This window comes from Comamonas sp. A7-5 (genome assembly GCF_039581385.1).
Classification (GTDB): domain Bacteria; phylum Pseudomonadota; class Gammaproteobacteria; order Burkholderiales; family Burkholderiaceae_C; genus Comamonas; species Comamonas thiooxydans.
Window position 1 is genome coordinate 57,490 of the sequence record NZ_JBCPWO010000003.1, and the last position, 226,266, is coordinate 283,755.

General features: G+C 62.3%; 204 protein-coding genes and 1 pseudogene (2 of these 205 cut by a window edge). 84 read left to right on the forward strand and 121 right to left on the reverse strand.

Annotated elements, in window-relative coordinates; genetic code table 11:
- From AAIL67_RS05820 to AAIL67_RS05880, 13 genes are all read right to left on the reverse strand, one after another.
- On the reverse strand, positions 1-756 hold the 5' portion of the coding sequence (locus tag AAIL67_RS05820) for an SDR family oxidoreductase (RefSeq protein WP_034382295.1). 45 nt of this gene lie to the left of the window's left edge; the window shows 756 of its 801 coding nt (coding positions 1-756); it begins with the start codon at positions 754-756; its stop codon lies off the left edge, out of view.
- Positions 749-1,621, reverse strand: a complete 873-nt coding sequence (locus AAIL67_RS05825) for an IclR family transcriptional regulator (RefSeq protein ID WP_343483564.1) — start codon at positions 1,619-1,621, stop codon at positions 749-751. The genes AAIL67_RS05820 and AAIL67_RS05825 overlap by 8 nt, the downstream gene beginning before the upstream one ends.
- Before the next feature lie 161 nt (positions 1,622-1,782).
- Positions 1,783-2,559 carry an SDR family oxidoreductase gene (locus AAIL67_RS05830; protein WP_343483565.1) on the reverse strand — a complete coding sequence of 259 codons (777 nt, stop codon included), beginning with the start codon at positions 2,557-2,559 and terminating at the stop codon, positions 1,783-1,785.
- Positions 2,560-2,873: 314 nt separating this feature from the next.
- Positions 2,874-3,632, reverse strand: a complete 759-nt coding sequence (locus tag AAIL67_RS05835) for a 5'-methylthioadenosine/adenosylhomocysteine nucleosidase (protein ID WP_343483566.1) — start codon at positions 3,630-3,632, stop codon at positions 2,874-2,876.
- A 119-nt stretch (positions 3,633-3,751) separates the two neighbouring features.
- On the reverse strand, positions 3,752-4,750 hold the full coding sequence (locus tag AAIL67_RS05840; protein WP_034350829.1) for a tripartite tricarboxylate transporter substrate binding protein: 999 nt from the start codon (positions 4,748-4,750) through the stop codon (positions 3,752-3,754).
- 206 nt (positions 4,751-4,956) lie between these two features.
- On the reverse strand, positions 4,957-5,757 hold the full coding sequence (locus AAIL67_RS05845) for an aspartate dehydrogenase (RefSeq protein WP_343483567.1): 801 nt from the start codon (positions 5,755-5,757) through the stop codon (positions 4,957-4,959).
- 42 nt (positions 5,758-5,799) lie between these two features.
- Complete coding sequence (locus AAIL67_RS05850; RefSeq protein WP_034351506.1) at positions 5,800-6,606, reverse strand: IclR family transcriptional regulator; 807 nt, start codon at positions 6,604-6,606, stop codon at positions 5,800-5,802.
- Positions 6,607-6,611: 5 nt separating this feature from the next.
- Positions 6,612-7,490, reverse strand: coding sequence for an alpha/beta hydrolase (locus AAIL67_RS05855; RefSeq protein ID WP_343483568.1), 879 nt, complete (start codon positions 7,488-7,490; stop codon positions 6,612-6,614).
- A gap of 8 nt (positions 7,491-7,498) precedes the next feature.
- Positions 7,499-8,032 carry a cupin domain-containing protein gene (locus AAIL67_RS05860; RefSeq protein ID WP_003072476.1) on the reverse strand — a complete coding sequence of 178 codons (534 nt, stop codon included), beginning with the start codon at positions 8,030-8,032 and terminating at the stop codon, positions 7,499-7,501.
- A 261-nt stretch (positions 8,033-8,293) separates the two neighbouring features.
- Entirely contained in the window at positions 8,294-9,970 is a 1,677-nt protein-coding gene (locus tag AAIL67_RS05865) for a long-chain-fatty-acid--CoA ligase (RefSeq protein WP_034350834.1), read from the reverse strand.
- Positions 9,971-10,183: 213 nt separating this feature from the next.
- A complete protein-coding gene (gene fba / locus AAIL67_RS05870; RefSeq protein ID WP_004340312.1) occupies positions 10,184-11,248 on the reverse strand; it encodes a class II fructose-bisphosphate aldolase in 1,065 nt (354 codons plus the stop codon).
- 130 nt (positions 11,249-11,378) lie between these two features.
- Positions 11,379-12,737: a histidine kinase dimerization/phospho-acceptor domain-containing protein gene (locus AAIL67_RS05875; protein ID WP_343483569.1), complete on the reverse strand. Its 1,359-nt coding sequence runs from the start codon at positions 12,735-12,737 to the stop codon at positions 11,379-11,381.
- Positions 12,734-13,429, reverse strand: a complete 696-nt coding sequence (locus AAIL67_RS05880) for a response regulator transcription factor (protein WP_004340295.1) — start codon at positions 13,427-13,429, stop codon at positions 12,734-12,736. Before AAIL67_RS05880 ends, AAIL67_RS05875 begins: the two co-directional genes overlap by 4 nt.
- Before the next feature lie 155 nt (positions 13,430-13,584).
- Here AAIL67_RS05880 and AAIL67_RS05885 point away from each other — a divergent pair, with 155 nt between their 5' ends.
- The 3 genes from AAIL67_RS05885 to AAIL67_RS05895 are packed head-to-tail and all read left to right on the forward strand — an operon-like array spanning position 13,585 to position 15,580.
- Positions 13,585-14,175 carry a phosphatase PAP2 family protein gene (locus tag AAIL67_RS05885; RefSeq protein ID WP_003072465.1) on the forward strand — a complete coding sequence of 197 codons (591 nt, stop codon included), beginning with the start codon at positions 13,585-13,587 and terminating at the stop codon, positions 14,173-14,175.
- 47 nt (positions 14,176-14,222) lie between these two features.
- Positions 14,223-14,978, forward strand: a complete 756-nt coding sequence (locus AAIL67_RS05890; protein WP_343483570.1) for a phosphatase PAP2 family protein — start codon at positions 14,223-14,225, stop codon at positions 14,976-14,978.
- Positions 14,979-15,004: 26 nt separating this feature from the next.
- Positions 15,005-15,580 (forward strand): phosphatase PAP2 family protein, encoded by a 576-nt coding sequence (locus AAIL67_RS05895; RefSeq protein ID WP_343483571.1) that lies wholly within the window; start codon positions 15,005-15,007, stop codon positions 15,578-15,580.
- Positions 15,581-15,737: 157 nt separating this feature from the next.
- Here AAIL67_RS05895 and pyk read toward each other — a convergent pair whose 3' ends face one another.
- The 6 genes from pyk to AAIL67_RS05925 form a co-directional block, all read right to left on the reverse strand.
- Positions 15,738-17,174 carry a pyruvate kinase gene (pyk, locus tag AAIL67_RS05900; protein WP_004340286.1) on the reverse strand — a complete coding sequence of 479 codons (1,437 nt, stop codon included), beginning with the start codon at positions 17,172-17,174 and terminating at the stop codon, positions 15,738-15,740.
- Between the two features lie 310 nt (positions 17,175-17,484).
- Positions 17,485-18,264, reverse strand: a complete 780-nt coding sequence (locus tag AAIL67_RS05905; RefSeq protein WP_224649255.1) for an abortive infection protein — start codon at positions 18,262-18,264, stop codon at positions 17,485-17,487.
- A 22-nt stretch (positions 18,265-18,286) separates the two neighbouring features.
- Positions 18,287-19,696, reverse strand: coding sequence for an aminopeptidase P N-terminal domain-containing protein (locus AAIL67_RS05910; protein WP_343483573.1), 1,410 nt, complete (start codon positions 19,694-19,696; stop codon positions 18,287-18,289).
- 31 nt (positions 19,697-19,727) lie between these two features.
- Positions 19,728-20,555: a TSUP family transporter gene (locus AAIL67_RS05915; RefSeq protein ID WP_034350862.1), complete on the reverse strand. Its 828-nt coding sequence runs from the start codon at positions 20,553-20,555 to the stop codon at positions 19,728-19,730.
- 172 nt (positions 20,556-20,727) lie between these two features.
- Positions 20,728-21,756, reverse strand: coding sequence for a hypothetical protein (locus AAIL67_RS05920; protein ID WP_343483574.1), 1,029 nt, complete (start codon positions 21,754-21,756; stop codon positions 20,728-20,730).
- Positions 21,757-21,759: 3 nt separating this feature from the next.
- Complete coding sequence (locus AAIL67_RS05925) at positions 21,760-22,527, reverse strand: nucleotidyltransferase family protein (protein ID WP_343483575.1); 768 nt, start codon at positions 22,525-22,527, stop codon at positions 21,760-21,762.
- Positions 22,528-22,680: 153 nt separating this feature from the next.
- On the opposite strand from AAIL67_RS05925, the gene tkt reads away from it, so the two are divergent.
- From tkt to AAIL67_RS05940, 3 genes are all read left to right on the forward strand, one after another.
- Complete coding sequence (tkt, locus tag AAIL67_RS05930) at positions 22,681-24,729, forward strand: transketolase (RefSeq protein ID WP_034350865.1); 2,049 nt, start codon at positions 22,681-22,683, stop codon at positions 24,727-24,729.
- A gap of 142 nt (positions 24,730-24,871) precedes the next feature.
- Positions 24,872-25,870, forward strand: coding sequence for a type I glyceraldehyde-3-phosphate dehydrogenase (gap, locus tag AAIL67_RS05935; RefSeq protein ID WP_003060372.1), 999 nt, complete (start codon positions 24,872-24,874; stop codon positions 25,868-25,870).
- 209 nt (positions 25,871-26,079) lie between these two features.
- Positions 26,080-27,582, forward strand: coding sequence for a rhomboid family intramembrane serine protease (locus AAIL67_RS05940; protein WP_343483576.1), 1,503 nt, complete (start codon positions 26,080-26,082; stop codon positions 27,580-27,582).
- 17 nt (positions 27,583-27,599) lie between these two features.
- Here the strand turns inward: AAIL67_RS05940 and AAIL67_RS05945 are convergent, their stop codons facing one another.
- Positions 27,600-28,766: a hypothetical protein gene (locus AAIL67_RS05945; protein WP_241781205.1), complete on the reverse strand. Its 1,167-nt coding sequence runs from the start codon at positions 28,764-28,766 to the stop codon at positions 27,600-27,602.
- A gap of 458 nt (positions 28,767-29,224) precedes the next feature.
- On the opposite strand from AAIL67_RS05945, the gene AAIL67_RS05950 reads away from it, so the two are divergent.
- Positions 29,225-29,641, forward strand: a complete 417-nt coding sequence (locus AAIL67_RS05950; protein ID WP_012840258.1) for an OsmC family protein — start codon at positions 29,225-29,227, stop codon at positions 29,639-29,641.
- 136 nt (positions 29,642-29,777) lie between these two features.
- On the opposite strand, the gene AAIL67_RS05955 is transcribed toward AAIL67_RS05950, so the two are convergent.
- Entirely contained in the window at positions 29,778-30,059 is a 282-nt protein-coding gene (locus AAIL67_RS05955) for a hypothetical protein (protein WP_003072434.1), read from the reverse strand.
- A gap of 233 nt (positions 30,060-30,292) precedes the next feature.
- Here AAIL67_RS05955 and AAIL67_RS05960 point away from each other — a divergent pair, with 233 nt between their 5' ends.
- A complete protein-coding gene (locus AAIL67_RS05960) occupies positions 30,293-31,225 on the forward strand; it encodes a pirin family protein (protein ID WP_034350874.1) in 933 nt (310 codons plus the stop codon).
- 286 nt (positions 31,226-31,511) lie between these two features.
- A complete protein-coding gene (locus tag AAIL67_RS05965; protein ID WP_034350879.1) occupies positions 31,512-32,912 on the forward strand; it encodes an aspartate ammonia-lyase in 1,401 nt (466 codons plus the stop codon).
- 124 nt (positions 32,913-33,036) lie between these two features.
- On the opposite strand, the gene AAIL67_RS05970 is transcribed toward AAIL67_RS05965, so the two are convergent.
- The 5 genes from AAIL67_RS05970 to AAIL67_RS05990 all read right to left on the reverse strand — a co-directional run bounded on the left by AAIL67_RS05970 (position 33,037) and on the right by AAIL67_RS05990 (position 36,354).
- Positions 33,037-33,414 carry an HPF/RaiA family ribosome-associated protein gene (locus tag AAIL67_RS05970; protein ID WP_003060358.1) on the reverse strand — a complete coding sequence of 126 codons (378 nt, stop codon included), beginning with the start codon at positions 33,412-33,414 and terminating at the stop codon, positions 33,037-33,039.
- A gap of 279 nt (positions 33,415-33,693) precedes the next feature.
- On the reverse strand, positions 33,694-34,137 hold the full coding sequence (locus AAIL67_RS05975; RefSeq protein ID WP_034350882.1) for a biopolymer transporter ExbD: 444 nt from the start codon (positions 34,135-34,137) through the stop codon (positions 33,694-33,696).
- Between the two features lie 11 nt (positions 34,138-34,148).
- Positions 34,149-34,808, reverse strand: coding sequence for a MotA/TolQ/ExbB proton channel family protein (locus AAIL67_RS05980; RefSeq protein WP_034350885.1), 660 nt, complete (start codon positions 34,806-34,808; stop codon positions 34,149-34,151).
- Between the two features lie 60 nt (positions 34,809-34,868).
- Positions 34,869-35,702: a 4-hydroxy-tetrahydrodipicolinate reductase gene (gene dapB / locus AAIL67_RS05985; protein WP_034394379.1), complete on the reverse strand. Its 834-nt coding sequence runs from the start codon at positions 35,700-35,702 to the stop codon at positions 34,869-34,871.
- Between the two features lie 106 nt (positions 35,703-35,808).
- Positions 35,809-36,354, reverse strand: coding sequence for an outer membrane protein assembly factor BamE (locus AAIL67_RS05990; RefSeq protein ID WP_034350888.1), 546 nt, complete (start codon positions 36,352-36,354; stop codon positions 35,809-35,811).
- A 146-nt stretch (positions 36,355-36,500) separates the two neighbouring features.
- Between AAIL67_RS05990 and fur the strand changes: the two genes are divergently transcribed.
- The 3 genes from fur to AAIL67_RS06005 all read left to right on the forward strand — a co-directional run bounded on the left by fur (position 36,501) and on the right by AAIL67_RS06005 (position 39,916).
- On the forward strand, positions 36,501-36,926 hold the full coding sequence (fur, locus tag AAIL67_RS05995; protein ID WP_003060349.1) for a ferric iron uptake transcriptional regulator: 426 nt from the start codon (positions 36,501-36,503) through the stop codon (positions 36,924-36,926).
- Between the two features lie 162 nt (positions 36,927-37,088).
- On the forward strand, positions 37,089-38,684 hold the full coding sequence (locus AAIL67_RS06000) for a DUF1800 domain-containing protein (protein ID WP_063662240.1): 1,596 nt from the start codon (positions 37,089-37,091) through the stop codon (positions 38,682-38,684).
- An 11-nt stretch (positions 38,685-38,695) separates the two neighbouring features.
- Entirely contained in the window at positions 38,696-39,916 is a 1,221-nt protein-coding gene (locus tag AAIL67_RS06005) for a DUF1501 domain-containing protein (RefSeq protein WP_063662244.1), read from the forward strand.
- Here AAIL67_RS06005 and hprK read toward each other — a convergent pair.
- The 3 genes from hprK to raiA form a co-directional block, all read right to left on the reverse strand.
- The gene (hprK, locus tag AAIL67_RS06010; RefSeq protein WP_034382321.1) at positions 39,913-40,872 is read right to left on the reverse strand and encodes an HPr(Ser) kinase/phosphatase; all 960 of its coding nucleotides are present in this window, start codon (positions 40,870-40,872) and stop codon (positions 39,913-39,915) included. The genes AAIL67_RS06005 and hprK overlap by 4 nt on opposite strands.
- 36 nt (positions 40,873-40,908) lie before the next feature.
- Positions 40,909-41,382, reverse strand: coding sequence for a PTS sugar transporter subunit IIA (locus tag AAIL67_RS06015; protein ID WP_034347954.1), 474 nt, complete (start codon positions 41,380-41,382; stop codon positions 40,909-40,911).
- A 156-nt stretch (positions 41,383-41,538) separates the two neighbouring features.
- Entirely contained in the window at positions 41,539-41,898 is a 360-nt protein-coding gene (gene raiA / locus AAIL67_RS06020; protein ID WP_003067012.1) for a ribosome-associated translation inhibitor RaiA, read from the reverse strand.
- Positions 41,899-42,339: 441 nt separating this feature from the next.
- Here raiA and AAIL67_RS06025 point away from each other — a divergent pair, with 441 nt between their 5' ends.
- On the forward strand, positions 42,340-43,257 hold the full coding sequence (locus tag AAIL67_RS06025; protein WP_003067010.1) for a phosphoribosylaminoimidazolesuccinocarboxamide synthase: 918 nt from the start codon (positions 42,340-42,342) through the stop codon (positions 43,255-43,257).
- Positions 43,258-43,403: 146 nt separating this feature from the next.
- Here AAIL67_RS06025 and AAIL67_RS06030 read toward each other — a convergent pair whose 3' ends face one another.
- The 4 genes from AAIL67_RS06030 to AAIL67_RS06045 form a co-directional block, all read right to left on the reverse strand.
- Positions 43,404-43,889 (reverse strand): peptidyl-prolyl cis-trans isomerase, encoded by a 486-nt coding sequence (locus AAIL67_RS06030; RefSeq protein ID WP_003072413.1) that lies wholly within the window; start codon positions 43,887-43,889, stop codon positions 43,404-43,406.
- 77 nt (positions 43,890-43,966) lie between these two features.
- Positions 43,967-44,944 carry a tripartite tricarboxylate transporter substrate binding protein gene (locus AAIL67_RS06035; RefSeq protein WP_343483577.1) on the reverse strand — a complete coding sequence of 326 codons (978 nt, stop codon included), beginning with the start codon at positions 44,942-44,944 and terminating at the stop codon, positions 43,967-43,969.
- Between the two features lie 66 nt (positions 44,945-45,010).
- The gene (locus AAIL67_RS06040) at positions 45,011-45,385 is read right to left on the reverse strand and encodes a hypothetical protein (RefSeq protein WP_054074314.1); all 375 of its coding nucleotides are present in this window, start codon (positions 45,383-45,385) and stop codon (positions 45,011-45,013) included.
- Positions 45,386-45,400: 15 nt separating this feature from the next.
- Positions 45,401-46,762 (reverse strand): acyclic terpene utilization AtuA family protein, encoded by a 1,362-nt coding sequence (locus AAIL67_RS06045; RefSeq protein WP_343483578.1) that lies wholly within the window; start codon positions 46,760-46,762, stop codon positions 45,401-45,403.
- 127 nt (positions 46,763-46,889) lie between these two features.
- Between AAIL67_RS06045 and AAIL67_RS06050 the strand changes: the two genes are divergently transcribed.
- On the forward strand, positions 46,890-47,777 hold the full coding sequence (locus tag AAIL67_RS06050) for a LysR family transcriptional regulator (protein ID WP_343483579.1): 888 nt from the start codon (positions 46,890-46,892) through the stop codon (positions 47,775-47,777).
- 185 nt (positions 47,778-47,962) lie between these two features.
- Here AAIL67_RS06050 and AAIL67_RS06055 read toward each other — a convergent pair whose 3' ends face one another.
- From AAIL67_RS06055 to AAIL67_RS06065, 3 genes are all read right to left on the reverse strand, one after another.
- Positions 47,963-49,009 carry a pirin family protein gene (locus AAIL67_RS06055; protein WP_343483580.1) on the reverse strand — a complete coding sequence of 349 codons (1,047 nt, stop codon included), beginning with the start codon at positions 49,007-49,009 and terminating at the stop codon, positions 47,963-47,965.
- Positions 49,010-49,156: 147 nt separating this feature from the next.
- The gene (locus AAIL67_RS06060; RefSeq protein WP_224649270.1) at positions 49,157-49,873 is read right to left on the reverse strand and encodes a glutathione binding-like protein; all 717 of its coding nucleotides are present in this window, start codon (positions 49,871-49,873) and stop codon (positions 49,157-49,159) included.
- A gap of 50 nt (positions 49,874-49,923) precedes the next feature.
- A complete protein-coding gene (locus AAIL67_RS06065) occupies positions 49,924-50,808 on the reverse strand; it encodes a LysR family transcriptional regulator (RefSeq protein WP_343483581.1) in 885 nt (294 codons plus the stop codon).
- A gap of 163 nt (positions 50,809-50,971) precedes the next feature.
- Here AAIL67_RS06065 and AAIL67_RS06070 point away from each other — a divergent pair, with 163 nt between their 5' ends.
- Positions 50,972-51,781, forward strand: coding sequence for a substrate-binding domain-containing protein (locus AAIL67_RS06070; RefSeq protein ID WP_343483582.1), 810 nt, complete (start codon positions 50,972-50,974; stop codon positions 51,779-51,781).
- A 66-nt stretch (positions 51,782-51,847) separates the two neighbouring features.
- Here the strand turns inward: AAIL67_RS06070 and AAIL67_RS06075 are convergent, their stop codons facing one another.
- Complete coding sequence (locus AAIL67_RS06075) at positions 51,848-52,378, reverse strand: hypothetical protein (RefSeq protein ID WP_003066992.1); 531 nt, start codon at positions 52,376-52,378, stop codon at positions 51,848-51,850.
- A gap of 277 nt (positions 52,379-52,655) precedes the next feature.
- Here AAIL67_RS06075 and AAIL67_RS06080 point away from each other — a divergent pair, with 277 nt between their 5' ends.
- Entirely contained in the window at positions 52,656-53,327 is a 672-nt protein-coding gene (locus AAIL67_RS06080; protein ID WP_224649272.1) for a DUF924 family protein, read from the forward strand.
- Positions 53,328-53,332: 5 nt separating this feature from the next.
- Here AAIL67_RS06080 and AAIL67_RS06085 read toward each other — a convergent pair whose 3' ends face one another.
- The 8 genes from AAIL67_RS06085 to AAIL67_RS06120 form a co-directional block, all read right to left on the reverse strand.
- On the reverse strand, positions 53,333-54,436 hold the full coding sequence (locus tag AAIL67_RS06085; protein ID WP_034350912.1) for an acyltransferase: 1,104 nt from the start codon (positions 54,434-54,436) through the stop codon (positions 53,333-53,335).
- A 435-nt stretch (positions 54,437-54,871) separates the two neighbouring features.
- Positions 54,872-55,642, reverse strand: a complete 771-nt coding sequence (locus AAIL67_RS06090; RefSeq protein ID WP_343483583.1) for a sterol desaturase family protein — start codon at positions 55,640-55,642, stop codon at positions 54,872-54,874.
- Positions 55,643-55,692: 50 nt separating this feature from the next.
- Entirely contained in the window at positions 55,693-56,655 is a 963-nt protein-coding gene (locus AAIL67_RS06095) for a transporter substrate-binding domain-containing protein (RefSeq protein ID WP_343483584.1), read from the reverse strand.
- A gap of 155 nt (positions 56,656-56,810) precedes the next feature.
- The gene (locus AAIL67_RS06100; protein ID WP_034382435.1) at positions 56,811-57,647 is read right to left on the reverse strand and encodes a tRNA-uridine aminocarboxypropyltransferase; all 837 of its coding nucleotides are present in this window, start codon (positions 57,645-57,647) and stop codon (positions 56,811-56,813) included.
- Between the two features lie 81 nt (positions 57,648-57,728).
- A complete protein-coding gene (locus AAIL67_RS06105) occupies positions 57,729-58,511 on the reverse strand; it encodes a hypothetical protein (RefSeq protein ID WP_343483585.1) in 783 nt (260 codons plus the stop codon).
- Between the two features lie 72 nt (positions 58,512-58,583).
- Positions 58,584-59,195, reverse strand: a complete 612-nt coding sequence (locus AAIL67_RS06110) for a class I SAM-dependent methyltransferase (protein ID WP_034350923.1) — start codon at positions 59,193-59,195, stop codon at positions 58,584-58,586.
- 162 nt (positions 59,196-59,357) lie between these two features.
- Positions 59,358-59,600 carry a hypothetical protein gene (locus AAIL67_RS06115; protein WP_019042688.1) on the reverse strand — a complete coding sequence of 81 codons (243 nt, stop codon included), beginning with the start codon at positions 59,598-59,600 and terminating at the stop codon, positions 59,358-59,360.
- Positions 59,601-59,852: 252 nt separating this feature from the next.
- Positions 59,853-60,227 (reverse strand): VOC family protein, encoded by a 375-nt coding sequence (locus AAIL67_RS06120; protein ID WP_343483586.1) that lies wholly within the window; start codon positions 60,225-60,227, stop codon positions 59,853-59,855.
- A 103-nt stretch (positions 60,228-60,330) separates the two neighbouring features.
- On the opposite strand from AAIL67_RS06120, the gene AAIL67_RS06125 reads away from it, so the two are divergent.
- The 3 genes from AAIL67_RS06125 to AAIL67_RS06135 all read left to right on the forward strand — a co-directional run bounded on the left by AAIL67_RS06125 (position 60,331) and on the right by AAIL67_RS06135 (position 63,027).
- Positions 60,331-60,906 carry a flavin reductase family protein gene (locus AAIL67_RS06125; RefSeq protein ID WP_343483587.1) on the forward strand — a complete coding sequence of 192 codons (576 nt, stop codon included), beginning with the start codon at positions 60,331-60,333 and terminating at the stop codon, positions 60,904-60,906.
- Between the two features lie 245 nt (positions 60,907-61,151).
- Positions 61,152-61,970, forward strand: coding sequence for a hypothetical protein (locus AAIL67_RS06130; protein WP_343483588.1), 819 nt, complete (start codon positions 61,152-61,154; stop codon positions 61,968-61,970).
- Positions 61,963-63,027: a PAS domain-containing protein gene (locus tag AAIL67_RS06135; protein WP_063662279.1), complete on the forward strand. Its 1,065-nt coding sequence runs from the start codon at positions 61,963-61,965 to the stop codon at positions 63,025-63,027. The genes AAIL67_RS06130 and AAIL67_RS06135 overlap by 8 nt, the downstream gene beginning before the upstream one ends.
- A 900-nt stretch (positions 63,028-63,927) precedes the next feature.
- Here AAIL67_RS06135 and AAIL67_RS06140 read toward each other — a convergent pair.
- Positions 63,928-64,935: an NAD(P)-dependent alcohol dehydrogenase gene (locus AAIL67_RS06140; protein ID WP_343483589.1), complete on the reverse strand. Its 1,008-nt coding sequence runs from the start codon at positions 64,933-64,935 to the stop codon at positions 63,928-63,930.
- A gap of 163 nt (positions 64,936-65,098) precedes the next feature.
- Here AAIL67_RS06140 and AAIL67_RS06145 point away from each other — a divergent pair, with 163 nt between their 5' ends.
- Positions 65,099-65,497, forward strand: a complete 399-nt coding sequence (locus AAIL67_RS06145) for a helix-turn-helix domain-containing protein (protein ID WP_197483923.1) — start codon at positions 65,099-65,101, stop codon at positions 65,495-65,497.
- A gap of 103 nt (positions 65,498-65,600) precedes the next feature.
- On the opposite strand, the gene ycaC is transcribed toward AAIL67_RS06145, so the two are convergent.
- Together ycaC and AAIL67_RS06155 are read right to left on the reverse strand one after the other, a co-directional pair.
- On the reverse strand, positions 65,601-66,230 hold the full coding sequence (gene ycaC / locus AAIL67_RS06150; protein WP_034350937.1) for an isochorismate family cysteine hydrolase YcaC: 630 nt from the start codon (positions 66,228-66,230) through the stop codon (positions 65,601-65,603).
- 82 nt (positions 66,231-66,312) lie between these two features.
- Positions 66,313-67,221, reverse strand: coding sequence for a pirin family protein (locus AAIL67_RS06155; protein ID WP_063662288.1), 909 nt, complete (start codon positions 67,219-67,221; stop codon positions 66,313-66,315).
- 131 nt (positions 67,222-67,352) lie between these two features.
- On the opposite strand from AAIL67_RS06155, the gene AAIL67_RS06160 reads away from it, so the two are divergent.
- Positions 67,353-68,264: a LysR family transcriptional regulator gene (locus AAIL67_RS06160; protein WP_343483590.1), complete on the forward strand. Its 912-nt coding sequence runs from the start codon at positions 67,353-67,355 to the stop codon at positions 68,262-68,264.
- Positions 68,265-68,330: 66 nt separating this feature from the next.
- Here the strand turns inward: AAIL67_RS06160 and AAIL67_RS06165 are convergent, their stop codons facing one another.
- Complete coding sequence (locus AAIL67_RS06165) at positions 68,331-68,816, reverse strand: glutathione peroxidase (RefSeq protein ID WP_343483591.1); 486 nt, start codon at positions 68,814-68,816, stop codon at positions 68,331-68,333.
- Positions 68,817-69,082: 266 nt separating this feature from the next.
- Here AAIL67_RS06165 and AAIL67_RS06170 point away from each other — a divergent pair, with 266 nt between their 5' ends.
- From AAIL67_RS06170 to AAIL67_RS06185, 4 genes are all read left to right on the forward strand, one after another.
- Entirely contained in the window at positions 69,083-71,557 is a 2,475-nt protein-coding gene (locus AAIL67_RS06170) for a transglycosylase domain-containing protein (protein ID WP_343483736.1), read from the forward strand.
- A 127-nt stretch (positions 71,558-71,684) separates the two neighbouring features.
- Entirely contained in the window at positions 71,685-73,208 is a 1,524-nt protein-coding gene (putP, locus tag AAIL67_RS06175) for a sodium/proline symporter PutP (protein WP_343483592.1), read from the forward strand.
- Between the two features lie 177 nt (positions 73,209-73,385).
- The gene (locus tag AAIL67_RS06180) at positions 73,386-73,805 is read left to right on the forward strand and encodes a ribonuclease domain-containing protein (RefSeq protein ID WP_063662303.1); all 420 of its coding nucleotides are present in this window, start codon (positions 73,386-73,388) and stop codon (positions 73,803-73,805) included.
- A gap of 142 nt (positions 73,806-73,947) precedes the next feature.
- Complete coding sequence (locus tag AAIL67_RS06185) at positions 73,948-74,373, forward strand: barstar family protein (RefSeq protein ID WP_003072350.1); 426 nt, start codon at positions 73,948-73,950, stop codon at positions 74,371-74,373.
- Positions 74,374-74,447: 74 nt separating this feature from the next.
- Here the strand turns inward: AAIL67_RS06185 and AAIL67_RS06190 are convergent, their stop codons facing one another.
- Positions 74,448-75,140 carry a TerC family protein gene (locus tag AAIL67_RS06190; protein WP_034394409.1) on the reverse strand — a complete coding sequence of 231 codons (693 nt, stop codon included), beginning with the start codon at positions 75,138-75,140 and terminating at the stop codon, positions 74,448-74,450.
- Here AAIL67_RS06190 and AAIL67_RS06195 point away from each other — a divergent pair.
- The 4 genes from AAIL67_RS06195 (at position 75,139) to AAIL67_RS06210 (ending at position 79,267) form a co-directional block, all read left to right on the forward strand.
- The gene (locus AAIL67_RS06195; protein ID WP_156507050.1) at positions 75,139-75,357 is read left to right on the forward strand and encodes a hypothetical protein; all 219 of its coding nucleotides are present in this window, start codon (positions 75,139-75,141) and stop codon (positions 75,355-75,357) included. The two genes, AAIL67_RS06190 and AAIL67_RS06195, sit on opposite strands and share 2 nt — an antisense overlap.
- A 61-nt stretch (positions 75,358-75,418) precedes the next feature.
- Positions 75,419-76,111: a response regulator transcription factor gene (locus tag AAIL67_RS06200; protein WP_034347946.1), complete on the forward strand. Its 693-nt coding sequence runs from the start codon at positions 75,419-75,421 to the stop codon at positions 76,109-76,111.
- Positions 76,112-76,159: 48 nt separating this feature from the next.
- The gene (locus tag AAIL67_RS06205; RefSeq protein WP_343483593.1) at positions 76,160-78,052 is read left to right on the forward strand and encodes an ATP-binding protein; all 1,893 of its coding nucleotides are present in this window, start codon (positions 76,160-76,162) and stop codon (positions 78,050-78,052) included.
- 18 nt (positions 78,053-78,070) lie between these two features.
- On the forward strand, positions 78,071-79,267 hold the full coding sequence (locus AAIL67_RS06210) for a transcriptional regulator (protein ID WP_343483594.1): 1,197 nt from the start codon (positions 78,071-78,073) through the stop codon (positions 79,265-79,267).
- A 14-nt stretch (positions 79,268-79,281) separates the two neighbouring features.
- Here AAIL67_RS06210 and mnmA read toward each other — a convergent pair whose 3' ends face one another.
- A complete protein-coding gene (gene mnmA, locus AAIL67_RS06215) occupies positions 79,282-80,412 on the reverse strand; it encodes a tRNA 2-thiouridine(34) synthase MnmA (RefSeq protein WP_253232969.1) in 1,131 nt (376 codons plus the stop codon).
- A gap of 53 nt (positions 80,413-80,465) precedes the next feature.
- Between mnmA and AAIL67_RS06220 the strand changes: the two genes are divergently transcribed.
- Positions 80,466-81,404 carry a LysR substrate-binding domain-containing protein gene (locus tag AAIL67_RS06220; RefSeq protein WP_034394421.1) on the forward strand — a complete coding sequence of 313 codons (939 nt, stop codon included), beginning with the start codon at positions 80,466-80,468 and terminating at the stop codon, positions 81,402-81,404.
- Here AAIL67_RS06220 and AAIL67_RS06225 read toward each other — a convergent pair.
- Positions 81,388-83,403, reverse strand: coding sequence for a DUF2075 domain-containing protein (locus AAIL67_RS06225; RefSeq protein ID WP_034394425.1), 2,016 nt, complete (start codon positions 83,401-83,403; stop codon positions 81,388-81,390). The two genes, AAIL67_RS06220 and AAIL67_RS06225, sit on opposite strands and share 17 nt — an antisense overlap.
- Positions 83,404-83,651: 248 nt before the next feature.
- Between AAIL67_RS06225 and tcuA the strand changes: the two genes are divergently transcribed.
- The 3 genes from tcuA (at position 83,652) to AAIL67_RS06240 (ending at position 87,539) form a co-directional block, all read left to right on the forward strand.
- Positions 83,652-85,097, forward strand: coding sequence for an FAD-dependent tricarballylate dehydrogenase TcuA (gene tcuA / locus AAIL67_RS06230; RefSeq protein WP_343483595.1), 1,446 nt, complete (start codon positions 83,652-83,654; stop codon positions 85,095-85,097).
- 155 nt (positions 85,098-85,252) lie between these two features.
- Complete coding sequence (tcuB, locus tag AAIL67_RS06235; RefSeq protein WP_343483596.1) at positions 85,253-86,464, forward strand: tricarballylate utilization 4Fe-4S protein TcuB; 1,212 nt, start codon at positions 85,253-85,255, stop codon at positions 86,462-86,464.
- A gap of 91 nt (positions 86,465-86,555) precedes the next feature.
- Positions 86,556-87,539, forward strand: coding sequence for a tripartite tricarboxylate transporter substrate binding protein (locus tag AAIL67_RS06240; RefSeq protein ID WP_343483597.1), 984 nt, complete (start codon positions 86,556-86,558; stop codon positions 87,537-87,539).
- A 241-nt stretch (positions 87,540-87,780) separates the two neighbouring features.
- On the opposite strand, the gene AAIL67_RS06245 is transcribed toward AAIL67_RS06240, so the two are convergent.
- The 4 genes from AAIL67_RS06245 to AAIL67_RS06260 form a co-directional block, all read right to left on the reverse strand.
- Positions 87,781-88,278, reverse strand: coding sequence for a carboxymuconolactone decarboxylase family protein (locus AAIL67_RS06245; RefSeq protein WP_343483598.1), 498 nt, complete (start codon positions 88,276-88,278; stop codon positions 87,781-87,783).
- Between the two features lie 238 nt (positions 88,279-88,516).
- On the reverse strand, positions 88,517-89,440 hold the full coding sequence (locus tag AAIL67_RS06250; RefSeq protein WP_343483599.1) for an RNA polymerase sigma-70 factor: 924 nt from the start codon (positions 89,438-89,440) through the stop codon (positions 88,517-88,519).
- A 201-nt stretch (positions 89,441-89,641) separates the two neighbouring features.
- Entirely contained in the window at positions 89,642-91,243 is a 1,602-nt protein-coding gene (locus AAIL67_RS06255; protein WP_343483600.1) for a gamma-glutamyltransferase family protein, read from the reverse strand.
- A gap of 147 nt (positions 91,244-91,390) precedes the next feature.
- A complete protein-coding gene (locus tag AAIL67_RS06260; RefSeq protein ID WP_063662793.1) occupies positions 91,391-92,401 on the reverse strand; it encodes a tripartite tricarboxylate transporter substrate binding protein in 1,011 nt (336 codons plus the stop codon).
- 172 nt (positions 92,402-92,573) lie between these two features.
- On the opposite strand from AAIL67_RS06260, the gene AAIL67_RS06265 reads away from it, so the two are divergent.
- Positions 92,574-93,494, forward strand: coding sequence for a LysR family transcriptional regulator (locus AAIL67_RS06265; RefSeq protein ID WP_063662327.1), 921 nt, complete (start codon positions 92,574-92,576; stop codon positions 93,492-93,494).
- A 22-nt stretch (positions 93,495-93,516) separates the two neighbouring features.
- On the opposite strand, the gene AAIL67_RS06270 is transcribed toward AAIL67_RS06265, so the two are convergent.
- Genes AAIL67_RS06270 through AAIL67_RS06280 form a run of 3 tightly spaced genes read right to left on the reverse strand, consistent with a single transcriptional unit; the run spans position 93,517 to position 95,568 of the window.
- Positions 93,517-94,413 (reverse strand): EamA family transporter, encoded by an 897-nt coding sequence (locus tag AAIL67_RS06270; protein WP_063662330.1) that lies wholly within the window; start codon positions 94,411-94,413, stop codon positions 93,517-93,519.
- A gap of 58 nt (positions 94,414-94,471) precedes the next feature.
- Positions 94,472-95,029 carry an NUDIX hydrolase gene (locus AAIL67_RS06275; protein ID WP_003066904.1) on the reverse strand — a complete coding sequence of 186 codons (558 nt, stop codon included), beginning with the start codon at positions 95,027-95,029 and terminating at the stop codon, positions 94,472-94,474.
- Positions 95,030-95,055: 26 nt separating this feature from the next.
- Positions 95,056-95,568, reverse strand: coding sequence for a GNAT family N-acetyltransferase (locus tag AAIL67_RS06280; protein ID WP_063662333.1), 513 nt, complete (start codon positions 95,566-95,568; stop codon positions 95,056-95,058).
- A gap of 197 nt (positions 95,569-95,765) precedes the next feature.
- On the opposite strand from AAIL67_RS06280, the gene AAIL67_RS06285 reads away from it, so the two are divergent.
- Both AAIL67_RS06285 and AAIL67_RS06290 read left to right on the forward strand, forming a co-directional pair.
- A complete protein-coding gene (locus tag AAIL67_RS06285; RefSeq protein WP_003066898.1) occupies positions 95,766-96,020 on the forward strand; it encodes a DUF2061 domain-containing protein in 255 nt (84 codons plus the stop codon).
- A gap of 337 nt (positions 96,021-96,357) precedes the next feature.
- Positions 96,358-97,713 (forward strand): aspartate aminotransferase family protein, encoded by a 1,356-nt coding sequence (locus AAIL67_RS06290; protein WP_343483601.1) that lies wholly within the window; start codon positions 96,358-96,360, stop codon positions 97,711-97,713.
- 62 nt (positions 97,714-97,775) lie between these two features.
- Here the strand turns inward: AAIL67_RS06290 and rsmA are convergent, their stop codons facing one another.
- The 3 genes from rsmA to AAIL67_RS06305 form a co-directional block, all read right to left on the reverse strand.
- The gene (gene rsmA, locus AAIL67_RS06295; protein WP_003072305.1) at positions 97,776-98,537 is read right to left on the reverse strand and encodes a 16S rRNA (adenine(1518)-N(6)/adenine(1519)-N(6))-dimethyltransferase RsmA; all 762 of its coding nucleotides are present in this window, start codon (positions 98,535-98,537) and stop codon (positions 97,776-97,778) included.
- Between the two features lie 103 nt (positions 98,538-98,640).
- Complete coding sequence (locus AAIL67_RS06300) at positions 98,641-100,068, reverse strand: peptidylprolyl isomerase (protein ID WP_034406509.1); 1,428 nt, start codon at positions 100,066-100,068, stop codon at positions 98,641-98,643.
- Positions 100,069-100,082: 14 nt separating this feature from the next.
- Positions 100,083-102,428 (reverse strand): LPS-assembly protein LptD, encoded by a 2,346-nt coding sequence (locus AAIL67_RS06305; protein ID WP_343483737.1) that lies wholly within the window; start codon positions 102,426-102,428, stop codon positions 100,083-100,085.
- 243 nt (positions 102,429-102,671) lie between these two features.
- Here AAIL67_RS06305 and AAIL67_RS06310 point away from each other — a divergent pair, with 243 nt between their 5' ends.
- The 3 genes from AAIL67_RS06310 (at position 102,672) to AAIL67_RS06320 (ending at position 105,423) form a co-directional block, all read left to right on the forward strand.
- Positions 102,672-103,778, forward strand: a complete 1,107-nt coding sequence (locus tag AAIL67_RS06310; protein ID WP_063662350.1) for a phosphotransferase — start codon at positions 102,672-102,674, stop codon at positions 103,776-103,778.
- A gap of 165 nt (positions 103,779-103,943) precedes the next feature.
- Positions 103,944-104,684, forward strand: a complete 741-nt coding sequence (locus AAIL67_RS06315; protein WP_343483602.1) for a 16S rRNA (uracil(1498)-N(3))-methyltransferase — start codon at positions 103,944-103,946, stop codon at positions 104,682-104,684.
- Positions 104,685-104,688: 4 nt separating this feature from the next.
- Complete coding sequence (locus AAIL67_RS06320; protein WP_343483603.1) at positions 104,689-105,423, forward strand: SOS response-associated peptidase family protein; 735 nt, start codon at positions 104,689-104,691, stop codon at positions 105,421-105,423.
- Here AAIL67_RS06320 and AAIL67_RS06325 read toward each other — a convergent pair whose 3' ends face one another.
- The 6 genes from AAIL67_RS06325 to AAIL67_RS06350 all read right to left on the reverse strand — a co-directional run bounded on the left by AAIL67_RS06325 (position 105,424) and on the right by AAIL67_RS06350 (position 112,434).
- Positions 105,424-106,302, reverse strand: coding sequence for a lysophospholipase (locus AAIL67_RS06325; protein WP_343483604.1), 879 nt, complete (start codon positions 106,300-106,302; stop codon positions 105,424-105,426).
- A 166-nt stretch (positions 106,303-106,468) separates the two neighbouring features.
- Positions 106,469-107,962: a M20 family metallopeptidase gene (locus AAIL67_RS06330; protein WP_063662359.1), complete on the reverse strand. Its 1,494-nt coding sequence runs from the start codon at positions 107,960-107,962 to the stop codon at positions 106,469-106,471.
- Between the two features lie 111 nt (positions 107,963-108,073).
- Positions 108,074-109,615: a methyl-accepting chemotaxis protein gene (locus AAIL67_RS06335; protein WP_343483605.1), complete on the reverse strand. Its 1,542-nt coding sequence runs from the start codon at positions 109,613-109,615 to the stop codon at positions 108,074-108,076.
- A gap of 242 nt (positions 109,616-109,857) precedes the next feature.
- On the reverse strand, positions 109,858-110,442 hold the full coding sequence (gene metW / locus AAIL67_RS06340) for a methionine biosynthesis protein MetW (RefSeq protein WP_059440020.1): 585 nt from the start codon (positions 110,440-110,442) through the stop codon (positions 109,858-109,860).
- Positions 110,439-111,647 (reverse strand): homoserine O-acetyltransferase, encoded by a 1,209-nt coding sequence (locus AAIL67_RS06345; RefSeq protein ID WP_045839342.1) that lies wholly within the window; start codon positions 111,645-111,647, stop codon positions 110,439-110,441. The genes metW and AAIL67_RS06345 overlap by 4 nt, the downstream gene beginning before the upstream one ends.
- A 217-nt stretch (positions 111,648-111,864) precedes the next feature.
- A complete protein-coding gene (locus AAIL67_RS06350) occupies positions 111,865-112,434 on the reverse strand; it encodes a TMEM165/GDT1 family protein (protein ID WP_343483738.1) in 570 nt (189 codons plus the stop codon).
- A gap of 494 nt (positions 112,435-112,928) precedes the next feature.
- Here AAIL67_RS06350 and AAIL67_RS06355 point away from each other — a divergent pair, with 494 nt between their 5' ends.
- Together AAIL67_RS06355 and AAIL67_RS06360 are read left to right on the forward strand one after the other, a co-directional pair.
- Positions 112,929-113,315 (forward strand): RNA-binding protein, encoded by a 387-nt coding sequence (locus AAIL67_RS06355; RefSeq protein ID WP_003066853.1) that lies wholly within the window; start codon positions 112,929-112,931, stop codon positions 113,313-113,315.
- Between the two features lie 240 nt (positions 113,316-113,555).
- A complete protein-coding gene (locus tag AAIL67_RS06360) occupies positions 113,556-114,044 on the forward strand; it encodes an RNA-binding protein (protein ID WP_003066850.1) in 489 nt (162 codons plus the stop codon).
- Positions 114,045-114,141: 97 nt separating this feature from the next.
- Here AAIL67_RS06360 and AAIL67_RS06365 read toward each other — a convergent pair whose 3' ends face one another.
- The 4 genes from AAIL67_RS06365 to AAIL67_RS06380 are packed head-to-tail and all read right to left on the reverse strand — an operon-like array spanning position 114,142 to position 117,115.
- Entirely contained in the window at positions 114,142-114,933 is a 792-nt protein-coding gene (locus AAIL67_RS06365) for an SDR family oxidoreductase (protein WP_343483606.1), read from the reverse strand.
- Positions 114,934-114,936: 3 nt separating this feature from the next.
- The gene (gene lptC, locus AAIL67_RS06370; protein ID WP_343483607.1) at positions 114,937-115,557 is read right to left on the reverse strand and encodes an LPS export ABC transporter periplasmic protein LptC; all 621 of its coding nucleotides are present in this window, start codon (positions 115,555-115,557) and stop codon (positions 114,937-114,939) included.
- On the reverse strand, positions 115,554-116,114 hold the full coding sequence (locus AAIL67_RS06375; RefSeq protein WP_343483608.1) for an HAD hydrolase family protein: 561 nt from the start codon (positions 116,112-116,114) through the stop codon (positions 115,554-115,556). The genes lptC and AAIL67_RS06375 overlap by 4 nt, the downstream gene beginning before the upstream one ends.
- Positions 116,114-117,115 carry a KpsF/GutQ family sugar-phosphate isomerase gene (locus AAIL67_RS06380; RefSeq protein ID WP_003066843.1) on the reverse strand — a complete coding sequence of 334 codons (1,002 nt, stop codon included), beginning with the start codon at positions 117,113-117,115 and terminating at the stop codon, positions 116,114-116,116. Before AAIL67_RS06380 ends, AAIL67_RS06375 begins: the two co-directional genes overlap by 1 nt.
- 111 nt (positions 117,116-117,226) lie before the next feature.
- On the opposite strand from AAIL67_RS06380, the gene AAIL67_RS06385 reads away from it, so the two are divergent.
- Entirely contained in the window at positions 117,227-117,784 is a 558-nt protein-coding gene (locus tag AAIL67_RS06385) for an adenine phosphoribosyltransferase (protein WP_003066840.1), read from the forward strand.
- 22 nt (positions 117,785-117,806) lie between these two features.
- Here the strand turns inward: AAIL67_RS06385 and AAIL67_RS06390 are convergent, their stop codons facing one another.
- The 8 genes from AAIL67_RS06390 to def form a co-directional block, all read right to left on the reverse strand.
- On the reverse strand, positions 117,807-118,472 hold the full coding sequence (locus AAIL67_RS06390; RefSeq protein WP_034351531.1) for a hypothetical protein: 666 nt from the start codon (positions 118,470-118,472) through the stop codon (positions 117,807-117,809).
- 142 nt (positions 118,473-118,614) lie between these two features.
- A complete protein-coding gene (locus tag AAIL67_RS06395; protein WP_034347941.1) occupies positions 118,615-119,094 on the reverse strand; it encodes a cyclic nucleotide-binding domain-containing protein in 480 nt (159 codons plus the stop codon).
- Positions 119,095-119,389: 295 nt separating this feature from the next.
- A complete protein-coding gene (locus AAIL67_RS06400; protein WP_034351002.1) occupies positions 119,390-120,583 on the reverse strand; it encodes a phosphoglycerate kinase in 1,194 nt (397 codons plus the stop codon).
- Positions 120,584-120,805: 222 nt separating this feature from the next.
- Entirely contained in the window at positions 120,806-121,138 is a 333-nt protein-coding gene (locus AAIL67_RS06405; protein ID WP_003066830.1) for an AzlD domain-containing protein, read from the reverse strand.
- Positions 121,135-121,905: an AzlC family ABC transporter permease gene (locus tag AAIL67_RS06410; protein ID WP_156507051.1), complete on the reverse strand. Its 771-nt coding sequence runs from the start codon at positions 121,903-121,905 to the stop codon at positions 121,135-121,137. Before AAIL67_RS06410 ends, AAIL67_RS06405 begins: the two co-directional genes overlap by 4 nt.
- The gene (gene fmt, locus AAIL67_RS06415; RefSeq protein ID WP_034382379.1) at positions 121,902-122,867 is read right to left on the reverse strand and encodes a methionyl-tRNA formyltransferase; all 966 of its coding nucleotides are present in this window, start codon (positions 122,865-122,867) and stop codon (positions 121,902-121,904) included. Before fmt ends, AAIL67_RS06410 begins: the two co-directional genes overlap by 4 nt.
- Before the next feature lie 42 nt (positions 122,868-122,909).
- Positions 122,910-123,407, reverse strand: a complete 498-nt coding sequence (locus tag AAIL67_RS06420; RefSeq protein ID WP_343483609.1) for a hypothetical protein — start codon at positions 123,405-123,407, stop codon at positions 122,910-122,912.
- Positions 123,408-123,418: 11 nt separating this feature from the next.
- The gene (gene def, locus AAIL67_RS06425) at positions 123,419-123,931 is read right to left on the reverse strand and encodes a peptide deformylase (protein ID WP_003072256.1); all 513 of its coding nucleotides are present in this window, start codon (positions 123,929-123,931) and stop codon (positions 123,419-123,421) included.
- A 203-nt stretch (positions 123,932-124,134) separates the two neighbouring features.
- Here def and AAIL67_RS06430 point away from each other — a divergent pair, with 203 nt between their 5' ends.
- Entirely contained in the window at positions 124,135-125,322 is a 1,188-nt protein-coding gene (locus tag AAIL67_RS06430) for a LysM domain-containing protein (protein ID WP_034351536.1), read from the forward strand.
- 7 nt (positions 125,323-125,329) lie between these two features.
- Positions 125,330-126,529: a DNA-processing protein DprA gene (dprA, locus tag AAIL67_RS06435; RefSeq protein WP_045839339.1), complete on the forward strand. Its 1,200-nt coding sequence runs from the start codon at positions 125,330-125,332 to the stop codon at positions 126,527-126,529.
- A gap of 105 nt (positions 126,530-126,634) precedes the next feature.
- Here dprA and AAIL67_RS06440 read toward each other — a convergent pair whose 3' ends face one another.
- The 5 genes from AAIL67_RS06440 to AAIL67_RS06460 all read right to left on the reverse strand — a co-directional run bounded on the left by AAIL67_RS06440 (position 126,635) and on the right by AAIL67_RS06460 (position 136,322).
- The gene (locus AAIL67_RS06440; RefSeq protein WP_343483610.1) at positions 126,635-129,034 is read right to left on the reverse strand and encodes a DUF1631 domain-containing protein; all 2,400 of its coding nucleotides are present in this window, start codon (positions 129,032-129,034) and stop codon (positions 126,635-126,637) included.
- A 56-nt stretch (positions 129,035-129,090) separates the two neighbouring features.
- Positions 129,091-130,047 (reverse strand): protein translocase subunit SecF, encoded by a 957-nt coding sequence (gene secF / locus AAIL67_RS06445; RefSeq protein ID WP_003066813.1) that lies wholly within the window; start codon positions 130,045-130,047, stop codon positions 129,091-129,093.
- Positions 130,048-130,058: 11 nt separating this feature from the next.
- Positions 130,059-131,957: a protein translocase subunit SecD gene (gene secD / locus AAIL67_RS06450; RefSeq protein ID WP_034351013.1), complete on the reverse strand. Its 1,899-nt coding sequence runs from the start codon at positions 131,955-131,957 to the stop codon at positions 130,059-130,061.
- Positions 131,958-132,045: 88 nt separating this feature from the next.
- Positions 132,046-132,378, reverse strand: a complete 333-nt coding sequence (gene yajC, locus AAIL67_RS06455; RefSeq protein WP_003066810.1) for a preprotein translocase subunit YajC — start codon at positions 132,376-132,378, stop codon at positions 132,046-132,048.
- Between the two features lie 365 nt (positions 132,379-132,743).
- Complete coding sequence (locus AAIL67_RS06460; protein ID WP_343483611.1) at positions 132,744-136,322, reverse strand: indolepyruvate ferredoxin oxidoreductase family protein; 3,579 nt, start codon at positions 136,320-136,322, stop codon at positions 132,744-132,746.
- A gap of 198 nt (positions 136,323-136,520) precedes the next feature.
- Here AAIL67_RS06460 and AAIL67_RS06465 point away from each other — a divergent pair, with 198 nt between their 5' ends.
- Positions 136,521-137,003, forward strand: coding sequence for an Lrp/AsnC family transcriptional regulator (locus AAIL67_RS06465; RefSeq protein WP_343483612.1), 483 nt, complete (start codon positions 136,521-136,523; stop codon positions 137,001-137,003).
- Positions 137,004-137,224: 221 nt separating this feature from the next.
- Positions 137,225-138,934, forward strand: a complete 1,710-nt coding sequence (locus AAIL67_RS06470) for an MFS transporter (protein WP_059440027.1) — start codon at positions 137,225-137,227, stop codon at positions 138,932-138,934.
- Between the two features lie 94 nt (positions 138,935-139,028).
- Here the strand turns inward: AAIL67_RS06470 and AAIL67_RS06475 are convergent, their stop codons facing one another.
- Positions 139,029-140,204, reverse strand: a complete 1,176-nt coding sequence (locus AAIL67_RS06475; protein ID WP_034351018.1) for an MltA domain-containing protein — start codon at positions 140,202-140,204, stop codon at positions 139,029-139,031.
- Here AAIL67_RS06475 and AAIL67_RS06480 point away from each other — a divergent pair.
- Together AAIL67_RS06480 and AAIL67_RS06485 are read left to right on the forward strand one after the other, a co-directional pair.
- Positions 140,203-140,373: a hypothetical protein gene (locus tag AAIL67_RS06480; protein ID WP_343483613.1), complete on the forward strand. Its 171-nt coding sequence runs from the start codon at positions 140,203-140,205 to the stop codon at positions 140,371-140,373. The two genes, AAIL67_RS06475 and AAIL67_RS06480, sit on opposite strands and share 2 nt — an antisense overlap.
- A gap of 184 nt (positions 140,374-140,557) precedes the next feature.
- Positions 140,558-141,217 (forward strand): OmpA family protein, encoded by a 660-nt coding sequence (locus AAIL67_RS06485; RefSeq protein ID WP_003066797.1) that lies wholly within the window; start codon positions 140,558-140,560, stop codon positions 141,215-141,217.
- Between the two features lie 69 nt (positions 141,218-141,286).
- Here AAIL67_RS06485 and AAIL67_RS06490 read toward each other — a convergent pair whose 3' ends face one another.
- The 4 genes from AAIL67_RS06490 to AAIL67_RS06505 are packed head-to-tail and all read right to left on the reverse strand — an operon-like array spanning position 141,287 to position 148,867.
- Positions 141,287-141,916 carry a response regulator gene (locus AAIL67_RS06490; protein WP_003066795.1) on the reverse strand — a complete coding sequence of 210 codons (630 nt, stop codon included), beginning with the start codon at positions 141,914-141,916 and terminating at the stop codon, positions 141,287-141,289.
- A 5-nt stretch (positions 141,917-141,921) separates the two neighbouring features.
- Positions 141,922-143,997, reverse strand: coding sequence for a PAS domain S-box protein (locus AAIL67_RS06495; RefSeq protein ID WP_003066794.1), 2,076 nt, complete (start codon positions 143,995-143,997; stop codon positions 141,922-141,924).
- Positions 143,994-144,809 (reverse strand): carbon-nitrogen hydrolase family protein, encoded by an 816-nt coding sequence (locus AAIL67_RS06500; RefSeq protein ID WP_343483614.1) that lies wholly within the window; start codon positions 144,807-144,809, stop codon positions 143,994-143,996. Before AAIL67_RS06500 ends, AAIL67_RS06495 begins: the two co-directional genes overlap by 4 nt.
- Positions 144,806-148,867, reverse strand: coding sequence for a YhdP family protein (locus tag AAIL67_RS06505; protein WP_343483615.1), 4,062 nt, complete (start codon positions 148,865-148,867; stop codon positions 144,806-144,808). Before AAIL67_RS06505 ends, AAIL67_RS06500 begins: the two co-directional genes overlap by 4 nt.
- A gap of 182 nt (positions 148,868-149,049) precedes the next feature.
- On the opposite strand from AAIL67_RS06505, the gene glnE reads away from it, so the two are divergent.
- Positions 149,050-151,842 carry a bifunctional [glutamate--ammonia ligase]-adenylyl-L-tyrosine phosphorylase/[glutamate--ammonia-ligase] adenylyltransferase gene (gene glnE / locus AAIL67_RS06510; protein ID WP_343483616.1) on the forward strand — a complete coding sequence of 931 codons (2,793 nt, stop codon included), beginning with the start codon at positions 149,050-149,052 and terminating at the stop codon, positions 151,840-151,842.
- A 340-nt stretch (positions 151,843-152,182) separates the two neighbouring features.
- On the opposite strand, the gene AAIL67_RS06515 is transcribed toward glnE, so the two are convergent.
- A complete protein-coding gene (locus tag AAIL67_RS06515) occupies positions 152,183-152,800 on the reverse strand; it encodes a glutathione S-transferase C-terminal domain-containing protein (protein ID WP_343483617.1) in 618 nt (205 codons plus the stop codon).
- Between the two features lie 170 nt (positions 152,801-152,970).
- Between AAIL67_RS06515 and purB the strand changes: the two genes are divergently transcribed.
- Complete coding sequence (gene purB / locus AAIL67_RS06520; RefSeq protein WP_343483618.1) at positions 152,971-154,350, forward strand: adenylosuccinate lyase; 1,380 nt, start codon at positions 152,971-152,973, stop codon at positions 154,348-154,350.
- Positions 154,351-154,500: 150 nt separating this feature from the next.
- A complete protein-coding gene (locus tag AAIL67_RS06525; RefSeq protein WP_003072218.1) occupies positions 154,501-155,061 on the forward strand; it encodes a YaeQ family protein in 561 nt (186 codons plus the stop codon).
- 3 nt (positions 155,062-155,064) lie between these two features.
- Here AAIL67_RS06525 and AAIL67_RS06530 read toward each other — a convergent pair whose 3' ends face one another.
- Positions 155,065-155,514: a DUF3717 domain-containing protein gene (locus AAIL67_RS06530; protein ID WP_034351032.1), complete on the reverse strand. Its 450-nt coding sequence runs from the start codon at positions 155,512-155,514 to the stop codon at positions 155,065-155,067.
- Positions 155,515-155,939: 425 nt separating this feature from the next.
- Here AAIL67_RS06530 and AAIL67_RS06535 point away from each other — a divergent pair, with 425 nt between their 5' ends.
- The 3 genes from AAIL67_RS06535 (at position 155,940) to AAIL67_RS06545 (ending at position 157,761) form a co-directional block, all read left to right on the forward strand.
- Entirely contained in the window at positions 155,940-156,695 is a 756-nt protein-coding gene (locus tag AAIL67_RS06535) for a TerC family protein (RefSeq protein ID WP_034351034.1), read from the forward strand.
- A gap of 133 nt (positions 156,696-156,828) precedes the next feature.
- The gene (locus AAIL67_RS06540) at positions 156,829-157,302 is read left to right on the forward strand and encodes a hypothetical protein (RefSeq protein ID WP_034351037.1); all 474 of its coding nucleotides are present in this window, start codon (positions 156,829-156,831) and stop codon (positions 157,300-157,302) included.
- A 108-nt stretch (positions 157,303-157,410) separates the two neighbouring features.
- Entirely contained in the window at positions 157,411-157,761 is a 351-nt protein-coding gene (locus AAIL67_RS06545) for a phage holin family protein (RefSeq protein ID WP_034348032.1), read from the forward strand.
- On the opposite strand, the gene AAIL67_RS06550 is transcribed toward AAIL67_RS06545, so the two are convergent.
- Complete coding sequence (locus AAIL67_RS06550) at positions 157,720-159,351, reverse strand: M48 family metalloprotease (protein ID WP_343483619.1); 1,632 nt, start codon at positions 159,349-159,351, stop codon at positions 157,720-157,722. The genes AAIL67_RS06545 and AAIL67_RS06550 overlap by 42 nt on opposite strands.
- A gap of 200 nt (positions 159,352-159,551) precedes the next feature.
- Here AAIL67_RS06550 and moaC point away from each other — a divergent pair, with 200 nt between their 5' ends.
- Positions 159,552-160,022: a cyclic pyranopterin monophosphate synthase MoaC gene (gene moaC, locus AAIL67_RS06555; protein WP_343483620.1), complete on the forward strand. Its 471-nt coding sequence runs from the start codon at positions 159,552-159,554 to the stop codon at positions 160,020-160,022.
- On the opposite strand, the gene AAIL67_RS06560 is transcribed toward moaC, so the two are convergent.
- From AAIL67_RS06560 to AAIL67_RS06580, 5 genes are all read right to left on the reverse strand, one after another.
- The gene (locus AAIL67_RS06560; protein WP_343483621.1) at positions 160,016-161,758 is read right to left on the reverse strand and encodes a Wzy polymerase domain-containing protein; all 1,743 of its coding nucleotides are present in this window, start codon (positions 161,756-161,758) and stop codon (positions 160,016-160,018) included. The two genes, moaC and AAIL67_RS06560, sit on opposite strands and share 7 nt — an antisense overlap.
- 7 nt (positions 161,759-161,765) lie before the next feature.
- Complete coding sequence (locus tag AAIL67_RS06565) at positions 161,766-162,200, reverse strand: pilin (RefSeq protein WP_343483622.1); 435 nt, start codon at positions 162,198-162,200, stop codon at positions 161,766-161,768.
- Positions 162,201-162,388: 188 nt separating this feature from the next.
- Entirely contained in the window at positions 162,389-163,105 is a 717-nt protein-coding gene (locus AAIL67_RS06570; RefSeq protein ID WP_343483623.1) for an FHA domain-containing protein, read from the reverse strand.
- A gap of 317 nt (positions 163,106-163,422) precedes the next feature.
- Positions 163,423-163,971: a single-stranded DNA-binding protein gene (gene ssb / locus AAIL67_RS06575; RefSeq protein ID WP_003064700.1), complete on the reverse strand. Its 549-nt coding sequence runs from the start codon at positions 163,969-163,971 to the stop codon at positions 163,423-163,425.
- A gap of 261 nt (positions 163,972-164,232) precedes the next feature.
- Positions 164,233-165,405 (reverse strand): MFS transporter, encoded by a 1,173-nt coding sequence (locus AAIL67_RS06580; protein WP_034407033.1) that lies wholly within the window; start codon positions 165,403-165,405, stop codon positions 164,233-164,235.
- 226 nt (positions 165,406-165,631) lie between these two features.
- Between AAIL67_RS06580 and uvrA the strand changes: the two genes are divergently transcribed.
- From uvrA to AAIL67_RS06610, 6 genes are all read left to right on the forward strand, one after another.
- On the forward strand, positions 165,632-168,700 hold the full coding sequence (uvrA, locus tag AAIL67_RS06585) for an excinuclease ABC subunit UvrA (protein WP_343483624.1): 3,069 nt from the start codon (positions 165,632-165,634) through the stop codon (positions 168,698-168,700).
- A 53-nt stretch (positions 168,701-168,753) separates the two neighbouring features.
- A complete protein-coding gene (locus AAIL67_RS06590) occupies positions 168,754-169,926 on the forward strand; it encodes an FAD-dependent oxidoreductase (RefSeq protein WP_343483625.1) in 1,173 nt (390 codons plus the stop codon).
- A gap of 241 nt (positions 169,927-170,167) precedes the next feature.
- The gene (locus tag AAIL67_RS06595; protein ID WP_343483626.1) at positions 170,168-170,488 is read left to right on the forward strand and encodes a hypothetical protein; all 321 of its coding nucleotides are present in this window, start codon (positions 170,168-170,170) and stop codon (positions 170,486-170,488) included.
- Between the two features lie 25 nt (positions 170,489-170,513).
- A complete protein-coding gene (locus tag AAIL67_RS06600; protein WP_016450333.1) occupies positions 170,514-170,828 on the forward strand; it encodes a metalloregulator ArsR/SmtB family transcription factor in 315 nt (104 codons plus the stop codon).
- On the forward strand, positions 170,825-171,181 hold the full coding sequence (locus tag AAIL67_RS06605) for an SRPBCC domain-containing protein (RefSeq protein WP_343483627.1): 357 nt from the start codon (positions 170,825-170,827) through the stop codon (positions 171,179-171,181). Before AAIL67_RS06600 ends, AAIL67_RS06605 begins: the two co-directional genes overlap by 4 nt.
- Positions 171,182-171,269: 88 nt before the next feature.
- Entirely contained in the window at positions 171,270-171,875 is a 606-nt protein-coding gene (locus tag AAIL67_RS06610) for an ATP-dependent Clp protease proteolytic subunit (RefSeq protein WP_063662429.1), read from the forward strand.
- 228 nt (positions 171,876-172,103) lie between these two features.
- Here the strand turns inward: AAIL67_RS06610 and AAIL67_RS06615 are convergent.
- The 4 genes and pseudogenes from AAIL67_RS06615 to pyrF all read right to left on the reverse strand — a co-directional run.
- Positions 172,104-172,271, reverse strand: a pseudogene (locus AAIL67_RS06615) (DNA/RNA non-specific endonuclease); the annotation flags it as partial.
- 397 nt (positions 172,272-172,668) lie between these two features.
- Complete coding sequence (locus AAIL67_RS06620; RefSeq protein ID WP_063662435.1) at positions 172,669-173,652, reverse strand: tripartite tricarboxylate transporter substrate binding protein; 984 nt, start codon at positions 173,650-173,652, stop codon at positions 172,669-172,671.
- A 205-nt stretch (positions 173,653-173,857) separates the two neighbouring features.
- The gene (locus tag AAIL67_RS06625; protein WP_063662438.1) at positions 173,858-174,766 is read right to left on the reverse strand and encodes a LysR substrate-binding domain-containing protein; all 909 of its coding nucleotides are present in this window, start codon (positions 174,764-174,766) and stop codon (positions 173,858-173,860) included.
- Between the two features lie 19 nt (positions 174,767-174,785).
- A complete protein-coding gene (pyrF, locus tag AAIL67_RS06630; protein ID WP_003072183.1) occupies positions 174,786-175,613 on the reverse strand; it encodes an orotidine-5'-phosphate decarboxylase in 828 nt (275 codons plus the stop codon).
- Between the two features lie 245 nt (positions 175,614-175,858).
- Between pyrF and AAIL67_RS06635 the strand changes: the two genes are divergently transcribed.
- Positions 175,859-176,743 carry an EamA family transporter gene (locus AAIL67_RS06635; protein ID WP_253233000.1) on the forward strand — a complete coding sequence of 295 codons (885 nt, stop codon included), beginning with the start codon at positions 175,859-175,861 and terminating at the stop codon, positions 176,741-176,743.
- On the opposite strand, the gene AAIL67_RS06640 is transcribed toward AAIL67_RS06635, so the two are convergent.
- From AAIL67_RS06640 to sucC, 6 genes are all read right to left on the reverse strand, one after another.
- The gene (locus tag AAIL67_RS06640) at positions 176,740-177,309 is read right to left on the reverse strand and encodes a dihydrofolate reductase family protein (RefSeq protein WP_253233001.1); all 570 of its coding nucleotides are present in this window, start codon (positions 177,307-177,309) and stop codon (positions 176,740-176,742) included. The genes AAIL67_RS06635 and AAIL67_RS06640 overlap by 4 nt on opposite strands.
- A gap of 109 nt (positions 177,310-177,418) precedes the next feature.
- Positions 177,419-177,853 (reverse strand): PaaI family thioesterase, encoded by a 435-nt coding sequence (locus tag AAIL67_RS06645; protein ID WP_034351060.1) that lies wholly within the window; start codon positions 177,851-177,853, stop codon positions 177,419-177,421.
- Positions 177,850-178,287, reverse strand: a complete 438-nt coding sequence (locus AAIL67_RS06650) for a MerR family transcriptional regulator (protein WP_224649340.1) — start codon at positions 178,285-178,287, stop codon at positions 177,850-177,852. Before AAIL67_RS06650 ends, AAIL67_RS06645 begins: the two co-directional genes overlap by 4 nt.
- A gap of 141 nt (positions 178,288-178,428) precedes the next feature.
- Complete coding sequence (locus tag AAIL67_RS06655) at positions 178,429-179,121, reverse strand: TerC family protein (protein WP_343483628.1); 693 nt, start codon at positions 179,119-179,121, stop codon at positions 178,429-178,431.
- Between the two features lie 146 nt (positions 179,122-179,267).
- A complete protein-coding gene (gene sucD, locus AAIL67_RS06660; protein ID WP_003060065.1) occupies positions 179,268-180,167 on the reverse strand; it encodes a succinate--CoA ligase subunit alpha in 900 nt (299 codons plus the stop codon).
- A 20-nt stretch (positions 180,168-180,187) separates the two neighbouring features.
- Positions 180,188-181,348, reverse strand: a complete 1,161-nt coding sequence (gene sucC, locus AAIL67_RS06665) for an ADP-forming succinate--CoA ligase subunit beta (RefSeq protein WP_003064741.1) — start codon at positions 181,346-181,348, stop codon at positions 180,188-180,190.
- A 472-nt stretch (positions 181,349-181,820) separates the two neighbouring features.
- On the opposite strand from sucC, the gene argC reads away from it, so the two are divergent.
- The 3 genes from argC to yddG all read left to right on the forward strand — a co-directional run bounded on the left by argC (position 181,821) and on the right by yddG (position 185,633).
- Complete coding sequence (gene argC / locus AAIL67_RS06670; RefSeq protein ID WP_343483629.1) at positions 181,821-182,753, forward strand: N-acetyl-gamma-glutamyl-phosphate reductase; 933 nt, start codon at positions 181,821-181,823, stop codon at positions 182,751-182,753.
- 341 nt (positions 182,754-183,094) lie between these two features.
- Positions 183,095-184,438, forward strand: coding sequence for an MFS transporter (locus tag AAIL67_RS06675; protein ID WP_003064745.1), 1,344 nt, complete (start codon positions 183,095-183,097; stop codon positions 184,436-184,438).
- A 280-nt stretch (positions 184,439-184,718) separates the two neighbouring features.
- Positions 184,719-185,633: an aromatic amino acid DMT transporter YddG gene (gene yddG / locus AAIL67_RS06680; protein ID WP_034351073.1), complete on the forward strand. Its 915-nt coding sequence runs from the start codon at positions 184,719-184,721 to the stop codon at positions 185,631-185,633.
- Between the two features lie 24 nt (positions 185,634-185,657).
- Here yddG and AAIL67_RS06685 read toward each other — a convergent pair whose 3' ends face one another.
- From AAIL67_RS06685 to recA, 3 genes are all read right to left on the reverse strand, one after another.
- The gene (locus AAIL67_RS06685; RefSeq protein WP_063662457.1) at positions 185,658-186,392 is read right to left on the reverse strand and encodes a hypothetical protein; all 735 of its coding nucleotides are present in this window, start codon (positions 186,390-186,392) and stop codon (positions 185,658-185,660) included.
- A 62-nt stretch (positions 186,393-186,454) separates the two neighbouring features.
- Positions 186,455-186,931, reverse strand: coding sequence for a recombination regulator RecX (gene recX / locus AAIL67_RS06690; protein WP_034351075.1), 477 nt, complete (start codon positions 186,929-186,931; stop codon positions 186,455-186,457).
- Between the two features lie 185 nt (positions 186,932-187,116).
- Complete coding sequence (gene recA, locus AAIL67_RS06695; protein WP_343483630.1) at positions 187,117-188,226, reverse strand: recombinase RecA; 1,110 nt, start codon at positions 188,224-188,226, stop codon at positions 187,117-187,119.
- Between the two features lie 138 nt (positions 188,227-188,364).
- Here recA and AAIL67_RS06700 point away from each other — a divergent pair, with 138 nt between their 5' ends.
- From AAIL67_RS06700 to AAIL67_RS06715, 4 genes are all read left to right on the forward strand, one after another.
- Entirely contained in the window at positions 188,365-188,856 is a 492-nt protein-coding gene (locus AAIL67_RS06700) for a MarR family transcriptional regulator (RefSeq protein WP_012840368.1), read from the forward strand.
- 126 nt (positions 188,857-188,982) lie between these two features.
- Positions 188,983-189,660, forward strand: a complete 678-nt coding sequence (locus AAIL67_RS06705; RefSeq protein WP_003064757.1) for a response regulator transcription factor — start codon at positions 188,983-188,985, stop codon at positions 189,658-189,660.
- 112 nt (positions 189,661-189,772) lie between these two features.
- The gene (locus tag AAIL67_RS06710) at positions 189,773-191,215 is read left to right on the forward strand and encodes a sensor histidine kinase N-terminal domain-containing protein (protein ID WP_343483631.1); all 1,443 of its coding nucleotides are present in this window, start codon (positions 189,773-189,775) and stop codon (positions 191,213-191,215) included.
- Between the two features lie 220 nt (positions 191,216-191,435).
- Complete coding sequence (locus AAIL67_RS06715) at positions 191,436-192,413, forward strand: tripartite tricarboxylate transporter substrate binding protein BugE (protein ID WP_253233003.1); 978 nt, start codon at positions 191,436-191,438, stop codon at positions 192,411-192,413.
- Between the two features lie 90 nt (positions 192,414-192,503).
- On the opposite strand, the gene AAIL67_RS06720 is transcribed toward AAIL67_RS06715, so the two are convergent.
- The 3 genes from AAIL67_RS06720 to AAIL67_RS06730 all read right to left on the reverse strand — a co-directional run bounded on the left by AAIL67_RS06720 (position 192,504) and on the right by AAIL67_RS06730 (position 194,954).
- Positions 192,504-193,307 (reverse strand): SPOR domain-containing protein, encoded by an 804-nt coding sequence (locus tag AAIL67_RS06720; protein ID WP_343483632.1) that lies wholly within the window; start codon positions 193,305-193,307, stop codon positions 192,504-192,506.
- 156 nt (positions 193,308-193,463) lie between these two features.
- Positions 193,464-194,294 (reverse strand): biotin--[acetyl-CoA-carboxylase] ligase, encoded by an 831-nt coding sequence (locus AAIL67_RS06725; RefSeq protein WP_003064764.1) that lies wholly within the window; start codon positions 194,292-194,294, stop codon positions 193,464-193,466.
- Positions 194,295-194,447: 153 nt separating this feature from the next.
- Positions 194,448-194,954, reverse strand: coding sequence for an SET domain-containing protein-lysine N-methyltransferase (locus AAIL67_RS06730; protein WP_034351085.1), 507 nt, complete (start codon positions 194,952-194,954; stop codon positions 194,448-194,450).
- A 117-nt stretch (positions 194,955-195,071) separates the two neighbouring features.
- Here AAIL67_RS06730 and AAIL67_RS06735 point away from each other — a divergent pair, with 117 nt between their 5' ends.
- Entirely contained in the window at positions 195,072-197,996 is a 2,925-nt protein-coding gene (locus AAIL67_RS06735; protein WP_253233004.1) for a DNA topoisomerase III, read from the forward strand.
- A gap of 65 nt (positions 197,997-198,061) precedes the next feature.
- Here the strand turns inward: AAIL67_RS06735 and AAIL67_RS06740 are convergent, their stop codons facing one another.
- Positions 198,062-198,655 carry a TetR/AcrR family transcriptional regulator gene (locus AAIL67_RS06740; RefSeq protein ID WP_341679478.1) on the reverse strand — a complete coding sequence of 198 codons (594 nt, stop codon included), beginning with the start codon at positions 198,653-198,655 and terminating at the stop codon, positions 198,062-198,064.
- Between the two features lie 168 nt (positions 198,656-198,823).
- Here AAIL67_RS06740 and AAIL67_RS06745 point away from each other — a divergent pair, with 168 nt between their 5' ends.
- From AAIL67_RS06745 to AAIL67_RS06765, 5 genes are all read left to right on the forward strand, one after another.
- Positions 198,824-200,068 carry a branched-chain amino acid ABC transporter substrate-binding protein gene (locus AAIL67_RS06745; RefSeq protein WP_343483633.1) on the forward strand — a complete coding sequence of 415 codons (1,245 nt, stop codon included), beginning with the start codon at positions 198,824-198,826 and terminating at the stop codon, positions 200,066-200,068.
- Between the two features lie 103 nt (positions 200,069-200,171).
- On the forward strand, positions 200,172-201,821 hold the full coding sequence (locus AAIL67_RS06750) for an acyl-CoA dehydrogenase family protein (RefSeq protein WP_343483634.1): 1,650 nt from the start codon (positions 200,172-200,174) through the stop codon (positions 201,819-201,821).
- Positions 201,822-201,835: 14 nt separating this feature from the next.
- On the forward strand, positions 201,836-203,377 hold the full coding sequence (locus AAIL67_RS06755; protein WP_343483635.1) for an AMP-binding protein: 1,542 nt from the start codon (positions 201,836-201,838) through the stop codon (positions 203,375-203,377).
- A gap of 105 nt (positions 203,378-203,482) precedes the next feature.
- Positions 203,483-204,250: a tyrosine-protein phosphatase gene (locus AAIL67_RS06760; protein WP_034351093.1), complete on the forward strand. Its 768-nt coding sequence runs from the start codon at positions 203,483-203,485 to the stop codon at positions 204,248-204,250.
- Between the two features lie 137 nt (positions 204,251-204,387).
- Positions 204,388-204,537, forward strand: a complete 150-nt coding sequence (locus tag AAIL67_RS06765) for a hypothetical protein (RefSeq protein WP_165571812.1) — start codon at positions 204,388-204,390, stop codon at positions 204,535-204,537.
- A 65-nt stretch (positions 204,538-204,602) separates the two neighbouring features.
- Here the strand turns inward: AAIL67_RS06765 and AAIL67_RS06770 are convergent, their stop codons facing one another.
- The gene (locus tag AAIL67_RS06770; protein ID WP_343483636.1) at positions 204,603-206,912 is read right to left on the reverse strand and encodes an NADP-dependent malic enzyme; all 2,310 of its coding nucleotides are present in this window, start codon (positions 206,910-206,912) and stop codon (positions 204,603-204,605) included.
- 240 nt (positions 206,913-207,152) lie between these two features.
- Complete coding sequence (locus AAIL67_RS06775; protein WP_343483637.1) at positions 207,153-208,667, reverse strand: sulfatase-like hydrolase/transferase; 1,515 nt, start codon at positions 208,665-208,667, stop codon at positions 207,153-207,155.
- Positions 208,668-208,808: 141 nt separating this feature from the next.
- On the opposite strand from AAIL67_RS06775, the gene mnmE reads away from it, so the two are divergent.
- The 6 genes from mnmE (at position 208,809) to AAIL67_RS06805 (ending at position 218,975) form a co-directional block, all read left to right on the forward strand.
- On the forward strand, positions 208,809-210,236 hold the full coding sequence (gene mnmE, locus AAIL67_RS06780) for a tRNA uridine-5-carboxymethylaminomethyl(34) synthesis GTPase MnmE (RefSeq protein ID WP_343483638.1): 1,428 nt from the start codon (positions 208,809-208,811) through the stop codon (positions 210,234-210,236).
- A 1,917-nt stretch (positions 210,237-212,153) separates the two neighbouring features.
- Positions 212,154-213,305 (forward strand): cupin domain-containing protein, encoded by a 1,152-nt coding sequence (locus tag AAIL67_RS06785; RefSeq protein WP_343483639.1) that lies wholly within the window; start codon positions 212,154-212,156, stop codon positions 213,303-213,305.
- A gap of 24 nt (positions 213,306-213,329) precedes the next feature.
- Positions 213,330-213,791, forward strand: a complete 462-nt coding sequence (locus AAIL67_RS06790; RefSeq protein WP_063662481.1) for a hypothetical protein — start codon at positions 213,330-213,332, stop codon at positions 213,789-213,791.
- 356 nt (positions 213,792-214,147) lie between these two features.
- The gene (locus AAIL67_RS06795) at positions 214,148-215,416 is read left to right on the forward strand and encodes an HlyD family efflux transporter periplasmic adaptor subunit (RefSeq protein WP_343483640.1); all 1,269 of its coding nucleotides are present in this window, start codon (positions 214,148-214,150) and stop codon (positions 215,414-215,416) included.
- A gap of 11 nt (positions 215,417-215,427) precedes the next feature.
- Positions 215,428-217,563 (forward strand): peptidase domain-containing ABC transporter, encoded by a 2,136-nt coding sequence (locus AAIL67_RS06800; RefSeq protein ID WP_343483641.1) that lies wholly within the window; start codon positions 215,428-215,430, stop codon positions 217,561-217,563.
- 65 nt (positions 217,564-217,628) lie between these two features.
- Complete coding sequence (locus AAIL67_RS06805) at positions 217,629-218,975, forward strand: TolC family protein (RefSeq protein WP_343483642.1); 1,347 nt, start codon at positions 217,629-217,631, stop codon at positions 218,973-218,975.
- A gap of 364 nt (positions 218,976-219,339) precedes the next feature.
- On the opposite strand, the gene yidC is transcribed toward AAIL67_RS06805, so the two are convergent.
- The 4 genes from yidC to rpmH all read right to left on the reverse strand — a co-directional run bounded on the left by yidC (position 219,340) and on the right by rpmH (position 222,101).
- Positions 219,340-221,052 (reverse strand): membrane protein insertase YidC, encoded by a 1,713-nt coding sequence (yidC, locus tag AAIL67_RS06810; protein ID WP_012840382.1) that lies wholly within the window; start codon positions 221,050-221,052, stop codon positions 219,340-219,342.
- A complete protein-coding gene (gene yidD / locus AAIL67_RS06815; protein WP_003064792.1) occupies positions 221,049-221,348 on the reverse strand; it encodes a membrane protein insertion efficiency factor YidD in 300 nt (99 codons plus the stop codon). The genes yidC and yidD overlap by 4 nt, the downstream gene beginning before the upstream one ends.
- On the reverse strand, positions 221,345-221,902 hold the full coding sequence (locus AAIL67_RS06820) for a ribonuclease P protein component (RefSeq protein ID WP_343483643.1): 558 nt from the start codon (positions 221,900-221,902) through the stop codon (positions 221,345-221,347). Before AAIL67_RS06820 ends, yidD begins: the two co-directional genes overlap by 4 nt.
- Before the next feature lie 64 nt (positions 221,903-221,966).
- Positions 221,967-222,101, reverse strand: coding sequence for a 50S ribosomal protein L34 (gene rpmH / locus AAIL67_RS06825; protein WP_003060014.1), 135 nt, complete (start codon positions 222,099-222,101; stop codon positions 221,967-221,969).
- A gap of 494 nt (positions 222,102-222,595) precedes the next feature.
- Here rpmH and dnaA point away from each other — a divergent pair, with 494 nt between their 5' ends.
- The 3 genes from dnaA to gyrB all read left to right on the forward strand — a co-directional run.
- Positions 222,596-224,002, forward strand: a complete 1,407-nt coding sequence (dnaA, locus tag AAIL67_RS06830) for a chromosomal replication initiator protein DnaA (protein WP_003064795.1) — start codon at positions 222,596-222,598, stop codon at positions 224,000-224,002.
- 182 nt (positions 224,003-224,184) lie between these two features.
- Positions 224,185-225,306, forward strand: a complete 1,122-nt coding sequence (gene dnaN, locus AAIL67_RS06835; protein WP_003064798.1) for a DNA polymerase III subunit beta — start codon at positions 224,185-224,187, stop codon at positions 225,304-225,306.
- 148 nt (positions 225,307-225,454) lie between these two features.
- Positions 225,455-226,266 carry the 5' portion of a DNA topoisomerase (ATP-hydrolyzing) subunit B gene (gyrB, locus tag AAIL67_RS06840; protein WP_275053780.1) on the forward strand. It continues 1,756 nt past the right edge of the window, so 812 of the gene's 2,568 nt are visible here — the first part of the coding sequence; the start codon lies at positions 225,455-225,457; its stop codon lies beyond the right edge, outside the window.

Here is a 226,266-nt window from a genome sequence, read left to right on the forward strand (position 1 = left end):
GGTCGTGTATGACGACAACGGCGTGGCGAGATAGAAAATGGCGCGCGCGGCTTCGGCGGGTGATCCCAGGCGGCCCAGCGGAATGGACTTCTTGGAGGCCAGCTCGGCGCTCCACTGCTCCCAGGTCTGGCTGCGGTCCTCGCGGGCATCGAAGCGGCGGCGCCACTGGCCTGACTCGATGAGGCCGACCAGGATGCCGTTGACGCGCACGCCCTTGGGCGCGAACTCGGTGGCCATGGAGCGCACCAGGTTCTTGAGACCGGCGCGCGCCGCCGAGGTCGCGACCATGTGCGGCTCCGGCTGGGAAGCCAGCAGCGAGTTCACACAGACGATGGCCGAGCCTTCGCCGCGCTCAAGCTGCGGCAGAAAGGCGCGCGTGGGATGCAGCACCGAGAAGAACTTCAGGTGCAGCTCTTCGGTCCAGGCTTCGTCGCTGGTGTTCTCGAAGGTGGAGACACGTCCCTGACCGGCGTTGTTGATGAGGATGGAAGCCGGGCCCAGAGCCGCTTCGCTGGCGCGGGCGAACTGCTGCACCTGCTCGGCATCGAGCACGTCGCAAGCCTGGGCGAACAGGCGCGCGCTGGCCTCGGGATGACGCTCCAGCAGTTGCTTGACGGCCTGCTCCAGGCGCTCTGGATTGCGGCCGCACAGGGCCACGCGTGCGCCCTGGGCCAGCAGCAGCTCCACCGTGGCCAGGCCTATGCCCGAAGAGCCGCCGGTGACGACGGCCGTCGCGTCGAGTGTGAAATCATGCATGGCCGCCTCCTGCGCGCCTTGAAGTGATGGACAGAACCTGCGCGCTGGACTGCGGCCGGTAGTTGAGCAGCTCCGACAGTTCGGTGGCCGCCGCACAGACACGCGGCACCAGCTCCGTCTGGCGCTCGAGGTCGATCTGGGCCGAGGCCAGGGTCACCCCAAGGGCTGCGATGACTCGGCCGCTGTGATCGCGCACGGGCGCCGCGATGGTGGAGATCGAGCTTTCGTAGAAGCCCGCACCGGCCACATGGCCACGCTCGCGATCGGACTGAACCAGGTCGAAGAGCTCGATCACGGTCCTGGGCGTATTGGGCGAATGGCCTTCCAGTTGCTCTTCGGGATAGAGGGCACGCAGCTCCGGCAGCGACAGGTCGGCCAGCAGGATGCGACCCAGCAGCGTGGCATGGGCGGGCAGCCGCGTGCCCACGCGCACCGAGCTGGTCAGCGGTGTCGGCGGCGTGACCTTGGCCACATAGACGATGTAGCGGCCGTCGCGCACCACGATGTTGCAGGGGAAGCGGATTGCCTCGCACAGCCGCGCGATCACGGGCTGGCCCAGCTCGGTCAGGTCCATGGAGGACAGGAACTCGAAGCCCAGGCGCAGCACGGACAGGCCCAGCCGGTAATCGTTGCCGCCCTCGGCGCGCTGCAGAAAGCCCATGCTCTCCAGCGTGTTGAGCATGCGGAACACTGTGGCGCGCGGCAGCTGCAGGCGGCGCGCCAGCTCGGGAGCGCCCAGCGTGGCGTTGCCGCGACCGAACTCCTGCAGCAGGCGCAGGCCGCGCTCCAGCGCGGGCACCATGTACTTGTCGGAGCCGCCGTCCGGCGCGCCACCAGCATCTTCAGGAATAGTGGAAGCAGACATATCCAACTTTCGGTTCATTCCAGCTTGTTGCACCCAAGCTTGAAGCGCCCCCGCTGCATGCACCGTTTCCGTCGCCAGAGACAGCAAGCAAGGGCCGCCCCGCAGCGAGGCTGTCGTCCCCCTGGGGGGAAGGCGCGCAGCGACTCAGGGGGCAATTCATATCAGTTCATGACGAAGCCGCCGTTGACGGGCAGCACCTGCCCCGTCACGAAGCGCGCACCGTCCGACAGCAGATAGGACACGGCACCCGAGACATCCTCGGGCCCTTGCTCGCGCTGCAGCGCGCGCTGGTCGATGTAGAGGCGATGACGGTGCTCAGGCACGTACTCGGTGGCCTCGACCAGCACCAGGCCCGGAGCCACGGCATTGATGGTGATGGCATCCGCGCCCAGCTCGCGCGCCATGGAGCGCGTCATGGCCATCACGGCGCCCTTGCTCGCCACATAGGCCATCAGGTTGGGAGCGCCCCACATGGCAGTGTCGGAAGCCAGATTGACGATGGCGCCGCGCCCGCTGTCCTTGAGCGCCGCACGGCAGGCACGGGTCATCAGCCAGACACCACGCACATTGACGTTCATCACCTGGTCCCATTTGTCCAGGGCAATGTCGTCCATGCCCTTGCCGCCGGAGTCCGTCACGGCCGCGTTGTTGACCAGGCCATCCAGACCGCCGAGGGTCTGCACGGCCTGCTGTGCGCACTGTTCTATGGAAGCCGGGTTGCTCGCATCAAAGGCGACGCCGTGAGCCTCGAAGCCCATGGCGCGCAGCTTGGCAACGGCTTCGCTCAGCAATTCGGCGCGCAGATCGGCCAAGACAAGCTGTGCCCCCTGTTGGCACAGCGTCTGAGCAAAAGCAAAACCCAGGCCGCGGGCAGCGCCGGTCACAAGGATCCGGCGCCCAGCGAGCTGACCGGTGGAAGGCATGGTGTTGAGGGTCATCTTAAACCTTGTTTGTTTCAAATATGAAATGACACTTTTTTCTTGAAACAAGACTGCAGTTTAGTGAGCTTCTTTTGAGTCAATACCCGGAGAAACCCGTAGTCAGCACACCACAGCGACATACGGGCGTAAAAAAACCGCGACAAGCGCGGTTGAAAGGAAAACAGGGCAACAAAAGGTATCCGGCCTGCAGTTGTCGGCAGGCTGGATCGAAGTCATCAATATCAATAGCTTATAGCGCCTATCAGTGAATGAGTTCAGGCTTAAAACACCTTAAAACTCATATTTATCAATCGCTTACAGATACTAAAAGATTAGCAAACAGCCTGCTTCTTCGCGGGCGTCTGGCGCAGAAAATCCAGCACCACGCGTTGCGCGTAGCGGCTTGCCACCGTGCGCACGAAATCCGAAAAATCCACATGGGCGCTGTCGTCCGCCCGGTCCGAGATGGTGCGCATTGCAGTAAACGGCGTGCCGTAATCCAGGCAGGTCTGGGCCACGGCAGCGCCCTCCATCTCCACGGCCAGCACGGCATGGCCGGCGGCCTCCAGATCGGCTCTCAGCCGCGCACTGGCCTGGCGCGAGCTGACAAACTGATCGCCGCTGGCAATCAGGCCCTCATGGACGCGGGCCGAAGCATACGAAGCCACGATGCCCGAGCGCAGCGCCGAGTCGGCGGCCTGCACCAGTCTGTCCGTCGCCGCCTCGTCGCAGGCCAGGGTGCTGCAGCCGTAGCCGGGCAACTGCCAGCGCGGAAAGATCGGCGAGGCATCCATGTCATGCTGCAGAAAGGTCCGCGCGATCACCACATCGCCCACGTTCACATCCGCGCCGATGCCGCCCGCCACGCCGGTGAACAGAATGCCGCGCACGCCAAAGCGCTCGATCAGCGCGGCAGTGGTGGTGGCGGCGGCCACCTTGCCTATGCCCGACAGCGCGCAGACCACCTCATGCCCGTGCAGCCGGCCCAGCCAGAAGTCGCGTCCGGCATGGCGCAGGCATTGCATGTCCTGCATGGCGTCGACCAGGCCGTGTTGTTCTTCGGCAAGAGCGCTGAGAATGGCAAGCGTCATGGATGGGGATACTCCGAACATGGGCCTCTAGGCCCTGGTGAAAGCACAAAAGAAAGCACAAAAGCGGCACTGGGCCGCTTTTGTGGGAAGCGCAAGAGGCGCGATTAGAGCATGACGGTTTACTGCGCCACGATATTGTGGCTCTTGACCACGGGCGCCCACAGCGCGGTCTCCTTGCGAATCAGCTCGCCAAAGGCATCGCCCTTGACCACCCAGGGGGTCATGCCCTGGGCCTTGAGCTGGTTCTGCGCGGCCTGGGTCTTCATGACCTTGTCGATGTCCTCGGCCAGCTGCTTGACCACTTCGGGCGGTGTGTTCTTCGGAGCCAGCACGCCATACCAGGACGAAACGGCAATACCCGGAACACCAGCCTCGGCCAGTGTCGGCACATTGGGCAGGAAGCTCGAGCGCGTGGCATCGGTCACGGCCAGGGCGCGTAGCTTGCCCGACTGCACATGGGGCAGCACGGTGGGCATGTTGGCGATCAGCATGGGGATGGTACCGCCCAGGGCATCGTTCAGGCCCTGCCCCGAGCCCTTGTAGGCCACGTGCATGATGTCGGCACCCGACTTGTCCTTGAACAACTCGCCGGCCAGGTGCAGGCTGGAGCCCACGCCGGGCGAGGCATAGCTGATCGAATCGGGCTTGGACTTGGACAGTGCCACCAGCTCCTGGATGGTCTTGGCCGGTACCTGGGGATTGACGACGATGACATTGGCCGCACGCCCCATTGAGGCCACGGGCACGAAGTCGCCGAACACGTTGTAGGGCAGCTTGGGCATCAGCGTGGGATTGATGGTCAGGTTGCCCTGAGGCACGACCAGCAAGGTATGGCCATCGGGCTTGGCGCGCTTGACCATGTCGATGCCGATGTTGCCGTTGGCACCGGGGCGGTTGTCGACGATGGAGGCCTGCTTGTACTCCTCAGTCAGGCCCGTGGCCAGGATGCGGGACAGGATGTCCACTGCTCCGCCGGCGGGGAACGGCGCAATGATGGTGAACTGACCGCTGGACAGCTGTTCGGCGGCACTGGCAGCGAAAGCAGGGGATATGGCGGCGGGGAGCGCAGCGGTGCAGGCCAGCGCCAGACAGGACTTGAGGAAGGCGGAACGTTGCATGGTCTTGTCTCCTGGGAGAACGGAAATTTCAAAAAGGCTAAAGGCCGATGCGCCTCAGGCTTGATGCAGCGCAAAGGCCGGCGGGCAAAGACATGACACCATGGATGCCATGCTCAAATGGGCGGTGCTGGCGCGCACTTTTGCAAACACGCAAGCAAGACCGATGCCACCGGCACGGCACATGGCTGGAACGGGTCAGTACCGGGTTAGATGGCCAGGGAAGCCACGTTGTTGAGCACAGCGCGCACCACGCTGTACACGGTCAGCGCCGAGGTCTTGGGGTTGGCCGCCAGAGGCTTGCCGCGCATGGTCAGCTCCATGGCTCCGAAGGCACCCCGCGCCTCGACCTGGTGCACGTTCTCCTGAACGGCAGGATCGGCAAACAGACGCACCATGGTCTTGTCCAGCCCCAGTCCCGCCAGCGACAAGGTGGCCGCCACATTCGCATTCTTGGGATAGAGCTGTGCGGCCTCGCGCGCCGAACCCTCGAAAATGCAGAAGGCCTCGGTCAGTCCGTCCAGATCGCAGACCTGCTCGGCCTGGGTGCCGCTCCATGCCTTGGGCGGCTTGCGGCCCGTGTAGAGCACCGTGTCCAGGCCGCCGACACGCGCCGCAGCCAGGGCATCAATGCCGCCGATGGCGCCCGACAACAGCTGGGCCTGCGTCTTGCCGGTCTCGGCCGCAGCCTGTACGCGCTCGGCCATGCCCGGTGCGCTCAAGGCGCCTATGGATGCGATGACCGCAGGAATGCCGCGCGCCAGCGCCGGCAGCACATGCTCCTCTATGGCTGCATGACCCGCGCATTCCACGAGAAGATCCGGCACCGCATCGCCGGGCAGGGCCTGCAGCAGCTGCGCCTGTGGCGCCAGGCGGGCAGCCGTCTCGCGCACGGCTGGCGTGATCTCGGGAACCAGTACCCAGCCCACTTGCAACCGGGTATCTCCGCTCAACAGCTCCAGCACACTGGAGCCAATCGCGCCGCAGCCAATCAAAGCAATATTTTTCATCTCTAGCCTCCTGAAAAATGCGCTGGCCCGGCGTGATCGGGGTCAGCGCAAATGGTCCGGGTGCTGCTGGCGCAAATGGGCGGACAGAGTCTCTGCCGCCTGCTGCACCTTCTGCACCCAGAGCTGGGTTTTTTCGGGCCCCAGCTCGGTAAACGGAATGGCCATGGCCAGCCCCGCAACCACCTGCCCGTCTGCGGCGCGCACCGGCGCTGCAATACTGGAAACGCCAGGCTCGTAAAAGCCCTCGCCCATGGCATAACCACGCTCGCGATCCTCGGCCAGCAGGCGCAGCAGCTCGTCGACATTGCGCGGCGTGCTCTCGGAGAACTGGGGCAGCTCCTCGCCACCAAACACCGAGCGCAGCTGCGCGCCGTCCATGTCATGCAACAGGGCTCGTCCAAGCACCGTCGCATGCGCCGGCAGACGCGATCCCACACGCACAGCGCCCTGGAATGCTCCGGACGGAGTGACGCGAGCCACATAGACCACGGAAGTGCCGTCGCGCAATGCAAGATTGCTGGTCATGCCCAGCTCATCGCACAAGGCCTGCAGCACAGGCTCGGCCAGTTGCGCCAGCGGCTGGGTGGACAGGTAGTCATAGCCCAGGCGCAACACGGCCAGACCGAGCCGGTATTCGGTGCCGCTGCGCTGCAGATACCCCGAGTTTTCAAGCGTGGTCAACATGCGAAACACCGTGGAGCGCGGCAGCTCGAGGCTGCGCGCCAGCTCGGGCGCACTCCAGACCGGTTGCGCCGGGCCAAAGCAGGCCAGCAGGCGCAGTCCTCGGTCCAGAGCGGGCACGGTGTAACGGTCTTGTTCGTTGGTTGAAATCTCGGAGGTTTCGCTCATGGCAATCAGCTGGTATTGGGGCAATAGCTTTGGTTCAACAAAGATGCCAGCCTATGCGCGACCTCCATTGGTTGTTCCACGGGTGAGGCATGACCGGCAGCCGCAAGCGTACCGTAGTGCGCGCCCAGCATTTCGGACCAGGACTTGCAAGCTGCAGGTGTAGTCACCACATCGTGCTCGCCGACCCAAACCTCGACCGGCATGCCAAGCCTGCCCCGTGCCTGTGCCAGATCGCTGCCGCAAAGCAGCTCGACCGCCTGCGCATAGCCCTGCGGCTGCATACGCGCCGTATTCCAGCGCACCCATGCACGCACGGCTTCAGGAGCCTCGGAGGACACCAGGCGCTGGTCGATGACGGCCGCCAGACCGGCGACGCCCTTCTCGGCCAGAGCCGCCAGCCGGCCCTCGCGCACCTTGGCCTGCTGCTCGGCCTTGGCCGCAGCGCCGTAGCCGCCCGCCGGGCTGATGAGCACCAGTTGCTCGACCAGTCCTGGTGCGGCCATGGCAGCCAGCCTGGCTGCCATCAGGGCGCCCAGCGAGTGCCCGACCAGAATGCAGCGCCGCACGCCCAGCACCAGCAGCGACTGGGCCAGCGCCTGCGCATAGTCGGCATCGGCAGGCGCCGACTGTGCCAGCGGTGTCGACACGCCATAACCGGGTGCATCCCAGGCCAGGACACGCACTTTGTCAGCCAGCTGCAGCGCCACATCCAGCCAGGATGCAGCCCCGGAGCTGATGCCATGCAGCAGCACCACCGCAAAGTCGGAGCTGGCGCCGCCTGCCTCACGCCAGGCGACCTGGACGCCCTGGGGAAGCTTCACCAGCCGCTCGGGAAAACCGGTCTGCAGCAGCTGCAGTTTCAGCGACAGCAAATCCTCGTGCATGACGAAGCTCAGCGCTTGATCTTGGCCAGAGGATGCTCGGGCGGATAAGTCGGAGTGACGGGCTTTTTAGCGCCCAGCATCACGCACATCAGCGCATCCTCATCACCGACATTGATCTCTTCGCGGTAGACGCCGGGCGGCACCGAAACCACATCGCGATCGGTCAGGATGGTCTCGAAACGCTCGCCGTCCTTTTCCAGCACCAGCTTGAGCTTGCCGCGCATCACGAAGAACACTTCTTCCACATCGGTGTGCAGATGCGAAGGGCCTTCATGGCCGGCGGGAATCACCATGGTGGAGAAGGTGAAGTTTTCCGACGGAATGGTGTTGCTGTCGGAGGCCACGCCCGTGCCGCCCGTGCCGATGTAACGCATCTGGCCGCGGCGATATTTGGGATCAAAGTCGGCCTGGAACTTCAGGGCATCGAAGTCGTACTTGCGCGTGGCAAAGCGCGCAATGCGTGTGCTCATCCAGTCTTCAAAGCTGGAGCCCTCGGGGCGATCCCAAGTACGGGCGCTGTTGTCTTGTGCGATCTCGCTCATATGTCTCTCCTGAAACCGTTGTAGAACACAAAAAGCGATTTGCTTTTTGTTTTACTAATAAAACCAGGTTCATTTGGCGAAACAATTATAAGAAGACTTGCCCAATATCAACAAGCACATTTCCTTGTTGCTGCGGTGGAGACAGGTATCGGCGTGACGTTTTGCTCCCGGCTCACACAGGCACGGGCCTGAAAACAGGCATAAAAAAAGGAGCGCCAAGCGCTCCTGTGAACTCGCCTTGAAGGACAAGATGAAAAACTCTCAGGCGTCGCGCAGTTCCCTGCGCAGGATCTTGCCCACGGGAGTCTTGGGCAGATCCGTGCGAAAGACGATGTGGCGCGGACGCTTGTAGCCGGTCAGATTGGCTTGGCAGTAGTCGCGGATGGCCTGCTCGGTCAGTGCCGGGTCTTTCTTGACGACGACGAGCTTGATGGCCTCACCGGACTTTTCGTCGGGCACGCCGACCACCGCGCACTCCAGCACGCCGGGGCAGTTGGAGACCACGTCCTCGACCTCGTTGGGGTAGACATTGAAGCCGCTGACGATGACCATGTCCTTTTTGCGATCCACGATCTTCACAAAGCCGCGCTCGTCCATGGTGCCGATGTCACCCGTGAGGAAGTAGCCATCGGCCGTCATGACCTTGGCGGTTTCGTCGGGGCGCTGCCAATAGCCGGCCATGACCTGCGGGCCCAGCACGGCGACTTCACCGGGCAGACCCGGCTCGCTCACGTCCTGGCCGTCGCTGCCGACCAGCTTCACATAGGTGCTGGGCAGGGGCACTCCTATGGTGCCCGAGTAAGCCGTGGCCGTGACCGGATTGCAGGTCACCGAGGGACTGGTCTCCGAGAGGCCGTAACCCTCGCAGATGGGGCAGCCGGTCTTCTTGAGCCACAGCTCGGCCACGGCACTCTGCACGGCCATGCCGCCGCCCACCGAGACCTTGAGGTGGCTCCAATCCACGGTGCCGAAGTCGGGGTGGTTGGCCAGTCCGTTGAACAAGGTGTTGACGGCCGGAAAGCTGTGGAAACGATGTCTGGACAGCTCCTTGAGCGTGGCCTTGAGATCACGCGGATTGGGAATCAGCACGGTCTTGCCGCCAGTACGCATGGCCAGCATCATGTTCACCGTGAACGCGAAGATGTGATAGAGCGGCAGCGCGCAGATGCTGGTGGGCTGTTCGCCGGCCGGCACCTTCTTCATGGCAGGCTCGTTCCAGGCTTCGGACTGCAGCACGTTGGCGATGATGTTCCGGTGCAGCAGCACAGCACCCTTGCTCACGCCGGTGGTGCCACCCGTGTATTGCAGCAGCGCCATGTCGTCGGCCTTGAGCACCGGCGCGTTCAAGGTCGCACCGCGCCCCTTGGCCAGTGCATCCTTGAAGCGCACGGCACCGGGCAGGCTGAAGGGCGGCACCAGCTTCTTGACGGAGCGCACCACGTAATTGACCAGCATGCCCTTCAAAAGCCCCAGCTCGTCGCCCATGGCACAGAGCACGATGTGCTGCACGGCGCTGCCATGCATGCCGTCCTGCAGCGTCTTGGCGAAGTTCTCGATGATGACGATGGCCTTGGCGCCCGAGTCCTTGAGCTGATGCTCGAGCTCGCGTGCCGTGTAGAGCGGGTTGACGTTGACCAGTACATAGCCAGCACGCAGCACCCCGGCCACGGCCACCGGGTACTGGGGAATATTGGGCATCATCAGCGCCACACGGTCGCCACGCTGCAGCCCCAGGCTTTGCAGATAGGCGGCAAAGAGCTTGCTCTGCGCATCGACCTGGGCGAAGGTCAGCTCCTTGCCCATGAAGGAATAGGCCACCTTGTCGGCATGCTTGGCAAATGCCTCTTCCATCAAGGCCACCAGCGATGGATACTGGGACGCATCGATGTCCGCAGGAACTCCCTCTGGATATGCATTCAGCCAAGGACGGTCACTCATTCTTCTGTCTCCGTGTCTTATCGTCTGATCCGGCCATTGTGATAAAAAGCACGGTCGTTCGATACTGTAGTAACCCTAGGAAACAAGCCGGGTCACCTTAGTAACAGAAGTCAAAGCCCATGAAAAAAGCCCGCAGGCACCAGGCTGCGGGCTTTGAGTGTTTTCAGCCTCCAGCGCTTACTGGGAAAGCGCTGACAGCTATCAAACTTGAGTTCACTTGACCAGCTGGGCCAGATCGCCGGCGGCGTACTTCTTGGCCATTTGCTCCAGGCTGTAACCCTTGATCTTGGCACCCTGGCCTTCGCAGCCGAACTCGATGTAGCGGGCCTTGCAGACTTGCTTGGCCGCTTCGCGGGCAGGCTTGAGCCATTCGCGGGCGTCGAACTTGTCAGGATTCTCGGCCAGGAACTTGCGCACGGCGCCGGTCATCGCCAGACGAATGTCGGTGTCGATATTGATCTTGCGCACGCCGTACTTGATGGCTTCCTGGATCTCTTCCACGGGCACGCCGTAGGTTTCCTTCATCTTACCGCCGTACTGGTTGATGATGGCCAGCAGTTCCTGGGGCACGGAAGAGGAGCCATGCATCACCAGATGGGTGTTGGGGATGCGGGCGTGGATTTCCTTGACGCGCGAGATCGCCAGGATGTCGCCTGTGGGCTTGCGGCTGAACTTGTAGGCGCCGTGGCTGGTGCCGATGGCGATCGCCAGCGCATCCAGCTGGGTGGCCTTGACGAACACGGCAGCTTCTTCGGGGTCGGTCAGCATCTGGCTGTGGTCCAGCTTGCCCTCGGCACCGATGCCGTCTTCTTCGCCGGCTTCGCCGGTTTCGAGGTTGCCCAGGCAGCCCAGCTCGCCTTCCACGGTGGCGCCGATCTGGTGGGCCATGGCCACCACCTTCTGGGTCACGTCCACGTTGTAGTCGAAGGACGAAGGCGTCTTGCCGTCGCTCATCAGCGAGCCGTCCATCATCACCGAGCCGAAGCCCAGGTTCAGCGCGCCCTGGCAGACTTCAGGCGTGGTGCCGTGGTCCTGGTGCATCACCAGGGGGATGTGGGGATACATCTCGGCAGCCGCCTGGATCAGGTGCTTGATGAAGGGCTCACCGGCGTACTTGCGGGCACCGGCGCTGGCCTGCAGGATCACGGGCGCGCCGACTTCGTCAGCCGCCGACATCACGGCCTGGACCTGTTCCAGGTTGTTCACGTTGAAGGCGGGGATGCCATAGCCGTTTTCAGCAGCATGGTCCAGCATTTCGCGCATCGAGATCAAAGGCATGGTGGGTTCCGTTCAAAGTTTTGAGAGGCAACGCCCCCGGCGATGAATCACTGCAGTGCGCCGCACGACAGCTGTGGCCCGGGGAAAGACCAGCGGCCACGCTTCGGTAACCGCTTAGTAACCGGGTATTTTAACCGGCTAGCGGTATTTCCATGCGATAGCAGGTGGTGAAGCCTTGCGGCGCCTCGGCCACCATGAAGCGCCCGCCATGGGCCTGCATGACGCGGCTGACGATTTCATGGCCCAGATGCAGGCTGTCCACGGGCGGCACATGTACCGGTGCGGCATCACGTCGGCCGTCATCGCAGACCTGCACCCAGGCCCGTTCCTGGACGCTGTCAAGGCCGGCCTGCACCTCGATCTGCGTGCCCGTCGGTGTGTGGCGCACGGCGTTTTCCACCAGATTGCGCAGTGCCGAATCGAGCAGCAGCGCATTGCCGCGCACCGGCAGCTCCTGCGGGGCGTCCACTGAGATCATGTCTTCACGCTGCCAGGCATGCTGGGCCTGCGCCGCCGCCACATTGCGCACCACATCGGCCCAGTTCACGGTCTGCAAAGGCGCATCCAGCATGCCGCGTCCAGCCCGGGCCAGGGTCAGCAACTGATCGAGCACATGGCCGGCATGCAGGGCGTCCTGACCGATGCGCTGCAGCGCGGCCTGCATGACAGCGGTATCGGCCTGCCCCTCCGACTTCAGCGCCTGGGCCTGCAAAGCGATGGAAGCCAGCGGCGTGCGCAGTTCATGGGCCACCTCATTAGCCAGATTGCGCTCGCGCTCCAATGCCTCCTGCTGGCGGTCGAGCAAGGTGTTGATCGAGCTGACCATGGGCGAGAGCTCGCGCGGCACATGGGCATCGGAGAGGCGCTGGTCACGACCCAGATCCAGTGCCTCCACGCGTTGCGTGAGCTGATTGAGAGGACGCATGCCGCGGCGCATGGCCACACCCAGCGCAACCACGATCACGGGCAGCAGCCAGAATCCCGGCTCTATCATCTGCATGGCGATGTCGTCGGCCAGACTGTCGCGCTCGGCCAGGTCGATCATCACCGTGACCTTGGCAGTTTTGTCGTGGCTCCACTGGGTATAACTGCGCCAGGCCTTGCGTTCATCCGCACCAATCGTCGCAAAGCCCTGCTCGATGTCGAAGTCCGGCAAGGGCGCCTGTCCGGTGCGCGATATCAGCAGGCCTTGCGCATTCCAGAGCACCACGCTCAGCGACTCCTGATAGTCGTGGGCGTGCAGGCCTGCAGGCGGCTGGACAGCCGTGGTCTCTCCGGCCGGCACATCGTCCTGCACATGCCAGTTCAAGGTCAGCGCGGCCACTCCGGCCAGGTGTCCGTCGGTCAGCTCATCGGCCTCGTGCACTCCGGTCTGGTAGCCCCAGATGACGAAGCTGCCCCAGACCAGCGCCAGCGCGCCCAACATCCAGGCCAGCAGATTCAGCTGCAGCGAGCTGCGGCGCATGCCGGTCTGCGGCATGGCCTTCATTCCTGCTCCTGCGGCATGAAGTAGCCCACGCCGCGCATGGTCACAATGATCTTCTGGCCCAGCTTCTTGCGAAGATGGTGGACATAGACCTCCACGGCATTGCTCTCCACCGTATCGCCCCAGCTGTAGAGATGCTCCTCGATTTGCGGGCGCGACAGCACCCGCCCGCGCGCAAGCAACAAGGCCCAGAGCACGGCAAATTCGCGCGGTGATACCTCCACCTTCTGCCCCGCCTGCCTGATGGTGCGGGCAGCCGGGTCCACCTCCAGATCCGCATGGCGGATCACCGGCGATGCCTGACCGGCCGCGCGGCGCATCATGGCGCGCAGGCGGGCCTCGAGCTCGTCCATGTCAAAGGGTTTGACCAGATAGTCATCGGCCCCCAGATTGAGCCCCGCGACCCGGTCCTGCACCTGATCGCGTGCCGTGAGGATCAACACCGGCGTGGCCGGATCGGGCAGTTGCGGCACACCGGGCCGTCCTGTCTGCAGGCGCAGGCGGCGCACGACCTCGCTGCCATCACCGTCGGGCAGACCCAGGTCCAGCAACACGGCATCGAAGCGCTCGGCACTCAGGGCATGCCAGGCCTCGGCCACGCTGGCGCACACGTCCACCGCATAGCCGCGCTGCATGAGATTGGTTCGCAGCCCTGCTGCAATGCCTTCGTTGTCTTCGACCACCAGAATTCGCATGCACGCATTGTGCGCGGCAATTCGCCATCCGCTCAACTGGCTGGTCAACGCCGACACCCACCTCCCCTGATCGTGCATGGGCTTGACATCCGCAAGCCAGCATTTCGCTTTAACATCGGCCACCTTCCATTGCCGCAATCTGCCGCAGCGCCTTCATGTTCTTCTTCGATCCATTTCTGTTTGCGCTGTTCAATGCCGATGCCCAGACGCACTGGTTCAGCATCCAGCTGGCACGTGCACTCTCGGCCTGGTTGCCCAATCTCAGCGGCATTCTTGTCCTCATCGCCCTGGTGTTCGGCTCACCGGCAACACGCCGCACCATGTTGATGCTGCTGCTGTCCATGGCCACGGCCTGGCTGATCGCCAGACTCATACGCTGGGGCTTCCCGGCCCCGCGCCCGTTCCAGCTCAATCTGGGCACGCTATGGATTCAGCATGGAGGACGTGCCGGCTTTCCCAGCCTGCATGCCAGCGGAGCCTTTGCCCTGGCCATGGCCCTCAGCCTGGGCGCAACCCGCCACCGCAAGCCGCTTGTCTGGCTGGCCTGGATAGCCGCCATCGGCATCGCCTGGAGCCGCGTCCATCTGGGGGTGCACTTTGCGTCCGATCTGATGGCCGGCGCGCTGGTAGGCATCAGCGGCGCGCTCATCGTCTGGCACATCGCCTTTCAGCTGCGCCGCCGCCGTCATCTGCGCGTCGTGCCGCATCTCAAGCGCCTGCGCGGCGCATGGGCGGCCCAGGGCTGAGCCTGCTCTTAAGCGCTTGTTAAGCAGCGCTTTCTATCGTGGCGGACATGAAGTCGTCCGCCCCCTCGCGTCCCCTCCCTCCTCTTCGCCAAGCCTCCGCTCCAGCCCTGCTGAGCTGGACTGTCATTGCCCTGGCCTTCGTACTGGCCTGGGACATGAGCAGCCTTGACATGCCCATGGCGCACTGGTTTGGCAGCAGCCAGGGCTTTGCCCTGCAGAACGACTGGTTCATGGTCAACATTGCCCATGAAGGTGCGCGCAAACTGGCCTGGGCCATCGTCATGGGGCTGAGCCTGATGATCTGGTGGCCTATCGGCTGGATGCGAAAAGTGTCTTACCCACGCCGGATACAGCTGGTGGTGGGCGCACTGGTCTCGCTCATCATCATGGCGCTGATGAAACGCATCAGCGTGACCAGTTGCCCCTGGGACCTCGCCGACTTCGGCGGTGTAGGCCACTATGTCTCGCACTGGGCCTGGGGTGTCATAGATGGCGGCGGCGGCCACTGCTTTCCTGCCGGTCACGCCTCGGCGGGCTTTGCCTTCATCAGCGGCTACTTCGCGCTGCGCCACGACCTGCCGCGCGCAGCGCGCCTGTGGCTTGCCGCGGCTCTGTTTGCGGGTTTTGCCCTGGGCCTGGCGCAGCAGATGCGCGGTGCCCACTTCATGAGCCACACGCTGTGGACCGCCTGGCTGTGCTGGACGGCAAGCTGCTTTTGCGATCTGCTGACCACCCGCCGCCTGGCGCATCAGGTCCCGGCGGATGCAGCCCTGCCCCTCGACGAGCTGCTTGCCCAGGACTGAGCTCAGCACACACGCAAAGGTCATTCATGCTGCTTTTCGATGCCCCCGTATTTCACTTTCTGAATGCCAACGCCCAGAGCCCGCTGTGGTGGATTCAGGCCTCGCGCTTCGCCTCCAACTGGTTGCCCGGCCTGTGCGCCCTGCCCGTGATTGCCGCCATGCTGGCGCTTGGCAAGGGCTGGCGGCGCAGCCTGCAACTGGCCTTGCTGTCCATGGCATGTGCCTGGGTGACCTGCCGTCTGATTCGCTGGGGCCTGCCCATGCCCAGGCCGGCGCAGCTGAGCATGGGCATGCAGTGGATAGCACATGGTGCCAGCGCCAGCTTTCCCAGCATGCACGCCGCCGGCGCCTTTGCCCTGGCTCAGGGCATCAACCTGGGCGTGGGAAGACACCAGCGCTGGCTGGTTGTTGTCGCATGGCTTCTCGCCACCAGCGTGGCACTGAGCCGCGTGGTGCTCGGCGTGCATTTCCCTTCGGATATTCTGGCCGGCATGCTGGTCGGTACCGTCAGCGCGGTACTCGTCTGGCGCAGCGCATTGCAGCTCAAACAAGCGCAGCGCCGCAAACAGCTCAAGCGCCGCCTGCAACCCCTGCTCGGCTGATTCACGCTCTCAAAACAAAAGCTGCCAGCGCTTATGCATAAAGCGCTGGCAGCTTTTTTGATGAGGCATGCTTCAAGTCAGAGGCATCGAGCAAGAGCCGCCTCGCAGCGAAGATGCCGTCCCCCTCGGGGGGAAGCGGCATAGCCGCTCAGGGGGCTCACTCCACCCTGCAGATCTTGAGCATATTGGTACCACCGGGCTGGCCCATGGGCTCTCCGCAGGTGATGGCGTAGACATCACCGGACTGCACGATGCCGCGGGCCAGCAAATGGCCCTTGGCCTGGTCCAGCGCCATGTCGCGCTCGGCGCTGGTGTCCATCAGCAGAGGGCGCACGTTGCGGTACAGCGCCATCTTGCGCTGCGTGGCCAGCTTGGGGGTCAGAGCGTAGATGGGAATATGGATGCGATGACGGCTCATCCACAGCGCGGTCGAGCCGGAGTCGGTCAGCGCCACGATGGCCTTGGCACCCAGGTGATGAGCGGTGAACAGCGCGCCGATGGCGATGGCCTGATCGGTACGCTTGAACTGGCTGTTGCTGAAGTCGGCATCCTTGACGCGGTCTTCGGCCGCTTCCGCAGCGGCGCAGATGGCGGCCATTTCGCGCACGGTTTCCAGCGGGTACTTGCCGGCAGCGGTTTCGGCGCTCAGCATCACGGCATCGGTGCCGTCCAGCACGGCATTGGCCACGTCGCTCACTTCGGCACGGGTGGGCACGGGGTTGGTGATCATGGACTCCATCATCTGGGTCGCGGTGATCACCACCTTGTCCATGTCGCGCGCCATGCGGATCATCTTCTTTTGCAGCGCGGGCACGGCAGCGTTGCCCACTTCCACGGCCAGATCTCCACGGGCAACCATGATGCCGTCGGAGACCTTGAGAATCTCTTCCAGGCGCGGAATGGCCTCGGCACGCTCGATCTTGGCGATCAGGCCGGGCTTGTGGCCGTACTGGGCAGCGGCCACATTGCAAAGCTGGCGCGCCATTTCCATGTCGGTGGCGTTCTTGGGGAAGCTCACGGCCACGTAGTCGGCCTGGAAGGACATCGCGGTCTTGATGTCTTCCATGTCCTTGGCGGTCAGTGCGGGAGCCGTCAGGCCGCCACCTTGCTTGTTGATGCCCTTGTTGTTGGACAGCTCGCCACCCAGCTTGACGACGGTGTGTACCTCTTCACCGCGTACTGCGTCCACGGTCAGCACGATCAGGCCGTCGTTGAGCAGCAGCACATCGCCGGCCTTCACGTCACGGGGCAGCTCCTTGTAATCAAGGCCCACGCCGTTGATGTCGCCCAGTTCGGTGCGCGATGCATCGAGCACGAAGCGCTCGCCGGGCTCGAGCATGACCTTGCCCTCGGCAAACTTGCCGACGCGGATCTTGGGACCCTGCAGGTCGGCCATGATGGCCACTTCGCGGCCTGCACGCTGGGCAGCCTCGCGCACCATGGTGGCACGGTCGATATGGTCCTGCGCCTTGCCATGGCTGAAGTTCAGGCGCACGACGTTCACGCCTTCGCGCACCATTTGTTCAAGCAGTTGCGGATCGCTGGAAGCGGGGCCCAGTGTGGCGACGATCTTGGTAGCACGACTCACTTGCATGAAATGTCTCTCTCGCGATGGAATGTAATCGGGTTTCAATTCTGGCACGAATGCGGTTACATGACTGCATCTTGCACGCTGCTGCCGCACCCGACAAGCCAGCCACAGGACCACAAAAACAGTAGCTGCCTACGCATGTCCATTATTGAACTCAGGTCATATCAAGCATGAAATGTTTATATTTCAAGCGCTTGCAGCTACTGATTCAGAAGCATAAGAGCGAAACTCGCGCCCGAATCGGCGCGCCTGCTGCAGCGCATCAAAGACCGCGTCGAAACAGTTTTGCCCGGCAGGTTCAAATGTGCAGGCCTCAGATCAGCCCGTGCGAGAGCAGATAGGTCACCACATGCGTGAGCATGGCGGCCTCGAGCCCGTAGCGCCAGAACATGATGCCCGCCAGCAACCCGTAGACACTTTCACACACCAACAGCTGCAGTACGACCGGCGCCGACAGCTCGCCGACCACGGTCCAGCCCAGAAACACCGGAATGCAGCCGGACATCAAGGCAGCCAATGCAATCGCCGCCCAGCCCAGCCGCCAGTCCGGGCGCTGCCTGGGGCTGCCAAAGGCCTTCCACAGCAGCCACATCACGGCGCTCAGCATGCCAAGACGCAACAGCAACTCTTCGGTAATCGCGCCATAGAGCAGCTTGGGCCATAGCGGCAAGCCGTAGACCGGGTCCACAAAAGACATGCTCTCGGGCCAGACCACGGCCAACGTCACCAGCCAGGCCGCGCCGATCACGCCGCCCGCCACGCCGGGCAGGCTCAGCACGCGCATGCCGCGCCAGGGCATGCGCCCCTCGGCCACGGCATGAATCAATGGTGCGCTCAAGCCCAGCCTCGGGCCCAGCCGGACCCCGAGGCCCACGCTCAGCGCCAGCAGGACGCTCAACCCCGCCGTCGCGGCCCAGCCGACCACAATGTCTGAGCCGCCACTGGCCAGAGCGGCCAGCCAGGCAGGCGGCGTCGTCCAGGCCAGCGCCACCACGCCTGGCAGACCCAGCAACCAAAGCAGCAAGCCCATGCGCGCGGCAGACTGTGGCCTGGCCGCAGCGCGATGAGACAGGTGGGTAAAGGTCTGCGGCATGATGAACCCTGGCTCAGGCCTCTCAGTCACGCATCAACGCTTCGATCTCGTCGGCCTTGACCGGCACGCCGCGGGTGATGAGCTCGCAGCCGGTCTCGGTGACGATGGCATCGTCCTCGATGCGGATACCGATGTTGTGGAACTGCTCGGGCACGCCTGGCGCAGGACGCACATAGATGCCCGGCTCTACCGTCGTGACCATGCCGGGGCGCAGGATGCGGCTGGGGCGATTGGCAATGGTTTCGCCCGAGATCGGGTCCTTGCGCTCGCTGACCACGCCCAGCTCGCTGGGTTCCACATAGCTGCCGCAGTCATGCACATCCATGCCCAGCCAGTGGCCGGTGCGGTGCATGTAGAACTGGAAGTAGGCACGCGACTCGATCACATCCTCGGCCGTGCCGTACTTGGTACGGTCCAGCAGCCCCAGGTCCAGCATGCCCTGGGCCAGCACGGCCACGGTGGCGTCATGCGGGTCGTTGAAGCGCTTGCCGGCCCTGGTGACGGCAATCGCCGCTTCCTGGCTGGCCAGCACCAGGTCGTACAGCGCACGCTGCGCCCCGCTGAACTTGCCGTCGGCCGGGAAGGTGCGCGTGATGTCGCTGGCATAACCATCCAGCTCGCAGCCCGCGTCGATCAGCACCAGCTCGCCCGCGCGCACCGGCGCCTTGTCGGCCTGATAGTGCAGCACACAGGCATTGGCACCGGCGGCCACGATGGAGCCGTAGGCCACGTACTGCGAGCCATGCTGGCGGAACTCGTGCAGCAGCTCGGCGTCCAGATGGTATTCGCGCACCTCCTCGCCATTGCGGATCATGCGGGCCGAGCGCTGCATGGCACGCACATGGGCCTGGGCACTGATCTGCGCGGCGCGGCGCATGATGTCCTGCTCGTGCATGTCCTTGACCAGACGCATTTCATCGAGCAGCGCACAGGCATCGCCCTGCTGTGTGGGACAGAGCACGCCAAAGCGCGAGCGGGCGCGCACCTGGCTGAGCCAGCCTTCGACCTGCTCGGCCAGGCCCTTGTGGGTGGCAAAGGGGAACCAGACGCGCTCACGGTTTTCCAGCAGGCGCGGCAGGCGGGAATTGATTTCATCGCTGGAGAACGCCTGAGCCATGCCCAGCTTGGTCTTGGCAGCCTCGGGACCCAGGCGATAGCCGGTCCAGACCTCGCGCTCCAGATCCTTGGGCTGGCAGAACAGCACGCTCTTGCCGTCGCTGGTCAGCACCAGGCAGGCATTGGGCTCGGAAAAGCCCGTGAGGTAGTAGAAGTAGCTGTCGTGGCGATACAGATACTCGGTATCGCGGTTGCGATGCAGCTCGGGAGCCGTGGGGATGATGGCGACACCGCCGTCGCCCAACTGGGCGGCCAAGCGTGCGCGGCGTTGGGCATATACAGAAGTCATGGGCATATCGTAATGCTGGCCGGGCATCTGTACATCAGCTTACATCTGCGGATGTCAGCTATTGCGCTCCTACCCTTGTGCCGGTCTGAATCCCGGCGGCCAGCAGCGCCATCGCATCACCGGGCACCAGGGCCTCGGGCTGACTCGCGCGCCAGCCCGACCAGAGCAGGCTTGCCCCGGACAGAATCAGCAGGCCGCAGACCAGCCATTCCACCAGCCTTTTGGGCCAGGCGGGCGGATGTCTGGCACTCCACCAGGTCACGCCTGTGACGACAGGAAAGGCCAGTGCCGTCCAGCCCATGACCGCCCAGTTCAGTTGCCCCTCCACAGCCACCATGGCAGCGCGCAGCAAGGAGCAGGAGACAAACATGGCAAACAGGCAGTGGCGCACCAGCATGCGATCCAGCGGCTGACGGTAGAGGTGATAGACCATGGGCGGGCCGGGTGTGGCAAACAAGCCACCGAGCAGCCCCGACGACACGCCGGCCACCCACATCGATACAGGGCCCGAGGGCTGGTCCAGCGCCTTCTTCTGCATCAGCAGCAACATGGCGCACAGCACGATCACCAGGCCCAGCAGCATGCGCAGGCCGTTGAGCGTATTGCCGCTGAGCCAGTGCAGCAGCAGCACCCCGCCGACCACGCCCAGCACGCTGCTGATGAGCATGGGCTTGAGCATGACCCAGTCCGGCTCGAAGCGGTAGGCGCGCATATAGCTGATGCCGTTGATGATGGACAGCAGACAGGCCACATTGGCCGCATCGGCAATATTCATCAGGCCCGTGGCCCCTGCCACGCCGACAAAGATCAGTCCGAACGCGAAGCCCGTGAGGTTCTGGCAGAACGCGGCCAGCCCCACCAGAGCCATGAAGAAAACGATTTGCATGCACTCACCCGATGACGGCCACAAGAGGAACTGTGGATTTGCATCCGGTTGCGCCAGTCAGAATATTAAAAAGCATAGCAGACGCTTGCCATGACAAGCATTCGTGCAATCCACAGAGAAGCTCCTCAACTCATAGCTTCGTGCGCATTGCTGGCATGAGTTCCAAAGCAGTTTAGGGAGTAAGTATTTTTATCTGCTGCGCCGACCACTCGACCAGCTCGCCACGCTGCGCATGCCAGCCCTGGGGCGCGAAATCGGGCCAGTGGCAAAGCAGCTCGCGGGTTGGCATATCCCAGAGCCAGCTCTGCCCTTCGCCCACCACCAGCAAGCGACCGTTCACGCAGTGCAGATATCGGGCGCGCGGCAGGCCAGGCATGGGCCAGAGCTGGCCGGCATGGCCTTCCTCGGGCACAGGCGCATGGATATCGATGATCACCACGCCCGGCGCATGCAGACAGTCGCCAAAGCCGTCGTCATCCCAGTTGCCAACGTTCCAGATCGCGACGCGCGAGTCATCCAGCCACACGCAGGGCTGGTCCCAGCCCTCGCCCTGCGCCAGCCGCTTGCGCGAGGGGCCGTCCTCGGACTCCCAGCGATTGCCATCCAGCCAGGCCGGCAGCGACCACACGGCGGGAATGCCCACGGGCGCCCAAACCCAGCCGTCGTCCAGCAGCCATTGCTGCGAAGGGCTGGGCAGAAGACGGCCATGAAAATAATCCAGATAGTGCGGCTGCTCGAACGCCAGCCCATCGCGCTCGGTCAGGTTCTCGCCCGTCGCGCAATCCATGGCATCGAGCCGGTTCCACTGCGTGCGATGAATCAGCACATCGCGGCCCTGGTGCTGGACAAATGCGATGGAAAAAGGCACGGTCCTGGGGTGGTAGTCGCCCCCAAAAAGCTGCACGACGCGCTCGCCCGTACACAAATTCACCAGCACGCCAAATGTGCCTCCATCATCTGCAATCACCGCATAGTCGCCACTGATTGCGCAATGCACCTTGAAGCCATGCTGCCAGTGCGGCGTAGGCGATGTCGGCTCTGGCAAATCCAGCTGCGCCAGTTGCTGGCTCCGGCCGCTTGGCAGCTTCAACGCATGCAAGCCGCCGTCCCCGGTCAGCAGCAGCAACTGGCCCCAGCCAGCCTGCGCAGTGCAGGCGTGGACGATGTGCGGGCCTTGCCAGTCGATGCTGCGTGCGCTCATGTCTCAGCCCTGATTCAGCTCGGCCAGTCGCTCGGGCGTGCCCACATCGACCCAGCGACCGGTGTAGAGCGAGGCCCCCACGCGGCCGTCCTGCATGGCGCGGCGCAGCAGCGGGGCCAGCGGGGCGCGCAGGCCTTCGGGGTTTCCCGGCTGCACATCGAACCACGGTGCTGCAAACAGCTCGGCTTTCAAGAGCGCAATCGTGCTGTAGGTATAGCGCGGGCGTTCGTCGTCGGCAGACAGATCCAGCGCCTTGCCGTCCTCGCTCAGACCAAAGTCGCCACGCGGATTGTGTGCAGGATTGGGCACCAGCCACAGATGGGCCAGTTCATCGCTGTGCGCAAACGCCTGGGCATCCTGCACCGCAAAGCAGAAATCCGGCGCATAGACATCGCCTGCAGCCAGCCAGAAAACCCGGCCCAGCTGAGGCAGGGCGCGACTGATGCCGCCAGCGGTTTCAAAGGCTTTCTCGGGCTCCGCCGAATAGGCAAGCAATAGCTTCGCGCTCGCGCCCGCATCGGGTTGCGGCACGAATTCATCGCCGAAATACGCGGGAATCTGCGCCCCCAGCCAGCCGGTGTTGATGACGGCTCGCGACACGCCAGCGGCAAGCAGCGCCTGCATGTGCAACTGCAGCAGCGGCACGCCCTGCACCTTGAGCAGCGGCTTGGGCGTGACATCGGTCAGCGGCCTCATTCGCTCGCCCCGGCCTGCGGCCAGCAGCATTGCAGGAGGTTGCACCAGGAGGGAAGCAGCGTTTTCTACAGTCATTGCAATCAGCTTTTCAACACGGTTTGAGGTGCGCAAGACACCTGTTTCTGGGGTTGCACTGTAGAGCATTGACCCGCATCCCGCCTGCGAAAATTGGGCCTCCATTAAAATGATGGGCTTAGCAGAATTACCCCTCCTTTTCGGAGCGCCCTGATGGCCAACACTCAAAATATGGCGAATGCAATCCGTGCACTCGCAATGGATGCCGTTCAACAAGCCAATTCCGGCCACCCCGGTGCCCCCATGGGCATGGCCGACATGGCCGTAGCGCTGTGGAGCCGCCACCTCCAGCACAACCCCGTGAACCCTCACTGGGCCAATCGCGACCGCTTCATTCTGTCGAACGGTCACGGCTCCATGCTGATCTATGCGCTGCTGCACCTGAGCGGCTACGACCTGCCCATTGAAGAGCTGAAGAACTTCCGTCAGCTGCACAGCAAGACTGCCGGCCACCCCGAAGTGGGCATCACTGTCGGCGTGGAAACCACCACCGGCCCTCTGGGCCAGGGCATCACCAATGCCGTGGGCTTCGCACTGGCTGAAAAGCTACTGGCTGCCGAGTTCAACAAGGACAAGCACGAGATCGTCGACCACCACACTTACGTGTTCCTGGGCGATGGCTGCCTGATGGAAGGCATCTCGCATGAAGCCGCTGCCCTGGCCGGCGCCTGGAAGCTGAACAAGCTGATCGCCCTGTACGACGACAACGGCATCTCCATCGACGGCAAGGTTGCCCCCTGGTTCATCGACAACACGCCCGAGCGTTTCGAAGCCTACGGTTGGAACGTGATCCGCGCCGTGGACGGCCACAACGTGGACGCCCTGGACAAGGCCATCGCCGCCGCCAAGAAGAGCGCCGACAAGCCCACGCTGATCTGCTGCAAGACCCATATCGGCAAGGGCTCGCCCAACCGTCAGGACACGGCCAAGGCCCACGGCGAACCTCTGGGTGCCGAAGAAATCGCACTGACCCGCGCGGCTCTGGGCTGGACTCATGGCCCCTTCGAGATCCCTGCCGAGGTCTACACCGACTGGAACGCCAAGGATCTGGGCACCAAGGCCGAAGCGGCCTGGAACGAAAAGTTCGCAGCCTACACCGCAGCCTTCCCCGAGCAAGCCGCCGAGTTCACACGCCGCATGGCTGGCGATCTGCCCGCCAACTTCGGTGAAATCGCCGCCAAGATCGCCTCCGACGCCCATGACGCCGGTGCCACCGTGGCCAGCCGCAAGGCCAGCCAGCTGGCCCTGGAAGGCCTGACAGCCGCTCTGCCCGAGCTGCTGGGCGGCTCTGCCGACCTGACCGGCTCCAACCTGACCAACACCAAGTCCACACCCTCTTTCCGCGTGGACGACAAGGGTGCCGTGGTCAAGACCGAAGAAGGCCAGATCGGCCGCCACATCAACTACGGTGTGCGCGAGTTCGGCATGGCCGCCATCATGAACGGTGTGGCGCTGCACGGCGGCTTCATCCCCTACGGCGGCACCTTCCTGACCTTCTCCGACTACAGCCGTAACGCCATCCGCATGGCGGCTCTGATGAAGCAGCGCGTGATCCACGTCTTCACGCACGACTCCATCGGCCTGGGCGAAGACGGCCCCACCCACCAGTCCATCGAGCACGCAGCCTCCCTGCGCCTGATCCCCGGTCTGGACGTGTGGCGCCCCGCCGACACCACGGAAACCGCCGTGGCCTGGACCGTGGCCCTGAGCCAGAAGAACAAGCCCACAGCCATGCTGCTGAGCCGCCAGAACCTGGCTTACTCGCCCAAGAGCGAAGACGCGCTGGACGACATCGCCTGCGGCGCCTACGTGCTCTCCGAGCCCAAGGATGTGGGTCTGAAGGGCAAGAAGGCCCAGGCCGTGATCATCGCCACCGGCTCCGAAGTGCAGCTGGCTCTGGCTGCCCAAAAGCAGCTGGCCGAACGCAAGATCGCCGTACGCGTGGTCTCCATGCCCAGCACCACGACCTTCGACAAGCAGGATGTGAAGTACAAGAAGGCCGTGCTGCCCGCCGGCCTGCCCCGCATCGCCGTGGAAATGGGCGTGACCGACTTCTGGTGGAAGTACGGCTGCGCCGCCGTGGTCGGTATCGACACCTACGGTGAGTCCGCCCCCGCAGGCGTGCTGTTCAAGCACTTCGGCTTCACCGCCGAGAATGTGGCCGACACCGTGCAGGTCGCCCTGCAGAACGCTGGCAAGTAAGCGCAAAAGGGGCCTCGTGCCCCTTTTTTCCGGTTGAAGTTTGCTTACCCGCAGTCCTCAGCCATCCGGACCAGGCCCCAGGGTGCCGAGTCCGGGCACAATCCGCTCCGGTTTTTCATTACTCACTATCTACGAGGCAACTATGACGATCAAGGTTGGTATCAACGGCTTCGGCCGCATTGGCCGCAACGTGCTGCGCTCCGCAGTGCAAAACTTCTCCGACATCGAAATCGTCGGCATCAACGACCTGCTGGAGCCCGACTACCTGGCTTACATGCTGAAGTACGACAGCGTGCACGGTCGTTTCGACGGTGAAGTTTCTGTCGAAGGCAACACCCTGGTCGTCAATGGCAAGAAGATCCGCCTGACCCAAGAGCGCGATCCCGCGAACCTGAAGTGGAACGAAGTCGGCGCCGACATCGTGATCGAGTCCACCGGCCTGTTCCTGACCAAGGAAACCGCCCAGAAGCACATCGACGCAGGCGCCAAGAAGGTCATCCTGTCCGCTCCTTCCAAGGACGACACCCCCATGTTCGTGTTCGGCGTGAACCACGGCACCTACAAGGGCGAAGCCATCATCTCCAATGCTTCGTGCACCACCAACTGCCTGGCTCCCGTGGCCAAGGTGCTGAACGACAAGTGGGGCATCAAGCGCGGCCTGATGACCACCGTGCACGCAGCGACCGCCACGCAAAAGACCGTGGACGGCCCTTCCAACAAGGACTGGCGCGGCGGTCGCGGCATTCTGGAAAACATCATCCCCTCCAGCACTGGCGCTGCCAAGGCCGTGGGCGTGGTGATCCCCGAGCTGAACAAGAAGCTGACCGGCATGTCCTTCCGCGTGCCCACTTCCGACGTGTCCGTGGTTGACCTGACCGTGGAGCTGAACAGCGAAGCCACCTACGAAGAAATTTGCGCCGAAATGAAGGCCCAGTCCCAAGGCGCTCTGAAGGGCGTGCTGGGTTACACCGAAGACAAGGTCGTCGCCACCGACTTCCGCGGCGAGACCTGCACCTCCGTGTTCGATGCCGAAGCCGGTATCGCCCTGGACAAGACCTTTGTGAAGGTCGTGTCCTGGTATGACAACGAGTGGGGCTATTCCAACAAGTGCCTGGAAATGGTGCGCGTGGTGGCCAAGTAATCTTCACGATTACATGCCAAAACAGGCTCAATCGCTTATCAGATAAGCGCTGAAAGCTATCAAAAAGCCAGCATGGGACGCCATGCTGGCTTTTTTTCGTCCAGCAAGACCGGAGCCGGCCGGAGCATGTCTCGGATACATTTGTAACACGCAGCCACCACCAACGCCCAAGAGCATGAAGCGCTGCCACTTCCTCGGACAAGGCCGCCATGTTTATTGCGATTCCTCTTGAGAACAAGCCTTCCTGGCGCTCGCCGCCCTGGATGACGGTGCTGCTCATCATCATCAACTGCGTGATCTTCTGGGGCTGGCAGGCACCCGAGGAACATGCCGTGGAAAAAGCGGCCCAGCAATATGCCCAGACCGCCTTGCCGATGCTGGAGCTGCCACCGTTCCTGACCTATCTGGAGGAACAAGCCGCCCAGGGCAGCAAGCGCTTCGACCAGCACACGCTGCAGACCGTGCGAAAGCTCTATCAGCACAAGGCCTATGCCCAGCTCTATGCGCTGCTGTGGCAGGAGAAGAAATTCCGCCAGCGCCTGCTGGACGGCCAGGTCATCACCGTCAGCCACCCACGCCATGCGCAGTGGCAAGCTGCACGTGCCGCCTTCGCGCCCCATGAGCCGCGCGGCAGCTTTACCGAGCAATGGTCCATGAGCTATGAGAATGGCGCCGGCTGGCAGCCCCTGCAGGCCTTCACTTCCATCTTTCTGCATGGCAGCACCAGCCATCTGCTGGGCAATATGGTGTTTCTGTTCCTGTTCGGCTTCACCCTGGAGCTGGCTCTAGGAGCCTTCACCTATCTGGCCTTTTACGTGATCGGCGGCATCGGCGCCTCGCTGTTCGCGCTGATGTTCTATGCCGGCATGGGCGGTTACGGCCTGGGGGCATCGGGCGCGATTTCGGCCCTCATGGCCATGTATGCGGTGATGTACCGCATGCGCCGCATCCGCTTCTTCTACATGCTGCTGTTCTACTTCAACTACGCGCGCTGGCCGGCCCTGATCATGCTGCCGGTCTGGATGGGCGTGGAGCTGCTGCAGCATCTGCTGGGCGGCAAGCAGGTGGCCTATATGGCGCACTTTGGCGGTCTGCTGACGGGTGCCCTGCTGATGTGGAGCTATATGCGTCTGCAGACCGTCGCGGCGCCAGTCAACGAAGAAGAGCAGGCCCTGGCCGCCGCCCGGCCGCTGGCCGAAGCCGTGGCCCGGGCCCAGCGCCATACCGATGCGCTGGAATTTGGCCGCGCCGCTCCGGCCTGGCGCGAAGCGGCACGCCTGGCCCCCTCGGACCCGGCCATTCTGCGGGCCTGGTTTGAAAGCTCGCGCCATCAACCCGCCAGCGAGGACTTTCATGCTGCGGCGCGACGTATCTTCAAGCTGCCGGCCACCACGGACGCCGAACGCCAGCTGCAGCTGGCCAGCTATCGCAGCTATCAGCAGCGCGCACAGCCCGGCATGCGCATGAGCGCCGACACCATGCATGGACTGGTGCGCAGCTTCGTGCGCCTGGGCGCCCTGCCCGAGGCCGAAAAGCTCTGCCGCTCCCTGCACAAGCTGGCGGACCATCCCCAATGGCCGGCAAGCTTGCTGCTGCTGGTCAACGGTATGGCCCAGGCCGGACGTGTGCAGGAGGCCAAAGCCTGGCTGCCTGTGCTGCAGCAATCGGCCCCTGAGGAAGCTCTCACGCGCTGGCTGGCACAACAGCGCTAGCCAACGCCTTGCCGCGCTCAGGTCTTGGCTTCCAGCTCCTGCAGCTCATCACGCAGCACCCACTGCGCCTCCTTGGTGCTCTCGTGCTCGGGAAAGAGCTGCTTCATGCGCATGTAAACGGCCACCCCCTGCATGGGCTGCTCCACGCCCTGCTTGTAGGCGCGCACCACCAGCTCCAGCATGAATGGAATCAGACTGCTGCCGGCAAAGCGCTTCTCAAAATCCTTGGCCAGGATCAACACATACCTGGGCTTGCCGGCCTTCCAGGCCTGCTGTGCCAACTCGTAACTGAGCTGGGCCGAGTCGGGCTTGAAGTCCGGCTTGCGCTTGACGCAGCTCACCCAGGCTTCCAGGGCCTCGCTGGCGCGCTGCTGGGCGAGCAACATGGGAATGAAACGCTGGCCCAGCTCTGCCAGGGCATCCGCGCGTTCGGTCAGCTTGAGCACCCGGAAGTAACGGCGGCAATCGGGCAGGCTCTCATAGTCCTCCCGCTGCCATTCGCGCGCCTGGCTAACAGCCTCGTCCATCTTGTTGTCCTGCACCAGTCTGGCCACCAGCGCATCGCGACGCTTGGCTTCCAGGGCCGCAGGGTCGATCTGCACGGTCGCAGGCCCCTCGGGTGCCTGCACGGGATCGATATCCAGAGCCGCATGATGCTGATACATGACATAGCCGATCATGGCCGCCATCACCCAGCTGAAATAAATCATCACAAAGCTCACCAGGGGCAGCACCAATCCGGGTGCCGCAACCTTGAGCAGCATCGCCAGAACCATGGGCGAGCCCTGCTGCAGCAGAAACAGAAAAAAGCACAGCAGCAGATAGGACTTGCCGATACCGAAAATCGTCGCCAGCAGCTCGAAGGGATTAACGGCCGAGCTCAGGCTATTGGTATTGATCAGCACCATCCAGGTAGCAGGAATCAGGAAGGCCACCAACAGATTGGCAACCACGCCCAAGGTCAGGCTGCGGGTCGCCATAAAGCCCACAAATATCCCGAAAACGACGAGTACCCCGAAGAATTTCCAGGGCAGCCATTTCCAGTCTTCATCGACCTGACTGGACCGGAAATCGGAGCTATGAGTAATTCCACGAGATGCGAGTGCCGAAACCTTGAATGCATAACGGCTGACTGCCAGCATCAAGCCCAGACCCACAAACAAGACTCCAATCCACCCGAACATCAAGCCATAACTGCATGCCGACAACAGCAAGGCATAGAGCAAAGGCTCGGTCTGCAGAGGAAACAGAAAAAAGCTATTGAGCTTTTGCCAGAACGGAGGGATTTTCCACTCGGAAGAATCACCTTTTTGGTGAACACCACGTATCGAATTCAATGTCTGCTCTCCCACTCTCGGTTTGATGAATCATCTGCAAGCCCGCTTGCAGTGACCTAATCCGCTCTGGTATTGCCCGATTTTTCTTTGAAATCGGGTCATTGCGGAATTCTGCGGTAGAAATTCGCCCTGAATCCAAATACCGATAAACAGCCGGCATATTGCTTTTTTTCGCTTGCCAGAAACCCCGCAAACGCTTTTGCAGCCGTGCTGGCTGGCCAAACCTCATCGAACCGATAACGGATATGACTGCAAGGATTGCAGGCAGCGCTTAAAGTGGCCCAGGTTTTATGGAGAAGCAGCGAATGATTCACAGCGCACACGCACAAAGCAGCCCCACCCCGTACCGCATCACTCTGACCGATGCCCAAGGCCATGTCTGGCATGCCGATGAACCCGTGAATGATGGCGGCGCCGACACCGCGCCCAACCCCATGCAGCTCATGCTCTCGGCCCTGGGAGCCTGCACGGCCATCACCCTGCATATGTACGCGGGTCGCAAGCAGTGGCCGCTAAGCCATGTCGATGTGGATCTGCAGCTCAACCCCGAAGGCAAGCCTGCGGACGCCAACCAGATCACGCGCAGCATCACCTTGCATGGCGAGCTCGATGACGAGCAGCGCCAGCGCCTGCTGCAGATTGCCAATGCCTGCCCCGTGCACAAGCTGCTCGAAGGCAAGGTTTCCATCCCCACCGCCTTGACCGAAGCCGCACAGGCATGAAAAAAGGCACCTCACGCCCCCACCGCGTGGTGCTCGCCTCCTTAGGGAGGGCCGCCTTCATCTTGGGAACTGCCTGGCGATAAAAAAAGCCCTGCAGTCACCGACAGGGCTTTGGTCGCTGTTGTGTGTAACTTGATTACACCGTCACTTCCAGCGCACCCACTTCCACATAGTGTTCGAACTCACGTTTGGCCAGAGATGCGGTTTCGGGTTGCTGGTCCTCTGGGTCAACCCAGGACAGCACATAGCTTGCGATGGCGGTATCGACCTTCATCTCTATGCCCATGGGAATCTGCTCGGACGGACCATCTCCGACACGATGCTCCACCTTGCCTGTGACGCGAGCGGCAAAGTGCTCGGGATACAGCTGGATCTCGACTGCCGAGATCTGGTTGCCTTGAGTGCTGTGTTCGTTCATGTTTATTCCTCCTGCAGTTGTTAGGTCGCTGCGCACGAATTGCGCAACGTGAAAGCCACTGCTAGCGGCCTACGCCTTTAACTTAGCCGACTCCTGGCGGAGCCCGTGTCAGCCTATTGGCTGAATCCTCACAGTGATGTAACTGCGTGCAAGGCGTTGCTGCATTCTGCCGTCTGATTGCGCGAATACCGCATATCCCTGACACTCGAATCCCCTCGCCGTCAGGATTTGTCATGAGTGAATCAAAGAACTTACAACGTCTGCCCACCCGTATAGCCGATGTCGGCGGCATCCCCATCCACCGAGCCATTCCTCAGGCCGCGCTGCGCAAAGTAGGGGCCTGGTGCTTCCTCGACCACGCCGGCCCGGCCGTCCCCCCTCCACCCGGCATGCAGGTCGGGCCCCATCCTCACATCGGCCTGCAGACTTTCACCTGGATGATCGAGGGAGAGGTACTGCACCGCGACAGCCTGGGCAGCGAGCAGATCATCCGCCCCGGCCAGGTCAATCTGATGACGGCCGGCCACGGCATTGCCCACTCCGAAGAAGCCCAGACACTGGGCGTGCATGCAGCCCAGTTGTGGATTGCCCTGCCCGACAGCCATCGCCATATCGCGCCCCGCTTCCAGCATTACCCCGACCTGCCCAGGACCGAGATCAGCGACTTTGCCGTGACCGTGCTGGCCGGTGAAGCCCTCGGTCTGGCGGCCCCCGCAGAAGTCCACTCCCCGCTGATGGGCGTGGACCTTCTGGCCTGCGGCACGGCTGGCCAAGCGTGCGCCACCATGCCGCTGCGTGCCGACTTCGAGCATGCGGTGATGAGCCTGTCAGGCGAGGTGAAGGTTGAAGGCCAGGTGTTGCCCTCGCAGGAGCTGATCTACCTGCCCGTGGGCACGCAGGAAGTGCAGCTGGAATGTACGCCCGGCAGCCGCCTCATCATCATCGGGGGCGAACCCATGGATGAAGCCATCTTGCTGTGGTGGAACTTTGTGGCCCGCACCACCGAAGAGATGCAACAAGCCCGGCAGCAATGGGAGGCAGAGGCGGCCACCGATGCGGAACTCGTCAACGGCCAGCCACGCCGTTTTGGCAAGCCAGTGGCTTCGCCTCTGAAGTCGCTGCACTCTCCCTCGCTGGCTGGTGTCAGCCTGCGCGCCTCCAGATAATCCTGCCGGCGCTTATTCAATTCGCACCAAATTGGTGCGAATTGAATTTTTCAAAAAGAAAAATAAAAGCATCTTTGCAAGTTTTGATGGATTTTGAAAGCTTTTAGAAGCAACGCACTCTATTCAAGAGAAGGCAATCCGGACGTTATGCATGAAACGTTTGGACTCATGCACGCCAAGCTTTCATAATCGAGCCAACGCCCTGGCCACGAGAATGCGACCGCCGCTTTTCGTCCGGGGCGTTGCCACGTCCTGCCCAACTCAACTTTGCAAAGAAAGCCGATCAATGCGTCAAGAACATGACTTCATTGGCATCAAAACCATCCCTCCCGACGCGTACTGGGGCGTTCATTCCGCACGCGCAGTGGAAAACTTCCCCATCACCGGTCACTCGGTCGCGCACATGCCCGAGCTGATCCGCGCGTTTGCCTTTGTCAAAAAGGCCGCGGCCCAGGCCAATCTGCAGTTTGGCGCCATCAATCTCAAACAAGCCACCGCCATCTCCCAAGCCTGCGATGATCTGATTTCCGGCCAGCTGCACGAGCAGTTTGTGGTCGATGTGATCCAGGGCGGCGCCGGCACCTCCACGAATATGAACGCCAATGAGGTGATCGCCAACCGTGCACTCGAGCACCTGGGATTGCCCAAAGGCACTTACGACGTGATCCACCCCAATGATCATGTCAATGCTTCGCAGTCCACCAATGACTCCTACCCCACCGCCGTCAAGCTTGCCACCTACGCTGGCATCCAGAAGCTGCTGATCGCCCTGGCCGAGTTGCGCTCTGCTTTCGAAGCAAAGGCCGGCGAATTCGCCCATATCCTGAAAATCGGCCGCACACAATTACAAGATGCCGTGCCCATGACTTTGGGCCAGGAGTTTTCCGCTTTTGCAGCCATGATCGCCGACGATGAAAAGCGTCTGCGCGAATCCGCCTATCTGATGACCGAGGTGAATATGGGTGGCACGGCCATCGGTACCGGCATCAACGCTCCCGTAGGCTACGCCGGCGCCGTGACCAAGGCCTTGGCAGAAATCTCTGGCGTCCCCGTCGTCAAAGCCGGAGATCTGATCGCCGCCACGGGAGATACCGGCGCCTTTGCCGACATTTCCGGCATCTTGAAGCGTGTTGCAGTCAAGCTATCCAAGATCAGCAATGACCTGCGCCTGCTCTCCTCGGGCCCTCAAGCAGGAGTGGCAGACATCAAGCTGCCGGCGCGCCAGGCCGGCTCATCCATCATGCCCGGCAAGGTGAATCCCGTGATTCCCGAGGTAATGAACCAGGTCTGCTTTGAAGTGATAGGCAACGATGCCGCCATCACCATGGCCGTGGAAGCCGGCCAGTTGCAGCTCAACGCCTTCGAGCCGCTGATGGCCTGGGCTCTGCATAAAAGCCTGAGCCACCTGAGCAGCGCCTGCAAGACGCTGCAAGTCAACTGCGTGGAAGGCATTGTGGCCAATGAAGCGCTGCTGGATTCCCGGATTGCCGAGTCGGTGACGCTGGTGACGGCGCTGAACCCTCTGATCGGCTACGAAAAGGCCGCCAAAATTGCCAAGACCGCCATTGCCAACGGCAAGCAGATTGCCGTGGTGGCGGAAGAACTGGGCATCATGAGCCGGACCGAGATGAACAAGCTGCTGGTCGCCGACAAGCTGACCCAGGCCGGCGCATTGACCGCTGCATAAGCGCACTCTTTATCGACAATGCAAAAGGGCATGTTCGCCATGAACATGCCCTTTTTGGTTGATATGCTTTTAATAGCTTGCTATGCCTGTATTCAAAGGGCAGGAAGCCAAAAACGCTTCATATTCAAGCCACAGCGGCATTCTCGTCACTGGGGTCATCCACGCCGCGCACGCTTTCACGCAGATTTTTGTCCTTGAGCTTGCCAAGATCGGTCTCCACCGCGCGTTTGAGCTTTTCAATCGCCGCGCTGAAGGCCTCCTTGACCTTTTCGGCTTCCGCATTCACTGCGATGGGGGGGCGACCTGTGGCCCGGGTTTCGAGCACACAGCGTTTGCCTGGGCCGCCCGTGGTCTTGAGGGCATCAACGCCCGTGAGGAAGACCTCCACACGCACCACATACTCCTTCAGGCGGGCTAGCTTGGCATTGATCTCCTCCTGCGCCCATTGAGCCAGAGACTCTCCACCCTGGATGGAATCGTCGGCATGAACCTGTACTTGCATGCAAATCCTCCTAGTCACCAAATGCCGCAACCGCTGCGGCGAAATCTGTAGGGGTGCCATAAAGGCAGGCGAAAACATCGTAACGCCAGAACCTTGTTCTGCCCATCGGGGCTTGTTACGCCAGCAAAGGACAGGGGCTTTGACCATTGTGGAGGCAGCTTCTCCCGGATTTGAAAGAGATAGCAACAAGGGTAGGTTCTATGAGCTTTGCCCTTGAGCCAAAGCAAAAAGTGCCGACCGGTAATTTGCAAAAAATAAGCGTTTTTACGCCTCGGGCCGTCAGTTAATGCCAGCCTTCGATTCAGGCTCCGCGACAAAGCCGATGCGCGTCAGGCCTGCTGCGTGGGCCCAGCCCATGACCTGCACCACGCGACCATAGGGAACGCTGGTGTCGGCACGCAACTGCACCTCGGCCTGAGGATTGCGCCGCCCCAGCTCTTCCAGTTGCTGCTGCACTGCCGCATCGTCCGCCACGACTCCCTGAATCCAGATTTCGCCGGCGGGGCTAACCTCCACCATCAAGGCATCGCTCTTGCTCACGGCAGTCTGCTGCACTGCTGTTTGCGCCTTGGGCAGTTGCACGCGCAAAGTGGCAGCCAGCATGGGAGCAGCCAGAATGAAGATCACCACCAGCACCAGCATCACATCCACCAGCGGCGTGACATTGATGGTGTTGATCGGAGTTTCCGCCCCCTGACGGCGGCTCATACGACCGAATGCCATGACGCCATCCTTTATGAAGCATCCACTCCGAACTGGGCATGCAGATCATGGGCAAACCCCTCCAGCACAGCCTCCAGCTGACTGGCCGAACGCCCGAGCAGGTTATAGGCCAGCACGGCTGGCAAAGCGACAGCCAGACCGGCGGCCGTCATGACCAGAGCTTCACCCACAGGCCCGGCAAGCTGAGCGATATCGACCTGACCGCTGCCCGCCAGCGTTCCCAGTGCATGGTGAATGCCCCAGACCGTGCCCAACAGGCCCACAAACGGTGCCGTTGCACCAATGGTGGCAAGCAAGGTTTGACCCCATTGCAATTGGGTCGATGCCTGGCCCAGAGCCTCTCGCAGGCTGCGCAACAGCCGCTGCCCCTGCGCCGCGCTTTGTGCCAGAGAGCCTTGCGCAGCCATTCCGCCCTGCGCCACGGCATCGGCCATGGCCTGCACCAGCCCCTGCCTATCCAGCGCCTTGACCTGCGCCCTAGCCTGGACCAGATCGGGCATCTGCCAGAACGCGGCCACGGCCTGCGGCACGCTGCGGCGCGCAACAGCCATAAACCAGAGCTTGTAGAGGATGACCACCCAGCTGAGCACGGACATCAGCAGCATCAAGGCCGCCGTCGCCCATGTGACCGCATCGCCCTCTGCCAGCCATTGCCACATTCCTGCAGACATCGCTCACCTCGCTCCCAGAAATAGCAAGGGGCCGTCACGGCCCCTTTGCAAATTGCGCGGTCAGCGCAGATTCAGCACATCGTACATATCGTACTGGCCAGTCTTTTTGTCGGCCAGATAGGCCACGGCGCGCAGGCTGCCGTTGGCATAGCCGGCACGGCTGCTGGATTTGTGCGCGATCTCGATGCGCTCGCCGGTACCGGCAAACAGCACGGTGTGATCGCCCACGATATCGCCGCCGCGCACGGTGGCAAAGCCAATGGTGTCGGCCTTGCGCTCGCCGGTGTGGCCGAAGCGCTCATACACGGCGCGGTCGGCCAGCTTGGTACCCTGGGCTTCGGCAATTACCTCGCCCATCTTCAGGGCCGTGCCCGAGGGTGCGTCGACCTTGTGCTTGTGGTGGGCTTCGACGATCTCGATGTCGTAGCCGCCTTGCTGCAGGGCCTTGGCCGCCATCTCCAGCAGCTTGAAGGTCACGTTCACGCCCACGCTCATATTGGGGGCGAAAACGATGGAAGTTTTTTGGGCAAACTCGGCGATCTGCGTCTTTTGCTCATCCGAGAAGCCTGTGGTGCCGATGACCACGCCCACGCCTAAATCGGCCGCCACGGCCAGGTGCTCCATCGTGCCTTCGGGGCGCGTGAAGTCGATCAGGCAGTCGGCCTTCGACAGGGCTGCGCGCACATCGCTTTCGATCTTCAGCCCGCTGGGCTTACCCAGAAATGCAGAAGGATCGGTGCCGATGGCAGGGCTGTCGGCGCGGTCCAGTGCCGCAGCCAGCACGCAGTCGCTGCTGTTCAGAATCGCTTCGATCAGCATATGGCCCATGCGGCCGGAGGCACCCGCCACAGCAACGCGCTGAGGGGAGGAGGAATGGGTGGTGGATGCGGTCATGGCGCTATCACTCGATCAAATGAAAGACGGCAGGATCACATCCACGCCGTCATAAAAAGAGAGCATCCACCGCTTTCTGCAAGCGGGGAACAACCTGTTCTGGTGCTTAACGCGATTCCAGCGATGGATAGCTGGTGGCGGCGGGCGGCAGATTGGCCGCAGCCTGCTCGGCTTCGGCGTTATTGCGTGCAGGGTATTTGGCCAGCTGGGCTTCGCTGGCTTCCAGCTGCGGAACCTTGGGCGTGCCCTTCATGCCTTTGAGGCTGGCCACGAACTCGGACTCGGAAGGCATCTCGTCACCCTCGGCGCGCGCAAAGGCGTCGCCATTGAAGAAGACGGTGAGCTTGCGGATCTGCGACTCCACGCCGGGGCGATTGATGGTGAACACGTATTCCCAGCGATCGCCGTGGAACACGCTGGTCACGAGGGGTGTGCCCAGAATGTCGCGAATCTGCTGACGGCTCATGCCGGGCTGCAAGGCCTCGACCTGTTCCTTGGACACGAAGTTGCCCTGCACGACATCAATCTTGTAAGGAGTGACGGCATTGGCGACACGGTGCGCGGCGCCATCGATACTGTTGCAGCCGGCCAGTGCCGCTGCGATTGCCAACGTCAGGGCCAGACCTGCGCGGCTACGGGCTTGAACATGCATGGGTAATGGCATAGGGATATGATCGGGTTCATTGTAGCGGCAGGCCCCGGAGACACTTGGAGATTCCCTTTATCTGCGTGTAAAGCTTCTCCTTAAACAAGTGAGTCCAGCCTTCCATGTGCCCGTAGTCCACCAAGAGAGCCGACATGAAAAATATTGATGAACTCAAAAGCACGGGCCTCAAAGCCACTTTGCCGCGTCTGAAAATCCTGGAAATCTTCCAGAAGGGCGCCCAGCGCCACATGACGGCCGAAGACGTGTTCCGCGTGCTCCTGGACGAGCGCTCGGATATTGGCCTGGCCACGGTTTACCGCGTGCTGACCCAGTTCGAGCAGGCCGGCATCCTGATCCGCAGCAACTTCGAAAGCGGCAAGGCCGTCTACGAGCTCAACGAAGGTCAGCACCACGACCACTTCGTCTGCACCAGCTGCGGCAAGGTCGAGGAGTTCTATGACGCCGAGATCGAGAAGCGCCAGAACCTGATCGCCAAGGAAAAGGGCTGGGTGATCCAGGATCACTCCATGGCGCTCTACGGCCAGTGCGCCGAATGCGCCACACGCGCCGCCAAGTAAGAACGCAAAACGCGACGGCGAACCCAGGGGCAGGACATGCAGATGTCTTGCCCTTTTTACATTTGGTGAGGACTTCTTTACATAGCTCCATCAAGCCTCAAGCCAATATCGAGCCGGACTGCGTATGCTGCAGTCATTCCCGCGCTTGAGGAGACCCGGTTCATGCGGCTGCTACCGTTTTCACCTGTCCAGGGCCTGCTCTGTCTGGCAGCCCTCGCCTTGACCGCCTGCGCACCGCTGGCCCCCTCATCGGGCCGCCCCAGCCCCGAGGTGCTGCAGACGCTGAACAGCAGCGCCCTGCCCGACAAGCCCAGCGCGCTGCAAAGCCAGCAATGGCTGGACCGGGTCACCTGGGGCGCCACCGACCATGATGCGGCCCGGCTGCAGCAGCAAGGCCTCAAGCGCTGGCTGGCCGCCCAGCTCAGTCCCTCCTCCGCGCCCATGCCGACCGAGGTGCAGCAGCACATCGATGCCCTGGGCATCAGCCAGAAGCCCATGACGCAGATCCAGCGCGAAATTGCCGACCAGCGCCTGGCCATTCGCAACAGCCAGGATCCCGAGGAAGCCGCCAAACTGCGCAGCGAGCTGCAACGCCAGCTCAATCAGCTGGGCGGCGAAGCCCAGAAACGCCATATCTGGCGCGCGCTTTATTCGCCCCACCAGTTGCAGGAGCAAATGACCTGGTTCTGGATGAACCACTTCAACGTCAGCACCCGCAAGGGCGATGTGCGCATGTGGGTGGGCGACTACGAGGAGCAGGCCATTCGCCCCCATGCGCTGGGAAAATTCCGCGAGCTGCTGACTGCCAGCATGCGCCATCCGGCCATGCTGCTGTATCTGGACAATGCCAGCAATGCCGCCGGGCGCATCAATGAAAACTACGCGCGCGAACTGCTGGAGCTACACACCATGGGCGTGGGCAGCGGCTACACCCAGGCCGATGTGCAGGCCATGGCCCATGTGCTGACCGGTGTGGGCTTCTCCACCCGGGAAGCCGATGCCCCACCACCCAGGCTGCGCCCCGAACGCCAGGGCGACTATCTGCGCCATGGCTTTTTCGAATTCAACCCCAATCGCCACGACTACACGCCCCAGGTCTTGCTCGGCAGGCCGCTGGAAAAAAGCGGACTGGCCCAGGTCAACGAGGCGGTAGACCGCATCGTGGCCTCGCCCGTCACTGCGCGCTTCATAGCACGCAAGCTCTGCGTCTATTTTCTCGGCGACAAGCCTCCCCAGGCCGTGGTCGAGCGCACGGCCCAGGCCTTCGAGCGCAGCCATGGCGATATTGCCGCCACGCTGGCGGCCCTGCTGAGCGACCCGCAGGCTCAGCAGTTCGGCCAGGGCTTCAAGGACCCGGTCCACTATGTGCTGGGCGCCACACGCCTGGCCTACGACCAGCGCGTGGCCAGCGACGTGTCACCGGTACAGAACTGGCTCAATCAGTTGGGCCAGCCGCTGTACGGCCACGAAACTCCCGACGGCTACCCCGTGACGCAGTCGGACTGGTCCAGCTCCGGCCAGATGAATGCCCGCTTCGAGGTGGCAAGGCAGATTGGCAGCCGCGGCGCGCTGCTGTTCCGCAGCAGCCCGCAGCAGCCGCTGGAAAAGCCTCCCTATCCCGACCTGGACAAGCGCAGCAGCGTCCAGGCTCGCGTGCCGGCATGGGGTGCCGCCACACGCGCCGCACTGGCCCAGGCCAGGAACCCGGCGGACTGGAACAGCTTTTTCCTCTCTGCCCCCGAAATGATGTACCGCTAAGGAGGGCAGCCATGCAAAGACGTCAATTTCTCAGCCTCGGCGCTGCCCTGCCGCTGTTCTGCCAGCTGGGCCAAGGCCTGACCGCCCCCTTGCAAAGCGGCTCGCCCCGTTTTCTGCTGGTCTTCCTGCGCGGCGCCTACGACAGCAACAGCCTGCTGGTGCCGACCCATAGCGACTTCTACTATCAGGCCAGGCCCAACATCGCCATTGCCCGCCCGGGATCGGCCAACGGGGCTCTGGCCCTGAGCTCTCAATGGGGACTGCATCCCGCGCTGCAAAGCAGTCTGCTGCCGCTGTACGAGCAGGGCCAGGCCTGTTTTGTGCCGTTTGCAGGCAGCCACGACCTCTCGCGCAGCCATTTCGAAACCCAGGACTCGATCGAGCTGGGCCAGCCCCAGGAAGGCGGGAGAAGCTATCAGAGCGGCTTTCTGAACCGGCTGACCCGGGTGCTGCAGGCCGACAGCCAGAGCCGGCTCAGCCTCAGCCCCATGGCCTTCACCGCCCAGCTGCCTCTATGCCTGCGCGGCAGCGCCCAGGTGGCGAACATGGCGCTGGCCTCCGTGCGCAAGACGGCTGTGGATGAGCAGCGCAGCCAGATCATTGCCTCCATGTACCAGGGCTCGGCACTGGAGACGCCGGTTCGCGAAGGCTTTGCGGTACAGCGTGCCGTGCAGCGCAGCATGCAGGAGGAAATGGACCAGGCCGGGCGCAATGCCATCAGTGCCAAGGGCTTCAGCCTGGTAGCCCAGCGCATGGCGCATCTGATGCGCGAGCAGTTCGACCTGGGCTTTGTCGATATCGGAGGCTGGGACACCCATGTCAACCAGGGTGCAGCCAGCGGCAATCTGGCCAACCGGCTCGGCGACCTGAGCCAGGGCCTGGCGACTTTCGCCGAGGCCATGGGAGCCGAGGCCTGGCGCCATACCGTGGTGGCGGTGATCAGCGAGTTCGGCCGCACCTTCCGCGAAAACGGCAACAAGGGCACGGACCACGGCCATGGCACGGCTTACTGGTTTCTCGGCGGCGGCCTCTCGGCCCAGGCCGGCGGCAAGGTGCTGGGCGAGCAGATCGAAGTCACCGAAAAAGCGCTGTTCCAGAACCGCGACTACCCCGTGCTCAACGAATACCGCTCCCTGCTCGGCGGCCTGTTTGCGCGCATGTACGGCTTGAACGCAGCGCAGCTGCAGCAGATCTTTCCGACGTCCCAGCCAGGCAGGCTGCAGCTGGTCTAGAACGACTCGCCGCTTTCCATGGCGCGGCGGTGGCGCATCACGAATTCCTGGTAGGTATCGATGCCGCGCAGCTGCAAAATGGCATTGCGCACTGCGGCTTCCACCAGCACGGCGATGTTTCGGCCCGCCACCACCTGGATCACCACCTTGCGCACGGGCACGCCCAGCACATCCTGGGTCAGCGGCTCGGCGGGCAGGCGCTCGTATTCGCGCTCCATGGTTTCCTTGCGCACCAGGTGCACGATGAGCTTGAGCCGCATCTTGCGGCGCACTGCCGTCTCGCCAAAGATGGCGCGAATATCGAGCAGGCCGATGCCACGCACCTCAAGCAGGTTCTGCAGCAGCTCGGGGCATTTGCCTTCGACCGTGGTCTGGTTGATGCGATACAGGTCCACCGCATCGTCGGCCACCAGACCGTTGCCGCGCGTGACCAGCTCCAGCCCCAGCTCGCTCTTGCCCAGGCCCGATTCACCCGTGATCAGCACCCCCATGCCCAAAATATCCATGAACACGCCGTGCATGGTGATGCGATCGGCGAAATGCTTGGACAGATAGGCACGCAGCACGTCGATAACAAAGGCCGACTGCTCCTTGGTGGAGAACAGCGGGATATGCGCGCGCTCGCACATGGAGATCAGCTCGTCGGGAGCATCCTGGCCGTCGGCCAGCACCAGCACCGGCGGCTCCAGCGTGACGATGCGGGCAATGCGGCGCAGGCAGTCCTGCGAGGTGGCATTGGTCAGATAGGCGATCTCACGCTCGCCCAGCACCTGCAGACGGTAGGGGTGGATGTAGTTGAGGTAGCCGACCAGATCGGCACCCGAGCGGGCCGAGCGCACGGCCATCTCGTCAAAGCGGCGCTCGGAGGCACCCAGCCCCGCTACCCACTGCCAGCGCAGGCTGGAGTTGCGAAATGCCTCGAACAGTACGTCGGCACTGATGGCGCTGGGTCTCATGGCAAGGCCCTGTCAGTCAAAAAGAAGGGCCAGGACTCAGGCCTGGGAGGTGATTGAGGACTGCCAGCTGTCGATCATGCCGTGCAGCTGCTGAGCATCGGTGGACGACTTCAGACGCTCGCGCAACTGGCTGTCGCTGAGCAGCTCGGCGATCTCGGAGAGGATTTCCAGGTGCTTTTGCGTCGCCGCCTCGGGCACCAGCAAAAAGATCAGCAGGCCGACCGGCTGTTCATCGGGCGCATCGAAGCCGATGGGGTTGGCCAGCTGGAACACTGCCGCCATGGGAGCCGTCAGGCCCTTGATGCGGCCATGGGGAATGGCAACTCCATGCCCCAGACCGGTAGAGCCCAGGCGTTCGCGTGCGAACAGGCTATCGGTGATCAGGGCACGAGACAGACCATGCAAGCTCTCAAAGAGCAAACCCGCTTCCTCGAAAGCGCGTTTCTTGCTGGTGACATCAACGCTCACAAGCACTTGAGCGGCGGGAAGGATAGAGGCTAGGCGATTCATGGTGTGATCAACAATTATGCACCGCAGCGCTGAAAACCGTGGGGAAACCCTGATCACCATCAAAAACCGCCCCGTAGGGCGGCGCTTTTAGCGTTGTAACAAGGCTACAGCCCTGCAACAAACCGGCGCAAAAGCTAGGTTTGCGCCTCGCTTTCATCAAGCTGACACCTGCGCCAGCTGCAAGCCCCCGGAGTCCAGTCGCTTGGCTGTGGCACGCGGGCCTTGCTGACGAGTCTTGTAGCGCATCACCACACGGTCGAGTTTGTCGGCCAGGGCGTCCACGGCAGCATAGAGGTCGAAATGCTGCGTCTCTACGAACAAGTCTTGCCCTTTCACGCGCACCGTGCAACCGGCGCGCTGTCGTTTGTCTTTTTCCTTTTGCTTGTGGACTGTGAGCAGTACCTTCACGTCCACAACCTGATCGAAGTGCCTGAGAATGCGTTCCAGCTTGGCCATGACATAGCTGCGCAGCGAGGGAGTGACCTCCAGGTGATGCCCGCTAATCGTCAAATTCATAACAAAACACTCCTTAGCTCTCGGTGAAATCACTGCGGTTTCACAGCGCCTGATGGCTGTGCCGCAGCCTGGCAGTTCGGAATGCGCATTCGTCTTTGCTGTGAACCCACTATGCGCCCGCCCCACGCCAAAGGCAACGAAATGACCGTGATAGCGCAGGCTCGCCAGGGGCCTTGTTTGTCGGTTTGATGACAGGCGGTTTTGACGCCACAATGAGTGGCTTTGGCCCGCATGCAAGGGATACGCCGGCATGCCCCAGGGCCTCGATCGCAGCAGGCGTGCACTGGCAAAGACCGTGACCGTCCAAACCCCTGCCTGCGCCATTAAAATCGCGTTTTTACGCAGCCGCCTCTCGGGCCTGCGACGCTGGCAGCCCCTTGGGCTTTCAGGCGCCTGCTGACCGACTGCACGCCTGAATTGCCTGACAGCCCTATCTCGACCATGACCACCCAGCCCTCCGCCCTGCATACCTCCAACATTGCCTCGCTGCCCCTGCTCGCACGTGGCAAGGTCCGCGACAACTACGCCGTGGGCGACGACCGCATCCTGATGGTGGCCTCCGACCGCCTGTCCGCCTTTGACGTGATCATGGGCGAGCCCATTCCCGGCAAGGGCGTGCTGCTGACGCAGATGGCGCTGTTCTGGTTCGACAAGCTGGGCCATATCTGCCCCAACCACCTGACCGGCGAAGCGCCCGAGTCCGTGGTCAAGCCCGAGGAAGTCAAGCAGGTCGAAGGCCGCTCCATGCTGGTCAAGCGCCTCAAGCCCGTGCTGATCGAAGCCGTGGTGCGCGGCTATCTGGCCGGCAGCGGCTGGAAGGAATATCAGGAATCGCAATCGGTCTGCGGCGTGAAGCTGCCTGCCGGCCTGACCAACGCGGCCAAGCTGCCCGAGCCCATCTACACCCCCGCGGCCAAGGCCGAAATGGGTGACCACGACGAGAACATCACCTACGAGCGCACCGTGGAAATGGTGGGCGAGCAGCTCGCGGCCCAGATCCGTGACACCGCCATCCGCATCTACAAGGAAGCGGCCGAGATCGCGCTGACCAAGGGCATGATCATTGCCGACACCAAGTTCGAGTTCGGCCTGACCGAAGACGGCACCCTGGTTCTGATGGACGAGGTGCTGACCCCCGACAGCTCGCGCTACTGGCCTGTGGAAGGCTACGAGGACGCACTGGCCAAGGGCGAGAACCCTCCCAGCTACGACAAGCAGTTCGTGCGTGACTGGCTGGAGCAGGCCCAGGTCAACGGCAAGGCCTGGGACAAGAAGGCTCCTGCGCCCCGCCTGCCCAAGGAAGTGATCGACAGGACGGCGGCCAAGTACCGCGAAGCGCTGGATCGCCTGACCGCCTGAGCGATCAGCCCCGAGCAAACAAAAGGCCCCCGGAACTGAAATCCGGGGGCCTTTTTGTTTTGATAGCTGCTTGCGCTTTCAGATAAAGGATTTCAGCTAGAAATAATGCTGAAATCCTTTACTTTCATACGCTTGCAGCTATGTTTTTAGTGATGGTGACCGTGGCCGCCGTGCACGTGCTTGTGGGCAATTTCTTCTTCGGAGGCCTCACGAACCTCGTTGACCACCGCGCTGAAGCGCAGCGCGAAGCCGGCCAGAGGGTGGTTGCCGTCCAGCAGCACCACGGGGCCCTTGATCTTCACCACGTTGTAGATCTGGGGCAGGCCCTGGTCATTGGTGCCGCGCAGCTGGCCGCCCACCTTCACGCCCGCAGGGAATTCACCCTTGGGAATGGTGCGCTGGAGGCTTTCATCGCGCTCGCCGAAGGCATCTGCCACGGCCAGGTCCACGGTCACGGTATCGCCTTTTTGCTTGCCGTCCAGAGCGGCTTCGACCTTGGCAAAGATGTTGTCATAGCCGCCGTGCAGATAGGCCACATCGCCCTTGTCCAGCAGTTTGACGGCCACGCCGCCCGCGAGCAGCTCGTGAATCTTGTAGTTGATGGTGACGGCAGTGTCTTTGGTGATGTTCATGACAATGGATTTCGAGTGGTGCAGTGTCTGACCCCGAGTCAGGCACCGCGCAAAGCTGCCATTGTCGGTGACTCGGGCTATTCCAGTGTCACGCCCGTGGCCTTAACCACGCCGCGCCATTTGTCCACGTCGGCGCGGATCTGCTGCGCAAAGACCTCGGGCCTGCTGGCCACGGGCTCGGCGCCCAGGCTGCGTAGCTGCCGGGTCACCTCGGGGTCGCGCACGGCCTGGGCGACTGCAGTCTGCAGCGTGTCGAGCACCGCCTTGGGCGTTCCCGCCGGAGCCAGCAGGCCGAACCAGCCCGAGACCTCGTAGCCGGGCACGCTTTCGGCGACGGAGGGAATGTCTGCCGCCCCGGGCCAGCGCTGTGCCGTGGTCACTGCCAGCGCCCGCAGCTTGCCGCTGCGCACGAAGGCGATGGTGGACGGCAGGTTGTCGAAGCCGGCCTGTATCTGCCCGCCCATGAGATCGGTGAGCATGGGCGATGCGCCCTTGTAAGGCACATGGGTCATGTCCACGCCCGCCATCATCTTGAGCAGCTCGGCGCTCATGTGCGGAGAGCCGCCGGGGCTGGTCGAGCCGAAGTTGATCTGCCCGGGACTGGCCTTGACCAGCGCCAGCAACTCGCCCAGGGTGCGCGCGGGGACGCTGGGATGGACCACGATGATATTGGGCGTGCTCGCCACCACAGTGACGGGCGCGAAGTCCTTGACGGCGTCATAGGGCAGGTTCTTCTGCAGCGCCGAGTTGATGCCGTGCGAGCTGGCCGTTCCCATGACCAGGGTATAGCCGTCGGCCGCGGCCTGGGCCACGGCCACCGAGCCTATGGCACCGCTGGCGCCGGCCCGGTTCTCGACGACGAAGGGCTGGCGCAGCCGCTCGGACAGCTGGGCCGCCGCCAGCCGCGCGATGATGTCCGTGGTGCCTCCTGCCGGATAGGGCACGACGATGCGCACAGGCTTGGCGGGATAGGCCGGGGCCTGCGCGAAGGCCACAGCCGTGCAGGCCGCCATGGCCAGCGCGGCTGTCAGGGCGCGAAACAGATGCGAGGTCATTGCGGGGTCTCCTGGTGGTGTTTATGGAATATGCGGCGGATGCCCGTACTGGATGTCGGCGCCAGTTCAGCCCGGTGCACGGCGGCGCAGCAGCGGCGCCAGCGCAGCGGGGACGAGCAGCTCGAAGCCCAGGATCGCCGCCGACAACGCCTTGCCGTAGTTGTCCACCGACAGGCTGCGCGAGACGCCGCCGCCCAGTGCACCGTGCGCCACGAAGTTCAGCGCGTGCAGGTTATCGGCCTCATAGCGCAGCACCTCGCCGGTGATGGCCGGGCCATGAAAGGCCTTGAAGCGTTCGGCGCTCAGTTGCTGCTTGAGCAGCGCATAGAGCTCGGGCTCGTAGGCAAACACCGCGATGTTGGAAGTATTGCCCTTGTCGCCCGAGCGCGTATGCGCCACCTGCTCCAGCGGCACCCGGATGTCCTGGTTCATGTCCTGCATGCTTTGCTCCCCTGCTCAGCTCGTGAAGTAGTCGATATGCGCCGTCACCTGCTCGCGCGGCACCAGTGAGGACCACACGCCTATCACCTCGCGCGTGCGCTCCTGGTGCGGCACGCGCTTGCCGGTGTGGGCAATCCCCGAGACCGCCATGCCGTCCACTTCCCGCCCCACCTTGACTGCCTCCTCGCGCGAACGGGTGCGTGCCGCCACGCGCACGGCCACTTCATAGGGCTCGGGCGCATCCACCGGCGTGGCAGCGCCATGCACGGCATTCAGGCCCAGGAAGTCGATGCGTACCTCCTCGGCATCGAGCTTCACGATGCGCAAGCGCTCCTCCAGGATGCGCCTGGCCAGTTGGGCGCGGCGCAGCGCGCCGGGGCCGGCGTAGAAGAACATGTCCTCGCCGATGAAGCCCTCCGTGCATCCCATGGAGACCTTGAGCGTGGGTGTGCGTGGCTTGCCCGTGAGCCCCGTCACGCGCACGCGGTCCGGCGCCAGTTGCTCAATGCGGGCCTGCGTGAAGTCGACCACCACATCAGGCGTGATGTAGTTCGCCGGGTCGTGCACCTCGTAGAGCATCTGTTCCTGGACTGTCTGCGGGCTGATCATGCCGCCCGTGCCTTCCACCTTGGACAGGGTCACGCCGCCTTCGGCATCGACCTCGGCGATGGGAAAGGCCAGGTTCCAGGGCTCGGGCACGTCCTTGAGGCCGGGGTCCGCAAAATACCCCCCGGTGACCTGAGCCCCGCACTCCATCAGATGGCCTATCGCACTGCCGGCACCAACGCGCTCATGGTCCAGCAGGTCCCAGCCGAACTCATGCACCATGGGAGCCAGGAACAGCGAAGGGTCGGCCACGCGGCCCGTGACCACGATCTGCGCACCTTCCGCCAGAGCATCGACGATGGGAGCGGCCCCGAGATAGGCTTCGGCCGAGATCAACGAGTGGGCAATGCTCTGCGTGGGGGCACCGGTCTCCAGGATGGTCGGGGCCAGCGACAGCACGCGGTCGGTGATCAGGCTGCCGCCCACGGCCGCCACCTTGACGCCGGTGATGCCCAGCTCGCGCAGCAGCTCGACGATGCGCCGTGCCGCGCCCTGCGGGTTGATCCACCCCTGATTGGAAATGATCCGCGTGCCCTGGCGCATGCAGGCAGGCAGCACGGCGCGCATGCGGTCGTCGAGATAGGTGTCGTAGCCCGGGAAGGACGGGTCCCGTCGGGACCGGACCTGCGCGGCCGAGACCGTGGCCTCGGCCATGGTCTCGAAGCACAGGTAATCGAGCCGGCCACGCTCGGCATTGAGGGCGGCGGGCTCGATCCGGTCGCCCCACCAGGCGGCTCCCGCGCCTATGCGCAGGATCTTGCTGTCATTCATTGCGCTTGTCTCCGTTGTTCCCCCAGACCCGGGGGCTGAGACCATTCTGTACAGTCGTTTTCAAGAGACAACGCATGCGCGCGCACAGCGCATGTGAATCAAATTCACAGGGGAGCGAAGACCTTAGATGGACCAGTTCGGCGAGATGACGGTGTTCCTGCGCGTGATCGAGGAAGGCAGTTTTTCCGGTGCCGGCAGAAGGCTAGAGCTGTCGCCTTCGGCGGTGAGCAAGCTCATCGCTCGCATGGAGGCACGCCTTGGCGTGCGGCTGTTCGAGCGGATTGCCGGAGCCATACGCCTGACCCAGGAAGGCGAGCACTTTCGCATCGCCAGCCAGCGCGTGGTGCAGGCCATGGAGCAGGCTGAGGCCTGTGTGCGCGTGGCCGATGCCGAAATCTCGGGCACGGTGCGCATCCATACGGCGCTGACCACGGCCAAGTACCTGGTGGCGCCGCGTCTGCATCTGCTGATGGACCGGCACCCGCGCCTGCACCTGGATTTCGTCCTTGGCACGGAGCGCGGCGACTTCGTGCGTCAAGGCATAGACGTCGCCATCCACAGCGGCAGGCCTACGGAGCAGACGCTGATCGGCCGCCCGCTGATGCTCAGGCCCTGGGTGATAGCCGCAGCGCCGCAGTACCTCCAGCGCTTCGGCCATCCCGAGCAGCCCGAGGACCTGCTGCAGCACCGCTGCCTGAACTTCACCATACGCACGCAGTGGAACCGCTGGACCTTCCACGAGGAAGGCGGGCTCAAGACCATAGACATTCCCAGCCACATCGGAGCCAACCAGGGCGAGCTGTTGCGCAGCCTGGCGCTGCTGGGCCACGGCGTGGTGCGGCTGGCTCACTTCCATATCGCCGCCGACCTGGAGCGCGGAACCCTGGTGCCGCTGCTGCAGCAGTTCCAGGAGCGCAGCGAGGACGACCGCTTCTATCTGCTGTATCCGCGCGGCAGATCCCTGGCACCGCGCGTGCGCGCCGTGGTGGATTTCCTCGCAGGGGAGTTCGGCTGAGCGGATGCCCCCAGGCATTGCCGCGCACATTCAAGCAGGCTGCGCCCCCTTGGATCTGGGCACCGCCCGCAGGGACGCAGTCCATGCCCGCGCGCGCGAACACGAACAATACCGGCATGGCCGGTGCTTAGGGAACTGGGCCGCACGCCGGAGGCTGCCAGCGTCAGGCCCTGAGCCTAGCCATATCAGGCCTGGGGAGGCTGCTCGTCGACCTCGGCTCCCGGGTAGCGCGCAAAGCGGCGGTTCTCGGTGCCATGCACCGGATCACTGTCCTTCCAGGGCCAGCCGCCGAACTGGGTGCGGCGATAGTCCTGCATGGCCTGCATGATCTCCTCCTGCGTGTTCATCACAAAGGGACCGTATTGCGCCACCTTCTCGCCAATCGGCTTGCCCTGCAGCAGCACCAGCTCTGCACTGACATCGCCGGTGTTGACCAGCTCCAGCTCACGCTGAGCATCGACATGCATGGCCAGATGCCCGTTCACGGCTTCGCCACCCACGGTCATGCTCTTGCCTACGAAGAAGTAAAGCATGCGGTGAGTTTGGTCACCTGCTGCCCTGGGCATGCTCCAGCGGGCACCGGGCTCCAGCTCCAGCGTCCAGATGGCCACATCGCTGCCGGCCTGGGAGGCCCAGGATTCGGGCGGAGGCGGCAAGGCCTTGTCCGCACCGTCCAGGGCACCAGCCACTACGGTCACGGTCGTTTTGCGGCCCGCCGCATCGCTGAAGCTCAGGCGCGGGATCTGCTCGTTCCAGAACATGGTGAAATGGGGCTCCACCATCTTGTTCCTGGCGGGCAGGTTCAGCCAGATCTGGAACAGCTCCAGCGGATTGGGCTTGTCGCTGTTGAGCAGCGGAAACATCTCCGAGTGCTGGATGCCCTTGCCGGCCGTAAGCCACTGCACATCGCCGCCGCCGAAGCGCGCGGCTGCGCCCAGCGAGTCCGCATGGTCGATGCGGCCCTTGCGCACCAGGGTCACGGTCTCGAAGCCGCGATGCGGGTGGCCCGGGAAGCCCGGAATCGGCTCGCCGTGGTACATCGAGAAGCCGTTGCGGGCGCTGAAGTCGCTGCCCATCTCGCGCCCCTCGAACTCCACGGCCTGCACGCCCATCTTGCCGTTGCTGGCCGGATAGCTGTCATCGTGGTGAGCGCAGAACAGAAACGGATCCAGGCAGGGCCAGCGCGGCCCCAGGGGGGCGCTTTCCAGAATGGGTTGGCGATTCGTGGTCATGGAGTTCTCCTCTTGAGAGGCCGCTGCCAGTTGCAGGGCCCTAAGTCTCGAAGATAAGGCCAGCCCATGGGTTTGAAAGACATCACCACTGGGACAGTACTTGCCGCTTTTGCAACAGCGGCAGGCCCATACTGCCCTGGTCGGCGCTCAGCCGCGCGGCGGAATGTTCAGACCTTTTTGCGTCGCCGGGCGGGCCATGAAGGCCTTGAGCACGCGCTGCAGCTCGGGGAGTCCGCTCCAGCCCACCAGCTCGGCGGCGTTGTAGCCGTTCTCGTCGACCATATTGCGCACCCAGGGCCAGATGGCGATATCGGCAATCGTGATCTGCTCGCCCATGATCCAGTCGCGGCCCTGCATGCGTTGCTCCAGCACGCCCAGCAGGCGTTTGGATTCGTTGATATAGCGGTCGCGCGGGCGCTTGTCCTCGAAGTCCTTGCCCGCAAACTTGTGGAAGAAGCCGACCTGGCCGAACATGGGCCCCACGCCGCCCATCTGGAACATCAGCCACTGCAGCGTCTCGTAACGCGCCGCGGGGTCTGCGGGCAGCAGCGGGCTGCCGCTCTTCTCGGCCAGATAGATCAGGATGGCGGCCGACTCGAACAGCGCCAGCGGCTTTCCGCCCGGGCCTTGGGGGTCGATGATGGCGGGAATCTTGTTGTTGGGGAAAGTGCCGACAAACTCTGGCGTGAGCTGATCATTGGTCTGGAAGCTGACCAGGTGCGCCTCGTAGGGCAACTGCATTTCCTCCAGCGCAATCGACACCTTCACACCGTTGGGCGTGGGCAGCGAATACAGCTGGATGCGCTCGGGGTGCTGCGCGGGCCATTTGCGGGTCACGGAAAAATCGGCAAGGGTGCGGGTCATGCGGCTGGCTCCTGAAAAAGGGTTTGCCGCATCGTAACGGCAGTGGCCGCTCAGCGCAGCAACTGCCAGAACATCTGCACGCAGGGTGATGGCGCCTGCTGCATGCTGACCAGCGCAATGCGCGAGTGGCGCGCGGCGTCGGCCAGCGGCTGTAACACCACACCGGGCGGACATATCCGCTCATAGACGCTGGGCACGATGGACAGACCCAGGCCGGCGGCCACCAGCGCCATCATGGTCGAGGTCTCGCGTGCCGGCTGGGCGATGCGCGGCACAAAGCCGGCCTCGCTGCACAGCGCCAGAATATGTTCGTGCAGACCGCCACCCAGCACGGCCGGGTGCAGCACAAAAGGCTGGTCGGCCAGGCTGCTCAGTGCCAATGGCTCGTTCGCCGCCGAGGCGGCATGCGCCACGGGCAGGGCCAGCTTCAACTCGTCGCGCCACAGCGTCTGCTCCCGGATCGGCACAGGGATGCGAAACGTCGGCGAGGGGCGCATGAAGCCGATGTCGATCTGCCCGGCAGTCAATGCCGTGATCTGCTCGCCCGTGGTCATATGCTGCAGATCCAGCTCCACCTGCGGGTGGCGGCTGCGAAAATCGCGCAGCATGGTGGAGAACTCGTCAAACAGCGGCACCGATGCCGTGAAGGCGATGCGCAGCCGCCCGGCCAGTCCATGGGCTGCCATGCGCACCAGCTCGCCGGCCTGCTGATGCAGTTCCACGATCTGCCGCGCCTTGTCCTGCAGCAGCAGGCCCGCTGGCGTCAGCGCCACGGCGCGGCGCGAGCGTTCGAACAACTGCGCCCCCATCTCCTGCTCCAGCAGACGGATCTGCTGGCTCAGCGGGGGCTGGCTCATATGCAAGCGCTGGGCCGCACGGCTGAAATTCAGCTCCTCGGCCACAGCCAGAAAACAGGTCAGACGGCGCAAATCCATAGGACGATTTTCGTATCAAGTCCAGACGCAAACGGTATTGGACGCAATAGCCGCAGCTTTTCACAATCCGGTCAGCCGCAGCAGCCATGACGAAAGTAGCTGCCTGCGTTGATTCCAAAAGGGTTCAAGGCCTATCCCGCCCGCCCAATACAGAGAGACATTGATGAAGCCGTTTCCCCTTTTCACCGCTCGCCGAGCCCTTCTGATCAGCGCTGTGGCTCTGGCCGCAGGCTGCGCCCAGCAGCCAAGCAGCACGCCTAAGGAGCCTGTGCGTCTCATGACCTCGGGCGGCTTCACCGCAGCACACAAGCTGCTGGCGCCGCAGTTCACGGCCCAGACCGGCCTGGCGGTGGAGTCGGCTTATGGCTCGTCCATGGGGGCCTCGCCCACCTCCATTCCCAATCGCCTGAGCAAGGGCGAGAAGGCCGATGTGGTGATTCTGGCGCGCGGTGCGCTCGACGATCTAGCCGCCAAGGGCCTGGTGCGCAACGGCACCCAGATCGACCTGGTGCGCTCTGCCGTGGGCGTGGCTGTGAAGAAGGGTGCCCCCATCCCCGACATCAGCAGCGAGGACAAGCTGCGTCAGGTGCTGCTCAACGCCAAGAGCATTGCCTATTCGGCCAGCGCCAGCGGCACTTACTACGAAACCCAGATGCTCAAGAAACTCGGCATTCACGATCAGGTCATGCCCAAGAGCAAGAAGATCGTGACCGAGCGCGTGGGCACCATCGTGGCGCGAGGCGAAGCCGAAATCGGCCTGCAGCAGGTCAGCGAACTGCTGCCCATCGAGGGCATCAGCTATGTCGGCACCCTGCCCGATTCGGTACAGCACTACACCATCTTCTCGGCCGGCACGGCCAGTACCTCCACCAACCCGCAGGGGCTGGAGCAACTGCTCAAGTACTACACCTCGCCCGCCGCCGCCAAGACGATTCGTGACACCGGCCTGGAGCCCGTCGCCAAGCCCCGCTGAGCGCCGCAGTTCCCGCAAAAAAGCCCGCCAGGCAGACGCCTGCGGGCTTTTTTGTCACCTGGCAGCTCAGCGCTTGCTGCCCGCACTGGCCTTCTGCACCAGGGCCACTGTCAGTCCCTGGGCGGTGACGGTGATGGCGCCAGGCTCCATGGCCAGCGCATCCACCAGGGCCAGATCCTGGTCCTGCAACTGATAGAGCACTACCTGACCCATGGCCTGCTCAGCCAATGCCGTGGCATAGGTGCCCAGCATATCGCTGAGCGCGGGCGACAGCCCGTCCATGCTGAGCTGGTTGACCTTGATCTGGTAGGCGCGCAAGGTGCGGTCAGTGGGCTCATAGCGCAGTGCGAAATCGACATTGAGCAGGCCGCTGTACTGCTCCTTGAGCACCTTACCGCTGAGCTCGGCCGGGATCACGGCGTTGAGCATATTGCGCTCGGGCAACATGCTCAGCTGCGGCGCCTTCAGGTCCAGTTGCAGCAAACCCGCCACGGGGAACTGCCTGGGGAAACGCCTGGCCAGCATCTCCTGCAGCTTCTGCTGGCTCACGCTCACGCTGCTGGGCACGGACTTGCCCGAGCAGCCCGTGGCAGCCATTCCCAATTCCAACACTGTCACCGCCAACCATGCGCGCCGATTCATCACGACCACCGAACTCCGTAAAACCTGATTCAAAACCCATGCAAACACTTGATAAACCAACGCTGTCAGCTATGGTTTTTGATCAATCCATTGTCTCTGAGCCTGCTATTCCACAGAGTCTCGATGGGTGTTCGCAGTTCCCTATCTGATGCAATCTGCAGGTAAAAGACTGTTATCTAACGTCCGACGCCATCCAGGGTTGACTGTCAACGCTAGCGGCAGTGCATGCACAATGATTTGCATGACTGCAAATTCCCTTCCCGTCAGCCATGAGGCGCTGACCGCCGCCGCCCAGGACACCAGCCTGCCCGACCAAGTTCTGACCCAGTGGTTCGGCAGCCCCAGGCCTGGCAATGCCGATGCCCTGAAGCACAAGGCGCAGTGGTTCACCAAATCGGCGGCCTTCGACGAGGAGCTGCGCCAGCGCTTTGGCACTGCCGTGGAAGCCGCCCTGGGCGGTGCACTGCAGCACTGGGCAACCCAGGGTCCATGGCAGCAGCTGGCATTGGTGATCCTGCTGGACCAGTTCACGCGCAATATCCACCGCAACACTCCCAAGAGCTTTGCCGGTGACGCGCAGGCCCTGGCACTGGCGCTGCAGGCAATCGACGCCGGCAGCGACCGGCTGCTGCCCGAGGTGGTCCGCGTCTTTATGTATTTGCCGCTGGAGCATGCCGAAGACCCGGCCATGCAGCAACGCAGCGTGGCCGCCTTCGAGGCTTTGCTGCAGAGCGCCACGGACACCGAATTGCGCGAATATCTGGCCGGCACGCTGGACTACGCCCATCGCCATCAGGTGGTGATAGAGCGCTTTTGCCGCTTCCCGCACCGCAACAGCATTCTGGGCCGCGCCAGCACCGCCCAAGAGGCCGAGTACCTGGCCCAGCCCGGCTCAGGCTTCTAGAGCAATCACGAGCCGCGCGTAGCCTCGCGCAGCGCGGGCTCCTGGCGCGCCTGAGGCTGGCGCTCAGGCTTCTTGCTCGCTCCCAGGTCGCGGTGGCGCATGGCCCAGCGCTCCACCGTGTAGAACGACAGTGCCGACAGCGCGGTAGAGATCAGCAGGCCTGCGACCACGGTCACGGGCCAGGAGTAATCGGCGCGCAGATAGCGCACCACCGGGTAATGCCAGAGGTAGATGCCATAGGACAGCTGGCCCAGCTTGATGAGCACCGGTGCCGTCAACATCTCATAGACCAGTCCCGCGGGCTTTTGCACGGCCAGCAGCACGACCAGGGCCGCGCATTCCACCACCGTGATGCCCCAGACCATGGCGTGCTGGTTGTCCCACTCCAGCTCCATGATCAGCGGTACGGCCAGCACAAACCACATGGTGTAGGCGCGCAGCGACTGCAGACGCTCTACCCATTGCGGGCGCTCCATCATCAGCGCCGCCAGCAAGGCGCCGGCCAGCAGACCCGAGGCCCGCGTGTCGAAGCGGAAAAAGATTTCGTAGAACTGCTGGCCCTGCACCACCCAGAAGATGCGCCACAGCGTACTCAGCAGCCACAGCGCCGCAAGCGGCGCCCAGACTCGGCCAGGCGTGGCCTTGCGCAGCAGCAGAACCAGCAGCGGCGGCCAGATCAGATAGAAATGCTCCTCCACCGACAGCGACCACATGTGCAGCAGCGTGTCCGGACTGTCGAAGAAGGCAATGCCGTAATCAGCCAGATAGAGAATGGAGACCAGGGCGTCCGAATAGATGTCCGTCAGATCGGGCCAGATAAAAGGCGCGAACACACAGTAGGCTCCAAGGAACAGCGCCAGCGCAGGCATGAGACGGAAGAAGCGGCGACGGTAAAAGCGCCAGTAATCGAGCTTGCCATGCTGCCGATACTCCATCAGCAGCAAGGAGGTGATCAAAAAACCGCTGAGCACGAAGAACAGATCGACGCCGAAGAAGGCGCCATCGAACATCGGGGCATGTGCATGCGAGAGCAGCACCAGCACAATGGCTATGCCTCTCAATCCATCGAGCGCTGGGTTGTAGCGCAGCTTGAACGCCGACTCCACCAAAACCGGACACCTTTCCTTTCGCCCAGGCACGGGCCGGGCTTGCAGACAAACAATCACAGCCATGCACAAGACATGGCTGAAGCAGTATTCAGAGTTTGAGCAAAGAGGCAGTAACAGCTCTTTGCAGCGACCCGGGGGTCACTGAGCGCATGAAAACGCGCTCGGGGGTGCCGGAACCTGGCAGGCGATTTGTCTGCTTCAGCTCACTGACGGTGAGACGGCAGATTGTTATGGATGCCCACAGCCAGACGGCTTGGCGTCTGTTGACAGGTGAACAGACCGGGCCAATTTGAACAGATTTTTGCCGCCGGCCCAAACCAGGGGCAGAGCTTGCCGGGCTCTGGCAGGGTCTTGGCAAGCCGTGTTAACAATTAAGAACAAAAACAGCATGCCGAGCTCCACCCATCAGCATCATCAGCTATCAAATTCGAAGCTTCAAGATGACTTGCGGCGCCCGCAGGCGGGCGCACTCTGGTGAACATCGCGCCACAGCAGCATCTCGGCCACGCGCTCGGACTTGTCGTCATCAAAGCCCAGCTTCTGCGCGCGCTCGGCGGGGTTGGTCCAGGTGCCGAACAACATGTCCCACAGCGGCAGACCGTAGTTCTGCGCATGGTGGCCATGCTGATGGTGCACGGTATGCATTTCCGGGCGCTGCAGCACATAGCCAAGCCAGCGCGGCGTGCGCATGTCGGCATGGGTGAACAAGTCGAAGGCCGCCGTCAGTCCCAGGGCCACGGCCGCCGCCGCCGGGCTGGCACCCAGCACCCAGTAGCTGGAGATCACGCTCAGCAGCATGGCAGCGCAGGAGTCCAGCGGGTGGGCGTAGAACGAAGTCAGCACCTCGATGCGCCGCGCACTGTGATGCAGCTGGTGGAACACGCGCCACAGCAGATCCGAGGCATGGGTGGCGCGGTGCCACCAGTAAAAGACAAAGCTGGTGATGAAAAAGCTCAGCAGCCCCACCAGCAGCGGGTTCCAGTGTGCCCCCACATCGAAAAGCGCATGCTGGCGAATGCGCTCCTCCAGCAACCAGCCCAGAACCAGCGTGCAGACCAGCGTCAGCGCGCCCAGGGCGCTGCTGTAGATCAGCCAGCGCCGGTCGCAGAGATTGCGCGAGGCGGGCGCAATCACCTCGCGCGTGAAGACTGCCACGAACAGCAGCGCAATCAGCGGATAGACCAGGTACTCCAGCACGGCAATCATTCCCCTTGAGGTTTGCCATGCAGTCTATCGACTGGCGCCGCTCCAGTGCTTTATTGGGGCAATACGAACTGCTCCAGCGGCGTGTCGTTGGGCGCGGCCAGCTGTTTCTTGAGCACCTCGCCCATGGGCAGGTTCAGATTCACGTTCTTGGGCGCAATGGGCTGCATGAACCACTTGGCGTAGAGCTTGTGCATCTCGCCCGAGCGGAGCATCTGCAAGATGGCGCCGTCCACGGCCTTCTTGATCTGCGGGTCGTTCTTGCTGAACTGGATGGCAATCGGCTCGGCACCAATCACCTCGCCCACGATCTTGTAGCCCTTGGGATTCTTGCTCTGACCGATCACGCCGGCCAGCATGTTGTCGTCCAGCACAAAGGCATCGACGCGGCCCGACTCCAGCATCAGAAAGCTCTCGAACTGGTCCTTGCTCATCAGCGTCTTGAAGTTCAGCTCGTTGTCGCTGGCGTATTTGCGCAGAATCTGCACCGCCGTCGTGCCCGTGATGGCGCCCACATTACGCCCCTGCAGCTGCTTGAAGGAGGTGATGCCCGAGTCGGCACGCACGGCCATGCGCACCTCGCTGACATAGGTGGTCAAACCAAACGCCACCTGCTTCTGGCGCGTGAGGTTGTTGGTCATGCTGGCGCAATTGAAATCGGCCGTGCCGTTGTTGATCAGCGGCATGGTGTTCTGCGGCGTCAGCACCATGTACTTGATCTGGGCCTTGGGCGCAATCGCCTGCACCACGCGCTCGCAGAGGTCCATGTGATAGCCGACGAACTTCTCGTTGGCACCGATCGCGTAGGACATGGGAACCGCAGCCTCCCGCACCCCCAGCACCACGGTGCCGCCGGCCTGCCAGCGCTGCAGTGTGGGCGATGCGGACAGATCCACGGCCGTGTCGATATTGGCACCGATAGTGGAACTCGCCGCTTCAGTCTTGCCCGCAGCCATGGCCGAACCCGCGCATACCAGCGCTGCTGCCAGACCAACCCATTTCAACGACTTGCCCATCACCCACTCCCAAAAACAAAAGCGCCGAGACCCCTGGTCATCGGCGCTCATCACCCACCCGATCCGGCACACACCTCATGCAGTCATGAGGCCCTGGCCCGATTGTCCTTGTTCGCTTATTGCTTTGAGTGGAATGCTTATGCCTGCACTGCGCTTCATGCGTCGCGTTTGGCGGGGGCGGCCCCCATCAGTTCACGCAGGCGCTGGTGGGCGCTGCTGGCCTCATCGACCGGCTGCTGGTGCTTGGCCTGCAGATAGCGCTCGGTAAACACCCCCAGATAGCTCTCCAGTACCTGGCCGGCCTGCACATCGCCGGCATCGCCCACCAGCTCCAGACACAGCGCCGCCACCTCGCTGGTGCAGAAATGGTCGTCGCGCTTGGATCTGCGCAATTGGTAGCGAGAGATCAGATCCGGGTGCAGGCTGAGCACGGGAAAGCCATCGAGATACGGGCTTTTGCGAAACATCTTGCGCGCCTCCGACCAGGTCGCGTCCAGCAGTATGAACAGCGGGCGTCTGCCGGGCTGCAGCGCACGGCTGTCGCCGCCGTCCAGCGTCTCCAGCACACGCTCTGCAGGCTCTGCATATTCACCGGGGAAGACCACATAGGGCTGCCATTGCGGATCGGCCAGCAAGGCCTCCAGCTGGGGGTCCAGTTCGGTGCGCGACCAGCCAAAGGCATGGGTGTCCTGCACCACGTCGGCAATCAGCCAGCCCGTGTTGCTGGGCTTGAGCGGCTCGGCATCATGCATCAGCAGGCAGAAGGCCGCGCGCGTGGCCAGCTCGGGGCGCAGCGCGCACATGCAGTGGGAGGGGCGCAAACGGCAGCCCTCGCAGCGCTCGCCCTTGGGGCCGCCACGCGCCAGAAACGGACGCGTGCTGCGCGCCAGCCGTGCCTGGCGCAAGCGCGAGACGGCATGCGGAGACAGCGTGGAGGCAACGCTTTTCTGCGGGGTCAGAGTGGCGGAGGACAAAGGCGTGGAAGCGGGCAAGACAGACACCAGCAGGTTCGGACAGATGCCCGGATTGTCCCGCCTTTGCCAAATCCAGTGCTGATGCTGCAGGAGTGCCGCTTAGTCGCAGTCGCCCTGCTCGAAGGTCGGACCACGGCCGAAGCTGAACACCGTGGGCCTGGCATTCCTGAGTCCGGCGGAAATCACGTTCCTGAAGCGATCCGGCTCGCAGTTGAAGCGCGTGTCCAGCACATAGTCGTCGGACTCTGCCTTGACCATGGCATCGCGCCAGGCGGCAGTCGCATCCAGCACCTTGCCGTCCACCATGGGTGCCTGCACCGAATAATTGATGAAGTTGGTCAGGCGCGAACCCTTGGCCTCCAGATACACCACAGGGTCGGCGGCATTGCCGCACAGCGTCAGGCAGTCGGCGTAGTAACGGCTGTCCAGCAAGGGCTCGAAGCTGCCAAAGGTCAGATCGCCGAGCTTGATATCGGGCTGGCCCTCGGACACGTTCAGCACGCTCTTGAGCGAGAGATTGCAGCTGGGTGCGATATCGATCTCGACAGACTCGATCACCTTGTCGGCCTCGTCGCTGACCAGGGTGATATCGCAGCCGTCGGTGCGGAACTGGTGGCGGTGGAATTCCGAGCGCATGGCCGGGCCGGCGATCTTCTGCGCATAGGCCAGATTCATGCCTATGGTCTCGGTGCTGAACAACTGGTCGATCACGCGCCTGGCTTCTGCGGCAGGCGGTGCCGGCGCAGGGGCTGGCGCAGTTGCGGGGGCCTGTGCCGAGGGCGCGGCGCCCTCGGTCTTGGAGTCCGAGCAGGCCAGAAGCAGGGCAGCGCCAGCCATGGCAGCGGTCCAGACTCCGCAGCGTTTGATCCAGCGATGAGGCATCGGCATATCCTTGTGAGTTCGCAAGCCCCGCAATATAGGTGCAGGCCCCGAAATCACCAAGAACCAGAGGCTTCAGCCCCCAACGCACTCCAGTTCGAACAGCGGCATATCGGCCTGACGACTCAGCCATACGCCGCCGCCCAGCTCCTTGAAGTGAGGCTGCAGGCCGCGGCGGTACAGCTCGGCGCGGTGGCGATACAGGCGCGGGTCGGTCAGTTCCTCGTCGATGATGTCGCGCTCGTAGTCCTCGCGTGCCACAGCCTCGATGTAGAGCCCGCCGCGCGACAGCCGGCCCAGATTGGCCAGCGCCTTTTTCAGGTCAGTCGGACTCAGATAGGGCAGCACGCCCTGGCAGATCACCAGATCGAAAGGCTGGCAATCTTTGGGCTGCCAATCCACCACCGAGCCCTGCTCCCAGCCATAGCGCTCGCACAGATAGGGACTGAACTCCACGCCCTGATACTGCACGCCCGGAAAGTGCTTTTGCACCGCCTCGCGCCACAGGCCTATGCCGCAGCCCACATCAAGCACCCGCTGCACGGGCACGCGCAGATACGCAAGATACGAGCAGACAAACGCACCCAGCCGCCGCGCGTGCTCGGGGTCGATCACGCTGGTCTTCTTGTCAAAGTAAAAGCGCTGGTAATACGCCTCGTCAAACCACTCGTTGCTTGCTGATTGCACGCAGCCTCCTTCAAAAACAAACGGCGCCCGAAGACGCCGAAACTTCAAAAACCGACGCTGACTCAGGAAAGAGACAGCCAGCAAGGGCCTGGGCGGCCCCGCCGCCCCGCAGCGATGGCTTTCGTCCCCCGCCGGGGCAAGGCGCGCAGCGCCTCAGGGGAGTTAAATTCTGCCGACCACGGACCAGCCCTTGCGCTGGTCCTGCTTGTTGTTCTCATAGTCCCACACCGTGCCGCAGCGCTCGCAGACATAGCGGGTCACCGTCGCCGTAGTCGAGCCGCGCTCCTCCTTGCGGTTGCCGCGCTGCATCAGTTCGGCATGGCCGGGGGCTTTGCGCCAGTTGCGCTGAATGCCGGCACAGGCGTCGCACAGATGGTCTTCGGCAGGAGTGGTGGTGTTGGTCATGAAAAAACTACTGAATGTGGTGCAGGCCCCGGACATACGCCCGCGCTGCAAAGCAGCCATTGTGCCGCCTGCCCCGGTTTTGCACCGGCAGCGGGCACAGCATCACCGCTTGCAGGTCGGGCATGACCGCACTCCATGTTGCCGTTCGTGGCTCAAGGCCTTGCCCTGCAAGCGCAGACAGCTCCTGTTTTTGATCCCCTCCACTGAAGATAAAAAAGGCCGCTTGCGCGGCCCTGGTTCAGGCAGCCTGGATCAGACCTTCGCGGGGCGATAGGCCAGGCAGATCTTGTTGCCGTCTGGGTCGCGCAGATAGGCCAGATACATGGAGTCGCCGCGCCAGCCCGGCGCGTCCTCGATCGACACACCGCCTGCGGCCAGGCCTGCCGCATGGGCTGCATTCACCTGATCGGTGGACTGGGCCAGAAAGCCCGTGGTCGCGCCATTGCCCGAGCTGGCCGTTTCGCCGTTGATGGGCGTGGAGATGGCAAACACGCCCGTGGGGCTGCGGTAGAAGAAACGGTTCTTGTTGGCAACGCCGGGCGCAATGCCCAGCTGACCCAGCAGCGCGTCGTAAAAGCGCTTGCTGGACTCCAGATCATTTACACCCAGCATGATGTGGCTAAACATGGTTGTCTCCTGGAAAAGCCCTGTTTCGGGCGAAGATGGGAAATCGGCAAGCCATCGTAACGGGAGCTTGCCGCCCTCTTCTGTCACCCATTTTCAGCCCACCATGCTGCCAGACCATTTCACCCCGGTTCCCCTGGACAAGTCCTACCGCCTGCTCAATCACGGCCCCACGGTCATCGTCTCGGCCCGGCATGCAGGCGAGCGCAATGCCATGAGCGCGGCCTGGGCCTGCGCGCTCGACTTCGCGCCGCCCAAGATCAGCGTGGTGCTCGACAAGGCCACGCGCACGCGTGCGCTGGTCGAGGGCAGCGGCTTCTTTGCCCTGCAACTGCCCACCGTGCCCCAGGCAGCGCTGACGGTGGGCATAGGCACGGACAGCGCCGTCACTGAACCCCACAAGCTCGCCAAACATGGCGTGCAGCTGTTCGACGCACCGGGCTTAGCTGTACCGCTTGTGGCTGGCTGCGCCGCCTGGCTGGTCTGCAGGCTGATCCCCGAGCCGCACAACCAGCAGAGCTATGACCTGTTCATCGCCGAAGTCGTGGCCGCCTGGGCCGACGAGCGCGTGTTCCGCAACGGACACTGGGAGTTCGGCTCCGCCCCCGCCGAGCTGCGCACCCTGCACTATGTGGCGGGCGGGCAGTTCTTCGCGATTGGCGAATCGGTGCTCGTGAAATAGAAGCTCTCATGGCTGTATCGCTTATGCATCAATCGCTGGCAGCTATCAAAATAATGCGCACCTTGCCGTAACGGCCACTGATACCCTCAGGCGCCCTGGCCCGCAGCGCCTGCGCACCCAGGTCTTTGTAACCGCCTTGATTTAGACTGCATCACTGGCTGACATATCAACAACCCACGACTGCAGGTGCCGTACCGCCGCACAGGGCAGCGGTCTCTGCATCAATCACCGTGAAGTGACAGGCAATGGCGCAAGAGTTTTTTGATCCCGTGCTGTTCATCAAAGAAGATGCGCCGACGTCGGTCGATCTGTCGCAGACACCGTTTTTCTGCAATATCCACGGGTTCCCGCACTATTGCGCGGAGCCGCCCACAGGCTTGCAGCTGCTTGAGCCTGCCGCCAGTGACCCCACGGCCGTCATCGGCAACGCATACCGCGTCCTTTCTGCGACCACCACCCACCCCGACCCCAAGTACGGCAATCAGACCAAACTGGAGTTCCAGGCCGATCAGGTCGAGTACGAAGCCATTGCAGTCACGCATCAAACTGCAGCGGCGTTCGGCATGACGCTGATCGAGCCAGGCCAGGGAGTTCGCATCACCAGCCCCCAGCCACATCTTTCGCTGGTCGACTATGAGTACGGCATGTTTGCCGGGCACCGCTCGCCCTATGAGGGAACCGGCTACCGCTTGCTGGGCAAGATCTGTACCGACCTTGAGCATCACGATTTCCCGCATGTCTTCACCTCCATCGACCCTCACCTGCCGCTGGTGATTTCGGTGGGAAAGTACTGGCCACAGCAGCAGAAAATCTGCCTGGCAGACCTCTGGCTGCCGCGCGGCATGGCCTTGTATGTGCCGCCCCGGCCCAGCCTGCCCGGACAGACCTGCCTGGATCTGCACGGCAACCGCAACTCGGCCCTGGCCTGCTGGCGCGGGATAGAGCGTTCCAGCGTCAAAACCCAGACCCTGCTGCAGACCGAAGGCGGCTATTTCTACTGGTTCTGGAACGAGCTGCCCACCACCCACCCTCTTCTCGATCTGACAGGAGCGTCCCATGCTTGAAGCCCGCCCCCGCCTGCGCACCCTTGAACCCGACACGGACAACGGCCTCTACCAGACGCTGCTGGAATCCACCCTGGCGATTCCGTTCAAGATTGACTGGACCACGAAGAAATACAGCTATATCGGCCCGCAGATCGCTGATCTGCTGGGCTGGAGCCCCGAGAGCTGGGAGACCGTGAACGACTGGGCCGAACGCATCCACCCCGACGAGCGCGAGCAAACCGTCTCGCGCTGCGTGGAGCTGTGCCTGGCGGGTGTGGATCACGAGGCCGAGTACCGGGCGCTGACCAGCGACAACCGCTTTGTCTGGGTCAAGGAAGTGGTGCATGTGCTCTGCGACGAACAGGGCCAGCCCACAGCGCTGATCGGCTTCACCTTCGACATCACCGAGCAGAAAAAATCCGAACATTTGCGCGCCGAGCTGGAGGCCCAGAAGCTCTCCAACGCGCGCCTGCAGGAGCGCCTGCGCCTGACCCACGACCTGCACGACGGCCTGGGCGGCGAGCTGGTCCATATGATTGCCTCGGTCGAGCAGGGCAGCGATGCCATGACCCGGCCCCAGGTGCTGTCCATGCTCAAGCTCATCCGCAACGATCTGCGCCAGAGCATAGACAGCAACGCCTCGGCCCAGGTGCGCGTGCCAGCCACTCCACAGGAATGGCTGGCACCCTTGCGCCGCCGCTTCAACGATCTGTTCGAGGCCCTGGGTGTGCGCTGCGACTGGCAGTTTCCGCAAAGCTGGAGTCAGCCGCCCAACGCGCTGCAATACCTGGCTCTGACCCGGCTGATCGAAGAAGCTCTGACCAATGTCATCAAACACAGCCAGGCCCGTCATGTGCGCCTGTCCCTGGTGCAACCGCAGGCGCAGGAGTTGCTGCTGGAGATCGAGGATGACGGCGTAGGCTTTGATGTGCAGGCCGTGGATGCATCTGGTCTGGGCGTGGGAATGCGCTCCATGGCCGTGCGCATTGCGCGGGTCGGCGGACTGCTGGGGATTGAGTCGTCGCCGGGGCGGACTGCTTTGGCGGCGAGGGTGGTGTTGGGGGCTGAGGACTGAGCTTTTTGGGCTGTGGCGCCTATTTAGCAAGTACTGGCAGCTATCGATCTAGATTCATTTTTGTCGCCTGCGACAGAGGCCGGGCCTCGCCCCGGCAGGCGAGTTACCTTTCTTGCTCGCACAAGAAACGTAACCCAAAGAATGCGCCCCGACTGTCTGCGTCCCTGCGCTTCGCTGCGGGCAAACCTGCGTCACGCATTTCAGGCTGCGGTGCGGCAAAACTCGCTTTGCGCTACGCGCTCCGCTCAGACAGGTTGCCGCAAATTTGAAGACAAAGCATTGGCACTCTGCGGTGCCAATGCCCGCAGCCCGAACCGCGTGCTGCAGGCGCAGACACACGGGTGAATGCGGGCGGCCTGCGAGAGCTATGAGCAAATCGGGCTGTACCGCTTATTCAGCAAACGCAAGCAGCTATCAAAAGCACAAAGAAGCTATCCCGCATCCGGTATTGCCCCTTGTACCCACGCCTGCGACCGCAAGCGCTTGGTGCGGGCAGTTGCACCGCAGAGTGCAGCTGCATCGTCATCACTTCTGCGGCAACCTGCCTGAACGGAGCGCTGAAAGCGCGCAGTGAGTTTTGCCGCAAGCAGCAAGAGATTGACGGCGCAGGTTGCCCCGTAGCGCAGCAAAGGGGACGTGGGCAGCAGGGGCTGTGTTCTTTGCTTACTTTCTTGGGGGCGGCCTTCCGTCACAAGCAAGAAAGTGAGTCGGCTGGCGGACCGAGACCCGCCCTCTGTCCATCAATCGGGCATGTCGTTAAAAGAAAAACTCAGGCCAAATCAGCCTTTCCCCAAGGCAGACCAAGCGCCGACAGCTATCAAAACAAGAAGGGCATGCGGCCCAACAAGAGCCACATGCCCAGTCAGTCTCAAACTCAGGCGCACAAAGCGCCATCAGCCATCAATATTCGAGGCAGATCTTGCCGAAATGCCTGCCCGCTGCCTGATGCTCGAAGGCCGCCACCATCTGCTCCAGCGGATAGCGGCTGTCGATCACGGGCTTCCAGCCGAAGTTCTCCAGCGCGCGCACCATGTCCTGCTGCTGCTCGCGGCTGCCGACGATCAGGCCCTTGAGGGTTTGCTGCTTGCGCATCATCTCCACCGTGGGCACGGCGCCCGCAAAGCCGGTCAGCACGCCGATCAACGCGATATGGCCGCCCACGGCGCAGGCGCGAATCGACTGGGGCAAGGTGCCGGGGCCGCCGACCTCGACCACGATGTCGGCTCCGCGTCCGCCGGTGGCGGCCAGCACGGCGTCGCCCCATTCGGGCTGCTCCTTGTAGTTGATCACCAGATCGGCTCCCAATGCCTTGAGCTGCTCGGCCTTGGCCGCGCTGGAGGTGGTGGCGATGACGGTGGCGCCCATGCTCTTGGCCATTTGCAGCGCAAAGATGGAGACGCCGCCCGTGCCCAGCACCAGCACGGTGTCGCCGGCCTTGAGATGGCCGTCCACCACCAGCGCGCGCCAGGCCGTGAGGCCGGCCGTGGTCAGCGTGGCGGCCTCGGCATGGCTCCAGCCCTGGGGGGCATGGGTAAAGCTGGTGGCGGGCAGGTTCACGAATTCGCGTGCAAAGCCGTCCACGCCGTCGCCGGGCACGAGCTGGAAGTCGGAGGGCACGTGACGGCCCGACAGCCATTGCGGGAAGAAGGTTGAGACCACGGCATCGCCCACGGCAAATTCCTTCACGCCTGTGCCCACTGCCGTGACCAGGCCTGCGCCGTCAGCCATGGGAATGCGGCCGTCGGCCGCCGCGCCGGGACGGCGCACCACGCCCAGGTCGTGGTAGTTGAGCGAGCTGGCGTGAATGCGCACCTGGATCTCGCCCGCAGCAGGCGCCGCAGGTGCGGGCAGCTCGACAAGCTTCAGGTTTTCGAAACCGCCGGGCGCGGCCAGTTGCATGACTTTCATGGAGTGCTCCTCAAGAGGTGAAACAGATGCTTTGCATGGTGCCGTCAATGCGCATCCACCGCCAGTACCAACATATTTGTTGGGTAGTATTAAAAATGTAAGCAATGCATGAATGCGGGCTGACGCTAGGATGCTTGCACTTTGGAACTGCAGCGAGGTGCCCATGAAACGATTGAACAGCAAAAGCGGCTGCGCCGTGGAGGTGACGCTGTCCGTCATGGGTGGCACCTGGAAGCCCATCATCCTGTTTCAGCTGCTGCACGGCAAAAAGCGCTTTGGCGAGCTGAGCCGTGCCATCCCCGGCATTACCCAGCGCATGCTGACACTGCAGCTGCGCGAGCTGGAAGAGGCCGGCATCGTCGAGCGCACGGTGTATGCCGAAGTGCCGCCGCGCGTGGACTATGCGCTGACCGAGCTGGGCCGCAGCCTGCAGCCGGTGCTGATCGCCATGCGCAACTGGGGCATCGCATACAGCAAGAACTTTGCTCAGGCCGAGCCCATGCACGACACAGATCAGAACGGCGCAAGCTGCCTGCCAGACTTGAAGCAAAAACAGGCTTGAGCGCTTACCCATCAAATGTCAGCAGCTATCAATTCCAATAAATCGACAGCAAAAAGCCCGCAGGCTGCAAAAGCTTGCGGGCTTTGGTCTGAAGCCGCAGGGCTTATTTGCCGGCGGTCAGCGTGGTGTAGCTGTTGATCAGATTGCGGTAGTCGGGGATGTGGTTGGAGAACAGAGTCCCCAGCCCCTCGATGTCGTTGCGCCAGTCGCGGTGCAGTTCGCAGGCCGCGCCGAACCAGGTCATGAGCTGGGCGCCGGCCTGCTCCATGCGGCTCCAGGCCGCCTGCTGGGTCATGCTGTTGAAGGTGCCCGAGGCATCGGCAATGACGAACACCTCGAAGCCTTCAGCCAGGGCCGACAACACCGGGAAGGCCACGCAGACCTCGGTCACCACGCCGGCGACGATAAGCTGCTTCTTGCCCGTGGCCTTGACGGCCTTGACGAAATCCTCGTTGTCCCAGGCATTGATCTGGCCGGGACGCGCGATATAGGGGGCAGTGGGGAATTTTTCCTTGAGTTCGGGCACCAGCGGGCCATTGGGGCCGTTCTCGAAGCTGGTGGTCAGGATGGTCGGCAGCTTGAAGTACTCGGCCATGTCGGCCAGGGCCAGCACATTGTTCTTGAACTTGTCGGGGTCGATATCGCGCACCAGGGACAGCAGACCAGTCTGGTGGTCGACCAGCAGCACGGCGGCATTGTCTTTGTCGAGGCGAACGTAAGGCTTTTGGCTCATGGGAATCTCCTTCAAGAGTGGAGGTGGGTGAAAGCCGGCGGGCGCGCCCGCCGGTGGGAAAACTCGATACCGTGCGACCTGCTCAGGCCGCAGCGCCATGGCGCTCGACCGCCGGGATGCGGCCGAACTGGCCGCTGCGGAAGTCCTCCAGCGCCTGCTGGATTTCCTCGTCGCTGTTCATGACGAAGGGGCCGTAGCCGACCACGGGCTCGTCAATCGGTTCACCCGACAGCCACAGCAGCGTGACGTCGCTGTTGGCTTCCAGATGCACGCTGTCCGCAGCGCGGTCCATATGCACCAGCTGTCCGGCGCGTGCAATCTCCTGGCCGTTGACCATCAGCGTGCCGTGCAGCACCACCAGCGCCAGCGTGTGGCCGGCCCGGGCCTGCAACTCGGTGGAGGCACCGGCGTTCAGCCTCACATCCCAGACATCAATGGGCGTGAAGGTTCTTGCCGGGCCGCGATAGACGGCCCCCTTGCTGTCAAGGTAGTCACCGGCGATGACACGCAGATGACCCGCACCGTCCGGCAGAGCGACCTGCGGGATGTCGGCATTCAGCAGGTTCTGGTAGCCGGGGGCGGACATCTTGTCCCTGGCTGGCAGGTTGACCCACAGCTGCACCATCTCCAGCGGTCCACCGCTGCGTGCAAAGGCTTCGGAGTGGTACTCCTCGTGCAGGATGCCCGAGGCCGCCGTCATCCACTGCACATCGCCGGGGCCGATGGTGCCGCCGGCGCCCGTGGAGTCGCGGTGGGCCACTTCGCCCTCATAGACGATGGTCACGGTCTCGAAGCCGCGGTGCGGATGCGTGCCCACGCCGCGCCGCGCCGTGGTGGGCGTGAAGCTCTGGGGACCGGCGTGATCGAGCAACAAGAATGGGCTCAGTGCCTTGCCGTGGTCGCCATAGCTGAACAGCGAACGCACGGGAAAGCCATTGCCCACCCAGTGGGGACGGGGGGCTTCGTAGACACCCAGAATTTTCTTGAGCATGACATTTCTCCTTGCGGCATGCCTGCAGTCCCTGTGGTCACTGCAGGTGTTGAACATGGGAGAAGTATGAATTTGGAACGATAACTTGAGTAGTCCACAATATTCAGTCTCAGAGTTCTATTTTTAAAACGATGAAGCTGCCAGATCTCAACGAGCTCTACTACTTCGCCCAGGTGGTCGAGCATGGTGGATTCGCACCTGCAGGCCGCGCCCTGGGGCTGCCCAAGTCCAAGCTCAGCCGCCGCGTGGCGCTGCTCGAAGAGCGCCTGGGCGCGCAGTTGCTTCTGCGCTCCACGCGCAGCTTTGCTGTTACCGAGGTTGGCAAGCGCTACTACCAGCACTGCCGCGCCATGCTGACCGAGGCCGAAGCCGCCGAAGAGTCGGTGGCGCTGGTGCATTCCGAGCCCTGCGGCAAGGTGCGCATGAGCTGCCCCGTGGCCCTGCTGGCCTCGCGCGTGGGCCGCATGCTGGGCGAATTCATGCGCCAGTACCCACGCGTGGAGCTGCAGGTGGATGAGACCAACCGGCGCGTTGACGTGATCGGCGAGGGGCTGGATCTGGCCCTGCGCGTGCGCCCCCCGCCGCTGCAGGACAGCGATCTGGTGCTGCGCACGCTGGCCGAGCGCCGGCAATGCCTGGTGGCCGCACCCGAGCTGCTGCAGCGCCTGGGCCAGCCCGGCGGGCCCATGGATCTGTCGGCCTGGCCCAGCCTGGATATGGGCGGCGTGCAGGAAACTCACCGCTGGGTGCTGCACGGCCCCGACGCCGTGCGTGCCGAGGTCAGACACCAGCCAAGGCTGGTGACGCAGTCCATGCTGGCCCTGCGCGACGCTGCCGTGCTGGGTGCTGGTGTGGTGCAACTACCCAATATGTTTGTGCGCGAGGAACTGCGCAGCGGCACGCTGGTGCAGGTGTTGCCGGGCTGGCAGCCACGGCCCGAGATCATCCACGCCGTCTATGCCTCGCGCCGCGGGCAGCTGCCTGCCGTGCGCGCGCTGCTTGACCATCTAGCCCAATCCTTCAGGATCTTGTCGGAAGACTGAGCATCAAAACCGCCTCCATCACTTGCTGGACAAGCGCTGTCAGCTATCGAAACGATAACAACAGCCTCAACCCAGAGCCGCCTGGACATCGTCTGCCAGCTTCTCGGGCTTGTCCTGGGGTGCATAGCGGCGTATCACCTGTCCGTCGCGGCCCACAAGGAATTTGGTGAAATTCCATTTGATGGACTTGGTGCCCAGAACACCCGGCGCTTCGGACGTCAGCCAGCGGTACAAGGGATGCGCACCATCGCCGTTGACCTCGATCTTGTGCATGAGCGGGAAGCTGACGCCGAAGTTCAGCTCGCAAAAGCTCGCGATCTCGTCATCCGAGCCTTTCTCCTGGGCACCGAACTGGTTGCAGGGAAAGCCCAGCACCACCAGGCCCCGGTCCGCATACTGTTCGTGCAGTGCCTGCAGCCCCTTGTACTGGGGCGTGAAGCCGCAGGCACTGGCGGTATTCACGATCAGCAATACCTTGCCCTGGTACTGCGACAGAGGGACGCTGCGCCCCTGGATGTCGGTGGCCTCAAAGTCATAAACGCTGTTTGCCATGCTGCTCTCCCGCCAATGCGAAGCCGCAAGCTTAAGGCAGTCGGCAACTTGTCTCACAGCTAGAAACAACCCTGCATAACCGCGCCACGGAGACAATACCGGGGCTGCGACCATAGAAAAACCGATCCCCGCAAGCAGAGCGCCTGTTTTTTGGGCATTCTTCGCAGTCTTGCCTTCTTGCGGCCCTTGGCGGGCTGCCTTGCAACGTGCGTTTGTCCTTGAACGAATTGAAAGAAAAATGGGTAGCTCAGGCCACAGCTCTGTGGATGCGCGCTCGCGCCAGCACTGCCGGCCAGCGCATTGCAGCCCTGCCCTGGTGGCGTCGCTGGCCGACGCGGCGTGAATGGCTGTGGTTTGCCGCGGCCTTGCCGGTGCTGTTTGTCGTCTATGTGCTGCTGCTGATTCCGTTCACGCCCAGCATCAGCGACATCCGCAAGGCCAAGCTCGAGCAACCCGCGCAGATCCTGAGCGCCGACGGCAAGCTGATCGGCGAGTTCAAGCGCAGCAACCGCCAGTGGGTGCCGCTGGAGCAGATTTCGCCCGCCGTGGTCAAGGCCCTCGTGGCCACCGAAGACCACCGCTTCTACGAGCACCATGGCATGGACTTCACGCGCACCGTGGGTTCGGTCATCCACACGCTGGGCGGCAATCCCCAGGGCGGCTCCACCATCACCCAGCAACTGGCGCGCAATCTCTATCCCACGGAAATCGGCCGTGCCCGCAATGTGAACCGCAAGCTCAAGGAGGCGATCACGGCCTTCAAGATCGAAGCGCTCTACACCAAGGACGAGATTCTCGAAACCTATCTGAACACCGTGCCCTTTCTCTACAACGCCTATGGCATAGAGATGGCGGCGCGCACCTATTTCGACAAACCGGCGGCCAGGCTCACGGTGCTGGAAAGCGCCACGCTGGTGGGCATGCTCAAGGGCAATGCCTATTACAACCCGGTGATCAACCCCGACCGCGCGATTGCGCGGCGCAACACCGTGCTGAGCCAGATGGTCAAGCGCGGCGAACTCAAGGACGATGAGTTCGAGCGCCTCAGGAAACGCCCCATGCGTCTGGACTTCGAGCGCCAGGAAGAACCTACAGGCATGGCGCCGCATTTTTCCCAGCAGCTGCGCAAATGGCTGATCGCCTGGGCCGACAAGCACGACTACAACATCTATACCGACGGCCTGGTCGTGCGCACCACCCTGGATTCGCGCCTGCAGAACTGGGCGCAGCAGGCCGTGAACCGCCAGATGCATACGCTGCAAGGCATTGCCAACAACAACTGGAGTCACCGCGACGGCTGGAGCGCAGAGAACGCGCTGGTGCTGCAGCTGGTACGCGAGACGGAGGCCTTCCGCAAGCTCGCCAGAAGCGGCAAACCTTCCGACATCAGCGAGGAAGAGGCACTCAAGAAGCTGCTGGCCGACAAGACCTTCATGAGGCAGCTGCGCGAGGACAAGACCCGCGTGCAGGCCGGCTTTCTGGCCATAGACCCGCGCACCTCGGCCGTACTGGCCTGGGTGGGCAGCCGCGACTATGCCCAGGATGCATTCGACCATGTGGCCCAGGCACGCCGCCAGCCCGGCTCCACCTTCAAGCCCTTTGTCTATGGCGCAGCCCTGCAGCGTGGCGCCAGGCCCGAGGACACACGCAAGGACGAAGCCGTGGAAATCCAGCTGCCTGGCGGCGAGGTATGGCGTCCCAGCGATGCCGTCGAGCCCACGGGCGTGCCCATGAAACTCGGCGACGCGCTGGCCTATTCCAAGAACACCATCACGGCCGAGCTGGGTCAGGAAGTGGGCATGGACCGCGTCATCAAGCTGGCCCGCGGCCTGGGCGTGCGCCAGAGCCCGCTGGAGTCCGTGCCTTCGCTGGCACTGGGCTCCAGCCCCGTCACGCTGCTGGAAATGGTCAACGCCTACGGCAGCATTGCCAACTCCGGTCGCTACATACCGCCCCAGCTGGTCACCCGTATCGAGAATGCCGACGGCGAGCTGCTGGCCGAATTCACCCCGCCCAAGCCCGATCAGGTCTGGGACGAGGAAGAGAACTACGGTCTGCTGGAGATGATGCGCGCCGTGATCGACAAGGGCACAGGCCGCGCGATTCGCAAGCAATATGGCATTCGAGCCGACGTGGCCGGCAAGACCGGCACCACCCAGGGCAATGCCGACGGCTGGTTCATCCTCATGCACCCGCAGATCGTGGCCGGTGCCTGGGCAGGCTTCAACGATGCGCGCATCACGCTCAAAAGCGACCAGTGGGGTCAGGGTTCGCGCAGCGCCCTGCCCATGGTGGGTGACTTCATGTCGCGCGCCATGCGCAGCCCGCTGCTCAATGCCAAGGCCCGGTTCACCGAGCCCAACACCAGCCACTGGTGGAGCGATCTGGTGGGCCGTCTGCGCGACAAGGTTCAGGAATGGAGCGGGCCCGCAGATGAGGGCAACGACCCTGATCGCACAGCGCCGACAGCTCCCGCCCATCCAGCGCCCAACAGAAGCAACGGCAGCGAGGTGGACATCATCGAGAGCACGCCCGCTGCACCGCCCTCGACAGGCGGCCAGCCCGCGCCAGCCGACAGCAGCGCCCAGCCGCCTGACCTCGACAGCAGCCCCGGGCTGGCTCCCGGCGAGATGATGTCTGCGCCTGCACCGAGCAAAGCCCCCGCGCCTTCAAGCTGGAGCGACGTAGGCACACCACTGCCGCCTGCGGCGCCGCTGAATGCGCCGCAGGACAGCCAGTAGCGCGGTTTTCAGCCACATGCCCCACTGGGCTGTCGAATAACTGGTCCAATTGCAGACTGATACCCGCCAGCAGGTCTCCCACCAGGAGGCCGCTGGCGGATTTGTTTTCGCCGGGCATGTAACCCACATGCCGATGGCGCTGCGCCGATCCGGAGCCGACATGACCGCCAATACGCCAACCATCGTCACCTTTGCCATCTACCTGCTGGGCATGCTGCTCATCGGTTGGGCGGGATACAAAGCCACGTCCAACCTGTCCGACTACATCCTGGGCGGGCGCAGTCTGGGCTCGGTGGTCACGGCCCTGTCGGCCGGGGCATCGGACATGAGCGGCTGGCTGCTCATGGGCCTGCCCGGTGCGGTGTTTGCCACCGGCCTGTCGGCCTCGTGGATTGCCATCGGCCTGTGCGTCGGTGCCTGGCTCAACTGGCGCTTTGTGGCGGCACGCCTGCGCGTCTATACCGAAAAGGTGGGCAATGCGCTGACATTGCCCGATTACTTCACCAACCGATTCGAGGATGGCAGCAGTCTGCTTCGCATCGTCACCGCGCTGGTGATTCTGGTGTTCTTCACCGTCTACTGCGCCTCCGGCGTGGTCGCGGGCGCCCGACTGTTCGAGTCCATGTTCGGCATGGACTACCAGACAGCCCTGTGGGTGGGTGCCGTGGCCACCATGGCCTATGTGTTCATCGGCGGCTTTCTGGCCGTGAGCTGGACCGACACCATCCAGGCCTCGCTGATGATCACCGCACTGATCCTCGCGCCGCTGATGGTCATCTATGCCGATGGTGGCGTGGGTGCCAGCGCGGCCATCATCGAAACTGCGCGCAGCGGTGCCTTCGACATGTTCCAGGGCCAGGGAGCGATCGCCATCGTCTCCTTACTGGCCTGGGGTCTGGGCTACTTCGGCCAGCCCCATATTCTGGTGCGCTTCATGGCGGCCGAGTCGATCAAGACCATTCCCAACGCGCGCCGCATCGGCATGAGCTGGATGATGCTGTGCCTGGGAGGCGCCGTGGCCGTGGGCTTCTTCGGCATTGCCTTCTTTGCCAGCCGCCCCGATATTGCGACAAACGTCAACGGCAACCATGAACTCGTGTTCCTGGAAGTCGCCAAGTTGCTGTTCAACCCCTGGATCAGCGGTGTGCTGCTGGCCGCCGTGCTGGCGGCCGTGATGAGTACCCTGTCCTGCCAGTTGCTGGTCTGCTCCAGCGCCCTCACGCAAGATATCTACAAGACCTTTCTGCACAAAAGCGCCAGCCAGAAGCAGCTGGTCTGGTTCGGCCGTTCCATGGTGTTTGCCATTGCCTTGATCGCCATCCTCATTGCGCAGGACCCCAAGGCCAAGGTGCTGGGCATGGTCAGCAATGCCTGGGCCGGCTTCGGTGCCGCCTTCGGCCCGCTGGTGCTGATATCGCTGCTCTGGGCCCGCATGACACGCAACGGCGCACTAGCCGGCATGGTCGTGGGTGCGGTCACGGTTCTGGTCTGGCAGCATTACCAGTGGTTCAAGCTCTATGAGATCGTTCCCGGATTTGCGTTTTCCGCTATCGCAATCATAGTAGTCAGCCTGCTGGACAAAGCGCCTTCGGCCACGATCATGGCCAAGCACCGCGAGGTGGATGATGTCATCGCTGCCCACGGCGAATAAAAGCTGCCACGCCCCTGCCAAAGCCCTGTCCGGCCATGCCGACAGGGCTTTTTTGTCGTCGAAAACCGCTCGACAGACTGCACAAAAAATAGGCGCAACTTGCATTTTCGAGGCCTATCCGTCACACTTACGGGTCGAAATTTCAGGCATTACCTGAGATTCTGAAAGGTTTAGTGAATGCTCAAGGCCGCTGCAGCCAAGGTATATCAGACGGGTTTAGCGTTGATGCTGGGTGCCGCTTTTGCGCTGGCATCTCCTGCGGCTTTGGCGCGCAAAGCGCCCGAAGTCGGTGCCGCCGTTCCCGGCTTTGAGACCGTGAGCCTGGCCGAACTACCGCGCGAAGGCCGCACCACCTATGGTCGCATCCTCCAGGGCGGTCCGTTCTCCAGCGACAAGGACGGCACAGTTTTCGGCAACCGTGAGCGCATACTTCCGCGCCAGGCCAGAGGCTATTACCGCGAATACACCGTGCGCACGCCAGGCGCGAAAAACCGGGGTGCGCGACGCATAGTCTGTGGCGGCTTGCAGCCCCAGGTGCCCGATGCCTGCTTCTACACGGGCGACCACTACAACAGCTTTCAGCAAATCGTCCAATGAAGTTAAAAGACGCCCTCCAGGCCCGCCATACAGCGGCTTTTGACCTCTTGAATTCCGCAGCGGCGGTTTGCGCAGACAGCCTACAGCGCTGTCAGTACCGACTCTGCCACCAGTTTTGATGTTTTTAGAAAGAATCACGGAGATGGACACGCCACTTCGTAAGCCCTCGGAAACACCGTTGCGCAATGTTCGCCCGAACATCGTGCAATCCATTCGCGCCTATCGCATTCCTGATCTTCAGGCAGCAGCAGAGGCGCTGGGCTCCCATTTCCTCTATGCCAACCTGGCCCATGCCCAGACCAAGGCCGACGTTTTCGAGCTGCTGTCCACACAGTTCTACCTGCCGGCACACTTTGGCAAGAACTGGGATGCGCTGTATGACTGCATGACCGACCCGATCAACAAATCCGGCCCGCAACCCGGTTTTGTGGTGGTGCTCGACCAGATTCCGACCACTCCCAAATTCGACAAGGAAGTGCGCGAGCAGTTGCTGGACGTGTTCCGCGATACCGCGGACTTCTGGGCAGAGCGCAAGATTCCCTTCCGCTGCTTTTACTCATTCCTATAGGCCGGCTGCTGCGGCGCACACAACACAAAATGCCCGCCTTGAATGCGGGCGTTTTTGCTTTCAGAACCAAGGGCTCAGGCAGTGCTGTCCTGAGCGGCAACCTTGAGCTGCATCCACTTGCCCATTGCAATCACCAGCACGGCGCCGCAAGCGGCCGCTGCGTAATGCGCCCAGGGATTGATCCGTACAAAACCTTCGAGCATATGGTCGCTGGTGATGGTTTCGCCGGCCACCCAGCCAATCAGTGCCGCGCCCAAAGTGACGATGACCGGAAAACGCTCCATCAGCTTGATCATCAGCGTGGAGCCAAAGATGACCAGCGGAATGCTGATGGCAAGGCCCAGAATCAGCAGCAGCATATCGCCGCCCGCTGCCGCAGCCACGGCGATCACATTGTCCAGGCTCATGACCAGATCGGCGAGCAAAATGGTGCGAACGGCAGCCATCATGCCCTGCCTGGCCACGCTGCCGGAATCCTCTTCTTCATCTTCGCCCTTGAGCAGGCCCACGCCAATCCACAGCAGCAGCAGGCCACCGATCACCTCGACGAATGGCAGCTGCATCAGCTTGGCAGCCACCACGGTCAAGGCAATACGCAACACCACGGCGGCACCGGAGCCGAACAGCACCGCTTTTTTCTGCTGCTCCGGCGGCAGGCCACGTGCGGCCAGAGCAATGACCACCGCGTTGTCACCCGAGAGAATGATGTTGATCCAGACGATCTTGAACAAGCCGATCCAGAAATCGGCACCGAGCATGGCATCCATGGAAAATATTCCTGAGTTCTCTGTCCATTGCACCTTGAACGGACAAACGCCCGGCATTGCAAAGCCAGGCGTGATCAATGCAGGGAAGTTTAGCCAACTGCCTCTTGGAGCCGCTATCGGCGTATTGCTTCTGACGTCATGGGAATTGCAGGCCACGGAGTTCGCTTCCGTTTTGGGGCAGACTCCGCACTCTCCTCAAATTACCAGTTTTCAGTGATAGCCAAGCGACCTGATCTCGGTAACAGTGGGACACGAAAACCAGCGGCACCTCACACAATATGGCAGAGACTTTTTCCCTCCCTACAGAGTCCATTCTCCCCAGCCCCTTGATCGTGGTGGAGGATGAGCCGTTGATCCGCAATCGGCTGGAAAGCATTTTGCATGGCCTCGGATATGCGGATGATGCTCTCATCTTTGCAGCAACCCTGGGGCAGGCTCGCGCCCGGCTGGCGGAGCATCCGGTCGCCATGGCGCTGGTGGACCTGGGCTTGCCCGACGGCAGCGGCATAGAGCTGATCAGCCAGCTGCGCGCCGCCGATCCCGGCATGGGAATTCTGGTCATCTCCGCCTGGAGCACCGAGGACGCCATTCTGTCGGCGCTGCGTGCCGGGGCCAACGGCTATGTGCTCAAGGAGCGCGACGACCTGGAGGTCACCCTGTCCATACGCAGTGTGCTGCGCGGTGGCGCCCCCATCGACCCTTTCATTGCACGGCGCATCATTGCCGAGTTGCAGCCCTCCCAGCCCACGGAAGCGCACAAGGAGATGCCGCCCGAAGCCATACTCAGCGCCCGCGAAATCCAGATCCTCAAGCTGGTCGCAGACGGCATGACCAACCGGGAGATCGCAGAGTCGCTCTTTCTCTCGCGCTACACCGTGGAGTGCCATGTGAAGAACATTTACCGCAAGCTGGCCGTGCCTTCGCGCACCAAGGCGGTCAGCGAGGCCCGGGCACGCGGTTTGCTGAGCTGAATGTTCAAGCGGTCGGCTCTCTTGCTCCGCCTGATATTTGCGCTCGTCATGGGCTGGAATTGCGGCGTGGCCTGGGCACAGGAGCCCAGGCCTCAGGATCTGCTCTGTGAACCGCGCATTGTGGCCCGCCAATCGGCCAAGGCACTGCCCGAGGGGCCTCCACCCGATGCGGCCTTGCTGCAATGGGTGGATGTGCCGGGGCTGGATGACTGGAGTCAACGCTGGCCCGGCTATGACGGTGCAGCCTGGTACCGCATCGATTGGGAGAGTCCCTGCGGGCGCGATCAGCCTGTGGCGCTGGCCGTCATCAATATCGTGCTGGCGGGCGAGGTGTTCGTGAATTCAGAACTGATCTGGCGCGATCAATCGCTGGTGGAGCCACTGAGTCGCAGCTGGAATATGCCACGCTACTGGCTGTTGCCCAAGGCGCTGCTCAAGGAACAGGGCAACAGCATCTGGGTACGCGTCCACGGGCTCAGCAACCAGACGCCAGGCCTTGGGCGGCTGCGCATAGGTCATCCGGCCGAGCTCAAGCAATGGACAGTACAGGCCACCTGGAACCTGCGCACCATTTATATGGTCTGCATCACGGTCAGCCTGGTGCTATGTCTGCTGTTTTCGTTTGCCTGGCTCCACAACCGCAATCAAAAACTCTATGGATGGTACGCACTCAATCTGATGTGCTGGGCACTGATGCTCTGCTTTATGGTCATGACTGATCCCTGGCCCTTCAGCAGCACCCCGGCCTTTGCCAAGGGAAATCTGCTGGTTTTCATTGCCTTTACCTACACTTTCTGCATTTTTACGCTGCACTTTGCGGAGTTGCGCCTCATACGCCTGGAGCGTACGCTGGCTGGCATATGCAGCCTCTGTGCCATATTCGCACTGTCTGTCCCCGATGCACAGATGGCGCTGAGCCAGGCCGTCTGGCTGCTGATGTTCTGTCTTTGCGCTCTGGTCTGCCTGCTGTTTCCACTGCGCGCGCTGCAGACACGCACGCCGGCCCACATCGCTTTCAGCCTCTGCTTCGTGCTCTACCTGGCCATCGGCGTGCACGACCTGCTGCTGCTGACCAAGACCCTGGAGCACAATCTGACGCTGACCCCCTACACCACCTTGCTGAGCATGCTGGTGATCGCGTGGTTTCTGGGGCGACAGGTCGTGTGGAATATGCGCCGCATCGAGCACTTCAACCACGAACTCAGTCTCACCGTCACACAGGCCTGCGACGACCTGAGCCAGACCCTGGAGAGGGAACACCATCTGGCTCTGAGCCACTCCCGCCTGCAGGAACGTCTGCGCATTTCCCAGGATCTGCACGACGGTCTGGGCGGCTCTCTGGTGCGCTCCATTGCCCTGGTCGAGCAAAGCAGCGCCCCTTTGCCCAATGCCCAGGTGCTGTCCATGCTCAAGCTCATGCGTGACGACCTGCGTCAGATGATTGATACCGGCACCAGCACGGCCATCCAGGTTCCCGAGACACCCATGCAGTGGCTTGCTCCACTGCGCCACCGCTTTGCACGACTGTTCGAGGAGCTGGACATTCAGGTGAAGTGGCGTCTGCCCGAATACTGGACTCACGCGCCCAGCCCCATTCAGTGCCTGACGCTGACCCGCGTGCTGGAAGAGGCATTGACCAATGTCATCAAGCACAGCCGCGCCAGCCAAGTCCAGGTTCGGCTGGAGATTCCCGACTCCAGGGAGTTGCAGCTGCAGATCGAGGACAACGGCACAGGCTTTGATCTCGACAGCACCCAGATCAACAGCATGGGCGTGGGCATGCGCAGCATGCTGGCACGACTGGAGCGCCTGCAAGGCACTCTGGTCATACAGTCCAGCCCCGGCCGCACCGAGCTGCGAGCCAGCCTGCCGCTGTTCGGCAAGGTGCAACGTCACACCGAAGTACAGAGCGCCGTGCCGTCTCCCCAGAGCATCTGGTAACTGCGCTAAGCTTTCTGCATGCCCCTGCTTATCGACGGAACACCGCATGAAGACGGCGTCTTCAACCTTCAGCTGACGCCTGACGCGCCGCACAGACTCAAAACCAGCCCCGGTCAGGGCAGCCTGACCCTTGGCCCCAGGACGCTGTTGAAAACAGCGGACCTGTGGCTGCCTGTCGACGCCTGCGTGCTCTGGTCCTGCTTTGCCCCCTTTGCCACGCCCGCCGGCTCGCCCTGGCCACGCAGCTTCTACTACACGGGCAATGACAGCGGCTTCTTCACATGGGCGCAGCTGCGTGCTATCGAAAACTTCAGCTGGTACCCACAGCTGCAGCAAGATGTACATATCGACGCCAGCCGGTCACAGATTCGCGAGCTGAGCATTCATCTGCAAGCGGGCAATCAGGGCCACATCCACCTGAAGCTGCCGCAGCAGGGCATGCGCCTTCATCTGCATGGCAATCTGGAGAAAATCACCGTCACCGCAGGCCTGCCTGAAAGCCTGAGTTTGAGCCCGGCCACCAGCAAGAACCCGGCCGACGAGGCCTTCCAGCTGCCCGACATGGGCAGCCTGAAGCAGGTCACCACGCTGGAGCTGAGCAATGGAGCGGGAAAGCAACCCATTTCGCTGCAAAACCTGCTGCAGTTTTCGAAGCTGGAATCGCTCTCCCTGTGGGGAAATCACAGCGATTTGGCTCAGCTTTCATCATGTACGCAGCTCAAGGCGCTATCACTGCGTTTTATGCGCCATCTGTCGGGACTGCCTGCGCTGCCAACCTGGCCGGAGCTGGACTTCTTCATCGCCTACAACGTGGAAGAAGCCGCTGGGAAAAGCCTGCGCCAGCAACTCAAGGACCGTGCCAAGGCACGACCCTGGGCTGACTACACATCCGTCAGCCAGTTGCGCAAGCCCGAATGGTGGGCCAAGGAATATGGGCGGCCATTTGCGGGCTGGCCCGCAGCCCGCGCCAGGATTGCGCATGCGGCTTATGAGCTGGCAGAGCAGGAAATCGGCACTGCCAGCAGCCTTGGCCATGTGCAAGCTGCACTGACGGCCTTTGCCGCCCGCTTCAACACGGTCAAGGGCATTGAAACCAGCGAACGTGAAGACCTGGGGCTGGCCGTGCAGCAACTGGCACAACTGCCTGCGGCGCTGGCTCTGAAGCTTACGGATAAGCAGGCCCAGCAGTGGTTTGATGAAAACCGCGATTACTAGCGCCTACCTAGCGCTTACCTAGTGGCCGCAGGATCGACCTGCGCAATGATGCCGCCGCCCAGGCAGACATCGCCGTCATAGAGCACGGCGGACTGACCAGGGGTGACAGCCCACTGCGCTTCTGGAAAGTCCAGACGGAAGCCGGCATCCGTGGCCTGGGAAATCAGCGCCGGCGAATCCGGCTGGCGGTAACGGGTCTTGGAGCCGTAGGCCTTGCCCTCAGCCGGAGCATGGCCGGCCACCCAGCTGACCTGATCGGCCAGCAGGGCATGCGACTGAAGCAGCGGATGGTCATGGCCCTGCACCACGCGCAGAATGTTCTTGTCCATTTCCTTGCGCGCCACAAACCAGGGCGCATGGTCCCCCGCACCACGGGCGGCGCCCTTTTCCTTGACGCCGCCAATGCCCAGACCCGAACGCTGGCCCAGCGTGTAGAAGGACAGGCCCACATGCTTGCCCAGCTTGCGGTTGCGGTCGTCGAGGATAGGCCCCGGCTCCTTGCTGATGTAGCGGTTCAGGAAGTCGCGGAATGGGCGCTCGCCGATGAAGCAGATACCCGTCGAGTCCTTCTTCCTGGCATTGGGCAGGCCAATCTCTTCGGCAATGCGGCGCACCTCGGTCTTGTGCAGCTCGCCCACGGGAAACATGGCCTTGGACAGCTGGGCCTGGTTCAGCCGGTGCAGGAAATAGCTCTGATCCTTGCTGTTGTCCAGGCCCTTGAGCAGCTCGAACAGCTGGGTGGAGGGGTTCTGGCGCACGCGTGCATAGTGGCCGGTGGCAATCTTCTCGGCACCCAGGCGCATGGCGTGGTCGAGGAAGGCCTTGAACTTGATCTCCGCATTGCACAGCACGTCCGGATTGGGCGTGCGACCGGCCTGGTACTCGCGCAGGAACTCGGCAAACACGCGATCCTTGTAGTCGGCGGCGAAGTTCACATGCTCGATCTCGATGCCGATCACGTCGGCCACGGCCGCCGCATCGACAAAGTCGATATTCGACGAGCAGTACTCGCTGTCGTCGTCATCTTCCCAGTTCTTCATGAAGATGCCGACGACCTCATGGCCCTGCTGTTTGAGAAGATAGGCGGTGACGGCGGAATCCACACCGCCCGACAAACCCACCACGACACGCTGCTTGTTGCTCATAGGTATGCGATTATCCCAGCGCCCGTCAACTGCTGCGGGCGTGAGGATTTGCCATGGAACTGCGCCAGCTGCGCTACTTTGTACGAATTGTTGAACTGGGCTCCATGAGCCGGGCGGCGCTGGATCTGGACATGGTGCAATCGGCGCTGAGCCAGCAGATCAGCCGCCTGGAGTCGGAACTCTCGACCCGGCTGCTGCAGCGCACACCACGCGGAGTCATCCCCACCGAGGCCGGCCAGGCCTTTTTCCACCAGGCCCAGCTGACCCTGCGCCATGCCCAGCAGGCCATTCACGCTGCCCAGCAGGCGCGGCTGTCGGGCGCCGTCAGCATGGGACTGTCGCCCACGATTGCCAATGTGCTGGGCCTGCCGCTGATGCGAGCCATGCGCGAACGCTACCCCGATGTGAGGCTGCACATGGTGTCAGCCCTCTCGGGGCATCTGACCAGTCTTCTCAACGCCAGACAGCTGGATCTGGCTATCCTTTTCGATACTCAGAGCGCCCGGCGCTGGAGCGTGATGCCGCTGCTCGAAGAGCAGCTGTTTCTGATTCAGTCGCGCCAGCAACCGGTGGCGCCGCAGATTCAGCATGAAGTGCCCATCAGCCTGGAGCAGTTGCAGCAAGTGCCTCTGATCCTGCCCTCGGGCAGCCACGGCCTGCGCAGCTCCATCATGGCCTCGTTCACCAGCGCCGGTTTCCAATCGCAGATGGCCATGGAAATCGACTCGCTGTCCCTGCTGATGGAAGCGGTCGCTGCCGGCATGGGCGCCACAGTCCAGCCCTGGTCGGCCGTGGGCATGTACCGTGATGCTGCCGAGCGTTTTCAGTGGTCGCAAATCGCCGATGACTCGGTGCGGCGCAAAGCCGCGCTGTGCAGCCTGTCGGACGATGAGCTCTCGCCAGCAGCTCTTGCCTCCCGCGTAGTGCTGATGGATTGCGCACGCCAGCTGGTGCAGTCAGGGGGATGGGTGGGGGCTAAGCTGGTGTCCTAATAAGCACCTCGGGAATACCCAAAAGCGCCAAATATTCCCAGCTCGGGTCATAAAACTGCGAATCGCGCGTTGAGTCTTGTTCGTCGCCCTCGGGCACCACAATAACCATGCCTTGGCGCGCTCTGGTGAGCAACACCCGGTAGGCATTCAAGCGATAGCGTTGATCGACCTCTTGCCGAATCTCTTGCCACCGCGTGCCGCTGAAGCTGCGAAAGCGCCAGGGGGCGGATGGGTTCTGGGGCTGGTACATCAAATCGCCATCCCAAACCACCATGGTCCAATCCAACTCCAAGCCCTGCACATCGAACTCACTGCCGGCATCTTCCAGGTAATAAGACGATCTCACGTCATTGGCATCGTTCAAGAACCATGCACAAGGGTCGATCTTCACGCCCATATTCAAGCCCAAGGGCTTGATGCGCTTGGCGCCCGAGGATGCCAACGCCCCATAGCGCTCGCTGCCCCGTGCCTTGCTTTTAAGCCACTGCTTGGCCTGTGCCAACGAGCGCGTGCGCACGATGGGGTAATGTTTGAGCACTTGCTGCAGCTGCGCTTTTGCCTCAGCAATCTCGCCAGCCATCACGGCGGCGATGGCTTGTGACAGCCGCTCTGAACGAAAAGATCGTAGCGACACCCCTAGGTGCAATGCGGGCGAGCGCACGATTTGGCTATGTTTTATCTCTGACAACTGAAAGCTGTGCAGATAGCTGCTGTTCTCCAATTGCGCGGGAAGATAGATATCCCAATGCGTAAAGCGGTCCCGCAGCGCGCGCAGCCATTCTTCCAATCCGGCTTCGCCGGTGTTGATTTCTTGGCCTCCGCCAATTAAGCAAACAATGGCAGCCCAGCCCTCGTGCCTGTCCATCACACCAATCAAAAAAGCTGGCTCTGATTGGTCAAAGTCGGGCTGGTTGCGCTTGGTACGCATGAACTTGCTGGCTTGCTCGCGGTCCCATGCGCGCTGGGCTTCATCAAAAACTACCACCCTCTCAACAGGCGCCGCCTCGCTTTTAAGGTTGTCATCTCGAAAATGGTGAATGTTTTGGATAAACGCCTTGGCTTTGCGCTTTGCATCGTTTTTTCTGACGGGCTGGGCGCTTTGCTTGCTTTGCAGCACTTCATCGCGGGCCAACGCCTCCCGCAAAACATCCACCAAAGGGCCATTGCCCGACAAGAACACCGCATGCTCTTGCTCATCAGCATCATGTTTGCGGCGCTCGCACACCAAGTTCAGCCCCGCCAAAGTCTTGCCTGCACCTGGCACGCCAGACACAAAGCAAATCACCTTTCGCTTGAACTGCCGCGCACGATCAATCGCCGCCGTCAACGCCTCGGTGGTAGCTCCTAAGTTCTCTGCCCCGGCTTCGGAGTGCGTAATCTCCTCCACCCCATGACCTTTGTAGAGGGCTTGCGAGGCCTCCACAATGGTAGGCGTTGGCCGGTATCCGGCAGCCAGCCAGGCTGCATAGTCCAGTTCAAGCCCTGCGGCAGACTGCGCGAACTTCGCCAGCACCGCGCGCAAGCTGTCGGTATTGGCTTGGATGACAGGATAGATGCCATCCACTGGGTAGGTATAGACCTGCTCCACATCCGGCGCAGCAGTCGCTACCAAGATGGGTGCAATCACTGCCGTATGGCTGCCCCCATGAAAGTTGCGCAGGTCCAAGGCATAGTCCAAAACCTGTGTTTGCGCCGCCGCGTCGTATTGCTTGGCGCCCACCTTGAACTCCAGTACCGCCACTTTGTTCCCCAAAAGCAGCAAGTTATCCACGCGCCGGCCAATGCGGGGGATGACGAACTCAAAGCCGATCATGCCTTCCATACTGGAGTCGAGCGCCTCGCGGAGAATTTCGATCTGCTGCTTCCAAGCCCCCATTTGCTCCGTCGCTACATCACCTTCGGATGCGATGGAAAGTTGCCCCAAGATGGTATGGTCTGAGGCAGCAAAAAATTCCTGAATCGTGGCGATGTATGCAGCGCGCTGGGAAGGTTTTTTCATTTCTAAGGGCGATGTCCAAAACCGTTTGAGCATAGCCCGCGCACGGCAATGCGAGCTGCTTCGGCGTCAATTCATCACAAATCGTGATACCCCTATCCCCTCCCCCTGCTACACGGGTGAGGCGGCACTCACTACATTCCGGTTCAATACTTGTTTGACGGTGTCCCCCCTCTCACGCGGGGTCGCCGCCTGCGCTCGATTCCCCCCACGTTGAACCGCCACCGGCCCCCCGTCCGTGGCAGCCCATCATGAAAACTGAAGCCTTTGACACCGATGTACTCGTCATCGGTGGTGGCAATGCCGCCCTGTGCGCCGCGCTAATGGCGCGCGAAGCCGGCAGCCGCGTGCTGCTGCTTGAATCCGCTCCGCGCGCCTGGCGCGGCGGCAACTCCGGCCACACCCGCAATCTGCGCTGCATGCACGACGCTCCCCAGGACGTGCTGGTCGAGGCCTATCCCGAGGAAGAGTACTGGCAGGACTTGCTCAAGGTCACGGGCGGCATCACCAACGAGCATCTGGCGCGCATGGTGATCCGCGCCTCCTCGACCTGCCGCAACTGGATGCGCAGGCATGGCGTGCACTTCCAGCCGCCGCTGTCGGGCGCGCTGCATGTGGCGCGCACCAATGCCTTCTTCATGGGCGGCGGCAAGGCGCTGGTGAACGCCTATTTCCGCAGCGCCGAAAAGCTGGGCGTGGAAATCCGCTACGAGTCGCCCGTGGACAAGCTCGAAATCGAGAACGGCCGGTTCCAGGCTGCATGGGTCAAGACCAAGGATGGGAGCCAGCGCATCACGGCCAAGAGCTGCGTGCTGGCGGCGGGCGGCTTCGAGTCCAACCGCGAATGGCTGCGCGAGGCCTGGGGCCAGAACGAGCGCGGCGAATGGCCAGCCGACAACTTCATCATCCGCGGCACGGCCTTCAACCAGGGCGTGCTGCTCAAACACATGCTGGAGGAGCAACAGGCCGACGGCCTGGGCGACCCCACGCAGGCGCACATGGTGGCCATCGATGCCCGCGCTCCGCTGTATGACGGCGGCATCTGCACGCGTATCGACTGCGTCTCGCTGGGCGTGGTGGTGAACCGCGATGCCCAGCGCTTTTATGACGAGGGCGAGGACTTCTGGCCCAAGCGCTATGCGATCTGGGGCCGTCTGGTGGCCCAGCAACCCGGCCAGATCGCCTACTCCATCATCGACAGCAAGGCCATAGGCCGCTTCATGCCGCCGGTGTTCCCCGGCGTGAAGGCCGACTCCCTGCCCGAGCTGGCGCAGAAGCTGGGCCTGGACGTGGACACCTTCATGGCCACCCTCGATGCCTACAACGGCAGCTGCAAGGTCGGCCATTTCGACCATACCGCACTGGACGACTGCCACACCGAAGGCCTGGCTCCGGCCAAGACGCACTGGGCGCGCCCGCTCGATACCGGACCTTACTACGGCTATGCGCTGCGCCCCGGCGTGACCTTCACCTATCTGGGCCTGAAGGTGGACGACACCTCCGCCGTGCGCTTCAAGGATCAACCCAGCCAGAACCTGTTCGTGGCCGGCGAAATGATGGCCGGCAATGTGCTGGGCAAGGGCTACACGGCTGGCGTGGGCATGTCGATAGGCACCGCCTTTGGCCGTATTGCCGGACGCAATGCTGCTCTCGCGGCTGCTGGCAAACCCGCTATTCATGGCGCCGTAAAGGACTGAAATGAAACACCCCCTGAGCGGCTTCGCCGCTTCCCCCTCCCTCTTTGGGAGGGGGACAACGCCCTCGCTGCGGGGCGGCCCTTGCTCGGCGTCTCTGACTTGGAGCACGCCAGTTTCAAGTGCTGCGAATCACGCCCAACGTCATTGATACTGACATGCAAACCCTGAAATCCCTGCAAGAACTGGGCAAGCAAGCCCAGACCCTGGCCACCGGCAAGGTGATTCCCATCCTCCCCGCCCCAACGGAAACCGCTGCCGAAAGCGAAGTGGCGCGCGTGATGCAGATCTGCAATGCCTGCCGCTATTGCGAAGGTTTCTGCGCTGTGTTCCCGGCCATGACGCGCCGTCTGGAGTTCGGCAAGGCCGATGTGCATTACCTGGCCAATCTCTGCCACAACTGCGGCGCCTGCCTGCACGCCTGCCAGTACGCCCCGCCGCACGAGTTCGGCATCAACATTCCCAAGGTCATGGCCGAAGTGCGCGGCCAGACCTATGCCGACTATGCCTGGCCGCCAGCCATGGGCAAGCTGTACCAGAAGAACGGCCTGACCCTGTCCCTGGCTCTGGTTGCCGGGCTCTTCCTGTTCCTGGCGCTGGCCGTCGCGGCGCAGGGCGGCATTGGCCAGCTGTGGAACGGCAATCTGGGCAACAACTTCTACAACCTGTTCCCGCACAACCTGCTGGTCGGCATCTTTGCGCCGGTCTTCCTGTTCGTGGTGTTCGCGCTCTTCATGGGCGTGCGCCGCTTCTGGAAGGACGTGAAGCCCGCCACCAGCAATGTGGAGGTCAGCGGCCCCGCCGCTGCCGAAGCCACGCATGACGTGCTGCGCCTCAAGTACCTGGATGGCGGCCATGGTGACGGCTGCCACAACGAGGACGACGAGTACACGCTCAAGCGCCGCCGCTTTCACCACCTGACCTTCTACGGCTTCATGCTGTGCTTTGCAGCCACCGGTCTGGCCACGGTCTATCACTATGTCTTCGATCTACCCGCTCCTTACGAGCTACCCAGCCTGCCCAAGATTCTGGGCGCCCTGGGCGGCGTGAGCCTGATGGTGGGCACGGCCGGCCTCTGGTCGCTGAACCGCGCCCGCCACCCTCTGCATGGCGATGCCAAGCAAAAGCCCATGGACCTCGGCTTCATCGCCCTGCTGTTCCTGGTGGCATCCAGCGGTCTCGCGCTATGGCTGGGCCGCGCCACGCCGGCGCTGGCACTGCTGCTGTGCCTGCACCTGGGCGCCGTGATTGCGCTGTTTGCCACCCTGCCCTACGGCAAGTTTGCCCACGGCGTGTTCCGCACGGCTGCGCTGCTGCGCCACAACACCGAAAAGCGCCAGCCCAGCCCCATCGGCCTGGGCGCTGATTGAACGAAGCCCCATGACAGGCACGCCCGCCGTGCCTGCTCTCAGAAAAATCAGCCGGAATACCGGCATTCCTTTCCGACCAAGGAGACATCCCATGATGAACAAACGCCATTTCCTGCGCGCCACGGCCGTGGCCGCCTCCCTGCTGAGCCTGGGCTCGGCGGCGCAGGCCGCACCTGACTGGCTGCCCAACAAGCCCGTGACCCTGGTCGTGGGCTTTGCCGCTGGTGGCGCCGCCGACGCGGCAGCACGCATGATTGCCAAGAAGCTGGGCGAGAACATCGGCCAGACCGTGGTGGTAGACAACAAGGGCGGCGCGGGCGGCAATATCGCCCACCAGTTCGTGGCCAAGGCACCGACCGACGGCTCGGTGCTGCTGTTCGGCTCCATCGGCCCGCTGACGATTGCGCCCCACATCATGAAGGTGGGCTACAACCCCTTCACCGACCTGGCACCCATCTCGGGCGGCGTGAACTTCCCCAATGTGCTGGTGGTCCACAAGGGCGCCGGCGTGAAGAACCTTGCCGAGTTCGTGGCCAAGGCCAAGAAGAGCCCCGGCAGCGTGGACTATGCATCGACCGGCGCAGGCTCGGCCTCGCACCTGGCGGGCGAGCTGTTCAACCAACGCGCCGGCGTGGAGATGGTTCACGTGCCCTACAAGGGCGGTGCACCGGCCCTGCAGGACCTGCTGGGCGAGCGCGTCACCTCCTACTTTGCCGCGCCCCCGACAGCCCTGCCGCATGTCGAGACCGGCAAGCTGATTCCGCTGGCCACCACCGGCCTGACTCGCCCCGCCTACATGCCCAATATCCCCACCGTGGCCGAAGCCGGCTATCCGGGCTTCGAGGCGCTGAACTGGTATGCCTTCGTCGCCCCCGGCAAGACCCCCACGCCCGTGCTGGATCGCTGGAACCTGGAGATCGTCAAGGTGCTCAAGGACCCCGGCGTGGCCGAGGCGCTCAAGGTCCACGGCCTGACGCCCCAGCCCACGAGCCGCACCGAGTTCGCGGCCTTCATGAAGAAGGAATACGAGCAATGGGGCAAGGTGGTCAAGGAACGCAAGATCACCCAGAACTGAGAGCGTGTTCACAGTCCCGCTGGAGCCGATGCATCAGGCATGAGCGGGGCGCAATCCAGGTCAGGGCGGCGAGCAAGGGTCTCGCCGGCCACACCTCGCCGGCCACACCTCGCCGGCCGCACCTTGCCGGCCGCACCGCCCCACAGCGAGGCCGTCGCCCCCCTCCCGCGCAGCGAGAGAGGGCGCCGTGCCACGGGCGCCGTGCAACGGGCGCCGTGACACGGGGAAGCCGTGCAGCAGCTCAGACGGTGATGGGCTTTTTCTCCACGGGAGCCGCAAAGCCCACGCACAGACGGTTCCAGACATTGATGCAGCCGATGGCGTAGCTGAGCTCCACGATTTCGCGCTCGCTGAAGTAGGGGCGCAAGGCCTCGAAGTCCTGCTGCCCGGGATGGGCCTGGCTCAGCTGGGTGCAGCGCTCGGCCCAGTTCAGCGCGGCGCGCTCACGCATCTCGAACAAGTCCACCTCGCGCCAGGTCACCACGCTGTTGATGCGCTGCAGATCCTCGCCGCGCGACAGCAGCTCGCGCACATGCATGTCCACGCAGAAGGCGCAGCCGTTGATCTGCGAGACGCGCAGATAGACCAGCTCCAGCAGCTGCACACCGAGGCTGGAGCGCGCGATCTGGGCGTTGAGGCCGGCCTGTGCCTTGTAGAGCTCGGGAGCCAGCGCACGGAAGTCCAGGCGCGGCGTGGGGATGGCAATAGGGTTGGCGGTGGGATTGGCGATGTCGGCCATGTGAATACTCCTTGAGGCATTGCAGGCCCGCCCCTGCGGCCGGCCCATACCTCTTAGACGCGGCAGCGCTGCGGTTTGTGACAGGCCTCCTCATCCATCGCCGGGCCATCAATAAACATAGCTGCTATCGCTCCGCATGAAACAAGTTCAGCAATAAAACAATCTGAATTTGTTGATTGAATGGCGGTAGCAGCTATTGTTTTTTCACCTTCTGCGACGGGCCTCGCCCATCAGGCAATCAGGCAGCCGGCACCAGCACGCGAGTCAGCTTGTCCGGATTGCGCAGCGTGTAGATGCGCCGGATCAGTCCGTCCTCGACCAGCAGCGTCTGCACCGACTCCACCTGACCGTCCACACAGCGCACCAGACCCGGCAGGCCGTTGACCCGCGCCAGATGCAGGGTCTGCTCCTGCCCGTCGCGGCGCAGACGCCGGGCCGTGGCGAAGTACAGCAGCGCCAGGCGGCGCCCGGTCTCCAGCACGCGGCCAAAGGATGCCACCTTGCCGCCGCCGTCGCTGATCAGCGCGGCATCGGGCGCGAAGAGCGCCTGGATCTGCGCCAGATCGCCGCCCCGCGCAGCCTGGGCAAAGCGGCGCAACAGCTCGGCATGGGCTTGTGCGGGCGCCTCGAAGCGCGGCCGTCCGGCCTTCACATGGGCACGCGCGCGGTGTACCAGCTGGCGGCAGGCGGCCTCGCTGCGGCCCAGTGCCTGGGCCACTTCGGCGTAGTCGGCATCGAAGACCTCACGCAGCAAAAAGGCCGCGCGCTCCTCGGGCGTCAGCTGCTCCAGCACGAACAGCAGCGCCGTGGAGACATCGTGGGCCTGCTCCAGCAGCTCCTCGGCCGAGGGAGCGGCCTCGGTCCAGGGCTGGACCAGCGGCTCGGGCAGCCAGAAACCCGCATAGTGCTCGCGCTCCACGCGCAGGCGCCGCAGCCGGTCTATGGCCAGCCGCGTGGCCGTGGTCACCAGCCAGGCCTCGGGCTGGGCAATGGCGGCGCGCTCGCTGTCCTGCCAGCGCAGCCAGACATCCTGCACCAGATCCTCGGCCTCGGCGCGCTGGCCCAGCATGCGATAGGCCAGCCCGAACAGGCGCGGGCGATGGCGCTCGAAATCCTGCAGTCCCGCATCGGCGGGCGGCGCAGTGTGGGAAGTGGGGCTCACGTGATGTCTCCTGCAAATAGGCCGGGCCAGCCACCCAGTGTGACAGGCACCAAGCCTTAGACGCAGAACCAGCGCACTTTGTGACAGGGTGCCGGCTTAAAACCGGCGCGCCCTCAGCCAGAGACACCGAGGAAGGGCCGCCCCGCACCGAAGGTGTCGTCCCCCTCGGGGGGGAAGCCGCGCAGCGGCTCAGGGGGGACCTCAATACCCCACCGCGCACCCATCCTTGCGCGGATCGGATCCCGCGATGTAGTGCTCGCCGTCGCGCAGCACCAGCTGGGCGCCGCCAAAGGCGAACACGCCATGGCCGGCCTCGACGCTGACCTCATGGCCGCGTGCGCGCAGTTGCTCAACCACGGCGGCATCGAAGGACGGCTCCACGGCCACGCCCGTACCGCCGGTCACGCGCCAGCGCGGTGCATCGGCCGCAGCCTGCGGGTTCTGGCCGTAGCGCAGCACGCGCAGGGCCATCTGCAGATGGCCCTGGCTCTGCATCGGGCCGCCCATGACGCCGAACGCCATTTGCGGCGTGCCGTCGGCATGCATGGCAAAGGCCGGAATGATGGTGTGCGAGGGACGCTTGCGCGGGCCGACCTGGTTGGCATGACCGGCCTCGGTGGTAAAGCCATGGCCGCGGTTCTGCAGGCTGATGCCCGTGCCCGGCACGACCACGCCCGAGCCGAAGCCCATGTAGTTGGACTGGATGAAGGAGACCATCATGCCGCTGGCATCGGCCGCTGCCAGATAGACCGTGCCGCCGGGCCGAGGGGCGCCGTAGGTGGGTGCGCTGGCCTGCTCGCGGTCTATGAGACGGGCGCGCTCGCGCAGGTAGTCGCGGTCCAGCAGCTGCGCGGGGGTGACGCGCATATGGTCGAGGTCGGCGTTGTACTGGTGCAGGTCGGCAAAAGCCAGCTTCATGGCCTCGATCTGCAGGTGCACGCTGTCCACGCCGTCGAGGTCTTGCTTGCCCACGCCCAGCTCGTCGAGCATGCCCAGCGCCATCAGCGCCGCAATACCCTGGCCGTTGGGCGGGATCTCGTGGATCACCGAGTCGCCGAACTTCTGCGACACCGTTCCCACCCAGTCGGCCTGGTGCGCGGCCAGGTCTTCCTCGCTCATCACGCCGCCGCAGGCCCGCGAATGCTCGACCATCTTCCTGGCCAGTGCGCCTCGGTAGAAGGACTCGCCCATGGTCTCGGCAATCTCTTCCAGCGTGCGCGCATGGGCTTCGCTCCTGAACACTTCACCGGCCCGGGGAGCGTGGCCACCGGGCAGAAAGCACTCGGCAAAGCCGGGCTGGTCGCCCAGTTTCTTGCCGCCCAGCTCCCACAGTGTGGCAATGGTGGGCGAGACCGCGAAACCGTTGCGTGCATAGTCGATGGCGGGCCGGGCCACCTGCGCGAAGGGCAGCTTGCCGAAGCGCTTGGACAGCGCCACCCAGGCCGACACGGCGCCGGGCACGGTCACGGCATTCCAGCCCTTCTCCGGTATGCCGCCCAGCTGGGCAAAGTAGTCGGGCGTCCAGCCCGCAGGCGAGCGGCCCGAGGCGTTGAGGCCGTGCAGCTCCTTGCCGTCCCAGACGATGGCAAAGCCGTCGCTGCCGATGCCGCAGCCCGTGGGCTCGACCACCGTGAGCGTCATCGCCGCAGCCAGTGCCGCATCCACGGCGTTGCCGCCGGCCAGCAGCATGGAAAGGCCGGCCTGCGCGGCCAGCGGCTGCGAAGTGCTGACCACATTGCGCCCCAGCACCGGCGAGCGGTTCGAAGCATAGGGAAGCGTCCAGTCCTTGACGAGGTTGGTCATATTTAAGTCCGATCAGTGATTCATGGGCGCCGCGCTTAACACTGACACGCCCCAGGCCAAAGGCATCGAGCAAGAGCCGCCTCACGGCGGGAGGCGCCTAGCCGAGGATGCCGTCCCCCGGCGCAGCCGCACAGGGGGTTGCATATGTCATTCCAAAGTAATGTGGTTGTCCCTGATGACCTTGGCCCAGCGCGCGCTGTCTGCCTGCACCATGGCCGCGAACTGCGCGGGCGTCTGCGGCTTGGCGGGCTCCACGCCCTGCTTGGCCAGGCTGGCGATCACCTCGGGATTCTGGAGGGCGCGGTTGAAGGCCTGGTTGATTCTTGCAACCAGCTCGGGCTTCATGCCGGCCGGGCCGTAGATGCCGAACCAGGTGACCGAGGAATAGCCTGGCAGGCCGGATTCGGCCACCGTGGGCAGATTCGGAGCCAGCGTGCTGCGCCTGTCGCCGGTCACGGCCAGGGCGCGCAGGCGGCCGCTGGCCACATGGGGCATGCCCGTGGGGATGGAATCGAACAGCAGATGCACCTGGCCTGCCGCCAGATCGGTGATCGACTGCGCCGTGCCCTTGTAGGGCACATGGGCAAGCTGGATACCGGCCTGCGCGGCAAAGGCGGCGGTGTTCAGGTGGACGATAGTGCCATTGCCGCTGGTGGCGTAGTTGAGCTTGCCGGGGTTGGCCCTGGCATAGGCAATCAGCTCCTGCACGCTCTTGACCGGCAGCGAGGGCGTGACCAGCAGCACACTGGCCGCGTCCGCCGTATGCGCGATGGGACTGAAGTCCTTGTCCGCCTTGTAGGCCAGCCTAGGCATCAGATGCGGCGAAATCGCATGCGTGCTGCTGGTGGTGAACAGCAGGGTGTAGCCGTCGGCCGCCGCCTTGGCGGCCTCGGCCGTGCCTATGGTGCCGCCGGCGCCGGGCCGGTTGTCGATGACCAGTTGCTGGCCCAGCTCCTGCGATACACGCTGCGCGATCACGCGTGCCACCAGATCGGTCGCGCCGCTGGCCGGAAACGGCACGATCACCCGCACCGGTCGGCTGGGCCAGGCGGCCTCGCCCTGGGCCAGCGCCGGCAAGGCCAGCAGGCCACCAGTCACCGCCGCGGCGGCATGGAGCCACTGGCGGCGCGTCGTTGAAACAGTAAACCGTGCCCGCATGGCAACTCCCGGTGAAATGGCAGCTTGTTCGAAAGGGGGGCGCCGCTGCCCGGCAACCATCGAACGGGACATCTTAGAAAGCCGAGGCATTTGCCGCTATCGGCAAATTTGCAAGCCATCGTTGCCAAAACAGCAAACCGAGCACAATGGCGGTTTGCTTTCACCGACTGCCATGCCCGAGTTCCGCCATCTGCTGCTGCAAGACACTGCGCTGCGCTACTTCCACGAAGTCGCGCAATGCGGATCGCTGAGCGAGGCTTCGGCAAGACTGCATGTGGCGGCCTCGGCCATCAGCCGCCAGATTGCGGCATTGGAGGCGCGCCTGGGCACGCCGCTGTTCGAGCGCCACCCGCGCGGCATGGTGCTCAACGCTGCCGGCGAGATCCTCGCCGATCATGCACGCCGTGCGGGGCTGGACGCGGAACGCGCACTGGACGAGATCAAGGCCTTGCAGGGCCTGCGCAGCGGCAAGGTACGCATTGCCAGCTCTGATGCCTTCGCCAGCGAATTCCTGCCGCGCCTGTGCGCGGCCTTCCAGCGCGAGCACAGCGGCATCGTCTTCGAAGTGACGGTGCTTCCCACACACGAGGTCGCCGGTGCCGTGCGTACCGGCACGGCCGATATAGGCCTGTGTTTCAGTCGGGCCCCCGAGCCCGGCATCGCCGTCGCCTGCCGCGTGGCCGCGCCCGTGCTGGCGCTGGTGGCATCCGGCCATGAACTGGCGCAGGAGCGCAGCGTGTCACTGTCCAGGCTGGTGCGCTACCCACTGGCACTGACGCCGCCCAGCACTGCCGTGCGCCAGCTGCTGGATGCTGCCTGCAGCCGCCAGGGACTGATGCTGGCGCCGGCCCTGGAGAGCAATCACGGCAAGACGCTGCTGAACTTTGCGGCCCAGGGCGCAGCGGTCGCCGTGGCCAGCGAAATCGCCGCCCGCGACATGGTGGCCACAGGCGCGCTCGTGGCCGTGGCGCTCAGCGACCGCGGCATGGATCTGCGCGATATCGAGGTTCAGACCCTGGCCGGCCGCACGCTGCCACATGCGGCACAGTCCTTTCTGGAGCTGTTGCAGCTGCGCCTGCCCGCTGCCTGGTGAAAAGACGGCCGAAGACCTCGGCTCAATCCGCCTTGGGGCGCAGCACCAGCCAGAGCGACAGCGCAATCAGCCCGCCACCCATGGCATGAGCGATGGTCAAGGACTCATCGAGCAGGGCCCAGCCCCAGAGCACGGCAAACACGGGCACGATAAAGGTCACGGTCAGCGCCTTTTGCGGGCCTTCATCGGCAATCAGCCGGAAATAAAGCACATAGGCCAGCGCCGTGCTCAGCAAGCCCAGCAGCGCCACATTGCCCCATGCCAGCAGCGGAGCGGCCTGCAGCCTGGCCAGCATGCCGGGCTCCAGCGCCATGTCGATGAGCAGCGCCGGCGTCAGCACCATCAGCGCACCGAGCTGGCTGATGAAAACGGCAGCGCGCGTGTCCACAGAGGCATTGGCACCCGCAAGCCTGAGCGTCAGATAGCTGGAAAACGCGTAGCAGACCGTGGCCACAAAACAGGCCGCCATACCGCCCAGCACGGCTGCGCCGAGATCCAGCGGCCCGGCCTGGGCCAGCACCGCCACGCCGCCAATTCCGAGCAGCACGGCAGCCACTCGCGCGGGCGTAATCGCCTCGGCAAACACCAGCGCTCCCACCACGGTGGCAACCAGTGGCGTGGTGGCATTGAAGATGGCGCTATAGCCCGATGGCAGCACCTGGGCCGCCAGCGCGTACATGAGAAAGGGGATGCCGGAATTGATGACACCCAGCCCCAGCAAGGGCCAAAGATAGCGTCCTAGCCTGGGCCGGTAGCCCATGGCAAACAACGCCGCGCCAAGGCCCAGCGCCGAAAACAGGCCGCGTCCCACGGCCGTGGGCACGGCCCCCAGATGGGGTACGGCCGCGCGCATGAATAAAAAACTGCCGCCCCAGAGGGCGGCCAGTGTCATGAGTCGGATCAGGCTGGCTACAGACATACAGGGCATTGTGCACAGCCCCGGCCTGCACGCCTGTCACAACTGCCGAATGCCAATATCAGTGAATCTGCACCAGCACATCGTCCAGCGTGGCACCGGCCTCTTCGGGCACCGGGCGCGTGAGCTGCGGCACCTTGTAGATGCTGGCATCGGCATGAATGAGGCCTATGTCATAGCGCTGGCCGGCCAGATAATCGCCCACCGACTCCAGCACGATGGGGCTGCGGTGCAGATGCTCGGTGGCCTTGAGTTCGTCGAGCGAGAGCCAGACGCTGCGCACGATGCCGTCGTCCAGATGGCGCTGGGCATGGTGCATGCCCAGATCGCCAGTGAAGGCGAAGCGCAGATAGGTGATGTCCGAGCCCGTGCGCGTGCGCACAAAGCGGTTCATGTAGATGCCGACCAGAGCCGTGGGCGTGAAGCTGTAGGCCGTCTCTTCCATGACCTCGCGCACACAGGCATCGACAGGGCTTTCGGAAGGGTCGAGATGACCGGCCGGCGTGTTCAGACGCAGTCCATCCGCCGTTTGTTCTTCCACCAGCAAAAAACGGCCATCGCGTTCGATGATGGCCGAGACAGTCACATTGGGTTTCCAGCGATTGGGCATGGCGGGCATTATCCTTGTCCCAACCCGACGATGTGTCAGATAAATCCCACCATATAGAGCGCTCCTTCGCCGTAACTGGCCAAATGTTGCTGCTGCGCAGCATTTGTCACGGATTCGACCGCATAGCCTTGACGCTCCCAGTAAAGCCGTGATCCCTGCACCGAAACCAGTGCCGTGCGCTGCACGCCGCGCGCTCTGGCCTGTGTCTTCAGGGCCTGCACCATGCGCCGAGCCAGGCCCTGGCCGGTGGCGGCCTCGGACACGGCCATATCGTGCAGATAGAGCACGCTGGCGTCGTCATATTCGGCAAAGTCGCCGTTGAGCGGCGTGATGGCTCCGGGGCGCGACCAATAGGCTGCCAGATAGGCCACCAGCTCGCCGCCCTGCTCGGCCGCCCAGGAACAATGCCCGGCCGTCCGCAAACGGCGCACAAACACCTCGCGCGGCTCCGAAAAGTCCGCACCATAGCAATGCTGCTGTATGCGCATCACGGCATCCACATCGTCCGCGCCCAGCGCACGCAGCTGAATTGGCATCGACCCCGTCATCAAAAACTCTCAAATCAATAGCTGTCAACGCTTATCAGTCAATGGCTGACGGCCAATTTCAATCAAAATCCGGCACATAGCTTAGCAAGCCGCTCGTCTCGCAGCAGCCAGTAGGCACTATCGCAATAGTAATGATTCTCAATTGGAAATTCATCGCCATCCTCCCTACCATTCATTCATCGCTCAGGGAGAAACAGATGACACGCTTGATCAAGACATTGCGCCAGAACCAGCTCACGCTGACCAAGACCGCCAGCTACTACGTGATCCACATCACGGTGGCCGCCTGCGTCGCCTATGCCGTGACCGGCAATCTGATTGCCTCGCTGACGCTGAGCCTGCTCGAGCCCACGGTCCAGGCCTTTGCCTTCTTCTTCCATGAAAAAGTCTGGGAGCGCCGCCTGAAGAAACGCGAGCAGCAAGCGCTTGCCGGACAGGCACTGAGCGCCTGAGAGCCGTCTATGAACACCGACCACCCCACCACTTTCGCGCAATGGCTGCTGCAGTCCCTGGCCATGCTGGGCGACTGCAACGGCCATCTTCATGATCTGTAGAAATCATGTGAACAAGCCTTTTGATAAGCCATGGGTAAATATTGAATATCCCAGACTCTTTGTGAGCTTCTGATCATTCACGCCAGAAAATCATCCGAGCCTAACTCTCCGGCATCAGAAAATACTGTGGATAAGTCATGCGGAAGATGCCAATTCGGACTCGCTCCCATGGGTTTGCGGCTATTTGCCAAACCGGGCCCAAGGCCAACAATGGCCGGGAATCCAAGGAGTTCCCATGCAGCTTGCAGACCGCCAGACACCCGCAGACCTCGCGCGCCACGACGAACAATGGCTGAGCGCCCACTGGATGCCGTTCACCGGCAACCGCAACTTCAAGGCCAGGCCTCGCATCATCACGGGCGCCCAAGGCGCCTACTACAGCGATGCCGATGGCCGGCGCATTTTCGACGGCCTCTCGGGCCTGTGGTGCTCGGGTCTGGGCCATGGCCGCCGCGAGATCGCCGAGGCCATTGGTCAGGCCGCGCTGCAGCTCGATTACGCTCCCGCCTTCCAGTTCGGCCACCCGGCCTCGTTCGCGCTGGCCAACCGCATCGTGGCGCTGATGCCCCAGGGGCTTGAGCATGTGTTCTTCACCGGCTCGGGCTCGGAAGCGGCCGACACCTCGCTGAAGATGGCGCGCGCCTACTGGCGTGCGAGGGGCCAGGGCAGCAAGACCCGGCTGATCGGCCGCGAGAAGGGCTATCACGGCGTGAACTTTGGCGGCATCTCGGTAGGCGGCATGGGGGGTAACCGCAAGATGTTCGGCCAAGGGATTGAAGCCGACCATCTGCCGCACACCCAGCCGCCACCGGGTTCGTTTTTCAAGGGCCAGCCCCAGACCGACGGGCGCGCCCTGGCAGACCGGCTGCTCGATCTGATCGCCCTGCATGACGCCAGCAATATCGCCGCCGTGATCGTGGAGCCCATGTCGGGCTCTGGCGGGGTGGTGATTCCGCCCGCCGGCTATCTGCAGCGTTTGCGCGAAATCTGCACCCAGCACGACATTCTGCTGATCTTCGACGAGGTCATCACGGGCTTTGGCCGTCTCGGGGCAATGACGGCGGCCGAGGCCTTCGGCGTGACGCCGGACATCATGAATATCGCCAAGCAGGTCAGCAACGGCGCCCAGCCGCTGGGAGCCTGCGTGGTCTCGCCCGCCATCTACGGGCAGTTCATGGCGGCAGGAGGGCCGCAGTACATGCTGGAATTTGCCCACGGCTATACCTATTCGGCCCATCCCGTGGCCTGCGCGGCAGCCATTGCGGCACTGGATCTGCTGCAGCGCGAAGACGGCCCGGGCCGCGTGCGCGCGCTGGCCCCCTTTTTCGAGCAGGCCGTGCACAGCCTCAAGGGCGCCAGGCATGTGCTGGACATCCGCAATATCGGCCTGGCGGCGGGCATCACGATTGCATCCCTGCCCGGCGAGCCCGCCAGGCGTCCCTACGAGATCGCCATGAAATGCTGGGAGGCCGGCTTTTATGTGCGCTACGGCGGCGACACGATTCAGCTGGCGCCGCCCTTCATCAGCGAGCAGGCCGAGATCGAGCGGCTGATCAACGCACTGGGCGATGCGCTGCAGGCCACTGACTGAACTATCAAATAAGTAGCTTCAATCGCTTACCTATAAAGCGATTGAAGCATTTTTTTCCAAATTCAGGAAAGCTGTGCCGCCAGGGCTTCGAATTCGGCGACCGGCACTTCTTCCGCGCGGCGCTGCAGATCGAACTCGCCGGCAAAGCCCTTGGCTTCCAGCCACTTTCCCAGGGTGTTGCGCAAAATCTTGCGGCGCTGGCTGAAAGCCACCTGCACCAGCTCTTCCAGCAGCTTTGGATCGAGATCCGCAGGCTGCTCGCGCGGAATCATGCGCACCACCGCACTGTCCACCTTGGGGGGCGGATTGAAGCTGCCCGGCGGCACGAACAGCACATCTTCCATGGCGTAGCGCCACTGCAGCATCACCGACAGACGGCCGTAGGCCGAGGTGCCGGCGTCCGCCACCATGCGGTCTATGACCTCTTTTTGCAGCATGAAGTGCTGATCCTGCACCACATCCACCTGCTCCAGCAGATGGAAAAGAATGGGGCTGGAGATGTTGTAGGGCAGATTGCCGACCACGCGCAGCTTGGCCACGCCCAGCCGCGCAGCCAGCGCACGGAAGTCCACCTTGAGCACATCGGACTCGACCACATCGAGATCGTCGCGCAGACGCAGACGGGCCGCCAGGTCCCGGTCCAGCTCGATAACGGTGAGCTTGCCCAGGCGCTCGACCAGAGGCTGCGACAGCGCCATCAGGCCGGGGCCGATCTCGACCATGGGTTCGCCCGCCTTGGGGTCGATGGCCTGGACGATGTTGTCGATGATGGCGCCGTCGGTCAGGAAATTCTGGCCGAAGCGCTTGCGGGGAATATGTTTCATGAATGCGAAAGCGGTGCCTGGGCACCGCTTGGAATGAGGGGGAGCTCCGATGCCCGGTGCGCAATGATGACATTACCGGGCACTTCAAGCGGATTGAATGGGCTTATTGGGGCGGCTCGCGGTATTCCACGAAGGCCTTGCCGCGCAGTTCCTTGAGCCAGGTTTCGTAGTCCTGCTCGGCCTTGCGCTCGCGCACCACGTTGCGAACCATTTCGCGCTGCTCGCGCTCGGTGAGCTTTTCCTGGCGGCGCTCGATCAGCTGAATCAGGTGCACGCCGAAACGCGACACCACGGGGTTGCTGATCTGGCCCGGCTGGAGGCTGTCGAGCACGCGCTCGAACTCGGGCACGAACTGGCCGGGCGAGGACCAGCCCAGATCACCGCCATTGCGCGCGCTGCCGTCCTTGGAGAACTCCTGCGCCAGTTGCTGGAAGGTGGCCTGGCCGGCTTCCACGCGACGCTTGTAGTCCTCCAGACGCTTGGCCGCCTGGGCTTCGGTCATGCCATCGCCTACGGTCAGCAGAATATGGCGGGCGTGGTTCTGCGTGATGTATACAGGTGCTCCGGTCTGAGATTTTTCCAGCACCTTGAGCACGTGGAAGCCTGCGCCCGAACGGAACGGACCGACGATGGCACCGACGGCCGAATTGCCCACCTGTTGAGAAAACAGCTCGGGGTAATCGCTCATGGGGCGCATGCCCATGGCGCCGCCCCCCTGACCGTTGGGTACATCCGAAAATTCCCGCACGGCGGCGATGAAGTCGGGATTCTTGCGCGCCGCTTCTGCCGCCTGCTTGGCCTTGGCCTCGCGCTCCGCCACCACGGCAGGGCTGGCATTTTCAGGCACGGTGATCAGGATGTGGCCCAGATTGGCTGCCGCACCTGCAGCCGCATCGCCCGGACGCTTCTGCTCCTTGAGATAGCGATCGATGTCGGCTTCCGCGACCTTGACTCGACCGTCCACATCACGCTCGCGCACGCGCTGCATCAGCATCTGGTTGCGGATCTCCGAACGGAACTGCGCTTCGGAAATCCCTTCGGCCTTCAGGCGCGACACCAGGCCGGCCTTGTCGGTATTGTTTTGGCGCGCCACATTGGCCACGGCCTGATCGACCGTCATGTTGTCAATGTTGATGCCCGTGTCCTTGGCTTCCTGCAACTGCACGCGCTCGACAATCAGGCGCTCCAGAACCTGGCGGGCCAGCTCGCTCTGGGACGGCAGCTGCCCGCCCTGCTCGGTCACGTTCTGCGCAACGCGCGCCATGCGCGCACGCACTTCGTTATTGGTGATGGGCTCGGAATTGACCACGGCCACGATGTAATCGGCCGAGCGAACACCCTGTGCGGCTGCCGGAGCCTGACGCCCCGAGGGCTGGGCCGTAGCCTCCAATGCACGCGAGATGGAGGAGTCATTGCCAGCCTTGGCCTTGCTGCCGGGACTCTTCAGGCCCTGGGCCTGCACACCGGCAGCCATTACAGCCAGTGCCACGGCAACAGCACATGCATTGGATGTCTTGGAGAAAAAACGCATGAAAAAAGCCTTGATTAATCGTAATTGGTAAAGCGGCTGGGCGGAGTCACCGCCTCACGCAAATATTGGTAGCGCGGCACATTCTGCTTGAGACTGGAGGTGGGGTCGGCACCAAAGCTCAGGCGCGAGAAGCCCACGAACTCCATCTGGAACAGCAGACGCAGATTGGACTGGATGACCGAGCTTTGCAGACGCTCCAGCACCACACGGCCAATCCAGCAGCAACCGTCGTATTCGAAGCCGACCACGGTATCCACCAGCTTGTTGTCCTTGATGGAGTAGTTGAGGCGGCCCACGGCATACCAGCGGCCACCGCCCTGGCCGCGACCGGCGCCCAGATCCTTGCCCTTGTCACCCCAGAGGTCGTTGATGGGCCATTGCCAGCCCACGTCCACCAGCTCGCTGGACGGCTTCTTGGTGACCGTATCCAGCTGCGTGCGGTAGCCGATGTTGAAGGTGCGATAGTTGCCCGGACTGTAACGCGCCGTGGCCGTGGTACGGACCGTGCGGTTCAAGTCCTTGTTGTACTGGGTCGTGCCTTCCAGCGACCATTTGTCGGTCCAGTTGAAGGCAGCACCCAGCAGGATATCGGACAGCTTGCTGGTAGCAGCCACCTCACCGGGCAGCAGCACGCGCTGATCTGACAGGCGAACGCGCTGGGCCACGGCGAACTTGAGCTTTTCCGCACCGCTTTCAGGGTCGATGAAGCGCGAGGTCGCGCCCAGCGTCATCAGATGGTTGTCGGCAATGCGGTCCTGACCGACATAGTCGTTCTCGGAAAAAATACTCGCGAAGTTGAAATCGCTGCGACCCGTATCGTAGAGCGGCAGCATGCTCTGATCGCGATAGGGCGTATAGGTATAGAAGGCTCGGGGTTCGAAGGTCTGCAACAGATTCTTGCCGAACCAGGAGGTGTCGCGCTCGAAGATCAGGCCGCTGTCCAGGCTGAAGGTGGGCAAGGTCCGGTTGGCGCTCTTGCTGCCGTTGCTCATCAACTGATCGGTCTGATACATGGAGGTATGCAGCATCAGCTTGGGCGTGATGAAGGCGCCGGGAGACAGGAATGGCCGGCTCAGCTGCGCCTGCACATAGCTGCGCTGGCCGTTGTTGCCGACCTGACCCGTGATGGGGCGAATCAGCTCGAAGCGTGTGGTGTCGGCCACCACGGAGAAATCCAGCCCATGCGGCAGGTCCAGCGGCGTGTAGCGGTACTGCAGCTGCGGCACCATGCTGTAGGGCGGCGCAATCGGCGAAGTCACATCCTGCTGCACTTGATAGCGCAGCACATTGAGGCTCAGCACCCCATCGCCCTTGGCCCAGCTCAGATTGGCCGTGCTGGGCAGCAGGCGCTGGCGCAGCGCCACGGGAGCCAGGCGGAAGTCGCGCCAGTAATCACCGTCGCTGACGCGGCTCAGATTAAGGTTTAGCCCCAGACCGCCGACCGGCGTGTCGAAGCTCGCACGATGCTGCCAGGAATAGCCCCAGCGATCGCGGTTGCGCAGATTGTCTCCCAGCATGTAGCTGGCATAGGTCTCGCCCGAGTAGCTGGGCTCCAGATAGCGGAACTGCCCCGTCAGGTTCACGCCGCGCTTGGTCATCAGCGAGGGCGTGATGGTCATATCGCGATTGGGTGCGATATTCCAGTAATAGGGCTGCGAATACTCGATACCGCCGAGCTTGTCCATGCCTATCATGGGCGGCAGCAGGCCCGATTTGCGCTTGTCCGAGAGCGGAAAGCTCATGCGCGGCACGGGCAGGACAGTCACACCCTTGAACTTCAGGGACGCACCCTCGGCCACCCCCACCTCTTCGGCCATGTCCAGATGAATGGTCTTGGCCTCGAGCACCCAGCTCGGCTCCCAGCTGGCCTCGTCATCGCGCTGGCAGGTGGTGTAGGTGGCGTCATGGACGACCGAACGATCCTTGTCGATGAAATCCACTCGCGACGACTCGCCATGGCCACCCGTGGCCAGAAAGCGATAGTTGGCGTTGTCGAACTGGCCCTTGAAGGCATCCATCTGCAGATCCAGCGCCGTACCCTCGTAGACATTGCCGGCCTGGTTGATGTGGACCGAGCCCACGGCGTTGATCCTGTCGTCCGGAACCGCATAGTCGAGCTTGTCCGCGCGGATCATGGTGTCGCCGCGGCGCAACTCTGCCCCGCCATGAACCGAGGCCTTGAGATCGGGCTGACCGGACAGACTGTCACCTTTGATATAGATGGGCTGCTGGTCACGCACTTCCTGAGGATAGCTCTCCTGCAGCGCGCTGCTGGACTTGAGTTCCAAGGCTGGCAGCTCGCCCGCGACGCTGGAGGAGGACGATCCGCTCGCTTCGGCCGACTGGGCATAGGCCTGCATGCCAGCACCCGCCCATGCCAGTGCCACAGCCCATGCCAGAGGACGAATCACCGGCCGAGCAGTCCCCGCACGCGTCGAACGGGCAGGGCAGGCAGGTAGGAAATCTCGCGGATGGGATGGGGATTGCACGATGATCTTGAACGTCAAAAGCGCGCGTGCCCTGGCACACGTCAACAGAAAACCGAGAGCCTAGCACCACTGTCCACAGATGCGGCGGCATCGGTTTGTAAAATCCGATTATCCATGACCGCTCCTATCACCCCCACAGTTGGCGTTGCCTGGGCAGATTCTGCCCGCCACGCCGCATTCGACGCCTGGCTGGCACCGCTGGCTCAAAAGCACCAGCTGCTTCCCGCAACCCTGCGCCCCGCTTCGGCCGATGCGAGCTTTCGCCGCTATCTGCGCCTGGATCGCAGCGATGGAAGCAGCCTGATCGTCATGGACGCGCCGCCAGACAAGGAAGATTGCGCGCCTTTTGCCAAGGTTCAGGGCCTGATGAACCAGGCCGGCCTGTGCGTGCCGCAGATCCTGGACTGGGATGCTGTTCACGGCTTCATGCTGCTCAGCGACCTGGGCGGCCAGACCGTCATCGAGGCTCTGAACCCCGAAAAACCCCAGGATGCCGAAGCCTGGTACCGCTCGGCCATCGAGGTGCTGCTGGACTGGCAACTGGCCTCCAAGGCCGGCAATACCGGCAGCTTGCCTCTCTATGACGAGGCCCTGCTGCGCCGCGAGCTGCAGCTGTTTCCCGACTGGTACATCGCCAAGCACCGCCAGTTCACGCTGGACGACAAGCAGCAGGCCCTGCTCGGCAAGACCTTCGATCAGATCGTCGCCCACAATCTGCAGGCTCCCAGCGTCTATGTGCACCGTGACTTCATGATGCGCAACCTGATGCAACCTGTGTCCAGCGGCGCGCCGCTGGGCGTGCTGGACTTCCAGGATGCCGTCTACGGCCCCATCACCTATGACATCGCCAGCCTGCTGCGAGATGCCTTCATCAGCTGGGAAGAGGACTTCATCATCGACATCACCATCCGTTACTGGGAAAAGGCCCGCAAGGCCGGCCTGGTGGGCGCCAACAGCGCCAGCGGCTGGGGTGATGACTTCGGCGAGTTCTACCGTGGGGTTGAATGGATGGGTCTGCAGCGCCACCTCAAGGTTGCGGGTATCTTTGCGCGCCTGACGCTGCGCGACGGCAAGCCCAAGTATCTGGCCGATACGCCTCGTTTCATCCACTACATCCGATCCACCTGCAACCGCTACCGCGCGCTGGGCCCGTTCCTCAAATTGATCGACGAGATCGAGGGTATCCAGACGCAGGTGGGTTACGCCTACGGGCGGATGTGAGCACACCCCCTGAGCCGCTTTGCGGCTTCCCCCTCTCTGCTTCGCGGAGGGGGACGACACCAGCGCTGCGGGGCGGCCCTTGCGCGGTGTCCCTAGGTTAGAGGGTGCCAGTTTTACAGGCTGCGAAGCAGCTCTAACCGCAAGTAACAAATATCAATTTCCCCTATGCCGCGCTATCACTGCCCTATTCCACTGCACATCGGCAACGAGCTGGACCTGCCTGCAGGTGCCGCCCGCCATGTGCAGGTGCTGCGCCACCAGCCCGGCGATGTCATCACCCTGTTTGAGGGCCAGACCGGCAACGGTTTTACCGGTGGCGAGTTCCAGGCGACCATCACCCACATGGGCCGCAGCGATGTGGGCGTGCGCGTGGACAGCCACAGCCCCGCCGAGCGCGAAGCCGCACGTGCCGTGCACCTGGTCGTCGGCATGCCCGCCAACGAGCGCATGGACTGGCTGGTGGAAAAAGCCACCGAGCTGGGTGTCGCCAGCATCCAGCCCGTGATGGCGGCACGCAGCGTGCTCAAGCTCAAGGGCGACCGCGCCGACAAGAAGATCGAGCGCTGGCAGTCGATTGCCGTCTCGGCCTGCGAGCAATGCGGCCGCAACCAGGTACCCGTGATTCACGCACCCCAGTCGCTGGCCGACTGGCTGCGCAGCCAGCAGGCGCCTGCGGCCGATGCGGCGCGTCTGGTGCTGTCGCTGCGCGAGGGCAATCAACCGCTGCGCGCCGCCGCCGGCGATGCCCGGGCAGTCTGGGTGCTGCATGGCCCCGAAGGGGGTCTGACCGCCCAGGAAGAAGACTGGGCGCTGGAGCAGGGCTGGCAACCTGCAAGCCTCGGCTCCCGCGTGCTGCGCGCTGAAACGGCATCTGTTGCCGCCCTGTCCCTGCTGGCCCTGGAGTAAATCAATGAGCAGCTGTCATCTCTCTCTGGCCAAGCCCGAGTTTTATCTGCAGAACTTTCGTGTGGAGGCTCCCGAGCCCAGGCCCGAAAGCATCATCACCCCGCGCCGCCTCGGCTGCATCATCATCAACGCTGCCACAGAGTCCTCTGCAACGCTCTTGGGACGTACGTTTTCAGCTCCTGAAGAAGGAGCACCCGCACTGCCGGTGGAACGGCTGCTGGTGCCGGCCAGCTTCGGTCTGGTGCCGCACTGGGTCAAATCGGCCTCGGACGGCCGCCTGCGCGCGCTCAAGCTGGTGAATGCAAAAATCGACAATCTGACCACGGGAACGGCCTTTCGTGATGCCTGGCTGGCCGGCCAGCGCTGCATCGTGCCGCTGCAGGCCTTTCAGGTCGACGACCTGCGCCCCGGCAAGCCCCTGCCGACCCGTATCACCCGCGTGGACAACCAGCCCATGGGCGCCGCCGGCGTCTGGGCGCGCTGGGTGGGCGAGGACGGCGAGGTCATCGTCAGCTACGCCCTCATCACCATCAATGCCAATGCCCATGCGCTGATGAACCGCTACGGCCAGCCCGGCAACGACAAGGCCATGCCGGCCATCCTCAACGAAGGCGCATACGACGCCTGGCTCAATGCCAAGGTCAACAAGGCCAAGGAGTTTCTGCGCCCCTACCCGGCGGAAAAGCTGCGCGCCAATCCCGTGGAAAAAGGCCGCAAGCAGCCGCCACAGCAGTGGTAATCAGGGGGCTGGAAACTGCTGTTCCAGCCACTGCTCGAGCCGCGCAAAAACCGGTGCGGCCAGTTCGGGGCTCTCGTTGAAGATCTCGTGATAGGCCGCCTCAAAGCACTGGGACTGCACCAGATCGCGTGGCGCCTGGGCGGCAAACGCGGCGCTGCCGGCAGGGTTGACCAGCTTGTCCTCGCCCGCCCATAGCAGCAGCGTGGGCACGCACCAGGCCGTGGCCTTGGACAGCACATGGCGGCCACCCTCGGCCATATAGCGCGCCAGCCTGGCGCTGATGCGTCGGTGCTGCAGTGCATCGGCGTCATAGGCCAGAGCCACTTCGGGATCATGCGAGAGATGCGCGGACTGCACGCCATTGGCCACGCGCAGATTGGGCAGCAGCCTGGGCAGGCTCGCCACCAGCGCCTTCTGCACACCCGACAGATGCAGGGCCAGCGCCGGCGAGGACAGCACCAGCCCGTCCACATGACGCAGGCCGGACGCGACAAAATCAGCGGCCACCAGTCCACCCAGGCTGTGCCCCAACAGCACCAGGGGCTGATGCCTGGGCATGGCTGCACGTGTGGCATCGAGCACCACGGCCAGATCGTCGAGCAAGCGCATATCGCTGGTCAGGCCGCCCTGCGGCCCGCCCGACAAGCCGTGGCCATACTGGTCATAGGCCCGCACCGCAAAGCCGAGCTCGTTGAGCCGCTGCGCCAGCGCGGCATAGCGGCCGCTGTGCTCGCCCAGGCCATGCACCAGCAGCACCTGGGCACGGGGCTTGACTCCCGGCGCCAGCGGCCAGTCGCGCAGCGCAAGCTGGGTGGCGTCCGATGCGGCCATATGCAGCAGCCGGGGCGTCGTCTGGGTACGGGTATCGGTAGGCGTCATGCACGGTCTCTTCAGCTGGCAAGAGCTTGCAGGATGCAGCCGCCCCCCGCCCGCGTCAACCGTGGCAATCCTCGACCCGTCCCTAGGAATTCAACACTGTCGCCACCAAAAGGATAGCTGCCGGCGCTTTCTGGAAAAGCGTCAGCAGCTATTTTCAATGCCGCGATCAGGCTTGGTCCGGCTCCGTCTGATGGCGGGCCATGGCGGCAATCACCTCGGCCACCGACGCCGTGAGTTTCTTGGCATAGGGCACATGGAGGAACTCGTTGGGACCGTGGGCATTGCTCTTGGGGCCCAGCACGCCGCAGACCATCATCTGCGCCTTGGGAAAGCCCTTGCTCAGCATATTCATCAGCGGAATCGTGCCGCCCTGGCCGATATAGCCGCAGCCGGCGCCGAAATGGGCCTGGCTGGCGGCATTGAGCGCCTTCTCGAACCAGCCGTCCATGCCCGGCGCATTCCAGCCGCTGGAGCTGGACAGGCCTTCCCAGGTCACCCTGGCCTCATAGGGTGCGTTGTCCTCCAGCAGGGCCTTCATCTCCTGCACGCAGGCTGCGGCATCGACCAACGGCGGCAGCCTCAGGCTGAGCTTGAAGGCCGTGTAGGGGCGCAGCACATTGCCGGCATTTTGCAGATTGGGCATGCCCTCCACACCGGTCACGCTCAGCGTGGGCTCCCAGGTGCGACGCACCAGGGCCTGGACGGGATCGGTGGTCGTGGGCAGGGACACACGAGCCGAGCCCCCGCAGTCGTAATGCGCCCAGGGAAAGCGCGCATAAGCGTCCTCGCCGAGGATCTCCGCCGTGGCGCGGATCTGCGCCATGCGCTCGGCCGGCACCTCGCAGTGAAAGCTCTGCGGCAGCACGCGGCCGTTCTTGCTGTCCTCGAGACGATCCAGCACCTGGCGCATGATGCGAAAGGATGAGGGCACCACGCCCGAGGCATCGCCCGAGTGAACACCCTCGGTGAGGATCTGCACCTTGAGCGTGCCGCTGGCCATGCCGCGCAGGCTGGTGGTCAGCCACAGCTGGTCGTAGTTGCCGGCACCGCTGTCCAGACAGATCACCAGGCCCACATCGCCCAGACGCGGGCGCAAGGCATCCACATAGGGCAGCAGATCGGCCGAGCCGCTTTCCTCGCAGGTCTCGATGATGGCCACGATACGGGGGTGAGGCACGTTCTGGCGCTTGAGCTCCTGAATCGCCGCCACGCTGGCATAGACCGCATAGCCGTCGTCGGCGCCGCCACGCCCGTAGAGCTTGCCGTCCTCGTACTTGGGCGTCCAGGGACCCAGATCGCTGCGCCAGCCTTCGAACTCGGGCTGCTTGTCGAGGTGGCCGTACATCAGCACCGTGGGACTGGTCGAGGCCTTCTCGGCCGTACCTTCCACCTCGAAGAAGATGACCGGCGTGCGACCCGGCTGCTGAATCACCTCCAGGGTCAGCCCGGCCACTTTTTGCGCTTCCACCCAGGCCGCAGCGTTGCGCAGCACGGTGGCGATATGGCCTTGCTGCTCCCAGTCGGGTGCAAACATGGGCGACTTGGCAGGAATGGTGATGTAGTTGGTCAGCTCGGGGACGATGCTCTGGTCCCACTGCTCGGTGATGTGCTGCAGCGCGTCCTGTGGCTGCAGCAGATTGATGGGAGTACGTGCGTTCATGGTCGGCTCCTTCAGTGACGGGGCTACGAGCCATGACGGGCCCGCGCCATGCCCGTGATTGTGCGCCAATGCCGGTGCCTGCGCCGCAGGCATTGACATGGCGATCAGGGTTTAGCGCAATGCCAGCGCCCCCCGCTCCAATTGGAAGCGGGAAACCTCCGTCAGCAGGCTTTCTGCCTGTTGGCGCAGCCCCTCGGCAGCGGCTGCGCTTTCCTCCACCAGGGCAGCGTTTTGCTGCGTGGCCTGGTCCATCTGCATGACAGCCTCGCCGACCTGGGCCACGCCTGCGCTCTGCTCGCTACTGGCTGCGCTGATCTCGCCCATGATGTCCGTCACGCGGTGAATGGCACTGACGATCTCGTCCATGGTGTGACCTGCCTGGTCGGCCAGCGCACTGCCGTCTGCCACGCGCTCCACGCTGGCAGTGATCAACGTCTTGATTTCCTTGGCCGCATCGGCGCTGCGCCCCGCCAGGGCGCGCACCTCGCTGGCCACCACGGCAAAGCCTCGGCCCTGTTCACCGGCGCGTGCAGCCTCCACGGCCGCGTTCAGTGCCAGGATATTGGTCTGGAAGGCAATGGCGTCTATGACGCCGATGATGTCGGCAATGCGCGAGCTGCTGGTGTCGATGTCCTGCATGGTCTGCACAACGCGCGCTACTACGGCACCGCCCTGCCGGGCCACTTGCGAGGCGTTCTGCGCCAACTGATTGGCCGTCTGGGCGCTATCGGCGTTCTGGCGCACGGTGGCGTTGAGCTGCTCCATGCTGGCCGCCGTTTCCTCCAGCGCGCTGGCCTGGCTTTCGGTACGCGCAGACAGGTCGGCATTGCCCTGAGCAATCTCGCTGGAGGCATGCTGCATCTGCACCGATGCGCCGTGCACGCGCTGGACCAGTTCGCGCAGCGCGCCGCGCATGGTTTGCAGATCGGACATCAGCCCCCGGGCCATGCCGCCCGAGCTCCCATCGGTCAGATCGCCATCGGCCACGCGGCGCAACGCCTTGCGCGCATCGGCCGGGTCTCCGCCCAACTCGCTGCGCAGCGTGCGCACCATCACCCAGAGCAGCGAGGCCGAGATGACCACGGCCAGCAGGGCCAGCAGACCCGACCACAGCTGCATGCGCTGGGCGCTGGCACGGGTGGCCGCATGCGATGCTTCGGCCGCATCGCGGGCCGCCTTGAGCTGTTGCAGCACGGCTTCGCGCAGCTTGCGCCAGGCCGGGGTTTCCCGAGTCTTGAGCGCGACGGCGGCAGTGTCATAGTCCTCTGCCGCCAGAGTCACGATCTGGTCCTGCGCTTCGGACTGAGCCTGGCGCAAGGCCTGCAGGCTCTTGACGGCGACTTCCAGGTCCGTGCCCTGCACGCGCTGGCTCAGATCGTCATAGGCGGCGTCATAGGCCCGACGAGCATTGCCCAGGTTCTGCACGGCCTGCCAGTCCGACGGATCCATCACGATATTGCGCAGGGCCTGGCCCGATTGCAGGCCCTGGGCATACAGCTCCTGCAACTGCGCCACCACAGCTTGATCGTTCCTCAGGTAGTCGTTGAAATCGGACTGTGTGCGGGTCAGCCCCCACTGGCTGCTGAGCAGCGCCAGAACAAACAAGGCTGCAGGCGCAGCCGAGCAAAAAATGAGACGGGAACTAAAACGCATGGCAAGGCGCGCGCCGGCCGAAGCTTCGGCGCATTGATTCGGATCAAGAAGAAATAAGCAGTTGATTATGAATCAAATGCTTACATTCTTGCATTGCGGCAGCAGCACCGCGCTTTGCCGCAGGAGTGCGGCCATCTCAGACTTCAGAGCTTCTCGCGCTTATCAGGCAATGAATTCGATGTGAATCGATACCAGATTCATTGCCAATGAACCGCAATTAGCTACTGTTTCAAGAGCAGCAATCAGGCATGCTCGAAGTGGAACACCGCCGTTGTCGCCAACAGATTGGGCAGGCTTCTCACCACCTGACCGTTTTGCAGACCGAAGGAGTCGCGAATGCGCAGGCGGTTCTTGGTGGCCAGCACCTCGAAGTCCTTGTAGGTGCCCACCCGAATATTCGGCGTGTCATACCACTGGTAGGGCAGGCGACGCGTGACCGGCATGCGCCCGCGCAGCACGGAGAAGCGATTTTGCCAATGTGCAAAGTTGGGAAAGGCAACCACGCCTTGCTTGCCGATGCGGGCCGTCTCCTGCAACATCACCTCGGCATTGCGCAAATGCTGCAGCGTGTCGATCTGCAGCACCACATCGAAGCTGTTGTCGCCGAAGATAGCCAGGCCGTCCTCCAGATTGAGCTGCAGCACGTTCACGCCGCGGCGCGTGCAGGCCAGCACATTGGCGTCGTCCAGTTCCACGCCATAGCCCGTACAGCCGCGCTCGCGCACCAGATGCTCGAGCAGCGCTCCGTCGCCACAACCCAGGTCCAGCACGCGTGCGCCCACAGGCACCAGCTGGGCAATGGCTTTCATGGTGGTCAACTCGGTCATGCGGCTTCTCCTGCGCGTTCGGCGGTATTCAGTTCTTTGGCAATGCCTTCAAAATAGGAGCGCATCACGCCCATATAGCGTGGGTCATCAAGCAAAAACGCATCATGACCATGGGGGGCGTCGATCTCGGCATAGCTGACGTCGCGGTTGTTCTCCAGCAGCGACTTGACGATCTCTCGGCTGCGCGCCGGAGCGAAGCGCCAGTCCGTCGTGAAGCTCACGAGCAGAAACCGGGCCTTGGCCACGGCCAGCGCCCGGGTCAGATCGCCGTCATGGGAGCGCGCCGGATCGAAATAGTCCAGTGCGCGTGTGATGAGCAGATAGGTGTTGGCGTCAAAGTAGCCGCTGAACTTCTCGCCCTGGTAGCGCAGATAGCTCTCAATCTGGAACTCCACATCCTGGGTGCTGTACAGGTAATCGCGCCGATCCGGCGCCGGGCCGCCCCGAGTCGGGTCAGCCCCCTCAGCGAGGAGTGCGGGGGCCCTGAGACTGCGGCCGAACTTCTGGTTCATCACGTCATCGCTGAGATAAGTGATGTGACCGATCATGCGCGCGATGCGCAGGCCGCGCGCGGGCACCACGCCATGCTCGTAGAAATGGCCGCCGTTGAAATCCGGGTCGGTGACGATGGCGCGACGCGCCACCTCGTTGAAGGCAATGTTCTCGGCGTTCAGATTCGGCGCACTGGCCACCACCACGGCATGGCGCATGCGCTCGGGATAGCGCAGCGACCAGGACAGGGCCTGCATGCCGCCCAGGCTGCCGCCCAGCACGGCGGCGAGCTTGCCTATGCCCAGGCGGTCCAGCAAACGTGCCTGCGCATCCACCCAGTCCTCCACCGTCACCACGGGAAAATCCGCACCATAGGGCTTGCCCGTGGCCGAGTTGGTGTGCATGGGGCCGGTAGAGCCGAAGCAGGAGCCCAAATTGTTGATGCCGATGACAAAGAACTTGTCGGTATCGACGGGCTTGCCCGGACCGATCATGTTGTCCCACCAGCCCTCGCTCTTGGGCTGGCCCTCGTAGCTGCCTGCTACATGGTGGGAGGCATTGAGCGCATGACAGACCACGATGGCATTGCTCTTGTCGGCATTGAGCTGGCCATAGGTCTCGAAGGCAAGGTCGTAATCGGCGATGGAACCACCGCTCTGCAAGGGCAGCGGCTCATCAAAATGCATGAACTGAGGTGTCGCGATGAAGGACATATGAAAAAACCCGGCATCGCTAAAAACGAGGCCGGGTCGGTGTACTGTCACTTCGCGGACGGGTCTTTAGCTGGATTTATAAAGCGCCCGCAAGCTTTGGCAAATCGGCGCGTGAAAAGTGCAGTGTACTGCATTCATTGCACCGAACTCAAAAGCAGACTGTCAAAGCTGTCCAAGCCTTTTGAGCCTTGTGCAAATAGCTATGCTTTCGGTAGTTTCACACTTTGGTCAGGAGCGCCGCCACACCCAGCACCAGGAAGATCACGGAGCACACACGGTGAATCGTCTTGATCGGCAGCTTCTTGGTGATCTTCTCGCCAAACCACACCACCGGTGCATTGGCCAGCATCATGCCCAGCGTGGTGCCTGCCACCACCCAGTAATACGACAGAGGGTACTTGGCGGCCAGGCCCACCGTGGCCAGTTGGGTCTTGTCCCCCATCTCGGCCAGGAAGAACAGCATCAGCGTCGTACCGAAGACACCCCAACGCCCGGCGCCATTGCCGGTATCGTCATCGTCTAACTTGTCGGGAATCAGCATCCAGCCCGCCATGAGGATGAATGAAACCCCCAAGATCCAGCGCAGCACGTCGGGACCTAGCATCGTGGTGATCCAGTTGCCCACGGCGCCGGCCAGAGCATGGTTGACCAGCGTCGCGGCAAAAATGCCGGCCACGATGGGCAGTGGCTTGCGGAACTTGGCTGCCAGTACCAATGACAGCAGTTGGGTCTTGTCCCCCATCTCGGCCAGGGCGACGATGGAGGTGGATATGAGAAAGGCTTCCATGATGGGGATAGACGGCCGGAGTTGCCAGAACGCATTGATCACGCACCGACTCCGGCCTATCTCTTCATAGGTTTTCTCGGTACGTAATCAATGGTCTCGGCCGGTCGCACCACGCATTGCACGCGGTACCGCATGCGCCATAGGTCGCGAGGACCCAAGTCTGTTGACGCATGCATCCGGCAGACGGCTGCCGAACGGCCTACTCCCCAAAGAAAGTAGCCGTCATTCTACATGCTTAACCCTGTAAGACATCTGCGTATTTGGATATTCAAAATTTTGTATTTCAGGGTAACTCCCATCAGGACAATGTTGTTACAAGCACGAAATTTGATCTTTTCGTAATACTACGGCTTCTCTTGTGACTCATAATGCTTGAGTCTTTGTCTGGAAAGCAATTTCTGGATGGGGCAAGTGCGTTAGCGTCTCTAATGTTGTCATCCAAGGCTGACTCCCTAGGGCTCCATCGCGTTTTCAAGTTTTTTCAGGAGTCCAGCATGGGCAACAAGCTTTACGTAGGCAATCTGCCTTATTCCTTCCGCGACCAAGATCTGCAAGACAGCTTCAGCGAATTCGGCACTGTGAACAGCGCCAAGGTGATGATGGAGCGCGACACCGGCCGTTCCAAGGGCTTTGGCTTTGTGGAAATGGGCAGCGATGCCGAAGCACAAGCCGCTATCCAAGGCCTGCACGGCCAAAACCGTGGCGGCCGTGATCTGGTCGTGAACGAAGCACGCCCCATGGAGCCTCGTCCTCCCCGCTCCGGCGGCTTCGGCGGCGGCTTCGGCGGCGGTCGTGAAGGTGGTTTTGGCGGTGGCCGTGGTGACGGCGGCTTCGGCGGTGGCCGTGGCGACGGCGGCTACGGCCGTCGCAATAGCTACTAATCAGTTATTGCCAATAACAAAAAAAGGATCTTCGGATCCTTTTTTTGTTGCTAAACGTTAGCAATGCGGTTTTCGAGCATTTATTTTTTTCATTGTTCTCCGTCATAATTCCTTTCTCGGGCATTTCCCGTTCACAAGCGAATAAGTGTTCAGGATTTTTTGCATGTTTTCCCATGGATATGCAGTGGACGTCCTGAATTCGATCGCGCCATTGAAGCATTGAGGAGCTAGGAGTTATTAATGGGCAATAAGCTGTATGTCGGCAACCTTCCTTATGGTGTGCGTGACAACGATCTTGAGCAGGCGTTCAGCCAGTTTGGAGCCGTAGCAAGTGCACGCGTCATGATGGAACGAGACACCGGCCGCTCCAAAGGCTTTGGTTTTGTGGAAATGGCCAGCGAAGCAGAAGCACAAGCCGCCATTCAAGGCATGAATGGTCAGCCCCTCGGGGGTCGCAGCCTCGTCGTGAATGAGGCACGCCCTATGGAACCCCGCCCCCCTCGCTCCGGCGGTTATGGAGGCGGCTTCCGCAGTGAAGGCGGTTTTGGCGGCGGTAATCGCGATGGCGGTTACGGTGGCCGCAGTGAAGGTGGTGGCTATGGTCGCGGTGATGGCGGCGGCTATGGCGGTGGTGGTCGCGGCGAAGGCGGCTTCCGCAGCCCCTATGGCTCAGGCCCACGCCACGGCGGTCGCGGCGGCTACGGTGGTGGCAATAACCACGGCGAATGAGCTCCTTTTAGCAGCTCAGCAATAAAGGCACGATATCGTGCCTTTATTTATTTTTGAAGACATTCAAATGCATAGTCATTTTCTCAATGTCTTCCACTCAATCCTTTTTTAGATGCCGGGGCTTTCTGGTTTTCCCCAGAGTCAATCTATCCCACAGATAAGCGGGCAACAGCCGCATTACGCTGCCGACAATCCTCATCTGCCAGGGAATAATCGCATATCTGGCTTTGCGCTCGATAACACGAAAGGCACGCCTTGCGAACTCCTCGGGCGAGAGCAGAAAAGGCATGGAATACGGATTATTTTTCGTCAACGGAGTGTCCACATAGCCAGGCAATAAACTGGTCACAGAGACCCCGGATTTCTGCAACTCAACACGCAGACTCTCACAGTAAGCAATGGCTGCCGCTTTACTGGCCGAATATGCGGCATGGCCAGGCAAACCGCGAATACCAGCCACACTGCAAATACCCACCAGACGCCCGGAGCCGCGTCGCACCATGGGTGCAATAAACGGCTGGAAGCTTGCAGCCAGCCCCATGGTGTTGCTGGCCAGCACCTGCTGCATGACCTCAAGATCCTCGCGCAAGGCGGTATCCACACCCCAGCTGACACCCGCGTTGGCAATAACAACATCAGGCAGGCCCTGGTGCTCAAGACAGGCATTCGCAGCACTGCAAGCACTTGCTATGTTCGTGACATCCGCAGCATAAACGGCGTAGCGGGATGCATCCATTCGCATGGACTGCGCCCATTGCTCCATGAGCACGGTGCGTCTTGCCACCAGTGCGATCGACCAGCCACGCTGATAGTAGTACCAGGCCAGGGCCTGCCCAATGCCGCTGGAGGCACCGGTGATATAGACGAGTCCGGCCCCATGCCCTGCCATGATTTACGGCTTTTGGTTGGGCAGGATGACACCCTTGACCCGCCCCTGCATCTGCAGAATCTGATCAAGGTGCGCATACTGCATGCTGTCACCCGTAAATCTGTCACTGCCACGGGTCATGACCACCGCTTTGTTGGTGCTGACGCGCTCGTCATTGGGCCAGATTTGCAGGAACTCGCTCTCCAGCCGCATGGCAGGCAAGGCCTTCTGGGTTGCAGTTGCAGGCACCGGCTCGCGCTGAATGACGGCCTGGCCGAACATCTGGATTTCCGAGCCGTCGCCATTGCTCAATGCCCGGTTGGAGCTGCCCACGGTCTTGCGTCCATCAGGCGTGAAGCTCAGCATGCGTGCGTCGTAGACTTCCAGCGTATCGGTATCGGGAAAGTGCTCACCTGTCGCGCCATTCAGGCGATTTTTGAGGCGGCCCGATGCTTCGAAATTCTTGATGACGAAGTCTTTGAGGAAATAGTCTGGATCGTGCCGCACGGACTTCTCCGCGCCACTGACAATCGGCTTGGGAGCATTGCGCACCAGCCACCAGGTGCCCAGCGCCAGCAGGCCCATGATGAGCACGGGGAGGTACATCGAGGCCTTGTCGCCCACACGGCGCCATTGCCCGCTCATGAGCCATACCCCGAAAGCAGCGCCGCATAAGCACCATTGGCGGCCAGCAGCAGATCGCAGAACTGCCGCACCGCCCCCTCTCCGCCATTCTTGGCACTAACCCAGTCCGCCACATGCGATGCCTCGTCATGGGCATTGGCGGGTGCGCAGGAAAAGTGGCTGCGACGCATGACGGGAAGATCGGGCCAGTCGTCCCCCATGGCGGCGGCCTGCGGCCATTGCAGACCCAGTTCAGCCAGGATGGACTCGGCAGCCGGCACTTTGTCCTCCGTGCCAAAGCACGCATGTTCAATGCCCAGTTGCTTCAAGCGCAAACGCAGCGGCGCAGAATCTCGCCCCGTCACCACGGCCGGCGTGATGCCGGCCTTTTGCAACATTTTCAGGCCATGACCATCCAGCGTATGGAAGCGCTTGAGGACCTCACCCTCACCCGAGAAGTAAAGGCCGCCGTCGGTCAGGACGCCATCCACATCGAAGAAGGCCACACGAATTCCCTGGGCCTTGAGCAACAGCTGTGGGTCCCATTGCTGACGGGGTGTCAGAGCAGGTCGGTTCATCAAATCACCTTGGCACGCATCAGATCGCGAATATGCACCACACCCTGCAGGCGCTGATTGTCATCGGCCACCAGCACTGCGGTAATGCCATGTTCTTCCATCATGCGTGCCGCAGCCACCGCCAGCAGATCGGGCTTGATCGTCAGAGGCCTGGCATGCATGACGTCCTGCGCCGTGCGGCTGCGCAGATCCACGCCGGCTTCCACACAGCGGCGCAAATCACCATCGGTAAAGATCCCCACCAGCTCACCGGATGCGTTGACCACGGCGGAGCAGCCCAGGCCCTTGGCACTCATTTCGCGCATCAGGTCCACGCTGCTCACATCCTGGGCAACCTGGGGCACATCGACACCACGACGCATCACATCGCGCACATGGGTCAGCAGTCGTCGTCCCAATGCTCCTCCGGGGTGTGAGCGCGCAAAATCCTCGGCACCAAAGCCCCGAGCATCGAGCAAGGCCACGGCCAGCGCATCTCCCATGGCCAGCTGAGCCGTGGTGCTGGCAGTGGGAGCCAGGTTCAAGGGACAAGCTTCCTTGTCGACATGGGTGTCCAGCACCCAGTCTGCATGTTTGGCCAGTGTCGATTGCAGACCGCCGGTCACGGCCACCAGGGGCACGCCCATGCGCTTGATGGCGGGCAACACGCCCGTCAGCTCATCGGTCTCGCCGCTATTGGACAGGGCCAGCACCAGATCGTCCTGTGTCAGCATGCCCAGGTCACCATGACTGGCTTCTGCGGGGTGCACGAAAAAGGAAGGGGTCCCTGTGGACGCGAGCGTCGCAGCCACCTTCCGGCCCACATGCCCGCTTTTACCCATGCCCATGACCACCACACGGCCTGGCAGCTGCAGAATGCGCTGAACCACCGCCGTGAATGCGCCATTGAGGCGCACCGACATCGCACGCAAGGCAGCGGCCTCTATATCCAGGGCCTCACGGGCCAGGTTCAAAGCTCGCGGTGCGTCGATCAGACGCGAATTGGCAGCATCAGAATTCATGCCCGGATTTTAGCCAGCCCATGCTTGCCGGGCAGCGGGCAACACCCCTTTGGCCCGCATTTCAGGCCCGAGCCCATACACTGGCGAGCATTCAAGAACTCAGGCGGCCACATGCAAACTTCCACCAGCGTCAACGACTATCTGCGTGACCATATCCGCACCGTGCCGGACTGGCCTGCGCCGGGCGTGCAATTCCGTGACATCACGCCCCTGCTGCAGGACCCCAAGGTTTTTCGCATCATGACCGATGCCTTTGTTCATCGTTACATGGACCCCAAGCTGCGCCCCGACGTGGTTGCCGGCCTGGATGCGCGCGGATTTATTCTGGGTGCCGTGATCGCCCACGAGCTCAACGTCGGCTTTGTGCCCATCCGCAAAAAAGGCAAACTGCCCTTCACCACGGTGGAGGAAACCTATGAGCTCGAATACGGCAGCGCTACCGTGGAGCTGCACACCGATGCCGTCAAGTCCGGCGACCGTGTGTTGCTGATCGACGATTTGATCGCCACCGGCGGCACCATGATGGCCGGCAAGAAACTTCTGGAAAAGCTGGGGGCTACCGTGGTGGAAGGCGCAGCGATTGTGGATCTGCCGGAACTGGGCGGCTCCAAGCACCTCAAGGACAGCGGCCTGCCCCTGTTCACTCTGGTTGACTTTGCCGGGCACTGAGCAGCCCCGCAGCAGCCCTGGATCAGCGCAGCTCTCCGTACTGCGTCGCGCCCAGAGAGCCCAGTCCGGACACGGCAAATTCGCCGCCTTCCTCATGACCAGAGCCAGGGCCCAGCAATGGCGCCTGGCGTGATTGGCGCACACTCGCGGGCGATGCAGCGGCCATGGCCACTGCCTGCTTGAACGCATCCATTTCCTGCGCGTCAATGGGCTCGAAAGAGCGGCCTGAATGTGCCGCAACCGGAGCATGTCGTGGCGCCTTCATCGGGGGGGCGGCCCCGTCAAACTGCATCTGCGCAAAATCAGGGCTAGCAGCGCTTTGAAGCTGTCCGTTCACGCGCCAGTAAACAGCGTGAACCCCTGCATCCATGCGGGTTCTGGCGAGCTCGGCAATCAATGCCTCGATACGTCTTTGCTGCAGAGCATCCGCAGCGTATGCAGGAGCCAGATCCACCATCACGACAAAGCGCTGGCCGACGTTGTCCAGCGAGAGCACCTTGAACTTGTAGCCGGCCGAAAGAATGCCGACCCTGACCATGGCTTCGCGCACGATGACGTACAGCTGCTCGCGTCTGGCGGAGCGCTCCCGGCGCTGCGACTGACGCGCTACCGAATCATCCTCGTGGCGCGGTGCTTGCGTGCTACCTTCTCGGCGAGGCCCGCGAGAAAACCATCGGAACAGGGACATGAGCACACTCGAACAGGCAGGATTTACAACGAGACACATTCTGCCTCCAGGTCTGGAGCAGCTCGTGACATTTACCGAAATATTAGCCTTTGTCCGACGTGGATCAAGCGCCCAGCCCGGCCGAAATACAAAAAATCTTCACTCAGGTGCTGGCCACCCGGCGACGACTGTCCCCTGCACGGCGGGCCAGCACCTGACCTGCCATGGTCAGCAGCGCCAGGGCCAGAGCAGGCTGACGGTTGGCAATTTCGGAATAACGCAGCGCTGTCAGACACCATAGACGGCTGGGCGCTGCGGCCTGAACCGTGGCCTTGCGTGGTCTATGGGCGAAGAAGGCCCCTTCCCCCACAATCGCCCCCGGCCCCACCAAAGCCAGGCGGATTCTTTCCTTCGAATCCTGGTAATGCACGCTCAGCGAGCCGTACTCCACCAGATACAGATTGCGATCCAGCGCCCCTTCGGCAAACAACACCTCGCTGGCCGCCAGATTGATCGGCTGCAGATAGGGCGCCAGCAACTCCCATTGAGCGGCACTGAGCACGTTTTGAGCGGTATCGGTGGCAACCGAGGTCGTCATCGCCTGAATCAGCGCCGACAAATCCTGAGGTGTTGAAGCGAACATAAGCAGTGGGTGGAACGCGAACGCCGCATGCCATCCGGTGGACAAATCCGGATACGCATCCCGGCCGCTCAGGGTAAAAGAAATTCATAGCGCGCCATGGCTCACCATCAACGCAGGCTGAATGCTAAGCGACTCTGACAGTCCCGCCAATCACTTGCGGTGCGGAGTTGCTTTTACTTCCCCAGAGTGTCTGCATCTTCATCCGCGTCAAAACAAAAAAGGATCGATGATTCGATCCTTCTTTGATAGCTTATATCGCTCTTCCCAGTTGGGTTAGCGACATTTTTCAAGGAAATCAGCCATGGGCGCGCTTTTCCAGGATCTCGAAGGCAGGCAGCTTCTTGCCCTCCAGCACTTCCAGGAAGGCACCGCCGCCGGTGGAGATGTAGCCCACGTCCTTTTCAATGCCGTACTTGGCAATGGCGGCCAGGGTGTCGCCACCGCCGGCAATGCTGAAGGCGGGTGACTCGGCAATCGCCTGGGCGATGACCTTGGTGCCATTGGCAAACTGGTCGAACTCGAACACGCCCACGGGGCCGTTCCAGACGATGGTGCCAGCCTTTTTGAGCTGCTCGGCCAGCAGGGCTGCGGTTTCCGGGCCGATGTCCAGAATCATGTCGTCGTCGGCCACTTCGGAGGCCTTCTTGACGGTGGCCACGGCATCGGCAGCAAAGGTCTTGGCGGTGACCACATCGGTGGGCACGGGCACATTGGCGCCACGGGCAGCCATGGCGTCGATCACGGCCTTGGCATCCGCCACCAGATCGGGCTCGGCCAGGCTCTTGCCGATCTTCAGACCGGCAGCCAGCATGAAGGTGTTGGCAATGCCGCCGCCCACGATGAGCTGGTCCACCTTGTCGGCCAGGCTCTTGAGGATGGTCAGCTTGGTGGACACCTTGGAGCCTGCCACGATGGCGGCCAGAGGACGTGCAGGCGCGGCCAAGGCCTTGTTCAGCGCGTCGATCTCGGCCGACAGCAGCGGGCCGGCACAGGCGATGGGGGCGTATTCGGCGATGCCGTAGGTCGTGCCTTCGGCACGGTGAGCGGTGCCGAAGGCATCGTTCACAAAGATGTCGCAGAGCTTGGCCAGCTTCTGGGCCAGCTCGGGCTTGTTCTTCTTTTCACCCACGTTGACACGGCAGTTCTCCAGCAGCACGACCTGGCCGGGAGCAATCTGCACGCCGTCCACCCAGTTGGCGACCAGGGGCACATCGCGGCCCAGCAGCTCGGACAGGCGTTTGGCCACAGGGGCCAGCGAGTCCTGGGGCTTGAATTCGCCTTCGGTGGGGCGACCCAGGTGGCTGGTGACCATCACGGCAGCGCCGGCCTTCAAAGCCATTTCAATCGCAGGCACGGAAGCGCGCACACGCGTGTCTTCGGTGATTTCACCAGCGTCGTTCAGGGGTACGTTCAGGTCGGCACGGATGAAAACACGTTGACCCTGGGCCTTGCCCTGGGCGCACAGATCGGAGAAGCGGATGATGTTCATGCAGCAAAAAAGCGACTCCGAAAGTCGCCCATACAAAGGTTGGAAAACACAAAATCTGCCTGCATTCTAGGGCGATCGCCACTTTCAGGCATCGCTTTTACACGCTTACTCGACTCAAAAACAGGAGCATCCTGCGCGCTCTGTAACTTGGTTTCAAGCCTTTTTATAGACAACCCATATGAAAACAGGAGCACGCAGCTCCTGTTTTCTCTGGTCTTGGAGCTACCAGCCCAGACCGATATGCAGAGGCAGATAAATCGCCATGCCCAGAGCAATGGTGCCAAGAATGCTGCGCTTGTAAAAAAAATACACCACCGAAGCGGCCAGCGCAGGCAGTCGAGCATCAGCCAGACTGTTGATCAGCTGACCATTGCTCATCACGATCTCGGGCGCAATCACCGCCGCCAGGGCCGCCAGCGGTGCGTATTTGAGCCCGCGCTTGAGCCAGTCGGGCAGCGGCAGTTCACGCTCGGGGATCATGAAGAAAGCACGCGTGATCAGCGTGATGAGGGCCAGACCGATACAGGCAACGATGACCCAGAAACTGCTCATCATGACCGGTCCTCCTCATTCTTCACCGCAGGCAGCCGGCTGGCCTGCTTTTGCAGTTGCTCGGCCGTCAGGCCTGCAGCCACCGCAGCTGCGATCGCCACCAGGATATTGAGCTTGAGCGGCAGCGCAAAAGCCGCCACAGCTGCCGTACAGGCCACGATGGAGGCCACCCAGGTTGCTCGGTCCTTGAGCATGGACAGCAACACGCCCAACAACGCCAGCACGCCGGCAAAGCCCAGTCCCCAGGACAGAGGAATCTGGTCGGCCAGGAAAATGCCCAGCGTGGACGGGATCTGCCAGGCCAGCCAGTTGGTCAGTGCCGCACCCCAGAAATAGGGCAGTTGCTCGGGCTGCGGCCTGGCCTCTGGGTAGCGGCGCATGAAGTTCACGAAAATCACATCGCCGCTGAAATAAGCCACCGCCAGACGGTGACGCAGACTCAGGTTGGCGAAATAGCTGCGCCACATGCTGGACAGGATCACAAAACGCAGGTTCACGCAGATGGCGGTGAACCAGACCACCCACAGCGGAGCCCCCACGGCCATCAGTGGCAGCACGGCCAGTTGGGCACTGCCCGCATAGACAGTCAAACCCATGAGCAGCGCCAGAGGAACGGACAGACCGCTCTTGACCATGGCCACGCCGGTCACCAGACCCCACGCGGCGATGCCCAGGGCGGTGCCGCCCATCTCCTTGGAGCCGACCCAGAAGAACGGATCCCTGATTATCGATTTCGCACGCTGACCCAGCGTGAACGCCATATCCGTCATACCTCGCCAGCACCCTCGCCCAGTTGCGCGCCTGCGGGCAGCTCGAAACCACGCAGAAAATCGCCTGCGGCCAGACGCTTGCCACCGGCACGCTGCAACAGCGTCATGTTGAGCACGCCACTGCCACAGGCCACGCGCACGCCCCGGGCGTCGGCCGACAGCACGGAACCGGGCGCGCCGCTGCCTTGCTGGGCCTCTGCTTCCCAGACCTTGATGGCTTCGCCGCCCAGGCTGGTTGCGCCGCCGGGGAAGGGGTTGAAGGCACGCAAGCGGCGCGCAATGACTTCGGCGCTTTCGCTCCAGTCGATCAGGCTCTCGGCCTTATCGATCTTGTGTGCATAGCTCACGCCATCGGCGGGCTGTGGCGTACGCGGCAGACCGCCGCAGCCCGCCATTTCCAGCGCTTCCACGATCAGGCGGCCACCCAACGCGGCCAGCTTGTCCTGCAGGCTGGCCGTGGTGTCGTCTGCGGCTATCGGCAGACGCTCGATCACACACATATCGCCGGTATCCAGGCCTGCATCCATCTGCATGATGGTGACGCCAGTTTCGGCATCACCGGCCTCGATGGCGCGATGAATCGGCGCTGCACCGCGCCAACGCGGCAGCAGGCTGGCGTGGATGTTCAGGCAGCCCAGGCGAGGCGTATCGAGCACCCACTGCGGCAGGATCAGGCCATAGGCCGCAACCACCATCACATCGGCCTGAGCGGCATCGATCGCGGCCTTGGCGGCAGCGGCGTCTTCGGGATATTTGCCGTCCAGACGCAGACTCAGCGGCTGAGCCACGGCAATGCCATGCTCCAAAGCGCACTGCTTGACGGGAGAAGCCTGGAGCTTCATGCCACGCCCGGCCGGACGGTCCGGTTGGGTCAGCACCAGCGGAACTTCAAAACCTGCAGCCAGCAGACTCTCCAGGGCCACGCGCGCAAATTCGGGCGTGCCGGCAAAAATGACTTTCATGGGACTCACAAATTAAAAAGGCAGCCGCCGGCTGCCAGATGTTCAACGATGCGGCTCTCTGAGGTACATGCTTTCATCGGTAAACATGACCTTCTGCACCACACCTTGCGGGTCTATATGCACATGGGCACGCCGAGCAAAGGTATTGTCCAGAAAACGGTAGGTCCAGATGTCACCTTTGAAGCTGTAGACCCTCTCGACTATGGCGGGCGGGCCAAACATGCGGTAGACATCATCACGGGTATCCACACCATTGCGCAACGCGAAAAAGTGCGCCGTATCCAGTACCTGCTCCACATGCACCAGCTTGTGCCGGGCATCGAAATCCATGTGATAGACCTGCTGACCGGCCGGCTGCTGGCTATAGACCAGGCGCTGGCCGCCGTCGGGCAGAGGCACGACCAAAGTGGGCTTGCCCATGCCTTTTTCCACCTCGGCCTGAGGCATGCCGGGCTTTTGCCACTGGGGCACCATGCAACCCGCCAGTCCCGCTGCCAGCAGACTTGCAGTCAACAGCGTTTGCAGGCGAGGCAGGGACATGGACACTCCGATCAGGCCCTCAGGGCCTGCTTCTGGGCTTTGACCAGCTTGGTCTTGATGCGATTGCGCTTCAGCGGCGAGAGGTATTCGACAAACACCTTGCCCAGCAGGTGATCCATCTCGTGCTGGATGCAGATGGCCAGCATGCCTTCGGCGTCGATCTCACGGCTGTTGCCGTTTTCATCCAGGGCCTTGACCTTGACGGCAATGGAGCGCTCCACGCCGTCGTAGATGCCGGGCACGGACAGGCAGCCTTCCTCGCCCAGCTGCTTTTCCTCGCTGGCCCAGAGAATCTCGGGGTTGATCAAGGCCATGGGCTCGTTGCGCTTCTCGGACACGTCGATCACGATGACGCGCTCATGCACATCGATCTGTGTCGCGGCCAAGCCGATGCCCTGAGCGTCATACATGGTCTCGAGCATGTCTTTCACCAGAGTCTGGATGCGCTCATCCACCTGCGCCACGGGCTTGGCGACCTTGTGAAGACGGGGATCGGGGTAGCAGAGGATGGGAAGAATGGCCATGGTGTCTCGGTAAATCTGTCGTTATTGTCCCAACATTTGCTGCCAAACGCTTGGCACGTCCTCAATAAACATTGATCTATCGAGGCCTTGCATCGAGAATTTCGACACATTTGTAAGACTTGTTGGCTGGCTATGCCAAGATCGGCCACAGTGCGGCGACGCGAGGGACGCTGCAGCAAACGAATCCCGCCAGAAGGAACTTCATGACCGCATTTGCCACTGCACGCGCCTTGAGCATTGGAGCCACATTGCTTGCAGCCCTGACTTCGGTCCACGCCCAAAGCTATCCTGTGACCGCCACCCAGCGCTCCACCGCACAGCAAGTCGCTCAGCAAGGCATCCCCGAGAACGAACTGGCGCCCAACGCTCCCGCGCAATACACCGTCAAGCGCGGCGACACGCTCTGGGGCATCTCGGGCATGTATCTGCGCCAGCCCTGGCGCTGGCCCGAACTCTGGGGCATGAACCTCTCCAGCATCGCCAACCCTCATCAGATCTACCCCGGCCAGGTGCTGTATCTGGTGCGCAGCAACGGTTATGCCCGTCTATCGACCACTGCCCCCAACGGCGATTCCGAGGTAGTTCGTCTGTCGCCGCAAACGCGTGAATCGTCACTGAACGACCTGGCCCTGCCCACGCTGCCGCCGCATCTGATCGAGCCCTTCCTGGCCGAGCCGCTGGTAGTGGACAGCCAGGCACTTACACAAGCCCCGCGCATCATCGCCACCCAGGACAAGCGCGTGCTCATGGCCATTGGCGATCGCGCCTATGTACGCAACTCCGGTGGCGCGCTGGTCACCGCCGGCAAGGGCCGGCCCGCGAGCTATCGCATCTTCCGCGATGCCACGCCGCTCAAGGACCCCATCACCGGGGAAATCCTTGGCTACGAAGCCAAGTACCTGGGCAGTGCCACCGTGGCACGTAGTGAAACATTGCTTGAATCCGCGCCAGGCCAGCCTGTACAGACCACGCCTGGAACTGTGGACATCATCCGCTCCAAGAATGAAATCCGCGCAGGTGACCGTCTGCTGCCCTCGCCCGAGCAGCAGTATCTGAGCTATGTGCCCCATGCACCGCGCCATGCGGTGGATGCCGCCGTGGTCTCCATCTATGGCGACTCGGTGGGCTATAACGCAGCTCAGAATCAGGTCATTGCCATCAACAAGGGAGCCCAGGACGGCATGGACATCGGCGCAGTGCTGGAACTCGTCAGCAAGGGCAATGTCATCGTGGACAAGACCAGCCCCAGTCGTGACCGGGTGAAGCTGCCCGATGAGGCCAATGGCTATGCCATGGTCTTCAAGGTGTTTGACCGGGTTTCCTACGCGCTCATCACCACGGCCCAGCGTGGTGTGAACGTGGGCGATGGCCTGCAGTCGCCCCAGCCCTGAATGGAGCATGAGCACGGTGTCGCCCCCTTCACAAGATGCGCACCATGCCCTGCCCGATGCCGAAACTCTGGCCTGGCTGCGCCTGCTGCTGACGCCGGGTCTTGGACGCACCACGGCACGCCGCCTGCTGGCCAAAGCCGGCAGTGCAGACGCGGTCTGGCGGCTGCCGCTGTCAACATGGGCTGAATGCGCCACTCAGGCTCAGATCAAGGCTCTGACAGAGCTCCCGACAGACTGGGAAAAACATTGCAGCACCCTGGCTCGATGGCTGGCCTCGCCCGCACCGGGTACCTTGCACACCGTGATCCATCTGGGCAACTCTCAGTATCCGGACTGCCTGCTGCAGACCGAAGATCCGCCCCTGCTGCTGTTTGTCCAAGGTCCAGCGGCACTGCTGGCATCTGCCCGGCCCTGGTTTCCCTACCCCGCCACCCTGGCCATGGTGGGCAGCCGCAATCCATCCGCCCAGGGCGTCATCAATGCGCGCAGCATGGCGCAGGCACTGGCCGAGCAAGGGCTGTGCATAGTCTCAGGCCTGGCACGCGGCATAGATGCAGCTGCCCATGAGGGAGCACTTCAGGCCCGCTCAGGCCCTACCCCCTGCACGATTGCCGTCGTCGGCACCGGACTCGATCAGGTCTATCCGCGTGCGCACGCCAAGCTGGCACAGCAAATTGCGCGCAACGGGCTGGTCATCAGCGAATACCCGCTGGGCAGCGAGCCCCTGCCCCGGCATTTCCCTCAGCGCAACCGCATCATCTCCGGCCTGTCGCAAGGCACCCTGGTGGTGGAAGCCGCCCTGCAGTCTGGCTCGCTGATCACGGCCCGCCTGGCCAACGAGCAGGGGCGTGAAGTCTTTGCCATCCCCGGCTCCATCCACGCGCCGCAGGCCAAGGGCTGCCATGCGCTGATACGCCAGGGTGCCAAGCTGGTGGAAACCGCTGACAACGTGCTCGAAGAGCTTCAAGGACTGAAACTCGCGTCGACCAGAGCCGAACCAGCGCAGGAAGCTGCCAAAAACAAGGCGTCGACACCGGATAACCCGTTGCTGCAGGCGCTGGGCCATGACCCCATGACCCTGGAGTCCTTGAGCGATCGCACGGGCTGGGATGCCGCCCATTTGCAGGCGCAGCTGATGGAACTGGAGCTCGACGGCCTGGTCGCGCGCCTGCCTGGCGGCCTGTACCAGCGACTTACGCAAAGCTGAAGCCCCAAACCGGCATATCCCGACAAGGCGACGCCCAGCAAGGGCTGCTCCCTTCCCTAGTGCAGCGCGTAGAGAAAGGGGAAAGATGCAAAGCACCTCAGGGGCTTAGACCAGTCTTTCCGGATTCGCCTGAATTTTCTGCAGTGCATCGCGTGTGGCACGCACCGTCAGGGCTTCGGCATCATGCACCGCGAGCAAGCCGGCCTGCAGATAGGTCGCCATGCGTTGCGCCTGCAGCAGATAACAGTGTCCATCCAGCGAGGCGAACAAATGCAGATGCTTGCGACGGCTATGCCAGACATATTGCACCTGCACACGGGCACCGTTGTGGTCCAGCGTGAACCAGCGACCGCTTTCCAGCGACTGGGCCCACTCCAGCATGGCGGGCTCCACCGGACTGTCCGTGTTGGGAATGACGTTCAGATCGCCCGCATCCACGCCCAGCATCAGCTCTATGCTCTCGCTGGACAGCGGCATATCGTCGAGCTTGCCGTCCTCGCTGATGTATTTTTCCAGCTCCGCCAGGCGCTTGGCCATGGCCTCGATACGCTCGGCCGGAATGGCTGCCGTCTTGGACATGAAGGCCTGGGCCAGCGTATCGGTCAACACCTTGATCGCGGCCGACTGTGCATCGCCGGTCACGCTCACCAGCTCCAGTCCTTCACGCAAGGTCTGCAGCAAGGTCGGCAAGCCCTGGATGACACGCGCGCGCTCCTGACGCAAGGGCTTGGCGCTGGCCGACCAGACCAGCTCGCTGGCCGCCTGCTTGAGGCGCATGGCCCGTGCATCCTTGGCGCCATAGCGCACGGTGGCCATGGCCAGCACATCGGCCCAGGACTTGAAGAGAAAGTCTCGCACCTCTTCGCGCACCGGCATGTCGGTGAGCATATTGCGCAGCTCTATGGTGTACTGGATGGCCAGCGTCTCCTTCTGCTCCACCTGCTGAGCCACGCTGGTGATCTTGGCCGTGGACCGATTCTGGGCAAAATGCCTGGTGAGGAATTCCTCGAACTCGCGCAGCACCAGGGCAAAGACCTTCTGCCCGGTTTCAGGGTACTGCTCTATCACCTGAACCACGCGGCGGATCTCGGTCTCCAGCGCATTGCCGTTGATGCTGCTGGCGTCAAAACCCATGACGCAGGAGCCCATGCGGTCGATCAGCTTGCGCGCCGGGTGATTGAGGTCGCTGAAGAACTGCGGCTCGGCCAGGGCCACGCGCAACACGGGGACCTGCAGGCGCGCGAACCAGACGCGAATGGACGGCGGCAGCCGGTCTTCCGAAAGAATGCTCTGGAACATCAGCGCCACCACCTCGATGGTCGCCTTCTCGCTCTTGGTCTCGGCCTTTTGCTTCCAGTCGGCCGAGCGCTCGCGCACCAGATTGACCAGCTGGCCGATCGCTGCCGGACTGTAGTCCATGGCGGGCATGGCCATGGCCGAACCGGCCGCAGACGGATACTGGGCCTGGAGCTCGGCCGCCATCAGCTGTTGCTGCTCCTGCAGCGCCTGCGCCAGAGCGGCAGACGCAGGAGGCATGGGAACGACAGGCGTGCCAGGCATCAGTCCTGGAATGCCGACCGCAGGCTGACTCAGCACCTGGCGCAGCTGATTCATGGCATCCAGCGCGCGATGGCGCGCCCGCGCCAGCATGCCCAGGCCGGCGCTGGCGCCTGGCGGCAGGGCAATGCCCGGAGCCATCCCTGGCCCAGCGCCCAGACCTGCAGCCATACCGGCCGGCATGTACTGCATGGCAGAGTTGCTCCAACCCGCATCGGACGCATTGCCATAGCCACTGCTGGCGCCCAGATGCATGGCACCGGTGGACGGGCCACCCTCGGTACGTCGCACGCGCAGCGGGGCATCCTGGGCCTTGCTGACGCCCTTGGCATCGAGCAGCTTGTGCAGGATGCTGTATTCGGACTCCATCAGCGGTGCCAGCGCATTCTGCAAAGGCTCCACGGCCCTGAGCAAATGCTTGCGCTCCATGCCGCTGCCAAGCCATTGCTCGACCAGATGCAGGCAGATGGTCTCGGCACGGAACATGTCCCGGGAAGCCAGCTCATGGCCCTCCAGTGCCTGAATGCGCAGGCGCATGGCCTCGAAGCCGGGCTGCAGCGTCTCCCCCATGGCCAGAGCCATGCGGGAGGCCAGAATCCTGTTTTCGACGACATCGTCGCTGAGCAGCTCGAAGGTCAGCGGAGCCGAGTCCGAAGCATTGCTCTCGGCTCCACCAGAGGGTGGCTTGCGCGCAGCCTGCTGCAGCGCCTGAACGCCTGCCTGCAACCAGGCGTCCTTGTTCTGCTGAAAGCCGACCCAGGCCTCGCGCCACTCCTGCATCTCCTTGGCAGTGGAGACGGCACTGCTCTGGTTGGAGAGGAATTCATCCAGTTGCCGAGCGACCTTGGGCAGGCCCTGACAAATGCCATGGACCCAACGCAAGCGCGCCTGCCAGCCCAGCTGTTGCGGGGCCGCAGGCGCGGTGGAGGAAGACTGCGAGAGAGCCATTCCGTAAGTGTAATGGCGGCAGAAGCAGTCATGCACCCGCCGCAATGGTCAAAGCGTCAGACCACGGCTCCCGCGTTGGGATCGTTGGGATCTTGCGACCCGGACTTGGCGGGAGCCTTGACCAGATCTTCGCGCTTGACGCCCAGCCACATGGCAATGGCAGCCGCCACGAACACCGAAGAATAGATACCGAACAAGATACCGATCGTCAGCGCCAGCGCAAAATAATGCAGGCTGGGGCCGCCGAAGAAGAACATGGACAGCACCATGGCTTCGGTCGAGGCGTGGGTGATGATGGTCCGGCTCATGGTCGAGGTGATGGCGTGGTCGATCACCTCGTGGGTGCTGAGCTTGCGGAACTTGCGGAAGGCTTCGCGGATACGGTCGAAAATCACCACGGACTCATTGACCGAGTAGCCCAGCACGGCCAGCACGCCTGCCAGCACGGAGAGCGAAAACTCCCACTGGAAGAAGGCGAAGAAGCCCAGGATGATGATCACGTCGTGCAAGTTGGCAATGATGGCCGCCACGCCGAACTTCCACTCGAAGCGAAAGGCCAGATAGATGATGATGCCCAGCACCACCATGCCCAGCGCCATCAGGCCGTTGTGCATCAGCTCATCGCCCACCTGCGGGCCGACAAACTCGGTGCGGCGCAGCGTGACCTCGGCATCCTCGGCCTTCAGTGCAGTGATCACCCGCTCACTTTGCTGAGCAGTCGTCACGCCCTTTTGCACAGGCAGACGAATCATCACATCCTTGGATGTACCGAAATTCTGCACGATCACATCGGCATAGCCGAGCTTGGAAACGGTTTCACGCACCTTGCCGATATCGGCAGGCTGGGTGTAGGCCACTTCCATGACCGTACCGCCCGTGAACTCCACGGACAGATGCAGGCCGCGCGAGAACAGGAAAAAGACGGCCAGCGCAAAGGTGATGAAGGAAATCGCGTTGAAGACCAACGCGTACTTCATGAACGGAATGTCTTTTTTGATGCGGAAGAACTCCATGATCTTCCTCCTTAGTTGTTGCTGCCGCGACCGGCCACGGAACGGTGACCCTCACCCTCAGGCTTCCAGACCTGACCGATGGAGACGCTCTTGAGCTTCTTCTTGCCGCCATACCAGAGGTTGACCAGCCCGCGAGAGAAGAACACGGCAGAGAACATGCTGGTCAGAATGCCGATGCAGTGCACCACGGCAAAGCCGCGCACCACACCAGAACCAAAGGCCAGCAGGGCCAGACCGGCGATCAGCGTGGTCACGTTGGAGTCCAGAATGGTGTGCCAGGCGTTTTCGTAGCCTGCATGAATCGCCGCCTGAGGCGAAGCACCGGCACGCAGCTCTTCACGAATACGCTCGTTGATCAGCACGTTCGAGTCGATGGCCACGCCCAGCGCCAGCGCCATGGCGGCAATGCCGGGCAGGGTCAGCGTGGCCTGCAGCATGGACAGAATGGCCAGCAGCAGCAACACGTTCACCGACAGAGCAATCGTGGAGAACACGCCGAACAGCATGTAGTACATGCACATAAAGGCCGCAATCGCCACCATGCCCCAGACCACGGAGTGAATACCGCGGTTGATGTTGTCGGCGCCCAGGCTCGGGCCGATGGTGTATTCCTCGATGATTTCCATGGGCGCGGCCAGCGAGCCGGCGCGCAGCAGCAGCGAAGTGTCGTTGGCTTCAGCCGTAGTCATGCGACCCGAGATCTGCACGCGGCCGCCGCCGATTTCGCCACGGATCACGGGAGCCGTGACCACTTCGCCCTTGCCCTTTTCGAACAGGATGATGGCCATGCGCTTGCCCACGTTCTCGCGCGTCACGTCCTTGAAGATGCGCGCGCCCTTGGCATCCAGCGTCAGGTTGACGGTGGGCTCCTGGGTCTGGCTGTCAAAACCGGGCTGTGCATCCGTCAGGTTCTCGCCGGTCAGCGTCACCTGCTTTTGCACGATGATGCTCTGGCCGTTGCGGTCCAGGTATTTCTCGGAGCCGAAAGGCACGGGGCCGGAGCCCATCTCGGCAGCACGCGCTTCGGCGGACTCGTCCACCATGCGCACTTCCAGCGTGGCGGTGCGGCCCAGAATGTCCTTGGCCTTGGCCGTGTCCTGCACGCCGGGCAGTTGCACCACGATGCGGTCCAGGCCCTGCTGCTGGATCACGGGCTCGGCCACGCCGAGTTCGTTGATACGGTTGTGCAGCGTGACGATGTTCTGCTTGAGCGCCTGCTCCTGCACCTTGCGCAGGGCTTCGGGCTTGATCGAGGCCACCAGCTTGAAGCCCGTGCCGTCAGGCGTGGAAGTGGCCGCCAGATCGGGGAACTGGTCCGCGATCAGATTGCGCGCCGCCGTCAGCGTGGCTTCGTCGCGCACGCGAATGGTGACGTTGTTGCCGTCGCGGCTGACACCGCCGTGGCGGATATTCTTGTCGCGCATCGAAGAGCGCAGATCGCCCGCATAGCTCTCGGCCTTCTTGGTCAGGGCCGCCGCCATGTCCACCTGCAGCATGAAGTGCACGCCGCCGCGCAGGTCCAGACCCAGATACATGGGCTTGGCGCCGATGGCTGTCAGCCAGTCGGGCGAGCGCGACACCAGGTTCAGCGCCACGATGTAGGAGGGGTCGGTGGGGTCGGAGATCAGGGCCTTCTGGATGACGTCCTTGGCCTTGAGCTGCTCGTCGGGCGTATCGAAGCGGGCGCGCACCGAAGTGCCTTCCAGCGACATCGATGTGGCTTTGACGCTGGCTGCGCTCAAGGCAGATTCCACCTTTTGCAGCACCGCGTTGTCCACCTTGACGGTGGACTTGGCCGAGGACACCTGCACGGCAGGCGCTTCACCAAAGAAATTGGGCAGGGTGTAGAGCACCCCCACCAGCAGCGCGATCACGATGATCGCGTACTTCCAGACCGGGTATCGGTTCATGATCGCGCTCTTTTTTTTACAGCAACGCACAACGGGTACGCGCACTCTGGTCGAGCGCCGTACCCCTCAAAATCCACAGCGGACAGGCTTACTTGGCCGTGCCCTTGGGCAGCACCTGCACCACAGCGGAGCGCTGGATCTGGACTTCCACGCCGGAAGCCACTTCGATGTAGATGAATTGCTCGGCCATGCGGGTCACGGTGCCGATGATGCCGCCGGCGGTAGCCACCTCATCACCCTTGGCCAGCGCGTCGATCATGGAGCGGTGTTCCTTCTGGCGCTTCATCTGTGGACGAATCATCACGAAGTACAGCACCACGAACATCAGCACCAGAGGCAGCATGCCGGTGAGCGAACCCATGAAGCCGCCTTCAGCAGCGGCGGCAGGAGCGGTCTGGGCGAAAGCAGAAGAAATGAACACGAAAAAGACTCCGAAAGAGTGAATTTGTCAGGAATAGGTCCCGGCAGGCGCGCACTTGCGCGATCTCGCCAGGTCAGCGGGACATTGTATTCGGCTGGCTTGTACCCAAGATTGGCATGGACAGCCGCGCAGCACAGGCATTCCCTGATGCGATGAGGACCTCCCTTTCCACATCAGCAATGTCTGCAAAAAACATAGCTATCAGCGTATTACCTGTCTTGCTTTGTGACTGTTTTATATTTGAATATCACTCAATACAGGCGCTGGCAGCTATCAAATTCAGATAGCCCACCGCCAGCATCGCCTCTGACCATGAATACAAAGGCCGGGTTGCCCCGGCCTTGTTGTGATGCGCCTCGGCGCAATTAGTTCACTGCCATCAGCTTGACTGCTGGCGCAGCAGCTGCAGCCGAGCCATTCCAGCGAGTCATCAAGGACTGCCACTTGATGCGCGCAGCCGCCAGATGGTGCTCCTTCACATGGCCGTAGCCTCGAATGTCTTCGGGGATGGAGGCGATCTCCACGGCCAGCGCCAGCTTGTCGGTCGTCAAACCCGTCAGCAGGGTTTCGATGCACTGGCGGTATTCGACGATCAGGGCGCGCTCGGTACGGCGCTCCTCGGTGCGGCCGAAGGGATCGAGCGCCGTGCCGCGCAGTCCCTTCATGCCGGCCAGCCAGCCCATGGCCTTGCGCATCCAGGGGCCATAGGATTTTTTGAGCAGATGGCCCTGCTCGTCCTTCTTGGCAAAACCGGGGGGCGCCAGGTGATGGACGAGCTTGTAGTCGCCCTCGAACATCTCGCTGATCTTCTGGGTGAAGGCCGCATCGGTGTGCAGACGCGCCACCTCGTACTCGTCCTTGTACGCCATGAGCTTGAACAGATAGCGCGCCACGGCCTGGGACAGGCGCGTGCCCTGGGCCAGCGGCTCTTCCGCTGCGCGCACCTTGGCCACGAAGTCGCGGTACTGCTGGGCATAGGCCGCGTTCTGGTAGGCCGTGAGGAACTCCACACGCTTGTCCAGCATTTCCTCCAGCGACGGCTTCTTGACGAACTGGATCACCTGCGATGCCTGATACAGAGCGCGCACGGCCTCCAGATCGTGGGCGCAGCGGCGGCCCCATTCAAAGGCCTCCTGATTGCGCGCCACCTGCACGCCGTTGAGCTCCATGGCGCGCATCAGCGAGGCATGGCTGAGCGGCACCCTGCCTTTTTGCCAGGCGTAGCCCAGCATCATGGGGTTGGCGTAGATGCTGTCGCCCAGCAAGGCCGTGGAGGCCTTCTCGGCGTCGAAGCTGCCCAGGGCGCCATGACCCACGGCCTCGGCCAGCGCCGTGGCGCAGCGTGCGGCAGGCGACTGCCAGTCGGGGTTGCCCACGAAGGTGGCCGTGGGCGCGGCATGGCTGTTGAGCGCCACATAGGTGCGCCCCGGCTGCATCACGGACAAGGTGGTGGGCGTGGCCGCCACGATGGGGTCGCAGCCTATGACCAGATCGGCCTTGGCCATGTCCACCTTGGTGGTGTAGATGGCATCGGCGCGGTTGGCGATCTGGATATGGCTCCAGGTGGAGCCGCCTTTTTGCGCCAGACCCGCCGCATCCTGCGTGACCACGCCCTTACCCTCCAGGTGTGCGGCCATGCCCAGCAGCGAACCGATGGTGATCACGCCCGTGCCGCCGACACCGGCCACCACGATGCCCCAGGCCTGCTCGGCCACGGGCAGGACGGGCTCGGGAATATGGGGAAGGGCCTCCAGGCTGCCCTTCTTCTCCTGCTTGGGCTTTTTGAGCTGACCGCCCTCGACGGTGACGAAGCTGGGGCAGAAGCCCTTGACGCAGGAATAGTCCTTGTTGCAGCTGTTCTGGTTGATGCGGCGCTTGCGGCCGAACTCGGTCTCCACGGGCTCGACCGAGAGGCAGTTGGACTGCACCGAGCAATCGCCACAGCCCTCGCAGACCAGTTCGTTGATGACCACGGTCTTGTCGGGCGTGCTCAGCACGCCGCGTTTGCGGCGGCGGCGCTTTTCCGTGGCGCAGGTCTGGTCGTAGATGATGGCCGTGCAGCCCTTGAGCTCGCGGAACTGGCGCTGGATCGCATCCAGCTCGTCGCGGTGGTGCACGGTCACGCCCTCGCCCAGCTTCACGCCATCGTATTTCTCGGGCTCGTCGGTGACGATGACCAGCTTGCCCACGCCTTCGGAGAGCAGGCTGTTCATGATCTGCAGCACCGAATGGCCTTCGGGCCGCTCGCCCACACGCTGGCCGCCCGTCATGGCCACGGCGTCGTTGTAGAGCACCTTGTAGGTGATGTTGGTGCCGGCCGCGATGCTCTGGCGAATGGCCAGCAGCCCGCTGTGGAAGTAGGTGCCGTCGCCCAGATTGGCGAAGACATGGGCCTCCTTGGTGAAAGGCGCCTGCCCCACCCAGGTCACGCCCTCGCCGCCCATTTGCGTGAAGGTGCTGGTGCGGCGGTCGGGCATCCAGGTGGTCATGTAGTGGCAGCCGATGCCGGCCACGGCGCGCGAGCCTTCGGGCACGCGTGTCGAGGTGTTGTGCGGGCAGCCGCTGCAGAACCAGGGCGTGCGGTCGCCGGTCGAAACCTCCTTGGCCGCCTTGATCGCCGCTTCGCGGGCGTCGAGCACGGCCAGACGCTGCTGCATGCGCGTTTGCACATGCTCGGGCACGCCCAGCTTCTTCAGGCGCTGGGCAATGGCGCGCGCAATGATGGCGGGAGTCAGATCGGCCGTGGGGCGCAGCAGCCAGTCGGTGCTGGGGTTGGGCAGCGACCATTCGCCACCATGCTCGTCGCTGAACTTGCCCACCACATTGGGGCGCACGTCGTCGCGCCAGTTGTAGAGCTCTTCCTTGATCTGGTATTCGATGACCTGGCGCTTTTCCTCGACCACCAGAATCTCCTGCAGGCCGCGCGCGAAATCGCGCGTGATGGTGGCCTCCAGCGGCCAGACCACGTTGACCTTGTGCAGCCTGATGCCCAGCTGGCGGCAGGTGTCCTCGTCCAGCCCCAGATCGGCCATGGCCTGGCGCGTGTCGTTATAGGCCTTGCCGCTGGCGATGATGCCGAAGCGGTCGTTGGGCCCTTCGATCACATTGTGGTTGAGCTTGTTGGCGCGCACATAGGCCAGGGCCGCATACCACTTGTAGTTCATCAGCCGTGCCTCCTGCTCCAGCGGCGGATCGGGCCAGCGGATATGCAGGCCGCCGTCCGGCATCTGAAAGTCTTCGGGCAGGATGATGTTGACGCGATCCGGGTCCACCAGCACCGAGGAGGAGGACTCCACCACCTCCTGGATCGTCTTCATGCCCGACCACAGGCCCGAGAAACGGCTCATGGCAAAGGCATGCAGGCCCATGTCGAGGATGTCCTGCACATTGCTGGGGAAGAACACCGGCGTGCCGCAGGCCTTGAAGATGTGGTCGCTCTGGTGCGCGGCCGTGGAGGACTTGCTGATGTGGTCGTCGCCCGCAATCGCAATCACGCCGCCATGCTTGGCCGTGCCCGCCATATTGGCGTGCTTGAACACGTCGGAGCAGCGGTCCACGCCCGGCCCCTTGCCATACCAGATGCCGAAGACACCGTCGAACTTCTTGGTCTCGGGATAGAGATCGAGCTGCTGCGTGCCCCAGACGGCCGTGGCGCCCAGCTCTTCGTTCACGCCGGGCTGAAAGACGATGTGATTCGCCTCCATATGTTTTTTGGCCGCCCACAGGGACTGGTCGTAAGTGCCCAGGGGCGAGCCACGATAGCCGCTGATGAAGCCGGCGGTATTGAGCCCGGCCTGCGCATCGCGCAGCCGCTGCAGCATGGGCAGGCGGACCAGGGCCTGCACGCCGCTCATAAAGGCGCGGCCGCGGGCCAGGGAATATTTGTCGTCCAGAGTCACAGACTCCAGGGCGCGACGGACTTCATCGGGCAAAGGGGCATTCATGGCTTGTCTCCATGTGGGTGACCACCCGTGGCAGCTGTTGGCTACCAGAGCAGCATATTGCTTTGGGCATTCCTGCGCCAGAGGCATGGAACGCGAGTTGTTTGAGCAAAGTTTAAGGAAAACACCCCGAATAGAGCTTTCTTTTTATTGCCGGGATTAACCTAGTTTTTGAAAGAATCTTGCTGTAAATTGCGAATCATGAACCAACTTGATCGCTTCGACTGGGCCATCCTGAATGAGCTGCAAATGGATGGCCGCCTCACCAATGCCGAGCTGGCCCAGCGCGTAGGCCTGTCCGCCGCGCCCTGCTGGCGACGCGTGCGCGCGCTGGAGGAGTCGGGCTATATCACCGGCTATCACGCCACACTGGACCGCCACAAGCTGGGCCTGGGCGTGCTGGCCTTTGTGCGCGTGGATGCCGCACAGAACACGGCCGACATCACGCTGCGCATGGAGGAAGCCATTCGCCTGCTGCCCGAAGTCACCACTTGCCACTACATCAGCGGCGCGGGCACCTTCGAGCTGCAGGTCGTGGCCAGGGATCTGGAGAGCTTTTCCGGTTTTGTGCGCAATGTGCTGCTGCGCCTGCCCAACGTCAAAGACGTGCACACGATTTTTTCGCTGGGCGAGGTCAAGTCCAGCAGCGCGCTGCCGCTGCCCGGCTCGCTGACGCACGCCTGAGTGCCGTTCGTACCAGGCCGGCATCCTTCAAAAGTGGAGCATGTACCGCTTTATTCATCTGCGATGTGGACTCAATCAACATTGAAATCCTTGCTCAAAAAGCGCTGCAAGCTCACTTATCAGTAGCACTCAGGACATGAGCAGCATCGAGCTCCGAGCCAGGCAGGTTTGAGTAACTACGTATTTGTCACATCAACTTTCCTGCTACAGAATCATGCCCCATGGCCCACGATGATTCCGCAGAGCGCGCTTCCCACAATCCAATAACTTCAGAATCCGGCCAGGTCCCTGCAGGCAAGCTGCTGGAAGATCCCTCGGCCATGAATGACGGCGGCGCGCCGCCTGCCGCAGCCCCGGGCGTCTGGACGCCGCTGGCCACGCCCACCTTCCGCATGCTGTGGATGATCTGGATGACGGCCAATATCTGCATGTGGATGAACGATGTGGCGGCCGCCTGGCTGATGACATCGCTGACCACCTCGCCCGTGCTGGTGGCGCTGGTGCAGTCGGCCTCCACCCTGCCGGTCATGCTGCTGGCCCTTCCCAGCGGGGCGCTGGCCGATATCCTGGACCGACGCCGCTACTTCATCGTCACCCAGTTCTGGGTGGCTGCCGTGGCCCTGCTGCTGTGCCTGGCCGTGCTCTCGGGCCAGCTGACGCCCTATCTGCTGCTGGCCCTGGTGTTTGCCAACGGCATCGGCCTGGCCATGCGCTGGCCGGTGTTCTCGGCGCTGATCCCCGAGCTGGTGCCCAAGCACCATCTGCCTTTTGCGATGGCGCTCAACGGCGTGGCCATGAATGCCTCGCGCATCATCGGCCCGCTGGTGGCGGGTGCCCTCATTGCCAGCCTGGGCAGCGCCTGGGTGTTTGTGCTCAACGCCGTGCTGTCCATCGTCTCGGGCTTTGTGCTGCTGCGCTGGAAGCGCCAGCAGCCCGCCAACCCGCTGGGTCGCGAGCGCCTGGGCTCGGCCATGCGCGTGGGCCTGCAGTTCATCCAGGAGTCGCCGCGCATGCATGCCGTGCTGCTGCGCACCGTCTGCTACTTTCTGCAGGCCGCCGCCATCATGGCCCTGCTGCCGCTGACGGCCCAGCGCCTGGACCACGGCACGGCCAGCAGCGGCAGTGCCGGCACCTTCACGCTGCTGCTGGCCTCCATGGGCGCGGGCGCCATCCTGGGCGCCATGCTTCTGCCGCGCATACGCCAGATGCTGTCGGGCGAGCGCACGGTGCTGGCCGGCGTGGCCGCGCAAAGCCTGGCCACGCTGACCGTGGCCTTCGCCCCCCATATCGCCGTGGCCGTGCCGGGCATGATGCTCTCGGGCATGGCCCTGCTGGCCACGGCCAACACGCTGGGCGTGGCCGCGCAGATGGCCCTGCCCAACTGGGTGCGGGCACGCGGCATGTCCATCTACCAGATGTCCATCATGGGCAGCACGGCTATTGGCGCCGCCATCTGGGGCAAGATCGCCAGCCTGGGCTCGGTGCAGATCAGCATGGCCGTGGCCGCCGTCAGCGGGCTGACGGCCCTGCTGATCGTGCAGCGCCTGAACCCGGACCGCGACATCGAGGAAGACCTCAGCCCTTCTCGCGCCTTCACGCCGCCGACGGCAGCGCTGCCGCCCGAAGCCGGCCGCGTGGTGGTGACCATCGAGTACCTGATCGACCCGGCCAGGGCCGGTGCCTTCCGCGATCTGATGCAGCTGAGCCGGCGCAGCCGCCTGCGCCAGGGCGCGCTGTCCTGGAGCCTGCTGCACAGCATGAGCCAGCCCGAGCGCTTCGTGGAGCAGATCACCGACGAATCCTGGACCGAGCATCTGCGCCGCTTCGAGCGCGTGACGACCGCCGATGTGGCGCTGCGCGACCGCAAGCTGAGCTTTCACAAGGGCAAGGAGCCGCCCGTGGTGCAGCGCTACTTCACCGACGCTCTTTAAAAGAGAGCTGCCAGCGCTTTCATTTCAATGATTTCAGATGGTTATCCATTGAAACCCATTGACTGACAAGCGCTGGCAGCTCCTGTTTTTAGCATCAGCGCAGATGCGGTGCCGATCCGGCCAAGGCCTTGGGCCAGAAGGCCCAGAGCTTGAGCGGCTGCTTGATGCGGCCCGCCACATCGCCGGCCTCGGCCCCCCAGCCCATGAAATAGTCGGCGCGCACGGCGCCCAGAATGGCGCTGCCCGTATCCTGCGCGAACACCAGGCGGTTGAGCGAGACCGTGGGGCCGGGCGTGGACAGCCAGACCGGCGTGCCATAGGGGATGCTGTTGCGATCCACGGCAATCGAGCGGCCCGGCGTCAGTGCCACGCCCTGGGCGCCCTTGGGACCGAACTGGGCATCGAAGTCATTGAGCGCCTCCTCGCGGAAGAACACATAGCGCGGATTGCTCCAGAGCATCTCGTTGACACGCGAGGGATTGGCGGCAATCCAGGCACTGATGCCGGGCCAGGTGGCATCGCGCACCAGGTTCTGGTCGAGCAGCCAGCGGCCCACGCTCTTGTAGGGCTGATCGTTCGTGCCGGCATAGGCCACGCGGATCATGCGCTGGCGGCCGTCGGCCTCGGTCAGCATCAGCCGGCCCGAGCCCTGGATATGCAGCACCAGCATGTCCACCGGGTCGCGCAGCCAGGCAATGGCACGGCCGGCCAGGGCGGCCTGCGCCTCGGAGTTGGTGTCGATCTGCTGGCGCGTGAACCAGGGCTTGCGCTTGCCAAAGCCCTGCGGAACCTGATAGATGGGCACGTTGAAGCCGTTGCCCTGCACACGGCGCGCCTCGTACAAGGGCTCGTAATAGGCGGTCAGCATGCCGTCGGGGCTGCCCGTGGTCGCTTCGATGCGATAGGGCTGCAGCGTGTTCATCATCCAGCTGCGCTGCTCGTCTTCCGAGGCAATGCTCAGCCTTCGTACCTCGCCGCACAGATTGGCAAACACGGTGCTGGGACGCTCGCAGTTCTTGATCCAGGCATTCCAGGCCTCGTTCAGGGAATCCTGGGGCACGCCGGGCAACTCGCCCCAGTCCACCGCCACCCAGCGGCTTTTAGTCGGTACATTGGCGGTGAACGGCGGCTTGGCTGCGGAAGCCGACCCGCCATGCGGAGCCATCTCGGGCACCGATGCCGGGTCGTTTTGCTGCTTGGTGGTGGTGCATGCCACCAGGGTTCCTACAATCAGCGCCAGTGAAGCACGGCGCAGGAGATGGAAATTCATGGGTCTGATTTTGCTTGAAGCACTGCTGGCATTGGCCATTTTGGTCGCTATTGTGTGGTGGACCATGTTCTCAGGTCGAAAAAAGGGTGAGTTGCCGGCCCCGGTCGAGCCTGCGCCGCACAAAGAAGTGCTTGCAGACCCCGAACAAGATCGCTCTAATCAAGCTTAGCCCATGGCGCTGCAGCCACTGCAGCGCGGACCGGATGTGACAATCTTTTGCATCAGAAACCGCGCGCTGGCACGCGTCCTACTTTTTTCGGTTTCTCTTGGCAGTACGCTCAAGGCCTTGCAGCTTTTACGCGAAGCTGGTTTGCAAGACCCTCCGGGTCGTTCATCAAACTAAGGAGTTTTCTATGCGCAAGCAAATGGCTGTGACGGCCGCTCTGGCCTCTGCATTGTTGATCACCGGCTGCGCCAATACCGGCGGCATGTCGGACACCACGCGTCGTACTGCCACCGGTGCAGGCGTGGGCGCACTGGGCGGCGCTGCCATCGGCGCCATTGCTGGCGGCCATGCCGGCAAGGGTGCACTGATCGGTGCCGGTGTCGGCGCCCTGGGCTCCTATATCTGGTCGCAAAACCTCGAGAAGCAAAAGCGTGAAATGGAAGCCGCGACCCAGGGCACAGGCGTGGGCGTGACACAGACCGCGGACAACCAGCTCAAGCTGGACATCCCCAGCGACATCTCCTTTGACACCGGCCGCGCCGACATCAAGGGCAACTTCGCCCCCATCCTCGATCGCTTTGCCGAAGGTCTGCGCAACAACCCCAACGCAGAAGTGCGCATCATCGGTCACACCGACAGCACAGGCTCCGATGCCATCAACAACCCTCTGTCGCTGCAGCGCGCCGAGAGCACCCGCAACTATCTGACATCGCGTGGCGTCAACGGCGCCCGCATCCAGGTGCAGGGCATGGGCTCGCACCAGCCCGTGGCTTCCAATGCCACCAACGAAGGCCGTGCGCGCAACCGCCGCGTGGAAATCTTCGTGGGCGAGCGTGCGCCTCAATAAACCAGCGCGAGACCAGCAAAAAGCCCCGCCAAGCGGGGCTTTTTTCATCTCGGGGAGGCTTGCTTCCGCTCAGGCGTTGCGCAGCAGATTGGCCAGCTCCACGGCCGACTTGACCTGCATCTTGTCGAAGACACGCGCCCGGTGCACTTCCACGGTGCGCACGCTGATATCGAGCTGATCGGCAATCAGCTTGTTCGGCACGCCCTCGACGACCAGCTTCATCACGTCTTTCTCGCGATCGGTGAGCTCGTCCAAGCGACTGCGCACCTCTTCGCGCGCCTGCAAGGCGGCCAGATGCTCGGCTGACAGCGCCAGCGCCTGCTCCACCCGGTCCACCAGCGCGTTGTCGGAAAACGGCTTCTCGCAGAAATCGAAGGCACCGCGCTTGACCGTATCCACGGCCGTCGGCACATCGGCATGGCCGGTCAGAAAGATCACGGGCATGGCCTCGATCTGGCCGCGCTCCAGCATGCGGTTGAACAGCGACAGCCCGCTCATGCCCGTCATGCGCATATCGAGCAGCAGGCAACAGGGCCGGCGCGTCACGGGGCTGGTCTGCAGCACGGCCTGCTCGAATTCTTCGGCGTTGCGATAGCACTCGCTCAGCAATCTGCGCGAACGCAGCAGCCATGCCAATGCCTCTCGGACATCGGCATCGTCGTCCACCACGTAGACGGTAGCGTCGGTTACAGGTTCCATGAAGCCTAGTTCTCTCTGGGTTCCCAGTGGGCCGGAAGCGTGAAGACAAACTCCGTGCCCTGCGGGAGGTGCGGGCGGTAATCAAGGTGACCACCATGTTGCTCCACCACCGTGCGGCACAGACTCAGGCCCAGGCCCATGCCTTCGGTGCGCGTGGTGAAGAAGGGGGTGAACAGCTGCTCGGCGACTTCCGCAGAAATGCCGGCGCCGCAGTCCATGATGGAAAATTCTACCCAACGCGCGTTATTACCGTCAGAACTGCGCCTGACAGCCATGGTCAACACCCTCTCCTTGAGCTCGGGCAGGTCCATGGCCTGCATGCCGTTGCGCGCCAGATTGAGCAGCACCTGCTCGACCATGGTGACATCGCACAGCACCCCCGGCAGATCGGGCTCCAGCTCCAGCTGCACAGTTGCATTGAGCTTGTGCGCCTGCAGATAGACCAGAGGCATGACGGCATCGATCAGCTCCACGGGCTGCACCACCTCTCTGGACTTGTCGCGCCGGCGCACGAAATCGCGCACGCTCTTGATGACCTTGCCTGCACGGTCGGCCTGAAAACCGATGCGCTCCAGAGCCATGCGCAAGTCCTTGAGATGCGGGACCTGAGGGTCGGTCGGCTCATGCTCCAGCAGATTGAGCGAGCCCGTGGCATAGCTGGAAATGGCGGCCAGCGGCTGTGTCAGCTCATGACTGAGCATGGAGGCCATCTCGCCCACCGTCGCAAGGCGTGCCGTGGCCTGCAGGCGCTCCTGGGAGGCACGCGACATCTCCTCCATGCGGCGCTGCTCGCTGATATCGATGAAAGCACTCATCCAGCCCGTGTGCTGGCCCTGGGCAGTGATCAGTGGCGCCTCGAAAATCAGCACCGGAAAGCGCGAGCCGTCCTTGCGCATGAACACGCTCTCGTGGCCCTGGCGCGGTGTGGGCAGCAGGCCGGCAAGACGCTGATCGCGCCGGCTCACATATTCCTGGGCCAGCTCGGGCGGCCAGTAAGGCGCCACATTGAGGCCCAGCAGCTCCTGCGCGCTGAAGCCCACCATATTGCAGAAGGCCGGGTTCACATAGGTGATGCGTCCCTGGAGATCGCGTGCACGCATGCCCGTGACCAGAGAGTCCTCCATGGCCTTGCGAAAGGCCAGCGCATCGCCCAGATCGCGCTCCGCCCGCAGGCGGCGGCGGTTGTCGCGCACCAGCACCACCACCACAGTCACCAGCGCGATCGACATGCCGGTCACCAGCGCCGTCATCACATTCGGAAAGACGCTGGGTGCGTGATGCCAGCTGTCCATGCGCAGCACCAGGGTGTTGCCCGGCAGATCCAGCAACTGCTGGGCCGTGAACATGCGCGAGCCGCGCCAGGCCGCCCCCACCATGGCCAGACGCGTGCCGTCCGGCTCGGTGAACGAAACCTCCTGGGTGCGCGGCAGGGATTTGCCCACCTGGGCCATCAGAATGCCCTGCAGGCTGTACGTGCCCAGCACATAGCCCACCACATGGCCGTTCTCCGTCAGCGGCATGCAGACCTGCATGGTCTCCGTGCCCAGGCCCTCGCCCAGCAGCTGGAAGCGGCTGGGCGAGTACGATGGCCCGTTGACGCGCCTGGCCTGGGTACAGGTCAGTGCCTCGCCCGAATGCAGCTCGGGCAAATGGCTTTCGTCCTCGACCAGCAAGGTGCGATAAGGCGTCTCGGCATGCTCGATGAGACGCATGTTTTCACCGCGCCATTCGATGCGCATCAGGTCGCGGCGCTGCTGCAGCAGCTCGGTCGCATGCTCGCGCCAGGCGGCATGCTTGCTGCTGTAGGCGCTCAGCGCCAGCAGGTCCTGCAGATTGCGGCCCAGCGCTGCACGGATATCGCCGACCGCATTGGCGGTGTCGCGCTCCAGCTTTTCCTGCACCTGCGAGGCCTCATAGCGTCCGGCCAGCCAGACCATGGTGACCAGCATGCTGACCACCAGTGCCACCAGCAAGGTCCATAGCGACCAGCGCTTCCAGGCCATACGCCAGCGCCGCCAGGGCCAGTGGGCGGGATGGTCCTCGGGCAGTGCGTCAAGAGCGGTATTCAGCGGATCAGTCACAGCACACGATGGGTCAAGGCCGGCAATTGCTGGCGCACCTGCAGCAGGCGGTCATGATTGAGCTCTCCCGCCACCACGCCGGTGCCGCTGGCCTGCAGGCCCTGCACCTCGCCCCAGGGGTCGATCAGCAGGCTGTGGCCCCAGGTGCGGCGACCGTTTTCATGCACGCCGCCCTGGCCCGGTGCCAGCACATAGGCCAGGTTCTCTATCGCCCGCGCCCGCAGCAGCACCTCCCAGTGCGCCTGGCCCGTGGTGTAGGTGAAGGCACTTGGCACCAGCAGCAGGTCGGCCCCCTGTGCGCTGAGCGCGCGGTACAGCTCGGGAAAGCGAAGGTCATAGCAGACACTCAGGCCCAGGCGCCAGTTCACGCCATTTCTGGCCTGTATGTCGCAGACCACGGGCTGGCTGCCCGCCTGCACCACGGCGGCCTCGGTATAGCTCTCGCGCCCGTTGTCGAACTGAAAGAGGTGGATCTTGTCGTAGCGGGCCACGCATTCGCCCTCGGGCGAATAGACCAGACTGGTGTTGAGCACATGGCTGTCGTCAGCGGCCTGCAGCGGCAGCGTGCCGGCCACCACCCACAGCTGCAGCTGCCTGGCAGCCCCGGCCATGAAGTCCTGGATCGGCCCCTGGCCAAAATCCTCCCGATAGGCCAGCTTGTCGGTGTCCCTGGCTCCCATGGCACAGAAATACTCGGGCAGCACCACCAGCTCCGCACCCAGGGCGGCAGCCTGCTGCATCAGGCTGCGCGCCTGCGCCAGATTGGCTGCGACGTCCTGACCCGAGACCATTTGTAGAGCGGCAATCTTCATGGCTTCTCCTCTGAGCTTGGAGCGGCAGCGGGCTGCTTGCCGGCATCGTCGGCTCCGGCCTTGGGCACGCTGCGCCTGGGCAGCTCGGTCACCTGCGGGTCTTCCCAGCTGCCGTGGATATGGAACTCCTTGGTCGTGGCCGCAATCAGCGGGCCACGCAGAATCATCTGTGCCAGAAAGCTGCTCAGCCCCACCACGGGATTGATGGCCGTCGCAACCAGGGAGGCGGACAGGGCGTTGATCTCCGGCACCACCACCACATGCAGGTCCTGGGTTTCCTTGTCAATATCGGCAGAGCCCTCCATCAGCACGGCCGCGTTCACGCCCTTCATCTGCATGTTATTCGTCTTGGCAATGCCGCGCTCTATGGTGACATCGCCTCGCATGAAGTCGAACGAGAAGCCGTTGCGGAACACGTCGCGGAAATCCAGCGTCAGCCGCCTGGGCAAGGACTGCAGGCTGAGCACGCCCAGCAGCTTGGCCAGTCCCGGATCGGCCTTGAGGAACTGGCCTTTTTGCACCTCCAGATGCACGGCACCGGACATGGTCTTGAACTCCGGCGTCACGGGCGCTCCTGTCCAGCTGATTTCACCCTGCAGCTGGCCCTGTCCATTGGCAACCACGCCAGGCATGTCAAAGCGATTGAGCAGCTTGCCCACATCGCGCAGATTGAGCTGGAACTGCAGCTGGGTCTGCCCCGGGTGCTTCTTGTCACTGGAGCGCAGCCCCCAGGAGCCCTGGGCCGTCAACGTCGCCTCGGGCGTGCTGATATTGAAGCGCGACAGCTGCCATTCGCGCTGCCCCGCGCCGACGGACAGCCCGTGATTGCGCGCCACCACATCCAGCTTGCCCAGCGAACGCTTGCCCAGCTGGAAGTCGTCCACACTGACCTGCAAGGCCGGTAACTCGCGCACATTGCCGGTCTGTTCCGCAGCAGCATCCAGCCCTTCGTCCGGGCCGTCGGGAATGCTCAGACGCGAGAGCTTGGCGATGACAAGGCCGCCCGGCTCCTGCGCAGAGGGCTCGCGATACTCCACACGCCCTGCCAGCTCGCGTGACTGGATCTGGTTGATCCAGACCTTGCTGGCATGGCTGAGCTGCAGGGATACATCGTGCAGCGAACGGCCATGGAGCTTCACCTCGCGCGCCTGGAGCGCCAGCTGCTGCGGCACAAACTGGCGCCAGCTCTCTTCCTCGGCACCGGGGCCATCGGCAGCGCCCCCTGTGCCATCGGGCCACAAACGACTCCAGGCATCCAGATCAAGCACCGGCAGTTGCACCCTGGCCTGCAGGCCGGCAGGCGGCAACACGGCTTCCGCCGTGCCCGACTCCACCAGCTCCAGGCTGCCGCGTGTGATGCGGGCCTGAGCCCCGCTGATATCGCGCTCCAGCAAAGCTGCGGCGTGATTGCCCCATTGCACGCCGAACTGATCGGTCAGCGGCTTGGCCACGGCTGGCACCGTGCGGTTGACACGCAAGGCCAGGGAGCTGTCGGCCGCCTTGCCCAATGGAGCTGGCAACATGACCGCCATGCCCTGCAGGTCGGACTGCAGACTGATTTCCGGCACGCTGTGCAGCACCTTGATCTGCAAGCCATAACGGGCCTGGCCCTGCAGATGCTTGCCCAGAGCCACCAGTTCGCTCATCTCCTTGGCATCACGCAGGCCCTGGGCCGTGGCAATGCCGTCCACACGCACTTGCACCGGGGCCGTGGCGGCGTCGGCGGCAGGCTTCATGCCGCCCTCGATGCGCACATCACCGCCCAGCGCTCTGGCCTGCACGCCCGAGAGCTGAAAGCCGGTCTCCGAAAACTGCACATTGCCGCGCAGTTGGCTGAGTGTGGGCACCTCGGGCATCAGCTGCAGCGTATTGCCCGCCAGCGCCACTTCACCCTGTACCTTGCTGCGCTCCATATGCATGGTGGGCAGATGCAGCCTGAGGCTGAGCCTGGCATTGCCCGTGGCCTTGCTGCCATCCAGAGCATGGGCAGTCAGCGCAGACAGCGCAGAGCCTTGGACCAGGTTCAGCATATCGCCCAGGGCTCCATGAGCCTTGGCGTTGACCTCCACCTCGGTCAGGTTCCAGTCGGCCACTCCGGCCTGCGCTTCATCAACCACGATGGCGGTATGCCCCAGAAAGCCCTTGGCCTTGCGCACCTGCATGGAGTTGCGGTCGAACACCAGCTCGCCCGACAGCCTGGTCAGCGGCGGCCAGGGCTTTTCGCCAGGGCCCAGCAGATAGCCGGGCACAAACTGGTAGTTCACATCATGCACCTGGGCACTGATGTGGAATTCGCCCTTGCCCGGTTTTTCAAACGGCACATGCTCGAGCTCGCCCTTGACGCGGAAGTTCACTGCACTGGCCTGACCCGTGGTGATGGCCTCGCGCACATAGCGCAGCGCATCGCTGCCCAGATCCTGGGGCAGATAGCGATAAATGCGTTCCCCCTTGGCGCGGCTGAGCTGCCCCTGCAGATCCAGCAGCCCCGGAAAGCGCGGCTGCTCCTTGGTCCCGGCACCGGACTGCCAGCTGGCCTGGGCCTGGCCGGCCGTGTCCTCATTGGCGAAACGCAGCCGGGGCACTTGCACCTTGATGGACTGGCCCTTGTCCAGCACCTGCCAGCGCACCAGGCTGTCGAACTGGTCGAACGGAATATCGGGGTCTTCAAACACTCCGGGGAAGCTCAGCATGGCCTGATTGGCGGCCGCCGTCTTGATCAGCGTTGCCTCGCCGCTGTCCTGGTCCAGGCTGAACTTTCCACTCAGCCCCCGCACACCGGGAATGCCTATGCTGTGCGGGCCCTCCTGCGAAGCCTGGGAACGCAATCCCAGCTGCTCGAACCGCCCCGAAGCCTTGTACTGGGCCAGCTGCTGCAGAGGTCCGCGCCATGACAGCTTGAGATCACTCAGCTGTCCTGCCGGCGCAAGCGCTTTGAGCTGGGTCTGCACGGACTCCGGCAGAGGCAGACGCTGCAGCATCTGCGCCGCAATGGCCAGGTCGATGCCATCGGCCTGAACCTCGCCATGCTCGCCCTGGCTGCCCTGCTCGGAAGCGCCGGTCGGCACATAGCGCAGGCTGAAATCGCCTCTGGGCCAGTTCAGCCCGTCATCGGCCGTGAACTGCAAACCCTGGACGGAAAACTGGTAACCGTTCTGGTTCTTGGCCCGCAGGCGCCCCCGCAAGGCCTGCAGGGCCAGGGGCTCAGGTCTGTCTCGCCATTGGAGTTGCAGCGCCTGTACCGCGACATCGGCCACCCCGCCCACGGGCTGTCCGTGATCCACATCCAGCCAGGCCCTGACCGAGCCCTTGCCCTGCTGCAGCTTCCAGTCCTGCGGACCCAGATACTGGCCCAGATGGGACAGATCGATATGCGTGAAGTCCAGATAAGCCTGTCCGCTCCAGCGCTCCAGACGCCCTTCATGCACCGACAGCAAAGGCTCCTTGAAGTTGCCCATGACCGTGAAGCGCTGGCCCCAGCCCTGCGGCGGCGTGGCATCCAGCCGCAGGGAGTGATGCCAGCGCTTGTTGCGCAGCACCAGATCCACATCCTGCAGTTGCAAGGGCGCGGCATTGCGCAGCTCGTCCACCCACTGCAGCTTGCCGCTGCGGATGGCGATTTCGGGCTGGGAGAAGATCCAGTCGGAGTCGGTTCCCTGCCCCGGATCGGATGACACGGCAATACCGGCCACAAAGATCTGGCCGTCTGCATCGCGACGGACCGTCAGATCCGGCCCTTCCAGATATATCTGCTCGATGCCCAGGGTCATCAGCGAATGGGCAGAGACCGCCACCACCACCTTGGGCAGCAGCAAGGCCTCACTCTTGTTCGCAGGGTCATGCAGGACCACGTCGCCCAGCTCGAAAGTCGGCACCAGACCCGAGCGGTAAGCATTCAGCCTGCCAATGGAAACCGGTACACCCAGGCTGCGTGAGGCCAGGGATTCCAGCTCGGGGCGCCACTGTTCGATTCGCGGCACAATCCAGAAATGGAGCACCCCCCACACGGTGGCCAGCAGCAGCCACAGGCTAAGGACCAGTCCCAGAGACCACCGTGCCAAGCTGGCCAGCCTATGAATTTGGCGAGTTGGGAGTGGTTTCGGTTCGATCATCGGTGGCCTAGCAATGGCAGGAATTATGACCGGCGCCCCGTGCGCGTTTCGGTAACCACACGTTGCCGGGCTGATTACCTGCCTGCCTGACATCATTTTTCACGGTCCGCATGCAGTCCCCAGAGCAAGCAATGGCAGAAAACGCCCTCAACGTTCCTTCCCCGGCCCTGTACTCGCGCTTTGTGCAGCGTCTTCACCGCCGTTACGAGAACTGGTTTGACGCCTTGCCGCCGGGAGCTCCCGACCGGGCCCTGATGGAACAGGCCCTGGGCACGCTGCAGTCGCGCGGCCTGGATCTCTCCGCGGCGCTACGCGTGCTGCGCCAGCTGGTGATGGAGCGCATCATCGTGCTGGACTGCGAACAGAACGCTGCTCTTGGCGTGGTGACCAAGGCCGTCACCGAGCTGGCCGAGCTGGCCCTGGATCGTGCCTGCACCCAGGTACGTGCCGAACTGGATACCCGGCACGGCGCGCCTCAGGGGCCGACAGGTCAGGAAGTCCAGTTTTGGGTCATAGGCATGGGCAAGCTAGGTGCCCGCGAGCTCAATGTCTCCAGTGACATCGACCTGATCTACGTCTACGAACATGACGGCGACACCCGGGGCCAGGCCGACGGCCGCGGCGTGATCTCCAATCACGAGTATTTCGGCCGTGCTGTCAAAGGCATCTTCAGCCTGATCGGCGACACCACCGAGCACGGCTTTGTCTTTCGCGTCGACCTGGCCCTGCGGCCCAACGGCAATTCCGGCGCCCCCGCCGTCTCGCTGTCCTCGCTGGAGGAGTATCTGCAGATTCACGGCCGGGAGTGGGAGCGCTTTGCCTGGCTCAAGAGCCGCATCGTGGCGCCGCAGGCCGATATCCAGACCCCCAACGTCCAGGCCCTGCGCGGCGTGGTGCTGCCCTTTGTGTTCCGCCGCTATCTGGACTATTCGGTGTTCGACTCGCTGCGCAGCCTGCACCGCCAGATCCGCGACCACGCCTCCAAGCGCAGTGCGGGCCACCCCGAGCGCGCCAATGACGTCAAGCTCTCGCGCGGCGGCATCCGCGAGATCGAATTCATCGTGCAGCTACTGCAGGTGGTGCGCGGCGGCCAGTTCCCCGAACTGCGCCGTCGCCCCACGCTGGAAGCGCTGCAGCGCCTGGTGCAGGCCAATCTGATGAGCGCCGAGATTGCCGATGCGCTGAGCCGCGCTTATATCTTCTTGCGCCAGGTGGAGCACCGCATCCAGTATCTGGACGATCAGCAGACCCATGTGCTGCCCACACGCGACGATGATCTGCTGTGGATTGCCCGCACCCTGGGCTATGCCGATGCCTGCGGCTTTCTGCACCAGCTGGACGAGCACCGCGAACTGGTGGCACAGGAGTTCGACACCTTGCTCGGCGGCGACTCCCAGCAATGCAGCAACGGCCACTGCAATGCCGCCAAGGCCGCGGCAGGCGGACCGCCCACGCCCAGAGACATCGAAGACCTGATCGAGGCCCTGCCTCCCTCGCTGGCCGGGCAGGTCGCCGACTGGCGCAGCAATACCCGCATCAACGGCCTGCGCGACGAGGCGCGGGCCCGTTTGTTCAGGCTGGTGGAGCGCACCTCGCAATGGGTGGAAAGCGGCCAGTCCAGCGAAGAGGCTGCCAAACGCTTTCTGCAGTGGCTGGAACCCTTGCTGCGCCGCGAAAGCTACCTCGCCTTGCTGCTGGAACGCCCGGCAGTTCACGAGAGGTTGCTACATCTTTTGGGAGCTGCACGCTGGCCTGCACGGTACCTGCAGCAACACCCCGGGGTGATCGACGAGCTGGCCAGCGATGCCATCCTCAAGGAGCGCTTTGTCGCAGCAGACTTCGAGCACGAGCTGGCCATGCGCCTGGCCGCCCTGCAGTCCACGGGCGAGGACGACGATGAAACCCTGCTCAATCTGCTGCGCCGCGCCCACCATGCCGAGGTCTTCCGCACGCTGGCGCGCGATATCGAAGGCCGCATTACCGTAGAGCAAGTGGCAGACGACCTCAGCGCCCTGGCCGACAGCGTGCTGCGCATCACGGCCCAATGGTGCTGGAGCCGGCTCAAGAACCGCCATCGCGATACGCCACGTTTCGGCATCGTGGGCTACGGCAAGCTGGGCGGCAAGGAGCTCGGCTACGGCAGCGATCTGGACATCGTCTTCGTCTTCGATGACGCCGATGAGCGCGCACCCGAGGTCTACGCGGCCTATGTGCGCAAGCTCATCAACTGGCTGACCGTCAAGACCGGTGAAGGCGATCTGTTCGAGATCGACACCGCGCTGCGCCCCAACGGCAACTCGGGCCTGCTGGTGACCAGCTTCGAGTCCTATGCCAATTACCAGCAGCAGCGCGGCAGCAACACCGCCTGGACCTGGGAACACCAGGCCATGACGCGTGCCCGCTTTGTGCTGGGCAGCCGCGACTTTCCCTCGCCGGCTGGCGAACCTGCAACCGATCTGCACCTGCATCAGCGCTTTGATGCGGTGCGCGAAGCCGTCATCACCGCGCCGCGCGATGCCGCTGCTCTGCGCAACGAGATTGAAACCATGCGTGAGCGGGTGCGTGGCGCCCACCCGGTACGCGGCGGCCTGTTTGACGTCAAACACAGCCCCGGCGGCATGGTGGATGTGGAATTTGCCGTGCAGTACCTGGTGCTGGCCGAATCCGGCGCGCACCGCGAGCTGATCGCCAATGTGGGCAATATCGCCTTGCTGCAGCGCGCCGAAGACGCGGGCCTGCTGCCCAAGACAGTGGGCTATGAAGCAGCCAAGGCCTACCGCGAGCTGCGCCGCCTGCAACACGTGGCAAGACTGGACGAGCGCTCCGGACAGCTGGAGCCGGAGCAGGCCCAGGCCCAGCGCGAAGCGGTACTCAAGCTCTGGGCTGCGGTGTTCGGGCCTGTCGCCTCAGCACAAAGCAGCTAACTGTCTCAAGGGACCGGAGATTGGTGAGCACCTGCTTTTCGAAGCACTGGCAGCATCCATCAAGATTTGCCTACAGGCATTGCCAAACTGTTACAAAAATGAAACCCACGGGGGCTGGAACTTCTGCAACAGTGTCTTATCTGATAGTCAAGTGCAATGAACTGACAGGTCTGCATTCACCAATTTCCAGTTGCGAAGCCCTTGGGTACGCCCATTGAACAATCCCCGGAGCGCTTCTCCTCCCTCCCTCTCTTAATTCGTTTCGGGATGCTTCGCAGCTTTTTTATGCCCCAAAAAAGGCCACTTTCGAGTGGCCTTTTCTTTGACGACATGCTGCCACTCAGTGGGGCACGGTGTTCACAAAGCTGGGGCGTGCCGCCAGCTTGATCAGCAAGGCGGCCAGATTCGGATGCTCGACGCGCCAATCCATCTCGGGAAAGCGGAAATCCAGCCAGGCCAGGGCACAGCCGACGCTGATATCGGCCAGCGTCAGATGCGTGCCTCCGCAGCAAAACGGCTTCTCGCCCAGGCCCTGAGACATGACCTTGAGCGCGGCCTGGACCTTGCCCATCTGGCGGTCCATCCAGGCCTGGCTGCGCTGCTCTGCGCTGCGGCCGGGCCAGGTGGCCTCCAGCCGCACCAGAACCGCAGCGTCCAGCATGCCGTCAGCCAGGGCCTCCCAGGTCTTGACCTCGGCGCGCTCGCGGCCCGTGCCCGGAATCAGCTTGCCGACCGGCGAAAGTGTGTCCAGATATTCGACGATGACACGCGAATCGAACATGGCTTCCGTGCCGTCCATCACCAGACGCGGCACCTTGCCCAGAGGATTGCCCGTACCCGGCGCAAGCGCTTCCTCCCAGGGGTTTTCTTCGACAAATTGATAGTCCAGCTTCTTTTCGGCCAGCACGACGCGGACTTTGCGCACAAAGGGGCTGGTGGTGGAGCCTATTAGTTTCATAGCAGCGGTTCCATGACACGAGTCACCGGCGACGGGCCGGTGCGATGATTCTATGCGCTGGCATGGCGGCACGGCTGCCGCCGCAAAGGGCCGGCATGCATGCCGGCCGCGGCCGCCGAGCAACCCAGCGCGGCGTGCGACTGATGCAGCGCACCTACAATTGCGCCACCATGAACCTGTCCTCCCTCACCGCCATCTCTCCCTTGGACGGCCGCTACGCCGCCAAGCTGTCCGCACTGCGCCCCATCATGAGCGAATACGGCTATATGCACCGCCGTGTTCAGGTCGAGGTGACCTGGTTCATCGCCCTATCCGATGCCGGCTTTGCCGAATTCCCCGCGCTGTCGGCCGAATCGCGCGACTATCTGCACGCGCTGGTCGCCAACTTCTCCGAAGCCGATGCCGACGCCATCAAGGCCATCGAAAAGACCACCAACCACGACGTGAAGGCCGTGGAGTACTGGATCAAGTCCAAGTTCGATGGCCGCGCCGAGCTGCAAAAGGCCGCCGAGTTCGTGCACTTTGCCTGCACCAGCGAAGACATCAACAACACCAGCCACGCCCTGCAGATCCGCGTCGGCCGCGACACCGTGCTGATGCCTGCCATCGACGGCATCATCGCCAAGCTGCGCGAGATGGCCCACCTCTACGCCGAAGTGCCCATGCTCAGCCGCACCCACGGCCAGACCGCCTCTCCCACCACCGTGGGCAAGGAGCTGGCCAACGTGGTCGTGCGCCTGCAAAAGGCTGCTGCCAACATCGCCGGCGTGAAGATTCTGGGCAAGATGAACGGCGCCGTGGGCAACTACAACGCCCACCTGTCGGCCTGGCCCGAGTTCGACTGGGAAGCCTTCAGCCAGAACGTGGTGGAATCCGCCGAGCCCAAGGGCCTGGGCATCAGCTTCCAGCCCTACTCCATCCAGATCGAGCCCCATGACTACATGGCCGAGCTGTTCGATGCCATGGCTCGCACCAACACCATCCTGATCGACCTGTCGCGCGACATCTGGGGCTATGTGTCCCTGGGCTTCTTCAAGCAGCGCCTGAAGGCCGGCGAGATCGGCTCGTCCACCATGCCCCACAAGGTCAATCCCATCGACTTCGAGAACTGCGAAGGCAATCTGGGCATGGCCAACGCCATGCTCAAGCATCTGGCCGAAAAGCTGCCCATCAGCCGCTGGCAGCGTGACCTGACCGACTCCACCGTGCTGCGCAACATCGGCGTTGCCTTCGGCTACACCACGCTGGCCTACGCTTCGCTGATGACCGGCCTGAACAAGCTCGAACTCAACGAAGAGCGCCTGCAGGAAGACCTGAACCACGCCTGGGAAGTGCTGGCCGAGCCCATCCAGACCGTGATGCGCCGCTATGGCGTGCAGGGCGCCTACGAAAAGCTCAAGGAAGTCACGCGCGGCAAGACCGTGCTGGCCGAAGACCTGCACCGCCTGATCAACGGTCTGGAAATCCCCCAGGCCGACAAGGACCGTCTGCTGGCCATGACGCCAGCCTCCTACATCGGCAAGGCTGCCGAGCTGGCCAAGCGCGTTTGAACCGCAAGTTTGATCCGCAAAAAGGATAGCTGCTAGCGCTTGATACTCAAGCATCTCAGCATCAAAGAGCTGCCAAAGCCAATTTTGATTGGCGCTGGCAGCTCTTGTTTTTGATAGTTTTCAAAAGGACTGCCTGCGGGCAGCACCGCCATGGCCATCAAGTCCACCATCTTCAAAGCCAATCTGTCGATTGCCGACATCGACCACAACTACTACGCCGACCACAATCTGACACTGGCGCGCCATCCCAGCGAAACAGATGACCGCATGATGGTGCGCCTGGTGGCCCTGGCGCTGAACGCCTGGAAGCTGCAAGACCTGTGCAATGGTGACGGCACGCTGGGCTTTGGCATTGGTTTGTCCGACCCTGATGATCCGGACGTGCACATCACCGACTACACCGGCCAGAAGCGCCTGTGGATCGAAGTCGGCCAGCCCGACGAAAAGCCCATCACCAAGGCCTGCAACAAGTCCGACCATATGCTGGTCTACCCCTTCAACCACGCCGCCCATGTCTGGTGGAAGGGTCTGGAAGGCAAGCTGGCCCGCCAGAGCAAGCTGGAAGTGCATTACATCGACTCGGAAGTGGCCCAGCAGCTGGGTGCGCTGGCCGAGCGCAGCATGCAGCTGCAGGCCACGATTCAGGAAGGCCAGCTCACACTGTCCAGCAATCTGGGCACGGTGTTTGTCGAGCCCACGCGCTGGAAATAAGCTTCAGAAACTCTGGCCGCGCCGCTCCGCCGCGCGCTCCGCATAGCGGTTGAAGCGCCAGGAGTCGCCCTCGACCGTGATGCGGCGCCATACGGCCCGCTTCTCGGCGGGCTCCATGGCCGTCCAGTACTGCACCTCGTCGAAACTGCGACCGCAGCCCTTGCATTTCTCGTCGCCCTGACTGGTGGAGCAGATGGCAATGCAAGGCGTATCGGGCATGGTGTCAAACCAGGCCAGCCAGGCAGCCATGGCATGTGACGGAAAGCCCTCCACAGCCACCTCGGACTCGCAGGCATGAATCATCAGCGCATACACCTCGGCCAGGGCCTTCACCTCGGGTGCCAGCAACACGCCGTCGGGCGATGGAGCGCGGCCTCGCCAGTAATTGATGGCAGCTTCGATGTCGGTGATGTGAATGGCAGTCATGGAGCAGGCATCATAAGCCGCTGCCATGAGGCCTGCGCCAGCAAGGTTGCTTCGTTTTTGGTAGCTGCCTGCGCTTTGTGCAAAGGCGCCGCAAGACGGCTGCTCAATATAAAACCTGTGAACTAGATGGGGTTTGAAACTTGAAATCCCATGCCTGCTGTGTTGAAATGCGCAGCTTCGAAGGGGAGTAGCTTATCGGGCGCATGTTTTGCGCCATGAGCGGATGGTCGTCAATACGAAGCGCAAGCTTCCGGCCATACGGTTTGCAGTCAGGCTGCAATCGAGCAAGACCTTTGATAGGCCGATGACGGTCAATCAAAGTGTCTGCCCCTGCACGATTCCTCGCGCGGGTTTGCGCTTCGACTTACGTCACCTTGGTCTTCACCCGCTGGCGTCAAGTGCCAAACCTATGCAGACTGCACCAGCGGCATTCCACAACGAGGAAAAATCACATGGATCTGGACTTTCTGACCCACACGCCCTTCTGGATTGCGCTGGGCCAAATCATCATCATCGACATCCTGCTCGGCGGCGACAACGCGGTCGTGATCGCACTGGCCTGCCGCAAGCTGCCACCCGAGCAGCGTCGCAAGGGCATCATCTACGGTACTGCCGGTGCCATCGTCCTGCGCATCATCCTGATCGCCTTTGCCATGGTGCTGCTGCAGCTGCCCTTCCTGAAGGTCGTGGGTGCCATACTGCTGATCTGGATCGGTATCAAGCTGATTGCTCCCGATGACGAAGGTCACGACAACATCGAAGGCAGCGACAAGCTGTTTGCCGCCATCAAGACCATCATCGTCGCCGACCTGGTGATGTCCGTGGACAACGTGATCGCCATCGCCGGCGCAGCCCAGAGCTCGGGCGACCACCAGATGCTGCTGATCGTGCTGGGTCTGCTGATTTCCGTGCCCATCATCGTCTGGGGCTCGCAGCTGGTCATCAAGCTGATGGAGCGCTTCCCCATGATCATCGTGGCCGGCGGCATGCTGCTGGGCTGGATCGCGGGCGGCATGTTCGTGACCGACCCCGTGTTCGTGAATACCGACAAGTGGCTGTGGATGCCCAAGCTGGGCACGACCGATGCACAAGGTCTGGCCGAGATCTCCAAGACCCTGTACTGGGCAGCCCATATCGGCGGCGCGTTGCTGGTTCTGGCCCTGGGCAAGTTCATTGCCAGCCGCCGCCCCGCGGTTGCAGCCCACTAAGTCTGGAAAACCCAGCAATTCGTGAAGGAATGCGGGAACTGACCGCAGCCTTCACGACTCACAATAGAAACAAGTCGGCACATTCCTACAGATGTGCCGCATTCTTCAACCTTCGTTCCAGTTAGGACGCACTTTGAACCCCATCATTGTTTACGTGGATGACGCCACATACGCCCAGCCTATGCTCGAGGCACTGGCGGGATCGAGCCAGGCGGCTTCCTCCCACTGGTTGCTGGTGGCCTGTGCTCCGCGCATGACCCACCGTGTGAGCAAATGGGTCAGCCATCGCGCTCGCGAGAACTGGCGCGGCAAATGGGCAGACAAGCTGTTTGCGGCACTGATGCCCGTGATGGCGACGACAGGAGGCAAGGTCACCGCCGTGCTGGCCAAGGGCCCGCTGACCGAGCTGGTCGCCGAATTGCAGCAGGAACATGGCGCAGCGCAGATCATCGACGCCCGCCGCCCCAAGCAGGAGGTCGTGCAAGCCGCTCCCGTCAAGGCCAATGCCAAGACAGGCGCCACCGGCGGCCGCTGGAATCTGCCCGGCACCATGGCGGCGATTGCCGCCATGATGGGCTTTGTGATCGACGACTCGCTCTCGATTTAAGAGCTTCAAGCACTCTCTGAATAAGCCTTGCGCGGTCAAAACCTCGCAAGGCTTTTTTATGCTGTGCCTCGATGACCGCAGACACAGCCTGCTGCTATGCTGGTCAGCATGAAAATCCTCGTCAAATGGCTTCTTTGCGCGGCGGCTCTTCTCGCAGTCGCCTATGTCTACAGCGGCGTACAGGTACAGAGCTTCGGCTCGGCCATGATTGCAGCCCTGGTCATCGGCCTGCTCAACACCATCATTCGCCCCATCCTGGTGATACTGACGCTGCCCGTGACCATCATCACCGTGGGTCTGTTCCTGCTGGTGGTCAACGGCCTGATGTTCTGGATGGCCTCCGGCATCCTCGGCGGTTTCCATGTCACCGGCTTCTGGGCCGCCATGCTGGGTGCGCTGATCTACTCGGTGCTGGGCCTACTTATTGACCGCCTTGTCGCGCAGCTGTTCCCGGAGTAACTCGTCCACGGCACGCAAACGCGTGTCGATGATGGAAGCCTCGAAGTAATCGGCACTGGCGCCGGCCTTGCGGGCCAGATCCTGCGCGGCCTTGAAGCGATCCACCGCTGCCGCGTAGTCATAGTGCGCCACCTGGGCCTCTGCTTCAGCCCGCAGGGCGCGCATCTCCTGGCCCTGGCTGCGCCACACGCGGGCCAGCGTCTGCCAGGCCGAGCCATCGCGGGGATGGTCCGTCACCCAGGTCTGCAAGGGGCTGGCCATGGAGCCAGCCTGATTGAGCCTGAGCAGGATTTCCGCCTTGAGCAACAGCTCTGGCCTGCGCGGCGCAACCCGCTCCACCACGTCAATCGTGGCCAGACTCGGCCCGGCCAGATTGCCGCTGGCCGTGACCCTGGGCGCCGCCTGGGGCGCATTGCCGGACTGCAGCGGCAAGGCCGCCAAGGCCGCCTGCGGGTTGTCGGCCTTGTACTCCAACTCGGCATTCAGCCATCTGGCCTGAATATTCGCTGGCGCATTGCCCGCCGTCGCCGCGAGCAGCCGCTGCACCATCTCGCGCGCCAGCGGCCAGTCGCGCAGATACATGGCGCTGAGCGTGGCGGCATAGAGCTGAGCGACCTGCTCGAACTGACTCAGGCTGGAAAAACTGCCGGAACGCGGCAGCCTGGCCCATTGGCGACGCACCTCGACACCGGGGTTGGAGATCACTCGGGCGCGCGCCGACATCATCACATGCTCCAGCGTCGGCACGGGGTCGGCCGCACGCTTGCCGGGCGGAATGCGCGAATCCATGTCCGCGATACGCTGCGTGGTCAGCGGGTGGCTGCGCAGATAGGGCCAGCTGCCGTTGTCATTGAGCCGGCTGGCCTGCTGCAGCTTGCCGAACATGCTCACAAAACCCTGGGGGGCAAAGCCGGCGGGAGACATCAGGCTGTAGCCCATGCGGTCCGCCTCGCTCTCCATGGCGCGCGAGAAGTTCAGCTGGTTCTGCATCACGGCCGCCGGACCGCCCATCATGATGGCCATGGCCGCATCGGGGCTGCGTGTGGCCGCCAGGGCACCCAGCAGCATGGAAGCCAACATCAGCGGCGTCTGCTTGCCTTGCTGCGCCATCATGCGGGCAATGTGGCGCTGGGTGATGTGGCTGGTTTCATGGGCAATGACCGATGCCAGCTCATCGCCGCTGCTGACCACGCCGATCAGGCCCAGATAGACGCCCATATAGCCGCCGGGCAGCGCAAACGCATTGACCTGGCGGTCCTTGCCCAGGAGCAGCGTCCAGGCAAAGCGCTCCTCCAGCTCGGGCGACAGCTCGCCATTCTTGCGCGCCGCATCCTGCAGATGCAGCCAGATGCCTTCCACATATTCCTGCAGCACCGGGTCGTCCAGATAGTCCGGATCGCGGTACAGCTCGCGGACGATGGAATCGCCCAGACGCCGCTCCTCACCCGTTGTCAGCGACGATGCGCCGTCGCCCAGGGTCGGCAAACCCGCCGCCTGCGCAGAGGAAGCCAATGGGGATACGGCCTGAATAGCTATCAAAACAGAAGCTGTCAGCGCTTTTAGAATATGAACTGTACGCAGTTTTGGCATCAAAAATGGCATGGCAATCACAGCATTGCCAGCATACGGATCTTCCATATGCCGACCGTTCAACACCCCACTATGATGCCTTGATTGATGGATGCGGCGAGATGCCCGCCTGTGATGCCCAGGTATAGCCGCCACCAACCACCCGCTCAACCCTGATTGCGCCGCAGAGCCGAACCCGTCTGCTGCCGGAAAGAACCGCCATGTCCTCTCTTACCCACTTCGACGCCCAGGGCCAGGCCCATATGGTGGACGTTGGAGCAAAGCCCAGCACCCATCGCATCGCCGTCGCCGAAGGCCGCATCACCATGAAGCCCGAGACCCTGGCCATTGTGCAGGCCGGCACGGCCAAAAAAGGCGACGTGCTGGGCGTGGCCCGCATCGCCGCCATCATGGCCGCCAAAAAGACCAGCGACCTCATCCCCTTGTGCCACCCCCTGGCCCTGACCCGCGTTGCCGTGGAGTTCGAGCTGGAGCCCGAATCCAGCTCCATTCTCTGCACCGCCACCGTCGAGCTAAAAGGCCAGACCGGCGTGGAAATGGAAGCCCTGACCGCCGTGCAGGTCGGTTTGCTAACTATCTACGATATGTGCAAGGCGGTGGATAAGGGGATGGTGATGGGAGGGGTCAGGGTGATGGAGAAGCGGGGGGGGAAAAGCAATGACTATTACTGATACTTTTGAATATTTTTTATTTTATCAATTTCACCAAAAGGATAAAAATTATAAAAATCAGGAAATATCGAATCTAGCCTTTTTCTCAGATAATCACATTTCATTTCATTGAAGAACAAACAGTAATTTATTATCTCATTCCTAGCTCTGTCATAATTCTTTCTGTTTAGAGAAGAAATTATCCCCACCTCCATGACAAAGGGAGTTGCTATTCTGTCCGATAAAATCTCATAATATGGATCGTCTATGTTGTTTATTTTACTTAAGAGATGTACATTAAGGAACTCACAGTAGTCTCTTAAAACACAAAATCCTGCTCCACTAAATTTAACAGAAACCTCTACGCCATTCTGCTGAAGTCTTATTTTTTTAAAATTTTCCTCTATCTCATAATAATTTTTAATCAAAAATACAGATAGAATAAGATAAATGCAGTAGACTGAGACGAAGAAGAAAGAAGAAGAAGAAGAAGAAGAAGAAGAAGAAGAAGAAGAAGATTTTTTATCGCCGCGCCCCTTATCAAAAATAAATCCAAACAAAAAAGCCATCGGCAAGAGGAAATATGCATAATTCTGTGGATACTCAAGTAAAGAATGCACTAAAATAGGGACGAGTACTATAAAGCATAGTATTTTTTCTCTATTCAGATCTTTATAGCTATTCTTCAACGCCCTCAACAAAAAGATAAGTGCGAACAGCACATAAGGCAGTCCGAAATATATGGCATAGTCAAGAATAATATTATGACTGCTAGACGGGACGCTGTGTTCTGAAAAATTCAAATTCAAGGGAATTAATTGCTTATATGCATAAGTCAAATTTCCGATGCCATAGCCAATCCATAGTTTCTGTTGAATTGCATCTAGCGCCATTTCCCACAGCAAATATCGACCAGACTCAATACCTCGATCTCTAGCAACAGAAAAATCCAAAGGAGAGATCAAACTCCAACTATCATAGCTTGCGCTAAAAATCAAAAAAGAAATTAGCGGCAACCATGCCAGAAACGATAATTCCCGATCTTTAAGAAAAGCAGATGTAAAGGCGGCGCAAAAAAACAACGACAAATATGCTGTTCTAGATCCTGTCAAGACTATGCAAAATACCGAAAAGACAATATATGCAATTAGTAGTAAAAAATTATTCTTCTTTACAAACAGAAAGCTTGAGTAAATACCCATTATCAATAATGTTGACAAGTGGTTTGGCTGCGCCAAGTTTGAAGCCATTCGCCCACTATATGCCGGATAAACCCAATAATTCACACCAGAATCATTAGCATATCCAAGCCATTGATAAATAACAATAACAATATTTATCAAAGAAGATAAGATCAGTGAAAATAATGCCGCATTCAGCATTATTTTTTTATCTTCATCATTATTCAATGATTTTATTAGAGAATAAACAACAAGAAATCCAAAAGAATATAAAAAATATATTATTATTGCTGTATTGTCAAAATTATTTATCTGTCTTAACGACAGAAGCACAGAAATAATAACCAAGAAAGAAATTTCGTCAGCATGAAACGAAGTATTTTTTCTTATAAAGAAAAACAAAAAAACAAAGAAAACAAAGAAAACAACAACCTCATTATTAATAGAAGTTACCAAGGGTGACTGAACACTCCAAACAAAACTAGCCGATATACCAAAAACAAAAAGGATAGATAATGCAAATAAAAAGGCCCTGTAAAGGGCCTTTTTATCGCATTTCGGAGAATGCGAAATCATGGATAGATTAGCGGCACTCAGAAGGTACGTACTTAGCCTTGGTGGAGTCAGAAATGCTGCATTTCCAGCTGATATTTCCTTCAGGAACTGCGCCAGAAGTAAGGCCAGATCCTCCGGCAGTAGGAGTCAGGGCCAAAGAGATGCTTTTGGCAGCCGAAGATGTAACAACTGAAATAACGCCAGTATTAGAAGCGACAGTCATGCTAGCCACATTACTAGTTGCAGAAATGGCTCCAATTCCAGCAGCGAGATCTTTACCCGTAGCGGCATTTTCCGTCACAGCAGTCTTAGCACTAGACGCCAACACCAGAGCTTCAGAAACACGTGCACGCACTGTGTAATCCTGATAAGCAGGCAGAGCCACAGCAGCCAGAATACCGATGATCGCCACAACGATCATCAGTTCGATCAGGGTGAAACCCTTTTGAATGGAACGCTTCATTTCAAACTCCCTAGTTGGATGAGACGCAAGGTACCAAGCAAGCTGCATGCCAACAATTTGGCAAAGGCAGGCGCCATTCAAAATGACACGTTTGGCAACATTTGCGCGAGTTTAAGTAACAATTTTGGCGATCCAATCGCAAGCGGTGACAAATTTGTCAGACGCTTAACGCCCATCAAGCCGGCCTGTCACTCCACGACAAAGCGCATGGTGCTGCCCGCCAGGTCCACCGTGTCGCCATTGAGCAGCGGCACAGACAGAGGGCCCACCACCTGACCATTGAGCTTGAGATCTTCGCTTGCGCCCTCCAGTTGGGTGAGCACAAAGCCATGGGGCTTCTGAGTGATGGAGGCGATGGCTACACCGGGCTTGCCCAAAGTGGTGACGACCTTGAAAAGAGGTATTTCCCTGCCAGCCAGGCTGCCGGTGAGCATGCGAATCACCGCGTGGCGCTCCGGCAGCGCGGCGAGCGAACCCTGGATGGTGGAGCTGAAGCTGGAGATTTCGCCAAACCCTGAGGGGCTGGCGACTTTGGCATAGCCGCTGTCTGCCTCTTCGGAAATATGCGCCAGCGCCTTTTTATCGCCTTGGGCAGATGGCGTATTCGTATCGGCAATCACGGTATCGAGAAAGCGGATTTTGTAGCGGCCAATGTCCAGCAGGTCGCCGTTGAGCAGGTCCTGCTTCTGGATGGCGCGACCGTTGACATAGGTGCCGTTGGTGCTGCGCAGGTCTTCAATGCAGACCTTGCCGCCAGAGATGGTGAGCACGGCATGCTCGCCGCTGACCGCCAGATTCTCGATCACGATGTCGTTGTAAGGACGACGACCCAAGGTCGTGCGCTCCTTGGTGAGCTGTACTTCCTTGATGACTGCGCCGTCGATTGAGATGACCAAAGTCGGCATGCTCGAAGCTCCTGAGGAAACGCCAAGTCCTGCTTGGCTGCACTGGCTAGGACCACTCCCACTTGAGTGTGTGACTCAGCGCTCAATCACCAATCGTAACTGGATGAAACGCGCTTGCATGCTGCATCTTATTTCACTAATCCGATGAAGCCAGCTATTCGATTGAAATTTTCAACCTTGCTGTCATTCGTCTGCAGCATCTTTGGAAGATGCACCTGCAATCTATCAAGTCGCCATATAAGAAAAGCCCGCGCTCGTTGAAAGCGCGGGCTTTTTTGCAAATCTTTGCAAAGTGGCGACAGCCACCTATCCGTGATTTAGAACGGGATGTCGTCATCCATGTCGTCAAACCCCGAAGCTGCGCGCTGGGGAGGAGGAGCCATGGGTGCAGGAGCAGGACGCTGCTGCATGGGTGCCGGTGCGGGGCGCTGCTGCATGGGAGCGGGAGCCTGACGGCGGGGTGCTTCGTAGCTGCTTTCGCCATAGCCATCATCGCTGCCGTAGCCGCCTTGCTGCTGACCACCACCCTGGCGGCTGCCCAGCATCTGCATGGCGTCGGCACGGATTTCGGTGGCGTAGCGTTCCTGGCCGGAGGCCTGGTCGGTCCACTTGCGGGTGCGCAGGCTGCCTTCCACGTAGACCTGGCTGCCTTTGCGCAGGTACTGGCCCACGATTTCGGCCAGTTTGCCGTTGAAGACCACACGGTGCCATTCGGTGGCTTCGCGGTTTTCTCCGGTGTTCTTGTCGCGCCAGCGGTCCGTGGTGGCGATGGTCACATTGGCCACCTGATCGCCGCTGGGGAAGGTGCGCATTTCGGGGTCACGACCCAGATTGCCGACGATGATGACTTTGTTGACGGATGCCATAGAGATACCTTTTCAAAAAGTGGCCCGGGCAATTACGAAAGGTCCCGAACCAATGAACCTCGTATTCTGCCCCAAGCCAGCCATGACGAGCACGGGATTGCCCTATATCCCATCACGGCGATACATGGTGCCGGGGCCACTGCGCGCGAGCAGCCGAGCAAGGGCAACCCCGCTGCGAGGGCTGCGTTCCCCTCCGCGTAGCAGAGAGGGGGAAGGCGGGGCCGCCTAGGCGCACAGCGCCTCAGGGGGTGTTGCTGTAAGTCAGTGACGCCCCACCGGGCGCAGCGGCCAGGTCACGACCAGCCACAGGGCAACAAGCACCGCCGTCATGATGAACAAGCCCGGCACGCCCGCAAATTTGGCGACTGCACCACCGACAGCGCCACCGGCAAACAGGCCCAGCGACTGCAGCGTGTTGTAGGCACCCAATGCCGCACCACGCAGCGGCGCCGGAGCCATGCGCGAGACCAGACTTGGCTGGGTGGCTTCAAGAGCATTGAAGCCGCAGAAAAACAGAAACATCAGCAGCGCCATGCACCAGACCGTCGGAATGGTGCCGCTGGCGGCCAGCATGCCCAGACCGATCTGCACAACCAGTACCAGGCCAATGGCTCCCAGCAAGGCCTTGCGCAGCTTGCCCTTGCGCTCCATGGAAAACAGCAGGCCCATGGCCAGAAAGGACAGCAGCACGGCCGGCAGATAGATATGCCAGTGCTGCTCCTTGGCCAGACCGGCCTGCACCAGCATGGCAGGCACGGCCACCCACATGGACATCTGCACGGTATGCAGGATGAAGACGCCAAAATTCAGGCGCAGCAGATCGGACTGCCCCAGCAGCTCGCTGAACCGGCCCTTGGGCGCATCGGCATGCTGTCTGGGCTCGGGCGGCACCACCCACAGCACCACGGCAATGCCGGCCAGCGCCAGCGCACAGGTCAGACCGAAGATGCCGGACAGGCCGATCCAGGCATTGAGCAGCGGCGCCAGCACCAGCGCCAGTGCAAACATCAGGCCGATGCTGCCGCCGACCATGGCCATGGCCTTGGTACGCACGCCGTCGCGCGTCAGATCGGCCAGCAGGGCCGTGACGGCGGCAGACACGGCGCCTGCGCCCTGAATGGCACGACCCGCCATCAGGCCGGTCAGCGAGTCGGCCATGGCCGCAATCAGGCTGCCCGCCGCAAACACCAGTAGGCCGGCGACGATGACACGCTTGCGGCCAATACGGTCGGAGGCCAGGCCGATGGGCAACTGGAACAGGGCCTGGGTCAGGCCATACAGGCCCATGGCCAGGCCGATCATGGCCGGGTCGTCACCGCCCGGGTATTTGCGTGCCTCCAGCATGAAGACGGGCAGCACCAGGAACAGGCCCAGCATGCGCAGCGCAAAGATCAGCGCCAGAGCGCCGCTGGAGCGGCGTTCCTGGGAGGTCATGGTGGAAGAGGATTTGTCCGTGCCCTGCGTGCCCGCGCTGGGGGAGGTATTGATTTTTTTCACGCTCAGATTTTGCCAAGAGTCAAAGTCTTATGCCCAGGTTAACTAAACCACTGCCGGGCAAAAGAGAGGAAATAAAACCGTAGATTGTCCGTGAACCTGAATCATCTAGTCACGCGCAAGCCCGTCTGACTATCATGGAGAGTTTTCCCCGTCTGGAGCGCCCGTGTCCCTGAAGCCTGATTCGCCCTCTGAAGCCCATGATGACAGCCTCTATCTGGGCCGTTCTCTGGCGCAGACACGTATCGCCATTCGCGGCGCACGCACGCACAACCTCAAGAACATCGACCTGGACATTCCTCGCAACCAGCTGGTTGTGATCACCGGCCTGTCGGGCTCGGGCAAATCCAGCCTGGCCTTCGATACCTTGTACGCCGAAGGCCAGCGCCGTTATGTGGAAAGTCTCTCCGCCTATGCACGCCAGTTTCTGGGCCGTCTGGACAAACCCGATGTCGATCTGATCGAGGGCCTGTCGCCCGCCATTTCGATCGAACAAAAGGCCACCAGCCACAATCCGCGCTCCACCGTGGGCACGGTGACCGAGATCAACGACTATCTGCGCCTGCTCTACGCCCGTGCCGGTACACCGTTCTGCCCCGACCACAATCTGCCGCTGCAGGCCCAGACCATCAGCCAGATGGTGGACAGCGTGCTGCAGCTTCCCGAGGACACCAAGCTGATGATCCTCGGCCCCCTGGCGCGCGAGAAAAAGGGCGAGTTCGCCGAGCTTTTCGTGCAGCTCCAGGCCCAGGGCTATGTGCGCTTTCGTGTCGACGGGCAGATCTACGATGCACAGTCCCTGCCCAAACTGGAGAAGAACGAGCGCCACAACATCGATGTGGTGATAGACCGCGTCAAGGTGCGCGAAGACATCAAGCAGCGCCTGGCCGAGAGCTTTGAGGCTGCCTTGCGCGCCGGCGGTGCCGATGCCGGCGGCCGCGTCATCGCCCTGGAGATGGACGGCGGCAAGGAGCATCTGTTCAGCGCCAAGTTCGCCTGCCCGCTCTGCGACTACTCCCTGCCCGAGCTGGAGCCGCGCCTGTTTTCCTTCAACTCCCCCATGGGAGCCTGCCAGGCATGCGACGGCCTGGGCAACAGCGAAGCCTTCGACCCCGACCGCGTCGTGCCCTTTCCGTCGCTGAGTCTGGCCAGCGGCGCCATCAGGGGCTGGGACAAGCGCAACAACTACTACTTCTCCATGCTGGAGAGCGTGGCCAAGCACTATGACGTGAGCACCGAGACGGCGTTCGAGGAGCTGCCCGAGAAGGTGCGCGACGTGATTCTCTTTGGCTCGGGCAACGAGTCCATGGAGTTCAACTATGTTTTCGAGAGCGGCGAACGCAAGGGCGAAGCCTTTATCAAGTCGCACCCGTTCGAAGGCATCATCCCCAATATTCAGCGCCGCTTTCGCGAGACCGAATCCCAGGTCGTGCGCGACGATCTGGCCAAGCTGCGCAGCATTCGCAAATGCCCCGAATGTGAAGGCACGCGCCTGCGCCGCGAAGCGCGCTTTGTGCGCGTGGGCGATGGCGAGCAGGCCCGCTCCATCTATGAGGTCAGCCATGCCACCCTGGCCGATGCGCTGGGCTGGTTCAAGCAGTTGAGCATGGCCGGAGCCAAGGCCGAGATTGCGGACAAGATCGTGCGCGAGATCGCCTCGCGCCTGCTGTTTCTCAACGACGTCGGCCTGTCCTACCTGAGCCTGGACCGCAGCGCCGACACGCTCTCGGGCGGCGAAGCCCAGCGCATCCGCCTGGCGTCCCAGATCGGCTCGGGCCTGACGGGCGTGATGTATGTGCTGGACGAGCCCTCCATCGGCCTGCACCAGCGCGACAACGACAAGCTGATTGCCACGCTGGAGCACCTGCGCGATATCGGCAACAGCGTGATCGTGGTCGAGCATGACGAAGACATGATGCGCGCGGCCGACCAGATCATCGACATGGGCCCGGGCGCCGGCGTGCATGGCGGTCGCATCATGGCCCAGGGCAGCTATGAAGACATCAAGGCCAGCCCCGATTCGCCCACGGGCCGCTACCTGAGCGGCGTGCAAAGCATTCCCGTGCCCAGGCAGCGCACCGCCTGGCTGCCCGTGCTGCGCAAGGAAAGTGACGCCGAGGCCTCCCAGAGCACCTCGCGCTTTCCCGTCACGGCCGCCAAAAAGAGGGAATCCGCGAGCAAGGTACGCACCGACCTTCAGGCGCTGACCGTGCAAGGCGCGCGCGGCAACAACCTCAGGAATGTGACGGTGGATTTCCCCGTCGGCCTGTTCACCTGCGTGACCGGCGTTTCGGGCTCGGGCAAATCCACCCTGGTCAACGACACGCTGTATGCCGAAGTGGCACGCCAGATACACCGTGCAGGCACCGAGCCGGCAGCGCATGACGACATCGCAGGCATCGACTATTTCGACAAGGTCATCAATGTCGACCAGTCGCCCATCGGCCGCACGCCGCGCAGCAACCCGGCAACCTATACCGGTCTGTTCACGCCGATCCGCGAGCTGATGGCCGAAACCAATACCGCCAAGGAGCGCGGCTACGGCCCCGGGCGTTTCTCGTTCAATGTCTCGGGCGGGCGCTGCGAAGCCTGCCAGGGCGACGGCGTGGTCAAGGTGGAAATGCATTTTCTGCCCGATGTCTACGTGCCTTGCGACATCTGCCACGGCCAGCGCTACAACCGCGAGACGCTGGAAGTGCAGTGGAAAGGCCGGAACATCTCGCAGATTCTGGAGATGACGGTCGAAGACGCTCATGCCTTCTTCAAGGACGTGCCCAGCATTGCGCGCAAGCTGCAGACCCTGCTGGACGTGGGTCTGTCCTATATCCGCCTGGGCCAGAGCGCGACCACGCTGTCGGGTGGCGAGGCCCAGCGCGTCAAGCTCGCACAGGAGCTGTCCAAGCGCGACACCGGCCGCACGCTCTACATCCTCGACGAGCCCACCACGGGGCTGCACTTTGCCGACATCGCCCTGCTTCTGAAGGTGCTGCACCAGCTGCGCGATGCGGGCAACACCATCGTCGTGATCGAGCACAACCTCGACGTCATCAAGACCGCAGACTGGCTGATCGACATGGGCCCCGAGGGTGGCTCGGGCGGCGGCCAGGTCGTGGCTCAGGGCACGCCAGAGGAAGTCGCGGCCAACCCGGCCAGCGTGACGGGCCGCTACCTCAAGCCCTATCTGGACAAGGCCCCTGCCAAGTCCAAAGCCAAATCGTCATCAAAACAAGACTGATCAAGCGCAACAAGCTATGCAAAACATAGCTTGTTGCGCCGGGGAGAGAAACAATGCAGAAAGATGTCTGGGATTTCGTCATCGTGGGCGCGGGCATGGCCGGTGCATCTGCCGCCTGGCAGCTGGCGCAGTCGGGTGGCGATACTCCGCCTTCCGTGCTGGTGCTGGAGCGCGAATCCCAGCCCGGCTATCACACCACCGGCCGCTCGGCCGCGCTGTTTGAAGAGCATTACGGGCCCGCCCAGGTGCAGGCTCTGACCCGCGCAAGCCGCGCCTTCTACGATGCGCCACCGGCCGGTTTTGCCGAAGCTCCCATCCTCACGCCGCGCGGCGTGCTCTATGTGGGCACGGCCGAGCAAAAGGATCTGGTCGACGCCGCCTACGCCGAAGCCACCATCCACTCCCCCGAGGCCCAGCGCCTGAGCGCCGAGCAACTCAAGGCCCTGGTTCCCGTACTCGACGCCGAAGTCTTGGTGGACGGCTTTCTGGACACCGGCGCACGCGACATCGATGTGCACGGCCTGCACCAGGGCTATATCCGCGGCCTGCGCCAGCGTGGCGGCGATCTGTGGTGCAACGCCGAGGTCCAGGCCATCACCCGCGTCAACGACTTCTGGCACATCGCCCTGCCCCAGGGCCGCAGCCTTCGTGCCAAGGTCATCGTCAACGCCGCCGGGGCCTGGGTGGATGTCGTGGCCGCCATGGTGGGCGCGGCTCCCATCGGCATCACGCCCAAGCGCCGCAGCGCCTTCACCTTCCCGGCCCCCGAAGGCATGGATGCCACGCACTGGCCCGCCATCATCAGCGCCGATGAAAACTGGTACATCAAGCCCGACGCCGGCCAGCTGCTGGGCTCACCCGCCAATGCAGACCCCGTGGCACCGCACGATGTGGTGCCCGAAGAGCTGGACATTGCCACCGGCATCTATCACATCGAGGAAGCCACCACGCTGCAAATCCGCCGCCCCTCGCATACCTGGGCCGGCCTGCGCAGCTTTGTCGCCGATGGCGAGCTGGTGATAGGCTGGGACGCCTCGCCCACGCCCATTCCGGGTTTTTTCTGGGTCGCCGCCCAAGGCGGCTACGGCATCCAGAGCGCCGCCGGCTACAGCCTGCTGGCGCGCAATCTGCTGCTCGGGGAGACGCTGGATGCGTCTCTGACGCAGCAGAAGGTGAATGTGGGGGCGGTGTCGCCTGCGCGTTGTCAGCGGACTGTTCAAAATTGATAGCGCATCGCGCTTTCTGAATGTGGGTTGTAGCCTGATTTTTTCTTGATCTCAGGGCAGAGGCAGGGATTTCACCCCGGCGCGCGACCTACTTTCGGCCACCAGAAAGTAGGCAAAGAGCACAACCCGAGTGTCTGCGCCCCTGCGCTTATCCAGATTACGGAAGCAGCTATTCAAAGCATCATCGGTTGCTTCTGCCACGCCTCGGCTCGACGACCTCGCCATCGACGCCGTCCTGCACATGGGCGCCGCGCTGGATGTGCTGGACCTGCACGCTCGCCACAACATCACGGCCACCAATTGCGTGCGCCGCGACCTGCTGCGTATCTACTACGTGAAGGCCGATCAGGCGCAGTCGCTGGAGCCGCAGGACAAGGAATTGCTGGGCCTGCTGCACGACACGGCGGTGAATCTGGGCTATGCCATCGAGGTGGTGGACCATCTGAATGGGGATGAGGCCGACGACCCCATCCTCTATGCCGTGAACTATCTGCTCAAGGCGGCCAAGCGGTTTGCGGATGAGGGCGTGGCGGCGGGATTGGCGTGCGGGGCTTGCATTTGAAATAAGTGGTTGCTAAAGTGTCGCCATGCCCGAGAACGACATCTTCAAGGCCCTGGCCGACCCTACGCGCCGCTCCATCTTCGAGAAGCTGGCCGCTGGCAGCATGCATGCCAGCGCGCTGCGCGAGGGGATGGATATCAGCCAGTCGGCCATGTCCCAGCATCTGGCCGTGCTGCGCAATGCTGGGCTGGTGAGCGAGCAGCGGCAGGGGCGCTTCATGCATTACGAGGTCGATCCCGAAGGGCTGGCGCTGATTGCGGGCTGGCTGGCGAAGTACCGCGCCTATTGGCCGCAGCGCGTGGATGCTCTCAAGGGCCTGCTCAAGGACATGGACCAATGAACAAGATGAGCAATATGGACACCGACGATGCGGCCCGCGAGCTGGTGCAGGAGTACGCACTGGACGCCCCGCCCGAAAAGGTCTGGCGCGCGCTGAGCATTCCCGAGCTACGCGCGCAGTGGCTGCCGGGCACCGAGCATGCCGAGCCTTTGCAGCGGGTGCCGCAGCAGGAACTGCGCCTGCGGCTGCGCGAGGCGGAGCCGCCCTTTCTGGAAAGCACGGTGGACCTGCAGATCAGCCCCGGCGCCGATGGCGGCACGCTGCTTCGCATCGTCCATGTGCTGACCGATGCGCGGGTGCAGTCGGCCAGGGAAGCGGCCAACGACGGCGGCTTCCTGATGTACGCGACCTGATGCACGTGACCTGAGGGCCCCGGCAACGGGGCATGCGGCGCAGGGCCGCAGCCCTTTCTTTTTCACCACCACACACAGGAGTTCGCCCATGCGCGAATCGATGATGCTCGTCCCCATGGTTGTCGAACAGTCGGCGCGCGGAGAGCGGTCCTTCGACATCTACTCGCGCCTGCTGCGCGACCGCGTGATCTTTCTCAACGGCGAGGTCAACGATGCGGTCTCTGCCCTGGTCTGCGCGCAACTGCTGTTCCTGGAGGCGGAGAGCCCGGACAAGCCCATCCACCTCTACATCAACTCGCCGGGCGGGGTGATCACCAGCGGCCTGGCCATGTACGACACCATGCAGTTCATCAAGTCACCCGTGCACACGCTGTGCATGGGCACGGCGCGCTCCATGGGCTCCTTCCTGCTCATGGCCGGCGAGCCCGGCCACCGCATGGCCCTGCCCAACGCCAGCCTGCACGTGCACCAGCCGCTGGGCGGCGTGCAGGGCCAGGCCTCCGACATCCGCATCCATGCCGAGGAAATGCTGCGCACCAAGGACCGCGTGACACGCCTGTACGCCCAGCACTGCGGCCGCAGCTATGAAGAGGTGGAACGCGACTTGGACCGCGACCGCTTCATGACCGCAGAAGAGGCCCGCGAATGGGGCCTGATAGACAAGGTTCTCGATCGGCGCATGGCGCCGGCCTGAGGCGCAGCCAGCGACCGCCAGCCCGCGTCCTTTCTCCCCACCCCGCGACCGCCACGACGCAGGTTTCCCGCAGCGAAGCGGAGGGTCGCGGGCATCGGGGTCGCCTTTGCTTTGCCTACTTTCCTTTGGCGAAACAAAGGAAAGTAGGTCGGCTGCCGGGCCGAGACCCGGCCTCGAAAAGCACCCTCCGGCAGGGGCAAAGACGGACCCCTGGCCCACGCCAGAAGGCTAACCCCGCCCCCGCATCACCCCCGCCAACAACGGCATCCCCGTCCTCCGAGTGAACTCCTCATAACTGATCGGCGCACTCATCCGCGTATCCTGGCTATTGGCCTGCCAGTGCGCCCAGGCGCGCCCCGTGCTGGAGTCGTAGACCAGCTTGAAGATATGGCTGGGCCCGGCCCGATGTAAAGAAGCTATCCCGCATTCGGTATTGCCCTTTTGCCCACGCCTGTGACGGCGGCCTCTTGTGGCGCGCAGTTGCACCATAGAGTGCAACTGCATCGTCATCACTTTTACGGCGACGTGTTTGAACGCAGAGCGAAGCTCGAAGTGAGTTTTGCCCTACAGCCACAAGAGGTTGACGGCGCAGGTTACCCCGTAGCGTAGCGAAGGGGGCGTGGGTAGCAGGGGCGGTGTTCTTTGCTTACTTTCAAGAAAGTAAGTCGGCAAGGCGGGCCGAGACCCGCCCTTTGCCCTCAAATCAGCCAAGAAACAAAAACGGCTTGCGCCCCAAAAGACACAAGCCGTTCAGAACCTCAGGCAGTCTCAGACCACCCAGGCGGTGCCACTATCAGTTCTCGATCTTGGCGAACTGAACAATCTTCGAGTACTTGGCAATCTCGGTGTTGATGTACTTGCCGGCATCCACTTTGGGATCGGCCACCACATTGCCGGTCTCTTCCATCTTCTTACGGAACTCGGGCGAAGCCATGGTGTCTTCCAGCGCCTTCTTCAGCTTGGCGGCGATGGGAGCGGGCAGGCCCTTGGGTGCCATCAGTGCAAACCAGCTGTTGATGTCCACGTTCTTGAACTGGGGCAGTTCGGACAGGGCAGGAATATCGGGGGTGATGGCCGAGCGCTTGGCTTCGGTCGTACCCAGGGCCACGACCTTGCCGGCCTTGATATGAGGCAGGCCCGAGGACAGCACGAACACGCCGAACTCGATGTTGTTGCCCACCAGGTCGGTGGTCAGCGGAGCCACGCCCTTGTAAGGCACATGGGTCATCTGCAGCTTGCCCTGCTCCTTGACCAGCTCGCCGGCCAGGTGCAGAGCCGTGCCCACGCCGGAGCTGCCGTAGCTGAACTTGTCGGGGTTCTTGGACACCAGGCTCACAAACTCGGCCGCGTTCTTCACGCCGGCCTTGTGCGATGCGACCAGCACCATGGGCTGGGAACCCACCAGACCGATGGGAGTGAAGTCGCCGATGTTGTACTTCACGGCCTTGTTGATGAGCCTGGCAATGGCCAGCTCATTGTTGGCGCCCACCATGATGGTGTAACCGTCGGCAGGGGCCTTGGCCACCTTTTGCGCACCGATGGCGCCACCGGCACCGCCCAGGTTTTCCACCACCACGGGCTGGCCCAGGTGCTTGGCCAGGCCGTCGGCCACCAGGCGACCGACCAGGTCGGTGCTGCCGCCGGCCGGGTAGCCCACGACCATGGTGATGGCCTTGCTGGGATAGTTGTCGGCGGCGATGGCAGGCACTGCCACGGCAGCGCCCAGCAGCAGGCCCGCAGCGATGGCGGTACGGCGGAGGATGTTTGTGTTCTGCATGAAACTATTCCGAATCTGTATGAGGCAATTGTCCGAATACGGAGAAAACCTTTTAGTGCCGATCTGGCACATTTCCGTGCCATTTCAGCACATCAACGCGTTTTTGGGCAAATAGAGAGGGAGCAATGTCGCCAGGAGTCCGATACCCGCTGTTGTTTTTCCAGCTTCATGTCTGGCCGCAGGCAAAAAAGGAGTGACTGCTCATTTACTGGCCAGTGATATCGGTCCAGAACTGCTCCGCAGCGGTGCTCAGGCGACGTTTGGGCCGATAAAGCCGCACATCGAAATGCACGTCCAGGCTGCCGTCGCCGGCCAGCGCCAGACGACCGTCCTGGCAGTCGCGCTGCACCATGGACCAGGGCATCCAGGCCACGCCTAGACCCTTGAGCACGTACTCGTAATTGGCATCCGCCGAATCGCATTCGATGCAGCGGCGCAGACGCGGCCACAGCGGATGACTGGCCAGATGGTCCTCGGCCAGCCGCCCCAGCGCCATGCTGTGCGAGAAAGCCAGATAGGGCACGGGGCTGGCACCGGGCAGCAGGGCCTGCGCCAGTGCAAACAAGGGCTTGCCTTCGGCATCGGCACGCGCCACGGGCACCAGCTTGTCGCTCATCACCGTCAGATAGCTGAACTGACGGCCATCCAGCCGCACGGCAATGGCTGCGTGGTGATAGAGCAGGGCAAAGCTGACCTCGCCGCGCTGCAGCATGTGCACGGTTTCGTCGAGTGTGCGGGTGACGATGCGCATCTGCGCCGTCTGCAGCACGCTGCCGTAGCGCGCCAGCCAGTCGGCCACGATGGTGCGCGCCAGGGTACGCCCCGTGGCCAGCGTGATCACATGGGCCTGTCGGCCGGCCACGGCCTGCAGCTCGTCATGCGACTGGGCCAGGGTGCGCACCATCTGCTCGGCGGTGTCGCGAAAGGCTTCACCGGCCGGGGTGAGACGAACCGGCCCGCCGCCCGCTTCGATCAGCGGGGTTCCAGCCCATGCCTCCAGCGCACGAATGCGCCGGCCGAAGGCGGGATGGGTGACATGGCGCAGCTCCGCCGCCCGGGTGAAGCTGCGCTCCTGAGCCAGAAGCAGAAAGTCTTCCAGCCATTTGCTTTGCATGGCCAGAGCCTACCCTGACTCAGCTCTGGGCTGCAGCCTGCAGCGTGGCGCGCGTAGCGATGGCGGCTTCGCGTGCAGCCTTGGCAAAGTCGTCGCCCTGCCCTGCGTACAGAATGGCACGCGAGGAGTTGATGATGATGGGTCCGCCACCAATGCGGGCCGCCTTGACGGTTGCCACGGCATCACCGCCCTGTGCACCCACGCCGGGAATCAGCAGCGGCAAGGTGGGAGCCACGGCACGCACGCGCTCGATCTCGTTGGGACGGGTTGCCCCCACCACCAGGCCCAGCTGGCCGTTGGTGTTCCAGGGACCCTGGGCCAGCTTGGCCACATGCTCGAACATATGGGGGTTGCCAGGCACATCGGCCAGGACCTGGGCCTGCAGATCGTCACCACCGGGGTTGGAGGTGCGGCACAGCAAAAAAGCGCCCTTGCCCTCGTACTTGAGATAGGGCGTGATGGAGTCGAAACCCATGAAGGGAGAGAGCGTCACGGCATCGGCGCCATAGCGCTCGAAGGCTTCCTTCGCATACTGCTCGGCGGTGGAGCCGATATCGCCGCGCTTGGCATCCAGAATCACGGGCACATGGGGTGCCACGCGACGCATGTGCTCCATCAGCTTTTCGAGCTGGTCTTCGGCACGGTGAGCAGCAAAGTAGGCAATCTGGGGCTTGAAGCTGTTGACCAGATCATGGGTGGCATCGACGATGGCTGCGCAGAAGTCGTAGATCTTGGACGCATCGCCCTGCATGGCGCCAGGAAAGCGGCTGGGTTCAGGGTCCAGACCCACGCACAGCATGGAGTCATTGCGCGTGGACGCGTCGCGCAGCATGTCGATAAAAGTCATAAAGCGTGATTTTAATTGCTCGACCCTTCCAAGCCTTGCCACAGGTTTTGCAGCAAGACGTCAAACTTGGCACACACCAGCAAAGAGACAGCGAGCAAGGGCCTGGGCGGCCCCGCCGCCCCGCAGCGAGGCTGTCGTCCCCCTCCCATAGCGCGCAGCGCGTAGAGAGAGGGGCGCCCGGCCAGGGGGAAGGCGCGAAGCGCCACAGGGGGAGAAAGTCATTCCGGGGGAGATAATCCACACCCATGCCTTCGTTCACGCCCAAACAGCTCATTCTTCTCGTCCTGCTCACCATCGTCTGGGGCCTGAACTGGCCGGTAATGAAGCTCGGCGTACAGCATTTCCCGCCGCTGAGTTTTCGCATGGTCAGCATGTGGATAGGCCTGCCGATTCTGGCCCTGTTTGTGACCAGTCAGCGCTTGCCGCTGGCCATACCGCGCAGCTACTGGGGCCAGCTGGCCAAGCTCACGCTGTTCAATATGGTGCTCTGGCACTGCCTGATCATCATCGCCATCCCCACGCTGTCCAGCGGGCGCGCGGCGATTCTGGGCTACACCATGCCCATCTTCTCGGCCGTGTTCGGCAGCCTGTTCTTCAAGGACCGGCTGGGCGCACGCGCCTGGGCCGGCGTGGGAGCAGCCTTCGCCGGCGTGCTGCTGCTGCTGTGGCATGAAGTTGGCGCTCTGGGCAGCAAGCCCCTGGGCGTGATGCTGATGCTGATCGCCGCCGCCGGCTGGGCCTGGGGCACGCAGCTGCTGCGCCGCACCGAGGCACCGGTGCCGCTGATGACGCTGTCGCTGTGGATGGTGGCCATCACCACCGTGGTGCTGACCGTGCTGGCCTTTGTTTTCGAGCGCCAACAATGGCATATGCCCGACCAGAGCGCTCTGGCTGCCATCGCTTTCAATGGTGTGCTGGTGCTGGGCTTCGCCCAGGCCGTATGGTTCTATCTGGCCCGCAGCCTGCCGCCCGTGGCCTCCACGCTGAGCGTGATGATGATTCCGGTGCTGGGCGTGTTCGTGGGCGCCTGGTGGCTGGGCGAGGTCCTGCATTGGCAGGACTGGACTGCTGTCTGCCTGATGGTGGTGGCAATTGCTTCGGTGCTCTGGCCTGCCAGAAGCAGCCGTTAATTCGCGGGCGGCTGCGTCTTGCACACGGTGTAGCGCAGCTCGGCCATTCCTGGCCCCATCTGCTGCACGGACTGCAGTTGCAGCACGGGACTCAGCACGCGGCGCGGAAACAAAGGCTTGCCACGACCCAGAGTGGCTGAACCGATCTGCACGATGACCTCATCCAGCAGGCCCGCGTCATGGAACTGTCCCGCCAGATCTCCGCCACCCACGATCCAGATGTTCCTGTCGCCGGCTGCAGCCCTCATGCTTGCCAGCACGGGCCGCACATCGCCACTGACAAAGCGTACATCGGCTCCCTCTATCAACGGCAGCTGACGGCTGGAGAAAACCCAGGCAGGCTGTGCATAAGGCCAGGCCGCGCCGCTCTCCTTCTTCACCGCATCGGCGTTGCGGACCATCCACTCATAGGTGGACGAGCCCATGGCCAGCGCGCCGACCTGCGCAATAAAGCCCGGGTAGCTGGACTCCGTCAGGCTGCCCAACGGAAACAGCCAGTCCAGAGAGTCGTCTTCGGTGGCAAGAAAGCCGTCCAGGCTGGAAGCGGTGTAGTACTGGGTCTTCATGATGGGCTGTAGTTTGCCTTGAAGGTGCCGACCCGGTCGGTTCCGCTATCGAGAAAATCAATCTCGATAGCATCCAGCGTTCAGGCGCTACAGCGCCCCAAAAGGCCCCCTACTGTGCAGGCGCCAGGTTCCGCGCCGTGGCCAGCATGGTGGCGCACAGCAGCTCCCGGCCCGCCTTGCGAGAAAACACATCCGCCCTGGCCACCGTCAGCAGCTTGCTGGCCTGGATGACGCGGCCACGTGCCAGCAATGTCTCGCCATCGGCAGGAGCCAGGTATTTGATGCTGCAGTCGATCGTGGCATTGAGCCAGCCCGGCGGCAGCAGCGTCCCTGCCGCCGATACGGCGGCAAAGTCTGCGATGGCAAAGACCGGCGTTGCCTGCAACTGGCCGGGCCTGAAACTCAGACTTTCCTGGTAGGGCAGGCAGAGATCGACCTCGCCGGGCTCTATGCGTTCAAAGCGCAGTTGCAGCATCTGCGCCACCGGCATGGACAGCACCAGCGCCCTGATGTCTCGGGCAAAGTGTTCGTTCTGCGGTGTCATGACTTGCACCCCCTCCTGCCGGATGGACCGGCACCATTGCCGCCTCGCGCAGAGACGCGAGGAAATCCCGGTTTCGAGGCTGGCCGCTGCTCGCGCAGACGAAACCATTCCACATGGGAAACCAGGTGCTGACGCAGAGCGTTGCGCTTGGCGATTTCGGCATCGATCTCGGCAATGCGCTCCTCAAGCCTGCAGACGATCTGGCTGGCCGTCAGGGACTTGCAGCGGTAAGCCGGCAATACCTCGGCAATCTGCGCAAGTGAGAAGCCACATTGCCGCGACATGGCGATGAATCGCAGCTCGCGGATCACGCTGTCATCGAACTCGCGGTAGCCGGAAGGACGCCGGCTGGCGGCAATCAGGCCCAGACTCTCATAGTGGCGAATGGCGTGTACGGACACACCCGACAGGCTGGCAAGTTCCGATATCTGCATGGCGACAAGGCTAACAAGCCTGGGGTTACACGAAGGTTGGTGTCCGCCAGATGTTCACACAAATTGCCATCCGCACTGCGGCCATAAAAAAACGCACTGTGAATCCACAGTGCGTTCTTTGGGGAAAGACTTCCGGGGCGATCAGGCCGCAGCGACTTCCTTCTTGGCAGAGCGTGCCTGCATGAACTTGCCCAGTCCGACCACCAGCACAGCGCCCGCTGCAGCTGCAACATAGTGCAGCCAGGGGTGGGCCATGGTGTAGCCATGCAGCAGATTGTCGTTGACGATGGTCTCGCCGCCCACCCAGCCGATCAGCGCCGCGCCCAGCGTGACGATGACGGGGAAGCGTTCCATGAGCTTGATCATCAGCGTGGAGCCGAAGATCACCAGGGGAATGGAGATGGCCAGACCCAGGATCAGCAGCACCATATTGCCCTGGGCGGTAGCGGCCACGGCAATCACGTTGTCCAGGCTCATCACCAGGTCGGCAATCAGGATGGTGCGGATGGCGGTCATCATGGAGCCATGGCCCTTGGATTCGCCCTCGCCGTCTTCGTCGCCGGTCAGCAGCTGATAGCCGATCCACAGCAGCAGGCAGCCGCCCACAACCTGCAGGAAGGAGAGTTCCAGCAGCTTGGCAGCTACCACGGTCAGCACGATACGCAGCACCACGGCGGCGCCGGAGCCGAACATGATGGCTTTCTTTTGCTGTTCAGGGGGAAGAGAGCGCGCAGCCAGTGCGATGACCACGGCGTTGTCGCCGGAGAGAATGATGTTGATCCAGATGATCTTCACCAGGCCGATCCAGAAATCGGCGCTATTGAGAAATTCCATTTGTGACTCCACTGTTTTGAATATGAAAGCGCCGCATTGCGCGGCGCTTTCTTTTAAGAGTGGAGGCAGTGTAGGGCGCGAAGCCCATCTTGCCAGTTCGTAATACTGCGTAAATTCAACGCTGTATCACGAACTTTTGCACGAGCTTACTTCTTCAGCAGGCCTTGCAGCAGGCGACCCATTTCGGAAGGGTTGCGGGTGATGGTGAAGCCGCACTCTTCCATGATGGCCAGCTTGGCATCAGCAGTGTCGGCACCGCCGGAGATCAGGGCACCTGCGTGGCCCATGCGCTTGCCGGGAGGGGCAGTCACGCCAGCGATGAAGCCCACGATAGGCTTCTTCATGTTGGCCTTGCACCACTGGGCAGCTTCGGCTTCGTCGGGACCGCCGATTTCACCGATCATGATCACGGCATCGGTGTCGGGATCGTCGTTGAAAGCGCGCATCACGTCGATGTGCTTCAGACCGTTGATGGGGTCGCCACCGATACCGACGGCGGAGGACTGGCCAATGCCCAGTTCGCTCAGCTGAGCCACGGCTTCGTAAGTCAGCGTACCGGAACGGGACACCACGCCCACGCGGCCCTTCTTGTGGATGTGACCGGGCATGATGCCGATCTTGATTTCGTCAGGCGTGATCAGACCGGGGCAGTTGGGGCCCAGCAGCAGAGTCTTCTTGCCGCCGGCAGCTTCCTTGGCCTTCATCTTGTTGCGCACTTCCAGCATGTCGCGAACGGGGATGCCTTCGGTGATGCAGATGGCCAGGTCCAGATCGGCTTCAACTGCTTCCCAGATGGCAGCAGCAGCACCTGCGGGAGGCACGTAGATCACGGACACGGTAGCGCCGGTTTCCTTGGCAGCGTCCTTGACGGAACCAAAGATTGGGATGTCGAAAATCTTTTCGCCAGCCTTCTTGGGGTTCACGCCTGCCACGAAGCAGTTCTTGCCGTTCGCGTATTCCTGGCACTTTTCAGTGTGGAACTGACCGGTCTTACCAGTAATGCCCTGGGTGATGACCTTGGTGTCTTTGTTGATAAAGATCGACATGTTTCTATCTCCGGGGCGTATTACTTAACGGCAGCAACGATCTTGGTCGCTGCTTCAGCCATGGTGTCGGCAGCGATGATGGGCAGGCCGGAATCCTTGAGGATTTGCTTGCCCAGTTCTTCGTTGGTGCCCTTCATGCGCACGACCAGAGGCACGGACAGGTTCACGGCCTTGCAAGCAGTGACCACGCCGGTGGCGATGGTGTCGCACTTCATGATGCCGCCGAAGATATTGACCAGAATGCCCTTGACTTCGGGGTTCTTGAGCATGATCTTGAAGGCTTCGGTCACCTTCTCGGCCGTAGCGCCGCCGCCCACGTCCAGGAAGTTGGCTGGTTCGCCGCCGAACAGCTTGATGGTGTCCATGGTGGCCATGGCCAGACCGGCGCCGTTCACCAGGCAGCCGATGTTGCCGTCCAGGGAGATGTAGGCCAGATCGAACTTGGATGCTTCGATTTCGGCAGCGTCTTCTTCATCCAGATCGCGGAAAGCCACGATTTCGGGGTGACGGAACAGAGCGTTGGGGTCAAAGTTGAACTTGGCGTCCAGGGCCATCAGGTCGCCCTTGGAGTCGCAGTTCAGGGGGTTGATTTCCACCAGCGACGCGTCGGTGTCCATGTAGCACTTGTAGATCTTGGCGAACAGATCCACGGCCTGGTCCACGGACTTGCCTTCCAGACCGATGGCAGCTGCCACCTTGCGCGATTGCGCTTCGGTGATGCCGGTCAGGGGGTCGATCATCTCGGTGATGATCTTTTCGGGAGTGGAGTGAGCCACTTCCTCGATGTCCATGCCGCCTTCGCTGGAAGCGATCAGGGCAACCTTCTGTGTGGCGCGGTCGGTCACCAGCGACACATACAGTTCGTTCTTGATGTCGGCGCCGTCTTCGATGTACAGGCGGCGAACCTTCTGACCTTCGGGGCCGGTCTGGTGAGTCACCAGCTGCATGCCCAGGATCTGCTCGGACAGCTTTTGCACGTCCTCGATGGACTTGGCAACCTTCACGCCGCCGCCCTTGCCGCGGCCGCCAGCGTGAATCTGGGCCTTCACCACCCACACGGGTCCACCCAGCTTCTGGGCTGCTTCAACAGCCTCTTGCACGGTAAACGCAGGAATGCCACGGGGAACGGGCACACCAAATTGGCGCAAGATTTCCTTGCCTTGGTATTCATGAATCTTCATGACTTTGTCTCTCTGAACTGAGGGGAAATACCCGCTTGCCACCGACTCGGGGGAGCCTGGCCATCGGGTTCATATGACATGGCGAGCAGGAATGTACCATGCTGCACCGCGCAAAACGACACCTGAACATGCGCAAAATCCACAATTTCGCGCAACTTTGTCGTGTTCCGGAAACAGCTGCAATGCCTTGAATTCTTTAGGGAAATTATTCCTACACGATATCTTTTCTTCCCGCAACTTTCTTATGTCTTATATACGAGTCAAGGACATTGGGGCAGCGGCTGGCAATGTGCTGACAACTGCGAATAGCTGCTACGTCTACTGGGCCATTCGCGCGAGACTTGGCTCAAAGACAGGCAGTGCACATCCCTGACGAGATTCAAGGACAATTACCGCTCGGAAAGCGGCAATGGTGCCGCAGGCAGCGGCATAGAAACCAAGAAATGCGCGCGCCGGTGCAGGAGAAAATGCAATGGCAAAAGTCTTTATTGACGGAGAAGCAGGAACCACGGGTCTGCAGATCCGTGATCGTCTGGTCGATTTTGCAGGTGTGGAACTGGTCAGCATCGACCCCGCACTGCGCAAGGACCCGGCCGCCAAGCGCGCTCTGATTGCTGGTGTGGATCTGGTCATCCTCTGCCTGCATGACGATGCCGCCCGTGAAACCGCAGCCATGGTGGACTCCATCACCGCAGAGACAGGCCGCGCCATCAAGATCATCGACGCCTCCACTGCCCACCGCACGGCCGCAGGCTGGGTCTACGGCTTCCCCGAACTGCGCGCCGGCCAGCTCGACGCCGTGAAGAACGCCACCCGCGTCTCCAACCCCGGCTGCTACGCCACGGGCGCCATTGCCCTGCTGGCACCGCTGGTGGCTGCCGGCCTGATTCCCGCCGACTACCCCGTGAGCCTGCCCTCCGTGTCCGGCTACACCGGCGGCGGCCGCACCATGATCGAAGCCTATGAAGGCGGCGATGCCGCACCTTACGAGGCCTACGCGCTGGGCCTATCGCACAAGCACATTCCCGAAATCCTGCACTACACGGGCATGACCCGCCGCCCCGTGTTCATCCCCGCCGTGAGCAACTTTGCCCAGGGCATGCTGGTGCAGCTGCCGCTGCACCTGGACCTGCTGCCCGGCGCACCCAAGGCCGCCGACCTGCATGACGCACTGGCCAGCCACTACGCCAGGACCAATACGCCTGCCAACTGGGTCAGCGTGTTGCCGCCCACGGACGACAACAAGCTGGCCGCCGACACTCTGGCCAATACCAACAAGCTGGAGCTGCGCGTATTTGCCAACGAACAATACCGCCAGGCCGTGCTGATTGCCCGCCTGGACAATCTGGGCAAGGGTGCCAGCGGCGCTGCCGTGCAGAACCTGCAGATCATGCTCGGCCTGTAAGCCCTGCCCTGCTCCCGAAAAAACGGCCCTGGTGGCCGTTTTTTGCTTTCCATGTCCTGGCAAAAATCGAAAAAAGAAATTAATTTTTCATATTTTCATTTTTGAAATTTAAATTTCTTGTTTTGTCCAGACGGAAAAGCACCGGCTGTGCTTTGCGCAAGCCACTTCTATAGTCGCCCCATCTGAGCTGTACCTGCCAGAGCCTTTCCCGGCCTTGTGATGCCGGCCGCGCCTGACCCCGGCGCGGCGGCATCCGCGCAGGCAGCAGTGGATGCGCGGAGCTGCTACCCCTGCTCTCGTAGCCGTTCTCAGTCCCACTGTTGTACGAAAGCGAGGAAACCATGTCTTCCATCCCCGTCTCGGCGGCGCGCAGCGATGTCAGCACCGTGCAGGAGCGCGACATCACCTTTGGCCGCATCATCTGGCGGCTGATTCCGTTTCTCACCCTGATCTGGTTTCTGGCCTGGGTAGACCGTGTCAACGTCGGCTTTGCCAAGCTGACCATGATGAGCGACCTGCAATGGTCCGACGCCGTCTATGGCGCAGGGGCCGGCATCTTCTTCATCGGCTATTTCTTCTTTGAAGTCCCCAGCAATCTGCTGTTGCACAAGTTCGGGGCCAAGAAGACCATCATGCGCATCACCATAGGCTGGGGCGTGACCGGCATCCTCATGGCCTGGGTGCAGACGCCTTTGCAGTTCTATGTGCTGCGCTTCTTGATGGGTGCTTTCGAAGCCGGCCTGCAGCCCGGCGTGATTCTCTATCTGACCTACTGGTTGCCGGCGCACCGCCGCGGCAAGGCCCTGGCGTTCTTTGTCTCGGCGTCGGCCCTGTCGCTGATGCTGGGCAGCCCGATTGCCGCCTATCTGATGGAAACCTTCCACGGCGTGGCCAATCATGCGGGCTGGCAATGGCTGTTCATCATCGAAGGCATTCCGTCCGTTCTCGCGGGCATTGCTGCCTACTTTCTGCTCAGCGACACACCGGCCAAGGCCCCCTGGCTCAGCGCCCGTGAAAAACAGCATGTAGCCGAAGAGCTCAAGGCCGAGGAAGCCTCTTTGGGCCAACGCGAGCACAGCTTCTGGGCCTCCATGCGCAACCCTCGCGTGCTGATGCTGATCCTGATCTTCTTCTGCATCGTGGCCGGCAACTCCACGCTGGTGTTCTACGGACCCAGCATCGTCAAATCCGTGGGCATCACCGACCTCAAGACCTTGGGCTGGGTTATGTCCCTGATCTACGCCTGTGGCTGGATAGGCATGGTGGGCAACGGCTGGCTGTCCGATCGCAAAAAGGAAGTGCGCTGGCACACGGCGATTGCCGCTGCCATGGGCGCTGTCGGGCTGGTGCTGACGGCCTTGTTCCTGCAGCAGGGCAATGTGACGGGCGTCGTCGCGTCTCTGGCTCTGTCATCGCTGGGCACCATGGGCTCCATCCCCGTGTACTGGCAGATTCCCAACCGCTTCCTCTCGGCCACTGCCCTGGTTGTGGGCCTGGCGGTCATCAACTCTGCAGCCAATCTGGCCGGCTACTTCTCGCCGCAGTTGCTGGGTCTGCTCAAGTCCAGCAGCGGCTCGTATGCGCCAGGCCTGCTCATCATTGCTGCCGTGGAGTTCTGTGCCGCCATTCTGGTGCTGCTGTTCGTGAAGCGCGACAGCGCCGGGGTCGCCAAACAGCATCCATGACCCATAGGCCGCAGGCCAGATGCAATATGCGCAAGCAGTTCCACGACAGCGATGACAATATGCACGGCATGACCGTCAACGGCAGAGTGCCGGGCCGCGCATAGCGCAGCCCTCGCCCTTACCCTCCAAAGCCGCAGGTCTGCGGCTTTTTTCATATCTGCATTCATCAATTTCGCAGCAGCCTGCGCAGCATTTACAAGGTTTACATGGCAGTTATTGTGAATTTTTCAGATAGGACTGACGTTAACAGCTCCTGCTTCAGGAGCAGGAACGGCTGCGCATGAACGCAGCCGCCGCGCAAAAGGCCACGGCCATCGGCCTGATCGCCGTACTCTGCTGGAGTTGCACCGTGGGTCTGATGCGCGCCGTGGCCGAGCCGCTGGGCGCCGTCGGCGGCGCGGCCTGCCTCTACACCATGGCCGCCATCTGCATTGCCGCAGCACGCGGGCGCAAAGGCTGGCGCGAGCTGGCACGCTGGCGCAGCATGCACCCTGCCTACCTCTGGGGCTGCGGCCTGCTGTTCGTGGTCTATGAAATCTGCCTGTCCGTGGCCGTGGGCCTGGCCCACGACCGCAGCCAGGCCATGGAAATCGGGCTCATCAACTATCTCTGGCCCAGCCTCACCATCGTGCTGGCCGTGCTCTGCGGCCAGCAGGCGGCTCGCTGGTGGCTGTGGCCAGGCGTGCTGATCTGCCTGTGGGGTCTGGCGCGCGTGCTGGGCGGCGACAGCTTCAGCCTGCCGGTCATGTGGAGCCATGTGCTGGGCAACCCGCTGGCCTATGGCATGGGTTTTGCAGCCGCCCTGCTCTGGCCGGCCTACTCGCTGCTGGCGCGCCGCTATGGCGCCGGCTTCAACGCCGTGGGTCTGTTCGTGACCTGGACTGCCATCGCGCTGTGGCTCAAGTGGCTGATGCTGGGCGAGTCACAGCCCATGCTCTGGAGCTGGCTCACCGCCGGCCAGGTCTTGCTGGTCGGGGCGCTCACGGCACTGGGCTATAGCTGCTGGGAGCACGGCATCCAGCATGGCAAGCTGGCCCTGCTGGCTGCGGCGTCCTATTTCACACCCGTGCTCTCGGCGCTGATGGCCAGCGCACTGCTGCAGGTGCTGCCGGGCTGGAGCTTCTGGCAGGGCGTGGCACTGGTCACGCTGGGTTCGCTGGTCTGCTGGTGGGCTACGCGCAGCCACCGACATTGAGCCGGTGCCAGGCCGGCCGGGCGCTCAGGCGGTCAGCCAGATGCCCAGGCCGAGCACGACGGCATGGCCGGCCAGCAAAATCCACAACAGCGTCCAGGGCGGCTCGGTCAGGCCCTGCAGCATCTCCTCGATGCGAGCGCCCAGAAAAGCACGCAGCGCCGGGTCGTCCTTGCCGCCTTCGCTGCCCCACTGGGCACGTGTGCGCCCCCATTCCTCGAGCAGATCGGACAGTGGCAGGCGATTGAGCACGCTGCGCACCACGAACTGCACGGCACGCCCATTGCCCACCCAGGGCTGCAGATGCTCCATCGCCGCGCCCACGGTGAGCAGGTCGGCCGCCTTGTGCATGGCCTTGTGAGCGCTGGGCAGGGCCTCGATGCGCTGTGCCAGCATGGCAGCCAGGCGCTCGGCCAGGCCCTGGCCGTAGCGCGCCACCAGCTTGCCTGCCGCGCGGGCGCGGCCCAGCTGCAGACCGACCATGAGGTAGGCGGGGATGATGAAGATCAGCACCACGGCCACCAGCAGCGGCGGCGACATCAGCAGGCTGATCACGGCGCCGTAGATGCCGGTATGGGCCGAGGCATGAATGCCCTGGCCGGGATCGGCCATCAGGCGGGAAAAATAGAACACGGCCGCGCCGCAGCCCAGCACCAGGGCCAGCAAGGCACCCAGCATCAGGCCGCCCAGCAGCGATTTGCCGGCACTCAGGCCCACGCGCAGGGCGGATGGGGCGTCAGGGGGTTGCGAAGCAGTCAGCACGTGGGTCCCTCCGGTGTGAAAAGCTGTTCCCGCCGCAGGCGGGCGGGGACCGGGTGGCCGCCTCAGTCCTCGTCCTCGCTGTCGGGTGCAGGGGAGTATGGGGCATCGCGCAGCACGCGTGAAGCCACGCTGGACGAAAAGCCGCGCGAAGCCAGAAAGCGCAGCTGCCTGGCCTTTTCCTTGAGGTCGACGGGCACGCTGCCAAAACGCTTGCACCACAGCTCGCGCGCACGCTGCAGCTCGCTGCCGCGCAGTTGCTCGCCCGCCTGGCGCACGGTCTCGTCATCGAGCCCCTTGCTGCGCAGATCATGCACCAGACGCGCTGCGCCATAACGGCCGGCCTTGCTGCGCAGGACAGACTCGACCACCCGCTCCACGCTGATGAAGCCCCGCTGCTCCAGCTCGTCGAGCACGGCATTCAGATCGTCGCCCTCCTCCACATGGGCGGCCAGCTTGCGCTGCAGCTCCAGTCGCGAATGCTCGCGCTGCGCCAGCAGCTTGAGGGCGCGGCCCTTGAGTGAAAGTTTGGCAAAGCTCACGACGCATCTCCAGAAACAAAAAGGCGCAGGACGAACCTGCGCAAAGATGGCAAACCTTTTGAGCAATGAGGCCCGCACTCAAACACTGGCGCTCACCAAGCCAGGGACATCAAGCAGGGGCCGCGCCCGCAGCGAGGATGTCGCCCCCTTTCGCGAAAGGCGCATGGCGCCTCAGGGTGACTGAATCAACCTTCAATCACGCCGTCCTTGTCCACCTTGCCCTTGCCGCCCTTGGCAGGCTTGGCTTCGGCAGCCGCAGCACCGTCCACGGGCAGCAGCTTGATATCCAGGCTTTCGCGGACCTTGTTTTCGATCTCAATGGCCAGCGCGGGGTTCTCGCGCAGGAATTCACGCGAGTTGTCGCGGCCCTGGCCGATTTTTTCGCCGTTGTAGGCATACCAGGCACCGCTCTTTTCCAGAATCTTGGCGTTCACGCCCATGTCCAGAATCTCGCCTTCGCGGCTGATGCCTTCGCCAAACAGGATGTCGAACTCTGCCGTCTTGAAAGGGGGCGAGACCTTGTTCTTCACGACCTTGACCTTGGTTTCGTTGCCGATGGCCTCGTCACCCTTCTTGATGGTGCCGGTGCGGCGGATATCCAGACGCACGGAGGCATAGAACTTCAGCGCATTGCCGCCGGTGGTGGTCTCGGGCGAGCCGAACATCACGCCGATCTTCATGCGGATCTGGTTGATGAAGATGACCATGCAGTTGGTCTTCTTGATGGTGGCCGTCAGCTTGCGCAGGGCCTGGCTCATCAGACGGGCCTGCAGGCCGGGCAGGGCGTCGCCCATCTCGCCTTCGATTTCGGCCTTGGGCGTCAATGCGGCCACCGAGTCGATGACGATCAGGTCCACGGCACCCGAACGCACCAGACTGTCGCAGATCTCCAGCGCCTGCTCACCGGTGTCGGGCTGGCTGATCAGCACGTCGCTGAGGTTCACGCCCAGCTTCTGGGCGTAGCTGGTGTCCAGCGCATGTTCGGCGTCGATAAAGGCGCAGGTGCCGCCCTGCTTTTGCATCTCGGCAATGACCTGCAGCGTCAGCGTGGTCTTGCCCGAGGATTCGGGACCGTAGATTTCGATCACGCGGCCACGGGGCAGACCACCTACGCCCAGCGCGATGTCCAGACCCAGGGAGCCGGTGGAAACGACCTGAATGTCTTCGATGGCTTCACCTTCACCGAGCTTCATGATGGTGCCCTTGCCGAACTGCTTTTCGATCTGGGCCAGGGCTGCAGCCAGGGCTTTGGCTTTTTCGCTGTTGGCGTCGTTGGTCTTGGCGATGGCGTTCATATCAGGCTCCGAAGTAGGTGAATGACTGTCTGTGGCCAGTCCTGTTTTTGCATTCAGGCTGGATGCTTGAACAGTAGTTTAGATGCGGATACTGTAGATTTATTTAAATATTTAGTCAGTTTGCCTTACTATTTATTCATGTCAGAAATCGCCCCCGTCACCCCGCCCGCCGATGCCTGGCGCCAGACCCATCTGGGCCGTTTGCTGGGCCATGCCATGCGCCGCTTCGATGCGCGCGTGCTGCAGCTCATGGCGCGTGCAGTGGAGGTGCCGCTGGCGCTATCCAATCTGGCGGCGCGCGACAAGGTAGGAGCGGCCCATATCCACATCACGCGCCATCTGTCGCTGGCTGGCGACCGGCTCACCGATCTGGCCGACAAGGCCGGCATGACCAAGCAGGCCATGGCCGATCTGGTGGCGCAGTGCGAAGCCTGGGGCCTGGTCACGCGCGAGGCCGACCCGCATGATGCGCGCGCCAGGCGCGTGCGCTTCACCGATGCGGGTCTGGCCTGGCTGCAGGCTTTTCACGACGCCGTAAGCCAGGCCGAGGCCGAATTTCGCGAAGCCGTGGGCGCGGATGTGGCCACCGTGGTCGCGCTGGGCCTGGAAGCCTATGCCGAAGGCTACTGAGATTCTGTATTGACGCCTTCTTGACGCCTATGAGCGGCTGTCGAGAATTGCCCCGAACGGCCATGAGCCATCCCTACAATGGCAGCAAAAGTGCAAACAGGCACACATAACAAGCAGGAGACACACATGCGCATACTGATTGCCGAAGACGACCAGGTGCTGGCGGATGGCCTGCTGCGCACGCTGCGCAGCTCGGGCGCCGTCGTCAGCCATGTGGCTAACGGCAGCGAGGCCGATACCGCCTTGCTGACCAGCAGCGAATTCGATTTGCTGATTCTCGATCTGGGCCTGCCAAAGGTGCACGGCCTGGAAGTGCTCAAGCGCCTGCGCGGGCGCGGCGATGCGCTGCCGGTGCTGATTCTCACGGCCGCCGATTCGATCGAAGAGCGCGTACAGGGCCTGGACTATGGTGCCGACGACTACATGGCCAAGCCGTTTGCGCTGTCCGAGCTGGAAGCGCGCGTGCGCGCCCTCACGCGTCGCGGCATGGGCGGCGCCAGCTCCACCATCAAGCATGGCCCGCTGGTCTATGACCAGACCGGCCGGGTCGCCACCATAGACGGCAAGATGGTGGAGCTGTCGGCGCGCGAGCTGGGCCTGCTAGAGGTGCTGCTGCAACGCGCAGGCCGCCTGGTCAGCAAGGACCAGCTGGTGGAGCGCCTGTGCGAATGGGGCGAGGAGGTGAGCAACAATGCCATCGAGGTCTATATCCACCGCCTGCGCAAGAAAATCGAGAAAGGCCCGATCCGCATCGCCACCGTGCGCGGCCTCGGTTACTGCCTGGAAAAGATAGCCCCCCCCTGAGCGGCTTTGCCTAGGCGGCCCCCGCCGCTTCCCCCCGAGGGGGACGATGGCCTTTGCTGCGGGGCGGCCCTTGCTGGCCATCCCTGAGTTGGAATACGCCAGTTTTACAAGCATGAAAATTTTTCAGCGTGAGCAGCGATCCCTCTTTGGCGAGATCCTCGACTGGATGCTCACGCCGCTGCTGCTGCTCTGGCCCGTGAGCCTGGCGCTGACCTGGCTGGTGGCCCAGGGCCTGGCCAACAAGCCCTTCGATCGCGCGCTGGAGTACAACGCCCAGGCCCTGGCTCAGCTGGTCATCGTGCAGCGCGGCAAGGTGCAGTTCAATCTGCCTCAGTCGGCCAGCGAGATCCTGCGCGCCGATGAATCGGACACGGTGTTCTTCCAGGTCAGCGGCACCAGGGGCGAATATCTGGCCGGCGAGCGCGACCTGCCGCGCCCGCCCTCCGTCGACGAGGACACGCCCACCGGCTCGGTGCTGCTGCGCGATGAGGAATACAAGGGCATTGACCTGCGCGTGGCCTATATCTGGGTGCGCATGCCGCTGCCCGGCGAGCCCAACGCCCTGGTGCAAGTCGCGGAAACACGCGAAAAGCGCAGCGTGCTGGCCACGGAAATCATCAAGGGCGTGATGCTACCGCAGTTCGTCATCCTGCCGCTGGCCGCCCTGCTGGTCTGGCTGGCGCTGGCACGCGGCATCAAGCCGCTGCACCGGCTGGAGGAGCGCATCCGCGCGCGCAAGCCCGAGGATCTCTCGCCCATCAATCACAAGGATGTGCCGCTGGAGGTGGTGCCGCTGGTCGATTCGGTCAACGATCTGCTGCAGCGCCTGCATGACTCCATCGCCACGCAAAAACGTTTTCTGGCCGACGCGGCCCACCAGCTCAAGACCCCGCTGGCGGGCCTGCGCATGCAGGCCGACCTGGCCCAGCGCGAGGGCACGAATACCGAAGACCTGAAGCGCTCGCTGGCACAGATCGGCCGCTCAAGCATGCGTGCCACCCATACTGTCAACCAGCTGCTGGCACTGGCACGGGCCGAGAGCGCCGTGCCCGCCATGCAGGGCTGCAACCTCGTGCGCATCGTCACCGACGTGGTGCAGGACTGCCTGCCGCGCGCCATGGACAAGCACATAGACCTGGGCTACGAGGGTGCCAGCTCCAGCACGCCCGGTGTCTGGCTCAACGGCAATGCCACGCTGCTGGCCGAGCTGGTGCGCAATCTGGTGGACAACGCCATCAACTACACGCCATCGACCAGCGAGCAGCCAGGCGTGGTCACCGTGCGCGTGCAGGCCGATCATTTCGGCCAGATCCTGCTGCTGCAGGTCGAGGATTCAGGCCCCGGCGTGCCGCTGGGCGAGCGCGAACTGATCTTCCAGCCCTTTTACCGGGCGCTGGGCTCCGAAGCCGACGGCTCCGGTCTGGGCCTGCCCATCGTCATGGAAATCGCCCGTCAGCACGGAGCGCAAGTGCTGCTGCAGGATGCCAGGCCCGGTCATACCCCGCCGGGGGCGCTGTTTACCGTGCGCTTCAAGGCCATGCCCGGACAGCAGTGAAGCGCAACCTAAAAATGCACCAATTCGGTGCCTCCCAAGGCTGAGAAGCCGCGCCAGGCTTGGCTTTGCGCCCGTTTGCCCCGATGCGAATATCGGAAACTGCGTATTTGGCAAGTTCTCGCTTACCCTAGAATCAATTCGATCATGGGTTGTCTGAAGAGTCGCTATTTGCGCTCTGCAAGACAGCAATTTGGAATCACTGGATCCTGGGAGCTTTTTGATGCAACGACGTCAATTCATCTACACCGCCGCTGCTGCCGCAGCCGCTTCTTCTTTCTCCGGCATGAGCATGGCGCAGGACACATCGCGTCCTATGCGCATCGTCGTGCCCTTCCCCGCTGGCGGCCCCACCGACATGGTGCCCCGCAATATGCAGGACGTGCTGATCAAGCTGCTGGGCGGCCAGGCCGTGGTGATTGAAAACAAGGCCGGCGCCGGCGGCTCCATCGGCATGGCAGAAGTGGCTCGCGCCACCGATGGCGTGACTTTCGGTATTGCCACCCTGTCCACCCATGGTGTGAACCCCGCCGTGTTCAAGAAGCTGCCTTACGACGCGATCAACGACTTCGTGGGCGTGACCGAGATCGTCAAGGCCCCCGGCGTGCTGGTGATCAACCCCAAGCTGATTCCCGTGAAGACTTTTGCCGAGTTTGTGGCCTACCTCAAGGCCAACCCCGGCAAGGTGTCCTATGCCACCCCCGGCAACGGCACCATCGGCCATATGTGGGGCGCCCAGTTCCTCAAGAGCACGGGCACCGAAATGCACCACATCCCCTACCGTGGCTCGGCTCCTGCCATCAACGACGTGCTGGGCAACCAGGTTCCCGTGTACTTCGACCAGGTGAACTCTTCGCTGCCCCATATTAAGTCGGGCAAGGTGCGCGCCCTGGCCGTGTCCTGGCATGAACGCCTGGACGTGCTGCCCGATGTGCAGACCTATGCGCAGGCCGGTCACCCCGATCTGAACGAGCCTTCCTGGTTCGGCCTGGTGGCCCCCAAGAACACGCCCGCCGCACAAGTGGAACGTGTGCAAAAAGCCATCATTGCCGCACTCAAGGACCCCGCAGTCAAGCAGCGCATGGCTGCTCAAGGCCTGTACCCCTCGGGCACATCGAGCGCCGACTTCACCAAGCAGATCGCCAGCGAAGTGGCCAAGATGAAGAAGCTGGCCGCTGTCGCCAATATTCATCTGGACTAAAAACAGGAGCTGGTTGCGCTTGTCGCAACTGGTTTTCCAATACAAAAGGCCTGCAAATGCAGGCCTTTCTTGCGACAGCAGCTACGAAAATTACTTGGCGCAAGCCTGCAAGGCCTTGGGCACCAGATTCTTGCCGGCCAGCGCCGCCACTTCGTTGCGCAAGGTCGGTGTGGCCTTGGGCAGACGCAGCGCATAGGTCGTCACATCGGGACGCTCCTGCACCACGCGCGCGGTGCGCACGCCCTGGCGCGCGAAAGTGGCCAGCTGGCGCTGGGCGGCTTCTTCCGTCGAGAAACGCCCCAGCGACAGACCGGGCTCGAAGCTGCCGCCGGCGCGGTCGAAGTCGATATTCATCAGGCGCAACTCGCCGCGCTTGCGGTCCATGAATTCGGCGTCCGGGAACTTGCCCATATAGACCATCCAGCGCCCGCCCTGATGGCTGGCCACCAGCTCCCAATCGCTCTTGGACTTGCCCGCCAGCGCACGTCGGATGCTGTCGGCCTGCGCCTCTTCGATGCCGTTGGCCTGATAGCAGGCCTCGGGCTCCTTAATGGCGGTCTTGGCATCCTTTGCGTCCTTGGCGTCCTTGGTTTCCCTGGCCGCGACGGTTGCAGCTTCGGGCTTGCCATCCGACTTGCTTTCGGGAGCTGCGGGCGGCGCGCTGTCGTCCACCGCAGGCGCTTCGGGCTCCACAGTCTTTGCCGGTTCAACGGCCGGAGCTTGCGCCGCTTCGGGCTGCTGCAGCACCAGGGCATCCGGCCTGATCTGCTCCTGAAGGCGCTGCGGCTCGGACTGCAACTCCGGCGCCAGCCCCATGCCGGCCAGATAGCCGTGGCTCCACATGTAGTAACCCGCGTTGCCCAGCAGCAAGAGCAGGAAAACGATTCTCAGCATAGGTTTCTCACATCAGTTATCCATGGGCTGCAGCCGCTCGCGGGCAGCCGAGCAAGGGCCTGGGCGACCCCGCAGCGAGGGCTGCGTCCTTCTCCCCTGGCGCGCAGCGCGTAGAGAGAGGAGGAAGGCGCAAAGCGCCTCAGGAGGTGCTTCATTTCAAGCCTGCAGCGGGCTGCCAGCCGGACGCACGCTGATTTCGGAACTGGTCACGGCTTGCAGCCCGGTCGCTGTACGCACCAGAAAACCGCCATCGGCAGCCACACCCTGAGCCATGCCGCTCGTGCCGTCGCTCAGATTCACCTCGCGTCCGGCCAGCAGGTCGCGCTGGGCAAAGCGCTGCATCAGCGGAGCAAAGCCATGCCGGGCAAAGCTCTGCACCTCGGCCACCAGGTTGGGCAATATGCAGGCCAGGGCCGTGGGCGCATCCAGTGCGGCATCGAGCTCCTGCAGGCAGGCCGGGGCCGTGCGCATGCCGTCACCGGGACGGGGACGCACATTGATGCCGATACCGATCACCACATAGCGCGGTGCCGTCATATCGTGCTGCTGGCCGCCGACAAAGCTGGCGGTCTCGATCAGAATGCCGGCCAGCTTGCGGTCGCCCTCCAGCCACAGATCGTTGGGCCATTTGATGCCGATCTTGGGCGCCGCCCCCGCTGCGGGAAGCTGGGGCTGCAGGCTCTCGGCCACGCTCACGCCCACCGCCAATGACAGCCCCGACCAGTCGCGCGGTGCCAGCGGCAGGCCCAGCGAGAACATCAGCGAATCACCGACGCCGCTGACCCAGTTGCGGCCCAGGCGGCCTCGGCCCTGGGTCTGCTGCTCTGCAATCAGCAGCACCGGATCCGTCAGCCCGTCGCGCGCGCGGCGCATGAGTTCGGTATTTGAGGAGTCGATGGTCGGCAGCACCTCGACCGTAAAGCCCGGCAACTGCGGTGCAATGGCTTCCCACAAGGCTTCGGCATTCCAGTGAATCGGCTGAGTCATTTTTTCTTTATCCAAAATTTCTATGCAGCGAGCACGCCTTGAACAAGCATGTTCCAACTCAGAGACGCCGAGCAAGAGCCGCCTCGCGGCGATGGCGTCGTCCCCCTCCCGCATTGCGAAGCAACGCGAGAGAGGGGGAAGCGGCAAAGCCGCTCAGGGGGTGCCGTGAGGCATCGGCGGTTTCCAGCCCCTTTTCGGCGCCAGCATGGTGCCGCGGCAGTTCGCAGCGCCGCAGTAGCAGGCATATTCAGCCTTGAGCTTGGCCGTATAACGCTCCTCCACCATCAGGCCATAGTCGTAGTTCAGTTCTTCGCCCGCTGCAATATTGCGCAGCGCCACGATATAGACACGACCGTCGATCTCGTCGGTGTAGCAGTTGGGCGCACAGCTGTGGTTGATCCAGCGCGAGGAATTGCCCTTGTGCGTGGCATCTATCACCCGCTCATCGTCGACCTGAAAGTAAAAAGTGTGATTGGGCTGGCTGGGATCATGCGGATGACGGTCCTGCGCCTCCTGCCAGTCAATCACTTCACCCACGTACTCAATAATGGTTTCGCCTTCCGCAATATCCTGCGCGGCGAAAACGCCTTTGCCATGAACGCCGGAGCGCCGGGTCTGGATGCGGCGGCCCGTTGAAGAGGCCAGTGATGTGCGGGGCATGTTTTCTCTGATACTTTGAATATGCACACATGTGCGCATGCGCGCGCGTGAGAAGCGAATTGTATGAGCCTGAGTTTGGATTCGGGTTCAGGTGGTTAATGACGACGAGAACACACAATGACTAAAACCCTGGTGATTGCAGAGAAGCCTTCTGTCGCACAGGACATCGTCCGTGCGCTGACCCCGGTGGCAGGCAAGTTCGAAAAACACGATGACTATTTCGAATCCGACAGCTATGTGGTGACCAGTGCGGTCGGCCACCTGGTGGAGATTCAGGCGCCCGAAGAATTCGACGTCAAGCGCGGCAAATGGAGTTTTGCCAATCTTCCGGTCATCCCCCCGCGCTTCGACCTCAAGCCCGTGGACAAGACCAAGACCCGCCTGAACGCCGTGGTCAAGCAGGCCAAGCGCAAGGATGTGACCGAACTCATCAACGCCTGTGACGCGGGCCGCGAGGGTGAGCTGATCTTCCGCCTGATCGAGCAATACGCAGGCGGCGCCAAAGGGGGTCTGGGCAAACCCGTCAAGCGCCTGTGGCTGCAGTCCATGACGCCTCAAGCGATTCGTGACGGCTTCAACAACCTGCGCAGCGACCAGCAGATGCAAGGCCTGGCCAGCGCCGCGCGCAGCCGCTCCGAAGCCGACTGGCTGGTGGGCATCAACGGCACGCGCGCCATGACGGCCTTCAACTCGCGCGACGGCGGCTTCTTCCTGACCACTGTGGGTCGCGTGCAGACGCCCACCCTGTCCCTGGTGGTGGAGCGCGAGGAAAAGATCCGCAAATTCGTCAGCCGCGACTACTGGGAAGTGCACGGCACTTTCGACGCCCAGGCCGGCCAGTACCTGGGCAAGTGGTTCAACCCGCAGTGGAAGAAATCGGACGATGCCGAGGCCAAGGCCGACCGCCTGTGGAACAAGGCCGACGCCGAAGCGATTGCCGCCGCCGTGCAGGGCAAGCCTGCCCAGGTGACGGAAGAGAGCAAGCCCACCACGCAGGCCTCGCCCCTGCTGTTCGACCTGACCAGCCTGCAGCGCGAGGCCAACGGCAAGTTCGGCTTCTCGGCCAAGACCACGCTGGCGCTGGCGCAAAGCCTGTACGAACGCCACAAGGCCCTGACTTACCCGCGTACCGACTCGCGTGCCCTGCCCGAGGACTATCTGCCGGTTGCCAAGCAGACCTTCGACATGCTGGCCACCAGCGGCATGCGCCATCTGGCGCCCTTTGCCCAGCAGGCCATCAACGACAACTACATCCGCCCCACCAAGCGCGTTTTCGACAACAGCAAGGTGTCGGATCACTTTGCCATCATCCCGACCACGCAGGCCCCTTCGGGCCTGTCGGAAGCCGAACAGAAGCTGTACGACCTGGTCGTGCGCCGCTTCATGGCCGTGTTCTTCCCCAGCGCCGAATACCAGGTCACCACACGCATCAGCAAGGTGGAACAGCACAGCTTCAAGACCGAGGGCAAGGTGCTGGTCAAACCGGGCTGGCTGGCCATCTACGGCAAGGAAGCCGCCAACGAGGTGGAGGACGCCAAGGAAGGCGACAAGGGCCAGCCCCTGGTGGCCGTGCAGCCCGGCGAGCAGCCGCGCACCCACCACGCCGATGTCAAGGGCCTCAAGACCAAGCCGCCGGCACGCTACTCCGAAGCCACGCTGCTGGGTGCCATGGAAAGCGCCGGCAAGCAGATCGACGACGACGAGCTGCGTGAAGCCATGCAGGAAAAAGGCCTGGGCACGCCAGCCACGCGCGCGGCCATCATCGAAGGCCTGCTGACGGAAAAGTACATGCTGCGCGAAGGCCGCGAGTTGATCCCCACGGCCAAGGCCTTCCAGCTGATGACACTGCTGCGCGGTCTGGAAGTCGAGGAGCTGTGCCGCGCCGACCTGACCGGCGAATGGGAATTCAAGCTGTCGCAGATGGAAAAAGGCCAGCTCTCGCGCGAAGCCTTCATGCAGCAGATCCAGGCCATGACCGAGAAGCTGGTCAAGAAGGCCAAGGAATACGACCGCGACACCATTCCCGGCGACTACGCGACGCTTTCCACGCCCTGCCCCAACTGCGGCGGCGTGGTCAAGGAAAACTACCGCCGCTACGCCTGCACGGGTGCCAATGGCGCCAGCGAAGGCTGCGGCTTCTCGTTCACCAAATCCCCTGCCGGCCGCACCTTCGAGACGGCCGAGGCCGAGCAGCTGCTGCGCGAGCGCCGCATCGGCCCGCTGGAAGGCTTCCGCTCCAAGGCCGGCTGGCCGTTCGTGGCCGAAGTCGCCATCGTGCGTGACGAGGAAAACAGCAACTTCAAGCTGGAATTCGACTTCGGCGACGACAAGGACTCCGAGGACACGGGCGAGATCGTGGACTTTGCCCACCAGCAAAGCCTGGGCCCCTGTCCCAAGTGCGGCTCGCCCGTCTTCGAGCATGGCGCCAACTATGTCTGCTCCAAGGCCGTTCCCACGCTGGCCCAGACCACGCCCAGCTGCGACTTCAAGAGCGGCCAGATCATCCTGCAGCAGCCCATCGAACGCGAGCAGATGAGCAAGCTGCTGCAGACCGGCAAGACCGATCTGCTGGAGAAGTTCGTCTCCAACCGCACGCGCCGCAACTTCAAGGCCTTCCTGGTCTGGGATGGTGCTGCGGGCAAGGTGAACTTCGAGTTCGAGCAGCGCGAAGGCAAATACCCGGCACGCAAGACTGCCGGCGCAGCGGCGGCCAAAACCACGACGGCTGCCGCCAAGAAGACAGGCACGGCGGCCAAGAAGACCGCCGCCAAGACAGCGACCAAGACCGCTGCGGTGAAGAAGCCCCGCACCGTGAGCGCCACGCTCAAGCCCAGCGCAGACCTGGCCGCCGTGATCGGCAGCGAACCCACCTCGCGCCCCGACGTGATCAAAAAGCTCTGGGACTACATCAAGGCCAACGGCCTGCAGGACGCCAAGGACAAGCGCGCCATCAACGCCGACGCCAAGCTCAAGCCGGTGTTCGGCAAGGAGCAGATCAGCATGTTCGAGCTGGCCGGCATTGTGGGCAAGCATGTGAGCTGATCGCCAGCCCTGCCGCAATGACCAACCAAGACCGCCGCGGCTTGCCGCTGGCGGTCTTTTTCATTTCAGGCAGCGCAGCGCAGGGCGTTCAGATAACCGGATATGGCCATGTTGGCGCGCTGGCGCAGCAAGTCCAGATCCGGCGGTGCATCGGCAGCCAGATAGCTGTGATTGAACAGGCCGTACAGAATGCACTGGCTCACCCGCGCAGCATCGCGCACCGGGTAGTCCGGGGGCAAATCGACGGCCTGCTCTATGGCTGCGGCCCAGGCATCCACAAATCGTTCGAACATCTTGCGGTAGGCCTCGGAAGTGGAGTAGTGGCGCTCCAGCAGATAGTGGGCACCCCATTCATCTGCCCGCTCGCGGTGCGCCTGCAGCTGTGACTCGATCACCGCCTCGGCAATCTGCATCAGCGGCTGGCCCGAATGACTGCCGGTCACGCCGCGAATGCCCAGCAGCAGCGACTTGGAGCGCAGATGCAGGCAGACCTTGGCCAGGTCTTCCTTGCCCGAGAAGTACTCGTAGAAGCTGCCCAGCCCGGTGCCCGCCACCAGGACGATCTCGCGCACGGTGATTTCCGCGTAACTGCGCTCAAGCAAAAGCCGAACAAAGGCGTCCTGCAGGGCCTGAAACGTCTGCCGCGCGCGGGACTGCAAAGGGCGGCGACGCCCTGCTGTCGCGGTCGAAGGAGTGCGTGGTTTCATGCTGGCCAAATCCGAACACCTTTTTTGCACGGTTTCCTAGAATTTTTGACAGGTACCTCGATGCCATTGTGCATTGCGGCCTGGTGAATAAAAAATTCTTATGAGAGGACGGAGACAAGCATGCACCCTCGTATTTCCACTCCCCTGGCGGCAGTGGCTCTGGCCTTCGCATCACTCGTTCATGCGCAGCCGGCCACGGTGGTGAAAATTGCCTCGCTGGATGCCATGAGCGGCCCCATGGCGGGATTGGGCCTGAATATACTCAAGAGCTTCCAGTACAGCGCCAAGCTTGCCAACGAGCAAAGCTGGGCCGGTGCCGTGAAGTTCGAGGTCGTGCCCTTCGACAACCGCCTCTCCGCACAGGAGGCGCTGAGCCTGCTTCAGTCCATCATCGGGCAGAACATCCGCTATGTGGTGCAGGGTGCCAGTTCCTCCGCAGTGGGCCTGGCACTGCAGGAAGCCATCGAAAAGCACAACAGCCGCAACCCCGGCAAGGAAATCATCTACCTGAACTATGCGGCCCAGGCGCCACAGATGACCAATGCCAGGTGCAGCTACTGGCACTTTCGCACCGATGCGAATTCGGACATGAAGGTGGCTGCGCTGACCTCGTACCTGGCCGGGCAAAAGCAGGTGAAGCAGGTCTTTCTGCTCAACCCCAACTATGCCTATGGCCAGGAAGTCTCGCGCGCCGCACGCAGCATGCTGGCGGCCAAGCGTCCGGACCTGAAGATCGTGGGCGATGACTTCCACCCGCTGGGTCAGGTCAAGGATTACTCCCCCTATATCGCCAAGATCAAGCAATCCGGGGCCGATGCCGTCATCACTGCGGACTTCGGTGCAGACCTGGCACTGATCGTGCGGGCCGCACGCGAGGCGGGCCTGAGCACGGACTTCTACACCCTCAACGGCAACAACTTCGGCGTGCCCAGCGCCATGGGGGCAGCAGGGCAAGGCCGGGTCAAGCTGATCTCGGCCTTCAGCCCCAACTCTGAGCCGCTGGCAAGCAGCCCGCTGCTGCCGGGCTTCAAGCGCCAGTTCAGCGAGGACTTCATCAACGGCCTGGGCCACAACGCCATGCTGATGCTGGCCCAGGCCATGCGCGAGGCCAAGTCCGTGGAACCTGCCGCCGTGGCGGCCAGGATGTCGGGCATGCGCTTCGAGGGCGTCAACGGCCCCGTGGAAATGCGCAAGAGCGATCACCAGGCCCAGCAACCCATCCATGTGCTGAGCTGGGAACAAGTGGACGGCAAGACCGTGGTGCATGGCCAGGAAGGAACAGGCCTGGGATGGAAGCCCGTGAGCACGGTTTCCGCACAGGCGGCCAGCCTGGACACCAGCTGCAAGATGAAGCGGCCATCCTGAACCCGCACCCTGGCGGCCCCTGACCGCCAGTTGCGCATGACATAGAAATCACAAAGCCCTGCGCCCTGCTGCGGGCAGGGCCACATAGCAAGGAAGAGACATCATGACTGGCATCCACCCCCATAACCAGGCTCCGGAGCTCAAGGACTACAACGTCTACACCAGCGATCCGGTGCTGCAGCGTGCCGTGACACGCGGCGGCGCACAGTGGCGCGACCCGGAGCTGCAACGCCAGGGCGCGGAATACGGCGCCGAAGCCACGCTGCGCGCCGCAGAAGAAGCCAATCACTTCGAGCCCGAGCTGCACACGCATTCGCCCTCGGGCGACCGTATCGACCAGGTGCGCTTTCACCCTGCATGGCACCAGATGATGACGATTGCACGGCGCAACGGCATCTCCAACCTGCCCTTCACCGACAAGCGGCAGACGGCCTGGGCCGCCTATGGCGCATCGCTGTTCATGCACAGCCAGATCGAGTCCGGCTCAACCTGCCCGACGACCATGACCAAGGCCAGCATTCCGCTGGTGCGCATCAACCCGCAACTCAATGCGGTGCTGGGGCCGCTGCTGGAATCCACCGATTACGACGCGCGCGACATCCCCGCCGAGGGCAAGCGTTCCATCACCGTGGGCATGGGCATGACGGAGCGCCAGGGCGGCAGCGATGTGCGCAGCAACACCACGCGTGCCGTGGCCCTGAACCCATCGGGCAGCAGCGGCCCCTGGGGCGAGGAATACCTGATCACCGGCCACAAGTGGTTCTTCTCGGCCCCCATGTGTGACGGGCATCTGGTGCTGGCCAAGACCGAGGAGCGCGGCCCCACCTGCTTTTTCGTGCCACGCTGGCGACCCGACGGCAGCAAGAACGCCATTCATATCCAGCGCCTCAAGGACAAGGTGGGCAACCGCTCCAACAGCAGCAGCGAAGTGGAGTTCGACAACGCCTGGGGCGTGCTCATAGGCCAGGAAGGCCGGGGCATTTCCACCATCATCGAAATGGCCACCTACACCCGCCTGGACTGTGCGCTGTCCAGTGCAGGCTTCATGCGCCAGGCTCTGGTGCAGGCCCTGCACTACACGCACAACCGCCATGCCTTCGGCCTGCCCCTTGTAGAGCAGCCGGTGATGACCGGCCTGCTGGCCGATATGGCATTGGAATCCGAAGCCGCCACCTGGCTGGCCATGGATCTGGCCGCACGCTTTGGCTCCGAAGACCCTCTGGATCAGGCCTGGCGCCGCATCGTCACTCCTGCCGCCAAGTTCTGGAACTGCAAGCGTGCCGTGGGCTACACAGGCGAAGCCATGGAAGTCTTCGGCGGCAACGGCTATGTGGAGACCGGCCCCATGGGGCGCTTGTTCCGCGAAGCACCCGTCAACTCCATCTGGGAGGGGTCGGGCAACGTCATGTGCCTGGATGTGCTGCGCGCCATTGCCCGCAATCCGGACGACGCCCATCTGCTGCTGGACCATTTGCGTGAAGTCGGTTCGGAGGAAGCCGTGCTGCGTGCGCAGGTGGACAAGCTGCGCCAGGCCGTCACCCTGCCCCCGCAGGAGTTGGAGCGCGAGGCTCGCCGCTTCACCCAGCGCCTGGCCACCACGGTGCAGGCCACGCTGATGCTGCAGCATGCGGGCAGCGACAGTGCCTCGGCCTTCATCGGCAGCCGCTTCGACCCGGACTGGGGCCCGGTGGCAGGTGTTGCCTGCGGCAGCAGCGACCCAGCCGCCCTGCTGCGCAATGCCTGGACTGGCTGAGGAGGACGCCAGCAATGATGAATTTCATTTCCCTGCTCGACCAGCAGGCACGCACGCGCCCCGAAAAACTGGCGCTGCGCGCCGACGGCCAGGACTGGAGCTATGCCGCGCTGGCGCAGGCCGGCCGCCGAGCCGCCACCGTGCTTTATGAGCAAGGCGTGCGCCAGGGCGACAAGGTAGGCCTGCTGTGCTTCAACACCCCGGGCTTTGTGTTTGCGCTGCTTGGCGCCTGGCGGCTGGGCGCGGTCGTCGTGCCCATCAACCACAAGCTGCAGGCCCCGGAGGTCAGCTACATACTGCGCCATTCGGGTGTCCGCCTATGCCTTGTGGATGGTGCGCGCGCTTCGCTGATCACCGCCATCCAGGCCGAACCACAGCCGCTGGCCGACATGCAGTGGCTGAGCACAGCTTCTGCCGCCGAAGACCTGGACTGCTTCGATGAGCTGCTGGCGCAGGCTGCGCCCTGCGGCGACGAGCATGGCCGACCTGCGCCACACGCTCTGGCCGAGATTCTCTACACCTCCGGCACCACGGGCCAGCCCAAGGGCTGCCTGCACAGCCATGCCAATGTCTTCCATGCCGCCCTGTGTGCAGCGGCGGCCACCTCGCTGGCGCCCACGGAGCGCACGCTGATCGCCATGCCCATCTGGCACTCGTCGCCGCTGAACAACTGGTTCCTGGGCACCTTGCTCATGGGCGGCACCGCCGTGCTGATGCGCGAATATGCGCCCAGGGAGTTTCTGGAAACGCTGGCGCAGGAACGCATCAGCTTCACCTTCGGCGCACCGATTGCCTTTCTGGCTCCGCTGTCCGTGGTGCCCGATGTGGCCAGCTACGACTTCAGCGCCATGCGATTGTGGGCCTACGGCGGTGGCCCTCTGGGCGCGGACATGGCACGCAAGCTGGCTCAGGTCTATCGCAGCGACCGCTTCATGCAGGTCTATGGCATGACCGAATCAGGCCCTCTGGGCACCGTGCTCTACCCCGAAGAAGCCGTGGCCAAGGCAGGCTCCATAGGTCGCTGCGCCATACCCGGCGTTGAACTGGAAGTGCGCCGTCAGGACGGCAGCCTGTGCGGCCCCGGCGAAGTGGGCGAGATCTGCCTGCGCTCTGCGGCCATGATGCAAGGCTATCTGGACAACCGCGAGGCCACGGCCGCCGTGCTGGACGACCAGGGCTGGTATCGCAGCGGCGACCTGGCGCGCGTGGACGAGGACGGCTATCTCTACATCGTGGACAGACTCAAGGACATGATCGTCACCGGCGGCGAGAACGTCTACTCCAAGGAAGTGGAAGACGTGCTCTGCACCCACCCCGATGTGCAGGATGTGGCCGTCATCGGCCGCCCTCATCCCGAATGGGGCGAGACCGTGGTGGCAGTGCTGACCCTCAAGCCCGGCAAGACGCCGGACCATGAGGATCTGCGCCAGTTCATGGAGACCAGGCTGGCTCGCTACAAGATTCCGCGCATCTTCGAAATCCGTGACGCGCTGCCACGCACCGCGACCGGCAAGCTGCTCAAGCACATGCTGCGCGGCAGCACGACCAGCCACTGAGGTCAAAGGCAGGCGGCGCTTTTCGTCGGGCCGACGATGCATGCGCCGCAGCTGGGTAACACGGATGACATGGACGGGTCTTTGCAATCCGCTATAAGCAGTGATATGCAACTGAACCACGACCTGCTGACGGAGCGCCCAGCGCGCCAAGTCTCCCTCTCGGGAGCCTCCAATTTCCGTGATCTGGGCGGATATCGGGGCCTGGACGGCCGCCGCCTGCAATGGGGCAAGCTGTACCGCTCCGCCCATCTGGCGCATCTGACGCAGCAGGACCTGGAACAGCTGCAAAAGCTGGGCATCCACCGCAGCGCGGACTTTCGCGGCGAAGGCGAAAGCGCGCATCTCTCCTATGACTGGCCCAGGATCGAACGCCATGCCCTGGTCGTCGAGCCCACGGTAGTGCAGCGCGCCCAGTCCATGATGGAGCAGGGCCGCAACCTCAGCAGCCGCGATACCGAGGAGCTGATGCATGACACCTACCGCAGCTTTGTGAACGTGTACGGCAATCGCTTTGCACAGTTCCTCGCGCTGCTGCAACTCAGCGATGCGCCGCTGGTCTTCCACTGCACGGCCGGCAAGGACCGCACGGGCTGGGCCGCTGCCCTGCTGCTGACGGCGCTGGGTGTGGACGAGGAGCAGATCATGGAAGACTATCTGCTGACCAATCAATACTTCAGACGCCCCGCCCAGATGTACGGCCAGCTGTCCGAAGAGGCTCTGGATGCGCTGTGGCGCGTGCAGCCGTCCTACCTGATGGCCTCGGTCGATGTGGTGCGCGCCCAGCATGGCAGCGTGGACCGCTATCTGACCCAGGTTCTGGGTATAGACGGTGCTGCACGCGAGCGACTGGCCGAGCTGTATCTGGAGACTTGATCAAATTTGATAGCTGTCAATGCTTATCCTGAATTGGTTTCATACCAATTTCAGGCATAACAAGCTGTTACGGCAGGGTATCTTCGGCCCGCTACCATGGGCCATAAGCCGCAATGGATGCGGACAAGGAAATGCAGATGCGCAAATGGCTCACCCTGGCCGCAGCAGCCGCCACGCTGGCGCTGACGGCCTGCTCCGGCACCATGCCGGCCTCCTCCAGCTCCAGCGGCTCCGGCGGCGTGGAAATCTTTGGTACGGTGGACGCAGGCGTCAGCCGCACCTGGTAGACCCCGCAGGCACAAAAAAGCCCGCCGTGCATGGAGCACGGCGGGCTTTTGTTTTTACCGCGTAATTAACGGCTGACGTTGGCGTCGGCCACGGTCAGCGCCGTCATGTTCACGATACGACGCACCGTGGTGCTGGGAGTCAGCACATGCACGGGCTTGGCCGCACCCAGCAGCACCGGGCCCACGGCAATGCCGCCGCCAGCAGCCTGCTTGAGCAGGTTGTAGCTGATGTTGGCGGCGTCGATATTGGGCGAAACCAGCAGGTTGGCATCACCCAGCAGCGTGCTGTTGGGCATGAGCTTGGCGCGGGCCTTGCCGTCCAGGGCCACATCGCCGTGCATTTCGCCATCCACTTCCAGCCATGGCGCCTGCTCGCGCAGCAGCTCCAGGGTCTGGCGCATCTTGACGGCGCTGGGCTGGTTGCTGGAGCCGAAGTTGGAGTGGCTCAGCAGCGCAGCCTTGGGCTTGATGCCAAAGCGCATCATTTCCTCGGCGGCCATGATGGTGATCTCGGCCAATTGCTCGGCCGTGGGGTCGTAGTTGACGTGGGTGTCGACCAGGAACACCTGGCGCTCGGGCAGCAGCAGGCCGTTCATGCAGGCATAGGTGGCCACGCCGCTGCGCTTGCCGATGACCTGATCGATGTAGTTCAGGTGCACATTGGTGTTGTTCCAGGTGCCGCAGATCAGGCCGTCGACCTCGCCCTTGTGCAGCAACATGGAGCCGATCAGCGTCAGGCGGCGGCGCATTTCGATCTTGGCGATGGGCGCGGTGATGCCCTTGCGCTCCGTCATGCGGTGATAGCTCTGCCAGAAGTCGCGGTAGCGCTCGTCATGCTCGACGTTGACCACGTCGTAGTCGGCGCCTTCCTTCATGCGCAGGCCGAACTTCTCGATGCGCTGGGCAATGATGGTGGGGCGGCCGATCAGCGTCGGACGCGCAATGCGTTCGTCCACCACGATCTGGGCCGCGCGCAGGATGCGCTCTTCCTCGCCCTCGGCATAGGCCACGCGCTTCTTGGTGGCCTTCTTGGCGGCGTGCACGATGGGCTTCATCATGGTGCCGGAGGCGTAGACAAAGGTCTTCAGGTGCTCGCGATAGGCATCCATGTCCTGGATGGGGCGCTTGGCCACACCGGCTTCGGCCGCAGCCTGGGCCACGGCGGGCGCCACGATCAGCATCAGGCGCGGATCGAAGGGCTTGGGAATCAGGTACTCGGGGCCGAAGCTCAGCACCTCGCCCACATAGGCGGCTGCCACTTCTTCGGACTGCTCGGCCTGGGCCAGCGCGGCAATCGCGTGCACGCAGGCGATCTCCATCGAGGTGGTGATCGTGGTCGCACCGCAGTCCAGCGCGCCACGGAAGATGTAGGGGAAGCACAGGACGTTGTTGACCTGGTTGGGGTAGTCCGTGCGGCCCGTGGCGATGATGGCGTCGTCGCGCACCGCCTTCACATCTTCAGGAATGATTTCCGGGTTGGGGTTGGCCAGCGCGAAGATGATGGGCCTGGCCGCCATCTTCTTGACCATGTCCTGCTTGAGCACGTTGCCGGCGGACAGACCCAGGAAGGCGTCGGCGCCCTCAATCACCTCACCCAGCGTGCGCAGCTCGGTCTTCTGGGCAAACAGCGCCTTGTCCGGATCCATCAGCTCGGTACGGCCCTCATAGACCACGCCGGCAATGTCGGTCACGAACACGTTCTCGCGCTTCAGACCCACTTCCAGCAGCAGGTTCAGGCAGGCCAGAGCCGCGGCGCCGGCGCCCGAAGCCACCAGCTTGACCTCTTCGATCTTCTTGCCCGCGACCTTGAGCGCGTTGACCATGGCCGCTGCCACGGTGATGGCCGTGCCGTGCTGGTCGTCGTGGAAGACGGGAATGTTCATGCGCTTGCGCAGCTCGCGCTCCACGAAGAAGCACTCGGGCGCCTTGATGTCTTCGAGGTTGATGGCACCGAAGGTGGGCTCCAGCGCAGCAATCACGTCGACCAGCTTTTGCGGGTCCTTCTCGTCGATCTCGATATCGAACACATCGACGCCGGCGAACTTCTTGAACAGCACGCCCTTGCCCTCCATCACGGGCTTGGAGGCCAGTGCACCGATGTCGCCCAGGCCCAGCACTGCCGTGCCGTTGGAGATCACGCCCACGAGATTGCCGCGGCTGGTGTATTTGAAGGCCGCAGCCGGGTCCTTGACGATTTCCTCGCAGGGCGCAGCCACGCCGGGCGAGTAGGCCAGGGCCAGATCATGCTGATTGGCCATGGGCTTGGTTGCCGTGATGGCCACCTTGCCGGGCTTGGGGAACTCGTGATACTCCAGTGCCGCCTGACGCAGCAACGCACGTTTATCAATCGAGGTAATGGGCTTGGTGTCGGACATCAGCGGTCTCCAGCTCGCAAAGTAAGTCATCCGCAGTAAGGACTCTCTATGGGCACACAGCCCGGCCTCTGCGCTCCTGCGGACGATGAAATCGGATTTTGGATTGTAGGCCGAGTGCTATCAAAAAAAGAGGGGGTGCAGCTCGGCGTTTAAGGTCAAACAGCCATGACTGTTCAATAACAATGCAAACAAAATCATAACATTATGCGAACAATGCATAACACATGGAGATTTTGCACCTCAGGGCGTGCAGGCATCGTCGCGATAGAGCTCGGCATAAGGCACGCCATCGAAATGCAGCTTCCGGCTGTCCTGCAAATGCGGCATCGCCGTGCTGACGTCGTATCCCTGAGCTGCAATCAATATCTCGGGCGCCAGAGTCGTGCTGTGTGCCATAGGACTTTCAGAGATCGCCACCTCTTCACTCCCTTGCAGACCCCTCATTGCCTCGTTCGCCCAATATGCCAGTGGCACCTCCAGCACTGACTGATCATTGCCCTGGCGAGGGCTGTCCACACAGGGAGGAACTCCAAGGCCATGATCAGACACGTAAAGCAGCGCGCTGGGCGCGTCAGACGCTTCATCCAGCATGCGAATCCAGTCGGCCAGCAGGTCCGAGGTATAGCGAATCGAGTTATCGTATGCATCTGCGCCCTCATAGCGGGAACGAGGGTAGCGCTGGGAGATATCGGGATGACTGCCATAGGTATGAAGAACCACTAGCTTATGTAACGCTTCATCCGCCAGCGACTTCTCCAGCCAAGTCGTCATCACTTCGTCATGTGCCCCATTGCCCACCTTGGCATAGACATCCGCAGAGCGACGCAATATCTGCGAGTACATATCCTCGCTCTTGTCATTGAATCTGGAGTTGGAAAAGACAAAGGTCTTGTAGCCAGCATGCCGAGCCAAATCCAGGAACGAAGGCGAGGCATTTTTCTGGCTGTCGAAAGCAGACTGCCCCGTCAAAATATAGGGCAGCGCCTTTGCAGTATTGAAGCCATGAGCCATGACCTTGTAGGTACGCAAACCGGAAACCTGCCTCAGTGACTGATTGGTATCGTCTTCCTGATAGCCCAATAGTGACCAGCGATGGCTGCTGGCACTCTCACCAATAATCACCACCAAGGTGTTTGCCTGAGGTGCACTTGGCCTGGCAGGCAGTGTCGGCTGATAGAAAACCTCTTTTTCCAGATCTCCATAACGCACTGCAGCCTTGGCCATATGCATGGGGTAGATATGACGCAGTTTATGCACATAGTCATTAACGGTGAACTGCTGAGTCATGCCAAAGGCAAAAAAGCTGCTCCAGAGCAATCCTATGCCCAGCAGTATTCTTTTCTCCCATTTCTGAAATGGAGCTGCTCCAGCCTTGCAGTTTTTAAAGAGAAAGTAGCCACATCCGAAACTTGCCACCAGCCAGCACAGCACGACAAGAATCATCTGGCGATTGATGGAGTTCAGGAACTCGGCAGCCTCGTGAGGCTCGGTGCGCAGCAGCGTGGCAAGGGAAAACTCATCGATCATGTTTCCCAAAAACTGGGCATGAAAAATATTCGCAGCGCCGATAAAAATCAGAAGTGGAATACAGATCGCCAGAGACTTTCGGGACAGCGCCAAAGGATAGAAAAACAGCGCGGCCAACAGCGTGTAGCCCACTTCTTTTCCATATGAGCGAATGAGAAACGGAGGTGAAAAAAGCAATATCCAGGCGAGTAGAGAGCCCAGTCTCATTGCAAAGGAAGATATATTCATTTTTCGTGACAGATTTGTGACGATTGTATGAAATACTTCTTTTGTTAAATAGCCGCCCAAGCAGCGCTCACCACTGATTTCCTAGGACTTGACCCGCAGGGCTATGATTCGCGGTTTCTCTTCTCGACCGAAAGTCCGCCCATGCTGCCCCGCCACAACGACCCGATTGCCGCCATTGCCACCGCTCCGGGGCGTGGTGCCGTGGGCATTGTTCGGGTCTCCGGCAAAGGCATTGCTGCGCTGGTACGGACGCTTTGCGGCAAGGAGCTGAAACCGCGCGAAGCGACTTATCTGCCTTTCAGGGACGCGGGCGGCTCGCCCATAGACCATGGCCTGGCCATCTACTTTCCCGGCCCGCACAGCTACACGGGCGAGGATGTGCTGGAGCTGCAGGCCCATGGCGGCCCCGTGGTGCTGCAGCTGCTGCTGGCACGCTGTCTGGAAGCAGCACAGAGCGCCAATGAAGACGGCAAGCCGGTGCTGACTGGGCTGCGTCTGGCCCAGCCCGGCGAGTTCACCGAGCGTGCTTTTCTCAACGACAAGATCGACCTGGCCCAGGCCGAGGCAATTGCCGACCTCATCGATGCCAGCACCGAAGCCGCCGCGCGCAGTGCCAGCCGTTCGCTGTCCGGCGCGTTCTCGCAGGAAATCCATGTGCTGCGCGATGCCCTGGTGCATCTTCGCATGCTGGTGGAGGCCACACTGGACTTCCCCGAGGAGGAAATCGACTTTCTGCAGAAGGCCGATGCCTTTGGCCAGCTGGAGCGCCTGCGCCATCAAGTCACTGCCGTGCTGGCACGCGCCCATCAGGGCGCGCTGCTGCGCGAGGGCATCAAGGTGGTGATTGCCGGCCAGCCCAATGCGGGCAAAAGCTCGCTGCTCAACGCGCTGGCGGGCGCCGAGCTGGCCATTGTCACCCCCATTGCCGGAACCACGCGCGACAAGGTGCAGCAGACGATTCAGATCGAGGGCGTGCCCCTGCATGTGATCGACACCGCAGGCCTGCGTGACAGCGATGACGAGGTGGAGCGCATCGGCATTGCACGCGCCTGGGACGAGATTGCAGCAGCCGATGCCGTGCTCTTCCTGCACGACCTGACCCGCGTGGAACAGGCCGACTATGCGGCAGCCGATGCCGATATCGCCCGCACCCTGCAGGACAAGCTGCCCGCGCAGGTACCGGTCATCCATGTCTGGAACAAGACCGATATGGCGGCTGCCGACGTGCAGTCCCGCCACACCGCCCAGCTCAATGCCAAGCAGATCGCCTTGTCGGCTCGTACCGGCGACGGCCTGGATGCGCTGCGCAAGCGCCTGCTGGAAGTGGCGGGCTGGCAATCCGCCCCCGAAGGCCTGTACCTGGCCCGCGCCCGCCATGTGGAAGCCCTGCAGGCCGTGGATGCCCATCTGGAGATAGCCGACGAGCAGTTGGCCGCTCAATCCGCCCATCTGGACCTGCTGGCCGAGGAGCTGCGCCTAGCCCAGCTGTCGCTGAACTCTATTACCGGCGAATTCAGCTCCGACGACCTGCTGGGGGTGATCTTCTCCAGCTTCTGCATTGGCAAATAGCCTGACGCTCATCGGGCTCCATCCAGACTCACTGAATCTCTTGAAGCCCTCATGAATACTAGATTTGTTGTCTATCAAGCATGTCGTCACCGACGGCTCGGCCCGTGCCTATAGATATTCCCGGCGAGAGGAATGATCTGGCACTATCTCTAGCGGCTGAATGACAAGTACGAAAAGTTGCCCTTGGATAAGTAGCCTGCGCTCACCCTCAAGGATGCTTGGCTCAAACGTGATGGCCATTCGCAGATGACTGCCGTCAGCGAGTCTCGCTCTCAGAAAAAGCAACGCGTCAAGGGAGAGGAGCCAAAAGACACCATCCTCAAGCAGTTTGCCAAGCTCTTCAACGGCGTGACCGCAAGGACATCGTCATGCCGCACCACTATCTAGACTAGGACACTCTTGCGCTGTCAGTCAGCAAGGCAGTGCGTGACCTTGCCACCACGGGCCTGCGTTCGGAGATTTGGAAGAAAAAGCAGCAAGGCTTTGATCCAGCCACAGGCCAAGTACACGGCCTGCTCAAGCGGATACTGGCTTACGCAGTGATATGAGGCTTGATCTCATCAGATCCGGTCATCACGTCTACAAGGCTGTTTCTAGGGAGCAGCCGTTGACTGTGGATGAAATCAAGAAGTTCTTGCAAACCGTGCAGCTCTCAAGCATCTGCCGTCGTTCAAGGTCAGCATGCGACTCATACTGATGACGCCGTCCGCAAATAGGATGCTGTTGGCAACGCAAAAGGACGTGCACTTTGAAGATGCCGAGTGGCATATTCCGCAAGAGAACTCGAAGAGGGGCAAGCTACACATTGCCTATCTTTCGAAACAAGCGGTGATGCCGCTTCGCGAACTCGTTGTACTCGCTGGTACTTACGAATGAGCTGGCTCACTGACCACGCCATTCGTGCATCACGCCCTCAACAAGCCACTGAAAGTTTCGCCCCAGGGGCAATGACATTGCGGCATTCACCGTCGCACGGTCTCTATCTTCCCCCATGAAAAGGGTTGGACTCCGATGCTGTAGAGAAGGCGCTCAACCACAGCACCAGCGGGTGAGCAGCATCTGCAAGAACAGCGCGAAGCCATGCTTCAAGCTTGGGCCAACACCATTGATTTGTTTTCACCTTCAGAAAATATGATTGTTTCGAGGTTGAAAATGAGAATTTTCTTATACACCTTCCCCAAATAGGTAGGCAGGATCTCTATAGAGATTCCATTGAATTCCGATGCGGTTAACGGTCAGTGAGTTCTTGGCTGATTTCTGCTATGGATATCCGTCCATATGCGGATTGGATACTTATTTTCAATGACAAAAAAGGCTTAGATTACAGGGAGCACCGTATGCCGACCATTTGAAATTAAAAAGAAAGAGCAAGCTGAAGCGCGAATTCAATGGGTAAAGGATCCAGGTCCAATTCCGGCTTTCTTACCGCTGTAAGAGTCATAGCAATTACCCGCTCGCTTGTGGCACCAAGGGTACGGTCAACCGGTGAACGGAATACCCGCCTCGTACCTTGGGACTAAGCATAGGGTTCGCCGGATATTTTATGAATAGAGACTATGGCAAAAGGATGAGGGGTTTAATTCTGATCAGACTATCAAAAATTTGAGATTGGAGATGTGTGAAAAGTAGCCAAATATTAGATTTCCAAACATCCGAGCAATGACCATGAAGCTCTGACGAATTCAGTCAATATTTAATGGCCATGCTTACCTCTTAACTCATATTATTTTACGACCACTTCACTACGAAAAAGCTGCACACTGTGAAATCAACCAGAAACCGGGCAATTAGTTTAATTTCTTGATTATCGTACAAATTACTATTTATTGTATCGGAAAGGTAAATAAGCTCTATTTAACTAATATCCGTCAATAGTACTGGTTAGATGTGCAATATGAACATCTCTGTGGCTAACGCATGATCATAGACTTCCAAATATCTCACAAAAATTTCATTGAGCACCACTATGAAAGAGAGCCTCTCTTGATTAGAGGTGGCTGTGGTACGCACGGCATTACTTGGCGTCAAGCGAACCAGCTCTTTGAGCGATGTGATGTGCTCGCAGACTCGTTCAAGCTTGCATTCGATGGAATCGTTCCAAAGGAAAAATACGTCGAAAGTTATCTGGACGTAGGTAGGTTGCGCCACCGCCTGATTAAGCCTGCTGTGTACGAGCTAATGCGTAATGGTGCAACGCTGATCGCCAACCAAATCAAAGGCGACTCGGTAGTAGATGCACTGGCTAGGCAAATCGGAGCCTTCACTGGGCAGCAGGTAGTGTCCAGCGCATATGCAGCATTCGGCAGCCGCGATTCGTTTCGCGCGCATTGGGATACCCGAGATGTCTATGCCGTGCAGTTGCTCGGCCGCAAGCGCTGGCTCGTGTATCGGCCCACCTTCGAGTGCCCCCTCTATACACAGCAGAGCAAGGAGTACGAGCACGCCTATCCAAAACCGAAGGAGGTCTACATGGACTTCGTGCTGGAGCCAGGCGATGTCTTCTATCTACCCCGAGGGTGGTGGCATAACCCCTTGCCTCTGGGTGAAGCGACCTACCACCTTGCCTTTGGCACATTTCCTCCATATGCCATCGACTATTTGTCATGGGCAGTTGAGGAGTCTCAACATTTCATTGCCGCTCGCAAGGCGCTTGGCCCCTGGGGCCAGAATGAGGAAACAATTAATTCACTGGCCAGGTATTTCTCGGAGTTCATCTCCAATCCAGAAAACCACCGTCGATTTCAGGATAATTTTTATTCGTGTCTTCGTCAGGATTCATCACTGGCAATAGATATTCTTGGCAACCCTGCAATCCAAACTCTGTCCGATGAGCAAAAGCTCCGTGTTGCGACGAACAATCTTCATGGTTTGAATGAGGAATATCTCATTGCCAATGGAGCAAGAGTTGCGCTTGATGACGTCGGGCTGCCGCTGATGCGGCGCATCGCACATTCACCGGGTACCAGTGTGTCGGAGCTTTTAGAAGCACATCCTGAAATTGAGCCAGGCAGGATTCGATCACTCATCACGGAACTGTGTCGCCAAGATATCTTGGAACCATGGTTCTAGATTTCATTCAACGAAAGGCATCATATGGGAAAAATACCCGAAATCAAAGAGAACTTTCTGTTCAAATTATCCGGGTCGGGCATGGGCATCAGCCTTGGGTTGGCATCTATTTTTGTTTTATTTCACGACAAGCTGTCATTTTCCAAGGACTGGCTATCCAGATTAGATCTGGCGCTGGCATTTTGCGTATTACTGTTTTTCGTGAGGTCGATAATTGAATTAAACAAATTCATGCAGGCACTAAAGAAATTTTCGGAAGATCAGTTGTATGACTACGTTCTACAAGAACAGCCGGGAATATATCCACTCACCATGTTCAAGAAATCCGCTTCGTTGATTTTTTTAATTATGGTGCTTTGCTTCGCAGTCTGGCTGTTGACTATCACGTCCCCCCCTCTCATCTCGGCGGTAGTGGTTTCTTTCGTTCTTATTGCGACAGTGACCGAAATTTTCTTGGCCGGAATAATAAAGTCTATAAGGAAATAAAATGCGCGAACTTACTATCGTAGAGCTGAAATTGGTCGGGGCCGGCCTTGATTCTGATGATCGCGCCCAGTTGGGATCCGGTGCTGGCGGCGTTACAGGGGCATTGGGCGGGCAAGTCGCCGGCCAACACATCGGCGGATGGGTCGGAGGCGCTGTCGGCGCGGGCATTGGTGGGCCTATCGGCGCAGTGGGCGGTGTGATCGGGGGCCGGTGGTTGGGCGGACGTGTGGGGGCCATAGCAGGCGGGGCCGTTGGGACTTGGGTGGGGAGCATGTGGGGCGGAGCTGATAAATCTGGCACCGATTACCAAGACGGAAGCAACTATCAATAATCCCAATCAATAGGTGGACTGTCAGGTGCTGCTGTTCAGGCGTGAGGCTCTCATTGCGAAGGAAGTGCAATGGCTTGGCCACATCGTCATGGTGCGACCCTTGTCCTTCTCAGTTTTGACGTTGCTTTCCATCGCCATCGCTGCCTTGATCGCAGGAGTGCTGTTTTTCGGCACTTACACCAAGCGGACGGCGGTCCAAGGCCAATTGCTGCCGGCGACAGGCCAGATCAGAGTCGTTTCGCAACAACCTGGGGTCGTGCTGGAGAAGCTTGTGCAGGAAGGGCAGCTGGTTGCAAAAGGCGCTGTTCTCTACAAAATTTCCAGTGAGCAGTATGGAGAGGATGCTGGCGCGGTCCTGGCCAGCATCAGCCAGAACCTGACGCAAAGGCGGGAGTCACTGCTTGGTGAACAGGAGAAATCCCGGCAGTTGCATGCTGCTGAGCGCCACACCTTGAGCAGAAAGATCGCAAGCCTGCGCGAAGAACTGGCTGTGCAGGCAGAGCAGCTCAAGAGCCAACAGCGCCTACTGGTGCTGGCTGACAATGCCGTCCAGCGATACCAGGGGTTGCTGGATAAAGGCTATATCTCGCAAGACCAGTTCCAGCAGCGGCAGTCCGAACAATTGGGCCAAGTGCAGGTGCTTCAGCGCTTGCGGCGCGAGCGCACCTCCTTGGAGCAACAGCTGGTAGAGCAAACCAACGAACTGTCAGGGCTGGACAGCCGCCAGAAGAATCAACTGGCACAAATCGACCGGCAGCTTTCAGCGCTTGCCCAAGAGCTCACCGAGAGCGAGGCCCGGCGGGCGTTCATCATCGCCGCTCCCGAGGCAGGCGTGGCAACCGCGGTGCTTGCGGAAGTCGGCCATAGCGTCGACGCCCGCTTGCCCCTGCTGCTCATCGTTCCCGCAGACTCTCACCTTGAAGCCGAGCTCTACGTGCCAAGCAGAGCCATGGGTTTTGTCCAGCCTGGCGACCCCGTGAATGTTCGCTACCAAGCCTACCCTTATCAAAAATTCGGGATCTATCGGGGCGAGTTAGTTTCCGTGTCTCGCACCAGCATTTCACCCTTCGAATTGTCCAGCTCGGCCAATGTATTCCAGGGTGCGGGCGAAGCGCGAGAGCCGTTGTATCGGTTGCGCGTCAGGCTGGATAGCCAGGCTGTCACCGCGTACGGCAAGCCACAAGCGCTTCAGAGTGGCATGCTGCTGGAGGCAGACATTCTTCAGGAGTCCCGCCGCCTCTACGAGTGGGTGCTTGAGCCGCTGTACAGCATGGCTGGCAGGGTGACGCTGTAGCCATGGTTTCTTTGGATTCGCTGGCACTGCGTTGGGGCAAACATTTGCCGGTCATGTTGCAGACAGAGGCCGCTGAATGCGGCCTGGCCTGCCTTGCGATGGTCGCGAGCTATCACGGCTACAAGGTAGACGTGACGGAGATGCGCCAGCGCTTCAGCATTTCACTCAAGGGGATGAATCTGGCCCAGGTGGTTCAGGTCGCACACGGCCTTCGCCTGGGCACGCGCGCGGTACGCCTGGAGCTCGATGAGCTCCAGAACCTGGCAGTCCCCTGCGTGCTGCATTGGAACCTTGACCATTTTGTGGCGCTGAAATCCGTCAGTGCTCGAGGCGTGGTGATACACGATCCGTCGACAGGAGCCCGCCCCGTAAGCTTCGAAGAGCTATCGCGCAGGTTCACCGGCGTGGCTCTGGAGTTGTGGCCAAACCCGGACTTCGAGAAGAAAGAAGAAAAGCCCAGGGTCAGGTTGCTTGGCTTGATGGGGAAGATCAGCGGATTGGGCCGATCCCTGCTCCAGGTGCTGGTGATGGGCGTGGCATTGCAGATCGTCGCGCTCGTCGGCCCGTTTCTGCTTCAGTGGACCATAGACAATGCGATCATCAGCAACGACCGCCATCTGCTGGCCACTCTGATTCTGGGGTTCTCCGTCGTGCTGCTAATGCAGGTTCTCATCAGCACCGGCCGGGCCTGGGCGCTGATGCACATGGGCACGCTGTTCAGCCTGCAATGGCGGACCAACGTGTTCAGCCATATGCTGCGCTTGCCCAGCCAGTTCTTCGAGAAGCGCCACCTGGGCGATGTGATCTCCCGCTTTGGGTCCGTCGATCAGATCCAGCAGACGCTGACGGCAAGCTTTTTCTCGCTCATTCTGGATGGCCTTATGGCGTTATCCACCCTGGTGCTGATGCTGGCCTACAGCCCCCAGTTGGCGGCGGTCGTTCTCTGTGCCATGGTGCTCTACGGGCTGATCCGCTGGTCGTGGTACCACCCGCTGCGCAACGCCACGCAAGAGCAGATCATTCATGCCGCTCGCCAGCAAAGCCACTTCCTTGAATCGGTCCGAGGTGTTCAGGCATTGAAGTTGTTTCAAAAGCTGGATATGCGCAGATCCGTCTGGCTGGGCCTGTTCGTCGAGCAGATCAATGCGGGCCTGAAATCCCAGAAGCTGCAACTGTTCTACGCGCAAGCCAACGCACTGCTGTTCGGCGCCGAGAACCTGCTGGTGATCTGGTTGGGGGCCACCATGGTGATGGACGGGCACTTCAGCGTCGGCATGTTCATGGCCTTCTACTCCTACAAGTCCCAGTTCGGCAGCCGCGTGGGAAGCCTTATCGATCGTCTCTTCGACCTGCGCATGCTGCAACTGCACAGCGAGAGGTTGGCCGACATCGTGCTGCATCCACCCGAGGAAGAGGTCCACGCGCTCGTTGCCGACGAATGCAGCGGCCGAGCGGATATCGAAGTGCGGGCGGTGGCCTATCGCTATGGGGACCAGGAGCCCTGGATTCTGGACGACCTGAGCTTCAGTATCGCTGAAGGCGATTCGGTGGCCATCATCGGGCCTTCGGGCTGTGGCAAAAGCACCTTGCTCAAGGTGCTGCTGGGCATGCTGCCAGTGGCGCGGGGAAGCATTCACGTCGCAGGCCATGAACTCAGTAGGGCCAGCCTGTCTAAGCTTCGTGAGCTCTCCGGTTGCGTGATGCAGGACGATGCGCTGTTTGCCGGAAGCCTTGCCGAGAACATTTGCTTCTTCGATCTTCAATCCGATACGCAATGGATGCAGCAGTGCGCGCGCACAGCCGGGATCCATGCCGATATCGAGCGCATGCCCATGGGTTACAGCACCTTGGTTGGCGACATGGGCACGGTGCTTTCCGGCGGGCAAAAGCAGCGGATCCTGCTGGCGCGCGCGCTGTACAAGAAGCCCAGGATTCTGTTCCTGGACGAGGCAACAAGCCACCTCGACGTGGAGGCCGAGCGGCAGATCAGCACCGCAATCCAAGCCCTCGATATCACCCGGATCATGATCGCCCATCGTCCGGAAACGATTGCCTGTGCAGACCGGGTCATCGAACTCGGCCATGGCCGGGTGGTCAATGATGTTCGGGTGCGGCCATTGCGGCAACAGCGCCCACCGGGAGCCTGACTGTGCACAGGCTACGTCTCGCCGCTTGCTTTGCTGTTGCCACCCTGCTCAAGCCCGCATGCGCCATGCCATCTTTCGACGCCTTCGCCACACAAAGCCTGGTCGCCACCCCGGCTATGGTTTCCTCCGCTGTGGAAGTGGGTGTCTGCCCGGCCGGCATGCCGCCGCAACCGCTGACTTTGCACGAAGCCATCACCCGCATCCTGTGTCATGACCCCGCCATCCGCCATGCCAGGTCCACCGCACAAATGCGGGCAGCCCAGGTGGGTCAGCGCCAGTCCGCATATCTGCCCCGTCTGGATGGACGGGTGAGCCAGTCGGCAAACCACATGGCAACCCGTTTTGGAGACTACTTGGGTTCGACCCGCAACAATAGCCGGATGCGTGGGGGCAGCCTCAGCTTCAGTTGGGTGCTCTTCGACTTTGGCCGTCGAGAAGCGGCGTTGGAGGCTTCACACCAAATGCTCGCAGCGGCCCATTCCGATCAAAACGCGACCATCCAACGTGCGTTTCTCGATGCCGCGCATCTCTACTTTGCCGCGCGAGCGAGCAACCAAAGGCTTGCCGCTGCCCAGCAGGTCATGGACCTAGCCAAAGACAACTACGCCGCCGCAGATGAGAAGTACAAAGCCGGCGCGGCAGCCTTGTCCGATCGCCTGCGGGCACAGACAGCTTATACCCAGGCCAGTTTGCGCGTATCACGTGAGAGGGGCGCTCTGTCCAGTGCTTTGGGCTCAATGGCACTGCGTATGGGGTTGCCTGCACTGACGGCCACAAACATCGATGAACGCATCGTTGCTTTTCCCGCCTTGGACTTTATGCCTGAAGTTGACGAGCTCATCCGCATTGCGCTCGGCCAACATCCAAGCCTGATTGCAGCACAGGCGCGCGCGAAGGCTGCCTTGGCTGCAACGCAAGAAGCTCGCGCGATGGCTCGGCCATCGATTGCACTAACGAGCAATCTCGGGCTCTCAAATTCCTTTGGACCTGGCCCAAACAGCCAGCGCCAGGACATGAGCATCGGACTGCAACTGAGCATCCCTTTGTTCTCTGGGCTTGAGCAGACCTATCAGATCCGCGAGGCCCAAGCCCAGGCTGCAGCCCACGTGGCCGAGTTGGACACCGTGCGCCTGCGCGTTTCGGAGGATGTCTGGACGCAGTACAACAGCCTGTGCACAGAAAAAGCCAACCTGGTTCACACCTCAGCGCTCGTTGATCAGTCCAAGCAAGCCATGGATATCGTGCGGGGCCGCTATCGGTCCGGCGTGGGCAGCATGACAGAAGTTCTAAACACCATGGAGACCTATGCCAGCGTTCAGGAGCAGCACATCGGTGCGATGGCCAATTGGCAGGTCTCGCGTGTGGCGCTGGCCGCCCACTTGGGGCTATTAGTGTTCTGGAGCTTGGACTAAACGCCTCTTGCCTGTTCAGAGAACTCCAGTCTCCGTTCTGAGAATCAATGACATCAATTGGCTTAAACGCGAGACCCAGACAGATAGTGGGCGGGCACGCTGGCCACAGCGGAGCTTTAGCCGCAGGCAAGAGTGTTCAGGCATCTCCACTTCTGCCCAGTGATAGCGCTAGGGCATGAATGCATGTCCAAGTTTATGTCCTGGCGCCATTCAAGAAAAAAGCTTTAGATTCAAACGAGTAGATGACTCTCTATTGCTTCTACATCGGCAAGTAAGGCGGCAGGCAGGCCCGCCACCTTGTTCGAGCGGACATAAAAAAACGCCACCTTTTCAGGTGGCGTTTTTGTTGGCGCTGGCGCCGTGCTTACTTGCCTTCGGCAGCCTTGCCGAACTTGGGCAGGTTGAACTGAGGCGGCACGCCCATGCGCTTGTTGATGATCCACTGCTGAGCGATCGACAGAATGTTGTTCGTCAGCCAGTACAGCACCAGACCCGAGGGGAAGAAGAAGAACATCACGCTGAACATCAGCGGCATGATCCACATCATCTTGGCCTGCATGGGGTCAGGAGGAGCGGGGTTCAGGGCGGTCTGCAGCAGCGAGGACAGAGTCATCAGCAGCGGCAGGATGAAGAAGGGATCCGGCACCGAAAGGTCGTGAATCCAGCCAATCCAGGGCGCGTTGCGAATTTCCACGCTGGACTGCAGCACCCAGTACAAAGCCATGAAGACAGGGATCTGAATGACGATGGGCAGGCAGCCGCCCATCGGGTTGACCTTCTCCTCGCGGTAGATGCGCATCATCTCCTGCTGCATCTGCTGAGGCTTGTCCTTCAGACGCTCGCGCATTTCCTGAATGCGGGGGTTGATAGCCTTCATCTTGGCCATCGAAGAGTAGGCCTTGGCGTTGAGCCAGTAGAAGGCAATCTTCAGCAGCACCACCAGGGCCACGATGGACCAGCCCCAGTTGCCGATGAACTTGTGCAGCTCGGACAGCAGCCAGTACAGCGGCTTGGCCAGAATCGTCAGCCAGCCATAGTCCTTGACCAGTTCCAGACCGGGCGAGAGCTTTTCCAGCATGGGCTCGACCTGAGGGCCGGAGAACAGGCGCGAGCTCACGGTCTTGGTCTGGCCGGGCTCCACGGTGCCCACGGGCGTGATCATGCCCACGGCGTAGAGGTTGTCGCCCACCTTGCGCACGAAGTTGTCACGCTGGATGCCGTCGGCCAGCAGCCAGGCGCTGGCGAAGTAGTGCTGCACCATGGCCACATAGCCATTGGAGGATGCCTTGTCGACTTCGGCCTTGCCGTTCTCGATGTCCTTGAACTCGACCTTGTGGTACTTCTTGGCTTCGGTATAGACGGCCGGGCCGGTGAAGGTGGAGTAGAACGTGGACTCATGCTCGGGCTTGTTGCCGTCGCGCACCAGTTGCATGTACAGCTGGGGGTTCACGGCGGCAGAGCCGGTGTTGACCACATCGTGCTGCACATCGACGGCATAGGAGCCGCGCTTGAGCGTGAAGGTCTTGACCAGCTTCACGCCACCCTGGTCGGCCGACTCGAAGCGCACTTGCACGCTGTCCTGACCGTCCTTGAGCTCGCGCTCGCCGGGCATCACGGTCATGGGAGTCTTGTGCGTGGGGAAGTTGCCGCCGATCAGGCCGGTCTGACCCAGATACACACGCTTGGCGTTTTCCTCGAACACCTGCATGAGCTTCTTGTCATCCACGGTGTCGGAGTACTTGAGCAGCTCGGAAGCTTTCAGCGTGCCACCTTCGCTGTCGAAGGTCAGACGCATCACATCGCTGCCCACGATCACATCCTGACGGGGCGTCACGGCTGCTGCAGGCTGAGCCGCGGCATTGGCGGCACCGGGCACATCGCCGGCAGAAGCTGCTGCTGCGGGCTGGGGCACGCTGACGTCAGCAGGCTTGACATCGGCCGCAGCAGGCGCGCTGACCGTCTGCGGCGATGGGAAGAAGGTGGGCTTTTTGCCGTTATGGATTTGCCACTTGTCCCAGAGCAAAACCATGGAAAAGCCAAATATCACCCACAGTATGGTGCGGCGAATATCGTTCATGAAGACTTCTTAGGTGAGGAAGGTTGGGTGGTCGCGGAAGAGTCCGAGGCATCGTCCAGAAAGGAAAACAGCCTGGGCTTTTGCTGTGGCACGGGATCATGCCCTCCGTCACACCACGGATGACAACGCGCCAGCCGGCGCACCGTCAGATAAGAGCCTACCGCAGCGCCGTGTTGCTCCAGCGCTTGAAGGGAATAGGCCGAGCAGGTCGGCTCGAAGCGACAGGCCGAGCCCAGCCAGGGACTGAGCAGCAGCCTGTAGCCACGCACTACAGCCATGAGCAGTCGCTGCATCATGGCTGGTTCTCCGGCTGATTTGCTACTAAATCAGTAGCTTCTTGCGCTTTACCATCAATGGCTTGAGGTGAATTCTTCTTCAAATTCACCTCCGCCTCAGCGGTCTGACGGGCCTGCGTCAGGCGGCGCGCCCCGGTCGCAAAAAGCTGTTGCAGTTCCTTGCGGACCGCTGCCTTGAGCTGATCCGAAGTTGCACTGACGAATTGCTTACGGTCAAACCCCGAGCGCAGGCGCACCACATAGGAAGCACACAGCAGGGCATCCTCGTAATCCGAGGACACCGCGTAGATCTGGCGCTTGATGGTGTGGCGCGTGACCGAGCGGCGTGCCCAGCGCTTGGGCACCATGGCACCCAGCCAGGCCTGCTTGCGCACGGCACCAATGCCAAACAGGGCCTGCGGATCGTTCGATCCGGGCCCTGTCCTGGGGTTGGCAACCATGTCGGGAACCTCGGCCACCAGCTCCATGCGATGCAGGGCGAAGTGCGGGGTACGGGCAATCGTGCCCGCGGACATGGTGGCCTGGAATTGCGGACGCGTTTTCAGCCTTTGCATAGGAGAGCCTCCGTTCAGAGGCCTTCAGCGCAGCGAATGAGCAGACCGCTAGCCAACGCCGGCCTTAGACGGCCAGACGCTTGCGGCCCTTGGCGCGACGTGCGTTGATCACGGCACGGCCACCCTTGGTCTTCATGCGGACCAGGAAACCGTGGGTACGGGCGCGGCGGATCTTGGAAGGTTGGTAAGTACGTTTCATGTTGGTTCCTTGAGAAGGTTCAGTATTTGCGTCGGCAAGGCGCCATGTCTGCGCCCGACCATTCCGGTTTTGCGCCGCACACTGTCACCGCCAAACCCGATATTTTTTCACATGCCGTGCATGTCATCGGACCAGAAGGCAACAAACGGAACAAAGCACCCGCCACAGCGCCTAAAGCAACTGGGCGCGCGCGCACAAAAAAGGCGCCCGGCTCATATCACCCTGAACACATTCAGGGAAACCGGGGATTATCACAGCGTTGTGCCTTTGATGCAATGACCCTTGAATTTGCTAAGGACTCACGGGGCATCCCGTCAAGCACCTGCGCGGCCCAGAGATTCTTTACAAACAGCAGGCGGCCAATCTATTAGGATGTGCAGCCTATAACGCACCGGAGTCGGGGACAGCCTTCTGATATTTTGTGGATAACTTCCGCAAAAGCTACAATACCAACCCCGCAACTGTTCCTCCTATCCACAATTAGACTTTTGACAATGACAGAGGAACCAACCAATGATGCAGGCCAGGCCCTGTGGCAGGTCTGCGTTGAGCAACTGGGTCAGGAGCTGCCAGAGCAGCAATTCAACACCTGGATCAAGCCGCTGACGGCACTCGTTGCAGAAGATTTTTCCAAGGTCACCGTCTATGTGGCCAACCGCTTCAAGCTGGACTGGATCCGTGCCCAGTATGCGGGCCGCATCTCGGCCATGCTGGAGTCGCTCTACGGCCAACCCGTCACTCTTGAGTTAGCACTTGCTCAGCGCGAAAGCGTTGTTCGTACTTATGTGCGCCCTCCTTCATCGACTCAGCAGGCTGCACCGCAAACGCACAATGTCGCCGTGCCCACCGTCACCAGCGAAGAGGCCAGCGCACCGGTTTTCCGCACCCGATTGAACCCGGCCCTCACCTTCGAGACGCTGGTCGAAGGTACGGCCAACCGCATGGCGCGCTCGGCCGCCATGCATGTGGCAGGCTCGCCCGGTCACCTCTACAACCCGCTGTTCATCTACGGCGGTGTCGGTCTCGGTAAGACCCACCTGGTGCATGCTGTGGGTAACCAGCTGCTCAAGGACAAGCCCGACGCCAAGATTCTCTACATCCACGCCGAGCAGTTCGTCTCGGATGTGGTCAAGGCCTACCAGCGCCGCACCTTCGACGAGTTCAAGGAACGCTACCACTCGCTCGACCTGCTGCTGATCGACGATGTGCAGTTCTTCGCCAACAAGGACCGTACGCAGGAAGAGTTCTTCAATGCCTTCGAGGCCCTGCTGGCCAAGAAGAGCCATATCGTGATGACGTCCGACACCTACCCCAAGGGTCTGGCCAATATTCACGAGCGCCTGGTCTCGCGCTTCGACTCCGGCCTGACGGTGGCCATCGAGCCGCCCGAGCTGGAAATGCGCGTAGCGATTCTGATCAACAAGGCCCGCGCCGAGAACGCCGACATGCCCGAGGAAGTTGCCTTCTTCGTGGCCAAGAACGTGCGCTCCAACGTGCGTGAGCTCGAAGGCGCGCTGCGCAAGATCCTGGCCTATTCGCGCTTCAACCAGAAGGAAGTGTCGATCCAGCTGGCCCGCGAGGCCCTGCGCGATCTGCTCAGTATTCAGAACCGCCAGATTTCTGTGGAAAACATCCAGAAGACGGTGGCTGACTACTACAAGATCAAGGTGGCCGACATGTACAGCAAGAAGCGCCCGGCCAGCATTGCCCGGCCGCGCCAGATTGCCATGTACCTGGCCAAGGAGCTGACGCAAAAAAGCCTGCCCGAGATCGGCGAGCTGTTCGGCGGCCGCGACCACACCACGGTGCTGCACGCCGTACGCAAGATTGCGGGCGAGCGCCAGACCAACACCGAGTTGAACCAGCAGCTGCATGTGCTGGAACAAACGCTCAAGGGTTAAGAGCGTGTTCACGATCTGCTCGCGCCGACGTAGAGATCATGACCACGCTCTGAAAAACTCCCCCATGAATGTCACTCACACAGGGCAAAATGGGGAATTCACGCGGCATGAGGGAGCGTCCGCCCTGCCCTGCGGATGCCGCCGCGTCAAAACAAATGCGCACTTAAATCACTGAGGTTGACATGATCGTCCTGAAAGCCACACAAGACAAAGTTCTCGCGGTCCTGCAATCGGTGGCCGGCATTGTCGAGCGCCGCCACACGCTGCCCATTCTGGCCAATGTGCTGATCAAGAAGACCGGCAATGCACTGCAGCTGACAACCAGCGATCTGGAAATCCAGATCCGCACCACGGCCGAGCTGGGCGGCGACGCCGGTGACTTCACCACCACCATCGGTGCCCGCAAGCTGATCGACATCCTGAAGACCATGCCCGGCGACCAGACCGTGAGCCTGGAGACGCAGCAGTCCAAGATGATTCTGAAAGGCGGCAAGAGCCGCTTCACGCTGCAGACCCTGCCCGCAGAAGACTTCCCGCTGGTGCAGGAATCGGCCGCCTTCGGCCCCGCTTTCAGCGTGCCGCAGAAGGTGCTCAAGGACCTGCTGGGCCAGGTCTCCTTTGCCATGGCCGTGCAGGACATCCGCTACTACCTGAACGGCATTCTGTTCGTCGCCGAAGGCAACACCCTGAGCCTGGTGGCCACCGACGGCCACCGCCTGGCCTGGGCCAGCGCCACGCTGGATGTGGAAGTGCCCATCAAGCAGGAAGTGATTCTGCCGCGCAAGACCGTGCTGGAGCTGCAGCGCCTGCTGTCGGACGCCAGCGGCGAGAACCAGCCCGTCATCGAGATGCAGTTTGCCAACAACCAGGCCAAGTTCACCTTTGGCGGCATGGAGTTCGTGACCAAGCTGGTCGAAGGCAAGTTCCCCGACTACAACCGCGTCATCCCGCGCAACCACACCAACAGCGTGACCCTGGGCCGCGCCCCGCTGCTGGCATCGCTTCAGCGCACGGCCATCATGACCAGCGACAAGTTCAAGGGCGTGCGCCTGTCGGTCGAGCCTGGCACGCTGCGCGTGGCGTCCAACAACGCCGAGCAGGAAGAGGCCATGGACGAGCTCGACATCGACTACGGTGGCGACACCATCGAGATCGGCTTCAACGTGACCTATCTGATCGACGTGCTCACCAATATGAGCCAGGACATGGTCAAGATCGATCTGCAGGACGGCAACAGCTCGGCGCTGGTCACCATCCCCGAGAACGAAAGCTTCAAGTACGTCGTGATGCCCATGCGCATCTGAGTGGACCGAACGCAGCCAGCCATTTCATTGCCTGAAATAACAGGAGCGGCTACCGCTCGTCCTGTAATGATTTCAGGCAAGTATTCATTTGAAAGTTATGCAGGTCAGGCGCCAACAGCTCCTGACCTTGTAGCAGCAAGGTAATTTCATGACCGAAGAGAACAAGCCAGACACCCAGACCGCCGCAGATGCAGGCGGCTATGGCGAAGGCGCAATCCAGATCCTGGAAGGCCTGGAGGCGGTGCGCAAGCGCCCAGGCATGTACATCGGTGACACCTCGGACGGCACCGGTCTGCACCACCTGGTCTTCGAGGTCGTGGACAACTCCATCGACGAAGCGCTGGCCGGCTACTGCGACGACATTCTGGTCACCATCCATGCCGACGGCTCGCTGTCCGTCATCGACAACGGCCGCGGCATTCCCACCGGCGTGAAGATGGACGACAAGCACGAGCCCAAGCGCTCGGCTGCCGAAATCGCGCTGACCGAGCTGCACGCCGGCGGCAAGTTCAACCAGAACAGCTACAAGGTCTCGGGCGGCCTGCACGGCGTGGGCGTGTCCTGCGTGAACGCGCTGTCCGTCTGGCTCAAGCTCACTGTCAGCCGTGACGGCCGACGCCACGAAATCGACTTCTCGCGCGGCTTTGTGCAGAACCGCCTGATCGAAGTCGTGGACGGCGCAGAAGTCTCGCCCATGCGCGTGGTCGGTGCCAGCGACAAGCGCGGCACCAAGGTGCACTTTCTGCCCGACCAGGAAATCTTCAAGGAGAACTTCGAGTTCCGCTACGAGATTCTGGCCAAGCGCCTGCGCGAGCTGTCCTTCCTGAACAACGGCGTGCGCATCCGCTTGAAGGACGAGCGCGACGGCAAGGAAGACGACTTCTCGGGCGCCGGCGGCGTCAAGGGCTTTGTGCAGTTCATCAACGGCACCAAGAAGGTGCTGCACCCCACCACCTTCCA

Excerpts from the sequence above, each read along its gene's own strand:
- AAIL67_RS06185 (WP_003072350.1), top strand. The coding sequence starts at position 73,948 with ATGGACACGCCACTTCGTAAGCCCTCGGAAACACCGTTGCGCAATGTT.
- fba (WP_004340312.1), bottom strand. The coding sequence starts at position 11,248 with ATGCCTTTGATCTCGATGCGCGAAATGCTGGACCATGCTGCTGAAAAC.
- AAIL67_RS06535 (WP_034351034.1), top strand. The coding sequence starts at position 155,940 with ATGGATCTGGACTTTCTGACCCACACGCCCTTCTGGATTGCGCTGGGC.
- AAIL67_RS05990 (WP_034350888.1), bottom strand. The coding sequence starts at position 36,354 with ATGCATGTTCAAGCCCGTAGCCGCGCAGGTCTGGCCCTGACGTTGGCA.
- AAIL67_RS06460 (WP_343483611.1), bottom strand. The coding sequence starts at position 136,322 with ATGAATGCCCCTTTGCCCGATGAAGTCCGTCGCGCCCTGGAGTCTGTG.
- AAIL67_RS06490 (WP_003066795.1), bottom strand. The coding sequence starts at position 141,916 with ATGGAACCTGTAACCGACGCTACCGTCTACGTGGTGGACGACGATGCC.
- AAIL67_RS06655 (WP_343483628.1), bottom strand. The coding sequence starts at position 179,121 with ATGGAATTTCTCAATAGCGCCGATTTCTGGATCGGCCTGGTGAAGATC.
- ssb (WP_003064700.1), bottom strand. The coding sequence starts at position 163,971 with ATGGCATCCGTCAACAAAGTCATCATCGTCGGCAATCTGGGTCGTGAC.
- AAIL67_RS06095 (WP_343483584.1), bottom strand. The coding sequence starts at position 56,655 with ATGGGCAAGTCGTTGAAATGGGTTGGTCTGGCAGCAGCGCTGGTATGC.
- AAIL67_RS06165 (WP_343483591.1), bottom strand. The coding sequence starts at position 68,816 with ATGGCAAACAGCGTTTATGACTTTGAGGCCACCGACATCCAGGGGCGC.
- AAIL67_RS06720 (WP_343483632.1), bottom strand. The coding sequence starts at position 193,307 with ATGCTGAGAATCGTTTTCCTGCTCTTGCTGCTGGGCAACGCGGGTTAC.
- AAIL67_RS06205 (WP_343483593.1), top strand. The coding sequence starts at position 76,160 with ATGGGCTGGAATTGCGGCGTGGCCTGGGCACAGGAGCCCAGGCCTCAG.
- AAIL67_RS06700 (WP_012840368.1), top strand. The coding sequence starts at position 188,365 with ATGTCAGAAATCGCCCCCGTCACCCCGCCCGCCGATGCCTGGCGCCAG.
- AAIL67_RS06200 (WP_034347946.1), top strand. The coding sequence starts at position 75,419 with ATGGCAGAGACTTTTTCCCTCCCTACAGAGTCCATTCTCCCCAGCCCC.
- AAIL67_RS06365 (WP_343483606.1), bottom strand. The coding sequence starts at position 114,933 with ATGGCAGGGCATGGGGCCGGACTCGTCTATATCACCGGTGCCTCCAGC.
- secD (WP_034351013.1), bottom strand. The coding sequence starts at position 131,957 with ATGAACCGATACCCGGTCTGGAAGTACGCGATCATCGTGATCGCGCTG.
- AAIL67_RS06145 (WP_197483923.1), top strand. The coding sequence starts at position 65,099 with ATGAAACGATTGAACAGCAAAAGCGGCTGCGCCGTGGAGGTGACGCTG.
- AAIL67_RS05960 (WP_034350874.1), top strand. The coding sequence starts at position 30,293 with ATGAGTGAATCAAAGAACTTACAACGTCTGCCCACCCGTATAGCCGAT.
- AAIL67_RS06065 (WP_343483581.1), bottom strand. The coding sequence starts at position 50,808 with ATGGATTTGCGCCGTCTGACCTGTTTTCTGGCTGTGGCCGAGGAGCTG.
- AAIL67_RS05950 (WP_012840258.1), top strand. The coding sequence starts at position 29,225 with ATGATTCACAGCGCACACGCACAAAGCAGCCCCACCCCGTACCGCATC.
- tcuB (WP_343483596.1), top strand. The coding sequence starts at position 85,253 with ATGCAAACCCTGAAATCCCTGCAAGAACTGGGCAAGCAAGCCCAGACC.
- dnaA (WP_003064795.1), top strand. The coding sequence starts at position 222,596 with ATGACAGAGGAACCAACCAATGATGCAGGCCAGGCCCTGTGGCAGGTC.
- pyk (WP_004340286.1), bottom strand. The coding sequence starts at position 17,174 with ATGCAAGTGAGTCGTGCTACCAAGATCGTCGCCACACTGGGCCCCGCT.
- AAIL67_RS06025 (WP_003067010.1), top strand. The coding sequence starts at position 42,340 with ATGACCACCCAGCCCTCCGCCCTGCATACCTCCAACATTGCCTCGCTG.
- AAIL67_RS06595 (WP_343483626.1), top strand. The coding sequence starts at position 170,168 with ATGGGCGCCGCGCTGGATGTGCTGGACCTGCACGCTCGCCACAACATC.
- AAIL67_RS06050 (WP_343483579.1), top strand. The coding sequence starts at position 46,890 with ATGGACCAGTTCGGCGAGATGACGGTGTTCCTGCGCGTGATCGAGGAA.
- AAIL67_RS05880 (WP_004340295.1), bottom strand. The coding sequence starts at position 13,429 with ATGCGAATTCTGGTGGTCGAAGACAACGAAGGCATTGCAGCAGGGCTG.
- metW (WP_059440020.1), bottom strand. The coding sequence starts at position 110,442 with ATGACCGAGTTGACCACCATGAAAGCCATTGCCCAGCTGGTGCCTGTG.
- moaC (WP_343483620.1), top strand. The coding sequence starts at position 159,552 with ATGTCCTCTCTTACCCACTTCGACGCCCAGGGCCAGGCCCATATGGTG.
- ycaC (WP_034350937.1), bottom strand. The coding sequence starts at position 66,230 with ATGAGCCAAAAGCCTTACGTTCGCCTCGACAAAGACAATGCCGCCGTG.
- AAIL67_RS06650 (WP_224649340.1), bottom strand. The coding sequence starts at position 178,287 with ATGCAGATATCGGAACTTGCCAGCCTGTCGGGTGTGTCCGTACACGCC.
- AAIL67_RS06240 (WP_343483597.1), top strand. The coding sequence starts at position 86,556 with ATGATGAACAAACGCCATTTCCTGCGCGCCACGGCCGTGGCCGCCTCC.
- gap (WP_003060372.1), top strand. The coding sequence starts at position 24,872 with ATGACGATCAAGGTTGGTATCAACGGCTTCGGCCGCATTGGCCGCAAC.
- AAIL67_RS05910 (WP_343483573.1), bottom strand. The coding sequence starts at position 19,696 with ATGCCCGGCCAGCATTACGATATGCCCATGACTTCTGTATATGCCCAA.
- AAIL67_RS06275 (WP_003066904.1), bottom strand. The coding sequence starts at position 95,029 with ATGCCCGCCATGCCCAATCGCTGGAAACCCAATGTGACTGTCTCGGCC.
- AAIL67_RS06305 (WP_343483737.1), bottom strand. The coding sequence starts at position 102,428 with ATGCAGGCCTATGCCCAGTCGGCCGAAGCGAGCGGATCGTCCTCCTCC.
- AAIL67_RS06090 (WP_343483583.1), bottom strand. The coding sequence starts at position 55,642 with ATGATTGCCGTGCTGGAGTACCTGGTCTATCCGCTGATTGCGCTGCTG.
- AAIL67_RS06045 (WP_343483578.1), bottom strand. The coding sequence starts at position 46,762 with ATGAATGACAGCAAGATCCTGCGCATAGGCGCGGGAGCCGCCTGGTGG.
- AAIL67_RS06405 (WP_003066830.1), bottom strand. The coding sequence starts at position 121,138 with ATGATGAGCAGTTTCTGGGTCATCGTTGCCTGTATCGGTCTGGCCCTC.
- yddG (WP_034351073.1), top strand. The coding sequence starts at position 184,719 with ATGAACGCAGCCGCCGCGCAAAAGGCCACGGCCATCGGCCTGATCGCC.
- AAIL67_RS06645 (WP_034351060.1), bottom strand. The coding sequence starts at position 177,853 with ATGACACCGCAGAACGAACACTTTGCCCGAGACATCAGGGCGCTGGTG.
- AAIL67_RS06485 (WP_003066797.1), top strand. The coding sequence starts at position 140,558 with ATGCGCAAGCAAATGGCTGTGACGGCCGCTCTGGCCTCTGCATTGTTG.
- AAIL67_RS06785 (WP_343483639.1), top strand. The coding sequence starts at position 212,154 with ATGATCATAGACTTCCAAATATCTCACAAAAATTTCATTGAGCACCAC.
- AAIL67_RS06300 (WP_034406509.1), bottom strand. The coding sequence starts at position 100,068 with ATGCGTTTTTTCTCCAAGACATCCAATGCATGTGCTGTTGCCGTGGCA.
- AAIL67_RS05915 (WP_034350862.1), bottom strand. The coding sequence starts at position 20,555 with ATGCAAATCGTTTTCTTCATGGCTCTGGTGGGGCTGGCCGCGTTCTGC.
- AAIL67_RS06560 (WP_343483621.1), bottom strand. The coding sequence starts at position 161,758 with ATGATTTCGCATTCTCCGAAATGCGATAAAAAGGCCCTTTACAGGGCC.
- AAIL67_RS05980 (WP_034350885.1), bottom strand. The coding sequence starts at position 34,808 with ATGTCTGCAGGAATGTGGCAATGGCTGGCAGAGGGCGATGCGGTCACA.
- AAIL67_RS06470 (WP_059440027.1), top strand. The coding sequence starts at position 137,225 with ATGGCCCACGATGATTCCGCAGAGCGCGCTTCCCACAATCCAATAACT.
- AAIL67_RS06760 (WP_034351093.1), top strand. The coding sequence starts at position 203,483 with ATGCAACTGAACCACGACCTGCTGACGGAGCGCCCAGCGCGCCAAGTC.
- AAIL67_RS06775 (WP_343483637.1), bottom strand. The coding sequence starts at position 208,667 with ATGAATATATCTTCCTTTGCAATGAGACTGGGCTCTCTACTCGCCTGG.
- AAIL67_RS06770 (WP_343483636.1), bottom strand. The coding sequence starts at position 206,912 with ATGTCCGACACCAAGCCCATTACCTCGATTGATAAACGTGCGTTGCTG.
- AAIL67_RS06640 (WP_253233001.1), bottom strand. The coding sequence starts at position 177,309 with ATGAAGACCCAGTACTACACCGCTTCCAGCCTGGACGGCTTTCTTGCC.
- AAIL67_RS06390 (WP_034351531.1), bottom strand. The coding sequence starts at position 118,472 with ATGTCCCTGTTCCGATGGTTTTCTCGCGGGCCTCGCCGAGAAGGTAGC.
- AAIL67_RS05895 (WP_343483571.1), top strand. The coding sequence starts at position 15,005 with ATGCTGCTTTTCGATGCCCCCGTATTTCACTTTCTGAATGCCAACGCC.
- AAIL67_RS06790 (WP_063662481.1), top strand. The coding sequence starts at position 213,330 with ATGGGAAAAATACCCGAAATCAAAGAGAACTTTCTGTTCAAATTATCC.
- AAIL67_RS06030 (WP_003072413.1), bottom strand. The coding sequence starts at position 43,889 with ATGAACATCACCAAAGACACTGCCGTCACCATCAACTACAAGATTCAC.
- AAIL67_RS06345 (WP_045839342.1), bottom strand. The coding sequence starts at position 111,647 with ATGTCCTTCATCGCGACACCTCAGTTCATGCATTTTGATGAGCCGCTG.
- fmt (WP_034382379.1), bottom strand. The coding sequence starts at position 122,867 with ATGAAAGTCATTTTTGCCGGCACGCCCGAATTTGCGCGCGTGGCCCTG.
- AAIL67_RS06360 (WP_003066850.1), top strand. The coding sequence starts at position 113,556 with ATGGGCAATAAGCTGTATGTCGGCAACCTTCCTTATGGTGTGCGTGAC.
- hprK (WP_034382321.1), bottom strand. The coding sequence starts at position 40,872 with ATGAGACCCAGCGCCATCAGTGCCGACGTACTGTTCGAGGCATTTCGC.
- dnaN (WP_003064798.1), top strand. The coding sequence starts at position 224,185 with ATGATCGTCCTGAAAGCCACACAAGACAAAGTTCTCGCGGTCCTGCAA.
- AAIL67_RS06710 (WP_343483631.1), top strand. The coding sequence starts at position 189,773 with ATGAAAATTTTTCAGCGTGAGCAGCGATCCCTCTTTGGCGAGATCCTC.
- glnE (WP_343483616.1), top strand. The coding sequence starts at position 149,050 with ATGGCAGAAAACGCCCTCAACGTTCCTTCCCCGGCCCTGTACTCGCGC.
- tkt (WP_034350865.1), top strand. The coding sequence starts at position 22,681 with ATGGCCAACACTCAAAATATGGCGAATGCAATCCGTGCACTCGCAATG.
- lptC (WP_343483607.1), bottom strand. The coding sequence starts at position 115,557 with ATGAGCGGGCAATGGCGCCGTGTGGGCGACAAGGCCTCGATGTACCTC.
- AAIL67_RS06805 (WP_343483642.1), top strand. The coding sequence starts at position 217,629 with ATGCCATCTTTCGACGCCTTCGCCACACAAAGCCTGGTCGCCACCCCG.
- AAIL67_RS06225 (WP_034394425.1), bottom strand. The coding sequence starts at position 83,403 with ATGAAAAAACCTTCCCAGCGCGCTGCATACATCGCCACGATTCAGGAA.
- AAIL67_RS05835 (WP_343483566.1), bottom strand. The coding sequence starts at position 3,632 with ATGACGCTTGCCATTCTCAGCGCTCTTGCCGAAGAACAACACGGCCTG.
- AAIL67_RS06160 (WP_343483590.1), top strand. The coding sequence starts at position 67,353 with ATGAAGCTGCCAGATCTCAACGAGCTCTACTACTTCGCCCAGGTGGTC.
- AAIL67_RS05825 (WP_343483564.1), bottom strand. The coding sequence starts at position 1,621 with ATGTCTGCTTCCACTATTCCTGAAGATGCTGGTGGCGCGCCGGACGGC.
- def (WP_003072256.1), bottom strand. The coding sequence starts at position 123,931 with ATGGCCATTCTTCCCATCCTCTGCTACCCCGATCCCCGTCTTCACAAG.
- AAIL67_RS06635 (WP_253233000.1), top strand. The coding sequence starts at position 175,859 with ATGCCTTCGTTCACGCCCAAACAGCTCATTCTTCTCGTCCTGCTCACC.
- AAIL67_RS05830 (WP_343483565.1), bottom strand. The coding sequence starts at position 2,559 with ATGACCCTCAACACCATGCCTTCCACCGGTCAGCTCGCTGGGCGCCGG.
- AAIL67_RS06330 (WP_063662359.1), bottom strand. The coding sequence starts at position 107,962 with ATGAACGCACGTACTCCCATCAATCTGCTGCAGCCACAGGACGCGCTG.
- AAIL67_RS06180 (WP_063662303.1), top strand. The coding sequence starts at position 73,386 with ATGCTCAAGGCCGCTGCAGCCAAGGTATATCAGACGGGTTTAGCGTTG.
- AAIL67_RS06070 (WP_343483582.1), top strand. The coding sequence starts at position 50,972 with ATGAAGCCGTTTCCCCTTTTCACCGCTCGCCGAGCCCTTCTGATCAGC.
- AAIL67_RS06195 (WP_156507050.1), top strand. The coding sequence starts at position 75,139 with ATGGAAAATATTCCTGAGTTCTCTGTCCATTGCACCTTGAACGGACAA.
- AAIL67_RS06705 (WP_003064757.1), top strand. The coding sequence starts at position 188,983 with ATGCGCATACTGATTGCCGAAGACGACCAGGTGCTGGCGGATGGCCTG.
- AAIL67_RS05975 (WP_034350882.1), bottom strand. The coding sequence starts at position 34,137 with ATGGCATTCGGTCGTATGAGCCGCCGTCAGGGGGCGGAAACTCCGATC.
- AAIL67_RS06625 (WP_063662438.1), bottom strand. The coding sequence starts at position 174,766 with ATGCAAAGCAAATGGCTGGAAGACTTTCTGCTTCTGGCTCAGGAGCGC.
- dprA (WP_045839339.1), top strand. The coding sequence starts at position 125,330 with ATGAGCACGGTGTCGCCCCCTTCACAAGATGCGCACCATGCCCTGCCC.
- AAIL67_RS06380 (WP_003066843.1), bottom strand. The coding sequence starts at position 117,115 with ATGAATTCTGATGCTGCCAATTCGCGTCTGATCGACGCACCGCGAGCT.
- AAIL67_RS05890 (WP_343483570.1), top strand. The coding sequence starts at position 14,223 with ATGAAGTCGTCCGCCCCCTCGCGTCCCCTCCCTCCTCTTCGCCAAGCC.
- AAIL67_RS06375 (WP_343483608.1), bottom strand. The coding sequence starts at position 116,114 with ATGAACCGACCTGCTCTGACACCCCGTCAGCAATGGGACCCACAGCTG.
- AAIL67_RS05925 (WP_343483575.1), bottom strand. The coding sequence starts at position 22,527 with ATGACTGTAGAAAACGCTGCTTCCCTCCTGGTGCAACCTCCTGCAATG.
- AAIL67_RS06400 (WP_034351002.1), bottom strand. The coding sequence starts at position 120,583 with ATGAACATCATCCGCTTCTCCGATCTGTGCGCCCAGGGCAAGGCCCAG.
- AAIL67_RS06570 (WP_343483623.1), bottom strand. The coding sequence starts at position 163,105 with ATGCCGACTTTGGTCATCTCAATCGACGGCGCAGTCATCAAGGAAGTA.
- AAIL67_RS06155 (WP_063662288.1), bottom strand. The coding sequence starts at position 67,221 with ATGCTCAAGAAAATTCTGGGTGTCTACGAAGCCCCCCGTCCCCACTGG.
- AAIL67_RS06410 (WP_156507051.1), bottom strand. The coding sequence starts at position 121,905 with ATGACGGATATGGCGTTCACGCTGGGTCAGCGTGCGAAATCGATAATC.
- AAIL67_RS06245 (WP_343483598.1), bottom strand. The coding sequence starts at position 88,278 with ATGGCCGACATCGCCAATCCCACCGCCAACCCTATTGCCATCCCCACG.
- AAIL67_RS06325 (WP_343483604.1), bottom strand. The coding sequence starts at position 106,302 with ATGACGCCTACCGATACCCGTACCCAGACGACGCCCCGGCTGCTGCAT.
- AAIL67_RS06385 (WP_003066840.1), top strand. The coding sequence starts at position 117,227 with ATGCAAACTTCCACCAGCGTCAACGACTATCTGCGTGACCATATCCGC.
- AAIL67_RS06115 (WP_019042688.1), bottom strand. The coding sequence starts at position 59,600 with ATGACCAACACCACCACTCCTGCCGAAGACCATCTGTGCGACGCCTGT.
- AAIL67_RS06040 (WP_054074314.1), bottom strand. The coding sequence starts at position 45,385 with ATGCAGGACATGAACCAGGACATCCGGGTGCCGCTGGAGCAGGTGGCG.
- AAIL67_RS06075 (WP_003066992.1), bottom strand. The coding sequence starts at position 52,378 with ATGGCTGCCACGGGCTGCTCGGGCAAGTCCGTGCCCAGCAGCGTGAGC.
- AAIL67_RS06530 (WP_034351032.1), bottom strand. The coding sequence starts at position 155,514 with ATGGCAGCGGCTTATGATGCCTGCTCCATGACTGCCATTCACATCACC.
- AAIL67_RS05905 (WP_224649255.1), bottom strand. The coding sequence starts at position 18,264 with ATGCCGCAGACCTTTACCCACCTGTCTCATCGCGCTGCGGCCAGGCCA.
- AAIL67_RS06675 (WP_003064745.1), top strand. The coding sequence starts at position 183,095 with ATGTCTTCCATCCCCGTCTCGGCGGCGCGCAGCGATGTCAGCACCGTG.
- AAIL67_RS05970 (WP_003060358.1), bottom strand. The coding sequence starts at position 33,414 with ATGCAAGTACAGGTTCATGCCGACGATTCCATCCAGGGTGGAGAGTCT.
- AAIL67_RS06730 (WP_034351085.1), bottom strand. The coding sequence starts at position 194,954 with ATGCCCCGCACATCACTGGCCTCTTCAACGGGCCGCCGCATCCAGACC.
- AAIL67_RS05920 (WP_343483574.1), bottom strand. The coding sequence starts at position 21,756 with ATGAGCGCACGCAGCATCGACTGGCAAGGCCCGCACATCGTCCACGCC.
- AAIL67_RS05875 (WP_343483569.1), bottom strand. The coding sequence starts at position 12,737 with ATGAAGGCCATGCCGCAGACCGGCATGCGCCGCAGCTCGCTGCAGCTG.
- AAIL67_RS06140 (WP_343483589.1), bottom strand. The coding sequence starts at position 64,935 with ATGAAAGTCATGCAACTGGCCGCGCCCGGCGGTTTCGAAAACCTGAAG.
- AAIL67_RS06220 (WP_034394421.1), top strand. The coding sequence starts at position 80,466 with ATGGAACTGCGCCAGCTGCGCTACTTTGTACGAATTGTTGAACTGGGC.
- AAIL67_RS06290 (WP_343483601.1), top strand. The coding sequence starts at position 96,358 with ATGCAGCTTGCAGACCGCCAGACACCCGCAGACCTCGCGCGCCACGAC.
- AAIL67_RS06480 (WP_343483613.1), top strand. The coding sequence starts at position 140,203 with ATGGGTCTGATTTTGCTTGAAGCACTGCTGGCATTGGCCATTTTGGTC.
- AAIL67_RS05885 (WP_003072465.1), top strand. The coding sequence starts at position 13,585 with ATGTTCTTCTTCGATCCATTTCTGTTTGCGCTGTTCAATGCCGATGCC.
- AAIL67_RS06525 (WP_003072218.1), top strand. The coding sequence starts at position 154,501 with ATGGCCATCAAGTCCACCATCTTCAAAGCCAATCTGTCGATTGCCGAC.
- AAIL67_RS06320 (WP_343483603.1), top strand. The coding sequence starts at position 104,689 with ATGAGCAGCTGTCATCTCTCTCTGGCCAAGCCCGAGTTTTATCTGCAG.
- AAIL67_RS06515 (WP_343483617.1), bottom strand. The coding sequence starts at position 152,800 with ATGAAACTAATAGGCTCCACCACCAGCCCCTTTGTGCGCAAAGTCCGC.
- AAIL67_RS06395 (WP_034347941.1), bottom strand. The coding sequence starts at position 119,094 with ATGTTCGCTTCAACACCTCAGGATTTGTCGGCGCTGATTCAGGCGATG.
- pyrF (WP_003072183.1), bottom strand. The coding sequence starts at position 175,613 with ATGACTTTTATCGACATGCTGCGCGACGCGTCCACGCGCAATGACTCC.
- AAIL67_RS06120 (WP_343483586.1), bottom strand. The coding sequence starts at position 60,227 with ATGTTTAGCCACATCATGCTGGGTGTAAATGATCTGGAGTCCAGCAAG.
- AAIL67_RS05945 (WP_241781205.1), bottom strand. The coding sequence starts at position 28,766 with ATGTTCGGGTGGATTGGAGTCTTGTTTGTGGGTCTGGGCTTGATGCTG.
- AAIL67_RS06270 (WP_063662330.1), bottom strand. The coding sequence starts at position 94,413 with ATGTCTGTAGCCAGCCTGATCCGACTCATGACACTGGCCGCCCTCTGG.
- AAIL67_RS06190 (WP_034394409.1), bottom strand. The coding sequence starts at position 75,140 with ATGGATGCCATGCTCGGTGCCGATTTCTGGATCGGCTTGTTCAAGATC.
- yidD (WP_003064792.1), bottom strand. The coding sequence starts at position 221,348 with ATGATGCAGCGACTGCTCATGGCTGTAGTGCGTGGCTACAGGCTGCTG.
- AAIL67_RS06745 (WP_343483633.1), top strand. The coding sequence starts at position 198,824 with ATGCACCCTCGTATTTCCACTCCCCTGGCGGCAGTGGCTCTGGCCTTC.
- AAIL67_RS06605 (WP_343483627.1), top strand. The coding sequence starts at position 170,825 with ATGAACAAGATGAGCAATATGGACACCGACGATGCGGCCCGCGAGCTG.
- putP (WP_343483592.1), top strand. The coding sequence starts at position 71,685 with ATGCCGATGGCGCTGCGCCGATCCGGAGCCGACATGACCGCCAATACG.
- AAIL67_RS06755 (WP_343483635.1), top strand. The coding sequence starts at position 201,836 with ATGATGAATTTCATTTCCCTGCTCGACCAGCAGGCACGCACGCGCCCC.
- AAIL67_RS06545 (WP_034348032.1), top strand. The coding sequence starts at position 157,411 with ATGAAAATCCTCGTCAAATGGCTTCTTTGCGCGGCGGCTCTTCTCGCA.
- AAIL67_RS05845 (WP_343483567.1), bottom strand. The coding sequence starts at position 5,757 with ATGAAAAATATTGCTTTGATTGGCTGCGGCGCGATTGGCTCCAGTGTG.
- AAIL67_RS06430 (WP_034351536.1), top strand. The coding sequence starts at position 124,135 with ATGACCGCATTTGCCACTGCACGCGCCTTGAGCATTGGAGCCACATTG.
- AAIL67_RS06620 (WP_063662435.1), bottom strand. The coding sequence starts at position 173,652 with ATGCAGAACACAAACATCCTCCGCCGTACCGCCATCGCTGCGGGCCTG.
- AAIL67_RS05855 (WP_343483568.1), bottom strand. The coding sequence starts at position 7,490 with ATGCACGAGGATTTGCTGTCGCTGAAACTGCAGCTGCTGCAGACCGGT.
- AAIL67_RS06060 (WP_224649270.1), bottom strand. The coding sequence starts at position 49,873 with ATGACCCGCACCCTTGCCGATTTTTCCGTGACCCGCAAATGGCCCGCG.
- AAIL67_RS06715 (WP_253233003.1), top strand. The coding sequence starts at position 191,436 with ATGCAACGACGTCAATTCATCTACACCGCCGCTGCTGCCGCAGCCGCT.
- argC (WP_343483629.1), top strand. The coding sequence starts at position 181,821 with ATGGCAAAAGTCTTTATTGACGGAGAAGCAGGAACCACGGGTCTGCAG.
- AAIL67_RS06315 (WP_343483602.1), top strand. The coding sequence starts at position 103,944 with ATGCCGCGCTATCACTGCCCTATTCCACTGCACATCGGCAACGAGCTG.
- AAIL67_RS06125 (WP_343483587.1), top strand. The coding sequence starts at position 60,331 with ATGCTGCCAGACCATTTCACCCCGGTTCCCCTGGACAAGTCCTACCGC.
- rsmA (WP_003072305.1), bottom strand. The coding sequence starts at position 98,537 with ATGAAACATATTCCCCGCAAGCGCTTCGGCCAGAATTTCCTGACCGAC.
- AAIL67_RS06335 (WP_343483605.1), bottom strand. The coding sequence starts at position 109,615 with ATGCGTTTTAGTTCCCGTCTCATTTTTTGCTCGGCTGCGCCTGCAGCC.
- AAIL67_RS06035 (WP_343483577.1), bottom strand. The coding sequence starts at position 44,944 with ATGACCTCGCATCTGTTTCGCGCCCTGACAGCCGCGCTGGCCATGGCG.
- AAIL67_RS06500 (WP_343483614.1), bottom strand. The coding sequence starts at position 144,809 with ATGAAGATTGCCGCTCTACAAATGGTCTCGGGTCAGGACGTCGCAGCC.
- AAIL67_RS06210 (WP_343483594.1), top strand. The coding sequence starts at position 78,071 with ATGCCCCTGCTTATCGACGGAACACCGCATGAAGACGGCGTCTTCAAC.
- AAIL67_RS06055 (WP_343483580.1), bottom strand. The coding sequence starts at position 49,009 with ATGACCACGAATCGCCAACCCATTCTGGAAAGCGCCCCCCTGGGGCCG.
- AAIL67_RS06015 (WP_034347954.1), bottom strand. The coding sequence starts at position 41,382 with ATGAATCGCCTAGCCTCTATCCTTCCCGCCGCTCAAGTGCTTGTGAGC.
- tcuA (WP_343483595.1), top strand. The coding sequence starts at position 83,652 with ATGAAAACTGAAGCCTTTGACACCGATGTACTCGTCATCGGTGGTGGC.
- AAIL67_RS06000 (WP_063662240.1), top strand. The coding sequence starts at position 37,089 with ATGCGGCTGCTACCGTTTTCACCTGTCCAGGGCCTGCTCTGTCTGGCA.
- mnmE (WP_343483638.1), top strand. The coding sequence starts at position 208,809 with ATGCTGCCCCGCCACAACGACCCGATTGCCGCCATTGCCACCGCTCCG.
- AAIL67_RS05850 (WP_034351506.1), bottom strand. The coding sequence starts at position 6,606 with ATGAGCGAAACCTCCGAGATTTCAACCAACGAACAAGACCGTTACACC.
- dapB (WP_034394379.1), bottom strand. The coding sequence starts at position 35,702 with ATGACCGCATCCACCACCCATTCCTCCTCCCCTCAGCGCGTTGCTGTG.
- AAIL67_RS06765 (WP_165571812.1), top strand. The coding sequence starts at position 204,388 with ATGCGCAAATGGCTCACCCTGGCCGCAGCAGCCGCCACGCTGGCGCTG.
- fur (WP_003060349.1), top strand. The coding sequence starts at position 36,501 with ATGAAAAATATTGATGAACTCAAAAGCACGGGCCTCAAAGCCACTTTG.
- raiA (WP_003067012.1), bottom strand. The coding sequence starts at position 41,898 with ATGAATTTGACGATTAGCGGGCATCACCTGGAGGTCACTCCCTCGCTG.
- AAIL67_RS05955 (WP_003072434.1), bottom strand. The coding sequence starts at position 30,059 with ATGAACGAACACAGCACTCAAGGCAACCAGATCTCGGCAGTCGAGATC.
- mnmA (WP_253232969.1), bottom strand. The coding sequence starts at position 80,412 with ATGAGCAACAAGCAGCGTGTCGTGGTGGGTTTGTCGGGCGGTGTGGAT.
- AAIL67_RS06600 (WP_016450333.1), top strand. The coding sequence starts at position 170,514 with ATGCCCGAGAACGACATCTTCAAGGCCCTGGCCGACCCTACGCGCCGC.
- AAIL67_RS06105 (WP_343483585.1), bottom strand. The coding sequence starts at position 58,511 with ATGCCTCATCGCTGGATCAAACGCTGCGGAGTCTGGACCGCTGCCATG.
- AAIL67_RS06355 (WP_003066853.1), top strand. The coding sequence starts at position 112,929 with ATGGGCAACAAGCTTTACGTAGGCAATCTGCCTTATTCCTTCCGCGAC.
- AAIL67_RS06735 (WP_253233004.1), top strand. The coding sequence starts at position 195,072 with ATGACTAAAACCCTGGTGATTGCAGAGAAGCCTTCTGTCGCACAGGAC.
- AAIL67_RS06820 (WP_343483643.1), bottom strand. The coding sequence starts at position 221,902 with ATGCAAAGGCTGAAAACGCGTCCGCAATTCCAGGCCACCATGTCCGCG.
- AAIL67_RS06265 (WP_063662327.1), top strand. The coding sequence starts at position 92,574 with ATGCCCGAGTTCCGCCATCTGCTGCTGCAAGACACTGCGCTGCGCTAC.
- AAIL67_RS05965 (WP_034350879.1), top strand. The coding sequence starts at position 31,512 with ATGCGTCAAGAACATGACTTCATTGGCATCAAAACCATCCCTCCCGAC.
- secF (WP_003066813.1), bottom strand. The coding sequence starts at position 130,047 with ATGGAGTTCTTCCGCATCAAAAAAGACATTCCGTTCATGAAGTACGCG.
- sucD (WP_003060065.1), bottom strand. The coding sequence starts at position 180,167 with ATGTCGATCTTTATCAACAAAGACACCAAGGTCATCACCCAGGGCATT.
- AAIL67_RS06440 (WP_343483610.1), bottom strand. The coding sequence starts at position 129,034 with ATGGCTCTCTCGCAGTCTTCCTCCACCGCGCCTGCGGCCCCGCAACAG.
- yidC (WP_012840382.1), bottom strand. The coding sequence starts at position 221,052 with ATGAACGATATTCGCCGCACCATACTGTGGGTGATATTTGGCTTTTCC.
- AAIL67_RS06260 (WP_063662793.1), bottom strand. The coding sequence starts at position 92,401 with ATGCGGGCACGGTTTACTGTTTCAACGACGCGCCGCCAGTGGCTCCAT.
- AAIL67_RS06725 (WP_003064764.1), bottom strand. The coding sequence starts at position 194,294 with ATGACTCAGCCGATTCACTGGAATGCCGAAGCCTTGTGGGAAGCCATT.
- AAIL67_RS06565 (WP_343483622.1), bottom strand. The coding sequence starts at position 162,200 with ATGAAGCGTTCCATTCAAAAGGGTTTCACCCTGATCGAACTGATGATC.
- rpmH (WP_003060014.1), bottom strand. The coding sequence starts at position 222,101 with ATGAAACGTACTTACCAACCTTCCAAGATCCGCCGCGCCCGTACCCAC.
- AAIL67_RS05940 (WP_343483576.1), top strand. The coding sequence starts at position 26,080 with ATGTTTATTGCGATTCCTCTTGAGAACAAGCCTTCCTGGCGCTCGCCG.
- AAIL67_RS06420 (WP_343483609.1), bottom strand. The coding sequence starts at position 123,407 with ATGTCCCTGCCTCGCCTGCAAACGCTGTTGACTGCAAGTCTGCTGGCA.
- AAIL67_RS06285 (WP_003066898.1), top strand. The coding sequence starts at position 95,766 with ATGACACGCTTGATCAAGACATTGCGCCAGAACCAGCTCACGCTGACC.
- AAIL67_RS06005 (WP_063662244.1), top strand. The coding sequence starts at position 38,696 with ATGCAAAGACGTCAATTTCTCAGCCTCGGCGCTGCCCTGCCGCTGTTC.
- sucC (WP_003064741.1), bottom strand. The coding sequence starts at position 181,348 with ATGAAGATTCATGAATACCAAGGCAAGGAAATCTTGCGCCAATTTGGT.
- AAIL67_RS06580 (WP_034407033.1), bottom strand. The coding sequence starts at position 165,405 with ATGACCTCCCAGGAACGCCGCTCCAGCGGCGCTCTGGCGCTGATCTTT.
- AAIL67_RS06590 (WP_343483625.1), top strand. The coding sequence starts at position 168,754 with ATGCAGAAAGATGTCTGGGATTTCGTCATCGTGGGCGCGGGCATGGCC.
- AAIL67_RS06475 (WP_034351018.1), bottom strand. The coding sequence starts at position 140,204 with ATGAATTTCCATCTCCTGCGCCGTGCTTCACTGGCGCTGATTGTAGGA.
- AAIL67_RS06280 (WP_063662333.1), bottom strand. The coding sequence starts at position 95,568 with ATGACGGGGTCGATGCCAATTCAGCTGCGTGCGCTGGGCGCGGACGAT.
- recA (WP_343483630.1), bottom strand. The coding sequence starts at position 188,226 with ATGAACGCCATCGCCAAGACCAACGACGCCAACAGCGAAAAAGCCAAA.
- AAIL67_RS06130 (WP_343483588.1), top strand. The coding sequence starts at position 61,152 with ATGGCGCAAGAGTTTTTTGATCCCGTGCTGTTCATCAAAGAAGATGCG.
- AAIL67_RS06550 (WP_343483619.1), bottom strand. The coding sequence starts at position 159,351 with ATGCCAAAACTGCGTACAGTTCATATTCTAAAAGCGCTGACAGCTTCT.
- AAIL67_RS06350 (WP_343483738.1), bottom strand. The coding sequence starts at position 112,434 with ATGGAAGCCTTTCTCATATCCACCTCCATCGTCGCCCTGGCCGAGATG.
- AAIL67_RS06465 (WP_343483612.1), top strand. The coding sequence starts at position 136,521 with ATGAACCAACTTGATCGCTTCGACTGGGCCATCCTGAATGAGCTGCAA.
- AAIL67_RS06750 (WP_343483634.1), top strand. The coding sequence starts at position 200,172 with ATGACTGGCATCCACCCCCATAACCAGGCTCCGGAGCTCAAGGACTAC.
- purB (WP_343483618.1), top strand. The coding sequence starts at position 152,971 with ATGAACCTGTCCTCCCTCACCGCCATCTCTCCCTTGGACGGCCGCTAC.
- AAIL67_RS06170 (WP_343483736.1), top strand. The coding sequence starts at position 69,083 with ATGCGCGCTCGCGCCAGCACTGCCGGCCAGCGCATTGCAGCCCTGCCC.
- AAIL67_RS06080 (WP_224649272.1), top strand. The coding sequence starts at position 52,656 with ATGATTTGCATGACTGCAAATTCCCTTCCCGTCAGCCATGAGGCGCTG.
- AAIL67_RS06310 (WP_063662350.1), top strand. The coding sequence starts at position 102,672 with ATGACCGCTCCTATCACCCCCACAGTTGGCGTTGCCTGGGCAGATTCT.
- AAIL67_RS06255 (WP_343483600.1), bottom strand. The coding sequence starts at position 91,243 with ATGACCAACCTCGTCAAGGACTGGACGCTTCCCTATGCTTCGAACCGC.
- AAIL67_RS05865 (WP_034350834.1), bottom strand. The coding sequence starts at position 9,970 with ATGAGTGACCGTCCTTGGCTGAATGCATATCCAGAGGGAGTTCCTGCG.
- AAIL67_RS05840 (WP_034350829.1), bottom strand. The coding sequence starts at position 4,750 with ATGCAACGTTCCGCCTTCCTCAAGTCCTGTCTGGCGCTGGCCTGCACC.
- AAIL67_RS06135 (WP_063662279.1), top strand. The coding sequence starts at position 61,963 with ATGCTTGAAGCCCGCCCCCGCCTGCGCACCCTTGAACCCGACACGGAC.
- AAIL67_RS05860 (WP_003072476.1), bottom strand. The coding sequence starts at position 8,032 with ATGAGCGAGATCGCACAAGACAACAGCGCCCGTACTTGGGATCGCCCC.
- AAIL67_RS06610 (WP_063662429.1), top strand. The coding sequence starts at position 171,270 with ATGCGCGAATCGATGATGCTCGTCCCCATGGTTGTCGAACAGTCGGCG.